The sequence below is a fragment of the Telluria sp. ZB4P37 genome (genome assembly GCF_059685855.1).
In genome coordinates, this window is record NZ_JCASID010000003.1 from 170,833 (window position 1) to 395,710 (window position 224,878).

The following is a 224,878-nucleotide window of genomic DNA, read 5'->3' on the forward strand; positions in this document are numbered from 1 at the left end:
CTTTCAGGGGGCCTGCTGGTCGAAGCTTTTGCCGCGGACAAGGAGGTGCATGGCATCGGTGGCCGTGATGTCATTGTGGTGTCAACCAATGCACATGTTCCGCTCGAACCGCTGCTCGGCCAACACGCTGCACTGGAAGTGACCCTGGCCAACGGCAGCCGCACCTGTTTTTCAGGCGACATCACCGAGATTGCGATGCTGGGCAGCGACGGTGGATTTGCGCGCTATCGCTTACGGCTATCCCCATGGCTGTGGCGTTTGAGCCAAGCTCGCAACTGCCGTGTATGGCAGGACACGACCATCATCGACATCGTCGACTCGGTATTCAAGTTGTATTTGCCGCTGGCACGATGGCGTTGGAGTGACGAGGCGAGGTCCTTCATGGATGACGCGGTGCCGCGCCGCTACTGCTGCCAGTACCGCGAGTCTGATTTGGACTTCGTCCAAAGGTTGTTGACCGAGGAAGGCCTTGCCTGGCGTTTTGAGCAGGGCGAGGACGGGTTGACTGCTGTGCTGTTCGCAAGCAGCACTCGACTAACGGCAATTCCAGAAGATCCCAGTAGCGAAGCCGACGGTGGTATCAGATTTCACGGTGCGCATGCTTGCGAAGGCCAAGATACCGTGCAGACGTTACGGATGAAACGTTCCTTGGGCGCATCCCTATCGACAGTGCTCAGTTATGACTATAAAACCAAGAAAGTGAAAGCCGTGAGCTCGCTGTCTCTCCTGCAAAACGGCATAAGGCTACCGCCTCTTGAGTCGTTCGACGTGCCTGGACAATATGCTTTCGCCACTTCCGATCAGGCCCGGCGCTACGCGGATATTCAAATGCAAGGACGTGAAGCACGCGCGCAAATGTGGAGCGGCAGCTCGACCTTGCGTACCCTGCGAGCCGGTATACGTTTGAAGGTTCTCGACACCCCATTGAAGCACCTCGGCGATGCGCCCGCATTTATGGTGCTTCGCGTGGTCAGCGTGGGCGTGAACAATATGCCGCCGCCGGCACAGCACGCATTGGCGGAACTGTTCGGCCCCATCCCGGAATTGCTGCAAGAAATCGTTCGCCACAACAAGCCGGCCGATTTTTCGCTGGCAGTCGAGCAGGCCAGGAAAACCGGGTATGCAAACTCCTTTGAAGCGATAAAAGCTGACGTCATCTGGCGCCCACAGTTGCCCGGCACCGATGGACGAAGCCGTACCCGCCCTACCGCGCTCGGCTCGCAAACCGCAATCGTCATTGGCGCCGATGGCAACGACAGCACTAACGGCGCCGATGAGTTGTATTGTGACCGGCTTGGCCGCGTGCGGATTCGCTTCCATTGGCAGGAAGGCACAGCAAGTTGCTGGGTTCGCGTAGCGCAACGAGCCGCTGGCGGTGGTATGGGCTTTCAGTTCTTGCCGCGTATTGGAACCGAAGTTCTGGTGAAGTTCCTGGAAGGCGATATCGACCGCCCGATTATTGTCGGCGCTTTGTATAACGGGCAGGGCGAAGGTGGCGTTGTTCCAACACCAGGAGGCCGCCGAGACCGGGAGAACGACATTTCTTGCTTCGCTGCCGCACATGACCATGCGCCTTCAGCACAAGGCAATCTCACGGGCGGCAACAGCCCGGTGTGGCACGGCGCTTCCAGCGACAGCGCAGGCCACCGTAACGGCGGCGCCCAGTGGGGGGTGCGGAGCAAAGAGTTTGGCGGCTCGGGATACAACCAGCTCTTGTTCGATGACACCGATGCACAGGGGCGCGTACAACTCAAGAGCTCGCACGCTGCCAGCGAACTGAATCTAGGCCATCTGATTCACGCTGCTGATAACTATCGGGGCAGTTTCCGTGACAGCGGGGCCGAATTACGCACCGATGCCTACGGCGCCATCCGCGCCGGCACCGGCTTGCTCGTCACCAGCTACAAGATCAACCATCAGGCAGACGCGCGCGATCCGGCAGGCGACAACGCGGCAGGAATCGCGCTGCTGAAGCAGGCCGTCAAACTGGGCGAGGCGCTCAGCAAGGCCGCAGCCACGCATCAGACGGTCGCCCTCGCGGCCCATGTGGGCACGCACGCACCGGGTGCGAGCGTACTGAACGCCACGGCGCCCCCTCTCCAGGCCTTGCTCAATGCGGTTTCGGGAATGATCAGCGACCAGGATATCGATTCGGCAGTGGCCGATGCGGCGGAAAAGCTCACCACTCCTGCCGCAGGCAAGCTGCCGCTCACGAGCGACGCCATCATTGCGATCTCCGCCCAGGCCGGCCTCAGTGTGAATGCCAGCCAAAGCGTGCAATTGGCCAACGGGGAAACGACGACAATCATGAGCGGCCAGGACACCCAGTTCGTCACCGGCGGCCAGATGCGGATGCATACCGGCCAGGCCATCGGCATCCTGAGCGGTGCCGTGAAGGCAGGGGAAAACAACGTCGGCTTGCAGCTGATCGCCGCAAAAGATGCGAACGACTTCCAGGCGCTGCGCGACACCGCGACCATTCAAGCGCGCGACGAGGTCAAGGTAATCAGCGCGAACGCCCACATCGACTGGGCAGCCGCGAAGCGCATCAGCTTGTCGACTGCCGGCGGCGCCAACATCACGATCGAAGGCGGGAATATTACCGTCGAGTGTCCAGGAAAAATCAAGGTCCACGCAGGGAAGAAGAGCTTTATCGGTCCCGCCAAGCTGGACTATCCGCTTCCGCGCCTGCCCCGGGACGTCTGCATCGACTGCCTGCTGAAGGCGCTGAAGGCAGGCAGTGCCCTGTCGCTTAAGTGAGGTGGATGAATGTACTTCGCGTCTGACATTTCCCATACCGCGACTGTGTGCACAGCGCTGATCGAAAAAATCAGGGCGCAGGCTGAACGCAACTGGCTCGCCCTGGTGGACAGCGCATTCGACCATGGGCGACCCGGCCCTTCTTTGCCGAACGAACATTATCCCCTGTATGACTGTGACGGCCTGTCGGACCTGCTGGCGGCGTCGCCCTTCCTGATCGTGCTGACAGCACACGATGAAGCGCAACTGAGGGTGGAACTGGCCAACCTGATCCGGCACAGGAAGGAAAGGCCGATGCTGAGCTTTATCGGCACTTCCGCATCGGCATCGTCCATCAACGAGAACTTCCAGCTGTTCGCCAACGCGATGACGGACGGTGACCAGGAGTTTCTTCTTCGCTTTGCAGACACGCGCGTGCTGTCTGGCCTTCCGGATGCCCTGCGGCAGGCGTATTGGGACGGCATGACCTGCTTGCTATCGGACTGGATCGTGATCGGACGTGACGGCACACCGCAGGAGCTTCCGCTCAATGCAAACCGGGCGCCGTTCAAAGGCGGGTTTGAACTGTCGCCTGCCGAGTTTGCGCGCCTGGTGAGCAATGGCGAAGCCGATGCCGTTCTTGACGCAATCGCAGAGAGTAACCCTGAGGCGCTTCCTGAGGGAAGTCGCGCCGCGATCTACGACAGGGTAGTCGCCTCGTGCTCCTATGCGCAGAGACACAAGGTTCAGGCGTTTCCTGATGTCGTTGCGCTGGCTTATCTGGCGCTTCTGAATGACGGGAAAGGTTTGAGGGATCCAAATTTAAGCGACATGTTGTTGCGCTCGCAGTGGACAGCAGGAGGTGTGATCAACGAATTAGCGAATTTTGTCGACTAGGCCGGCAGCACAGGTGGGAGAACGATGTTTCCAAAGCGAAGCGCGCCAGAACACTGATGGAGTTGTCATGAACAAGAAATCCTGGATGTCCGCTTTGCTTCTTGCATTGACCGTTGCCGCATGTTCGGAGACCGGCAAGGCCAGCCTTGAGTTGTCGGGATTGAATTATACGGATAATGGCATATCCATGTTCTCCGTCGATGGTTACGGCGGGCATAGCATTTTCCCGAACGGGGGGGGCGGAGCGTTCGTGTGTTGCGTCACCATACCCCGCAAATGGCATGCAGGCATGAAGGTCACCGTTCGATGGACTGACGATGACCGTGTGACCGATTCATGGAAGGAGCGGGTCGTGGACGTGCCAGAGTATACGAAGCAGGATATGAGCGCCTTTGCGGTTCATTTCTATCCCGACGATACCGTCAAAGTTCTTGTAACCTCGAAAATTGTAGGTCATCCAGACTACCCCTATCCAAGGCCCAACTAGCTATGGCAACCCTTTCACCCCAGCCCTTCCCCGCAAATGGTCTTCGAAAACTTACGCCGAAAGAGGTCATGCAACGTGCCAAGGCATTGAACCCTACACTACCGGTGAAAGGCGTTCCTTCCTGCACAGGGCAGCTGAATATCGGGCTGTTCTTTGATGGCACTGGCAATAACAGAGATATCGATTATAAAAATCCTAAGCCATTGGACCGCAAGCACAGCAATGTTGTGAAGCTATTTAACACTTATCCCGATCGAAACGATGAAGGATATTTCAAGCATTACATTCCCGGCGTCGGAACCCCATTTCCAGAGATCGGCGATTCGGGACACGCTTTAGGCGGCCCCTTCGCCTGGAATGGAGAAAATAGGATCATATGGGCATTTACTCGTCTGCTAAATTCCCCACAACGATACATACTCAACAGCACCCTGTTGGACGAGGAGATGTCAGCTCGCATTTCTAACAACATGGCGTCGGTCACGAATACCGGTTACATGCGGCGCAAGGGCTTGCAGCATTGGAAGGAAGTCCTCGCATCCAATCTCAAGGGGAAAAAGCCACGAATAGAGCTCATCAATTTGTCAGTTTTTGGCTTTTCCCGCGGGGCCGCAGAAGCGAGAGCCTTCGTCAACTGGCTGTTCGAGGTGTGCGAACAGGTCGGGGGCGGATGGGAGTTTGTCGGGATGCCGATCCGGTTGAATTTTCTTGGCATATTCGATACGGTGGCCTCCGTTGGCATTCCAAATTCGCTGGGCGATTCAGGTGCAGAGGGGCACCAGTCTTGGGCGGATAATAATATGCAGATCCATCCGGCTGTCGAACAATGCGTTCATTTTGTAGCCGGGCACGAAGTGCGTGCTGCATTTCCCCTTGATTCCGTACGAGTGGGTGGTGCTTATCCGGGTAATGCAAAGGAAGTAATGTACCCGGGTGCGCACTCTGATCTCGGGGGAGGCTACGCACCAAACGCACTCGGCATTGCGCCGGAAAACGCGAACGAGATGGCCAGGATTCCCGGTGCGCAGATGTATAGTGAGGCACGGCTCGCAGGAGTGCCAATCGTGAGCTGGGATAAATTGCTGGCACCGTTGCAGGCAGATCTGACGGTCGCGCCAAATACAGCAGCCGATTTCAACGCATACGTCAAGGCTGCGAACATCGCGGCAGGACCGGTGGAGAAAATGCACCAGCAACACATGGGTCTGTACTTGAGTTATCGGTACAAGTACCGCAATGCCATCGGATCTTTGCCCTTCTATCAGCGCGCGACGGAAAAGCATAAAGGATTCATCAAGGCGACAACGGATACGTTCAACGATCGCATGCGGCACCTGAGCGCCTATCCAGTCCCGCCGTCGGAAGAGAGGTTCAACCTTGCCGAAGCAATTGAGCAGCATCGAAAGTCTGAGAAAGCCGTTCGACTAGAAGGGCCGCAAGCGAAGCAGTTACAGCACCTGTACACGGTTGCAGATGCCATACGTCCACAAAGCCTGAATCCCGCAATTGAAGAATTTTTAGGCAACTATGTACATGATTCGATGGCTGGCTTCATCGAAATGGGAGGCGATTTCACCAACGAATACAAGGTCAATGGACTAGGAATTCTTAAGTTCCGTAAGATTTTTAAGGGAAATGACTAGAAGCTGAAGGCGCTTGCGCCTTAGGGCCATAAAAAGTCCGAGCATGTAGTCCGGGCTTTCTACCATCTGGCTAGCGACCCTTAAGTGGCCAATATTAGGGAAATTCTTCCTGTTCTCCCAACGCTACGGATAATTTCAGGACCTGCGCCATCGCCCATCCCGCTACGTTGGCGTGTTGGGCGTGGCGCGGTGATCGAGACCAATCAGCTAATCAGCCTGCCATGAGTCGAACGTTTTAGCGCCTTACTGATCAACCACAACAATGTGCGCGGGAGTGTCCGTAACCCGTTCAGGTTCCGCAGTGACGATGCATCGAGGAAATTACCACCGATGAAAAACGCCAAAGTCAATCACCTCGAGGGCATCTTCCATCTCAACGAAAATGCAGGTGATCCTGTCGACGATGTCACCGAGCTGCATTACAAGGTCAATGACGAGCGGCTGGGTCATGCGCGTCACGAGTTGCTCGATGCGACTTGGCTCATGCCCGGCCAATCGATCCGTGTTCTCCTGACGTTTGTTCGGCCTGACCCAATGCTGCCATCCTTGGGTGTTGGACGCGAAGTCGACGCCTACCGTGGCACGCGAAAAATTGGCACGTTGCACATCACCGGCGTATCGTCGCCCCCGCTCGCAGGCAGTACGGCGGTGTTGGGACAGACTCGGCTAGAGCCGCAGTCGCCTGCACGGATAGGCGTCACAATCCTCATCAGCGTTGTCTACCTGGTATTCACAGTACTGACAGTGTATCTGGCAGCCAATGCATACGCTCCCTGCGAGTCGAACTTCGAAGGCGGTTGTAGCATGGGCCGCGCCATGATGGCGATTGCGAGTCTGATTCCAGCGGCGGCGGCATCCATCCTCGGCGTGCTGGTCAAACGACAGATGGACAGGTTCTTCGCACTGGCGTCGCGCTTGCCGCTTGCGTATAGCCTTCTGTGGGTTGCCCCCCTCATCTACATCCTCATCACACTCAACGCCATATTCGGGGGCTAGCCAGACGCACCCGAACCGACTGGCATTGTGTTGCCAATACCGGTTGAATATTCCTAAAGAATATTCGTCATCGCGCAGCAGCTTTCATGCGCAGATAGCTTGCTTATTCGACAGTCACCGACTTCGCCAGGTTGCGCGGCTTGTCCACATCGGTACCACGCGCCAGCGCGGTGTGATAAGCCAGCAGCTGCAGCGCAGCCACGTGCAGGATCGGCGACAGGTCGCCATAGTGTTCCGGCAGGCGGATCACGTGCACGCCGTCCCCGGAGGTGATGCGCGAATCGACGTCGGCGAACACATACAGCTGGCCGCCGCGCGCGCGCACTTCCTGCATGTTCGATTTCAGTTTTTCCAGCAGCGCATCGTTCGGGGCGATCGTGACCACCGGCATCTCTTCGGTCACCAGCGCCAACGGGCCGTGCTTGAGTTCACCGGCCGGATAAGCCTCGGCGTGGATGTAGGAAATTTCCTTGAGCTTCAGCGCCCCCTCTAACGCGATCGGGTAGTGCATGCCACGGCCCAGGAACAGGGCGTTTTCCTTGCGCGCGAATTCTTCGGCCCAGGCGATGATCTGCGGCTCGAGCGCCAGCACGGCGGAGATCGCGACCGGCAGGTGGCGCATCATCTTCAGGTGCTGGGCTTCGGCTTCTTCGGTCAGGCGGCCATTGACTTGTGCCAGCGTCAGGGTCAGCAGGAACAGGGCCGCCAGCTGGGTGGTAAAGGCCTTGGTCGAGGCCACGCCGACTTCGACACCGGCGCGGGTGATGTAGTTCAGCTTGCACTCGCGCACCATGGCGCTGGTCGAGACGTTGCAGATGGTGAGGGTATGCGGCATGCCCATGCTGCGTGCATGCTTGAGCGCGGCCAAGGTGTCGGCGGTTTCGCCACTCTGCGAAATCGTCACGACCAGCGTGTGCGGGTGCGGCACGCTGTCGCGGTAGCGGTATTCGCTGGCGATCTCGACGTTGACCGGGACCTTGGCGATGGACTCGATCCAGTATTTCGCGGTCAGGCCGGCGTAATAGCTGGTGCCGCAAGCCAGAATCAGGACGCGGTCGATTTCCTTGAACACGCCATAGGCGCCGTCGCCGAACAGTTCCGGCATGATGCCGGTGACGCCTTCCAGGGTGTCGCCGATCACGCGTGGCTGCTCGAAGATTTCCTTCTGCATGTAGTGGCGGTACGGGCCCAGTTCGGCTGCGCCGGTGTGGGCGTGCACGGTTTTCACTTCGCGCTCGGCCGGGCGGCCGTCGACGTCGACGATCCAGTAACGCGCCAGTTGCAGGTCGACCACGTCGCCTTCTTCCAGGTAGATGATCTGGTTGGTGGTGCCGGCCAGCGCCATGGCGTCGGAGGCGACGAAGTTTTCGCCTTCGCCCACGCCAAGGATCAGCGGCGAGCCCTGGCGGGCAGCAACCACGCGGTGCGGTTCTTCGCGCGAGAACACGGCGATGGCGTAGGCGCCGTGCAGGCGTTTCACCGCCTGCTGGACGGTCTCGAACAGGTCGCCCGTGTACATGTGGTCGACCAGGTGAGCGATGACTTCGGTATCGGTCTGGCTGGTGAAGACGTAGCCGAGGGCGCTCAGTTCGGCGCGCAGCTCGTCGTGGTTTTCGATGATGCCGTTGTGGACGAGGGCGATGCGGGCATTGTCTTCGGTTGGCGAGAAGTGCGGGTGGGCATTGTGCGAAGCCGGTGCGCCGTGGGTGGCCCAGCGGGTGTGGGCAATGCCGGTAAAGCCTTCGAGGTGCGCTTCACGCACCTGCGACTCGAGCTCGGCCACGCGCGAGGTGCTGCGCGAACGGGTCAGCTTGCCGTTCAGGTGCACGGCAACGCCGCAGGAGTCATAGCCACGGTATTCGAGGCGCTTCAGGCCCTCGATCAGGACTGGAGTGATGTTGCGCTTGGCGACTGCACCGACGATACCGCACATAGATTGACCTCGTTTAAAAATTAGCAATTAATCCTATCGTAGAGTAACTACGATGAAATAAGCTTTCAGATTTCGGTTATATTTGACAGATTATTTCATGTGCAACCAGTGATGAAATATTATTTCATTTAGCGCGCACTTATTTGTTATTTATTTCATATCATGGCAGATCAATTACTTCTCGACGAGCTTGATCGTCGCATCCTCAATGCATTGCAGGCTGATGCCTCGCATACGAATGCCGAGTTGGCAGAACTGGTGCACGTGTCTCCGCCCACTTGTTTGCGCCGCGTAAAACAGCTTACCGAGAATGGTGTTATCGAACGGCAAGTAGCGATCGTGTCCCCGGACAAGCTCGGCGCCCGCCTGACGGCCATCGTCGAGATCACGCTGGACGTGCAGGCTGCCGAGCGCATGGATGAGTTCGAACGCCTGGTGGCGCTCGAGCCGGCTGCCCTGCAGTGCTACCGCGTCACGCCGGGCCCGGATTTCGTGCTGGTGGTGCAGGTGGCGGACATGCCGGCCTACCACGAGCTGGCGCACCGCCTGTTCACCGCCCACGCCAACGTGCGCAACGTCAAAGCCTATTTTTCTACCCACCGCAGCAAGTTCGACACGCGCGTCGCCGTCTGAGCTGCAACAGGCGCGGTGGATAAACCTGTGGACTAGTAGGGGAAGAGTCATGGGATAAGCACGGTATGACCCTGTGCTTATCCTGTGCGTTGGCTGTGAATGGCCGGTGGATTACTTCTTGGTCTTCACCGGACGGGTCCATCCGTCGATGGTCATCTGCTTCGGACGCGAGATGGTCAGCTTGCCTGCCGGTGCATCCTTGGTGAGGGTGGTGCCCGCCCCCAGGGTCGCGCCCTTGCCGACGGTGACCGGCGCCACCAGCTGGCTGTCGCTGCCGATGAAGGCGTCGTCTTCGATCACGGTGCGGAATTTGTTGGCGCCGTCGTAGTTGCAGGTAATGGTGCCGGCGCCAATGTTCACGCGCGAACCGACCGTAGCGTCGCCGACATAGGCCAGGTGGTTGGCCTTGCTGTGCGCGGCCACCGTGCTGTTCTTGATCTCGACAAAGTTACCCACATGAACGTCTTCGCCCAGCTCGGTGCCCGGGCGCAGGCGCGCATAGGGGCCGATCTGCGACTTGTCGCCGACGACAGCATCTTCGATATGGCAGAAGGGCTTGATGGTGGCCCCTGCACCGATCTTCGCATTGACCAGCACGCAGTGCGGGCCGACGGTGACGCCGTCGGCCAACTCGACCCGGCCTTCGAACACGCAGCCGACGTCGATGGTGACATCGCGGCCGCAAATCAGTTCGCCGCGCACGTCGATGCGGGCCGGATCCATCAGGGTGATCCCCTTTTCCAGCAGCACGTTGGCAATGTTCAGCTGATGACGGCGCTCGAGCTCGGCCAATTGCACCTTGCTGTTAACGCCCGCCACTTCCCATTCGGCCGAAGGGTGGGCCGATACCACCGGCACGCCATCGCTCACTGCCTGGGCCACGATATCAGTCAGGTAATACTCGCCCTGCGCATTGTTGTTCGACAGCGCCGATAACCATTTCTTCAGGCGCGGCGTCGGGACGACCATGATGCCGCTGTTGATTTCGCGAATGGCACGCTCGGCCTCGCTGGCGTCTTTTTCTTCGACAATGCGCACGATGCTGCCGTTCTCGCGCACGATGCGGCCCAGCCCGAACGGGTTGGCCTGCTCGACGGTCAGGATGGCCAGCTTGTCGCTGCCGGCGGCCTCGACCAACCCGGCGAGCGATGCCGCGGTGGTCAGCGGCACGTCACCGTACAGCACCAGGGTCGGCACGCTTTCATCCAGCTGCGGCACCGCCTGCATGACCGCATGGCCGGTGCCGAGCTGCGGCTGCTGCAGGGCTGTATCGATCGCGGTACCGGTTGCCGCGGACAGTTCGGCGAGCATCTCCGGCACCGCTGCGCCCCCGTGACCGTAAATCACGCATAATTTGCTCAAGGATAAGGTTCGCGCCGTATCGATGACATGCTGCAACAGCGGCTTCCCCGCCAGTGGATGCAGGACTTTCGGCAACGCAGATTGCATGCGCTTTCCCATGCCGGCGGCGAGGATCACAACGTTCATAAGCCGTTCTCAAAAAGTTGATAATATGAAAAAGTTTAACACGCCAGACAATTTGCTCCGGCGCACGATTGCGCTCTTCATGGTTGCCATGCTCGCCCTTGCGGCAGGCTGCAGCTCGGTCAAATTCACCTACAACCAGGGCGATACCTTACTGTATTGGTGGATGGATTCCTATGCCGACCTGGAAGGCCAGCAAGCCGACATCGCGAAACGCGACATCGACAACCTGTTCAAATGGCACCGCCAGACCCAGTTGCGCGACTACGCGGCCCTGCTCGGCGGCTTCCAGCGCCAGCTGGCCGGCAACCCGACCCAGGCCGACCTGCTCACTGCCTACCGCGACATCCGCATCCGCGGCGAGCGCCTGGCCGCGCGCGCCGTGCCGGAAATCACCACCCTCGCACTGTCGATCGAACCGGACCAGATTGCCAACATCGAGCGCAAATTCAATTCGAAGAACGAGGAATACCGCAAGAAATTCATCCAGGGCAATGTCGAAAAACGCCAAAAAGCCCGGTTCAAGAAGTCGATGGAACAATTCGACCTGTGGTTCGGCAATTTCAGCAGCGAACAGGAAGCGACCCTGCGCCGCGCCTCTGATGCGCGCCCGCTGGACAACGAAGCCTGGCTGGAAGAGCGGGTCTGGCGCCAGCGCCGCATCCTTGGCACACTGCGCAAGATCCAGCAAGAAAAGATGAACCGCGAACAGGCCACGGCGCAGATCCAGGCCATGCAGCGCGAGTTCTTCACCCGCATGGAGTCGGCGGAACGCAAGGCCTTTTATGACGCCAGCCTCGACCAGACCACGAAATACATCCTGACCGCGATCCGCATCGCCACCCCGGCGCAAAAGAAGCACGCGCAGGAGCGCATGCAGGGCTGGATCACGGATTTCCAGGGCCTGGCAACCGGTAAGTAGAACCGACTACAGGAGGCTCTACGGGCAGGCAGGGCGCGGCCATATCGGTGCGATTGCCCATGCTATAGTGCCGCCCATGCAAAAGAAGTCAGCCAAACCCAAGGCCCACGGCGCCCCGCGCCTGGCGCCGCGCCAGGTCCGCATCATCGGCGGCGCCTGGAAACGCGTCCTGCTCCCGGTCCTCGATGCCGAAGGCCTGCGCCCCACGCCCGACCGCGTCCGCGAGACGGTTTTCAACTGGATCAACCACCAGCTCGGCGGCGACTGGGGCAATGCCGCCTTCCTCGATCTGTTCGCCGGCTCGGGCGTCCTCGGTTTCGAAGCGGCCAGCCGCGGCGCGGCCTCGGTGACGATGGTGGACAACCATGGCCCGGCAGCACGCCAGCTCGACGAGAACCGGGAAAAACTGAAAGCGACTAACGTCCGGGTGCTGCGCACCGATGCGCTGGCGCTGGTCAAGGACCTGGCCGCCCGCGGCCAGCGCTTCGACGTGATCTTCCTCGATCCGCCTTACCAGCTCGGCCTGCTCAGCCAGGTCCTGCCGCTGTGTCCAGCCATCCTGAACGAAGGCGGCCTGGTGTATGCGGAAACCGGCGAGCCGCTGCCGCAGGAAGGCGATGACATTCCCGACTGGCTGCTCGGATGGGATGCCATCCGCGCCGATAAAGCCGGCATGGTCTATTACTACCTCCTGAAACTGCACGAAGAAGTGGCCTGAGCGCCAGGCCGGCGATCAATCTGCACAAGGATTGGGCAAACGCCGCCCCAGGCTGGGGCGGCTGCCGGATTTTCAGGCATAATGCGCGTTCTGATTAGGTGATTCTCCAGGGGAGCCGCAATGGTTGTAGCCGTTTATCCAGGTACTTTCGATCCGCTCACGCGTGGCCACGAGGACCTCGTTCGCCGTGCCTCGGGTTTGTTCGACCGCCTGGTAGTTGGCGTGGCCGACAGCAAGAACAAGAAGCCCTTTTTCTCGCTCGACGATCGCCTGGAAATCGCCAATGAAGTGCTGGGCCATTATCCGAACGTGCAGGTAGAGAGTTTCTCCGGCCTGCTCAAGGATTTCGTGCGCAAGCACGATGCACGCGTGATCGTGCGCGGCCTGCGCGCAGTGTCCGACTTCGAATACGAATTCCAGATGGCGGGCATGAACCGTTATTTGCTGCCCGATGTCGAGACGCTGTTCCTGACCCCGTCCGACCAATACCAGTTCATCTCCGGCACCATCGTGCGCGAGATCGCCATGCTGGGCGGCGACGTCTCCAAATTTGTCTTCCCGTCGGTGGACCGCTGGCTGCAAAAGAAAATCGCAGCCATGAAAGCGGCGCCCGCAGCCTGAGCGAGCTTTAGACATGGCACTACTCATTACCGACGATTGCATCAACTGCGACGTCTGCGAACCCGAATGCCCAAACGACGCCATTTCAATGGGCGCCGAGTTCTACCAGATCGATCCGCATAAATGCACCGAATGCGTCGGCCACTTCGACGAGCCGACCTGCCAGGTACTGTGCCCGGTCGCCTGCATCCCGCTCGACCCGGCCTGGCGCGAAACGCGCGAAGAGCTGCAGGCGAAATACGAACGCCTCACCGCCGACAAGGCAAACGCTTAGATCCCAAGCCGGCTACTCAGCCGGCTTTCTTTTTCCCCGTCCCTGGCCTGACCCGGATGCGCCGCCCATGTGTGCGGACACGCGCATAAGCCGGTTCTTCTGCGTGCTATCCTGATTTTCATGGACACGCCCAACGAGCCCAAGGAAACCGTTCCCTCCGTCCTGCACGAGCATGTCGGCACGGTGTCGGATTTTTATGCCCGGCATGAACAGAAAGCCACGGCGGGACAGCGCCTGTTCGAACAGATCAGCCTGATCCTCGGCACCCCAGCCTATGTCGGCGCCAACCTGGTGGGCGCAGTCCTGTGGATGGGGTGGAACCTGCTTGCGCCCAAACTGGGCTTCGACCAGTGGGACGAGCCGCCCTTCTTCTGGCTGCAGGGCTTCATCGCCCTGAACGCCTTCGTCATCTCCACCGCCGTGCTGATTCGCCAGAACCGCATGTCGGACCTGGCCAACCAGCACGCCCACCTCGATTTGCAGGTCAATCTTCTGGCGGAAGAAAAGAGCAGCAAGATCATCGCGATGCTGGAAGAACTGCGCCGCGATCTGCCCAATGTCCGCAACAAGGTCGACCGCGAGGCGGAAGAGCTGTCAAGGCCGACAGATACCGAAGCCGTGTTGTCGATCATCGAAGAGTCGGACGCCAAGCTCAACTGCAAACGCAAATAACGACTGCGCAGCTCCCTGGACAGCCGTGCTTCGCATCCAGGCCGGCTTTCACCCCTGAGATTACCAATACTCATCCATGATGGATGATTTAACGTGAACTGCGTGTAATCGAAGCCATTACTCGTCCATTAGCGACTAATCTGCATTCATTTATCCATATTTACTGAATATTGAGGCCGCTGGAGGCAAGCGCGCTTTGCGTGCGCTTCTTGTTTCTATTGCTGATATTGTTGATCTATCTCTACCACAATGACATTTAACACCTCGTTAAATAGAGATTTACTGGAAAGGCCGATATTCGCGCTTTTTAACTCTTTGTAAACTTTGTTAAATCAAACCGCCGAGAAAACCCTGGTGACGAAGAGTCATCTTCGATCTATCGACGGATGGTCGATACCGAGGGAGAAACAGGAACAACGGACGTAAAAAAACGCGGCGCCCAGGTCGGAGGCCGCGTCAAACGGAAAGGGAAGAATCAGTGGCGCTTGGCCAAATGCAGCTTCTGCGGGCGGGGGCGCACGGCCAGCATGGCGGCGCGGCCGATGCCGACGAGCAGAGGGCGGAACACCATGGCCGCCCCGCCAACTAGCGCAAGCACGATGGCGCTACGCACGAATTGGCCCACAGGCAGGGCGCTCAAGGCGCTGCCGGCGGTCTGGATCAGGGTAAGCATGGAAGACATGCCGACAATATAGTGCGACGCAACATATAAATCTAATTCCGTTCACTGATGACGCTTATGCATTCCGTGAATAGTTGCGGTACACTTCCCACATCCTCCGTACTGCCTTTATTCGTCCATGAGCTTTCTCACGCTTGACCTGAACCTGCTGCGCGTCTTCGACGCAGTGATGACCGAGCAAAACCTCACCCGCGCGGCCGGCCACCTGGCCATGACACAGCCCGCCGTCTCGAATGCGATCAAGCGCCTGCGCGAAAGCCTCGGGGACGAGCTCCTGATCCGTACCGCCTACGGCGTCAAGCCGACTCCGCGTGCCGAAGCCCTGTGGCCGGCCGTGCGCCAGGCCCTGGCGGCGCTGGAAGCGGCCGTGATGCCGGAAACCTTCGACGTCTCGAAGGCGCAGGCGACCTTCCGGATGGCGATGGCCGACGCTACCGCCGCCCTGTGGCTGCCTTCGCTGATGCGCTCGATCGAACGTGAAGCGCCGGGCGTGAACATTCGCATGGTGCCGCTCACCACGCGCGAGCCGCGGCCGATGCTGCTGCGCGGCGACATCGACCTGGCGGTCGGTTTCTTCCCGGGCGTGGCGGCGCAATTGTCGTACGAGACCGGTTCGCCGATCCGCCACGAGCGCCTGTATTCGGGGGTGTATGTGTGCGTGATGCGCAAGGACCATCCGCTGGCGAAGGAAAAGCTCGACCTCGATACCTATTGCAAGGCCAATCACTTATTGGTGAGCTTCTCGGGCCGCGCGCACGGGCTGGTGGATGAAGCGCTGGCCCAGATTGGCCGCGAGCGCCGCATCTTGCTGACGGTGAACCAGTTCTTCACGGCAGGACGTGTGGTGGCCAATTCGGATCTGATCACGGTGCTGCCGAAGCACCTGATCGCCTCGACCGGCTCGACCGACGCCCTGATCTGGCGCGAGCTGCCTTTCCAGCTGCCGGCCGTGCACCTCGACATGCTCTGGCACGAGCGCGACGGCCGCAGCCATGCGCACCGCTGGCTGCGCACCAACCTGGAAAGCCTGGCCGAGACCGCGGCGCCCAAGACCGGCACGCGGAAAGCCGGTTGATCAGATCTACCGGATCGGTAATTTCGTGGTGTTCTTGACCTCTTCCATCACTGCATAGGTGTGCGTCTCGCGCACGCCTTTTTGCAGCAGGGTCTTGCCCAGGAATTCGCGGTAGGCCGCCATGTCTTTGACACGCGCTTTCACCAGGTAGTCGAAGCCGCCTGCCACCATGTGGCATTCCAGCACTTCCGGGATCATTTGCACGCTTTGTTTGAATGCGTCGAATACTTCGGGAGTGGTACGATCGAGTACCACTTCGATGAAGACCAGCAGCGAGACGTCCAGCAGCTGCGGGTTGAGCTGGGCCGTATAGCCCATGATGTAGCCGGACTCGTGCAATTTGCGCACGCGCTCCAGGCAAGCGGCAGGAGAGAGATTCACACGGGCGGCCAGCTCGACGTTGCTGATGCGGCCGTCGTTTTGCAGCTCCGCCAGAATTTTCTTGCTGATCTTGTCGAGCACGGTCATCTCCTGCCATCTAAATATTATTTGGTCAGATTGTCTCATCAAAAACTATCTATTGCTAGTCTGTCGTAAAAACAGAATTAATCCAGAAGATTTCCTTCTACAATCGAATCATTCCACTGAATTATTGATCGACTCCCGGAACGCGCCGGCTGCCTGTTGCGCAGCGCGGCGTTTTTTGCTGGGCGGTTGACCACACCCGTTTCCCTTTTAGAAGAATTCGCCATGCAGACTGCCGCCTTCCCTGCCACCACTTTCGTTCCTTTCGATGCCCTCCAGCGCGAGCTCAAGCACGACCAGACTCCCTTGCGCGCCGCCATCACCGCCGCCTACCGCCGCGAGGAGTCCGAAGCCGTGCAGTGGCTGCTGGCGCAGGGTGCCAGCGCCAACGGCGACGCCCACATGCTGGCGCACCGCCTGGTGTCGAGCGTGCGTGAAAAGCGCACCCGTTCCTCGGGCGTGGACGCGCTGATGCACGAGTTCTCGCTGTCGTCGGAAGAAGGCGTGGCGCTGATGTGCCTGGCCGAAGCGCTGCTGCGCATTCCTGACAGCGAAACAGCCGACCGCCTGATCGCCGACAAGATCAGCCGCGGCGACTGGCGCAAGCACCTGGGGGAATCGCCTTCGCTGTTCGTCAACGCGGCCACCTGGGGCCTGCTCATCACCGGCAAGCTGGTCTCGACCAACAGCGAAAAGAGTTTGGGTTCGGCGCTGACGCGCCTGATCGCCAAGGGCGGCGAACCGCTGATCCGCAAGGGCGTGGACATGGCCATGCGCATGCTGGGCAACCAGTTCGTCACCGGCCAGACCATCAATGAGGCACTGAAGAACAGCCGCGAGAACGAAACCCGCGGCTACCGCTATTCCTACGACATGCTGGGCGAAGCGGCGCTCACCGAAAACGACGCCAAGAACTACTACGCCTCGTACGAAACGGCGATCCACGCGATCGGCCGCGCCTCGAACGGCCGCGGCATCAAGGACGGCCCGGGCATCTCGATCAAGCTTTCTGCCCTGCACCCGCGCTACAGCCGCTCGCAGCATGCGCGCATGATGGGCGAACTGTTGCCGCGCGTGCGCAGCCTGGTGCTGCTGGCGAAGAGCTACAACATCGGCATCAATATCGATGCGGAAGAAGCCGACCGCCTCGAGATCTCGCTCGACATGCTGGAAGTGCTGGCTTTCGATCCGGAGCTCGCAGGTTTCGAGGGCATCGGCCTGGTGGTGCAGGCTTACCAGAAGCGCTGCCCCTTCGTGATCGATTACCTGGTCGACCTGGCCAAGAGGAGTGGCCAGAAATTCATGGTGCGCCTGGTAAAGGGCGCCTACTGGGACGCCGAGATCAAGCGCGCGCAAGTCGAAGGGATGCCGGACTATCCGGTCTATACCCGCAAGGTGTACACCGACGTGTCTTACCTGACCTGCGCACGCAAGCTGCTCGCGGCCGCCGACATCCTCTATCCGCAGTTCGCCACCCACAACGCGCATTCGCTGGCGGTGATCTACACCTGGGCCAAGGCCGACGGTGTCACCAACTACGAGTTCCAGTGCCTGCACGGCATGGGCGAAACCCTGTACGACCAGGTGGTGGGCAAGGACAAGCTGGACAAGGCCTGCCGCATCTATGCGCCGGTCGGTTCGCACGAAACCCTGCTGGCCTACCTGGTGCGCCGCCTGCTGGAAAACGGCGCCAACTCCTCGTTCGTGAACCAGATCGTGGATGAAAGCGTCGCCATCGATTCGCTTCTGGCCGATCCGTTCGAGCAGGCGCGTGCTACCGGGGGCAAGTCGCATCCTGCGATCGCCCTGCCGCTGCAGATGTTCGGCGCCGAGCGCGCGAATTCCGCGGGCCTGGACCTGGTCAACGAAAACACGCTGCGCTTAGTGGCCGACGGCCTGGCCCAGCAGCGCCAGCACATCGCCGCCCCGCTGATCGCCGGTCCGGTGGAAGCGGGCGAACACGCGAACATCGTCAACCCGGCACAATCAAGCGATATCGTCGGCCAGGTGGTCGAAGCCTCGCGCACCGACGTCGAGACCGCGCTGGCCGCAGCCAGCGCCTTTGCCGGCGAATGGGAAAGCACGAGCGTCGATAGCCGCGCGGCCATGCTCGAGCGCACCGCCGATTTGTTCGAACAGAACGGCCTCGAATTGATGGCACTGGCCGTGCGCGAAGCCGGCAAGTCGCTGCCGAATGCGATTGCCGAACTGCGCGAAGCGGTCGACTTCCTGCGCTATTACGCCGTGCAGATCCGCGCGTCGAAAGCCGATGGCGCCCTCGGCCCGGTGAGTTGCATCAGCCCATGGAACTTCCCGCTGGCGATCTTCACCGGCCAGGTGGCAGCGGCGCTGGCAGCCGGCAACGTGGTGCTGGCCAAGCCGGCCGAACAAACTCCCCTGATCGCGCACCGCGCGGTGGAGCTGTTCCATGAAGCTGGCTTCCCACGCGCGGCGATCCAGCTGCTGCCGGGCCGTGGCGAAGTGGTCGGCGCAGCCCTGACCGCGGATGCGCGCGTAAAAGGTGTGATCTTCACCGGCTCGACCGAAGTGGCGCAGCTGATCAACCGCACCCTGGCCGCGCGTGCCGAGAAAGAAGGCATCGACATTCCGCTGGTGGCCGAAACCGGCGGCCAGAATGCGCTGATCGTCGATTCGTCGGCGCTGCCCGAGCAGGTGGTGTCGGACGTGCTGTCCTCGGCCTTCGATTCGGCCGGCCAGCGCTGCTCGGCGCTGCGCGTGCTCTTCCTGCAGGAAGACATCGCCGACAAGACCATCAAGATGCTCAAGGGCGCGATGCAGGAACTGCGCGTGGGCAGCCCGGACCGCCTGGCGACCGACATCGGCCCGGTGATCGATGCCGAGGCGCAGCGCAACCTGCTGGCCCACATCGAGCGCATGCGCGCCACCGCGCGCAGCCACTTCGCGCTGGAACTGCCTGCCAGCGTCGCGAACAGCGGCACCTTCGTGCCGCCGACCGTGCTGGAAATCGGCTCGCTGGCGGAGCTCAAGCATGAAGTCTTCGGCCCGGTGCTGCACATCGTGCGTTACCGCCGTGCGGACCTGGGGAAGGTGATCGACACCATCAACGCCACCGGCTACGGCCTGACCCTGGGCGTGCACTCGCGCATCGACGAGACCATCGACTTCATCGTTAAGCAGGCGCACGTGGGCAACATCTACGTCAACCGCAACATCGTCGGCGCGGTGGTGGGCGTGCAGCCGTTTGGCGGCGAAGGCAAGTCCGGCACCGGCCCGAAGGCCGGCGGCCCGCTTTACCTGAAGCGCCTGCAGCGCAATGCCGCCCCGCTGATGCAGCACAGCCGGGGCGTCGACGCGGGCCTGGTATCGCTGCTGGGCTGGATGCGCGCCAACGCGCACCAGGATGTCGCCACGCTGGCGGAGAACTATGGCCGCACCGCGCTCACCGGCGTCGAGATGGTGTTGCCGGGTCCGACCGGTGAGCGCAATACGCTGGCGTTTACGTCGCGCGGCACCGTGCTGTGTGCGCCGGCAAGCGCCGCCGGCCTGCTCAACCAGGTGGCGGCAGCCCTGGCCACCGGCAACCGCGCGCTGGTGCTGGCAGCGCCCGAACTGATCCCGGCCAACCTGCCGGCGCTGGTGAAGGAGCGCGTGCGCTTCGTCGGCATGGACGAAATCGATGCGGGCGAGTTCCAGGTCGCGCTGGTGGAAGCAGGATTGGCAGGTCCCCTGCGGTCGAAACTGGCGGCGCGCACCGGCGCGATCGTCGGCATCGTCGATACCGATGCTGCTCTACCTATCGCCCTGTGGCGTCTGGTGGCCGAGCGCGCGGTGTGTGTCAACACGACGGCGGCTGGGGGCAACGCAAGCCTGATGACGCTGGGGGTGTGATTATGTCGGGTGGGTGGCTTCGCCGCCTACCCGACGGATTGAGGTGTAATCTTTGCAGTAGCCGTAGCTGGAGACAATTCTTATATAAATGGAGGCAGACATGCTAGTAGGCGTACCAAAAGAGATCAAGAACCACGAGTACCGTGTCGGGCTCACGCCCCCGTCGGTGCGCGAGCTGACCTTGCGCGGAGTCGACGTGATCGTGCAGCAGGGCGCCGGCGAGCAGATCGGGCTGTCGGACGAGCAGTACGTGGCGGCCGGCGCCACCATGGTGGCTACCGCAAAGGAAATCTTCGCGCGCGCCGACATGGTGGTCAAGGTCAAGGAACCGCAGCCGGGCGAGTGCGCGATGCTGCGCGAAGGCCAGATCCTCTACACCTACCTGCACCTGGCTCCCGATCCCGAGCAGACCGCGGCGCTGGTGAAATCCGGCGCGGTCTGCATCGCGTATGAAACCATCACCGGCGCCGGCGGCGGGCTGCCGCTGCTGGCGCCGATGAGCGAAGTGGCCGGGCGCATGTCGATCCAGGCTGGCGCCGCCCACCTCGAGAAATCCAAGGGCGGCATGGGCTTGCTGCTTGGCGGCGTGCCGGGCGTGGCGCCTGGCCACGTGGTCATCATCGGCGCCGGCGTGGTCGGCACCAATGCGCTGCAGATGGCGGTCGGCACCGGTGCACGCGTGACGGTGCTCGATAAAAACGTCGACCGCCTGCGCCAGCTCGATCTCGTCTACGGCAACCGCATCGCCACCGTCTACTCCAACGCGCATGCGATCGAGGAAGCGGTGCTGTCCGCCGACCTGGTGATCGGCGGCGTGCTGGTGCCGGGCGCCGCGGCGCCCAAGCTGGTCACCCGCGACATGATTGCGCGCATGAAGAAGGGCGCGGTGGTGGTGGACGTGGCGATCGACCAGGGCGGCTGCTTCGAAACCTCGCATGCGACCACCCACGCCGACCCGACTTTCGTGGTCGACGGCGTGATCCACTACTGCGTGGCGAACATGCCGGGCGCGGTGGCGCGCACCTCCACCTTCGCGCTGAACAACGCCACCATCGGCCACGCCGTGGCGCTGGCCACCAAGGGCTGGCGCCAGGCATTGTCGGATGACGTCCACCTGCGCAATGGCCTGAACGTCTGCCAGGGCAAGGTCACTTACCAGGCCGTCGCCCGCGACCTGGGCTACGACTTCGTGCCGGCGGAATCGCTGCTGGCCTAGAACGAAGCCCTCAGGTCCCGGCACACGCGCCGGGTGATGTGGAAAGCATACTGCGCGGCCACCGATTTCACGAAGCGCATGAAATCGATGGCCGCGTTTTCATTTGCGTTGTCGGAAATCGTGCGGATCACCGCGCAGGGCACGCCCAGCTCGTGGCACACCTGCGCCACCGCGGCGCCTTCCATTTCCACCGCCACCAGCCCGCTCAAGGCCGCATTGAGGCCAGCCAGGTGGGCGCGGTCGGTCATGAACTGGTCGCCGCTGGCCACCAGGCCGCGGTGCACGCGTGGCTGCTGCAGGCGAAATGCCCGGCGTTCGGCCTCGCTGACCGCGTCCATGAAATCCTGCTCCAGGAAATCATGGGCGGCGCGCGACAGGTGCATCGACAAGTGCGGGTCGGGCTGGAAGTGGCTGATGCCGGTCAGCGGCACCTCGAAACGCGGGAACAGCGGGCTGGCATCCATGTCGTGCTGGACCAGGGCTTCGGCCACCACGATATCGCCCACCTGCACGGTTTTATCCCCGGCGCCGGCCACGCCGGTGAACAGGATGTGGGTAACTCCGAACTTTTCCACAAGCGTGGTGGCAGTCATGGCCGCCGCAACCTTCCCAATTCGCGACAGGACGCACACAGCGTCGATATCCCACAGCTGTCCGAGGCGGTACTCACGTTTTCCGTGGATGAGCGTGGCGGGGCCTCTCATGGCCTCCACGAGCCCCTGCTGTTCTTCCGCCAGTGCGCTGATGATCCCTAACCGCATATTTTTCGACCGTGATTGCCGGATCACGATGATAACCGGCGCGGGCAGCCGGGGCGAAAACCCCCGGGCTGCCGCGCCAACACGCGTTTATTGCACCGTCAGGGCCACGTCGTCCACCAGGAAAGTAGTCTGCAGCGACGAATCCTCGGCCGCGGCGAAGAAGACCTGCACCGTTTGCCCCTTGTATGCCGTCAGGTCGATGGTCTTCTGCACATAGCCGGTGCCCTTGTTCAGGTTCGAATAGGTGGCCGGCGTGGCCAGGATGGCGCCGCCGCTGTTGCGCACCTGGAGCTTGAGCGTGTCGAAGGCGGAGGTCGTCGTCGTTTCCGCCGACCCGACCTCCAGCCAGAACGACAGCGTCACGCTGGCCGCGCTCGAGGGAATGGCGATTTGCTGGTAAAGGTTGTCGGTGCGGGTCGCGCCGGTGCCGGCAAATTTCGCTTCCCAGCTTCCGGTACGCGGCGCCGTGGCCGCCACATTGTTGATGATGCCGCTGCCACCACTCCATGACACCGCGCCCGATTCGAAGCCGGGATTGGCCAGCAGCTGGGTGCCACCGGTCCCGCCGCCGTTGGTGATGCTGAATGCCGCAGCGTTCGAGCTGCCGACATTGCCGGCCGCATCATACCCCTTGGCGACCAGCGTGTGGGCGCCGTTGGCGAGGAGGGTCGAGTCGAGCGTCATCGAGTAGGGCGAGGTGGTGTCCGTCCCCTTCAGCAGGTTATCCACATAGAACTCCACCTTGCTCACGCCGACGTTGTCGCTGGCGCTGGCCGAGAGCGTGATCGTGCCGCTCGTGCCGGACTCGCTGGCGCTCACTGTCGGCGCGATCGTGTCGCTCGAAGCTGCCGTCTGCGTCACCCAGATCGGCGCCGACCACAGGATCTTGCCGTCGCTTTGCGTGATCTTCGCATAGTAGAAATGCTCGCCCAGGCTTGGTGTGATGGTGGTGCTCGCCGTGGTGGACAACTGGGTCACCGTGCCGTTGCGCTTGGGGACACCCTCGAAGATCGCCACCGTCGATACGGTCTTGCCGGAGGTGTTGGCGAAGTTCGCAACCAGGTTCAAGGGGCCGCTGTTGGTGATGCGCTCGCCCATCACGCGCCCATTTGCGGTAAGCACCAGCTGCGAAGTCTTGTCCATGGTCGCGAACACGCGCCGTGCGCGCAGCGCGTCGACGAAGCTGGTGTTGCTCAAGGCCGTGCCGGTGGGGATCAACACGCCGGTGCGGTTGGTGTAGGACGCGCCCCAGTTGGCGCAGTGGTTGTCCTGGTTGGTGGAAAACGCGACGTGGAAGCCCGCCTCCAGCGCTTTTTTGCAGGCGCTTTCGTAGGTGCTGCGGCTGGTTTCGGACTCCGTGGTGTTGGTCGAGAAGGCCGAGGTGTTCATCACTTCGCACAGCACCATGGCTTCGTCGCCATCCGCCGTATAGCCCAGCGCGACGCCGTTGGCGAGGAACTGGCCGCTGGTCTCGGGATGGTTGAACTGGCCGACGTAGCCGCGGTTCTTCATCAGGGTGTACAGCGCCGGGTAGTCGGTCTTGGCGGTAAACGCGTCGCCCAGTAGCTGGCTGCTGGCGTTGTATTCCCATTGCAGCAGCTCGGTGCTGTTCAGGATGTTGAGGTGGCCGCCATTGCTGATCACGCCCCATTCCAGGCCATATACGGCGAGGAAGTTCGGGTTGGCCAGGTTGAAGTCCGAGGCTGCTTTCAGGCCGGCCGCATACAGCGCCTTGGCGGTCGTCGGGCTGGCCGAGGTGTTGGTCGAACTCGAACCGTCGTACATGTGGTTGTGCTCCGACGCCATCAGGATGTCCAGGCCCTTGTTCTTGGCGTAAGTGAAGGCGTCGGTCGGTCCGAAGGCGCCGGCCTGCGGGCTTTCCGAGCTGGTGCAGGAAGCCAGCGCGCCACCGCCGTCGCTGTGATTGGTCTGGCTGTGCAGGTTGGCGTAGTAGACGGTGTAGGGCAGCGAAGCAGTGGCCGGTACCGATGCGGGGGACACGGTACCCGGAATCGATAGTCTCGTGCCCGCTTTTGCGGCAGGCGTGGTTTCCTGGCTTGCACTGGTTGGCAGCGGCTGGAAGGCCGGCATCGGCGCGGCGCCTGGGTCACCGACGGCGATGTCCCAGCTCTGCTCGATGCGGTGGCCCTGTTCGCCCTCCAGTAAAGCGTCGATCTCGTCGCCGGCAAGCTTGCGGTTGCCGCGTGCGTCTTTTTCCCTCGCTACGGCGGTCATCCGCACCAGGTAGATGCCGTCACGCAGGGCAGGGTCGCTGCTGCGTCCCGCCCACTTCACCTTGACGTCGACCGGCTTGTTCGACAGCAGTTCGCCTCCTTGCCAGCGCTCGATGACGCGCCCTGCGGGATCGACCAGTTCCAGCCGCCAGGCGATGTCGTGGGCTTGCTCGACGAAGGGATAGCTGAAATTGAGTGCAAATGAGCGCCCTTCCTGGGCAGATGCCGTCGCATTGTACGGGGCATGCAAGGTGGCTTCGAACTCCCGGTGATCCGCTTCGGAAGCAAAACCCGCCTGGCTAAAGCCAAGCGCCAGGACCAGTGGAAGCAACTTCAAGGTGCGAACGTGGTGCATGTGAGTCCCCTCTTTTCTCTTTTTTATGAAAAGTACAAACTCTGACAACAATGCATGACACATTGATGACAAACAAGAACTTTCTGAGGGGAACTAAACAACTGTTGTCAATACGCCAGAAAACTCGGATCCCGGGGGCTGCTGTGCATAAGGTCCAGCTTGTTCACACAGTGCGTCCATTTCCGGCATTGGTCATCGCGATCAGCCGGCCAGAAGGCCATGCGCAGCTGCGGTCGGACAGCTTGTTCCAGGGATATCCACCTTTTGATCGCGCTCATGGATCGTCTTTTCCCATGCAAATGCCTTCCCGTTTTGCCTGTCTTACCGGTGGAGGGAGGGCAAAGCCGTCCCCGGGGTTTTCCAAAGCCGGCACTTCAGGGTTTTAGTTAACTAAGATGTATATATAAAACTAGTAGTAGTTAGTAAACGTGGGCTCTTCTGTTGATAAGTCGCGTTTACTCCACAAGATCAAACACTTGCGCCTTCATTTTCGGGCGGGACAAAGGGTGTGTGCAGATTGAACGGATGGTGGACAGATTTTGATTCGATCGGAAATTGTCCTGTTCTGCACATCTGCTCCTGTGGATATACATGGGCTTGTCCACAGATGCACCGTTCAAATTCAGCCGAAAAGCGGTTTTGCAGACGGGTTGATGTTCAGCGCGACAACGATCTCGCTGCCTTGGCAACCTGGCGAAGCGTCTAGGTTGGGCGGTTCGGATTGTGGGAGGCTTTTTATACGGACAAAGTCGGCGGGTTGTTGAGATCTACCGAAGCTCGTGATCAACAAGTCGCCGTTGTTGGCGATGCAATCCTAGTCCTGGTTGGCGAACTGGCGTGTCTGTAGTGCTCAAGTGCTTTGGGTTTGCCAGCCGTAGGGCGACGAATTCCAGCAACTTGTTCCGTTTATTGTTTTAGTTAACTAGGTTGTATACAAAATAGTAGTAATAGTAAACGCCCAATTATTTGTGGATAAGCCTGGTTTTGTCCACAGCATCAAGGACTTAAGACAGTTTTAACTTGCTGTACAAGCGGTGTTTGTAAACTGTAGGGAAGGTGGACAGAATTCGGGGCTTGTCGTTTACCGGGCTGTTCTACACATTCGATCCTGTGGATATCCCAACTGTTTTCCACAGGTGCGAGCAGGCCGTTTTTTAAAAAAGCGTGCAGGGGTTTGGCGGGAAGGCGATGTGACGAGTCGACGCGTCGTCGTTTGCTGCCTTCAGCTTGTCGGATCGACACGACGCAAGCATGAAAAAAAATTTCAGGAAGTTTTCAAAGGTTTACAAGTTAAGTAGATATACAAAATAATAGTAGTAGTTAACGGCAGCCCTGTTCTGTGGAGAAGTCAGTTAACAACCGAAGAATCAAGCGCTTACAGAAGGTATAAGCCGGTGCACGGCTTGCATGTCCTGCTGGTCGAAACATTGGACAACAATTTGGAAGCGCCGAAACGCCTCGGTTCTGCACAAACCGTACCTGTGGATATCAAGAACTTTATCCACAGGTGGGCTATGGACATCCGTTTACGTTCTGGTAAGCTTGCCTCAACGAATCGCAAACGGAGGGGTCGTGGAGCTCGATGCGCTGTGTGGACTGGTTTGGCCAGGTAGGCCTTGGGAAGGCAATGCACGTTTATTCGCCAACGAAACCCGTGCCCGCCTCACGGCCGGCTTGCGAGGACACTAGCCCGTGGAATCGGCGGGCGAGTACGACTACATCATCGTCGGAGCCGGCACATCGGGCTGCGTGCTGGCCAACCGCCTGAGCCGCAACAAGGACCTGAATATCCTGCTGTTAGAGGCGGGCGGCAGGGACGATTACCTGTGGATCCACATCCCGGTCGGCTACCTGCATTGCATCGGCAATCCGCGCACCGACTGGCTGTTCCGCACCGAGGCCGAGGCGGGATTGAACGGCCGCTCGCTCATCTATCCGCGGGGGAAAGTGCTGGGCGGTAGCTCGTCGATCAACGGCATGATCTACATGCGGGGGCAACCACTCGATTACGATCGCTGGGCCGAAGAAACGGGCGACGATTCCTGGCGCTGGGATCAGGTCTTGCCGCTGTTCCGGCGTAGCGAAGACCACCATGCCGGGGCCAGCGAACTGCATGGCGCCGGCGGCGAATGGCGAGTGGAAAAGCAGCGGCTGTCGTGGACGATCCTGGATGCCTTCCGCGATGCTGCATCCGAAGCCGGCATCCCGAAAATCGGCGACCTGAATGCCGGGTTGGGCGAAGGTTCTGCCTATTTCGAAGTCAACCAGCGCCGCGGCATCCGCCTGAATACGGCCAAGGCTTTCCTCAAGCCGGCGGCGCAGCGCCCGAACCTGACCATCATGACCGGCTGCCACGTCGAACGTTTACTGTTCGCCGAGACACCCCAGGGCCCGGTCTGCACGGGCGTACAATTTACCGGCGGCGCACAAGCCTTGGTCGCTACCGCGCAGCGCGAAACCCTGCTTGCCGCAGGCGCGATCGGCTCACCCCAGATCCTGCAATTGTCCGGCATCGGCGCCGCAGGCGAACTCCAGCGCCACGGTATTGCGCCGGTAGCGAACTTGGCTGGCGTCGGCGCCAACCTGCAAGACCACCTGCAGCTGCGCATGATTTTCAAGGTCCAGGGCGTCACCACCCTGAACACGCGCGCCACAAACTGGTTCGGCAAGACCCTGATCGGGCTCGAATACGCTTTCTTCCAGAGCGGACCGATGTCGATGGCGCCGTCCCAGCTTGGCGCCTTCGCCCGCTCTTCACCGGACCTGCCGGCGCCCAATTTGCAATTCCACGTCCAGCCGCTGTCGCTGGACAAGTTCGGCGATCCGCTGCACCGCTTCCCGGCCTTCACGGCCAGCGTCTGCAACCTGCAGCCGAGCTCGCGCGGCCACGTGCGCATCGCATCAAGCGACAGTTATGCCGCGCCGAAGATCACGCCGAACTACCTGAGCACCGAGCTTGACCGCAAGACCGCCGCTGCCGCGCTGGCGCTGACGCGCCGCATCGTGGCCGCACCCGCACTGTCCGGCTACCAGCCGCAGGAATTCATGCCGGGCCCCCAATACCAGACCGAGGACGAGCTGGCCGAAGCGGCAGGGCTGGTCGGCACCACGATTTTTCATCCGGTCGGTACCTGCCGCATGGGGCGCCTTGATGATCCGCTGGCGGTGGTCGACAGCCGCCTGCGCGTGCGCGGTGTCGGCAAGCTGCGCGTAGTTGATGCCTCGATCATGCCGTTCATCACCTCGGGCAACACCAATTCACCGACGATCATGATCGCGGAAAAGGCGGCGCAAGACATCCTGGCCCGGGAAACCTGAGCAGGCTGAACAGGCGGGCGCCCTTGTGCAAACTTGCACAACCGGCTTGCGCCGATACGGCAGATTTGCACTGAACTCGGCAGCGTGGCTGTATTGTGACAATCCGGCCTTGTATGTATTATTTAACAAGGTATTCTCGCGCGCGCTCTAGCGTTTGCAGCACCACCTGTCTGGAGATTCAATGGCGGATGTCATCCTGGAGACAAGGAAGCTCACCAAGGAGTTCAAGGGATTTACGGCCGTCAGCGAGGTTAACCTGCAAGTCGAGCGCGGCCACATCCACGCCCTGATCGGCCCGAACGGCGCCGGCAAGACCACCTGCTTCAACCTGCTGACCAAATTCCTGGTTCCCACGTCCGGGCAAATTCTTTTCAACGGGCGCGACATCACCGCCGCCCGGCCGGCCCAGATCGCCCGCATGGGCATCATCCGTTCCTTCCAGATCTCCGCCGTGTTCCCGCACATGACGGTGTTGGAGAACGTGCGCATCGGGCTGCAGCGCCAGCTCGGCACCAGTTATCACTTCTGGCGCAGCACCCGACACTTGAAGCAGCTGGATGAACGGGCGCTGGCGCTGCTTGCTGAAGTCGGCCTGGAGAGTTTCGCCGCCACCCTGACGGCCGATTTGCCCTACGGCCGCAAGCGCGCCCTCGAAATTGCCACCACCCTGGCGATGGAACCGGAACTGATGCTGCTCGACGAGCCGACCCAGGGCATGGGCCATGAAGATGTCCACAGGGTCACCGAGCTCATCAAGAAGGTCTCGGGCGGGCGCACCATTCTGATGGTCGAGCACAACATGAATGTCGTCGCTGGCATCTGCGACCGGATCTCGGTCTTGCAGCGCGGCGCCGTGCTGGCCGAAGGCAGTTATGCCGAAGTCTCGCGCAACCCGCAGGTGATGGAAGCGTATATGGGCACCAGCGACGCCGGCCTGGAAGGAGCGCATCCATGACCGCCGCCCTCGAGATCGCCGGCCTCCACGCCTGGTACGGCGAATCCCACATCCTGCACGGCATCAGCCTGAGCGTGGAAGCGGGCGAAGTCGTCACGCTGCTGGGCCGCAACGGCGCCGGGCGCACCACCACGCTGCGCGCCATCCTGGGCCTGACCGGACGCCGCACCGGCTCGATCAGGGTCAACGGGATGGAGGCGATCGGCCTGCCGACCCACCGAATCGCCCACCTCGGCATCGGCTACTGCCCGGAGGAACGCGGGATCTTTGCCTCCTTGTCGGCCGAGGAAAATCTGATGCTGCCACCCCAGCTCAGCACGAAGGGGGCAGGCGGGGCAGGGACGGGCATGACGCTCGACGAGATCTACGCCATGTTCCCCAACCTGTACGAGCGCCGCAACAGCCAGGGCACCCGCTTGTCGGGCGGCGAGCAGCAGATGCTGGCGGTCGCGCGCATCCTGCGCACCGGCGCGCGCCTGCTGCTGCTGGACGAGATTTCCGAAGGGCTGGCGCCGGTCATCGTGCAAAGCCTGGCGCGCATGATCACGACACTCAAGGCCAAGGGCTATACCATCGTCATGGTCGAGCAGAACTTCCGCTTTGCCGCCCCGCTGGCGGACCGCTTTTATGTGATCGAACACGGCCAGGTGGTGGAGACCATCGCTGCCGCAGAACTCACCAAGAAAATGCCGGTGCTCACCGAGCTGCTCGGCGTGTAATCAACCTATCAGCACTCGCAACAATACAACGGAGACCACATGAAACGAACTGTCCTTGCCCTTGCCACTGCCGCCAGCCTCAGCCTCTCCATGTCCGCCGCGGCACAAGCGCCAGCTGCCGCCATCTCGGGCGACGTCATCAAGATCGGCTTCATCACCGACCTGTCCGGCGTCTACTCCGACGTCGACGGCAATGGCGGCGCGGAAGCGATCCGCATGGCGATCGCCGACATGGGCGGGGCCATCAACGGCAAGAAGATCCAGCTGGTGGTGGCCGACCACCAGAACAAGCCGGACATCGCCGCCTCGAAGGCGCGCGAATGGTTCGACCAGCAGGGCGTCGACCTCCTGATCGGAGGCACCAATTCGGGCGCCAGCCTGGCCATGGCCAAGGTCGCCTCGGAAAAGAAAAAGGTCTTCATCGCGATCGGTTCCGGCACTGCGCAACTGACCAACGAACAGTGCACGCCCTACACCGTCCACTACGCCTATGACACCGTGGCACTGGCGCGCGGCACCGGCTCGACCATGCTCAAGCAGGGCGGCAAGTCCTGGTATTTCCTGACCGCCGACTATGCCTTCGGCCAGTCGCTCGAGAAGGACACGGCCGACGTCGTCAAGGCAGGCGGCGGCACCGTGCTGGGCAGCGTCAAGCACCCGCTGTCGGCCTCGGACTTCTCGTCCTTCCTGCTGCAGGCGCAGGCGTCCAAGGCGCAGGTGCTGGGCATGGCCAATGCCGGCGGCGACCTGATCAATGCGGTAAAGGCGGCCAACGAGTTCGGCCTGAACAAGAAAATGAAGATCGCCGGCCTGCTGGTCTTCATCAACGATATCCACACCCTGGGCCTGAACACCACCCAGGGCATGTATTTCACCGATGGCTGGTACTGGGACCGCACGCCCGAGTCGCGCGCCTGGGCCAAGCGCTATTTCGCCAAGATGAAGAAGCAGCCGTCGATGGTGCAGGCAGGCGACTACTCGGCCACCATGCAGTACCTGGGCGCCGTCAAGGTTACCGGCACCGACAACGCCGACCAGGTAATGGCGCAGCTGAAGACAACCCCGGTGAACGACATGTTCGCCAAGAACGGTACCATCCGCGCGGACGGCCGCATGGTGCACGACATGTACCTGATGCAAGTGAAGTCGCCGAAGGAATCGAAGGGCGCCTGGGATTACTACAAGGTCGTCGCTACCATCCCGGGCGACCAGGCGTATACGAAGAAGGCGGAGAGCAAGTGCGCGTTGTGGAAGTGAAGAGCAGCGCTGCAGGCTGATTGCACCGCCTACCGTAAGACCGTCATCCCGGCGGAGGCCGGGATCCATTTTGCATGCACAGCGGCTGCGCAACGAACTTGGGCATCGGCGTTCGCCGGTGCGACGGTCTTACTGTTAGCGGCAAGTTCATTCATGTAGACCCCGGCGCTTTCGCGGAACGCGCCATCCCAGACCCGAGCCCATGGATATCTTCGGCATCCCCCACCAAGCCCTGCTCAGCCAGCTCCTGCTGGGCCTGGTCAACGGCTCCTTCTACGCCATGCTCTCGCTCGGCCTGGCCGTGATCTTCGGCCTGCTCAACGTCATCAATTTTTCCCACGGCGCGCTCTACATGGTCGGCGCCTTTGCCGCCTACATCGGCGTCACGAGTTTCGGGCTGGACTACTGGACGATGTTGCTGCTGGCGCCGCTCCTGGTGGGCCTGCTCGGCATCCTGATCGAGCGCGCCATGCTGCGCTGGCTGTACAAGCTGGACCACCTCTACGGCCTGCTGCTGACCTTCGGCATCACGCTGCTGCTGGAGGGGACTTTCCGCTCCTTCTACGGCGTCTCCGGCCAGACGCTCGACGTGCCGGAACAGCTGGCCGGGGCCACCGACCTCGGCTTCATGATCCTGCCGAACTACCGCGCCTGGGTAGTGCTCGCCTCCCTGGTCGTCTGCCTGTCGACCTGGTTCGTCATCGAAAAGACCCGCCTGGGCGCCTACCTGCGCGCCGGCACCGAAAACCCGAAACTGGTCGAGGCCTTCGGCATCAATGTGCCGCTGATGGTCACGCTCACCTACGGCTTCGGCGTGGCGCTGGCGGGCTTTGCAGGCGTGCTGGCGGCCCCCGTCATCAACGTCACGCCGCTGATGGGCTCGAACCTGATCATCGTCGTGTTCGCCGTGGTCGTGATCGGCGGCATGGGCTCGATCCTCGGTTCCATCCTCACCGGGCTGGCGCTGGGCGTCATCGAAGGATTGACGCGGGTGTTCTATCCGGAAGGCTCGGAAGTCGTCGTGTTCGTCGTGATGGTGATCGTCCTGCTGCTGCGCCCGGCCGGATTGTTTGGCAAGGAGAAGTAAATGAACAAGAAAATCGGCTACCTGCTCGCGCTGGCGCTGTTCCTGGCGGCGCCCTTCTTTGCCTATCCCGTCTTCCTGATGAAGCTGCTGTGCTTCGCGCTGTTTGCCTGCGCCTTCAACCTCTTGATCGGTTTCACCGGCTTGCTGTCCTTCGGGCATGCCGCTTTTTTCGGCAGCGCCGGCTATGTGACCGGGCACCTGTTGACGGTCGTGGGATTGCCGACCGAGCTGGGCATCGTGCTGGGCGTGGCCGCATCGAGCCTGCTGGGGCTGCTGATCGGGGCCCTGGCGATTCGCCGTCAGGGCATCTATTTTTCGATGATCACGCTGGCGCTGGCCCAGATGGTGTATTTCGCCGCGCTGCGCTCGCCGCTGACTTATGGCGAGGACGGCCTGCAGGGCGTACCGCGCGGCCGCCTGTTCGGGCTGCTGGACCTGTCCAGCGACCTGTCGATGTATTACCTGGTGCTGGCGATCGCGGTGGCGGGTTTTGCGCTGGTCAATCGGATCGTCCATTCGCCCTTCGGGCAGGTGCTCAAGGCGATCAAGGAGAACGAGCCGCGCGCCGTGTCGCTCGGTTACGACGTCGACCGCTACAAGCTGCTGGCCTTTGTCCTGTCGGCGGCGCTGGCAGGGCTCGCAGGGGCCACCAAAACGGTCGTGCTGGGCTTTGAGACCCTGACCGACGTCCACTGGACCATGTCGGGCCTGGTGATCCTGATGACGCTCGTAGGCGGCATGGGCACGATGGCCGGACCCATCCTCGGCGCCTTCCTGGTGATCGCGCTGGAAAACAAGTTGGGCGACCTCGGCACCTGGCTGGCGGAAACGCTCGGCATCGCATGGTTTGCGACCCTGGGCGACTCGGTCGGCATGGTCATCGGCCTGATCTTCATCATCTGTGTTCTCTTGTTCCGTCGTGGTATTGTTGGGGAGATAGGTGCGCTGTTCAAGCGTGGCCGCAAGCTGGCGGCCTGAGCCTGAACGGCAGCGCCCGGCCACCCGGAGCGACCATGCTGGAATCCCATTTCGTTGACGTCCACGGCCTGCGCATGCATTACGTCGGCGCCGGCAAGGGACCTGCCGTCATCCTGCTGCACGGCTTTCCCGATACCCATGCCATCTGGCGCCATCAGATCCCGGCCCTGGTGGCCGGCGGCATGCGGGTCATCGCACCGGACATGCGCGGCTATGGCCTGACTGATGCTCCGCCCGGTACCGGCGCGTATGCCATCGAATTCCTGTGCGCCGACATCCTCGGCCTGGTGGACAAGCTGGGCCTGGACAAGGTCTCGCTGGTCGGCCACGACTGGGGCGGGCTGGTCGGCTGGCAGCTGTGCATGAATGCTTCGCAGCGCTTCGAGCGCTTCGTGGCCCTGTCCACCGGCCACCCGGCGGCGATCGCCAACGCCGGCGTGGCCCAGCAGATGCGCTTCTGGTACATCCTCGGTTTCCTGATGCCGGTCGCGGCGGAGGCGGCGATCCGCGCCAACGACTGGTTCTTCTTGCGTCAGTTGACGAACCGGCCCGAACAACTGGCGCTGTGGCGCGCGGCGCTGGAGCCGGAAGGGCGGCTGACCGCGGCGCTGAACTACTACCGGGCGAACATCAAGCTGGGGCGGCCGCATCACTGGCGTCCGGTCGAGGTGCCGGTGATGGGCGTCTGGAGCGACCGCGATCCGGCCCTCGGCGAGAAGCAGATGCTCGACTCGCTGCATCACTGCCGCGCGGGCTTCCGCTATGAAAAGCTGGAGCGGGCAGGGCACTGGATGCAGCTGTCGGCGACCGAGCGCCTGAATGCCCTGCTGCTCGATTTCCTGCGCCCTGCTGCTGCTTTATAAGGCAGCAGCGTAGATCGCGCGTGCGTCGGCGAGGGTGACTTCGCGCGGGTTATTGCTGAGCAGCCTGGTCTGCAGCATGGCATCGTCCGCCAGCCGGTCGAGGTCCGACTCCTGGATGCCGACCTGGCGCAGCGTCGTCTCGATTCCCGTCACCTTGCCGATTTGTTGCATAGCAGCAATTAGCGCTTGCGCCCGTGCGGTTTCGCTGCCACTTGCTTCGGGTACCACGATGCCAGCCAGTTCCGCATACAGCTTGCCCGCCTGCGGCAGGTTGAAGCGCAGGACATGCGGCAGCACGAGCGAGTTCGACAGTCCATGCGGTACATGGAAGATGCCGCCGATCGGATACGCCAGCGCATGCACCGCCGCCACCGGCGCGTTAGAAAATGCCTGTCCCGCCAGGCACGCGCCGAGCAGCATGGCCTGGCGCGCTTCCAGGTCGCTGCCCTGTTCGCAGGCGCGGATCAGGTTGGTTGATAACAGCGACAGCGCTTCGCGCGCCAGCGCATCGGACAGCGGGTTCTTCTTGTGCTTGCTGGTATAGGCTTCGATCGCGTGCACCATCGCATCGATGCCGGTGGCGGCTGTCACCATCGGCGGCAGTCCCAGGGTCAAGGCCGCGTCCAGCACGGCCAGGTCCGCATACAGCTGCGGCGCGACGACGCCCATCTTGGTGGTGGCACCCGTGGTGACGATGGCGATGTTCGTCACTTCCGATCCTGTACCTGCCGTGGTCGGCACCTGGACCAGCGGCAGGCGTTTTCCCGTCACCTTGCCGATGCCGTAGATCTCGCCAAGCGGCTGTTGCGACGGCGCCAGCACGGCCACCAGCTTGGCCACGTCCATCGAGCTGCCGCCGCCGAAGCCGAGCACGAGGTCGGCCCCCAGGCGGCGGGCGGCGTCGACTGCGTCGAGCACGACGGCTTCGGGCGGATCGGCCACGACACCGGAAAATACCGCGACGCTCAATCCTTGTTGCTCCATGCTGCGCTGGGGCAGGTCAAGCAGGCCGGTGCGAACGAAGCCCGCATCGGTGACGACCAGCACCCGCCGCGTGTTCGGGAAGCGTTCCGCGATGACCTCGCCGAGGCGCGAGGTGATGCCGGGTTCGGAGAGGATCGTGGCAACGGTGCTGAAGGCGAAGGCGGTCATGCGGTGTCTCCTATGTGTGATCGCATCAGCTTAACCCATCCGCAGCCTGTCGCGGAAGGCAGGCGCTGCCGTACAATGCAGCCTCTGCATTCTTTGGCTCCTCCCATGATTGATTTTGCTTGGCTCGGCGTTGCCGCCTTTACCGCCGGGCTGGTCGACGCCGTCGTCGGTGGCGGTGGCCTGATCCAGATTCCCGCCATTTTTTCTGTCCTGCCCAAAGAAGTTCCCGCGACGCTGCTGGGGACCAACAAGTTCGCCAGCATCTTCGGTACCAGCGCCGCCGCAGTGAACTACGCGCGCCGGGTGAGGGTGGCGTGGAGCACGGCGGCGCCGGCTGCCATGGCGGCCTTCGTCCTGTCGTTTGCCGGAGCCTGGACCGTCACGCGCGTGCCGGCGGATTTTGTCAGGACACTGCTGCCGATCATCCTGGTGGCTGTGGCCGTCTATACTTTCAAGAAGAAAGACCTCGGCGCGGTGCATGCACCGGTGCACAGCGGCTTGGCCGAACGCTACTGGGCCATCGGGATCGGCGCCGCGATCGGATTCTACGACGGCTTCTTCGGGCCGGGGACCGGCAGCTTCCTGATCTTCCTGTTCGTGCGTTTCTTCGGCTTTGATTTTCTCAGCGCATCTGCGGCGGCCAAGATCGTCAACGTGGCCTGCAATTTCTCGGCCCTGATGTGGTTCGGTTACAGCGGACATCTGCTGTGGCAGTTGGGCCTGATGATGGCCGTGTGCCAGGTGGCGGGTTCGCTCATTGGCACCAAGCTGGCGCTGAAACATGGCAGCGGCTTTGTCCGCAAACTGTTTCTGGTGGTCGTGTCCGGACTGATCGTCAAGACGGCTTACGATGCCTACACCCAGATCGGTTGGTGATTGTTCCACGTGAAACATAGAGCCGGGCACGCCCGGCTTTTCTTTTTTTCGCTGAGTTTGTTCCACGTGAAACAATCGTATGCCCAGGCTGTGCTCGGGGTAACTGTTCCACGTGAAACAAAATCTGTCGTTTTCAGACCGCTGGAGAGTCCTGTGAGAAAAAAGAATCTATAATCGCGCATTCGTCTCCTCGGTCTGCTCCCATCATGCTATTTCCAACTGAATTCGACGTCATCGTCGTCGGCGGCGGCCATGCCGGCACCGAAGCTGCACTCGCGTCCGCTCGCGCCGGTCAAAAGACCCTGCTGCTGACCCATAACATCGAAACCCTGGGCCAAATGTCCTGCAATCCGTCGATCGGCGGCATCGGCAAGGGGCACCTCGTCAAGGAAGTCGACGCACTCGGCGGCGCCATGGCGATCGCCACCGACGAGTCAGGCATCCAGTTCCGCATCCTGAACTCGTCCAAGGGCCCAGCCGTGCGCGCGACCCGCGCCCAGGCCGACCGCATCCTGTACAAGCAGGCCATCCGTTCGCGCCTGGAAAACCAGCCGAACCTGTGGTTGTTCCAGCAAGCCGTGGACGACCTGATGGTGGAGGGCGATCGTGTCGTCGGTGCAGTCACCCAGGTTGGCGTGCAGTTCCGTGCCCGCGCCGTGGTGCTGACCGCCGGTACTTTCCTGGACGGGAAGATCCACGTCGGCCTGCAAAGCTATTCCGGCGGCCGCGCCGGCGACCCGCCGGCGATGTCGCTGTCGAGCCGCCTGAAGGAACTCAAGCTGCCGCAAGGCCGCCTGAAGACTGGAACGCCGCCGCGCATCGACGGCCGCAGCATCGACTTCTCGGTACTGGCCGAGCAGCCGGGCGACCTCGATCCGGTGCCGGTATTCTCGGTGATGGGCAATGCCGCGATGCATCCGCGCCAGGTGCCGTGCTGGGTCACGCATACGAATGAACAGACCCACGACATCATCCGCGCCGGTCTGGACCGCAGCCCGATGTACACGGGCGTGATCGAAGGCGTCGGGCCGCGTTACTGCCCGTCGATCGAGGACAAGATCCACCGCTTCGCCACCAAGGAATCGCACCAGATCTTCCTGGAGCCGGAAGGCCTCACGACCAACGAGTTCTACCCGAACGGGATCTCGACCAGCCTGCCGTTCGACGTGCAGCTGGCGCTGGTGCGCTCGATGAAGGGCATGGAAAACGCCTTTATCCTGCGCCCGGGCTATGCAATCGAATACGATTACTTCGACCCGCGCGCATTGAAGGCGTCGCTGGAAACCAAGTCGATCAAGGGCCTGTTCTTTGCCGGCCAGATCAACGGCACCACCGGTTACGAAGAAGCCGCCGCCCAGGGCTTGCTTGCCGGCCTGAACGCGGCCCTGCAAACCAAGGGCGAGGAAGCCTGGACCCCGGGCCGCTCGGAAGCCTACCTGGGCGTGCTGGTCGACGATCTGACCACCCAGGGCGTCGCCGAGCCCTACCGCATGTTCACCAGCCGCGCGGAATACCGCCTGTCGCTGCGGGAGGACAATGCCGACATGCGCCTGACGGAAATCGGCCGCAAGCTGGGCCTGGTCGGCGACGCACAGTGGACTGCGTTCGAGACCAAGCGCGAGTGCGTCGCCCGGGAACTCGAGCGCCTGCGCTCGACCTGGGTCAACCCGCGCATCCTGGCAGCCGCCGAATCCGAGCGCGTGGTGGGGCAGGCGATCGAGCGCGAATACAACCTGGCCGATTTGCTGCGCCGTCCGGGTGTGCAGTACGACACCCTGATGACGATGAATGGCCTGGAAGGCCAAGCGCTGGCTGGCCCGGGCGTAGAAAATCCAGCCGTCAAGGAACAGGTGGAAATCCAGTTGAAATACGCCGGCTACATCGACCGCCAGGCCAAGGAAGTGGAGCGTCACGACCACTACGAAAACCTGAAGCTGCCCGAGAACCTGGACTATCTGGAGATTACCGCCCTGTCCTTCGAGGTGCGCCAGAAGCTCGACAAGGGTCGTCCGGAGACGCTCGGCCAGGCTTCGCGCATCTCGGGCGTGACCCCGGCCGCGATCTCGCTGCTGCTGGTGCATCTGAAAAAACGCGGCGCCAAGGGCTTTACCACCACCAATGCGGAGCTGGCTGAATGAAGTATTTTGACCGCGCCGCCCTGGCGCAGGTGCTCGGCGAAGGCATCGCCGAGATGCAGCTCGACCTGAGTTCGGGGCAGCAGGAACAGCTGCTGGATTACCTGGCGCTGATGAACAAGTGGAATAGCGTCTATAACCTGACTTCGCTGCGCGACCCGGTGCAGATGGTCACCCACCACCTGCTCGATTCCCTGGCCGCCGTGCCAGCATTCGCGGGCGCCCGGAACGTGCTGGACGTCGGGGCAGGCGGGGGCTTGCCGGGCATCGTGCTGGCCATCTGCCGCCCTGACATGAAGGTAGCGATGATCGATACCGTGCACAAGAAAACCGCCTTCCTCAAGCAGGTCAAGGCGGAATTAGACCTTAGCAATGTCACGGTGTACACCATGAAGGTGCAGGACCTCGAAGTGAGCGACAAATTCGACGTGATTACGTCGCGCGCTTTTGCCGACCTGTCCGATTTCCTGAACTGGTCGGGACACCTGTTGCTCGAGGGCGGCAAATTCATTGCCCTGAAAGGAGTGGCGCCACCCGAAGAGCAGGAGCGCATTCCGGACGAATGGAAAGTAACCGGTTTGCAGCCGCTGCAGGTTCCAAGGCTGGGAGCCGAACGCCACCTGGTCTTCGTCGAGCGCACCACAGCAGGTTTGAACTAAACAGAATAAACCGTATAAATCGTTTATACCGTTAATACAATACGAACCATTAAAATGGTTTGTACGGTATGAACGGTATAGCGTCTTTCTCCTTGCACCGTAGCATTGCTTCCATGGATAAGAATAGATGGCGAAGATTTTTTGCGTAGCGAACCAGAAAGGTGGCGTCGGCAAGACCACCACCAGTGTCAACCTGTCGGCGGGGCTGGCCAAGCTTGACCAGCGCGTGCTGCTGGTCGACCTCGACCCGCAGGGCAATGCCACCATGGGCGCCGGCATCAACAAGGCGTCACTCAGCAGTTCGATCTACCAGGTACTGCTCGGCGAGGCCGATGTAGCCACTGCGCGCATGCGCTCGGAGGCAGGGCGCTTCGACGTGCTGCCCGCCAACCGCGAGCTGGCCGGCGCCGAGGTCGAGATGGTCTCGCTCGAGAATCGCGAGCGCCGCCTCAAGGAAGCACTGGCCGCGGTGGACCAGGACTACGATTTCATCCTGGTCGACTGCCCGCCCGCGCTGTCGCTGCTGACCCTGAACGGCCTGTGCGCTGCGCACGGCGTGATCATCCCGATGCAGTGCGAGTACTACGCCCTGGAGGGACTGTCCGACCTGGTCAACACGATCAAGAAGGTGCACGCCAACCTGAACACCGACCTGCGCATCATCGGCCTGCTGCGTGTGATGTTCGATCCGCGCATGACGCTGTCGCAGCAGGTCTCGAGCCAGCTCGAGCAGCATTTCGGCGACAAGGTGTTCACCACGATCATCCCGCGCAACGTGCGCCTGGCCGAAGCGCCGTCCTACGGCATCCCCGGCGTGGTGTTCGACCCTTCGTCCAAGGGCGCGCAGGCGTACATCGCCTTCGGCGCCGAAATGGTCGCACGCATCAAGACTATGTAATCCTGAAAAGAGAGCTGACACAGAAATGGCAACCAAAAAATTAAAAGGCCTCGGCCGCGGCCTCGACGCACTGTTAGGGGGCGACAGCGAACCGGCGCCGCCCCAGGCGCCTTCGTCGCTGCGCGTGACGCAGATCCAGGCCGGTAAATACCAGCCGCGCACCCGCATGGACGAAACCTCGCTGAGCGAACTGGCCGCGTCGATCAAGACCCAAGGCATCATGCAGCCGGTGCTGGTGCGTCCGCTGGGGGAGGGTTCGAAAGTCCCTTACGAGATCATCGCCGGCGAAAGGCGCTTCCGCGCGGCCCAGATGGCCGGCCTCGAAGAAATCCCGGTGCTGGTGCGGGAAGTGGACGACCAGTCCGCCGCGGCCATGGCCCTGATCGAGAACATCCAGCGCGAAGACCTGAACCCGCTCGAAGAAGCGCAGGGCATCCAGCGCCTGATCAGCGATTTCGATTTTACCCATGAGCAGGCGGCCAACGCGGTCGGCCGCTCGCGCAGCGCGGTGTCGAACCTGCTGCGCCTGATCAACCTGGCCTCGCCGGTCCAGACCATGCTGATGGCGGGTGATATCGACATGGGCCATGCCAGGGCCCTGCTGGCGGTCGACAGCGCGCACCAGATCACCCTGGCCAACCAGGTGATCGCCAAGCGCCTGTCGGTACGCGAGACCGAAAAACTGGTGGCGCGCGCGATCGAGGAGCAGGCAAGCCCGGCGGCGGCGGCCCGCGCGAAGGACAAGCCGGGCGACATCGTGCGCCTCGAAGAAGAACTGTCGGACAAGCTTGCCACCCCGGTGATGTTCAAGATGGGGGCGAAGGGCAAGGGACAGCTGATCATCGACTTCGCCGACCTCGATATCCTCGACGGCGTACTCGCCCGCCTGCGCGCGTGAACCGTGTCTTGACCTAGGGTGGTCGGGTCTCCCGACCGCGCGTTCAAGAGGCGTATGCATGTCGCACCCGGCACTCGTCAGCCGATTGAACGCGTGGACGGCACAGCCGGCCACGCTACGACAGCTCATCTGTTAAGTATCTGAAAAGATAGAGTTTTCAGCACGTTTTTGTTGTTTTCAGAGCATCTTTACGCCTCAGTTATAAGTCCGGAAACGTTTGACTCACGTCCGTATAACCACTTATAATCCCGCTGATTCGTGTAATTACCACATCGCAACTCGTCCCAATGCGCTAGCGCGGAATAAGAAAAACATGCTGCGCATCGTCTCCCTGCAATTGTTGGCAACGGTAGTCGTCGGCCTCATCGCCGCACTGCTGGGGGGGCTGGCTGCGATGTTTTCTGCGGTATTGGGCGGATTGTGCTGTGTTGTGCCCAATGCAATCATGGCGGTTCGCCTGTATGCCGGTACCCAGAGGCCTGGCGGCGCGAGTCCCGTGACATTCTTCATCTGGGAATTTGTAAAGATTGCGTTGACGCTTGCGCTCCTGTTCGCAAGCGCCAAGTTGTACCACGAGCTGAACTGGCTGGCCTTGTTGGTCGGGTTCATCGTGGCGCTGAAAAGTTACATCATCTTATTATTTAGGCACCGATAATGGCGAATCCAACTGTAGATGGCGCAGCGGCACACGCGCCAACCGCTTCAGAATATATCAAACACCACCTGGGCCACCTGTCGAACCAGCATCAGAACGGTCCGGTCGATTTTTCCGTCGTTCACTACGACACGCTGTTCTGGTCGATCGCCATGGGCGCGATCGGCTGCCTGATCATGTGGATGGCCGCTCGCCGCGCCACGTCGGGCGTGCCGGGCCGCTTCCAGGCCGCAGTCGAGATGCTTGTCGAGATGGTCGAAGACCAGTCGAAGTCGATCGTTCACGGCGACCGCAGCTTCATCGCTCCCGCGGCGCTGACCGTGTTCGTCTGGGTAGCCCTGATGAACTCACTGGACTTCCTGCCGGTCGACATGTTCTCGTATCTGTTCAGCCTGGCCGGTGTGGAAAGCGTCTTCCCTTACCACCGCGTGGTCCCGACCGCCGACCTGAACGGCACCATCGGCATCTCGCTCGGCGTGCTGATCCTGATGCTGTACTACGGCATCAAGGTCAAGGGCCTGGGCGGCTGGCTCCATGAACTGTTTGCAGCACCGTTTGGCATCTGGATGGCGCCGTTCAACCTCCTGCTGAACATCATCGAATACGCAGCAAAGATGGTGTCGCTTGGTATGCGACTGTTCGGCAACATGTTTGCCGGCGAGCTGCTGTTCCTATTGATCGCTTTGCTTGGTTCGACCGCGACCATTTTCGGTTTCGTCGGCCAGGTAATCGCAGGCTCGATCTGGGCGATCTTCCACATCCTGATCGTGTTCCTGCAGGCCTTCATCTTCATGATGCTGACGCTTGTGTACCTCGGTCAGGCTCACGAAGGCCACTGATCGGCGCCGCAAGCATCGAACGGATAGTGGTTGTAAAGAAGTTGTAGTTTTTAATCTAGTTTTCAATTTAACTTTTGGAGTAACTCATGACTGACCTTTCTTTTGTTGCACTGGCTTGCGGTTTGATCATCGGCCTGGGTGCTATCGGTGCTTGCATCGGCATCGCCATCATGGGCGGTAAATACCTCGAAGCTTCTGCACGTCAGCCAGAACTGATGAACACCCTGCAGACCAAGATGTTCCTGCTGGCTGGCCTGATCGACGCGGCATTCCTGATCGGCGTCGGTATCGCCATGCTGTTCGCATTCGCAAATCCGTTCACCCCACCTGTCTAATATCAGGACAGTCTGGTTTTGAAGGGCCGAACCATCATGGTTCGGCATCCGTTTTTGTGAGAAGGAAAATACCGTGAACCTTAACGCAACGATGTTTGCACAGCTCGTGGTCTTCCTCATCCTGGCAGGCTTCACGATGAAATTCGTGTGGCCTCCACTGATGAAAGCGCTCGATGAGCGCGCTGAGAGGATCGCGAATGGCCTGGCCGCCGCCGACCGTGGCAAGGCCGACCTGGCCGCCGCTGAAAAGCGCGTGCAGGCTGAAATGGCAGGCGCCCGTGACGAAGTCCAGAAGCGCATTGTCGACGCCGAGAAGCGCGCTGCCCAGATCATCGACGCAGCCAAGCTGACCGCCAATGAAGAAGCCGCCCGTATCGTCGCCGCAGCCCAAGCCGACGCCGAGCAGCAAGTAACCCGTGCCCGCGAAGAACTGCGTGGCCAGGTTGCCGCACTGGCAGTGCAAGGCGCCGAGCAGATCCTGAAGCGCGAAGTGAACGCAGCGGCCCACGCCGACCTGCTGTCGAAACTGTCGACCGAGCTCTGATCATGGCAGAAATCGCAACCGTCGCCCGCCCTTACGCCGAAGCGCTGTTCCGTGTTGCCCAGTCGGGCGACATGGCCGCCTGGTCGGCCATCGCGTCGGAACTGGGCCAGATCGGCGCCAATCCGGACGTGCAGGCCTTCGCCAGCAATCCGAATGTCATGCCGGCACAGCTGGGCGACACGATTGCGTCCCTGGTCAAGTCGCCGCTGAACGCCGAAGCGAAGAACTTTATCGCGATGCTGGCCGAAAACGGCCGCGTCACCCTGCTGCCCGAGATCGCCGTCCAGTTTGCGGCACTGAAGAACGCCTACGAAGGCGCCGCCGACGCGGACGTCTATAGCGCCTTCGAGATCTCGGGTGACCAGTTGGCTCAGCTGGTCGCTACGCTGGAAAAGAAATTTGGCCGCAAGCTGAACCCAACGGTAACAGTGGACCCTTCGCTGATCGGTGGTGTGCGCGTGGTCGTCGGCGACGAAGTGCTCGATACCTCGGTGCGCGCCAAGCTGCAACAGATGCATGTTGCGCTGGTGTCGTAACCGAACATCGCATTTCACCCGCCCGCGCCGCGCCCTTGCCCTACGCATCAAAAACATTAGGAGTTAGCACTCATGCAACTTAATTCATCTGAAATCAGCGAACTGATCAAGAGCCGCATCCAGGGCCTCGAGGGTTCTGCTGACGTTCGCAATCAAGGCACGGTGATCTCCGTCGCCGACGGTATCTGCCGCATCCATGGTCTGTCGGACGTGATGCAGGGCGAGATGCTGGAATTCCCTGGCAACACCTTCGGCCTGGCGATGAACCTCGAGCGCGACTCGGTCGGCTCGGTCATCCTGGGTGCCTACGAGCACATCTCGGAAGGCGACATCGTCAAGACCACCGGCCGCATCCTGGAAGTGCCGATCGGTCCTGAACTGCGTGGCCGCGTGGTCAACGCGCTGGGCCAGCCGATCGACGGCAAGGGTCCGATCGCGACCACCATGACCGCCCCGATCGAAAAGATCGCTCCAGGCGTCATCGCCCGCGAATCCGTGTCGCAGCCTATGCAGACCGGCATCAAGTCGATCGACGCGATGGTGCCGATCGGCCGTGGCCAGCGCGAGCTGATCATTGGCGACCGCCAGACCGGTAAATCGGCTGTCGCAGTCGACGCGATCATCAACCAGAAGGGCCAGGGCGTCACCTGCGTATATGTCGCAATCGGCCAGAAGGCGTCGACCATCAAGAACATCGTGCGCTCGCTGGAAACGCACGGCGCGATGGAATACACCATCGTCGTCGCCGCATCGGCGTCGGAATCGGCAGCGATGCAATACATCTCGGCCTACTCGGGCTGCGCGATGGGCGAATACTTCCGCGACCGCGGCGAAGACGCACTGATCGTGTACGACGACCTGTCGAAGCAAGCTGTTGCCTACCGCCAGATTTCGCTGCTGTTGCGCCGCCCACCAGGCCGCGAAGCCTACCCAGGCGACGTGTTCTACCTGCACAGCCGCCTGCTCGAGCGCGCAGCACGCGTGAACGCCGACTACGTGTCGAAGTTCACCAACGGCGCCGTCACCGGCAAGACCGGTTCGCTGACTGCACTGCCGATCATCGAAACCCAGGCTGGCGACGTCTCGGCCTTCGTGCCGACCAACGTGATTTCGATTACCGACGGCCAGATCTTCCTGGAGACCTCGCTGTTCAACGCCGGTATCCGTCCTGCGATCAACGCCGGTATCTCGGTGTCGCGCGTCGGTGGTGCTGCACAGACCAAGGTCATCAAGAACCTGTCGGGCGGTATCCGTACCGACCTGGCCCAGTACCGTGAACTGGCTGCGTTCGCGCAGTTCGCATCGGACCTGGACGAGTCGACCCGCAAGCAGCTGGACCGCGGCGCGCGCGTGACCGAACTGCTGAAGCAGCCGCAGTTCTCGCCGCTGTCGACCTCGCTGATGGCCGCGTCGCTGTTCGCCGTCAACAAAGGCTACCTGGACGACATCGAAGTCAAGAAAGTGCTGCCGTTCGAGCATGGACTGCACAACTTCCTGAAGTCGGGCCATGCTGCCCTGCTGTCGAAGATCGACGAAACCAAGCAACTGGACAAGGACGGCGAAGCTGCGCTGGCCGCCGCCATTGCTGATTTCAAGAAATCCGGCGCATATTAATCGTCGGACCGGCGTCGTGTGAGCACGGCGCCGGTGCGCGGAAGGAGTAAGGACTCATGGCAGCAGGCAAAGAGATTCGTGGCAAGATCAAGAGCGTAGAGAATACGAAGAAGATCACCAAGGCGATGGAAATGGTCGCCGCATCGAAAATGCGCAAGGCGCAGGATCGCATGCGGGCCGCCCGTCCCTATAGTGAGAAGGTACGTAACATCACCGCCAATCTGGCCACCGCAAACCCGGAATACACGCACCCGTTCATGGCGCAAGCCAAGCACGTGAAAGCGAAGGCCGTTGGTTACATCGTCGTCACGACCGACAAGGGTCTGTGCGGCGGCATGAACACCAACATTCTGCGCCAGGTAACCCTCAAGGCGCGCGAACAGGAACAGGCGGGCAACCGCGTCGAGGCCGTTGCGATTGGCAACAAGGGCCTGGGCTTCCTGAACCGCATGGGCATGAAACTGGTCTCGCAAGCGACCCAGCTCGGCGATACGCCGCACCTGGAAAAGCTGATCGGCCCGGTCAAAGTGATGCTGGACGCGTACCAGGAAGGCCAGCTCGATGCTGTCTACCTGTGCTACACCAAGTTCATCAACACGATGAAGCAGGAACCGATGGTCGAGCAGCTGCTGCCGCTGCCGGCCAAGCACCTGCAGGCCGAAGCGGGCGCGCGCAGCTGGGACTACATCTACGAACCGGAAGCGCAAGTCGTCATCGACGAGCTGCTGGTGCGTTACGTGGAAGCGCTGGTGTACCAGGCGGTTGCTGAAAACCTGGCGTCCGAGCAATCGGCGCGCATGGTCGCGATGAAGGCCGCGAGCGATAACGCCGGCAGTGTCATCAGCGACCTGAAGCTGGTCTACAACAAGACCCGCCAGGCTGCGATTACCAAAGAACTCTCCGAGATCGTGTCGGGCGCGGCAGCAGTTTAAAAAGCCAAGACCATTGCTGGAAAGAGTTAAGTGAGCGAAGCGAACGGTACTCTGTCCCCAACTGATCCTAACTGACTAAACTGCTGACTAAGCTTTCCCGGTTTAAGCAAAAGAATTTAACTATATATCTGAAGGAACGAACATGGCTGATGGCAAAATCGTTCAGTGTATCGGCGCAGTGGTTGACGTGGAATTCCCACGTAATGCCATGCCGAAAGTGTACGACGCACTGAAAATGGAAGGCTCGGATCTGACCCTGGAAGTCCAGCAACAGCTGGGCGACGGCGTGGTCCGTACCATTGCTCTGGGCAGCTCGGACGGCATGCGTCGCGGCATGATCATCCAGAACACCGGCGCGCCAATCATGGTCCCGGTCGGTACCCCGACCCTGGGCCGCATCATGGACGTGCTGGGCAACCCGATCGACGAATGCGGTCCGGTCAGCCACGAACGCATGGCCTCGATCCACCGCGATGCCCCTGCCTACGACGAACTGTCGCCATCGACCGACCTGCTGGAAACCGGCATCAAGGTCATCGACCTGGTCTGCCCGTTCGCAAAAGGCGGTAAAGTCGGCCTGTTCGGCGGCGCCGGCGTCGGCAAGACCGTCAACATGATGGAACTGATCAACAACATCGCCAAAGCGCACTCGGGCCTGTCCGTGTTCGCCGGCGTGGGCGAGCGTACCCGTGAAGGTAACGACTTCTACCACGAGATGGCCGATGCCAAAGTCGTCGACCTGGAAAACCCTGCCAACTCGAAAGTGGCAATGGTCTACGGTCAGATGAACGAACCACCAGGCAACCGTCTGCGCGTCGCGCTGACCGGCCTGACCATGGCCGAAGCCTTCCGTGACGAAGGCAAGGACGTGCTGTTCTTCGTCGACAACATCTACCGCTACACCCTGGCCGGTACCGAAGTCTCGGCACTGCTGGGCCGTATGCCGTCGGCAGTGGGCTACCAGCCTACCCTGGCCGAAGAGATGGGCCGCCTGCAAGAGCGCATCACCTCGACCAAGACCGGTTCGATCACCTCGATCCAGGCCGTCTACGTCCCTGCGGATGACTTGACCGACCCGTCGCCAGCCACCACCTTCGCCCACCTGGACTCGACCGTCGTTCTGTCGCGTGACATCGCCTCGCTGGGTATCTACCCTGCGGTCGACCCACTCGATTCGACCTCGCGCCAGCTGGACCCGCTGGTCGTCGGTGAAGAGCACTACGCCACCGCGCGCGCCGTGCAGAACACCCTGCAGCGCTACAAGGAACTGCGTGACATCATCGCGATTCTGGGCATGGACGAACTGGCCCCGGAAGACAAGCTGGTCGTCGCCCGCGCTCGCAAGATGCAGCGTTTCCTGTCGCAGCCGTTCCACGTCGCTGAAGTCTTCACTGGCGCACCAGGCAAGTACGTTTCGCTGAAAGACACGATCAAGGGCTTCAAGATGATCGCATCGGGCGAACTGGACCACCTGCCGGAGCAGGCCTTCTACATGGTTGGCACCATCGAGGAAGCCATCGAGAAAGCCAAGAAACTGGCTGCTGCTTAAGGAAAGCTCGAAGAACCGTCGCGAGCGGCGGCCGTTTTGGGCGAGAAGCGCAGCTGTACGTTAGTACAGCGAGCATCGCCGCCCGAAACTGCAACGCGCAGCAGGTTATTCGAGATTTTCGTGGCTGGTTTTTTAAACTGAAGGAAAGATATGGCAAACACTATGCAAGTGGACGTGGTTTCGGCCGAAGCGCAGATCTTCTCCGGTCAGGCCGAATTCGTCGCGTTGCCGGGTGAAGCGGGTGAGCTGGGTATCTACCCGAAGCACACCCCCTTGATCACGCGCATCCGGCCGGGTGCCGTGCGCATCCAGACGGCTGGTGGCGGCGAGGAGTTCGTCTTCGTCGCCGGCGGTATCCTCGAAGTGCAGCCGAACGGCGTGACCGTGCTGGCCGACACCGCGATCCGCGGTAGCGACCTGGACGAAGCGAAGGCACTGGAAGCAAAGAAGCAGGCCGAAGAGCTGATGCTGAACAAGGAAACGAAGATGGACTACGCGAAAGCCCAGGCCGAAATGGCCGTGGCGATCGCGCAGCTGGCTGCGATCCAGCGCCTGCGTTCGAAAGGACGCTAAGCGCGGCATCCGCTGCAAGCGGTACCAAGAGAGGCAGCCTTCGGGCTGCCTTTTTTTATGCAGCCGCCCGCACGGGGGCGGCACCCGGCGGCGGCGTCCCGCCGCCAGCGCGGCCAGTCCGGTGGCCAGCATGCCGGCGCCCAGCGGCTCGGGCACGGCGCTGACCTGGAAGCGCACGCTGCCCGCGTGGGCGCTGGCGCTGTAGTATAGGCGGGCCGTTTCGCCGTGGCGCGCGCGTGCTTGCGGCGTTGCGGGAAGGCCGCACCCTCGCTCGCTCGGCAACGCCGGTGCGACGCACACGCTATTCTTTGCCGGAGCGCATCGTCCTGCGCGCGTGATTGGGTAGCGTGCTAGTGCCTGCCTCGCATTCGGCTTAGTATGTTCCCGACACCGTGACCGTGAGTCCACCATGCCAACGACCCCGCCACCCGGCGACGAACGGCAAGCCCCAGGCGACGCCCCGTTCGGCCAGACCCTGTACCGCTTTCTGTTCTTCGACTGGCTGTTCCGCGACGTGAACGCCGCGCGCGACCTGTTCGAGCGCCATGCCGCGCGCCAGCACAACCAGCGCATGAGCCGCTACCTGCCCCTCTACATGCGCCGCTGGTCGCTGCTGGCCGCTTTCGACTTCACGCTGGGCGTGCTGTTCGAACGGGTGCTGCAGGCCACCGTGCTGTCGGCCTGGTTCTTCACCTGGTCGTGCATGACTGTCACGGGCCTGCTCGTCATCGCCGTGACCTGGCTGTTCCTCGCTTCCGCCAGGCTGTCCTGAAGTTTTTCCGTTGTCGGCCCGGGTGTTGCTTTTACCGGCTACTGCCTGAATCTGCCCATTGATCCCGTCGAAACGACCGCTGATCGGTGACCGATTGCGGCCGCGGCCAGCCGGGTGCACAGTATTGATGGGTTTAATAACAATACAAAGGATACTGACCATGCTGCTTCGAACCACCATCTGCGCCGCCGCACTGCTGCTGTGCCATGCCCATCCCGCCCTGGCCCGGGATACTGTCGCGGCCCCACTGGCCGCGCAGGACATGGCCCGCCGCATCGATGCGTCGATCGCACCTTATTTCCAGGCTGACGCGCCGGGCGCCACCGTCATCGTGCTCAAGGATGGCAAGACTGTGCTGCGCAAGGCCTACGGCATGGCCGACGTCAAGCAAGGGGTCAAGATGACCCCGGAAATGGTCCTGCGCCTGGGTTCGATCACCAAGCAGTTCACGGCGGTCGGCATCCTGATGCTGGTGGAAGAGGGCAAGCTGGCCATGAGCGACGACATCACCAAGCACCTGCCCGATTATCCCGCCCAGGGCAAGAAGATCACCATCGAGCACCTGCTCACCCATACCTCGGGCATCCCGAGCTACACCGGCAAGCCGGGATTCATGAGCCGGATGACGCAGGACCTGAGCGTGGCCCAGATGGTCGATTCGTTCAAGGACGATCCGCTCGAGTTCGAACCGGGCAGCCGCTTCCGCTACAACAATTCGGGTTATTTCCTGCTCGGCGCCATCATCGAGAAGATCTCGGGGCAACCGTATGCGAAATTTGTCGAGCAGCGCCTGTTCGTCCCGCTTGGCATGCAGCACACGGCCTACGAGGGCTTCGAGCGCAGCAAGGGCGCACGCGCTGCCGGCCATACCCGTACCGGCCCGGGCTTCGGACCATCGCAGCCCCTGAGCATGAGCCAGCCCTACGCAGCCGGCTCGCTGGTATCGACCGTGGACGACCTGGCGCGCTGGGATGCGGCTCTCCAGGGCGGCAAGCTGCTCAAGCCGGCCAGCTTGAAGCGCGCCTTTACCTCGTACCGCCTGGGCGACGGAAAAGAGACCAACTACGGCTATGGCTGGGAGATCGCGCAGGTGCAGGGTGCGCCGTTGATCGGCCACGGCGGCGGCATCAATGGCTTCTCGACGTATGCGATGCGCCTGCCTGAACAAAACCTCTACGTGGCGGTGCTGACCAACAGCGACAGCGGCCCGGCCAGCCCCGGCGTGGTGGCGCGCAAGGCGGCGGCCGTTGCCATCGGCAAGCCTTACCGCGAATTCACCGAGGTCGCGCTGCAGGGCGCGCAGCTCGACGGCCTGGCCGGCAGCTTTGAAGTCGAGAAGGGCGTGCAGCGCGTGTTCCGCCGCGAGGGCAACAGCCTGGTCATGCAGCGCACGGGCCGCGGGCAGCTTGCGGTCAAGCCGATGTCGGCCAACGAGTTCTTCGTTCCCGGCACGCTGGAGTATTTCGTGTTCCAGCGCGACGCCAAAGGCGCCGTCACCGGCGTGGTGCATCACACCGACGGCAAAACGCTGCTCCAGCCGCGCACCGGCGACGCCCCGGCCCCGCGCCAGGCTGCCCGGATCGCCAACGCGTCCTTCGATGCGCTCGCCGGCCGCTACGAGCTGCGTCCCGGCTTCGTGATGGAGCTCACGCGCGAGGGCGAGCGCTTCTTCGCGCAGGCTACCGGGCAGGGCAAGATCGAGATCTTCCCATCGAGCGACACGCTGTTCTTCTCGCGCGACGTCGATGCCGAGATCAGCTTCGAGCCGGTGGCCGGACAGCCTGGGCAGACCTTCGTGCTCAAGCAGGGCGGGCGCAACCAGCCCGGCCGCAGGCTGTGATGTGGTGGTGGCGAATGGCGCTCAACTAAGAGCTGCCGGTTACCCGTAGGGTGGGCGTAAAACAGTCCACAGGACTGTTTTACCTACCCATGCGTTCAACCAGCGGAAGAATCGCCGCGCCTGGATTTCATGCGTGATTTGAACGCGCGGGCGGGAGGCCCGCCCACCCTACTTATCTTTCCTCGCCTGCTCACCCGCCAGGCGCAGCGCGACCTTGTGGCGGAAATAATCCTCTTTCACGTAGCGGTACAGGTTCGCCCCCGGGCACACGGTCTTGTCGGTATGGTCGCGGTGGCTGCGGATGTCGTCGATCGATACCTGGTATTTCGCCGCCAGCAGCGCCATCAGGTCGACGATCGCGTCGAGCTGCTGCTGGTTCGGCTCCACTTCCTCGAAATTGCCGACCACTTCGATCAGGGCGTGGCCCGCCGGGTCGTAGTCGGTATTGGTGTCGCCCGCAAAAGCGATGTCGCGCGCCCCGTACACGCGGCCATCGAGGTCGATCACGTAGTGGTAGGGGATGTCGAGCCAGCCCTTGGTGGCGCGCGACCACGCCTGCAGGCGGCGCAGGTAGGCTTGCGGATCGGTGCCGGGCTTGAACGGCTCGCCCTGGTGGTGCAGGGTGATCTGCGAGATGGTGTGGCGGCGCGCCCTGGATGCATCGGCCGGGGTGCCGCCCCAGGCCGCAACGGGCACGATGCTTTGTTCGACCGCGGATAGCGGCGCGCCGGCCCATACGGCAGCGGATAAAGTCAGAAGGGCAGCGGCAAGGCAGGAGAGGGCAGGCAGGCGCATGGGGGCAGTAGGGGGTGAACGAGTGCGCATCTTTTCACGTTTGCGCGCCCGGCGCCAGCGCGCGCGCTGGAGCGATGCAAACCTGATAAGCTGATGGCGACCCTTGAATCGAAGCATAGCGAACGCCACCCATGAGAAGCATTACCCAGATCCTCAACGACAGCAAGACCGTTGCCATCGTCGGCCTGTCCAACAAGCCGGACCGCGCCAGCTACGGCGTGGCCGAATACCTGCAGGGAGCCGGTTACCAGGTGATCCCGGTGAACCCGAGCTATGTCGGCGACACCATCCTCGGCGAGAAGGTCTACGCCACCTTGCGCGACGTGGCGGACGTGCTGGCCACGACCGGCCAGCGCATCGACATCGTCGACTGCTTCCGCAAATCCGAAGACATCCCGCCGATCGCGCGCGAAGCCATTGCCGTGCGCGCCGGCTGCCTGTGGATGCAGCTCGATATCGAGAACCAGCCGGCCGCCGACATGGCGCGCGCCGCCGGGCTCGACGTCGTCATGAACCATTGCATCAAGATCGAGCATCGCAGCCTGAATTCTTGACCCGCATTCATTGGGTGGCGGCGGGGCGGCTGCGTTACAATCGTGCCACCATAACCCCCCCCGGACTTCCTGCCATGTTCAAGAATACGATCCTGCTGTTCGGCGCTGTTGCCGCCGTGAGCTTCGCCCAGCCGGCTGCCGCGCAAACCACTGCAGCGCCGGCCGCGGTGCGTCCGCTGGCCGCCTGTCCCGCCATCCTCAAGCAGAACTTCAAGCGCCTGCAGGACGAGGCCCCGCAAGACCTCTGCCAGTACGCGGGCAAGGTGGTGCTGGTGGTGAACACGGCCAGCTATTGCGGCTTCACCAAGCAGTACGAAGGGCTGGAAAAGCTGTACGCCAAGTACGGCAGCCGCGGCCTGGTGGTGCTGGGCTTCCCGTCGAACGACTTCGGCAAACAGGAGCCGGGCAACGCGAAAGAAATCGCCGACCTCTGCTACAACACCTATGGCGTGAAATTCCCGATGTTCGCCAAGAGCGTGGTCACTGGCCCGGATGCCAATCCCCTGCACGCGAGCCTGACGAAAGCCACCGGCCAGGCGCCGAAGTGGAACTTCACCAAATACCTGATCGGCCGCGACGGCAAGGTGCTCGAGCACTTCCCGAGCAAGGTGACGCCGGAAGATTCTGCCCTGGTCGGCAAGATCGAGCAGGCGCTGGCGCTGTAATTCAACCCTGCGGCAGGCCGTCTGCCGCGCCGTCCATGATGACGGCGCGCAGCGGCCCGCGCAGCGCATTGCAGACCACCAGGTCGTCCGCGACTTCCAGCATCGCGCGCGTGATCACGCGCTCGCTCGCATGCCAGGCGGGCGCCCCCAGCATGACGCCGCGCATCACGCCGGGCAGCAGCCCGCAGGACACCGGCGGCGTGTACCAGACGGTGCCGAAGCGCACGAACACGTTGCTGCGTCCTCCCTCGGTCAGTTCCCCACGCTCGTTGAAGAACAGGGTGTCAAAAGCGCCATGCGCCTCGGCCGCGCGCCAGGCCGCGTCATAGCGGCTGCGCACGCTCGTCTTGTGGCGCAGGAAGACGTCGCCCGACTGGGTCGGCTCACTGGCCAGCAGCACCGCCACCGGCTCGCCCATAGGCTGCAGCGGCGCGGCCTGCACGCTCATGTCGCCCGAGGGCGCCACCGACAGGCGCAGGCGGTGCAGCTGGCCCGGCGGCAGGGCCAGGCAGGCGTCCGTCAGCTCGGCGCGCGCGGCTTCCATATCGAAGGGATGGCCGAAGGCGCGGCAGGAGCCGGCCAGGCGCTCGAGGTGCTGCTCCAGGTGGCGGCAGCCGTCGTCCCAGCTTGCGCGGATGGTTTCGAAAATCTCGAACTCGTTGGGCAAGCCGGTGAGGAAGCGCGCCTTGAGCCGGCATTCGGCGTATTCGGCCTGGGCATCGCTGTCATGGACGATGCCGGCGCCCACGCCCAGTTCACCCTTGCGGGTGCCGCCCTGCGGGGCGCCCAGTACCAGCGTGCGGATCGGGACCGACAGGCAGAAGTCCCCAATCACGGTGCCCGGCGGCGCCGGGTCGAACCAGCCGATCGCGCCGGTGTACAGGCCGCGCGCGGCCGGTTCCAGCTCGTGGATGATCTCCATCGTGCGGCGCTTGGGCGCGCCCGTGATCGAGCCGCAGGGGTAGAGCGCGGCGAAGATCTCTTCCAGCGTGACGCCAGGGCGCAGGCGCGCCTGCACGGTGGAGGTCATCTGCAGCACGCTGCCATAGCGCTGCACGTCGAACAGCGCCGGCACGTGCACGCTGCCGGTGCTTGCCACGCGTCCCAGGTCGTTGCGCAGCAGGTCGACGATCATCAGGTTCTCGGCGCGGTTCTTGGTGTCCAGCGCCAGCGCGCGTCCGCGTTCGCTGTCGATCGCATCATCGCCGCTGGCCGGCGCCGTGCCCTTCATCGGGCGCGCCAGCAGGGTACCCGCATCGTGGCGCACGAACAGCTCGGGCGAGAAGGACAGCACCGCGCCGCCATCGGGCAAGGTGATCAATGCCCCGTAGGGCACGCGCTGGCGCGCACGCAGGCGCGCATACAGGGCGACCAGGGGGCCGAAGGCCTCGAAGCGCAGGCGGTAGGTGTAGTTGACCTGGTAGGTGTCGCCGGCGGCGATGTAGTCGCGGATGCGCCGAATCGCGTCGGTGAACGCGGCTTCGTCGACATTCGGGGCGATGCCGGCGACGCCGGACGGGTCCAGCACGGAGGCGCGCGTCGCGATCCAGGCCTCGACCTGCGCCGCATCGAGCAGCTCGCAGTGCGCGAACAGCAGCACCTGGGCCAGGGGCAGCTCGGTCGGATGCGCAGGCAGCTGCTGCAGGCGGGCACCCAATTCGTAGGTCAGCAGCGGCACCGCGTACAGGCCGCGCGCCAGCGCGTCCTGCATGGCCTGCAGCAGCCCTGGCCATTCCGAGGCCTCATTGCAGGACAGCGTGCCGGCGAGGCGGCTGTACAGGCGCGAGCGGGAAAGGCCGGGTGAGCCGGCATCGTCCAGCAGTGCGAAGACTTCCTGTGTATCCATGGCGTCGTGCGCGATCCTGCTCAAGCGGCCAGCAGCAGCGACAGCTGCAAGGCCGTGCCTTCCGCCGGATTCTGTTTGAAGCCGGTCTTGGCAAAACGGTGCCAGCGCCCGGTCACGTAGCTCACCAGCAGGCTGGCGCGCGCCGCGACGTCGGCCTCGAGGCCGTGCTGCTGGGTGACGGCGATGCGCAGCGCGCCCTTGAAGGCCAGCTCGATCTTGTCGTAGAAGAGGTTCATGCGCAGCTGCAGGCGCTCGTCCTCGCCGACCAGGGCATCGCCGATCAGCACCCGCGTCATGCCCGGGTTGTTCACGGCAAAGGCGAGCAGCATCTGCAGGATGGCATGGGCCTGGGCCACGCCATCTTCCTCGCGCTCGGCGATCTGGTTGATCAGGCCGAAGACGCTGGACTCGATGAACTCGATCAGGCCCTCGTACATTTGCGCCTTGCTGGCGAAATGGCGGTACAGCGCCGCTTCCGACACTGCCAGGTGCGCCGCCAGCGCCGCGGTCGTGATCTTCTCGCCCTTGGGCTGCTCTAGCATCGAGGCAAGGGCTTGCAGGATTTGCAGCTTGCGCTGGCCTGGCTTGGTACTTGCCATGTGATCCTTAGTAATTTTTTTATCTGTTTCAGCGCAGGCGATGCAGGCGCGCCGGCAGCTGCCGCACGGATTTTACTTTGACATCGACGTAACCGGGGCGTTTCAGGGTCCGCGGAAGAGGCGCTTTTCCGATCGGGTCGCTGATTCGCAGGTATTGCGTGACCCATACCGTGCGCAGCCCGAGGCGGCTGGCGCTCTTCAGGTTGGCCAGCGTGTCCTCCACCAAAATGCAGCGACGCGCCGCCACGCCGTGCTTGCGCAACAGGCGGCGCAGCATCAGGCTCGATGGCTTGGGACGCAGCTGGCGGTGCACGTGCATGTGCTCGATGGCGACGTGGTGCGAGAAATGGCGGCCCAGGCCCAGGTGGCGCATCACGTCCGTCGAATAACGCGTCGGCGCGTTGGTCAGCAGGATCTTGCGGCCCGGGAGCCGGCGCAGCAGCGTGCCCAGTCCCTTTTCGAAGCGCACCAGCTTCTCGAGCGCGCCCAGGTCGTGGGTGACGTGCAGGAAGTCGGCCGCGCACACCTGGTGGTGGCGGATCATGCCGAGCAGGGTCGCGCCGTAGCGCTTCCAGTAGCCCAGGCGCGCAGCGTCCACGAGGTCCTGGCTGGCGGGCGTGACGCCATCGCCCAGTACCCGCGCGATATAGGTATTCATGTTCGCGCTGATGGCGGGGAAGATCGCGTGCGAGGCGTCGTGCAGGGTATTGTCCAGATCGAACAGCCAGACGGGGGAGCCAGGGTTATGATTTGACACGATTCGAGACCAGACGGGAGAAGGTGGATGCGACGTTCGATTATAGTGGTCTTCTTCAGCTTGTTCCTGACAGCGCTCCAGGCCTTCGCGGCCGAGCGCGGCGCGCTGTTCAAGGTCACGGCAAACGGCAACACGTTGCACCTGTACGGCACCATCCACGCCGGCCGCGCCGATTACTACCCGCTCGAGCCGCGCATCCGCGCAGCGGTGGCGGCCGCGCCCACGCTGGCGCTCGAGATCGACGCCGCGCGCGATCCCGCCGCCGCCGCCGCGGCATTTCGCCAGTACGGCATGGTGCCGGCCGGGAGCCCGGGCATCGCGGCCCTGCCGGCCGGGCGCCGCGCGCGCATCGAAGCCGGATTGACGCAGCAGGGCATGGACCCGGCCGCCGTCGCACGATTGAAACCCTGGATGGTGGCGACCATGCTGGCGGTGAACGATGCCGCCAGGCTGGGCTACGATCCGGCCCTTGGCGTCGACCATCACCTGACGCAGCTGGCGCGCGCCGGCAAGCCCGGCAAAACCCGCATCGTCGAACTCGAATCGATCGGCTACCAGCTGGCGCTGCTCAGCCGGCTGCCCGAGGAAGCGCAGTGGCGCCTGCTGGAGGAAACCCTGGAAGACATGGCCTCGGGCCGCCAGCTGCGCGAGACGCGCGAACTGTTCGAGGCCTGGGAGCGCGCCGACCAGAAGGCATTGGACGCAATCGCGCTGCGGATCGAAACCGATACCACGCTGACCGGCAGCTTCACGCGCGAGGTGCTGCTCGAGGAGCGCAACGGGCCGATGGCCGACAAGGTGGCTGCGCTCTTGGGGCGCGAAAACAATGCGGTGGTGGCGGTCGGGCTGCTGCACCTGGTCGGCAAGCGTGGCGTGCCGGAATTGCTGCGCCGGCGCGGCATGACGGTAGAACGGGTGTACTGAAGCGGGAGGGGGAGTGCTGGGGGGAGATGGTGCCCTTGACGTGGATTGAACACGTGGCCTCTCCCTTACCAAGGGAGTGCTCTACCACTGAGCTACAAGGGCGGGTAGATTCCCGGTGGGCAGGGCCCACCGCGATGATCTGTGGCGGAGTTTTCCGCCACAAATGTTTTAGTGCGACCGGATCATAGTGCCAAATGCCTGTTCGGTCAAGACTTCGAGCAACAAAGAGTGCTCGATGCGGCCATCGATGATGTGCACGGTATTGACGCCGGACTTCGCGGCATCGAGTGCCGACGAGATTTTCGGCAGCATGCCGCCCGAAATCGTGCCGTCTTCGAACATCTCGTCGATCTCGCGTGCCGACAGGTCGGTGACCAGGTTGCCCGCCTTGTCCTGCACGCCTGCGATATTGGTCATCATGATCAGCTTTTCGGCTTTCAGGATTTCCGCGATCTTGCCGGCGACGACGTCGGCATTGATGTTGTAGGCCTGGCCATCCTGGCCGAAGCCGATCGGCGAGATGATCGGGATGAAGGCGTCGTCCTGCAGGGCTTTCACGACGGCCGGATTGATCGCTTCGATCTCGCCGACGAAACCGATGTCGACGAATTCGCCCGGCTTTTCCTTGTCCGGCATGCTCATCTTGCGTGCGCGGATCAGGCCGCCGTCCTTGCCGGTCAGGCCCACTGCCTGGCCGCCGTAGTGGTTGATCAGCATGACGATGTCCTGCTGCACTTCGCCGCCCAGCACCCACTCGACCACTTCCATGGTCTCTTCGTCGGTGATGCGCATGCCTTGCACGAAGGAGCCCTGCTTGCCGATTTTTTTCAGTGCATTGTCGATCTGGGGACCGCCGCCGTGCACCACGACCGGGTTCATGCCCACCAGCTTGAGCAGGATGACGTCGCGGGCAAAGCCATGTTTCAGGCGCTCGTCGGTCATGGCGTTGCCGCCGTATTTGATGACAATGGTCTTGCCATGGAAGTTACGGATATAAGGCAACGCCTCGGCCAGGATCTGTGCCTTGATCTGCGGCGACACCTTGGTCAGGTCGTTGCGTTGGTCGTCGGAATTCAAGCTGCTGAGGGGTGCGGTCATGGAGGGTCCAAAATAAATGTTGCGAGATTTTAAGGCAACAGGGTAGTCCTTGTGCTCATTATATGACCTCTTGTTGTATTTTATGGCCGTCCGCGCCACTCTATCGAACCATGTATTTCAATCAACTCAGGAATCCCGCATGAGCAGCTGTACCCGTTGTGGCGCCGAATTCCATTGTGCGATGGTGGAGGGCAGTCTCGAGCCGTGCTGGTGCACGGTGCTGCCGCAGGCCGTGCCAGTGCCGCTGCCGCAGGAGGCAGCCGGCTGCTGGTGCCCGGCCTGCCTGCGTGCGCACATCGAGGCCGCACCCAGGCCCGGGCCTGAACCGGGTTAGCGTACGGTACGGAAAAAGCGCAGCATTTCCCGGCTGGCGTCCGGTCCGCGGCCATCGGTATAGCTGCCGCGCACGTTGCCGCCCGACCAGGCGTGGCCGGCGCCGTGGATGAGCCAGTATTCGGCGTGGACGGCGCCATCGTCACGCCGGTGCAGGGTACGGGTATAGGCATGGCCATCCGGCACGCGTCCCGGCTCCACGGCCGGCTGCTCGAGCAGGTGTTGCGCGCCCTGGGCAATGAGTTCGTCGCCATTGGCCGGATGCACGGTCGTGTCCTGGTCGCCGTGGAACACGATGATCGGCAGCGGCTGCCCGGGCGCCTGGGCGCGCAAGAAATCGCCCTTCATCGCCGCCATCGCCGAGGACAGGTCGTTGGCCGAGGCAAATGGCAATCCGGAATGCACGCCCACGGCGGCATACAGGTCCGGATAGAGCGTGCCCATGATGGTCGCCATCGCACCGCCGGCCGACAGCCCGGCCACGTAGACCTGCTCCGGATCGACCGGGTGCGATGCCATGATGGCTTGCGTCATGCCGGCGATGATCGAAGGCTCGCCCTGGCCGCGCTGCTGGTCGACCGCGTTGAACCAGTTCCAGCAGCGTGAGGCGTTGGCCGCCTTGCTCTGCGCCGGGTACAGCACGAGGCAGGCCATTTCTTCGGCCAGCTCGTTCATCTTGGTGCCGGTGGCGAAATCGTCGGGATCCTGGGTGCAGCCGTGCAGCATTACCACCAGCGGTGTCGGCTTGCCGGTGTGGCTGGACGGCACGTACAGCTTGTAGTCGCGGCTGCCGGCTGGGGTGCTGTGGCTGCCATCGATAAACTTGCCCGGCAAGTTGACGCCGAGTTCGGCTTCGAAGGGATCGGTCGCCGTGTGGGGGACACCGACGCCGATGCTGCGCATCTGGCGCTGCGCCGCACTTTGCATGGCCGAGGCGTTCTTCAGGGTTTCCTCGACAACCATTTGGGCGTTGGCCGGCCCGCGGCCCCAGAAAGATCGGGTGGCGGCACGTACTTGTGCCAGCAGTTTGTTGTTCAGCTTCATTGGCTCTCCTGTTTTGCTTGCCTCAATGTCGGCCCGCATACTTACGGCAGCCTTGCAGCTGTATCCTTTCCGCCCGGCAACTCATGCATGCATGACACCGGTACGGTAAGCTTGTGCCCATGTCTCCCCAACTCCTGCCCGGCCTTCGTTTCGAATGGTCTTATATGGTGCCGGGGCACGCTAGCGTACCCCGGCTGTACCACGATACCCCTTTTTGCCGCGATATGCCCGACGTACTCGCCACCGGTTTCCTGGTCGGCATGATGGAACTTGCCTGCTTGCACGGGATGATGCCTTACGTGGATTGGCCGCGCGAACAGAGCCTGGGCACCATGGTCAGCTTCCAGCACCTTGCGCCCACCCCTCCCGGCATGACGCTCGCCATTCGCGGCGAGGTGCTGGCGGTCGAGGGGCGGCGGGTGCGTTTTCGGGTCGAAGCCTGGGATGAAATTGAGAAAGTGTGCGAAGGCATACACGAACGTTGCCTGATAGATCCGGCGCGATTTACTGAAAAAATCGCGCGCAAAACAACACAATGGCAGACATTGGCAACCGTTACGCCCGAATTGCCTTTCCCTGAGGAACGTTAAGCGGTTTTCCAGGAACAGGCGATAATGGTCGGTGTCCTCTTGCTCCACCACCACGTCGATGAACCTAGAACTGCAAACTCCCGTTCCCTCGCCCTGCATCAATTTGTGCCAGATGGCGCCCGACACCGGCCTGTGCAAGGGATGCCTGCGCACGATCGACGAGATCGTCGCCTGGGGTTCGGCCGGCGACGACTACAAGCGCGTGGTATGGGCCGAGATCCGGCGCCGCGAAGCCGCAATCGACTGGGGCTGACGGTGCCCATGGACCTGAGCCTGCCCGCATCGATGCGCGTGTTCGAACGCGGCTGGCTCTCGTCCAACAACATCTTGTTCGCCGGCCCTGACGGCGCGGCCCTGGTCGACAGCGGCTATGCCACCCACGCCGAACAGACCCTGGCGCTGGTGCGCCATGCCTTAGGCAGCCGTCTGCTCAAGCGCCTGCTCAACACCCACCTGCATTCCGACCATTGCGGCGGCAACGCGCTGCTGCAGGCGGCCTATGGCTGCCGCACGGCGATTCCCGCGCTTGACGCGGCCAAGGTTGCGGCCTGGGACGAAGACACGCTCAGTTACCGCGCCACCGGCCAGCAGTGCGACCGCTTTAGCTTTGACGCTACCCTCGCGCCCGGCGAGGTGATGGAACTGGGCGGCCTGCACTGGAGCATCCTGGCCGCGCCCGGCCACGATCCGCATGCATTGCTGTTCTTTTGCGAGCAAGAAGGCGTGCTGATCTCGGGCGACGCGCTGTGGGAAAACGGTTTCGGTGTGGTCTTTCCCGAACTGGCGGGCGAACCCGGGTTCGCCGAAGTAGGCGCGACGCTCGACCTGATCGCCACCCTGGACGCGCGGGTGGTGATCCCTGGCCATGGCGCGGTTTTCGGCGATGTCGGCGGGGCACTGGGGCGGGCGCGCTCGCGCCTGGATTATCTGGCCGCTGACCCGGTGCGCAATGGGGAAAACGCCGTCAAGGTGCTGCTTAAATTCTTGCTGCTCGAGCGGCGCGCGCTGGCGCTGGATGCGCTGCCCGGGCTGCTGGCCTCGATTCCGCTGGTCGAGCGCGTGCGCACCCGGCTGCTGCATCGGGACGCAGATGCGCTGGCGGCATGGGCGAGCGCCGCCCTACTACGGGCCGGCGCCGCCCGCATCGAGGGCGGCCAACTGCTCGACACCGACGTTTAGAGGCCAGAATCTAGCACGACCGTTCTTTTTTCATTGCATAATGCCGGAGCCCCTGTCCTTCAACCGCATTCAACCTGACCAGCGAGAGCTTTCATGACCTTGCCACCCGTGCTGCAACACCTGTCCCTTCCCATCATCGCGTCGCCGATGTTCATCGCCAGCGGACCCGCGCTGGTGGCGGCCCAGTGCAAGGCCGGCATCGTGGGCTCCTTCCCGGCGCTCAACGCGCGCCCGGCCGAGCTGCTCGACACCTGGCTGACCGACCTGCAGCGCGAGCTGGCCGAGTATCAGGACGCCAACCCTGGCGTCCGCGTCGGCCCGATCGCGGTCAACCAGATCGTGCATCAATCGAACGATCGCCTCGCGCACGACGTCGAAGTCTGCGTGAAGCACCAGGTGCCGATCATCATCTCCTCGCTGCGCGCGCCGCCGAAGGAAATGCTCGACGCCGTGCATGCCTATGGCGGCATCGTGATGCACGACGTGGTGTCGATCAGGCATGCGGAAAAGGCGCTGGAAGCAGGGGTGGACGGCTTGATCCTGGTGGCGGCGGGCGCGGGCGGCCATGCGGGGGCGCTGTCGCCGTTCGCGCTGGTGGGCGAAGTGCGCAAGTTCTTCAAGGGACCGCTTGCGCTGTCCGGTTCGATCGCCACCGGCGACGCGATCCTGGCGGCGCAGGCGATGGGTGCCGATTTTGCCTATATCGGCTCGCGCTGGCTGGCCACGCGCGAATCGAACGTCAGCGACGAGTACCGCAATGCGATCGTCGAATCGAGCGCGGCGGACGTGGTGTACACGAATTTGTTCACCGGCGTGCACGGCAACTACCTGAAGAAGTCGATCGTCGCCGCCGGCCTCGATCCCGACAACCTGCCGGAATCGGACAAGAGCAAGATGAGCTTTGGTTCGGCCAGCGCCAAGGCCTGGCGCGACATCTGGGGCGCCGGCCAGGGCGTGGGCCTGATGCACGACGTGCCGACCGTCGCCGAGATGGTGGAGCGTCTTAAAGCGGAATACGAAGCCGCGCGCGTGCGGCTGTCGCTGGCTTAAGCCAGGCGCTTCGCGTCTGGCGTCGGGAAGGGCGGCGCCGGTTCGGCCGCGCTCAGGTCGTCCTGGTTGATCGACCACAGGCCCGACAGGTTGCGCCAGTAGTTGTAGACGTCCATCCCGAAGCCGACCACGAATTCGTTCGGGATCGTCAAGCCGATCAGGTCGGCCTTGATCGGCTTGGCGCGCTTGAGGTCCTTGTCGGCGAAGACCACGATGAGCACTTCGGCCGCGCCCATGTCGAGCAGGCGCTGCTTCACGTGGGCGAGGGTCTCGCCTTCGTCGAGGATGTCGTCGAGCACGACGATGATGCGCCCGGTCACGTTCTGGCGCGGGATGACTTTCCAGACCACCTCGCCGCCGCGGTCGTCGTCGCCATAGCGGCTGACGTGGATGTAGTCGAATTCGAGCGGGAAGTCGAGTTGCGGCAGCAGGTTGCCGGTGAAGACGACGGCACCGCCCATCACGCCGAGCACCAGCGGGAAGGACTTGTCGCCGGGATTGCCGAAGCGTGCGTTCAGCGCGTCGGCAACGCGTGCCACCGCCGCCTGGACTTCGGCGGGCGTGACGATCTGTTTAGCGTTGGCGAGCAGCGCACGGGCGCGGTCATGATGGAAATCTTGCATGGTCAGTCGATTGTTCAGGTCTAAAGGGTCAGCGCAATTATGCGCCATCCGGGGGCGTGGCCGCGTTCCTGTTGGAATCAGCCGTCAGCAATTCATTCGCCGGCAATCTCGCGCTGCAGCTTGCGGGTAAGCTTGGCGAACACCAGTTCGTAGGAACGGCGCAGCAGGGCGGCAAACTCGGCTTCGTCGAGCTGGGCCCCGGGCGTGACGAACACCCATTTGGCGCGCGCCAGGTAGGGTGCGGGAATGATGCCGGGGCGGTCGGTCAGTTCCAGGAAGCGCTCGTCGTCGGCCTTCAGGCTGAAGCCCGTCGAGCGCCCGTCCTTGTTGGTGATGGCGAACATCTTGGCGCCGACCGAAAAGACCGTGTCGTGGTCCCATTTGGTGTCTTCCGTGCAGCCGGGGAAGCTGCGGCACAAGGCCTTGCTTGACTCGAAATCCATGTCTCTCTCCTGTGCCGGGCGTGCATGGCGCCGGGGTATCTGGTTGTCCTTGCCCCCATTGTATAGCGCAGCGGCTTGATTGATGCCATAGCGCAATGATCCGATGCGCCACATGGCGGCATTGCGGCGTATCATACGTGGCTTGGAAAACAACGAATCTTCCTTTATGTCGACCCCTGAATTCGAACGTGACCGCAGCAGCCGCCTGCTCCAGCTGCGCAGCGCCATGGCGCGCGCCGGCATCGACGCCTATGTCCTGCCCTCGAGCGACCCGCACCTGTCGGAATACCTGCCCGGGCGCTGGAAGGGGCGCGAATGGATCTCCGGCTTCACCGGCTCGGTCGGCACCTTCATCGCCACCGCCGGTTTTGCCGGCGTCTGGACCGATGGCCGCTACTGGACCCAGGCCGAGACCGAACTGGCCGGCAGCGAAATTGCACTGATGAAGATCCCGGGCGCGGCCAGCCAACTGCACGTGGACTGGCTGGCGGCGAACCTGAACCCCGGCCAGACCGTGGCCGTCGATGCGCGCGTGCTGGGACTGGCCGGTGCCAGGCTGCTGGGCGACGCGTTAAAAGCGCGCGGCATCAACCTGCGTCTTGATGTCGATTTGCTGGACGAAGTCTGGCAGGACCGACCGGCGCTGCCCGCCGACGCGGTGGTCGAGCACCTGCCGCCGTATGCGGCCACGACCCGCGCCGACAAGCTGGCCGCCACCCGCGCCGCGATGGAGCATCTGGGCGCCGGTTTCCACTTCCTCTCGACGCTCGACGACATCGCCTATCTGTTCAACCTGCGCGGCGCCGACGTCAGCTACAACCCGGTGTTCCTGGCCCATGCCCTGATCGGCCGCGCCGACGCGACCCTGTTCGTCGGCGAGAACAAGGTGCCGCTTGACGTGCGCGCGCGCCTGGAAGCCGACGGCGTGCACCTGGCGCCATATGCGAATGCCGCCACCGCCTTGTCCGCGCTGCCGGACGGCGCGACCTTGCTGCTCGACCCGCGCCGCGTCACCGCCGGCATGCGCGCCGCGGTCGCGCAGGGTGTGAATGTGCTCGAAGCGATCAACCCGACCACCTTCGCCAAGTCGCGCAAGCTCGACAGCGAAGCCGTCAACGTGCGCGCCGCGATGGAGCAGGACGGCGCGGCGCTGTGCGAATTCTTCTCGTGGCTGGAGCCGCAGCTGGCAGATGCCTCCCGCGCGCCGATCGATGAAGTGGCGATCGACACCCACATCACGGCCGCGCGCGCGCGCCGCCCGAACTTCGTCAGCCCGAGCTTCTCGACCATCGCCGGCTTCAATGCCAATGGCGCGATCATGCATTACCGCGCGGCGATCGACACCTGCGCCGTCATCGAAGGCGACGGCCTGCTGCTGGTCGATTCCGGCGGCCAGTACCTGGGCGGCACCACCGACATCACGCGCGTGATCCCGGTCGGCTCTCCGTCCGATGCGCAAAAGCGCGACTACACGCTGGTGCTCAAGGGCCTGATCAATTTGTCCGCGACGCGCTTCCCGCGCGGCACCCGCGCGCCGCTATTGGACGCGATCGCACGCGCGCCGATCTGGGCCGCCGGCATCGACTATGGCCACGGCACCGGCCACGGCGTTGGCTACTTCCTGAACGTGCATGAAGGCCCGCAGTCGATTTCGCCGAGCGTGGCGCCGGACCCGCACACCGCGATGGAGCCGGGCATGATCACCTCGATCGAGCCGGGCATCTACCGCCCCGGGCGCTGGGGTATCCGCATCGAGAACCTGGTGCTCAACACCCTGGCCGAGACCACCGAATTCGGCGAGTTCCTGGCCTTCGAGACCCTGACCCTGTGCCCGATCGACACCCGCCCGATCGAGCGCGCGCTGCTGCGCGAAGACGAAATCGCCTGGCTCAACGCCTACCACGCCACCGTGCGTGCGCGCCTCGAGCGGCATGTGAGCGGCGCCGCGCGCGACTGGCTGCTGCTGCGCACGGAGGCATTCTAGTGGCCGGCGCCCGCTCCACCCGCGCCAGCGCCGCCGTCGACCGCCTCAAGCGCCGCACCGGCAACACCGGCTACTCGATGGCGCGCACCGGCGACGGATTGTTCTTCTTGTCCGAGGCGCCTGGCGCGCCGGCCTTGAATGCGCCGCTCGAACTGGACGACTTCGTCGCCTTCGTGAACGGCCTCGGCCCGCAGGAAGTCCGGCGCATCAGCAAGAACGACGAGAAATTCGAGAAGCAGCTGGTGCGCAAGAAGCCCGATCCGCAATGAAAGCGATGAATCCGCATGCTGCGTCCTGACCTGCTGGACACCTATTGGTCCGCTCCCGAGATCTACACCAACGGGCTGATTCTCCTGCACCTGGCCGGCGCACTGGCCCTTGGCTTGCTGGTCGGCTACGAGCGCGCCTACCACGGGCGCGCCGCCGGCATGCGCACCTATGGGCTGGTCTGCATGGCCTCGTCGGCCCTGACCATCCTGGCCGGCTACCCTGACTTCTGGTACGGCGGCGGCCACGCCGGCCTGCTGGCGCCGGTCGACCCGACCCGCATCATCCAGGGCATCGTGACCGGCATCGGCTTCCTCGGCGCCGGAGTGATCATGCGCGAGGGCTTCAACATCAGCGGCCTGACCACGGCCGCGTCGATCTGGGCGTCGTCGGCGATCGGCATCCTGGTGGGGGTGGGCTTTTACCTCGCCGCGATGGGCCTGGCCTTCTTCTCGGCCATGATCATGATCTACCTGAACCGCCTGGAAACCCTGCTGCCGGCGCGCCACGCGGTGGCGGTGCGGATGCGCTTCAAGCCGCACGTGATGCCGCGCGAAGACGTGTTGCGCAAGGCCGCGCTCGAACGCGGCTACGAGATCGCCGGCAGCTCGCTGACGATCAGCAGCGAGGAGGGACGCCAGGAATGGCGCTTCGTGGCGCTGGCGCTGTCGCGCAAGAGCGGGGCGCCGCTGTCGGAGCTGGCCGACCAGTTGGCCGCGTTCGAGGGCCTGGAAGCCTTCCAGCTGTCCCACGCGCGTAATTAAGAAAACCAAAACAACCACTCCGGCACACGGGATTTCACATGCAAGCACAAGACGTTCTCGATTTCTGGTTCCTGCCCGAAGGCAGCGAAGGCCATGGCAAGCAGCGGGCCGAATGGTTTCGCAAGGACGAGGCCTTCGACGCGGCGCTGCGCGAGCGCTTCGGCACCCTGATCGCCCAGGCGGTGGCCGGGGGCCTGCGCGAATGGGACGAATTGGGCCCGCGCGGCACGCTCGCGCGCATCCTCGTGCTCGACCAGTTCACCCGCAACGCCTGCCGCGGCAAGCCGGAATCCTTCAGCGGCGACCTGCTGGCCCTGCTTGCTGCCCGCCAGCTGGTCGATTCCGGCGCCGACAAAACCCTGTCGTCAGTCGAGCGCATGTTTGCCTACCTGCCCTTCGAGCATGCCGAGGACGCGCGCATGCAGGAGCAATCGGTGACCCTGTTCACCGAACTGTCCCGCCAGAACGAAGGCTTCATCGAGGTGCTCGACTATGCGCTGCGCCACCGCGGCGTGATCGCACGCTTCGGTCGCTTCCCGCACCGTAACGCCATCCTGGGCCGCGCTTCCAACTCGGAAGAACTGGCCTTCCTCCAGCTGCCCGGCTCCAGCTTCTGAAGTGGCGCCGACGCTGAACCTGGTCGGCGCCGGCCACGTCGGCCGCGTGCTGGGACGGCTGTTCGCCGCCAGCGGCGCCTTGACCGTGCAGGACGTGCTGACCCGTTCCGCCGCCAGCGCGCAGGAGGCGGTCGCTTTCATCGGCGCCGGCCAGGCATGCAGCGACCTCCACACCATGCGCCCGGCCCAGGTGTGGCTGCTGGCGGTGGGCGACGACGCGATTGGCCCGAGCTGTGCGGCGCTGGCCGAGGCGCAGCCGCTGGCGGGCGCAGTCGTCTTCCACTGCAGCGGCGCGAAAGCCTCCACTGAACTTCAAGCCGCGAGGGATGCGGGCGCACTGGTCGCCAGCGTGCATCCGGTGCGCAGCTTCGCCGATCCGCAAGCCGTGGCGGCGGATTTTGCCGGCACCTTTTGCGGCATCGAAGGCGATGCCGCGGCGCTGGCGCTGCTCGAACCGGCGTTCGAGGGGTGTGGTGCGCGTCTGGTGCGCATCGACCCGGCGGCGAAAACCGTGTATCACGCCGCCGCCGTTTTCGCGTCGAATTACCTGGTAACAGTGCTCGACGCGGCCCTGCGCGCCTACCAGGCCGCCGGGGTACCGGAAGCGGTGGCTAGAGAGCTGGCACGGCCGCTGGCGCTGGAAACCGTGGCCAACGTGTTCCGCATCGGCACGGAGGCGGCGCTCAGCGGCCCGGTCGCGCGCGGCGACCTGGCCACCGTGGCCCGCCAGCAGGAAGCCGTGAGCCACTGGGACGCGGCCACCGGCCAGCTGTACGAGGCGCTGGTGGCGCCGACGGCAGACCTGGCGCGGCGCAAGCGCGGCGGGTGAGCGGCTCTTTCCACAGCTTTTCCCAGGCCTTTTCCACCGCTCTTGCACAGCCTCTTGCACAACTTTTACAGGGCTTGTACAGGCCTTTTCCACAGATTTTCCACAGGAGTTTTCAATGTTCTTCACAGCCTGGGCCACCTTGGCCGCACTCGGTGTCTATTTCTGGACCGGCGTCAACGCCGGCCGCGCGCGCATCCGCCACGACATTCCGGCGCCCTCGATGGAAGGCCCGCTGGAATTCCAGCGCTGCCAGCGGGTGCAGGCCAACACGCTCGAGCAATTGCCGCTGCTGCTGGTGCCGCTGTGGATGTGCGCTTTCTTCCTCGGCGACCTGTGGGCGGCGGCGGCGGGCCTGCTCTGGTGCCTCGGGCGGATTGCCTATGCGCTTGGCTATTACCGTGATCCGGCAAAGCGCGAAGTGGGCTTCATTACCGGCCTGCTGGCCTGTGCGTTGTTAATTGGCGGCACTGTTTGGGGGCTATTGCTGCGCTAAAGCAAAAAAGTACAGACAATGATCGACAAAGTTCCCGGGGGGCAATAAGCTAGGACGTTGTACACACACAACCGATCCGCCCGCCATGCACGTGAACACCAGATCGCGCCACCGCGCGCGGGCAAGAAGGAGAAAACATGCTGTTCCTGAAGAGCACCAGCGTCACCAAGGCACCGGGGATCTATGACGTCGACGTGGCCGCGAAACCGCCAGGCAAAACCTTTGGCGTCTTCCTGGCGACCGATCCGGCCAACCCGCCGCAGACCGTGCTGACTGGCCTGGCTGAACTGGGATTCAAAAATACTCACCAGCAGAGCTATGTTCACAAGGACAAGGGCAAAGTGCTGGACCTGCACTTCCAGAAGGACGGCACCGATTTGTTCAATGGCTGGAAATCCGACGAATGTGCGGCCAATCTGGCTGCCATCGAAGCGCTGTTCGGCAATGTCGGCGTCAGCGTCACCCCGCGCGTGATGAGCCTGGCCGAAGCCTACGCCTGATTTCCCTGCCTGCCTGAGCTTGCTCCTGCCCTAAGCCTGTACCTCGATGTGGTACAGCGCCCACGGGCAGGCGCCGAAGCGTTCATTGCGCGGCCGCGCCGCCATCTCCGGCACGCGGTCCGCCTCAACCACCGCCCACAAGGGTCCCAGTCCTCCCAGCGCCCTCGGCTTGCCGTCGAGATGGGTCGCCACGATCGGCTGCCATGCGCGCAGCTGCTGCATGCCGATTGCTGCGGCATAGCCAGTCCAGCGCCGGGTCGAACGGGCCGCGGTTGTTGCGCCCAATGGCGCCGGTGATCGTCAGCAGGGTGGGACCACGCGCGGCCCGGGTGGCTGCCGAGGCGGTGCCGGGCAGGGCGCTCGAGACCAGCGCCGCAGCGAGAAAGTCGCGTTTGTCCATGAGAAAATGGCGTGGTGACGGGAACCCCTCATCATCGCCACGAGACTTGCACAATGGATCTATTTACCTCAGCCCCAGTCCTGACACCGATCCCGATCCGTGACGGCGAACTGGCGTTTCTGTCTCAATTGTCTTTGCCCTGGCCGAACCAGGAGGTGCTGGCACGCCTTCTGGCCGAAACAAGCTGGCGTGAAGAAACAGTGGTCGTCTACGGCAAGCGCCACTTGCAGCCGCGCCTGAGCGCCTGGCATGGCGACAAAACCTACCGTTATTCTGGCCTGAGCCTGGCGCCGATGCCGTTCACGACCTTGCTCGACACCATCTGCCTTGCCGCGCAGGAAGCCACGGGGCAGCAGTACAACAGCGTGCTGCTGAACTATTACCGCGATGGCCGCGACAGCATGGGCATGCATAGCGACGACGAGCCGGAGTTGGGTCGGGCGCCGGCGATTGCCTCCGTCAGTTTCGGCGCGACGCGGTCGTTTATCCTGCGCCACAAGGTCACGAAGGAAACGTTGAGGCTGCCCTTGAGCGATGGCAGCCTGCTGTTCATGGCAGGCGCCATGCAAGCCAACTGGATGCATGGGATTAACAAAACCACCAGGCCGGTCGGTGCGCGAATTAACCTAACTTTTCGTAAGATCGATTAAATAGCACGCTATTCTCAGTATCTATCTGGAAAATACCTAACTCTTAGGTCATTAACTTACATTTGCTTACAGTTCTTACGGGTTTTGGGGCTTTAATAAACCGATGCCGGTGCTATCTTGACCACATCGCGATTCATTCGGAATCGCGAACCAGTCGAGAAAAGGATTGCGCATGAAAAAGCTTATCGTTGCACTTATCGCCACCGTTGCCGCCATGTCGGCTGCTCAAGCCCAGCAAACCACTCCACGCGGCTATGTCGGTGCCGGCGTGGCCAGCGCCGACCATGACTACCGCATTTCCGGCGCGTCGAACGTCGATACCGATGGCTACAAAGCTTCGGGCAAGCTGTTTGGCGGCTACGAGTTCAACCAGACCTGGGGCGTCGAAGCCGGTTATACCGACTTCCGCAAGTCGGGCGTCAGCTACACCGCCAATGGCGTGAACCAGCGCGGCGAAACCAAGGGCGAATCGATCTACCTGGCCGCCAAGGCGACCATGCCCGTTAACGAACAATTCTCGGTGTACGGCAAGCTGGGTGCGGCACGCAACAAGAGCGAGCTGGTCATGATCAACTCCTCGCAGAACCGCGACCACAGCAAGACCGAAGCCTACGGCGCGCTCGGCGCCCAGTACAACCTGAACCAGAACGTGGCACTGGTTGCCGAGTATGAACGCTACGGCAAGTCCAAGGACTTCGGCGCCAAGGCCGACGTCTTTACCATTGGTGCGAAGTACAGCTTCTAAGCTGCTTGGTTGATGGCAAAAAGGACCCTGCGGGGTCCTTTTTGTATTGGGTAGTCGTTCGATGTTGTTTTTCGTAGATGGGCAAGTTCCTTGCCCACCCTACGGTGTTGTAGCTATTCACAAGCGTGCAAACCTCTGCGGCTGCGGCCGGTGCACCCAGGGCGGAATCACCATGTTCGGCACCGGTATCGCATAGCCGGCAGACACGAAGCGGTGCAGCGAGGACCAGGGCCAGTCGCCGGGGTGCTGGCAATGGCCGTGCCGCACGGGGTCGGTATGGGTAAGGTCGACCAGGGCCGCGTATTCGTCGTCATCGCCGACGCGGTAGTGCTGGTAATGGCGTTCCCAGATGGCGCCGTCGTCGGCGCCCGGGACGGCGGACTTGCGCAGGGCCTTGGAGAACGCGATCTTGACGGCGCGCCAGCGGCTCGAGCAGTCGTGGTCGCCCGGCGGCAGGGTCCACATCGCATGCGCGTGGTCGGGCAAGACTACCCAGGCGTCGACGTGGAAGGGCTTGCGCACGCGCGCCAGGCGCATGGCTTCGCCGAAGGCGGATATATGGTCTGTCAGCAGTGTGCTTCCACGTTGTAGCAGGCGCACTGTGAAGAAGAAGGTCCCGCCCGGGACGCGGTTGTTGCGGTAATTAGTCATGAGCTCCGTCAACCGGCGCCTGGAAGGCCACCAGCATCCGAGGCCGCTACATGGCCTCAACAACGAAGATATTACACATGACTTTGCGCAGACCGTGTTCCGATTCCGGAAAGCAAACGCCCGGCGGTGCCGGGCGTTTATCAGCCCCACAAAGCGGGCTTTTATTTATAGAACAACAACTTAGGTCGTCAGTGGCTTGTAGCGGATGCGCTTCGGCTTGGCGCCTTCTTCGCCCAGGCGCTTCTTCTTGTCCGCTTCGTATTCCTGGTAGTTACCGTCGAAGAAGGTGACCTGCGAATTGCCTTCGAAGGCCAGGATGTGGGTCGCGATACGGTCCAGGAACCAGCGATCGTGGGAGATCACCATCACGCTGCCGGCGAACTCGAGCAGGGCGTCTTCCAGGGCGCGCAGGGTTTCCACGTCCAGGTCGTTCGACGGTTCATCGAGCAGCAGGACGTTGCCGCCTTGCAGCAGGGTCTTTGCCAGGTGCAGGCGGCCGCGCTCACCACCGGACAAATTGCCGACGACCTTCTGCTGATCCGAGCCCTTGAAGTTAAAGCGGCCGAGGTAGGCGCGCGAGGGCATTTCGAAGCGGCCGACGCTGAGCATGTCGGCGCCACCGGTAACGTCCTCGAACACGGTCTTGCTGTTTTCCAGTTCGTCGCGGTGCTGGTCGACCAGCGAAATGCGCGCGGTCTTGCCGATCGCGACTTCGCCGCTGTCCGGAGTCTCTTTGCCGGCGATCAGCTTGAACAGGGTCGACTTACCGGCGCCGTTCGGGCCGATGATGCCAACGATCGCGCCTGGCGGCACGGTAAAGGACACGTTGTCGAGCAGCAGGCGGTCGCCGAAGCCCTTCGAGACGTTCTTGAACTCGATGACTTCATTGCCCAGGCGCTCGGCCACAGGGATAAAGATCTCCTGGGTCTCGTTGCGTTTCTGGTATTCGAATTCGCTCAGTTCGTTGAAACGGGCCAAACGGGCTTTCGACTTGGCCTGGCGCGCCTTCGGATTCTGGCGCGACCATTCGAGTTCCTTCTGCAGCGCCTTCTGGCGAGCCGATTCGGTCGACTCTTCCTGCTTCAGGCGAGCCTGCTTCTGGTCCAGCCAGGACGAGTAATTGCCTTTCCATGGGATGCCCGAACCGCGGTCCAGTTCCAGGATCCACTCGGCGGCATTGTCGAGGAAGTAGCGATCGTGGGTAATGCCAACCACGGTGCCGGGGAAGCGCAGCAGGAATTGCTCCAGCCACTCGACCGATTCGGCGTCCAGGTGGTTGGTCGGCTCGTCCAGCAGCAGCATGTCGGGCTTGGAGAGCAGCAGCTTGCACAGCGCCACGCGACGCTTCTCGCCGCCGGACAGCACGCCGATCTTGGCTTCCCATGGCGGCAGACGCAATGCGTCGGCGGCCATTTCCAGCTGCAGATTCAAATTGCCGCCGTCGGAAGACGAGATGATCGCTTCCAGGCGCTCCTGCTCCTTGGCGAGGGCATCGAAGTCGGCGTCTTCCTCGGCATAGGCGGCGTACACGGCTTCCAGCTTGGCTTGCGCCTCGAAGGCTTCACCGAGGCCGCTTTCCACTTCCTGGCGCACGGTTTTTTCCGGATCGAGCTGCGGTTCCTGCGGCAGGTAGCCGATGTTCAGGCCCGGCATCGGGCGCGCTTCGCCCTGGATGTCGGTGTCGATGCCGGCCATGATCTTCAGCAGGGTCGACTTGCCCGAGCCGTTCAGGCCCAGCACGCCGATCTTGGCGCCCGGGAAGAAGGACAGCGAAATGTCTTTCAGGATTTGACGTTTTGGCGGGACGATTTTGCCCACGCGGTTCATGGTATAGACGTAATTGGCCATGCTCTACTCTGGTGTTGTTTAAGGTGCACAGGATACGACAGAACCCGCCCCGGACACAGGATTTCTTGTGCCCGGACGCGGTGCCGGATCAGGTTTTCTGGGCAGTGCGGCTGCGCAGCAGGCCTTCGCCGGCGTACAGGGCCAGCGCGGCCCAGATCATCACGAAGCCCACCAGCCGGTCGCTGGTGAAAGCTTCGTGGAACAGCCACACGCCGAGCACGAACTGGATGGTCGGCGACAGGTATTGCAGCAGGCCCAGGATCGACAGCGGGATCTTGCGCGCACCGCTGGCAAACAGCAGCAGCGGAATCGCCGTGATCGGACCGGCCGCAACCAGCAGCAGGCGGGTGGTATCAAACGGCGCATTGACAAAAGCATTGGCGCCGTTCAGCGTCAGCCAGATGACGTAGCCGGCCGCAAACGGGAACAGCACCATGGTTTCAAAAGACAGGCCTTCGAGCGCGCCCAGCGCCGCGGTCTTGCGCAGCAGGCCATAGCCGCCGAACGAGGCCGCCAGGAACAGCGCGATCCAGGGCACCGTGCCCGACTGCCAGGTCAGCCAGCACACGCCGAGCGCCGCCAGCCCGATGGCGGCCCACTGCGCCGGGCGCATGCGCTCTTTCAGCAGCAGGAAGCCGAACATGATGTTGACCAGCGGATTGATGAAATAGCCGAGGCTGGCTTCGATGACGTGGCCGTTCTTGACGGCCCAGATGTACACCAGCCAATTGGCAGACAGCAGGAATGCGGAGGCGACGAAACTCCAGAACACGCGCGGCTGGCGCACGATGGCCAGCCACTTCCATTGGCGCCGCAGCGCCAGCACGATCAGGAGGAAAGCCAGGGACCACAGCACCCGGTGCGCCAGGATCTGCATCGGCGGCACCTCGCCGATCGCATGGAAATAAATAGGGAACAGGCCCCAGCACAGGAAGGCCAGGGCGGCGGACAGGATACCGGAACGCATGAGGAAGGAAGAGGCGGATTGCAGAGCCGGCATTATGCCCCTAACGCACTATCCCTGCTGGCGTGGGCCTATTTGCGGAAGTGTATGATGCAATACGAAATCTTCTTGCAATTATCTTGTCGTTATTTTATGGTGCGCCGCACCAACACTGAACCATGGTGCAATCTTGAGGTCTGAAAACAAGAAAAGCAGCGTCGCCGCGCTGACGCTGGCTGCCGTCGGCATCGTCTACGGCGATATCGGCACCAGCCCCCTCTATACGCTGCGGGCGATTTTCGATGAAGAGCATGGTCTGCCGCTCACCACGCCCAATATCCTCGGCATCATTTCCCTGATTTTCTGGAGCCTGACGATCGTCGTCTCGCTCAAATACGTCACGCTGGTACTGCGCGCCGATAACCGCGGCGAAGGCGGGATCATGGCGCTGATGGCGCTGGCCACCAATTCGGTCACCAAGGCGTCGCGCTGGTATTTCCCATTGATGGTGATCGGCGTGCTCGGCGCCACCATGTTCTATGGCGACAGCGTGATCACGCCGGCGATCTCGGTGCTGGGCGCTATCGAGGGCCTGGAAGTGGCCGCGCCCGGCATGGCGCATTACGTGGTGCCGCTGGCAGTGGTGGTGCTGGTCGCGCTGTACAGCGTGCAGCGCCACGGCACTGCCGGCATCGGACGCTTCTTCGGGCCGATCATGGTGGTCTGGTTCCTGGCGCTGGCCGTGATGGGCATTATTAATATCCTGGAAGCGCCGGTGATCCTGGAGGCGCTCAATCCCTGGCACGCGCTGCGCTTCATGCTGGAGAACCGCTTCCTGGCCTTCGTCGCCCTCGGCGCGGTGGTGCTGGCAATGACAGGCGCCGAGGCGCTGTATGCCGACATGGGCCATTTCGGCCGCAGGCCGATCCGCATGGCCTGGTTCTCGATCGCCTTTCCTGCGCTGGCCCTGAACTATCTCGGCCAGGGTGGCTTGTTGATCATGCAGCCCGATGCGGTCGATAACCCGTTCTTCCACCAGCTCGGTTCGTGGAGCGTAATCCCGCTGGTGATCCTGTCGACCATGGCGGCCGTGATCGCTTCGCAGGCGACGATTTCGGGGACCTATTCAATGACCAAGCAGGCCATTGCGCTTGGCCTGCTGCCGCGCATGCGCATCCTGCACACCTCGGAAAGCGAGATCGGCCAGATCTATATCCCGGCCGTGAACTGGGTGCAGCTGGCGGTGGTGCTGATCGCGGTGATCGGCTTCGGCTCGTCGGACGAGCTGGCCGGCGCCTACGGCATCGCGGTGACCGCGACCATGATGGCCACCACCATCCTGACCTTCTTCGTCACGCGTTACCGCTGGAAACTGCCGCTGGTTGTCTGCTTCGGCGCGACCGGCTTCTTCCTGGTGATCGACATCCTGCTGTTCTCGTCGACCACGCTCAAGTTGCTGCACGGCGGCTGGTTCCCGCTGCTGCTGGGCACCGTGCTGCTGACCCTGATGCTGACCTGGAAGCGCGGCCGCGAGCTGGTGTTCGAGAACCTGGAAAAGCACGCGATCCCGCTGGAAGCCTTCATGGAATCGCTGTTCGTGGCGCCGCCGGCCCGCGTGCCGGGCACGGCCCTGTTCCTGCGCGGCGAAAGCGATGGCGTGCCGCACGCCCTGCTGCACAACCTGTCGCACAACAAGGTGCTGCACGAGCGCGTCGTCTTCCTCACGGTTCATATCATCGAAGAACCATGGGTGCCGGTGGACGAGCAGGTGGACATCGTCAAGCTCGGCCACAACTGCTTCCAGCTGAATGTGCGCTACGGCTTCAAGGACGAGCCGGACATCCCCTACGTTCTGCGCCGCTGCGGCGGCCTGGGACTGGTGTTCGAGATGATGGAAACCTCGTTCTTCATCGCGCGCCAGACCGTGATCTCGGCGCCGGGCGGCGGCATGGCGCCGTGGCGCGAGCACCTGTACGTGATGATGTCGCGTAATGCCCGTGCGGCGGCCGACTACTACCAGATCCCGCCCAACCGCGTGATCGAGCTCGGCACCCAGGTCGAGATCTGATTTACAAAAAAATACAAAAGCCGGACAGTCCTGGGATAGACGCCTTCACATGGCTGAGGTAAGGTGCGGTGTTTCGTCGTATAAACTTTTCGCACCCACTCGCAAGGACTGTCCCATGAAGCTGAAGTTCCCCCTGATCGCTGCCTTCGTTGCCATGCTGAGCCTGACCGCCTGCGGTGGCGGCAGCGATTCCTCCGACAGCGTCGCCGTCAGCAGCCCGGCCACGCTGACCAAGACCGACAATACCGTCGGCACCGGCGCCGAAGCCGTCACCGGCAAGAGCGTCACGGTGGATTACACCCTGTGGCTGTACAACGCCTCGGCCGCGGACTTCAAGGGCACCCGCCTGGAATCGGGCCCGTATACCTTCACGATCGGCTCGACCAACACCATCCAGGGCTTCCAGCAGGGCGTGCTCGGCATGAAGGTCGGCGGCAAGCGCACCGTCCTGGTCCCGGCCAGTCTGGGCTATGGCGCCACCGGCAGCGGCCGCGTACCGCCGAATTCGGGCCTGGTATTCGAGCTTGTATTGAAGAGCGTGAACTAAACACGAAACCGGGGCGCTGCCCCGGTTTTTTTTTACGCGCACGCCTGAGCTGGCGCAGATGGCACGCCGGCTGAATGCCGGAAGCTGCAGGTCCCGATGACTGCAAGCGGCCGCCATGCGCTTCTCCTTCCTGTTCCTCCTGCTTTTGTCCGTTTGCCGCGTGTGCGGCGCCGACGACATGTCCCCTCGCGTTTGCGTGCACGGCTGCATGGCCTCCATGCCCGCGCGCGCCTGCGTGGCCGCCGCCAGCCCGCCCCCTGCCGACGCCGATGCCTGGCTGCTGCTGGCCGCCGTGGCCGTCTGCACGGCGGGCCGGCTTGCCACAAACCGGCGCCGGTGATCCGGGTAAACGCTCAAGCGCTCCGCTGAGCTGGCGCAGGGTGCGCCCGGCGTGCATAGGAGATGGTTGAGATTCTGCTAATACACCAAGGATCTCCCCATGTCTCTCAGCAAACGTTTCTCAGCATTATTGTTGCTGCCCCTGCTGGCGTTGCCGGCCGCGGCGCTGGCCGACCCCGTCTACGCGCTGACCTTTCTGCCGGGCGACTTCGATGCCGCGGCCCTGAACCGCGATGGACAGGTCGTCGGCACGGCCGGCGGCGGCGCCGCCATCTGGTCGCCCGCCTCGACCACCTATCTCGCCTCGCTGCTACCCGGCAGCGAAGGCTATGCCATCAACAGCCTCGGAGCGGTAGCCGGGCGCTTCGGTACAGGCGGTTTCGTGTTTGCCGGGGGCAGCGTCACCACCTTCGCGCTGCCGATGAGTACGGGAGGCAGCTGGGCGACCGGCATCAACGATGCCGGGCAGGTCTCGGGCGTCGCGCGCCAGAGCTTTGGCGCGCACCAGGGCTTCCTCTACGCCGGCGGCGCCTTCACGGACATGGGCCATTTCGGCGGCGGCCTCGGTTTTGCCACGGCCATCAATGCCGGCGGGCAGCTGGCCGGGTTCGCCAGCTTGTCGAACGAACAGTGGTGGGATCCCGAGCGCCACGCCGCCGTGTTCCGCGGCGGCGTGCTGTTTGACCTTGGCACGCTCGGCGGGCGCAACAGCGAAGCGAACGACATCAACGATGCCGGCTTCGTGGCCGGCTGGTCCGACACCGCCGATGGCGCCAGCGAGCGGCCCTTCCTGTTTGCCCCTGGCGGCGCCGGAATGATCGACCTCGGCTCGCTCGGCGGCAGCACCGGCCGCGCCAACGGCATCAACAATGGCGGGATGGTGGTCGGCCTGTCCGACATCGGCGGCCTCGATGGCTTCGACTACCATGCCTTCGTCTACGGCAGCGGCGGCATGGCCGACCTGAATGGGCTGGTGGCGCTGGAAGACGGCTGGACCTTGCGGACCGCCATCGACGTCAACGATGCGGGCCAGATCCTGGCCCAGGCCTGCAACGACGGGCTGGCCGAATGCCGCGCAGTGCGGCTCGACCTGATATCGGCCGTGCCCGAACCGGGCGGCTGGGCGATGCTGGCCGGCGGCCTGGTGCTGCTGCTGTGGCGTGCGCGGCGCCGCACGCTGTGGATCGCCGCCGCCCCGCTGCTGGCGGCGCCACTGGCTTCGGCCCAGGCGCTGCCGCAGTACACCCCAAGCTTCCTGCCGGCCGGCTTTAGCGCGATGGCGATCAACGCCAGCGGCCATGTGGCAGGCTATAACGGCAGCGCGGCGCTGTGGAACGGCAGCACCCTGGGCGACTATGCAGCGGTGGCGCCGGGTTCGCTCGCCATGGGCCTGAACAACCGCGGCCAGCTGGCCGGCGCCTGGGAAGGCGATGCCTATACCTTCGCGCCTGGCGGCCTGCGCAACGTCGCGCGCCGTGGCCTGTGGGACGTGGGCTTCGCGGTCGCCATCAACGATGCCGGGGTGGTCGCGGGCCGTGGCTTCTGGCTCGGCGGCGAGCGCACGCGCGGCTTCGTGCTGGCCAACGGCGTGATGCGCATGATCCCGAGCTTCGGCGGCGACTGGAGCGAGGTGTCGGCCATCAACCGCAGCGGCCAGGTGGCCGGCACCGCCGCTACCGCCGAAGGTCCATTCGTCAACCCGGTGGTGCGCGCCTTCATCTACAAGGACAAGTCGATGCGCGAGCTCGGCACGCTGGGAGGCAGGAGCAGCAGCGCCCTTGACATCAACGACGCCGGACAGGTGGTCGGCTATTCGTCGATTCCCGAAGAGGACGAGTTCGGCGAACAGCCGCTCCACCCCTTCCTGTATGCAGGCGGCAGCATGCGCGACCTCGGCACCCTGGGTGGCGTGCACGGCAGCGCCAACGGCATCAACAACTTGGGCGTCATCGTGGGCGAGTCCGACGCCGACACGCCGGAGGGCGTCCAGACGCGCGCGTTCTATTATGCAGGCGGCACCATGACCGACCTGAACCTGCTGGCATCGATGCCGGCTGGCTGGCTGCTGACTTCGGCACGCGACATCAACGACGCGGGCCAGATCCTGGCCCGCGCCTGCAACCTAGAGGATTGCGTACAGCTGCGGCTCGACCCCGTGCCGGCGGCCTAGCCGCAGTTCAGCGCAGCATGTCGACGTGCATGATGCCGTCTTCGTCATAGGGGGCGGAGACGGTCTCGAAGCCGAAGCCCTGGTAGAACTTTTCGAGGTATTGCTGCGCGCCGATGCGGATGCGGTGGCCCGGGTACAGGGCTTCGGCGCATTCGATGCCGCGCACCAGGAGCGCGCGTCCGGCGCCGCTGCCGCGCGCGGCCTGGGTGGTAATCACCCGGCCGAGCGACATCTCCGCGTATTTCACGCCGGGGCCAAGCACGCGCAGGTAGGCCGCCAGCTGGCGCTTGCCGTCGACCGTGCGCCAGCCGAGCAGGTGGTGGGCCAGCGGGTCGAGGCCGTCGATGTCGGGATACAGGCAGGTTTGTTCGAGGATGAACACGTTCTGGCGCTGGGCCAGCACCTCGTACAGGTCGGCGGGGCTGAGGTCGTTGAAAGGGGAGAACTGCCAGTCGATCATGATGGTGTGGTGTTGTGCCGCTTGGCGCGAGCGCTCAGGCGGCGGTTTCGAAGCCTTCGAGGATGTTCACGGTGTTGGTGCCCAGGTTGGCGCCAGGGTCCGGTGCGGTGCTGCCGCCCTCGAAGATAAACGTGGTGGGCAGGCCGAGATGCGCGACGCGCTCGCCGATGCGCAGGAAGTCGCCGCCCTGCAGGCCGAAGTCGGACCCGATCTCGCCGCCGAGCGATACCACCAGCGCGTCCGGCCGGAACATCGCCAGCTTGAGGCAGGCCGTCTCCAGCGCGGCGAACCACTGCGCGCTGCTGCTGCCTGGGGCCAGCGGCAAATTCATGGTGCAGCCAAGTCCTGCGCCGGCGCCCTGTTCGCCGGCATGCCCGAGGTAGAACGGGTAGGCGCCGCACGGGTCGAGATGGATCGACACGAACAAGGCATCCGCCCGCTCATAAAAGATGTGCTGGGTGCCGTGGCCGTGGTGGCGGCCGATGTCGAGGATGGCCACGCGCTGCGAGCCGTCGTCCAGCAGGTGCTGGGCCGCAAGCGCGGCATTGTTCAGGAAGCAGCCGCCGCCGAACCAGTCGGCGCCCGCATGGCGCCCGGGTGGGCAGGTCAATGCAAGGGTGCCGCGCTCACCCATGCGCAGCGCGTGGGCCGCATTGACGGCGCAGTCGGCGCCGGTCTTGGCCGCAGTCCAGGAGCCGGCGCCCAGTGGGGTATGGCTGTCGGCCGCATACAGGCCGGCGCGCGCGAGAAAATCATCAGGCTCCACGGCGTCGCTGCACTCGCGCATGCCGCGTACGGGCCAAAGCGCCGGCAGCAGTGCGCGCCCCGCATTGCCCGGGTCGCGTGCGGTCCATTCGCTCCATGCCGTGCGCAGGAAATGCAGGTAGCGCGGCGTGTGCACGCGCTCGAGCGAGACCAGTGGCACGCCGTGCGGCGTGACGATGCGTCCCAGGCCGCGCCGTTCGAACTCCGCCAGCGTCAGGCCGAGCGCATCAACTCCGCCGGGGCCGACCCGCTCCTGCCAGGGCGCAGGCGCGCCGCCTTCGTGCTGGGCATGGTGTTCGTTGTAAAAGGTGAGCAAGGCATTCCCGCGGCGAGTTGTTGCCTACTTGCGGCTTACTGGTTGCCGCACAAGGTGCTGCTGTTATAGGCCGCCACGAAGTCGTCGAAGCTGCCGCTGTCGGCCGCCTCGATGGTCGCCTGCTCGGCGATCGAGATGGCGACCATCTCTTCGAACAGCGCTTCTTCGGCCGGCATCAGGGGACTGTCGCGGAAGCTTGCCGCGTGCAGCTCGCTCTGGCGCAGGCCGAATGCGCTGGCCGAGCCGAGCGCGCGAATTTCTTCCAGTACGCGCGCCGAAGGCGTGAGCGCCGGGTTCTCGATCTTGGCCTGTTGCCGGCCGAGCGAACTCGCATGCACGCCGTCCTCGTTATGCCCTTCGTCCAGCAGCTGGGCCACCGGGCGGATGCGCTCGATCAGTTCCAGCGCCCATTCCTTCAACGGCACGTCAACGCCGTCGCGGGTGAGCATCAAGGCCGGGTCGCGCCCTTCCTTGACGGTGCGCGCGAAGTTGCGCGCATGGACCTGGCCTTCGTGGGCGCTGATCAGGGGGCTTTCTTCAAACGCGCAGAACAGCAGGAAGGCGTCGAGGAAGCGGCCGGTCTCCAGGCTGATGCCGACGGGCTCGAACGGATCGACGTCGAGGCAGCGCACTTCGATGTACTGTACGCCGCGGTTGCACAGCGCCTGCACCGGACGCTCGCCGGTACGGATCACGCGCTTCGGGCGGATCGTCGAGTAGTACTCGTTCTCGATCTGCAGCACGTTGGTGGACAGCTGGATCCACTCGCCGTCCTTCTTGGTGCCGATCGCCCCGTAGGGCTCATACGGCGTGTTCACCGCGGACATCAGGCTGGTGACATAGCTCTCCAGGCTATTCTCGTGCGGACGCAGGCCGCTTTGCGCATCGTTCTGGTAGCCCAGGTCGCTCATGCGCAGGCTGGTCGCGTAAGGCAGGTACAGGGTATCGTCGGACAGCGTCTCGAGATTGTGCGGGCGGCCGCGCAGGAAGCTGGTGGTGAGCGCCGGGGTGGCGCCGAACAGATACATCAGCAGCCAGCTGTAGCGGCGGAAGTTGCGGATGGCCGCGATATAGCTCTCGGACTGGAAGTCACGCAGCGCGTTGCGGCGCTCCTCAACGATGCCTTCGCTGGCGGCCACCAGCTGCCACAGCTTTTCGGGCAGCGAGTAGTTGTAGTGGATGCCCGCGATGCACTGCATCGCCTTCCCGTAGCGCAGCGCCAGGCCGCGCCGGTACACGTGCTTGAGCATGCCCAGGTTCGACTTGCCGTACCAGGCGATCTCGATCTCTTCTTCCGACGGCAATTCGCCCGGCATCGACACGCTCCACAGCATGTCGCCGTCCATGCGCGCGTGGGCGAAGCGGTGGATGGCGTCGAGGCGATTCAGGGCCACCGAGATGTCATGCTCGGCCGGGGTGATGAACTCGAGCAGCGCTTCGGCGTAATCGGTGGTGATGAGCGGATGTGTCAGTGCCGAACCAAGTTGCGCCGGGTGCGGGGTGCGCGCCAGGTAGCCGTGGCGGTCGACGCGCAGGGTCTCGCGCTCGATGCCACGCAGGCCCTGGCCGAGCAGGGCGCGGTGGTCGTCGTCGTCGAGCAGGGCCAGGCGGCGTTGTAATTGGGTCGACACGGGTGTTTCCTTTCTTATACTGCCAATGCGGATTGGAGCAGAGATTAACCGAAAAACGGCGAGCGCGCCCGGCACCACCTCATTCCCGCCGGGTCCCCGCCGCGGCGGCCGGGTTTGCCCGCGGCCTTGGCACCGCAGCGCTCTTTTTGGCGGCCGCTTTTTCGGCCAGGATCCAGCCTTCGACCTGGCGCTGGAGCACGTCGAGCGGCAGGGCGCCGTTGCCCAGCACCGCATCGTGGAAGCGGCGCAGGTCGAAGCGCGCGCCGAGGACGGCGCGGGCGCGCTCACGCAGGGCCGCGATGCGCAACTGGCCGATCTTGTAGCCGAGGGCCTGGGCCGGCTGGGCGATGTAGCGGTCCACTTCCGCTTCGTTGTCCGCCGGCGGGTTGGCCGTATGGGCATTGAGGTAGTCGATCGCCTGGCGGCGCGACCAGCCCATCGCATGGATGCCGGTATCCAGCACCAGCCGCGCGGCGCGCAGCATCTCCTCGTTGAGCTGGCCGAAGCGCGAGAACGGATCCTCGAAGAAGCCGAGCTGCGGCCCCAGACCTTCGGCATAGGTGGCCCAGCCTTCGCCGAAGGCGTCGATCCAGCCGTAGCGGCGGAAGTCCGGCAGCGCGAGTGCCTGGGCACGCGCCACCTGCAGGTGGTGGCCGGGCACCGCTTCGTGCAGTGCCACGCTGTCGACCTGCCACATCGGGCGCGCGCCCAGCTGCGTGATGTTCACCACCAGCGCCGCGGTGCGCGCCTCGCTGCCGGCTTCGTAATACGCGACCGGCTGCCAGGTGCCGTCCTGGATCATCGGCTTGACGGCGATGCGGGCGTCCGGAACCGTGGTCACTACCTTTGGCAGCTTCGCCTGCGCACGCGCCAGGGCCTTGCGGTAGCGCCCCAGCAGCGCTTCGGGCTCGCTGAAGAACAGGCGCGGGTCGGTGCGCGCGAAGACCAGGAATTGCGGGAGGCTGCCACGAAAGCCGGTGCGCGGCACGAGACCCGCCATCTGAGCGCGGATGCGCGCCACTTCGCGCAGGCCGATGGCGTGCACATCGGCCGGGCCCAAGCCGGTGGTGGTGGCGCTGCGCAGCAGGAAGGCATACCAGGCCGCGCCTCCGGGCAGGTTCGATGCGCCGATGGTGTCGCGCGCGGCGGGCAGGTAGTCGCTGCGCAGGAAGTCTTCCAGCCTGTGCAAGGCGACGGCGGCATTGGCCAGCACGGTGATGCTGCGGTCGACCAGTTCTTCGCGCGTCTCGGGTTCGATCGACGCCGGGATGCGGCCGAAAGGCGCGTTCAAGGGACCCGTGGCGATGTTTTCGCGCAGCAGGCGCAGCGCGTCGGGCACCGGCGCGATCGCCGGCTTCGGCACGGTCCAGCCGGCGCGCATGCCGGCGCGCAGCTGCTCGACCAGGCCGTCGACGTGGGCCGGCAAGGCCTTCATGCGCGCCAGGTAGGCGCGGTAGTCTGCTTCGGTGGCGAAGGGCATCTGCGCGACCAGGCGCGGTAGGCGCAGGTGCAGGCCGTCCCAGCCGCTGATCGGCTGCGGGTCGAAGGCCGTGAAGGCGGCCGCCGCCAAGGTGCGCTCGCGCGCGGCGATGAACAGGTCGTAGGAGAGCTGGTCCTGGGCGTCGAGCTGGGCGCGGTCCAGCTTTCGGGCTTCGTCCAGCACCTGGCGCGTGTGCTCGAGGGCGGCGGCGCGCGCGGCCAGCGAGGTGTCGGATAGCTGCGCGTTGTGGCGGTGCTCGCCGATGCCGGTGGAATATTCGGGCTGCTGGCGCAGCTGGTATTGCCATTCGCGTTCGAACAGCCGGCGCGCCTCGTCGGCCGTCGTGTCGGCGGCGCCGCAGGCGAGGGGAATCAGCAGGAAAAACGAAGCGAGGAAGATGCGCATGCGGTGTCCGCGCGATGGGCCGACGGTCAAGGAATGGTCATTGTAACAAGACCGCGCTTGGTGCCGCGCGGGCTAGGGCAGGCGGCCGCCGCTGACGCGTTCGATGCCGGACAAGTCGCGCCGGCTTTGCACGTCGAGGAAGCCGCTTGCGGTGAGCAGCGCGCGCACTGCTTCGGCCTGGTCGTAGCCATGTTCGAGCAGCAGCCAGCCGCCCGCCACCAGGTGGCCGGGGGCGCCATCGATGATGGTGCGCAGCGCCGACAGTCCATCGAAGCCGTCGGTCAGCGCGCCGACGGGCTCGAAGCGCAGGTCGCCCTGCGCCAGGTGTTCGTCGCCAGCAGCGATATAAGGAGGATTCGACGCGATGAGTTCAAATTGCTCGCCCTGGACGGCGGCAAACCAGTCGCTGCGCAGGAAGCGCACCGTGGCGCCGTTGACGGCGGCGTTGTCGCGCGCAATGCCCAAGGCTTCTTCGCTGAGGTCGAGCGCGGTGACGGCTGCATCGCGTCGGCTGTGGGCGCAGGCCACGGCAATCGCGCCGCTGCCGGTACCCATGTCGAGCAGCCGGCCTTGCGGCGGCAGGCGTTCGAGCGCCAGTTCGACGATCAGTTCGGTGTCGGGGCGGGGAATCAGCACGCCGGGGGCGACCCGGAACGGCAGCCCGAAGAATTCGCGGCTGCCGACGATATAGGCGATCGGCTCGCCCTCCAGGCGGCGCTGCACCAGCGCGGCCAGCCGTGCCGCTTCGTCAAGCGTGAGCGCGCGTTCGGACTGCGTGATCAACTGGATGCGCGCCAGGCCGAGCGCATGGCACAGCAGGATGCGGTTTTCCAGCGGGTCCAGCGGCAGCGTTTGTTGCAGCTGCTGGAGCCTTGCCCCGGCCTCGATCATCAGCGTGCCTTGCGCACCAGGACGAAGACCAGCAGTACCGTGAGGGCCACGAACCAGATCGCCGACCATTGCGGGATCGCCAGGCCCATCACCGCATCGGTGGCGCCCGAGCACAGGCCGTCCGCGCGGAACAGCCACGGCAGGTATTCGGCGGTCGGGATCTTGTTGAGGAAGGTCTCCATCGGGTCGATGCCGCAGCTGAAGCCCGGATTGGCGATCACGTACAGGTGCTTGCCGACCGCGTACAGGCCGCCAAGCGCCGCCATGAGGGCCAGGATCGTGCCTTCGCGGACCTTGCCGCTGATGGCCGACACCAGGGTGGCCACGCCGATCGCCAGGAACATGTAACGCTGGATCACGCACAGCGGGCAAGGCAGCATCTGCTGGATGTGCTGGAGATAGAGGGCCACGGCGATTAGCGCGAAGCATATCGAGGAGATGGCGAACAGGATCTGGCGGGTGGTGGGCAGCATCATGGTTTTCTTAGGGGCGTGGTTCGGACGGGGCATTCTCGCACGAAGGCGCGGTGCGGCTCAAATTGTTGGCCCGTAGGGTGGGCAGATTCCGCCCAGGCGTTCAAATTCCATATGAACAGACATACGTGGTTGATCATGAGCAGGTTGAACGCGCGGGCGGGAGACCGCCCACCCACAAATCAGTCGCCGAGCGCCGCCAGCAATTCCGCCTGGTGCTCCGCCGCCAGCGCATTGGTGAGATCAGCCAGGTCGCCGTCCATGATGAAGTCCAGCTTGTACAAGGTCAGGTTGATACGGTGGTCGGTCAGTCGCCCCTGCGGGAAGTTGTAGGTGCGGATCCGCTCGCTGCGGTCGCCCGAGCCGATCAGGCTCTTGCGGGTGGCCGCTTCTTTCGACTGCTGCTCGCGCAGCTGCACGTCCTTGATGCGCGCGGCCAGCACCTTCAGCGCCTGCGCCTTGTTCTTGTGCTGGCTGCGGTCGTCCTGGCATTCCACCACGATGCCGGTCGGCAGGTGGGTCAGGCGCACCGCCGAATCGGTCTTGTTGATGTGCTGTCCGCCGGCGCCGGACGCGCGATAGGTATCGATGCGCAGGTCGGCCGGGTTGATGTTCACGTCCTCCACCTCGTCGGCTTCCGGCATGACGGCCACGGTGCAGGCCGAGGTGTGGATGCGGCCTTGCGTCTCGGTGGCCGGCACGCGCTGCACGCGGTGGCCGCCCGATTCGAACTTGAGCTTCGAATACACGCCATTGCCGATGATGCGCACGATGACTTCGCGGTAGCCGCCCAGGTCCGAGCTCGACTCCGACACCACTTCGACCTGCCAGCGGTTACGCTCCGCGAAGCGGGTGTACATGCGCAGCAGGTCGCCGGCAAACAGCGCCGACTCGTCGCCGCCGGTGCCGGCGCGGATCTCGAGGAAGATATTGCGCTCGTCGTTGACGTCCTTCGGCAACAGCATTTTCTGCAGGTCGAGCTCCAGCGCGGCCAGGCGCGCCTTGGCCGCTTCGATTTCGTCCTGCGCGAACTCCTTCATCTCCGGGTCCTGCGCCATCTCCTGGGCGGCGGCCATGTCGCCCTGGGCGGCGCCATACTGGTGGAACAGCTCGACCAGCGGCGCGAGCTCGGCGCGCTCGCGGGTGAGCTTGCGGTAGCTGTCCATGTTGGTGGTGGCGCCTTCGCACATCAGGAGCTCGTCGAGTTCGACGAATCGGTTGGCCAGTTGCTCCAGCTTGGCCAGCATGGATGGTTTCATGGGAATACTCGGTAAAGTCGGATCGATTCGAAAAGCCGCAATGCGGCCGGCGCGCGTCTTGAAAAGACGCACGAGGAAGGGGGAGGGCCGCTAACGGCGGCCGCGGAACAGCTGCGGCAGCAGGGTTGCCAGGCGGGCGCGCTCGTCGCCCTGGGCATGGTGCAGCGCCTGCTGCGGGCCGTGCAGGAACTTGGCGGTGAGACCCTTCGACAGCGCCTCTAACACGGCCTCCGGGTCTTCGCCGCGCGCGAGCAGTTTACGTGCGCGTTCGAGTTCGGCCAGGCGCAGCGCCTCGCTCGACTCGTGCAGGTCGCGGATCACCGGCACCACGGCGCGGTCGCCGACCCAGTGCATGAAGGACTGGACCCGGGTCTCGATGATGGCTTCGGCCTGCGACACGGCGGCCTGGCGGCTTTCCAGCCCGGTTTGCACCACCTGCGCAAGGTCGTCGACGGTGTAGAGGAACACGTCGTCGAGGCGCGCGACTTCGGGTTCGATATCGCGCGGCACCGCCAGGTCGGCCATGAAGACCGGACGGTGGCGGCGCGCCTTGATCGCGCGCTCCACCATGCCAAGGCCCAGCAGCGGCAGCGTGGACGCCGTGCACGAGATGACGATGTCGAACTGGTGCAGGCGCTCGGGCAGGTCGGCCAGCAGGATCGCCTCGCCGTTGTAGCGGGTGGCCAGCGCCTGCCCGCGGGACAACGAGCGGTTGGCGATGGTGACCGATTTCGGGTTTTGCGCGGCGAAGTGGGCGGCGCACAGTTCGATCATTTCGCCGGCGCCGATGAACAGCACGTGCTGGTCGGCGATGCTGTCGAAGATGCGCTGCGATAAACGAACCGCGGCGGCCGCCATGGAGACGCTGTGGGCGCCGATCTCGGTGGTGCTGCGCACTTCCTTGGCCACCGCGAAGCTGCGCTGGAACAGCTGGTGAAGGTAGGTGCCCAAGCCGCCCGCTGCGTCGGCGGTGCGCACGGCGTCCTTCATCTGGCCGAGGATCTGCGGCTCGCCCAGCACCATCGAATCGAGCCCGGAGGCGACCCGGAAGGCGTGGCGCACCGCGCTGTCGTGCGGCAGCATGTACAGGTGGGGGCGCAGCTCGGCAAAATTCAGGGCGTGGTAGTGGGCCAGGAACTGGCCCGAGGCGTCGAGCGGATTGGGCGCATCGCAGGCCGCGTACATCTCGGTGCGGTTGCAGGTCGAGAGGATGGCCGCTTCGTTGCTGGCGCCGCTGCTCCCGCCCTGGCGCGCGAACCAGCCGCGCGCCGCCTGCACCGCGCCGCCGAGCTGCTCAGGCCCGAGCGCCAGCTGCTCGCGAAGCGAGACCGGTGCGGTCGTGTGGTTCAGGCCAACGGCAAGCAGTTGCATGGTGGGGCGGGGTGGACGGTATGCGCCCATTATACCCTTGTGCGAGAAGGGTTTCAGCGGCCCCTTGGCGAGGCCGTGAGGATGCTCAGGCGCCCAGTTTTTCCAGGCGGTAGCCGTAGCTGTACACCGGCACCAGACGGAAACCGTTTTCCGGACGCAGGCTCAGCTTGTTGCGCACGCGCGAGACATGGGTGTCCATGGTGCGCGAAGGCAGGTCGGTATCGCGGACCCAGACCGATTCATGTATGTAGGCGCGCGACAGTGGGCGGCCGATGTTGCGGAAGAACAGCAGCGCCAGCGAGAATTCTTTCTGGGTGACGTCGACCACCGAGCCATCCTTGATCAGGCGGCCCGGGCGGGTTTCGAAGATGTAGGGGCCGAACTGCAGCTGTTCCGCGCTGTTTTGCGACGGGTAGGCGCGGCGCAGCAGGGCCGAGACGCGTGCCACCAGCTCGCCGCGGCGCAACGGCTTGACCAGGTAGTCGTCGGCGCCGGCGGTCACGCCCGCGATGATGTCGTCCTCGGCATTGTTACCGACCAGAAAAATGGTCGGGGCATTCGAGGCCATCTTTTCCTTGGCGCGGCGCAGCATTTCGGCGCCTTCCATGTCCGGCACGTTCCAGTCCATGACCAGCATGTCCGCCGTTTCCTTGCGTAACTGGGCCAAGCATTCCCGGGCGCTGTCGAAAGCCTGACAGCTATGGCCGGCAGCGGTCAGCACCTGGCAAATCAGCTCGCCCTGAGCACGGTCTTGTTCCAGAATCGCAATCTTCATAGGTCATCTACTGGTAAGGTTGCCCTTGTAGGAAGTCTCCTACAAGAGTTAAACCGAATATATCAGACTTTTACAAAATAGTGCTCAGGAAAACTAGGAATTTACATTTGGAACCTTTGTTCTGTTGTGTTAAGGGGATAGCAGGCTCCGCGTTACACTTTGCCAAACAGACAATGGGAGGCTATATGTTGTTTCGACGCAAAAATGAGAACATCGTGGCGGCAGAGTCGCCGCTGGTGCCGGTCAGCGGCATCGGCATAGAACTTGCGCGCGAGCGCTGCCGCGAGATGGTGCGCAAGCGCGCGATGGTCTCGGCCGGCGTGGCCGCCATCCCTCTGCCGGGTGTGGATATCCTGTCGGACCTGACCACCTTCGCGGTCCTGGTCGAAGAAGTAAACAAGGAGTTCGGGCTCAGCCAGAAGCAGATCGAGCGCCTGAACCCCCAACGGCAAGTGCTGATCTACCGGGCAGCGGCTTCGGTCGGTGGCATGCTGGTGGGTAAATTGGTAACGCGCAAGCTGGTGCTGGCGCTGTTCCAGCGCGCCGGCATCCGGATCGCGGCCAAGACGGTGGCCAAGGTGGTGCCGATCGCGGGGCAGGTGGCGTCGGCGGCGATCGGGTTCGCGCTGTTTCGCAAGATGGGCAACCAGCATGTGGAGGCTTGCGCCAAGGTGGCGCGGGAGCTGGAGACCTTGAATGTGGTTGATACGGGGAGTACGGTAGCGCCGATATAGGGCGGTGGGACGCATACAAAATTGGTTACCGGCCTTCGCCGGTACGACGGTTTTTAAATAGCAATCCAACGGACGTATTTACATCATTTAGACTTAAAACCCTCATCCCGGCGAAGGCCGGGATTCAAGTTCATACCGCAGCCACAAGCTTCCCCAAATAAACAAATGCCCGCATAAGCGGGCATTTGTTTATCTAGAGCAAGAGGTAATCAAGCGTCCGGCAACACCACATTCACATCGAGCACTTCCAGGTTGCCCTGGCGGTCGAGCGAGATCTTGATGTCGTCCGCATTGACCTTGGTGTATTTCGAAATGACCTCGATCAGCTCGCGGTGCAGCGCCGGCAGGAAGTCGGGGCCGGCGCGGTTGGTGCGCTCGCGCGCGATGATGATCTGCAGGCGTTCCTTGGCAGCGGTGGCGCTCTTCTTTTTCTCCGGGAACAGGAAATTGAGCAGTGGCATATCACTTGGCTCCAAAGATGCGCTGGAACAGGCCCGGCTTTTCGTAGCTGGTGAAACGCAGCGGACGGTCTTCGCCCAGGAAGCGGGCAATCACGTCCTCGTAGGCGTCGGCCACGTCAGTGCCCTTGAAGTGGATCGCCGGGTTGCCCTGGTTCGAGGCGTGCAGTACCGATTCCGATTCCGGGATGATGCCGATCAGCGGGATGCGCAGGATTTCCTGCACGTCCTGGTAGGACAGCATTTCGTCGGCTTCCACGCGCTTCGGCGAGTAGCGGGTGATCAGGAGGTGTTCCTTGACCGGCTCCGAGCCGCTTTGGGCGCGACGCGACTTGGCCTGGATGATGCCGAGGATGCGGTCCGAATCGCGCACCGACGATACTTCCGGGTTGGTGACGATGATCGCTTCGTCGGCGAAGGTCAGGGCCATCAGGGCGCCGTGCTCGATGCCGGCCGGCGAATCGCAGATGATGAACTCGAAACCCATTTGCACCAGGTCGTTCAGCACGCGTTCCACGCCTTCTTCACCCAGCGCATCCTTGTCGCGCGTCTGCGACGCCGGCAGGATGAACAGGTTGTCGGTGTGCTTGTCCTTGATCAGCGCCTGGTTCAGGGTCGCTTCGCCGTTGATGACGTTAATCAGGTCGTAGACCACACGGCGTTCGCAGCCCATGATCAGGTCGAGGTTACGCAGGCCGACGTCGAAGTCGATGACCACGGTCTTGTGACCGCGCAGGGCCAGGCCGCTGGAGAAGCTCGCGCTCGAGGTGGTTTTGCCCACACCGCCCTTGCCGGACGTCACAACAATAATTCGTGCCACAAAAAATCCTTTTCAGTATCTAGCAGTATCTAGGCCAAGGGTTACGCGCGCGCTGACGCCGGAGCCAGCGATGATATATCGAGCCGGTCGCCGACCAGCCGGATTTGTGCCGGCTGGCGCGTCAGGTCGTTGGGGAAACCGTCGTCGAAGGTGCGGTACACGCCCGCGATCGACACCAGTTCCGGCTGCATCGACAAAGCGAAGATGCGCGCCTCCGGGTTGCCGGATGCGCCCGCAAGAGCCCGGCCATTCAATGGGGCATACACATGGATGCTGCCGTCAGCAATGATTTCCGCACCATTGTTGACAACGGCGGTAATGATCAGGTCGCTGCCGCGCGCATACACGCGCTGGCCGGCACGCACCGGGGTATCGATGATCATGGCCGACACGGGCAGCGGGGGCGGCAGCGCGCTTGGCGCCGGTTCGGCCGGCGCCGGGGCAAGCGTTGCAGCGGTTTCCACCACGGGAGCCGGCACAGGCGCAGCCACCGGAACCGGCAGCGTTTCCGGCGCACGCACGCCACTCGAGCCGTCGTCCAGCGACAGGCCATGGGCACGGATCGCGTCTTCCATGCCAGGCGCGGCGCCGCGTACGGCAACCGCGTTGAGCCGGTATTTCTTCAGCAGCGCCACCAGGGCCGGCCAGTCGATAACCGGCGATTCATGCGCAATGGCGGCGACGTCGATCACCGCGAACTCGTCTTCGAAGAAGTCCGAGACCCCGCCGGTCATCTGGTGCAGCGCGCCATCGATCGTGGCCGGATCGGCCGAATGCAGGATCGTCGAAATGGCGACGACCGTGGAGATCTTGATTTCGATGGGCAGCGAGGTTGGGGTTTTCGTCATAAAGCAGTCTGGTTGGCGTTGCGCTCGTGCATTCTACTGTGAAATTTGACCAAAAGGAGAGTTGCGTACAGATCATTCCGGTAGGAAACGAACCTTGTCGCAGCTGTTCAAATATCACCTGACAACACCACTAGGGCTCTCGCAACAGGCGGTTGTAATCTGTGGATTAGCTGATAAGATTGATTTTCCTCACACGTGGATATAACTCGCACCTTAAGATGCATGGTTTCGCAACCTGCAGTCTCAACAAATCCCCGGCCAGACCGGGACTAGGGAGATCAACATGGAAGATGTCGTCATCGTGGCCGCCGGCCGCACCGCGGTCGGTAAATTCGGCGGTTCACTGGCCAAGATCCCTGCGACCGAGCTCGGCGCGCAGGTGATTCGCCAATTGCTGGCCAAGACCGGCATCGATCCGGCCTCGGTCAGCGAGGTCATCATGGGCCAGGTACTCACCGCCGGCGCTGGCCAGAACCCGGCGCGCCAGGCCGTGATCAAGTCCGGGCTGCCCGACATGGTGCCGGGCATGACCATCAACGCGGTCTGCGGCAGCGGCCTCAAGGCAACCCACCTGGCGGCTCAGGCGATCAAGAGCGGCGACGCCCAGATCGTCATTGCCGGCGGCCAGGAAAACATGAGCGCCTCGCCGCACGTGCTCAACGGCTCGCGCGACGGCTTCCGCATGGGCGACGCCAAGCTGGTCGACACCATGATCGTCGACGGCCTGTGGGATGTCTACAACCAATACCACATGGGCGTGACCGCCGAGAACGTCGCACGCAAGTACGACGTCTCGCGCGCCGAGCAGGACGAGTTCGCGCTGCAGTCCCAGCTCAAGGCTGAAGCTGCCCAAAAAGAAGGCAAGTTCAAGGACGAAATCCTGCCGATCGAGATCCCGTCGAAAAAAGGCGCGACCGTCTTCGATACCGACGAATATCCAAAACATGGCTCGACGCTGGAAGCCCTGTCGGGCTTGCGCCCGGCCTTCAACAAGGAAGGCTCCGTCACCGCAGGCAACGCTTCCGGCCTGAACGACGGCGCCGCCGCCGTCATCATGATGAGCGCCTCCAAGGCCAAGGAACTCGGCCTGGCGCCGCTGGCACGGATCAAGGCCTACGCCTCGGCCGGCCTGGACCCGTCGATTATGGGCATGGGCCCGGTCTCGGCCACCCGTCTGTGCCTGCAGAAGGCCGGCTGGACCCACGAAGACGTCGACCTGATGGAAATCAACGAAGCTTTTGCTGCCCAGGCCATTGCGGTCAACAAGGAAATGGGCTGGGACACCTCGAAGATCAACGTGAACGGCGGCGCCATTGCGCTGGGCCACCCGATTGGTGCCTCCGGCTGCCGCGTGCTGGTCACGCTGCTGCACGAAATGGTGCGCCGTGACGCCAAGCGCGGGCTGGCCAGCCTGTGCATCGGCGGCGGCATGGGCGTGGCGCTGGCGGTGGAGCGCGACTGATTTGCTTCAAAAGGGAGCTGGCAGCCGGCGACGGCTGCTTGCGCAAGTGTGGACGTAGTGACTGACAATAAAACTGGAGAAGACAATGGCTAGAGTTGCATTAGTGACGGGTGGCATGGGCGGTCTGGGCGAAGCGGTCTGCATCAAGCTGGCTGCCTTGGGTTACCGTGTGGTCACCACCTTCTCGCCGGGCAGCAAGAAGGCGGACAGCTGGCTGAGCACGATGCGCGAGCAGGGTTTCGATTTCAAGGCCTATGCCTGCGACGTGTCCGACTATGACTCGGCCCAGGAATGCGTGAGCCAGGTCGAACGCGACGTCGGCCCGATCGACGTGCTGGTCAACAACGCCGGCATCACGCGTGACATGACCTTCAAGAAGATGGACAAGCCGAACTGGGACGCGGTCATGAAGACCAATCTGGATTCCGTGTTCAACATGACCAAGCCGGTCTGCGACGGCATGGTCGAGCGCGGCTGGGGCCGGATCATCAACATCTCGTCGGTCAACGGCCAGAAGGGCGCCTTCGGCCAGACCAACTACTCGGCCGCCAAGGCCGGCATGCACGGCTTCACCAAGGCCCTTGCTCTGGAAGTGGCGCGCAAGGGCGTGACCGTCAACACCATCTCGCCGGGCTATATCGGCACCAAGATGGTCATGGACATCCCAAGCGAAGTCCTGGAAACCAAGATCATCCCGCAAATCCCGATGGGCCGCCTGGGCAAGCCGGAAGAAGTCGCCGGCCTGGTCGCTTACCTTTCGTCGGATGAAGCGGCGTTCGTGACCGGCGCGAATATCGCGATCAATGGCGGGCAGCACATGTATTGATTGCGCCTGGCGCCACGAGAGCACCGCTGCCGCGGTGCTTTTTTTTTGCGGCGATTCCGAACTGGTTGAACAGCCGCCCTACCCACGCGTTTAACTATCGCTAGAATACCCAAACCGCCATTCCATACCGTGTAATCGGAAACCCCTATGCACACCCTCCCCCGCGACGGCCTCGCCCTCTCCAGCCTCGACGAACAACTGCTCCCACCCGGCACCAAGGGCCTCCCGATCACCGAGTCCCTGCGCCAGGGCGCCATCGGCGTGCAAGGCTGGAACATCTTGCGCGGCGACACCTCCTTCCCGGTCGCCGTGCTCAAGGAATCCGCCGTGCTGCACAACCTTGTGTGGATGAAGAATTTTTGCGAGCGCCACGGCGCCACGCTCGCGCCGCACGGGAAAACCACCATGAGCCCGCAGCTGTTCGGCGCCCAGCTGGCCAATGGGGCCTGGGGCATCACGCTGGCCAGCGCCACCCAGGTCCAGGTGGCGCACCGCTTCAACGTGCGCCGCGTGCTGCTGGCGAATCAGCTGGTGGCGCGTGCCGACATCGAGGCCGTGCTGGCGCTGCTGCACGACGACCCCGATTTCGAATGCTTCGTGCTGGCCGACTCGCTCGACGGCGTCGCGCGCCTCGCGCAAGCGGTGCAGGTTCGCGCCCTGGCGCGCCCGCTCCCGGTGCTGGTCGAACTGGGCCTGCCTGGGAAGCGCGCCGGCTGCCGCACGCCTGAGGAAGCATTGGATGTCGCCCGCGCCATCGCCGGCGCCGCCGGCCTCCAACTTGCCGGGATAGAGGGCTATGAAGGCCTGCTGGTCAGCGACGACTTCGACGCCGACGTACGTGCCGTGAACGCTTTCGTAGCCGGGCTGGTGGAGTTGGTGAAGACCGCCGATGCCGAAGGCTTGTTTGGCAGCGCCGAGATCCTGCTGTCGGCCGGCGGCTCGGCCTATTTCGACCTGGTTGCGCGGGGCTTCACCTGTGTGGAAGGATTGTCGCGCCCCGTACGCGCTGTGCTGCGCAGCGGCTGCTACCTCACCAGCGACCACGGCTCCTATCAACGTCTGCTGTCCAGGTTAGATGCGCGCGAGGCGCATGGCGAAGGCCTGCGCCCCGCACTGGAAGTATGGAGCACCGTGCAGTCGCGTCCCGAGCCCGGCCTGGCCATCCTCACCATGGGCAAGCGCGACGCGTCCTATGACATCGACCTGCCGGTGCCGCTGTTCACGCACCGTCCCGGCAGCGACGCGCAGCAGCCTACTGCGCTGCCGCCCGGCTGCGCCATCGTCAAAATGAACGACCAGCACGCCTACCTCACGCTGCCGGAAGACGAGACCCGCGACCAGATTGCAGTCGGTGACTTAATTGGCTGCGGCATCTCCCACCCCTGCACCACCTTCGACAAGTGGCAGGTATTGCTGGCGGTGGACGACGCCTATACGGTGACCCAGGCGCTGAACACCTTCTTCTGAAAGGGTAGTCGGTACGCTACAATCGGCACCTAGCCTGCCGAGAGAGCCGCCATGCCCGCCACACCGCCGTCACTGTTCCCCCCGATCCAGCCCCTCCGCCACGGCATGCTCGCCGTCGATGAGCTGCACTCGATCTACTGGGAAGAAGTCGGCAACCCCAACGGCATCCCGGTGCTGTTCCTGCACGGCGGGCCCGGCGCCGGCCTGTCGCCCCAGCACCGGCGCTTCTTCGATCCGAACGCTTACCGCGTGATCCTGTTCGACCAGCGTGGCGCCGGCAAGTCCACGCCGCTGGGCGAATGGCGCAACAACACCACCCAGCTCCTGATCGACGACATCGAGCACTTGCGCGCCATGTTCGGAGTCCAGCAGTGGCTGGTGTTCGGCGGCTCCTGGGGCTCGACCCTGGCGCTGGCCTATGGCCAGGCCCACCCCGAACGCTGCCTCGGCTTCGTGCTACGCGGGATCTTCCTGTGCACGAAGGCCGAAGTCGACTGGTTCCTGAACGGCGTCCAGTGGTTCTATCCCGAGCTGTACGAAGAATTCGTGGCGCCCATCCCCGTGGCCGAGCGCGGCGACCTGCTCACCGCCTACACCACGCGCCTGCTGTGCGACGACCCCGAGGTCTATTGGCCGGCGGCGCGCGCCTGGAGCCGCTTCGAGGGCCGCCGCGTCTTCCTGCTGCCGCAGCCCGAGGAAGCCTCGTCCGACGCGCTCGACCTGGGCGTGGGCCGGCTCGAATCGCACTACATGCTGCACGGGGCCTTCCTGGAAGAAGACCAGCTGCTGCGCGACATCGGGCGCATCAGCCACCTGCCGGCAGTGATCGTGCAGGGCCGCTACGACGTGATCTGCCCGCCGCTGTCGGCCTGGCGCCTGCATCAGGCCTGGCCCGGCGCGAAGCTGCGCATGATTCCCGACGGCGGCCATGGCGCGCTGGAGACCGGCATCGCGCGTGCGCTGGTAGGGGCAACCGAGCAGTTCAAGCGCCACGGACGCTTCGATTGAGCGCTTTTGGGCTGCCCGGGCCGTACCGCGGCTGCTACACTAAACCCAACCTGACAAACATGCACGCCTACCCATGAATATCCAGATCAGCGACATCGGCCACGTGATCCAGCTGGCGATCGCGCCGGTCTTCCTGCTCACGGGCGTGGCAACCAAGCTGACGGTCCTGACCAACCGACTGGCGCGCATCATCGACCGCACCCGCGTGCTCGACGACCGCCTCGAGGAAGGCGCCAACGAAGAGTATGCGGGAGAGCGCGAAACGCTCTACACCCGCGCCCACCTGATCAACACCGCCATCACGTCCAGCACCGCCTGCGGCCTCATGGTCTGCCTGGTGATTGCCCTGCTGTTCCTGGGCGACACCACCAACCTGCCGCTCGACCAGTACATCGCCGGCCTGTTCGTCATCGCGATGCTCGGCCTGATCAGCAGCTTTGTCTTTTTCCTGCGCGAGATTTTCATCGCCTCGCGCTTCATGCGCCTGCAGCACACGTTGTCGCTCAAGCAGTCCCGCTAACGCTTTACTCGAACGGTTTTATCCCATGCACGACTATCAACGCCCCCCGACCCTTTACCGCTACGCACCGCAAGACGAACTCGAAGCCGCGCTGCGCGGCCAGTTCCGCCTGCTGCCCGATGGCGGCTTCCTGGCCCTGTCGTTTTCGACCGCCTGGGACAAGCAGCTGTTCGACGTGTTCAGCCCAGCCGACCGCTGCCTGGTGATCCACAATACCGAGGAATTCGGCGAACGCCTGCACCGCGCGGTGCAGCGCACGCTTCCCAACTGGGCCGGCATCGATGGCGAGGTCACCTACGGCGTGCGCTCGCCGCTGGGCGCCGCCTTTACCAAGAGCTTGGGCCAGTCGCGCGAACAGGAATGGCAGTTCGCCTGGCGCTCGATGTCGCCGGGCGCGAGCCTCAATCCAGTCGTCATCAATATCGGCAATATCGAACAGTTCGCCGAACTGCGCGAACGCGACAGCCGCCTGTCCTGAGGCGGCAAAAGCGGTTTAGTAACATCCCTCCACGAAATCACGGTGTAATGCCGTGATGACGCATCCACCTTATCCACATCTCCTCGCCCCGCTCGACCTCGGTTTTACCACCCTGAAGAACCGCGTGATCATGGGCTCGATGCACACCGGGCTCGAAGACCGGTTCTACAACTACGGCAAGCTGGCCGCCTTCTATGCCGAACGCGCGCGCGGCGGCGCCGGCCTGATCGTCACCGGCGGCATTTCGCCGAACCGCCAGGGCTGGCTGCTGCCTTTCGGCGGCACCCTGAACTTCCTCGGCGACGTGCCGAACCACCGGCGCGTGACGCGCGCGGTGCACGAAGAAGGCGGCAAGATCGTACTGCAGATCCTGCACGCGGGCCGCTACGGCTACCAGCCCTTCGTCGTGTCGGCCTCCGCCGTAAAATCGCCGATCTCCAGATTCAAGCCGAAGGCGCTGGATGCGCGCGGCATCGAGCACACCATCGCTTCCTATGCGCGCTGCGCGAAACTGGCCAAGATGGCGGGCTACGACGGCGTCGAGGTGATGGGCAGCGAAGGCTATTTGCTGAACCAGTTCCTGTGCGCCCGCACCAACAAGCGCACGGATGGCTGGGGCGGCTCGATCGAGAACCGCATGCGCCTGGCAGTCGAGGTGGTGCGCCGCATCCGCACCGCGGTCGGACCCGACTTCATCCTGATGTACCGCCATTCGGTGCTCGACCTGGTCGAAGGCGGCAATACCTGGGACGAAGTGGTGGCCGTGGCCAAGGCACTCGAGGCGGCCGGGGTCACCATCCTGAACACCGGCTATGGCTGGCACGAGGCGCGCGTTCCCACCATCGTCACCTCGGTGCCGCGCGCGGCGTTTGCGCAGGTGGCGGGCCGCCTGCGCGGCGAAGTGAATATTCCTGTCGTCGCCTCGAACCGCATCAACATGCCGGATGACGCCGAAGCGCTGCTGGCGCAGGGCAGCGCCGACATGGTGTCGATGGCGCGGCCCTTCCTGGCCGATCCGGACTGGGTCGCCAAGGCAGCGAGCAGCCGCGTCGACGAAATCAATACCTGCATCGCCTGCAACCAGGCCTGCCTGGACCACACCTTCTCGAACAAGCGCGCCAGCTGCCTGGTCAACCCGCGCGCCTGCCACGAAACCGAACTGGTGTTCCGCAAGTCGGCGCGGCCGCGCCGCGTCGCCGTGGTCGGCGCCGGCCCGGCCGGCCTGTCGGCCGCCACCGTGGCCGCCGAATGCGGCCACAGGGTCACGCTGTTCGACGCGCTCGGCCACATCGGCGGCCAGTTCAACGTGGCGATGCGCGTGCCGGGCAAGGAAGAATTCGCCGAGACCATCCGCTACTTCGGGCGCAAGCTGGAATTGACTGGCGTCGAGGTGCGCCTGGGTGCGCGCGTCACGCGCGAAGCGCTGCTGGCCGAAGGCTTCGACGACGTGATCGTCGCCACCGGCATCGTCACGCGCAAGCCGAAGATCGAGGGCATCGACCATCCGAAGGTCTTGAGCTATCTCGACGTGCTGCGCGACGGCAAGCCGGTGGGCCGCAAGGTGGCCATCATCGGCGCCGGCGGCATCGGCTTTGACATGGGCGAATTCCTGGTGCACGACCCAAGCGTGCCGTTGCCGATGCCGCCCGGGCACTGGATGGCGGAGTGGGGCGTCGATGCGGCGTCGAACACGCCGGGGGGCCTGGCGCCACCCGTGCCGCCGCATCCGCCGCGCCAGGTCTGGCTCCTGCAGCGCAAGACCACGCGCCCCGGCGCAGGCCTGGGCAAGACCTCGGGCTGGGTGCACCGCGCCACCCTGGTGCGCAACGGCGTGCAGATGCTGGCCGGGGTGCAGTACGACCGCATCGACGACGCCGGCCTGCACATGACGGTCGGCGGCGAGCAGCGTGTGCTGGACGTGGACAACGTGGTGATCTGCGCGGGGCAGGAGAGCCTGGCGGAGCTGATGCCGGCGGAAGGGAGCAAAGGAGGGCCGCGCTTCCACAAGATCGGTGGGGCGGCGCTGGCGGCGGAGCTGGATGCGAAGCGGGCGATTCGGGAAGGGGCGGAGCTGGCGGCGCGGCTTTGATCCGCGCTAGTGGTTGCGCGACGAACTTGGGTCCCGGCCTTCGCCGGGATCCAAATTTGCAAGCGTAGTGTTACTTCTTACGAACCACCACGCACCCAATCGAATACCCCGCCCCGAACGAGCAGATCACGCCATTCGCCCCTGTCGGCATATCGTCCTGGTACTTGTGGAACGCAATGATCGATCCCGCCGACGAGGTATTGGCATAGGTATCGAGAATCACCGGCGCCTCGTCCGGCTCGGCGTCGCGGCCCAGCAGGGTGCGGGCGATCAGCAGGTTCATGTTCAGGTTCGCCTGGTGCAGCCAGTAGCGCGACACGTCCTTGATCTCGAGGCCGGCGTTCTTCACCGTGTCGGCGATCATCTCGGCCGCCATCGGGCAGACTTCCTTGAAGACCTTGCGGCCCTGCTGGCGGAACAGCTTGTCCGGCGCGCCGATGCCAACTTCGTCGAAACGGTTCATGAAGCCGAAGTTGTTGCGGATGTTGTTCGAGAATTTGGTCTTGAGCTTCGTGTCCAGGATCTCGAACTGGTGGCGGCTGGTGGCTGTCTCCGCCGCTTCGATGACGACCGCGGTGCAGGCGTCTCCAAAAATGAAATGGCTGTCGCGGTCGCGGAAGTTCAGGTGGCCGCTGGTGATTTCCGGGTTCAGCATCAAGACGGCGCGCGCGCGGCCGCTCTGCACCGCGTCGACCGCGGTGGCGATGCCGAAGGTGGCCGACGAGCAGGCCACGTTCATGTCGAAGCCGAAGCCTTCGATGCCAAGCGCTTCCTGCACCTCGACCGCCATGGCCGGGTAGGGGCGCTGCATGTTGCTGCAGGCGACCAGCACCATGTCGATATCAGAGGGCTGTTTACCGGCGCGTTCCAGCGCTTCGCGCGCGGCGGCCACGCACATCTCGGCCTGCAGCGACACTTCTTCGTCCGCGCGCTCGGGGATGCGGGCGGTCATGCGGGCCGGGTCGAGGATGCCTTCCTTCTCCATCACGTAGCGCGACTTGATCCCGGAGGCCTTTTCGATGAAGCCGCTGCTCGAGGCTTCCAGCGCGATGAGGTCGCCGGCCGCGATCGCCGCCGCGTTTTCCCGGTTGAACAACTCCACATAGGCGTTGTAGGCCGTCACCAGCTCGTCGTTGGAGATGGAATACGGAGGCGTAAACAGGCCGGTGCCGCTGATGACGACAGGTTTCATGTTCGGGACTTTCAAAGGAAATAACGGGACTTAGCCGGAAGATGCGGCGATTCTACACGCTCGCGCCGGGCCTGGGAATTGGCTGACCCGACAACAAAGTCGCCTTTTCTGCTCAGCGCGCGTGCTGGGCCAGCGTGGCGCCGCCGGACCGGCGCGAGAGCTGCACCGGCTGGCCCTTCAGGTGGCGCAGCGCCTGTGCCAGCTGGAAGTCGCTGGCGCTGCCGTAATCGAGCGGCTTGCGCTCGCGTGCCTCGGCCAGCAGCCGCATCTGCTCTTCGATATCGTCTTCGCGGGTTGCCGTTTCTTTGTCACGGTCGTTCGACAGGTGGCGCTCCAGGTCGGCCTCGCGCATGCGCAGCGCGTTCAGGCCGTCGTCTTCCGCGGTTTCGTCGACCGGGAAGTCGGGCAGGATGCCGCGCGCCTGGATCGAGCGCCCGGCCGGGGTGTAGTAGCGCGCGGTGGTGAGCTTGACCGCGGCGTCGTGGCCGATCGGGCGGATGGTCTGGACCGAACCCTTGCCGAAGGTCTGGCTGCCCAGGATGGTGGCGCGCTTGTAGTCCTGCAGGGCGCCGGCCACGATTTCCGAGGCCGAGGCCGAGCCGGTGTTGACCAGCACCACCATCGGCAGGGTCTTGAAGATGTCGGGCAGGGTCGAGAGCGGATCGCCCCCGCTGCGCAGCATGTAGAATTCGGGACGGCCATAGAAGCGCTGGCGCGAATCGGCCAGCTGGCCGTTGGTCGAGACGATCTCGGCGTCTTTCGGCAAAAAGGCGGCGGCCACGCCGATCGCGCCCTGCAGCAGGCCGCCCGGATCGTTACGCAAATCGAGCACGATGCCTTTCAGGTCGGGGTCCTGGCGGTACAGGGCCTGCAGCTTGGCGGCCATGTCATCCACGGTCGGCTCCTGGAACTGCGAGATGCGCAGCCATGCATAGCCCGGTTCGACCATTTTGGCCTTGACGCTTTTCTGGATGATTTCGCTGCGCACGATGGCAAAGCGCAGCGGGGCAGGGGAGTCTTTGCGCGTGATGGTGAGCGTGACCCGGGTGCCGGGCTCGCCGCGCATGCGCTTGATCGCTTCGTCGATCGGCAGGCCCTGCACCGGATGGCCGTCGATCTGGGTGATCAGGTCGCCCGCCTTGATGCCGGCGCGCCAGGCGGGGGAATCTTCAATGGGGGCGACGATCTCCACGAAGCCATCGTCACTTTCCGAGATTTCGATGCCCAGGCCGACGAAGCGGCCCTCGGTGCCTTCGCGCAGCTCGCGGTAGGCGCGCGGGTCGAGGTAGGCCGAATGCGGGTCGAGCGAGGCGACCATGCCGGAAATGGCTTTCGAGAGCAGCGCCTTGTCTTCGACCGGCTCGACATAGGTGGCCTTGATGACGCCGTAGACGTCGGCCAGCTGGCGCAGCTCGGCCAGCGGCATGCCGGCGTCGACCGGCTTCTGGGCCAGGGCGGAGAACTGCATCGTGAGGGCGACCCCGGTGATGGCGCCGAGGCCGACGAGACAGGAATTCTTGAAAGTGGAGCCCATGGTTCACCCGGTTTGGCCGCGCGCGACCGTCACGCATGAGATAGCGCGAGTCCAGTATAAACCTGAACATCGGCCGCTGCCCTGAATCTGGCCAAACTTCGAAGCAATGCATATCAATCGCCCTGCGCGGCGGCTGCCTGTTACGACTTCTTTAGCTTGGTAAGCAATTGTAAGAGTCCAAGCGAGCGGGAGGGGCGAGTCATATAGTCAATCCAAGTTTTTCTCTCTCTCCACTTTTTTGAAGTGGTCTTGCCCGCGGCCCCCTCCGCGGGCTTTTTTATGTCCCGCGCTATTCCAGCATTCGTACTTTCCGGGCGTAAATCGGCATTCCGTCCAGATGTTGTGGTGGCGTACCAACACATGCATATGCAATAACACCCATCCTGCATGTATCGAAAAGTAAAAAAGCACCGATGGCCGTTGCCGCCTCATGCGCACGGGCTAGAATGGGCCTCAGCTCCTGCCGTCCTGGACGGTGGGCGCACCTACCGGGATGCCCCCTAAGTAAAACAATAAAGAAGCATGAAGAAACTCGTATCGATCGCCTGCCTGGCGATGCTTGGCCCGGCCGTGGCCCACGCCGGCGGCCAGTCGGCGGATCCTGGCGTGGCCCAGCCCGTCCAGGAAACGCCTCCTTCCGCCCAAGCCCCCGCGCCCGCCCCGGTCATCCCGAAGGCCCCGGCCGCCGGCGACAAGCTGCAGCAGGTGACGATCAGCGGCAGCCGCGCCAACGATACGGACCAGCGCCGCCTGTCCACTGCCGGCAAGATGGTGTTCGGCCGCGAAGAACTCGACCGCAACGGCGACAGCAATGTCGGCGACATCCTCAAGCGCTTGCCGGGCGTGACCATGGGCGGCGCGCCGGGCGGCCGCGGAGGCGGCGGGGTGCGCATGCGCGGCATGGGCAACGGCTATACCCAGATGCTGGTCAACGGCGAGCGTCCGCCTCCGGGCTTCTCGCTCGAGTCGCTGCCTCCCGACCAGGTCGAGCGCATCGAAGTCATGCGCGGCCCGGTCGCCGAGCACAGCGCGCAGGCGATCGCCGGCACCATCAACATCATCCTGCGCGAAGGCTACCAGCAGAAGGACAAGCAGGTCCGCCTCAGCGACAGCGTCACGCGCGGCCTGCATTCGCCCAACGTGTCTGTGGCGGTGCCGGGCAAGTCGGGCAAGCTGTCGTGGCTGACCAATGTCATGGTCAGCCAGAACCGCAACGAGAACGAGACCACCACCTACGACCGCGTCGAGCGCCGCGACGGCAGCCTCGATAGCGAGCAGATCCTGCGCGGTACGAGCGACGCGCGTTCGACCGGCCTGCACATGACGCCGCGCTTGACCTATGCGTTCGATAACAAGGACACGCTGACGGTCCAGCCCTTCATCGGCATCAACCGCAACAAGAGCCGCCTGGCCAACGAGGCCGAGCGCCTCGGCGGCACGCCGGCCTACGGTCGCCTGGCCCAGGAGTCGGAATCGGATGCGGCCTTCATCCGCGTGATGAGCAACTGGCTGCACCGGATGGAGGGCGGCGCCAAGCTGGACCTGAAACTCAGCGGCGGCGGCATGAATAACGAGAGCAGCAGCCTGCGCCGCACCTTCGGCTTCAATGGCGAGCCGCTGCGCGTCTACAACGACGAAGGCGACATGCGCTTCCGTGGCCTGAGCAACAACGGCAAGTACACGCGGCCGGTCGGCAAGGGCCATTTGCTGGCGGTCGGCTGGGACATCGAAGGCACGCGTTTGAGCCAGGTGCAGGTAGCGGAAGACGATGGCGGCCCGCTGTACGAAGAATCCGGCGCCAACCTCGCGGCCGAGCAGCGCCGCATCGCCTTCTTCGCCCAGGACGAATGGGATATCACCGAACGCTGGTCGGCTTACCTCGGCCTGCGCTGGGAAGGCATCCGCACCACCAGCAGCGGCCGTAGCAATGACGTGAAAAACGTCAGCCGCGTCTGGAGCCCGGTGCTGCATACGGTCTGGCGCATCCCCGGCACCCAGAAGGACCAGGTGCGCGCCAGCCTGACCCGCAGCTACCGCGCCGCGCCGCTGCAGGACATGATCGCCGCGCCGACCATCTCGGCCGACAATTCCTTCGTGCGTCCGGACCGTAGCGGCAACCCGGCGCTGGCGCCGGAACTGGCCACCGGCATCGACCTGGCCTATGAACACTATATCGGCAAGACCGGCATCCTCTCGGCCAGCGGTTTCGTGCGCAATGTCGATGGACTGATCCGCCGCGTGGTCGAAGAAGTGCCAACCAGCCAGGGCCCGCGCTGGATCTCGCGCCCGATCAACGTGGGCGATGCGAAGACCAGCGGCATCGAACTGGAAGCCAAGTTCACGCTGAACGACGTCATGAAGGACGCCCCGAACGTCGACCTGCGCGCCAACTACAGCCGCTTCTGGTCCGATGTCGACGGCATCAAGGGGCCCTATAACCGCCTCGAGGGCCAGGCCGAGCAGACCGCCAACCTGGGCGCCGACTGGCGCCTGAAGTCGATGCCGCTCACGCTCGGCGCGAGCGTCAACTGGACGCCGGAACTGCTGGTGCAGCTCAGCGACGAAGAATTGTCGCGCGCGGGTTCCAAGCGCCAGCTCGATACCTACGGCCTGTGGCGATTCTCCGCCAACACCCAGCTGCGCGTGTTCGGCAACAACCTGCTGGCGCAGAACTATGACACGGCGCGTTTCGTGACCGTGCCCGAAGTTTTTACCTCGACCCAGGCGCGCACCTACGCGACTGTCGGCGTGCGCCTGGAGCTCAAGCTCTGATGACGTACACTTTGACGAGCGGCCACAAGCCGCTCAATTTTCAGCAACCTTCCCAGCAACTGAGGACATCCCCGTGAAGCGACTCCTTTTGAGCACCCTGACCCTGTCGATGATGGCGGCCTTCGCCCATGCGGCAGACCCTGCGCCTGCCAAGCCGGCCGGCGCGCCGATCTCCGGCATCGACACGCAGTTCATCGACACCAGCGTGCGCCCCCAGGACGATTTCTTCACCCACCTGAACGGCAAGTGGCTCAAGACCACCGAGATCCCGGGCGACAAGGCCAGCTGGGGCACCTTCATGAAGCTGCGCGACGACACCACGCCGCAGATCAAGTCCATCATCGAGGCCGCGCAGGCCGACAAGTCGGCCAAGCTCGGGTCGGAGACCCAGAAGATCGGCGACCTGTACGCCAGCTACATGGATGAAGCGCGCCGCGAAGCCCTCGGTACCAAGCCCTTGAACGGCGAGCTGCAGAAAATCCGCTCGCTCAAGGACAAGAAGGCCCTGCCGGCGCTGGTGGCGCACCTGTCTAAGATCGGCGTATCGACTCCGTACGGCATCTATGTCAACCAGGACATGCGCAAGTCGACCGAGCATGCCGTGTACATCTCGCAAAGCGGCCTGGGTATGCCCGACCGCGACTACTACCTGAAGCAGGACGACGCCAAGCTGGCGGAGGTGCGCACCAAATACCTGAAGCACGTCGAACAGACCCTGGCGCTGGCCGGCGAGAAGAACGCCGCGGCCCAGGCCAAGGCCATCGTCGACTTCGAGACCGAACTGGCCAAGGTGCAGTGGACCCGTGTCGAGAACCGCGACCCGGTCAAGCGCTACAACAAGATGACCGTGGCCGAGCTGGGCAAGCTGGCGCCGGGCTATGACTGGAACGCGGCCCTGGCCGCCGCCGGCGCGGGCAACAAGGTCAATACCATCATCGTTAACCAGCCGAGCTATTTCACCGGCCTGAACGAGGTGCTGGCCAAGACCGAGCTGTCGACCCTGAAGTCGTATTTCGAATGGCAGCTGCTGCGCGAGTTCTCGCCGGTGCTGTCGAAAGCCTTCGTGGCGCAGAGCTTCTCGTTCTATGGCACCGCGCTGTCCGGCGTGTCCGAGCAGGCGCCCCTGTGGAAGCGCGGCGTGGGCACGGTCGAAAGCTCGCTGGGCGAAGCGCTCGGCAAGCTGTATGTGCAGCAGCATTTCCCGGCCGAGCGCAAGGCGCGCATGGAAGAGCTGGTGAAGAACCTGATCATCGCCTACGGCCAGTCGATCGACAACCTGGAGTGGATGAGCCCGGACACGAAGAAGGAAGCCCGCGCCAAGCTGGCCAAGTTCACCCCGAAGATCGGCTATCCGGACAAGTGGCGCGATTATTCGAAGCTGACCATCAAGCGTGACGACCTGGTCGGCAACGCGATGCGCACCGCGAACTTCCGCTACAACTACCAGCTGAACAAGCTGGGCAAGCCGGTCGATCGCACCGAGTGGGGCATGACGCCGCAGACGGTCAACGCCTACTACCGCAGCACCACCAACGAAATCGTGTTCCCGGCCGCGATCCTGCAGCCGCCGTTCTTCGACATGCGTGCCGACGATGCCGTGAACTACGGCGGCATCGGCGCCGTGATCGGCCACGAAATCGGCCACGGTTTCGACGACAAGGGCAGCCAGTCGGACGGCGACGGCAACCTGCGCGACTGGTGGAGCGAAGCGGACCGCGTCGCCTTCAAGGCCAGGACCGACAAGCTGGTCAAGCAGTTCAACGGCTTCTCGCCGCTGCCGGGTTATAACGTGAACGGCGAACTGACCCTGGGCGAGAACATCGGCGACAACGCCGGCCTGTCGATCGCCTACAAGGCTTACAAGATCTCGCTAAACGGCAAGCCGGCCCCAGTGATCGACGGCCTGACCGGCGACCAGCGCTTCTTCATGGGCTTCGGCCAGGTGTGGCGCTCGAAGATGCGCGAAGCCCAGCAGATCAACCAGGTCAAGACCGACCCGCACTCGCCGGGCCAGTTCCGCGCCAACGGCACCGTGATGAACATGCCGGAGTTCTACGAGGCCTTCGGCGTCAAGCCGGGCGACAAGATGTACCTGGCGCCGCAAGACCGCGTGATCATCTGGTAATCTCGCACCAGTAACCCAATCTGGACGGGTCGGCGCACGCCGGCCCGTTCAGCATGACGACAACAGAAAATAGACGGAGAGACGATGAAACGACATTTGCTCAGCGCTGCGGCGCTGGTCCTGGTAGCCTCGATGGCCCAGGCTGAAACCGGCGCCGGTGCTGCAGCCAGCGCCAAGAGCGGCGCCAAGGCAGCCGCGTTATCGTCCGGCATCGCGCTGGAATATGTGGAGCCTGCGGTGCGCCCGCAGGACGATTTCTTCCAGCACCTGAACGGCAAATGGCTCAAGACGGTCGAGATTCCGGCCGACAAGTCGACCTGGGGCGCATTCCACCAGCTGCGCGACGACACCCTGCCGCAGCTGCGCGCCATCATCGAACGTGCCGCTGCCGACAAGAACGCGGCCGCCATCTCGGAAACCCGCAAGATCGGCGACTTCTACGCCAGCTACATGGATGAGGCGCGCCTGGAGCAGCTGGGCATCGCTCCCCTGAATACCGAATTGGGCAAGATTGCCGCCATGAAGGACAAGTCCGAGCTGCCGGCAGCCTTTGCCCGCCTCGGCCGCCTCGGTGTGACCGTGCCCTTCGTGTTCTACATCCACCAGGATGCCAAGGATTCGACCAAGTACGTGGCCGACCTGTACCAGGCCGGACTGGGCATGCCGGACCGCGATTACTACCTGAAGGGCGACGACGCCAAGCTGGCCGACATCCGCGCCAAATACCAGCAGCACGTCGAAAAACTGCTGGCCATGGCCGGCAACAAGAACGCCGGCGCCGATGCCAAGGCAGTCGTCGACCTGGAAACCGAGCTGGCCAAGGTCCAGTGGACCAAGGTCGAGAACCGCGACCCGATCAAGACCTACAACAAGGTCGAGCTGGCCAAGCTGGCCGAGCTGGCGCCCGGCTATGACTGGAACGCGTGGCTCGATGCCGCCGGCCTGAAGGGCAAGACGACCTACCTGATCGTCAGCCAGCCGAGCTACCTGAAGGGCTTCGCCGAGGTCCTGAACCGCGTGCCGCTCGAGACCTGGAAGACCTACCTGCAACTGCATACCGTCAACAACTATGCCGGCTTCCTGTCGAAGGCCTTCGTCGACCAGCGCTTCGCCTTCAACGGCACCGTCCTGTCCGGCATTCCGCAGCTCGAACCGCGCTGGAAGCGCGCGGTGTCGACCCTGGAAACGGGCCTGGGCGAAGCAGTCGGCAAGCTGTACGTGAAAGAGCACTTCCCGGCCGAGCGCAAGGCGCGCATGGAAACCCTGGTGAAGAACCTGCTGGCGGCGTACAAGGACTCGATCAATACCCTGGACTGGATGAGCCCGGCGACCAAGAAGGAAGCCCAGGCCAAGCTGGCCAAGTTCACCCCGAAGATCGGCTACCCGAACAAGTGGAAAGACTATTCCGCGCTCACCGTCAAGCGTGACGACCTGGTCGGCAACGTGATGCGTTCGCGCGAAGTGGAATACACCCGCGAGCTGAACAAGCTGGGCAAGCCGATCGACCGCGACGAATGGGGCATGACGCCGCAGACCATCAACGCCTACTACAACCCGGAACTCAACGAGATCGTGTTCCCGGCCGCGATCCTGCAGCCGCCGTTCTTCGACGCGAAAGCGGACGACGCGGTGAACTACGGCGGCATCGGCGCCGTGATCGGCCACGAGATCAGCCACGGCTTCGACGACCAGGGTTCGCAGTACGACGGCGACGGCAACATGCGCAACTGGTGGACCGAAGCAGACGGCAAGCGCTTCGCCGAGAAGACCAAGGTGCTGGTCAGCCAGTACAACGGCTTCTCGCCGCTGCCTGGCTATAACGTCAACGGCGAACTGACCCTGGGCGAGAACATCGGCGACAACTCGGGCCTGGCGATTGCCTACAAGGCCTACAAGCTCTCGCTCAAGGGCAAGAAGGCGCCCGTGATCAACGGCTTGACCGGCGACCAGCGCTTCTACATGGGCTGGGGCCAGGTGTGGCGCACCAAGATGCGCGAGCCGGCGCAGATCGCCCAGATCAAGACCGACCCGCATTCGCCGGGCCAGTACCGCGCCAACGGCACGCTGAAGAACCAGCCGGGCTTCTACAAAGCCTTCGGCGTCAAGCCGGGCGACAAGATGTACCTGGCGCCGAAGGACCGCGTGATCATCTGGTAAGCATGCGCCTGCAGGGGCGATGAAAAACGGCCGCGATCTGCATCGCGGCCGTTTTTTTATCCGGTGCGCCGGTCAGGCGCACCCGGTCTTACATTGCAACGCTCGAGACGCTGCAAGTCTTGGCATAGCCCGGCTTCGGATCGCCGAAGACGGCGTTCGAGCACGACACGGAGCCGGTCACGACTTTCGTCGCATAGCTGCCGTTGTAGCCGTAACGGACTTCACGGGTACCGGACACGGCGCAGGTGCCGCCTTCGCTGGCGCAAGTCGTCCAGGTCGCCGTCGTGGTGCCCGGCGCCGGCGCTGGGGCAGGGGCCGGCGCCGAGGTCGTAGCGCTGAACTGGCAGGACTTGCCATAGCCTGGAGCCGGATCACCGAACACGGCGTTGGTGCAGGCCACCGGACCGGTCAGGGTCTTGGTGATGAAGGCAGTCGCGGTGCCGTAGCGTACCTGGGCAGAGCCGCTGAACGAGCACCAGTTGCCTTCGGTGGCGCAGGCGGTCCAGCCGGTCGGGGAGGGTGCCGGGGCAGGTGCCGGAGCTGGAGCTGGAGCAGGAGCAGGAGCGGGAGCAGGAGCGGGAGCAGGAGCGGTCGTCGTCGAGAACGCTTCATATGCACCGATGTCCAGCAGGCCCGATGCGGTCCTGGCGACACCAGAGGCAGGGTGCTTGTAATGGGCGACCGGGGTCAGGGACACGCCGGCCGCGGTATTGCCCGGCGCCGAGCCGGCATTGATCAACAGGGCATTGGCCAGCGGCGTCAGGTCGTAGGCTGCACGATTGATGAAACCGGGCGAGGCCGAACGGTAGTTGGTCTTTTCGACCGTGCTGGCCTGGGTGCTCAGGGTGCCGGTGCCGCCGAAGATGTTGTTTTGCAGCAGGGCAGGCTTGGTGACGCCGGAACCGACGAACACGAAGGTGCCGCGTGCGGTGTCATCGTTCAGGAAGGTATTGTTGACGACATACAGGTCGTGGCCCGGGTTGCTCGCGCCTTCTTCACCATAGGCGATCAGGCCCGGGTTGCTGTTTGCTGCTGGCTGCTGGATTACGTTGCCGATGATATAGGTTGTGCCTGCGTTCGGCAGGTTGATCTCATAGCTCGGCTTGCCGCTGCCGGCCTGGCCATCCGGCAGGCTCGAGAAACGGTTGTAGACGATCGTGTTGACGCGTGCGCGCGACTTCAGGTTGTGGCCGACGTTGGCGTCGTGCGAGAAGTTGTAGCGGAAGGTCAGGCTTGCAACGTTGCCGATATACAGGTTGTGGGTATACCCGGTGCCATCGCCATTGCGGCCGAATTCGGTGGTCTCGACCAGGATGTTGCTGGCGGTGACCGCATTGGCCAGGATGCCGTTCTCGTTATCGTGCAGGAAGGACGAACGCAGCGTGAAGTTGGTGCCTTCCAGGCGCAGGGCGGCGCCGTTCTTGTCCGGGACCTTGGCGCCGTACATTTCGACGTTCTCGACCACGACGTTATTGCCGATGACCACCCAAGTGCCTTTGCCCATCGCATTCTTGCCGTAAGCGTCGATCTTCGGACGGCCGTTGACACCACGAATGGTCAGGTTGCTGGCGTAGATGCCGCACACGTCGCCGCTGTAGGTCTGGCTGCCCTGGATCTCGACGATATCGCCGTCCTTTGCCGCTGCAAAAGCGCCGCATGGGCTGGCGTAAGTCTTGCCGGAACCCACTGAAAGCGTCGCTGCCGAAACTGGAAAAGCGGACAGGAGACCTGCGATCAAAAGGCTATTTCGCAGGGTAGAAGAAGAAAACTGGCGCATTGCTATACCTCTGGTCAGAATGTAAAGATTTGTGCCCGTAAGAAATTTCTTGCGACACATTTCCGGCCAGCATATACGATGCCATGCGTAAAATCACGCAACCAATTGTAACAATCTGGACTTTTTTGAACGATTCATAGGGCAAGCAGAGTTGAACTGTTAGCTGTCTATTACCACTCTATTGAGTCTCATTTGTTCCGATCTGACGCTATCTTGCCGACTCATGCGGATGGGATAACTGATCAGGAAAGTTTTTGCTCACGGAAATTAATTGACTAATTGTTAAAGTTATTGTGATGCAAAATTTTCTTAGGTTAACAGTAGAAAATAGTTGAATATCGAGCGACATGTTTTATTTTTAGCAATTATCATAGGGGCTGAATATCCAGTTTCTCGACGCGGTGCGTCGAGGGACCGCACTGTGCGTCTTCTGCAGGCACCCTGGTCGGAAGGCCCCTCCTGTGCCATGGATGCACGCAGTCAGCGCTTGCTCCTAAGCGCGTGAATCAACCTAGAAAGCGGCCGACGCCATGATCAAATTCAGTCTCATCATCCCTACCTACAATCGGTCCGACCTGCTGGCCGTGGCGCTCGACCATATCAGCAAGGCACGCGTCCCGGCCGACATGGACCTGACGGTGATCGTATCCGACAACAACTCGACCCCGGCCAACCAGGAAGCGAACAAGGCTGCCCTGCTGAACTATCCCGGCAAATCGCAATACCTGCTTGCAACCCAGCAAGGACGCTCGGCAGCGCTCAACTTCGCGCTCGCGCACACCGATGACGATTTCCTGGGCTTTGTCGACGACGACGAAAAAATCGACGCCGCCTGGTTCGAGGTCGTGGCCGGCTACTTGCGCGAGGGCGGCGTGGATTTCCTGGGCGGCCCGTACAAGCCGGACTGGGAATCGGCGCCGCCGGACTGGCTGCCGATGCACGTCGGCGCCTATCGCGCGGTCCTGGGCTGGATCGAGCAAAGCGACCGGGCCCAGCCATTCAAGGACTTCGGCGGCAGCATCTGCGGCGGCAACTGCATCGTGCGCCGCACTGCCCTGATCGAGGCGGGCGGGTTCGCGACCCATATCGGCCGCTCCAAGGGCAACCTGATGGGCGGCGAAGACGACGAACTGCACCATAACCTGCTCGCCAAGGGCTTCCACGGGATCTACGATCCGGCCCTGGTCATCTATCACTTCATCCCGAATTCGCGCATGACCCGTTCCTACCACCTGCGCTGGTCCTTCTGGTCCGGCGCCACGGTGGGGGTGCGCCATCAATGGCTGCCGCCCGAGCCCGTGCCCATGCTGCTCGGCTTGCCGCGCTACCGCTTCAGCAAGGCCGTCACGGGCCTGGCGCGTTGCCTGCGGTTCTTGTTTTCCCCTACTAAAAACGGCAAGGCGACCGGGTTTACCGGCCTGATGGATGCCGTGTATTTGCTGGGTATTGCATACGGTAAGTTTATTCTCGCCAGAAAAACGCAGAAACCGACGATGGTGGCTGCCGTGCCCCTGCATCCGCCTGCTTCCCATTCCTGAATGCCAGATCAATGAATTCCCTGCGTTCCAAACTTGCGTTCGAGTTTTTCGTCACCAATGGGGCGACGGTCGCAAATTTCCTGTTGTCGATCTATATCGCGCGCATCCTCGAGCCGGCCGAGATCGGTATCTTTTCGATGGCGGCGGTACTGGTGGCATTCGCCCACGTGTTCCGCGACTTCGGTGTCGGATCTTTCATCCGCAGCCAGAAGACCCTCACCACCGAATCCCTGCGCGCGGCGATGGGCGTCATGATCTGCGCATCCTGGACCTTCGCGCTGGTGGTCTACCTGGCCGCGCCCTATGCCGCCAGCTATTACAAGCACCACGGTGTCCAGGAAATCATGCAGGTGCTGGCGATCGGCTTCCTGTTCATTCCGCTCGGCTCGATTCCGCAGGCCATGCTGGCGCGTGAACTGAATGTGCGGATTCCCGCCATCGTCAGCGCGGCATCGGTCCTCGCCTATGCCATCAGCTGCATCACGCTGGCCAAGCTGGGCTACAGCTACATGGCCTTTGCCTGGGCTAACCTCATCAACATCATCGTGACCGTCACCGCTTATTCGCTGCTGCGGCCGAAGAACCTGCCGCGCTGGCCATCGCTGCGCGGTTGGCGCGAGGTGGTCAATTTCGGCGGCGGCACGATGCTCACCAATTCGATCCGTTCCGCCGACGCGGCCTTGCCCGACCTGATCATCGGCAAGCTCAGCGGGGCGCACGCCGTCGGCCTGTTCAGCCGCTCGAATTCCACGGTGAACATGCTGAACTATATTGCCGGCCCGACGATCAACTTTGCCACCTTGCCCTACCTGGCGAAAGTCCACCATAGCGGCGAGGACGTCTCGCGCGAGGTCAAGCGCATCATTGCCTATCTCACCGGCGTGATGTGGCCGGCGCTGGCGGTCATGGCCTTCGTGCCCCAGGACATTATTTTGCTGCTCTACGGCCCGGCCTGGCTCGGTTGCGCCCTGATCATTCCGGCCTTGTGCGTGGTAGCCGCGATCCAGACCTCGTTCTCGGTGCTGCAGCCGGCATTCACGGCGATGGGGCGCCCCTACCTGGCAGCTTCGCCGCTAATGGTGGGCATGCTGGCCAAGGGCGTGCTGGCGGTGGTCCTGTTCGACGGCACCCTGCAAGGCTTCGCCACGGCCTTCGTGCTGGGAGAGGTCCTGTCGATTCCTGCCTATCTGTTGCTTGCCCGCAAGACCATGGGCATCCAGGTCGCTCACTGGGTGTCGGCGACCTGGCGCAGCGCCGTCACGGTGTTGGCCATCCTGGCCTCGCTCTACCTGTTCTCGCCGATGCTCGCGTCGGTGGGCCATCCGGCCGGACGCCTGCTGCTGGTGGGGCTGTTCACCTTCGTCGTTTGGTCCGCCGCGCTGCTCTTGCTGCGCCACCCGCTGGCCGAGGAACTGCTGCGCGCGAAGAACCTGCTGTCGACCCGTTTGGCGCGGGCATAGGACGGCAAGCCCGCAAGGCGGGCGGGCGACAAAGAAAAAGCTGCCTGGATGCCGTATCCAGGCAGCTTTTTTTTCATGCGACTGGCGCTGGCAGCAGGCAATGATCAGCGGGCTGGCAGCCTGCGGCGGAAATACTTCTGCGAGGGCGAATCCACCGCATGGTGCAGCAGCACCGACAGGGCCAGCACGGCCAGGAAGGACAGCCACAGGTAGACCTGGTTGACCTGGTTGGTGTCGGACACGAAACCGGCCTTGAGCAGGTCATAGACCAGGTAATGCACCATATAGGTCGAATACGAAATCTCGCCCAGGTAGACCAGCGGCGGCGTGGACAGCGCGCGCGTGATCCACGACGAGGTCACGCTCAGGTAGGCGATCAGGAGGGCAAAGGCGGCCGGGATCAGCGAATAGTCGGGAATCGGGGTGGCGACGTACAGCACGCACAGCGCGACGAAACCGGCGAGCGCGACGCCCGACCAGGCTTCCAGGAAGGCCTTGTGGTGGACGAACAGGGAGCCGATGAAGACGCCCATGAGGAATTCCAGCATGGTGCGCACCAGGGCCATGCGCGGGATGTCGGAGCCGAGCGAGTGCAGGCCCCCTAGCGAATAGATCAGGTGCAGGAGCACCGCGACCAGCGCGATCACGACCAGGTGCGCGGCAATGCCGCCGCGCAGCTTGCGCAGGCTGAAGGCCATCACGGGAAAGAACAGGTAGACGAACCATTCCGAGCTGATCGACCAGGACGGTACGTTCCAGGTCAGGTCGCTGCCGACCCACATATGGACCAGGAACACGCTCTGGATGAAGGAACTCCAGGTATAGGATGCAGGCGCCGACCCGCTGCTCGACAGGAAGGTGAAGGCGCCGAACAGCATCAGGTAACCGCCCAGCATCACGAGATGCAGCGGGTAGATGCGCGAGAAGCGGTTCCAGTAGAACTTGCCGATGCTGCGCGGGGAATTGTCGGTCAGCTTGGCGTGATAGCTCAGGAAAATCACGAAGCCGCTCAGCAGGAAGAACAGGTCGACCGCCAGATAGCCGTGCGAAATGATATTCCTGAGCGGCCCGGAGACCGAATCACCCATCAAACCCAGCGAGTGGTAGAACACCACCCACCAGGCGCAGATGCCCCGTAAGCCTGCAAGTTGGTTGAGCTTCACAGTGTCACACGTCCTTTTTCTTTGAGCTGGTCGCGCGCCACGCGCGCGGCATACTGGTCGATCGCGATCGTCAGGCTGACCATGTAGAAGATGAAGGGCTGGTAGGCGATGCCCACAAAAGCGCCGCCGGCAAGGAAAACCACGATGGCCGTCGTCAAGGCGTCGGCCAGCGTGACCAGCCAGGCCATGCCGGGCTGGTCGCGCCAAGTCTTCTTCAGCTTGCGCAGCTTGAGCAGCGCCAGCACGATGATCGAGAAATACAGGGCGAAGCCGACCATGCCCTGTTCGCCCAGCACTTCGAAATAAATGCTGTGGAAGGCCTTGCCGCCCATCTGTCCTTCGGGAAGGTAATGGACCACGCCATCTTGCGACACGGCCACGATCCGGTTATGCATGTAGGCGTCAAAGCCGCCGCCCAGGGGATTGCTGCCGACGAAGTCGAGCGTCCATTCCCAGACCTTCAGCCTGCCGAGCGCGGACGAGTCGGCGTTATAGGTTTCGATGGTCGACATGCGCGCGCCCCACGGGGTCGAGGACAGGTCGATATTCATCAGGATGACCGCGGCCAGCACTGTGCCGCCGATCCACCACTTCTTCTTCTTCGACTTGAGCATGGACAGCGCGCACAGGGTCACCACCGCGATTACGCCGGTGCGCGCGGTCGTGCCGACCACGGTGGCCAGCGCCGTGACGATGATTCCGGCGAACAGTCCGAAGCTCAAGAGGTTCCTTGGGAACAGCAGGGTATGGCGCATGATGAAGAGGATCAGCGGGATCAGCATCACGCACACCACGGCCAGCGTGCTGCTCTCGGACAGGCCGGTATTACCCGAGCCCATGATCGCCAGCACACCATAGCCGCCGCCGCCGAGCGCGGTCTTCACGCCGGCCGAGAAGAAGATGGTGCTGGCGGCAAAAATGAAGACCAGGATGAAGGCTTCGATCTGCACCCGTGAACGGAAGATGTAAGGGATGAGCAGGGCGAAGATCAGGACCTTGGACGCCCAATCCCATTTCGCCCATGCGCGGTCCGGGAAGGCCGACATCGAGGTGGTCAGGGTCACCCAGATGGCGAACATGGCGATCAGCACCAGGATCGCGCCGAATTTGGGCGGGGATCTCCGGTCCTTCAAGGCGAACAGCGACAGGGTGGCCAGGGCCGCGATGAAGGACAGTGGCATGCCGTTGACGATGGAATAGGCAAGCTGCTGGGGCTTGACGATATCGACCCAGACAAAGCCCAATGCCGCCGCGAATGCGGCGGAAAACCCCATGAACATCAGGCCGGCAAAAACCGCCGTCAAAAAAAGACTTTGCATACGTGTGTGAGGCCTTGCGCAACGTTGGCGGGAGACCCAAGGGCCGCCCGAAGCAGAGGAAACGCCCTGACTGTGCGTTTACTTGCGAATGTCCTGGGTGGGCTGTGGTGGCTGGGCTTGTTCGCTGCCGGAAAACCAGGGCAGCAGCCTGTCGAGCTTGATGGCGCGGAAGACTGTGTAGACGATCAAGGTGCTGAAAAGAAAAATTGCCGCGTTGTCAATCATGACTTCCTGCCTTTAACGGGTGCTGCCTTCTTGAAGAGTTGCCAGAACGAATGGGCACTAGAATACCACGTGAGGTGGAGCAACACCGTTGCGGCTATAGTCTTTCTGTTATCTTTTTGGTACTACATTGGCCCTGGACGAAAAAAAAGCGGAAGTCCCGGGGACTTCCGCTTTCCGGTCGATGCCCGGCTTAGCGCGGCACGACGGCGTATTGCGGTTCGGTTGCGTAGTCCGGCTTGAACGGGCGCGCCGCGAACAGCGACCAGGCTTTCGCACCGCCGGCATTGGCGCCGACCGCGTAGGCCAGTGCCGGCTGCATGATGGCCTGCGAGCCATTAGTGGTGACAGCGCTGACCATTTCGCCGGTACGCAGCTTCAGCAGCGAAGCCATGAGCGAGCTGCCGCATTCCGACTGCAGGACCGACAGCGTGTTGTTGGCCTGGTACACCTGGCCGATCGTCGTGTAGAACGGCGCGGTGGCGGTGTCGCGTACTTTCATGCTGTACAGCGGCGCTTCGATCCAGCAGAAGCCGCTGCCCACCATGCGGTCTACCACGAATTTCGACTTCCAGGTCAGCAGGGGCTGGGCATTGCTGAAGCCGAGCTCGACCATGCGGCCGATCACCATGGTGAAGAAGTCATCCTGCCATGGGGCCAGGCCGGTGTTGCTGTCGTACTCGATGGCATAGCCGTTGGTGATGACGCCGAGCTTGTTCGCTGCCGTATTGCTGGTGTAGGCGGTGTTATACCAGTCGATATTATGGTTCACGACGGCGGTGAAGTTGGCCTTCTGCGGATCGTTGTCCGGCGTGATGTAGGCCGCTTCCGTGATGCTGCGCATCGCCCATGCCTGGGCACGCACCTGGTCGGACTGCACCAGCCCCTTGCCGGCCTGGCGGAAGCCAGGGTTGTTATAGAAGCTGCTGTAGTTGCCCCAGAATTGCAGCTCTTCCAGGTGGTAATAGTCGCCGGTCACCAGGTAAGGCACGTAAGCGAAGGATGCCTGGTGCGCCGTGTCGGCCGTCATCGGGGTGCTGCACAGCGTTGCCGGGCAATCCGGGAAGGCTTCCTTCTGGCGGGTCGCCGGATTGATCGTGTCGTTGCCGCTGGTGATGATCGACATGTACGGATACTCCGCCAGAGTCACCGGACGGCCGGTGTTCTTGTTGCGGTAGTGGGTCGACCATGCGCCGGCCGAGTCCGACATGCCCAGCGAGACATCCTTCATGCGCTGGTCCATGCTCAGAAGGTAGAGCGCACTCCAGGACGGCATCAGGCCGATCTCGCTGCGGGCGCCGGTGGTCGGCATGTAAGGCTGGCCGACGCCAGGCTGCATCGGGCCGTTCTTGCTGGTGGTCCAGCGCGATTTCCAGGAAGCGATCGTGGTGTCCCCGATAACCAGCGACTGATCGTAGTTCGGCAGAGCCTTGCTGGCGAGCAGGTACTTGGTGTCATGACGCACGTTCAGGACCTGCGCCTTGCCCCACCAGAATACCTTGCGCCAGCGGGCGTGGTGGTAATGAGTCAGTGCAGCCTGCGAGAACACAGCCTGGCCGCCGACCAGCATCTGGGCGTCGTAGGTCAGGTTTTTCGGCGCAGCCTGGTAGGCCCAGCCGTTTTCCAGCGTGACATCGACGCGGGCGCTGTTGCTGCCGGCGTAAGAACGGATGGCGAACTGTGCAAAGAGGTGCGGATGTTCGGTACCCGAGGCCGTTTTTAGCGGGGCCGACACGATCCATTCGTTGACTAGCGGGCCCGACAGCCAGACCGTGTATTTTCCCAGTTTCAGCAGCGCGTCGGCCGAGGCGGTGTACTGCACGCCACCGATGGTCGCGTTGACGGCCGCGGTGAAACCGTTATTCAACAGCGATACCGGCGTTGCCGCGGCAGGTGCCGCCGCAGCCGTGGCCTTGGCCAGGGTGATGTTTTGCACTTCGTTGGCAGCACTGCTCGGCAGCTGCGCCGTGATGACGGCGTGACGCAGCGAGCCGTCTGCATGGCGCGCCTTGACGTCGACCTGCAACGGCACCGCGGCGCCGCTGGCGCTCTTGCCGGTGACGGTTTCATCGCTGGCGACATGGCCTTCGGCAAACACTTGTCCAAAGGTCGCGGCTGCGCTGGTTTGCGTCGTTGCCGTCGGGTTGGTCAGCTGGACCGCGGTAATGCCGCCAGCCTGGACAACGACCGGGCTCGCGTTGGGCGCCGGGGCTGGAGCAGGCGCCGGGGCCGGCGTTAAGGTCGGGTTGACCACCAGCGGCGTCGACGGGGTTGCGCTACTGACACTGCACGACTTGCCCTGGCCAGGGGCTGGATCGCCGAAGACCGAATTGGCGCAGGCCACCGGGCTGGTGACCGTCCTGGTGACATAAGCGGACGCGGTGCCGTAACGGACCTCGGCCGTACCGCTGAAGGTACACCAGTTGCCCTCGGTAGCGCAGGCATTCCAGGTCATTACCATCGTTGGTGGCGCGAGCGCGGTCACCGGGGCGCTGGCAATGCTGCAGGATTTGCTGTAACCGGGAGCTGGGTCGCCGAACGCGGCGTTCGAGCACGCGACCGGGCCGGTAACCGTCTTGACCGCGAAATTAGTGCCATAACCATAGCGTACCTCGGCAGCGCCGCTGACGTTGCAGGTGCCGCCTTCAGCGGCGCATTGGGTCCAGGTCATTTCAGCGGTTGATGATGGAAGATACGAGGTACTGGCCCGGGTTGCTGCCATCGTACCAGTTGCGCTGGCCATCGCGTCGTCTGGTGCGGCATCGGTGCCACCACCGCATGCCGACAAGCCGGCGCAGAGCGCGGCTAGAAGAATCGAGAGAGGGGTATGGGATGTATGGCGCATGATCTGAACGTGTCCTAGAAAGTAGCGGCGTAATAAATAGTGCCGTACGGATACATTCAGGTTACAGCGGAAAAACAAATGATTACAGGAAAAATTTAAAGCTGATACTGAAAAAATTCCCAAAAACAACAAAGAATTATCATCGGCATCACTCATGTTGTCAATAAACATTTATTTCAGGCACCATCTTGTGATGTTTTTAGGAAACAAAATCCGGACAATTTTGCCCGTTTTAGCTTGTGGGATAATTCCCCCAACATTACCGTGGCTTAATATTTACAATTGCCTACGATTAACTAATTTGCCTTTTCGACAGTGGCTTATGATGAACATCTTGACAACTGAATGGTCCTGTCATGGCTATCCATAAAGCCCGCCGCCCCGCCGGCGCCAGCTACCGTCGCCACTGGCTGGGGGCGGGCATGGCGCTGTTCGTGCTGGCTGCCCTCGCATGCGGCGCGATACTGTCGAAGCTGGACGATGCGGGCGTGCCGCCGCGTTCCTTGGGGCCTTATATAGAGCGCCGCAGCGATGGGCACCATGCGGTGATCGAAACGGCCGGGCAGGCCGTCGGCGCCTGGCTGGTGCGCGCCGACCGTGGCGAGCTGGCCCTGCGCGCGGCGCCTTGGTCGGGCAGGGTAGGTATGCAGCCGACGGGGATGGCGGCAGCGCCAGAAGCCGACGGACAGGAAGTCCTGGTTGCCGACAGTGCCGCGCTGCTGCGCGCACTTGCCGCAGTGATGCCGGGTCAGGTCCTGACCCTGCTGCCGGGCCGTTACCGGATCGAGCGGATGGTCGAGCTTGCCCGTCCGGGCAGTGCCGCGGCGCCGATCGTGGTGCGTGCCCGCCAGGCGGGCAGCGTCCAGATCGACATGGCGACCGAGGAAGGATTCCGGATTTCAGCGCCCTACTGGCGCTTTGACAACCTGGTGCTCCAGGGCAGCTGCGCCAACAACAGCTGTGAGCACGCATTCCATGTGGTGGGCAATGCCCATCACTTTGCTGCGCGCAACAATCGCCTGGTGGATTTCAATGCGCATTTCAAGATCAATGCGGAAGGCGGACGCTATCCCGACCATGGCCTGATCGAATCGAATACGCTGACCAATACCAGCGTGCGGCCTACAGCCAGTCCGGTGACGCCGATCGACCTGGTGACGTCCAGCCATTGGGTGATCCGGCGTAACCTGATCAGCGATTTCATCAAGGGTGACGGCGACCGCATCAGTTATGGCGCGTTTGCCAAGGGCGCCGGCGGCGACAACCTGATGGAGCAGAACGTCGTGCTGTGCGAGGACAAGCTGCGCGGCGCGCCGGGCCAGCGCGTCGGCCTGTCGCTGGGCGGCGGCGGTACCGGCAAGTCCTATTGCCGCGATGGCGGCAAGTGCATCACCGAGCAAACCGGCAGCACCCTGCGTGCCAACCTGGTGGCTTCCTGCTCGGACGACGGGATCTATTTGAACGCGGCCGCAAGAAGCAAGCTGCTGCATAACACCCTGGTCGACACCGGCGGCATCACCGTGCGCTTTGCCTCGAGCAGCGCCGACGTCGAAGGCAACCTGGTCGACGGCCTTATTCGTAGGCGCGACGACGGCATCCTGCGCCTGGGGGACAACCTGCACTCGTCCGCGGCGCGCCTGTACTTCGGGAGCCATCCGCAGCGCGCCTTGTTCCGCGATCCGCTCGCCTTCGATTTCCGCTGGCGCGATCCGGCCGGAGCCCGCAAGCTGCAGGGCGAACCGATGCCTGATTTATGCGGACCGGCGCGCGCCGGCACGGCCCGTTACGGGGCCTTCGAGGATTTCGCGGGCTGCTTGGCCGGCCCCTGAGCACCGCTCACCTGCCGGCGCAGAGGCGTTTACATGCCGAGCTTCCATTTAATGCGATGGAAGTTGTGGATGAGCGGGCTGAACGCCGAGTTGCCCTTCCAGACGCCCCGGTAAAGCCGGTATTCGTGGTTGGTGATTTCGCGCTTGCTGGGCGTGTCGCCCTCGCCGCGGTCGATCACCCTGAATCCATATTCGCCGCAGGCTTCGATGATGTGCTGGAAGAGCAGGCGCCCCGGTGAATAACGTGAGAATTCCGGGTTGTAGACAGGGAACCAGAAAGTCAGGATGCCATTGCCCATGATGCCGAAATGCGAGGCGATCCATTTGTCGCCCGCATACAGGGTCGACAGCACGCCGCGGCAGGTATCGAACCGGTAGTCCAGCAGCCGGAACAGGGCCCTGCGCTTCCACTCTTCTTTCAAAGAGTCGGCAACCTTGCTCTCTGCATACTGCGCGCGCTTCTGGGCAATCAGGTGCGCGAGCTGCCCGGGCCGGTCCTCGACGACATCGAACTCGAAGCGGATCGGGCCGATTTCCTCGGTCAGCTTGCGCAGGCGGCGCGCGGTATCCTTGGTGTAGTGGCGCGACTGGGCGGCATTGAGCACCGGCGCCGTCTCGGGCGTGAGCAGGGCGCGCAGTCCGATCCGCGGCTGTTCCCCGGCCAGGCCGTGTTGCAGCTGGGTTTCGTCGAGATGGGAAAAATTCAGGTAGTTGACGTTCGCCAGGCGCAGCAGCTCATCCGCGGTGATGCGGAAACCCGGGGCGGCCACCACGCCGAAAGTATCCATCAGCTCGCCGCCGACACGCTGGGCCACCTTGAAGCGCCCGGCCCACTTGTTCTCATAAAGGTAGGGGAAGAAAGCGCTTATTTCCCCCTTGTCCTGAATAACGCAGACGCGGGCATCCACGCCGGACTCGGCAATGGCACGGGCAAAGTGCGCGCTCATGAAGGGCGAAGCGACATGGGGCTGGGTCGTCGACAACCGGTCCCATACCTGGATTTCGTCCGGGGAAAGGGCGTTGGCCTTCTTCAGGTATGCGTGGCGTGAGAGGTTTTGCATTTTTTGCAATGGAATGTGGGCGACGACATTCTAAACGAAAAATATTTCTGAATCGCATTGAACAGTGCGTACCGTCCACATCGAACCACAGCATGGACAACTAGCCGCTGGCGAGGGAGGGTGCTGCAGGAATCGTAGTGCGCAGGGTGAGAGGCAGAAAAAAAGCGGGTGCTGCGGGAGACGAACGGGGCAGGCGGCGAGCCGGCCCGTGACAGGCCCAGTGGGATCCGGGCTCGGCGTGTTATTTCGAGGTGAGGACCATGTAATCGACCGCCGCCTTGATGTCGGCGTCGGGAGCGGTCGAGCCGCCCTTCGGCGGCATGACGCCGGCCTTGCCCTGGAAACCCTTGATGGCGTGCTCGTACAGCGCCGGATTGCCCTGGGCGATGCGCGCAGCCCAGGCTGCCTTGTCGCCGAGTTTCGGCGCACCGGCGATGCCGGCGCCATGGCAGGCAACGCAGGCGCTGTTGTACAGGGTCTTGCCGGTGTCTGCCGTGGCGACGGCCGGAACGACAGACGACGGGGCCGCAGGCGCCGCGGCAGGAGCGGCAGCGGCCGGCGCGGCGGCAGCAGGCATTGCGGCGGCAGGCACTGCGGCGGCAGGCGCTTCGGCAGCGGTCGCAACGGCTGGTGCAGCGGCCGGGGCCGGGGCGACAGGCTCCTTGAACGAGGCGCCGCTCTTGTTGGTCAGGTAGACCACGGCGCGTGCGACTTCCACGTTGTCGAGATCGGGATTGCCGCCCTTGGCCGGCATGGCGCGGATGCCTTCGATCGCATGCTTGACCAGCGTGTCGTAACCCTGGGCCAGGCGTGTGCTCCAGCCGGCGTTGTCGCCCAGTTTCGGGGCGCCTGCCGCGCCGCTGTCATGACAGGCAGCGCAAACCGCGACATACACGGCGTTACCAGCTTGCAAGACGCGCGGGGCGTTCGCATCAACCAGGGTGAAGCCTTCCTCGGCCACCGGGCGCACGCGGGCAGCGATTGCCTCGGCGCCCTGGCTGTTGGTGCCGGCGCCCACCAGGCGGTCATTGGTAGCGAAAATCACGAGCAGGATGATGCCGATGACGATGACCAAAAAGAACCCTGCAACCGCTGCGATGAGCTGTTTCGGGGTGCTGATCAGGGATTGGTGTTCATTGTGTGCGTCGCTCATGATTTCCTTAATTCTATTAAAAAAACCTGCCACTACCAGCGCTTGCAATTACATGTTCTTTTGCAAATGCCGTCAAACGGCCGATTATAGACGTAAAGCTGCTGTAGTGTAACGAAATTCAATGCTGCCAGAGCATGACCATGGACGCCGGTGGCGAAAGACTGTATCCTTCGCCTCACTTTCTCTCCCTTAACGCGGCTGTAGCTCAGTGGATAGAGTATTGGCCTCCGAAGCCAAGGGTCGTGGGTTCGATCCCCGCCAGCCGCACCATCCCATTTATCTTCCTTTCTTGCCTTCCCGGGTGTCGACGCATGCCGCCAGCGGCCTTCGCGCGATGCTTAACGAAGTGCTATCGATACGGCGCGCACGATTCATGCTTTCTTGGAACTTGTGTTTCAGAAAATGCTAATATCCGACGATCGATACAGATGAGCTGGCCAAAGGCGTCTTGTTACAGCCATGTCATTTAGATATCACTTCGAGGTCAATGTTGTTACCGTTAGACAAATTCTAAAGGTAAGTTGAGTGTACTTATGCATTCGTGCTAAACTGAATGTTAGCATAATTGCAAAACTAAATTCTTGAGCGGAATGCGATCAATGAAAGCTGATGAAGTCGTCGCAGTTGTAGGGCTGGGTTACGTCGGGTTGCCCCTGGCAGTTGAATTTGGCAAGAAGGGGCGCACCATCGGTTTTGACCTGTCGCGCGCCAAGATCGAGCAGTATCAACAGTGCGTGGACCCGACCGGCGAAGTCTCGTCGGACGCGCTGCGCGCTGCGAGCTGGCTCGAGGTTACCACCGACCCGGCCATGCTGGCGCAGGCCGACTATATCGTCGTGGCCGTGCCGACGCCGGTCGACATCGCGCACAATCCCGACTTCACGCCGCTGATCGGCGCCAGCAAGTCGGTCGGCAAGCACATGAAGCGCGGCGCCATCGTCGTCTATGAATCGACGGTTTATCCGGGCGCGACCGAAGAAGTGTGCATCCCGATCCTGGAACGCGAGTCGGGCCTGAAATGGAAGCAGGACTTCAACGTCGGCTTCTCGCCGGAGCGCATCAACCCGGGCGACAAGGAACACACCCTCACCACGATCCTGAAAGTGGTCTCGGGCGACGGCGACGAATCGCTCGAGCGCATCGCGACTCTGTACGAATCGGTGATCACCGCCGGCGTCTACCGCGCCTCCAGCATCAAGGTGGCCGAAGCCGCCAAAGTCATCGAGAACACCCAGCGCGACCTGAACATCGCGCTGATGAACGAGCTGGCGATCATCTTCGACAAGATCGGCATCGACACCCTCGAGGTGTTGAAGGCGGCCGGCACCAAGTGGAATTTCCTGCCCTTCCGTCCGGGTCTGGTCGGCGGCCATTGCATCGGCGTCGATCCCTACTACCTGACCCACAAGGCCGAGATGGTTGGCTACCACCCGCAGGTGATCCTGGCGGGCCGCCGCATCAACGACGGCATGGCCAAGTTCGTGGCCGAGAAGACCGTCAAGTCGATGATCTCGTCGGGCTTCCACGTCAAGGGCTCGAAGGTCAACGTGATCGGCCTGACCTTCAAGGAAAACTGCCCGGACCTGCGCAATTCGAAAGTGGCCGACATCGTCCACGAGCTCGAGACCTATGGCGTCGAAGTGCACGTGTTCGACCCGGTGGCCGATGCCGCCGAGGCGCAGCACGAATACAACATCGCGCTCGAGAGCTGGGACAGCCTGCCGAAGGCCGACGCCGTGATCATTGCCGTGCCGCACAAGGAAGTGCTGGCCCTGGCGCTGCCTGACTTCCAGTCCAAGCTCAACGAAGGCGGCTGCTTCATCGACGTCAAGTCGCAGTTCGAGCCGAAAGCCCTCCAGGAAGCCGGCTACTACGTCTGGCGTCTATAACATTCCGTGGCTGCGCGTGTGCGCGGCGACGTCGCCGGCAGCGCCGGCGTGACCCTGAAAGTGTTTAGAAAGTGAACAAGTTCCAAGACGTCCAGCAGCACCTGCGGCAGCACCGCTACCACTGGCTCGTGACCGGTGCGGCCGGGTTCATCGGTTCGAACCTGGTCGAGGCGCTGTTGAAGCTCGGCCAGCAGGTCACCGGCCTGGACAACTTCGCGACCGGACACCGCTACAACCTCGACCTCGTGCGCGACGCCGTCGGCGCCGAGGCCTGGACCCGCTTTGCCTTCATCGAAGGCGACATCCGCAGCGAGGCCGATTGCGCCAGCGCCTGTGCCGGAGCCGATTTCGTACTGCACCAGGCGGCACTGGGCTCGGTATCGCGCTCGATCGACAATCCGGCCATGACCAACGAGGTCAACGTCACCGGCTTCCTGAACATGCTGGTGGCCGCGCGCGATGCAAAAGTGAAGCGCTTCGTCTACGCCGCGTCGAGCTCGACCTACGGCGACCATCCCGACCTGCCGAAAATCGAAGACCGCATCGGCAACCCGCTCTCGCCCTACGCAGTCACCAAGTACGTCAACGAGCTGTATGCCAACGTGTTCGGCCGTACCTACGGCACCGAATCGATCGGCCTGCGCTACTTCAACGTCTTCGGCCCGCGCCAGGATCCGAACGGCGCCTACGCCGCCGTGATCCCGCAATGGGTCGCGGCGCTGATCTGCAACGACGAGCTGCGCATCAACGGCGACGGCGAGACCAGCCGCGACTTCTGCTACATCGAGAACGTGGTGCAGGCGAACATCCTGTCGGCGCTGTCGGGAACCGACGCCGCCAATCAGGTGTTCAACATCGCGGTCGGCGACCAGACCAGCCTGAACCAGCTGTACGAGACCATGCGCGGCCTGCTGCGAGCGCAGTTCCCGCACCTGGACGCGCACCGGCCCCAATATGTCGAGTTCCGCCGCGGCGACGTGCGCCATTCGCTGGCGGATATCTCGAAAGCGGCGGCCCTGCTGGGCTACCAGCCCACGCACCGGATCGGCGAAGGCCTCCAGCAGGCGATGGCATGGTATGTGCAACACCTCGTGCCATCTGAGAACAGCAATGCACAACCAAACAAGCAATAAAAATCGGGGAGGCTGCCGTGTTTAGGATCTCTAACCACTACGTGTCGAAGATCGTCTTTCTTCTGCTGTTCGTCGAAGTGATCGTGCTGCTGGGGGCGGCCTACATCGGCTCGGCCCTGCGCATGCTTGAATTCGGCGACGCGGCGACGGCGGCCCACCTCGACCACTTCTTCACCTCGGCAGTCGCGTTCACCGTGGCGATCATCTTCAGCATGAGCGCCATGGGCATGTACCAGCTCGACTACGACGAAGGGCTGCGCCATCCGTTCTTCATGAAGCTCATGCCCTCGTTCATGATGGCCTTCGCCATCCTGGCGCTGGTGTTCTACATGGCGCCGGAACTGTCCTTCGGGCGCGGCACCATGGCCGTCGTGTTCCTGCTGGCCGCCTTTGGCATCTTCCTGGCGCGGATGGCCTTTTTCAAGTCGTCCGAGGCGCGCATCCTGCAGTCGCGCATCATGTTCCTCGGCGGCGGCCCGCTGGCCAAGGAATGCAGCGAGCTGGCGGCGAAGAATTCGAACTACCACCGGTACGACATCGCCGGCTTCATCCCGAGCCCGAGCGAAGAGCTGTGCGTCCCGGCGGGCGAGCTGCTGAAAGTGCGCGACGGCGATTCGCTGGTCTCGCTGGCGCGCCAGTACAACGTATCGGAAATCGTGGTCTCGGTGCAGAACCGCCGCGGCGGCTTCCCGATCAAGGAACTGCTCGACTGCAAGCTGCAGGGCATCCGCGTCACCGACGCCGCCACCTTCTTCGAACGCGAAACCTGCCAGATCCGGGTCGATTCGCTGCAGCCTTCGTGGCTGGTGTTCGGCGGCGGCTTCGACCAGAGTTTCGTGCGCACCTTCATGAAGCGCACCTTTGACCTGGTGTGCAGCCTGCTGATCCTCTTGATGGCTTTCCCACTGATGCTGCTGGCGGCGGTGCTGGTCAAGCTCGAGGACGGCGGCCCGGTGTTTTATTCCCAGGAGCGGGTCGGCAAGGATGGCAAGACCTTCCGCGTCCACAAGTTCCGCAGCATGCGCGCCGACGCCGAAAAAGGCGGCAAGCCGCAATGGGCGGCCCAGAACGACCCGCGCGTCACCCGCTTCGGCAACTTCATGCGCAAGACGCGCATCGACGAGCTCCCGCAGATCCTCAACGTGTTCAAGGGCCAGATGTCCTTCGTCGGCCCGCGTCCGGAGCGTCCTTACTTCGTCGAGCAGCTGATCGAAGTGGTCCCATATTACAACGTGCGCCACAGCGTCAAGCCGGGTATCACCGGCTGGGCCCAGGTTCGCTACGGCTACGGCTCGTCGGCGGAAGACGCGCTGCAAAAGCTGCAGTACGACCTGTATTACGTGAAGAACAACAGCCTGTTCCTTGACGTCCTGATCCTGATTAATACGCTCAAGGTCGTCCTGTTCCGCAGCGGCCGCTGATTCGCCTGCACCCGGCGGGGCAACCCGCCGGGCGTACTGCACGCGCCGTTCCACCTTCCTTTCTTCCCGCGCCGCTACCTTCCACGACATGGATGCCGTCCCCCTGACCAGCATCGCGGTTTACAGCTATGCGCTGGTCGCCGCCAGTTTCCTCGTGCTGGGCGCGCCGCTCGCGGTACGCCAGCGGCGCCGCCACGACATCGTGCTCGGCCTGGCCTGCCTGTCGAGCGTGCTATGGGGCGCGGCGCTGGCCTGGGAAGCTGCGTACGGCGTCATGTGGTCGCCCCTGACCGATTGCGCCGAACTGCTGCGCAACGCGACCTGGTCGGTATTCCTGGTGGTGCTGCGCGGCCACTTTACCGAAGCGGACAGCCGGCTGCCGCTGCGCCTGCAGCCGCCGATCCTGTTCGGCGCCCTGGTCTACCTCGCCTGCCTCGGCGCCGCGGTGGCCGGCTGGTGGGACCTGTCGATGCTGGCGCATTCCGGCGCGGTTCCGGTGGCGGTGCGCGTCGCGATGGCGGTCTCCGGCATGCTGCTGATCGAGCATGTGTACCGCAACCGCACGCTGCACGAACGCTGGGCCGTGAAATTCGCCTGCCTGGGCATCGGCGCAATGTTCGCCTACGACTTCTACCTGTACAGCAACGTGATGCTGTTCCGCGAGGTCGATCCCGACATCTGGGCCGCGCGCGGCGTCGTCAACGCGCTGACCGTGCCGTTGATCGCGATCTCGCTCGGGCGCAGCAAGCTGTGGTCCTCGCCGCTGGCGGTGTCGCGCCGCGCGATGTTCCACTCGGCCACCCTGTTTGGCTCGGCCCTCTACCTGCTGGCCATGGGCTCGGCCGGCTACTACCTGCGCTATTTCGGCGGCAGCTGGGGCACCGTGATGCAGGTGACCTTCCTGTTCGCGGCCCTGATCCTGCTGGCCGGGGTGCTGTTCTCGGGCAGCTTCCGGGCGCGTTTGAAGGTCTTCATCAGCAAGCACTTCTACCGCTATAACTACGATTACCGCGAAGAGTGGATGCGCTTTACGCGCACCCTGTCCAAGCCCGGCCCCGACCTGGGCGAGCGCGTCATCGAAGCCGTCGCGGCCCTGGTGGAAAGCCCCGCCGGCGCCCTGTGGCAGCGCGGCGAGTCCGGCCACTTCGAGCCGGCCGCGCACTGGCGCGGCCCGGCGGTGGCAGCCTCCGAGCCGGCCGATTCGGCCTTCTGCCAGTTCCTCGAATCGAGCCAGTGGGTGGTGGACCTGCACGAATACGCCCACAGTCCGGGCAAGTACGACGCGCTGGTGCTGCCGGAATGGCTGGGCAGCTATCCGCGCGCCTGGCTGGTGGTGCCGCTGATCCTGCACGCGCGCCTGTTCGGCTTCGTGCTGCTGCAGAACCCACGCAGCCCGGTCAAGCTGAACTGGGAAGTCATCGACGTGCTCGAGATCGCGGGCAGCCAGGCCGCCAGCCAGCTGGCGCAGCAGGACGCCGCCCATGCCCTGATGGTGGCGCGCCAGTTCGAGTCCTTCAACCGGATGTCCACTTTCGTGGTGCACGACCTGAAGAACCTGGTGCTGCAGCTGTCGCTGATGAACGCCAACGCCGCGAAGCACAAGGACAATCCCGAATTCCAGGCCGACATGCTCGAAACGGTCGACTACTCGGTGCAGAAGATGAAGATCATGCTGCAAAAGCTCAGCCGCATCGAGAACCACGAGCAGCCGCTGGCGCTCTCGGTCGACCAGGTGGTGCGCCAGGCGGTCGCGCTCAAGGCCGCCTTCGAGCCGCGCCCGCAGCTGGCGGTCGAAGACCCGCTGCTGCGCGTGCTGGCCGACCGCGAGCGCCTCGAGCGCGTGGTGGGCCATTTGATCCAGAACGCGATCGAAGCGACCCCGCGCACCGGCAGCGTGAAGATCCGCCTGGCGCGCGAAGCGGCCAGCGCCGTGATCGAGATCGCCGATACCGGCGAAGGCATGAGCGAAGATTTCATCCGCGAGCGCCTGTTCAAGCCCTTCGACTCGACCAAGTCGGCGGGCATGGGCATCGGGGTGTTCGAAAGCCGTGAATATATCAATGAACTGGGCGGCAGCCTGGAGGTGAGCAGCAGGCCGGGCGCCGGCACCACCTTCCGTGTCCTGCTGCCGCTCCATCAACAAGAAGTGCCGGCGGAGCAGAATGCTGCGCGCGCCGCATGACCCGAGGAAGAACGTGACCCAGACCAAACCGAAACTGCTGATCATCGAAGACGATCCCGGCCTGCAAAAGCAGCTGCGCTGGAGCCTCGATGCGTATGACGTGGTGGTAGCCGGCGACCGCGAGGCGGCGCTGGCGCAGATCCGGCGCCACGAGCCGGCGGTATGCACCATGGACCTCGGGCTGCCGCCCGACCCGGACGGCTCGACCGAAGGGCTGGCGACGCTGCAGCAGATCCTGGCGCTGGCGCCGGACACCCGCGTCATCGTCCTGACCGGCAACCAGGACCACACCAATGCGGTCAAGGCGATCGGGATGGGCGCCTACGACTTCCACCAGAAGCCGTGCGACCCGGAAGTGCTCAACCTGGTGATCCAGCGCGCCTTCTTCCTGAACAACCTGCAGATGGAAAACCGCCGCATGCAGCAGTCGCAGGCCGACTCGCCGATGTCCGGCGTGATCTCGCGCGACCCGGGCATGCTCAAGGTCTGCCGCAACATCGAAAAAGTGGCGCCGACTTCTGCCTCGGTGATGCTGCTGGGCGAATCGGGCACCGGCAAGGAAGTGCTGGCGCGCGCGCTGCACCAGCTCTCGCCGCGCACCAAAGAGCGCTTCATGGCGATCAACTGCGCGGCCATTCCCGAGAACCTGCTCGAGAGCGAACTGTTCGGCTACGAAAAGGGCGCCTTTACCGGCGCGGCCAAGCAGACCAAGGGCAAGGTCGAGCTGGCGCACGGCGGCACCTTCTTCCTCGACGAAGTGGGCGACCTGCCGATGCCGCTGCAGGCCAAGCTGCTGCGCTTTCTGCAGGAGCGCGTGATCGAACGCATCGGCGGCCACGAGGAGATTCCGGTGGACGTGCGCATCGTCTGCGCAACCCACCAGAAGCTGAAGGAATTGTGCGCCCAGGGCCGCTTCCGCGAAGACTTGTATTACCGCCTGTCCGAGATCGTGGTGACGATCCCGCCGCTGCGCCAGCGCGACGGCGATGCCGCCTTGCTGGCTCACCATTTCAAGAACAAGTTCTGCGCGGCGGAGTCGCGCCCGTCGCTGCATTTCGCGCCGGATGCGATCGCTGCGATCGAAAGTTATGCCTGGCCGGGCAATGTGCGCGAAATGGAAAACTACATCAAGCGCGCGGTCATCATGGCCGACGGGAACACCATCGTCGCCGACGACCTCGGGCTGCCCGGCGAAGGTGCGGAAGAAGAGCCGATCAACCTGCGCCAGGTGCGCGACGAGGCCGAGTACAAGGCCATCGTCAAGGCGCTCGCTCGGGTGGACGGCAATATCGTCAAGGCCTCCGAGGTGCTGGGCGTGAGCCGCCCGACCCTGTACGACCTGATGGGCAGGCACGGCATCAAGACCGGCGCCTGACCGGGGCCAGCTTCCAGTCTAGGGCTGGCCTGGCGCGATCTCGTCGAACAGGCGCGCCAGCTGTAGCGCATGGGCGCGCCGCTCGTGGCGGCTCACCACTTCCGGCGCCGCCACCGGCGCGGTGCCTTGTTCTACCAGCGCGAGAAAGCGCAGCAGCGCCTCGATGATGCCGGCGGTCGCGTCGAGCGGGCCGATGGTGTCGATGCCGGCCCGGCGCAGCGTCGCCGCGGTATCGCCCGCGGCATCGGTCAAGGCCAGCACCGGCCGGCCCGCGCGCAGGTATTCATACAGCTTGGCCGGCACCTGGTCGTTGCAATTGGCAGCCTGCAGCACCAGCAGCGCGTCGGCCGCGAGCATCTCGCGCAACGCCTCGCGGTAGGGCAGCGGCGGCGCAATCACCACCATGCCGGCCAGGCCGAAGCGCGCGACCAGGCCGCCCAAATATTCTTCCATGACCGGCGCGCGCAGCACCAGGCGCAGCGTGTCCGGGCCGATGCGGCCGTCGGCGCGCAGGGTCGCCAGCGCCTCGAACAGGCAGGTGGGGTCGCGCTCGAGCGCATACACGATGCCGCTGTGCAGCAGCACCAGCGGTCCGCCGGCTTCTTTGCCGGGGCCCGGCAAGGGCGAGCCGGCCGCAGCGAAATTGCCTTCGTCGTAACCGTTTTCGATCACGCACAGGCGCGTCGCAGGCAAGTCCGGATAGCGTTCGCGGTAGCTGCGCGCCGCACCCGCCGTGGTGCAGACCGCGCGCGTGCAGTGGAGCAGGGTCTGGCGTTCGATCCAGAGCGCGGCGGCGCGTTTGAAGCGCCCGCTCGGGTGTACCGCGTCGACCATCGGGTCGCGCAGGTCGGCCACCCAGGGCAGGCCGCTCAAGCGATGCAGCACCAGTCCCACCAGGTGGGCGGTGGCGATCGGGTAGGTCGACCAGATCAGGGACGGGCGCCGGCGCCGGATCGTGGCCAACCCGGCCGGCACCGCGCCGATCAGCCAGGTGATCCAGCGGTCGGGCAGCGCCATCCAGCCGACGTAGCGGCCGCGCCAGGCCAGGTGACGCGCGGTGTCGAGCGCGAAGGCACGCTGCACGCTGATGCCGGACGGGATCGCGCCGAGCTGCTCGTCGCCGGCGTCTTCGTAGGCACGCGGCGCGGCGCTGAGCACCAGCGGTTCCCAGCCCAGCGCCGGGAGGTTGCGCACGAATTGCAGGGTGCGCTGTAGCCCGCTGCTGCCGCGTTGCGGCGGGAAGTGGAAGGCCACCATCAGCACGCGCTTCATCGCGGCCTCACCATGCGCGCACCCAGGCGCAGACGCGCGCCGCGGCTTCGTCTTGCCAGGCGCGCTGCGAGAAGGTATGGTCGGCGCCCGCCAGTTCGTGGCGGCACATGCGGGGTTCTGCCAGCAGCCGGCGCCACTGCGGCGAGGACTGCGCCAGGCCGGCGAATTCCTGCGCCGTCAGGTCGGCCCCGCTCAGCACCACCAGCACCTGCCCGGAAAAGCGGCTGAGCCGCGCATGCATGCGCTCGGGCAGGCTGGCGCCGGATCCTGCGCCGGCTCCCTTGTTGCCTTTGCTGCCCGCCTGGCGCAGCAGCGACAGCGCCGAGGCCAGCGCGGCGCCGGGGCGGAAGCGCCCGAACAGCAGCTTGCGCCAGAAATCCGGGCTGAGCAGGCGTGCGCCGTAATAATGCTGCAAGGTGGCGCGCGCCGCGCCTTGTTCGGTGCGCACCCACGGGTTGAGGAGCACCAGGCCGCGCACCCGCGTGTCGCCCGCCGCATAGAACACCGCTGCGGCGGCGCCGTCGCACAGGCCGCACAGCGCCACCTCGCGCAGCGTGGGCACGGCGGCGAAGAAGGCGTCGATTGCGCAGCGCAGGTCGGCATCGACCGCCTCGAAACCGCGCAGGGCGCCTTCGCTGTCGCCCATGCCGCGGTAATCGAAACGCATCGCCGCCACGCCCTCGGCCGCCAGCTGGCGCGCCAGCAGCGTGAACTGGCGGTGGCTGCCGGCCCGGTATTGCGGGCCGCCGACCACGATCAGGACCCCGCGCGTGATGGGCGCAGCCGATGCGGGCGGCAGGCTGACGATGCCGACCAGCTGCTCGCCCTCGCAGGCGAACGACAGCGCGCGTTCGTCAAGCATGGGTGACCTCGGCCAGTACCGGGACGGTGGCCTCGAGCAGGGCGGGACAGTCGACGATCTCCTGGCTGTTCCAGAAGGCCGGTCCGCGCACGCCGTGCAGGGTAACGGGCGTCCCGGTGGCGCGCCAGGCGTCGGCAATTCGTTCGCTGGCCGGCGCCAGCGGGCGCTCGCCCGGGCCGACGTCGAACCAATCAACCGGTGCCATTGGGGCCAGCGGCTTGGCGTCCAGGGCGTCGATGGCGGCCGCCAGTTGCGGGGCCAGCGTGTAGCCGGCCACCTCGAGGGGCGCGCCGCCGAGCAGGGCGGCACGCAAGGCCTGCGGCCCGTCGGCGCTGCCGTCGCGCAGCATCTGGCCGGCGCTGCGCAGGCGCAGGAACTGGGTCAGGAAGGCGGCGCCACTAAGAACCGGCTGCCACAGCAGCAGCCGCGGCACCGGTACGGCGCTGCGCCGCGCATGATCGAGCGCCAGCAGGGCGCCCAGCCGCAGGCCCCACAGGCCGGGCGCGACGCCGGTGCGCTGCTCCAGCCATGTGCAGCCGGTGGCCACGTCTTCCAGCCAGCCTTCCCAGCGCGCATCGGCAAATTCGCCGGCACTGTCGCCGCAGCCGTACAGGTCGAGCTGCAGCACGGCCACGCCGGCCGCCGCCAGCCGGCGGGCGCCCATGGCCGCCATGCGGCGCGACTTGTTCATCTCTTCGCCGAAGGGATGGATATAGAGCAGCGCCTGGCGGCAGGAAGTGGACACGCCTTCAGCCGGCGCATGATAAAGGGCGAACAGCGGCCCGCGCGGGGAGGGCAGGAAGAAGGGTTCGGCCCCAGGGCGCGCCGGCGCCGTGCTCATCGCGCGAGTTTTCCGTCCACGAAGGCAGCCAGGCTGCCCAGGGTCTCGAAGGTGCTGGCGCTGATCTCGTCGTCGTCAACCATGAAGCCGAAACGCTCTTCGAGGGCGCCCAGCAGCGACACGACGGCCATCGAGTCCAGCTCGGGCAGGGCGCCCAGCAGCGGCGAATCGGCGGTCAGTGCCGCGCCGCGCGGGCCCAGGAACAGGATATCGGTCACGATCTGTTTTACTTCATCCAAATACATAGCTTCTCCAGCGGTTCAGGCCCGGGCGCGCAACGCGGCATGCGCGCGCGCCAGCAGGGGCCAGCGGTAATAGTTGACATGGTACAGACGGCGGATCTCCTGCGTCCAGCGAGTGTGCCATTCCATCACCTTGCCATAAAATTCGATGCGCTCGTGGCGGGCATCGTCGAACAGTGCGCGGCTGGCTTCTTCGCGCATCAGCATCGCCGGCGAGGTGCCGTCGGCCACCGCTTCGTCGTAGGTGGTTTTCAGCACGATCAGGCAGCGTTCGTCCTCGATGCACAGGTCCATGGCGGCCAGGCGCTCGCCATACCAGTAGCGGTAGGCACGGGCGCGCCCGCGCCGGGCAAAGGCGCGCAGCATGGCGCCATAGAAGCGGCTCTGGGCGTCGCCCGGCGCCACCGCGGTGCCGCCGCCGGCCTTCCACCCGGCCGCCTCGAGGCCGGCATAGTCGGCCACCGCCGCTTCCATGCCCGCTTCGCCGCGCTCGGCGTCGAGCCGCAGCGCGATGCCGTCGCGCTGCAGGCGGGCGCGCTGTTTTTTCAGGTTGCCGCGCAGGTTCTTGCCGCGGCCCTGCCAGTAATCGTCGAAACTGCCCTGCAGCGTGATGCGCGCGGTGTCGATGTAGTCGAGCGTGCGCACGCTGCCGGCGTCCAGGGGGCGCGGCACCAGGTCGGGGTCGAGCTGGGTCAGGCCGAGCACCAGGGGCCAGCCGGGCAGGGCGCGCAACAGGCCGTGCAGCAGCGCTGCTGTATCCTGCCCGGGCCCTTGCAGCCACAGGCCGAGCGGGGCCTGGGCCGGCTGCAGCGTGCTCCAGCCGCGTCCTGCAGGCACCAACACGCCCATCGCGACCACCGCCCCATGTTCACGGCAGCAGGCCAGCAGCGCACGCGGGTCGCCGAAGGTGTCCAGCAGGGGCGCCACGAATTCCGGCGCCAGCGCCGGCGGCATGCCGGAGGCGTTGGCCAGGGCGCCCCACTCATGGGCGAAGTCCGGGTAGCGGGCGGCGGGATACAGGGTCCAGTTCATGCGTGTACCGCCGCGCGGATCGTCGCGCACAGCCAGGCCAGTTCGTCTTCGCGCAATTCCTGGTGCACCGGGAAGCCGAGCACTCGGCGCACCAGTGCGGCGCTATGCGGGAAGGCATCGGCGGCGGGGTCGCGCACCTGGGCGAAGCGCACCAGCGGCACGCCGCGCGCTTCCAGCGCCGCGAACAGCGGCTCAGGGTCGTCTGCCAGCAGCGGGAATACCCAGGGGCAGACATCGTCCGGCAGCACGGGGTGCAGCGGCCGGCAACCCGGCAGGCTTGAGAGCGCGGCCTGCAGCCGCAGGTAATTGGCGCGGCGCGCCTGCACGATGCGGCGCGGGCTGCTAAGTCGCAGCACGGCGCGCGAGAATAGCGCGCTGCGGCGGTCGAGCCAGGCCGGCTCGAAGCGCACGCTGCTGTCGGACGAATCGGGCGCCAGCGCCGCCTGCGGGGCGGCGCCCGTGTTCTTGGCCCCGGCCCAGAGTACGCGCTTGAGCGCCAGGGGCAGGGCCAGCAGCCGGGCCAGAAGCTGCATGCGGCCGTAGGCAAAGCCCCGCTCGAGCGTGTTCAGGGCCACCTTGGCTTCGAAACCGGCACCCGCTCCGCGCGGGGGCGCGGCCACCAGCCGGTGGCGCGCCGAGACCAGGCAGCCGCCTTCGTAGGTGGGATAGAACTTCATGCTGCTGGCGATCGCGTAGTCGCCCCAGGCGCCGACCGGGCGCCCCTCTACCCGGCCGAACCAGCTGTGGGCACAGTCTTCCAGCAGTTGCAGGCCGGCGCCGTCGCACCAGGCGCGCAGGGCCGCCATGTCCTGGTGGAAGCCGAAATAATGGGTGGCCATCAGCGCACGCACCGCCGGGGTGGTGCGGCGCGCCAGTTCCTGCGGGTCGACCATGCCGTCCGGCCCGACGTCGTAGTACACCGGCTGCACGCCGGCCCACATCAACGGCGCGACCATCGACTGGGTGTGCCAGGCCGGCACCAGCATCGCGTCGCCGGGCTTCAAGCCCATCTCGCGCAGCGCCATGCCGATCGCGATGCGCCCGCTGGTGACCAGGTAGGCCGGGCCGGCGTCCAGCACCGAGGGCAGAGCGCTGCCACGGGCGCGTTTGATACTGCGGGCGGACAGCACCGGGGCCAGCGGCACGCGCGGGCGCGCCGGGACCGCGGCGGCGGGCACCGCCGGCAGGGCGGAAGAAGGCAGGATTTTGCTCATCAGGGAGTATAGGCTCAGCAGGGGGAGTTGGTCGAGCCGCGCCCGCCGGTTCGCGGCTGCGGCAGGCGCTTTTGCCGATCGCCTGGTCGATTACTTCGTCGAAATCTTACTGGTAAAATGCGCGCTCGGCTGCCTGCGTCAGGGAGCGAGAGACTATCAGGATTTTCATGGGTGACCTCGTTCACGATTTCATTTTCTCGGCAGCGCAGCGTACGCCCCAGGCCGAAGCGCTGGTGTATCGCAGCGAGCGCCTCGATTACGCCGCGCTGGCGCGCCAGGTAGCTGCCGCCGCCGCCGCCATGCAGGGCGCCGGCGTCGAGGCTGGCGAACGCGTGGCGGTCTTCCTCGAAAAGCGCATCGAGGGCGTCGCCGCCCTGTTCGGGGCCAGCGCGGCCGGCGCTGTCTTCGTTCCCGTCAATCCGCTGCTCAAGCCCGAGCAGGTCGCCTATATCCTGGCCGATTGCGCAGTGCGCCTGCTGGTCACCTCGCCGGAACGCCTGCGCCAGCTGGCGCCCGCGCTGGCGAACTGCCCGCAGCTGCACACCATCCTGGTCACCGGCGCCGTCGAGACGCTCGAAGCACCTGCCGGCGTGGCGCTGCGCGCTTTCGAGGGCCAGGCCGGCGCGCCGCGCTTGGTGCGCCGCATCGACGCCGACCTGGCCGCCATCCTGTACACCTCGGGCAGTACCGGCAAGCCCAAGGGCGTGGTGCTGTCGCACCGCAACCTGGTGGCGGGGGCCGAGAGCGTCGCCAGCTACCTGGCCCTGCGCCCCAGCGACCGCCTGCTGGCGGTGCTGCCGCTGAGCTTCGACTATGGCCTGAGCCAGCTGACCTGCGCCTTCCACGTGGGCGCCACCGCGGTGCTGATCAACCACCTGTTCGCCCAGGACATCGTGCGCGCCGTCTGTGCCGAGCGCATCACCGGACTGGCGGCGGTGCCGCCGCTGTGGATCGAACTGGCGCGGCTGGACTGGTCGGGCGCGCCGGCGCTGCGCTATCTCACCAATTCCGGCGGCGCCATGCCGCGCGCCACCGTCGACGCGCTGCGCGCTGCCATCCCCCAGGCCGAACTGTTCCTGATGTACGGCCTGACCGAAGCCTTCCGCTCGACTTATTTGCCGCCGTCCGAACTGGACCGGCGGCCGGACTCGATCGGTCGCGCGATCCCGAACGCCGAAGTGATGGTGGTGCGGCCCGACGGCCAGCCTTGCGCGCCGGACGAGCCGGGCGAGCTGGTGCACCGCGGCGCGCTGGTGGCGCTGGGCTACTGGAACGATCCGGCCAAGACCGCCGAGCGCTTCCGGCCCGCCCCGGGCCGCGACCCGGCGCTGCCGCTGGCTGAAATGGCGGTGTGGTCGGGCGACACGGTGCGGCGCGACGCCGAGGGCTACCTGTATTTCGTCGGCCGCAGCGATGACATGATCAAGGTGTCCGGCTACCGGGTCAGCCCGACCGAGGTCGAAGAAGCCTTCCACGCCAGCGGGCTGGCGCACGAGGCGGCCGCCTTCGGCGTGCCGCACCCGAAGCTGGGCCAGGCCGTGGTGGCGGTGGCGCGCGCGCACGACGGCGCATCCGGCGCCGACCTGATCGGCGCCTGCCGCCGCCTGCTGCCGCCCTATATGGTGCCGGTCCACCTCGCGATGAGCGCGGACCCGCTGCCGCGCAACCCGAACGGCAAGATCGACCGCACGCTGCTGCGCGCAGGTTTCATGAACATGTTCGACGACCAGGAAACGCCATGACCGATATCCGCCCCGCGCCGCGCCCGGTGCATGCCGCGCAAACGCTGTTCCGGGTAGCAGGCGGCTGCCTGCAGGTGGGCGGCATCGCGCTGACCCAGCTCGCCGAACGCGTCGGCGCCACGCCTTTCTATGCCTACGACCGCAGCCTGCTCGATGCGCGCGTGGCCCAGCTGCGCGCCGCCCTGCCGCCGGCGGTGCGCCTGCATTACGCGGTCAAGGCCAACCCGATGCCGGCCCTGGTGCAGCACATGGCCGGCCTGGTCGACGGCTTCGACGTCGCGTCCGCCGGCGAAATGGCGGTGGCCCTGGATACGGGAATGGCGCCGGCCGACATCAGCTTTGCCGGTCCCGGCAAGTCCGATGCCGAATTACGGCGCGCGATCGCGGCCGGGGTGTGCCTGCACGTCGAATCGGAAGCGGAACTGGCGCGCGCAACGAGCATCGGCGCGCAGCTGGGACTGCGCCCGGCGGTGGCGCTGCGGGTCAACCCGGATTTCGAACTGAAGGGATCGGGCATGCGCATGGGCGGCGGCGCCAAGCCCTTCGGCATCGACGCCGAGCGGGTGCCTGCGCTGCTGCGCACACTCGGAGCGCTGGCGGTGGACTTTCGCGGCCTGCACATCTTCAGCGGCTCGCAAAGCCTGAAGGCGGACGCCATCATCGAAGCGCAGTCGCGCACCTTCGAGCTGGCCCTGTCCCTGCTCGAAGGCACCGGCCTACCGCTGGCGCAGCTGAATATCGGCGGCGGCTTCGGGATTCCCTACTTCCCGGGCGAGCAGCCGCTGGCGCTCGATGCGATCGGCGCGCACCTGCACGGCTGGATGGAGCGCCTGCGCGAGCGCTCGCCGCAGACCGAGGTAATCATCGAACTGGGGCGCTACCTGGTGGGCGAGGCGGGCGTGTACGTGGCGCGCGTCATCGAGCGCAAGGAGTCACGCGGCCAGGTCTTCCTGGTGACCGACGGCGGCCTGCACCACCACCTGGCGGCGTCGGGCAATTTCGGCCAGGTGATCCGCAAGAATTATCCGGTCGCGATCGGCAACCGCATGGACGGCGCCGCGCTGGAAACCGTGTCCGTGGTGGGGCCGCTGTGCACGCCGCTCGACCTGCTGGCCGAACGCATGGAAATGCCCCAGGCCGGTGCGGGCGACCTGGTGGTGGTGTTCCAGTCGGGCGCCTACGGCCGCAGCGCCAGCCCGGCCGCCTTCCTGAGCCATCCGGCTGCCCAGGAAGTGCTGGTATAAAGCACTGCCGCAAGGCAGGGACGGTGCTCAGTGGTGTTCCGCCACTGCTTCCTCCTGGACCTCGGCCTGTGCGGGACGGCGGTACATCTGGCCAATCAGGTCGAAGGTCGTGCCGGCCAGGCCGCAACGTGCGCGCGCCGCTGGCGGATATGCCCGGTATATGGCCCCAGGTTGCGCGGGGCCAGGCGCGTGGCTTCCACCAGGCGTGCCGTCATTCGCTCGTCGATGTCGACCAGGTAGTCGGGCGCGGCAAAATCCTCGAAGACGTTGGGTACCTCGGCTCGTAATTGACCGGCACCACCGGCACATTGCAGCCCAGCGAAAAGATCATCGCGTGCAGGCGCACTGTGATCTTGAGCACGGCCTGGCCCGCCACCCATTTTAGCTGCGCCGCCGACAAGCGCTTTTCATAGACGTGCAGTGCTTGCGGATGCTTCATCGCCGCCTGGATCCGGCGCGCCATGGCAACGTCGTCCCTGCCATGGTCGAGCGCCGACATCGGCACCGCCACGATTTCCACGTCCTCGGTCTCGACCAGCTAGCCCAGCACGACCAGGTCGGCCTTGCGGATGTCGCGGAGATGGCGCAGCACATTCCCGTTCAGGTATTGGCCCAGCATACCGCGGCCGACCAGCACCGGGTGGAACTGGCCGCGTACGCGCGCCGTCCGGGGGGAGATTCTCGGGAAACTCCGACAACACCGTGAAACGGGCATTGAGACGGGCCGAGGCGCGTTCTACAAAAACGTCGAGAATGGCGTCATCGCCGGCGTTGAGCTGCCCATATCAGAATGTTCAGCGGGGTAGTACCACTCATTTACCGGGCCTCGCAAACGCTTCCTTGGTTAACACGGCAGCTTCCATCACCAGGGCGCGGGGCAGGTAGGACAGGCTCTTGAGCGGACGGGTGCCGCAGCGGGCCGCCTGGACGAACAGCGACATGCTGGCGCGGTAGCTGCCCGAGAAGAACAGGTCGCAGGCCAGTTGGAAGGAGCGGTTGCCGCGCAGTTTGCGAACTTCTTCGATCGTCAGCTTGCCGGACTGTTCGCGCATATGGCGTTCGATCATCGGCATGACGATGGCGCCGGTTTCACGCCGATGGCGTTTCATCAGGCTGTTAGTGAGATCGTAATAATTGATCAGGATATCCGGCAGCACGACCAGCTTGCCGCGGATGGCCAGCTTGATCCACAGGTCGAGGTCTTCGCCGACCGCCAGCTTCTCATCGAAACCGCCCAGCTCGCGCACGAGCGCGGTATGGGTCAGGACGGTCGGCGTCGGCACGAAGTTGTAGACCAACAGGGTTTTCCAGGCCTCCTCACCCTGCACCGGAGGCCGGTTCACATGGCCTACCTTCAGCGGCAGCCCCTCGGCAGAGGACATCTGGCTATTGCAGGACACCAGGGTCACCGCGGGATCGGCTTCGATGGCAGCGACTTGCCTGCGCAGCTTTTCGGCCAGCCAGATGTCGTCGGCGTCGAGGAAAGCCAGGTAGGGGGCGCGCGCCAGCCGGATTCCGGCATTGCGCGCGGCCGACACGCCGCTGTTGACGGGCAGCTGCAGCAGGATGATATTCTCGTTCGGCCCGATCGCTGCGCGGACGGCGTCGGCCGTGCCGTCGCTGCTGGCATCGTCGATGACGATGACCTCGATTCCGACGCCTTCCTGGGCGCGCACCGAGGCCAGCGCGCGCGCGATCGTCGCGGCGGCATTGAAGGCCGGGATGATCACGCTGACCTGGATGTCCTCGCTCGCGCAGGACAGGCCAGCGCCCGTCTTGTTGTTGTGTTGTTGTTGCATAGGTTCAGCCCTCGAAACCACTTGATGCTCTGTCGCTGCGGCGAGGTAGCCCCCGCCGCCAGATGAATAAAAAGAAAACCGGCCCGCGCTCAGCGCTGGCCATGCATGTGCGGCTCGACTGGCCGTACCGGGCGCAGGAACAGCCATGTCGCCAGCAACGTCGGTTGGACCTCGCCGGCCGCGTCGCTGATTTCACGCTCCGAAATATGGATGCGCCCGACCGGGCCGATGGCGCCGCCCGCGGCCGCGCCATCGATGCGGTTCAGGTGCGCGCGGCTGTCGAACAGGTAGCGGTAGCCGGCCGCGCGGCAGGCAGCGAGCACCGCTTCCGAGCCGGCGCCGTGCGGCAGCGACATCGATTCGACCGGCGCCTTGCCGAGGTAGCCGGACAGGGTGTCCTGGGCGGCCCCGAGTTCGTGCGCCAGATCGGCGACCCGGGTCAGCGGCTGGTGCGTCATGCCGTGGCCGCCGATCGCATGGCCGGCCGCCAGCTTGCGCAGCTGGGGCAGGTCCATCATGGCGGGCAGCGCGGTCGTGCAATAGCCGGGACCGCTGCGTCGGCGCAGTTCGGCGGCCAGGGCCGGCGCTTCGGCGCGCCGGCGCCTGCCGATTTCCCTGATCACGGTGCGGGCCACGTCTTCGCCGCCGCCGGCAGGCAGGACGCAGTCGAGCGGCGCCATGCCGAGTGTTGCCAGCGCCGCGGCGACCTGCGCCCCGGCCTTGGATTCGGTGGCCAGGAAGCTGTACAGGCCTTCCTCCCAGAACGGTTCGGCCTGGCCGATCGCGCTGCCGGCCACGAAGACCAGCGAAGGCATGCGGTAGCGGTCGAGCACCGGCTGCGCGTATTCGGCGGTGTCGGCCCAGCCGTCGTCGAAGGTGATCAAGAGGCTGTTGGCTGGCAGGGTTTCCTTGCCCTCGAGCGCGGCGAACACGGTTGCTGCGCCGACCACGTTGTAGTGGCGCTGGAAAAATTCGAGGCAGTGCGCGAACGATTCCGGCGTCATGGTCCATTCCGGATCGGCGCCGGGATAGCGCGGATCGGTACGCGGCAGCACGCGATGGAACATGACCACGGTGAGGTTGCGGCGGTTGCGGATCCGGTGCCAGGCGCCCAACAGGCCTGCGCGGTAGGCCAGCTGCTTGGCGCGCGCGGCCGGACGCAGCGGAGGCGGGAAGGGCGCATCGACAGCGCGCTTGCCGAAGATGTGCTGCGTCAGCCTGGCGACCCGCAGGCCGAGCAGGGGCAGCACGTGCTGGCCCAGCGGATGGCCGGTGAGCGCCAGGCCGACCATCCAGCCCAGCGCAGCGCCGGCGCCGCCCAGCACCAGCACGCCCCAGGCATGGGCCGAAACGTCGGCACCGGCGTGCCACACCAGCAGCGGCACGATCACGGCGCAGGCTGCGATCAATGTGCTGGCTGCGCAGGCGAGTGCCAGCGCCAGCGGACGCACGCCGATGGTCCGGTGCAGGAACCAGCATACGGCGATGAGGCCGATGCATTCGGAAGCCACCAGCGCCAGCGCCACCGCCTGCAGCCCGTAGGCCGAGCTGGCCAGCACGGCCAGGATGCGCACCGGCTGGACCAGCAGGTTGCACAGGGTGGCGCTGCGCACCTGGCCGGCCGCGACCATGGCGGGCGAGGCAAACAGCCCGATGGCCGCGATGGCGCCGGCCACGCATAGCGGCCGCGCCAGCGGCACCGACGCATCCCACTGGGGACCGTAGAGCGCGTGCGTGACCGGGTAGGCCAGCACCATCAGCACGGCCAGGAAAGGCCAGGCGACGGCGGTCAGGTTCCCGACTGCCATCAGGTAGGGTTGGTCGAGCTTCTTGCCCTCGCGCCGCACCTGGGCGAAGTAAGGCAGCACCAGCGGCGTGACCGCATTGGCGATCAGGTGAGTGAACAGCTGCACCAGGCCGGTGGCGCGGCTGAAATAGCCGACCGCCGCCATGTTCATGACCTTACCGACCACCAGTTCGGGCGCGCTGGCGCCGGCGATATTGGCCAGGTTACCCAGGCTGCTGATGCTGCCGAAGGACAGGATGGTGCCGATGTTGCGAAAGCGCGGCAGCCAGGGGAAGTTCGCGGGCCGGAACAGGTTGCCGCCGATGCCGAAGGCCAGGATGCCGGCGAAATTGGCCCAGGCCAGGCTCAGCGCCCCATGGCCGGACAGCGCCATCGAGACGGCCACGCCGACGTGGCACAGCGCGCTGAAGGTCTTCACGTAGAAGATGGCGTTCAGGCGCCCTTCGCGCCGCAGCACCCCGAGCACCACCGAGCCGAATGGCGAAATCGCGAAGCTGGCCGCCATCACCGTGAGGATGTCGTGCAGGGCCGGGTTGCCGTAGAAACGCGCGACCGGGCCGCTCAGCGCATACAGGGTGCCGCCCACGGCCAGCGCCAGCAAGATCGCCACGCCCATCACCGCCTGCAGCTTGTCGCGGGTCAGGTCGCGCTCCTGGATGATGTACTGGATCACGCCGAAATCGCGGAACACGTGCAGCATCGTCATCAGCATCGCCGCCAGCGAGAAGGTGCCGATCTCGGACGGAGACAGGATGCGCGCCAGCAGCATCACCGACACGAACTGGATTCCCAGCTCGACGTATTGAGTGGCAAACGAAATGCCGATGGCCTTGCGGCCCGTCAGGTTGGGTGTAGAGGTAGAAGTCATCGTGGCCATGAAGGTCAGCCTGCAAGCCAGCGCAGCACGCGGAATACATAGAACGGGCGGGTGACGTCCCAGGGACGGCTGCGCGGCAGCGCAAATCGGTCGTCCGACGCGCCGGCGGCACCCAGCGCCGTGGAAAACGCGGCCTCGAAGCCGGCCTGGCGCGCCATGGCGATGTGACGTTGGTCGAAATCCTTGCCGTGCTTGCCGTTCGGGTAGGCAAAATAGCGCACCGGGCGGCCAGTGATAGCCTCCAGCTGTCGCTTGCTCTCGGCCATTTCGTGCAGGGCGCTCGCGTCGGGCAGGCTGGTCAGGATGGGATGGGAAATCGTGTGCGCACCGATTTCGACGCCCAGGCCCGGCAAGGCGCGGATCATCTCGCTGGTAAGCATTGGTTCGCGCACCGGAAGGCCGGCCAGCCGGTCGAGCCGTTCCACCAGCGCCTGGCGCAGCGCTGGCGCCAGGTACTTGGCTTTTTCGGTCAGGTCGGCAACTGCGTGCCGGCGCTGCTCGAGGGTGTCGAGCGGATAGCTGCCCAGTCCCGCGTCTTCCAGGTCGAGGCGGCCGCCCTCGATGCTGCGCAGCGCTTCCAGGATGCGGTCGTTCCACATGCTGCCGCTGTCGATGAAGCCGGTGGTGACAAAGACGGTCGCCGGAAAGCCGAATTCGCGCAGGACCGGCAGGGCCAGGTCATGGGTCGAGCGGTAGCCGTCGTCGAAGGTGATGCAGACCGCGCGCGGCGGCATGCTGCCATTGGCCAGCGCCGCCAGCGCCTGGTCCATCGGCAGCACGTTGAAGCAGTCGGCCAGCACCTGCATCTGCCAGCGGAAGGTGGCCACGTCCGGCTCGGCCGCCAGCAGGGGGTCGGCGGTTTCGAGGATGCGGTGGTAGTTCAGGATGCACAGCCGCCCCTGTCCGGGCCGGCCGGCCGCAATCCTGTCGCCGATGAACCGGACCAGGCGCGAACCCAGGCCGGCGGAGGGCGCGCACGCCATCATGTCATGTCCTTTGTGATGAAGACGGGCACTGCAGGGCTGCGCCTGCCGCGGCAATGGCGGCACGCCGCAACTTGCGCGGGTCACGCACGGCGCAGCAAGCCTTGGAACAGGCCGACCACGCGCAGGGCGTTCTCGTGCCAAGTCAGTTTTTGTTCGGTAATTGTGGCGCGCGCATTGGCGGCGACGCGCTCGCGCAGCGCACGGTCGGCGCACAGGCGGTCCACCGCGGCGGCCATCGACGCCGTGCTGTTCGGGTCGAACAGTACCGCGTTCTGGTCCTGCGCCAGGATTTCCTCGATGTTCGGCTGGGCCGGGCCGATAATCGCCTTGCCCAGCGCCAGGTATTCGAACAGCTTGAGCGGCGAGGCATAGGCCACCACGGCCGGCTGCAGGGCGATGTCGAAGGCGGCCACGTGGCGCGCCACGTCGTCGCGCTCGACGATGCCGGTAAAGGTCACGCGGCTGGCGATGCCCAGGTCGCGCGCCTGCTGCTCGAGCGCGGCGCGGGCCGGGCCGTCGCCCACCACCAGCAGGTGGCGGCGCGATTCCGGCGGGTCGCCGGCGATCAGGTCGATCACCTTGTCCAGGCCATGCCAGTCGCGCACGAAGCCGGTGAAGCCCAGCACCAGGTTGCCTTCCAGGCCGAGTGCGCGCTTGGCTGCCTCGACGTCAGGGACGCCGCCGAAGCGCTCGCCGTTGATGCCGTTCGGGATCACGACGATACGCTCTTCCGGCACGCCGTAGGAAGCGACGATGTCGCCCAGTACGCGCGTGACCGGCAGCACCACGTCCGCATTGCGCCAGGCATAGGCTTGCGACCAGCGCGCCAGGCGTGTGAGCGACAGGCCGTCGTAGCGGCTGCGCTCTTCCAGGATCGGCGCATTGATCTCGAGCAGCAGCGGCAGCTTGTACTTGCGCGCCAGCCAGATACCGGCCGGCAGGAACAGGTTGTAGCGCTCATAGATGCAGTCGGGCTTGTGCTGCCGGACCGCCTTTGCCAGGCGGCGGTAGGCCACCAGCGAATAGCCCAGTTCCATCAGCTCGTAGAACCATTTCGGCAGGTAGCGCTTGAGCAGGGCGACGGCGCCGGCATCCGAGCCGAAGGATTCGGTCTCGGCGCTCGGGGGCGCCACGATGATGATCTCATGGCCTTGCGCACGCAGCGCGCCGATCATTTCTTCGATGTGGACGTATTGCCCGTCCTTGGAACGGGTGCGGTGGTGATAAAGGATGCGCATTTACGGCTGCCCCATGAGGATGTTGCGGAACAGGTCGATCTGTCCCTGAGTAGTCTGGTCCCAGCTGAAGCGCTCGGCGTAGCGGCGGGTCGCGGCGCGGTCGGGCGCCTGGGCGCGCAGCAGCTCGATGGCTTCCACCAGGCTTTCCGGCGTGCGCTCGGGCATCAGGCGACCGGCTTCCGGCGCAGTGACCACTTCCGGCGTGCCGCAGATGCTGGTGGCCACCACGGGCGTGCCGCAGGCCATCGATTCGAGCAGGACGTTGGCCCAGCCTTCGCGGCTGGAGGCCAGCACCATCAGGTCGGCGGCGCCATAGTAAGTGCGCAGCTCGGTCTGGGGCACCGGGCCCAGCAGGCGGACGCGGTCGGCCACGCCCAGTTCGCGCGCCAGCGCCGCCAGCTTGTCGTGGTCCGGGCCGTCGCCCGCCACCAGCAGGGTCACGCCGGGGAGGCGGGTGAGCGCCTTGACGATGATGTGGTGGCCCTTGTGTTCGTTCAGGCGGCCGACCGACAGCAGGGTGTAGCCGTCCAGGCCGAGCGCGGCGCGGGCGGTGTCGCGGTCCAGCGGCGCGAAGCGCTGCAGGTCGACGCCGTTGCGCAGCGGGGTGATGCGGCGCGGGTCGGCGCCCAGCCGGGCCAGCTCGTCCTTCAGATAGCTGCAGACGGTGATCACGGCGCGCGCGTTCTGGGCGGCCCACAGGATCATCTTGCGCGGCACCGGGAATTGCGGCAGCAGGTTGATGTCGCTGCCGCGCGCGGTGATCACCACCGGCTTGTTGAAGTACTTGCCCAGCATGACAGCCGCGACGCCGTCCGGATAGAAGTAGTGCGCATCGATGGCGTCGAAGTCGTAGCCGCTGTCGATGAGTTGGCCGATGGCCGGGCGCACCGCGCGCGCCATCAACTGGGGCGCGACGTTCATGCCGATCTTGGGCAGGGCCACATAGCGTGGATGGACGATCTCGATGCCGCCGCGCACTTCGGCCGCCGGCACGCGCGCCATCTTGCCGTAGTTGCCGAAGCGTTCTCCCTTGAAGGGGAACCAGGGCACCGGCGCGACCACGCGCGATTCGACCTGGCCGCTGGCGACCAGGTAGCGCAGCCGGGTTTCCACGAACAGGCCGTGGTTGGGCTGTTCGGCATTCGGAAACAGCGTGGAGAACGTCAGTAGTTTCATTTCGGGAGTGGCCGGATGAGCATCCCGGCGCCGCCGCCTGCGGCGCGCGGAAGGATCCGCGGGGCGGCTGCGCGCGACTGCTGCAGCAGCAAGAGCAATGCTTGCCGGATTGCTATTTTCGTTAAAAACAAGTCAGTATATTACCTTAGAAAAATTAAAAGATCGCATTGTTTCGTGCGAGAAACGTAGTGGAATTCCGACGTACAAATGCCGCCACACAATAGAGGTTGACCCGTTTGCAATTTTTTAACAGCACTGTTAGTCTTGCTGGAAACTTTCGCGGCCGGCGGCCCCAGCAGTGCGGCGCCGCGGCCATTCGTGCCCCTCTCCACCGCTGAACTCCTATGAAAATTTCCATTATTGGCACCGGGTATGTTGGCCTGGTGTCCGGCGCCTGCTTTGCCGACGTCGGCAACACCGTGCTGTGCCTCGATGTCGACGTCCGTAAAATCGACATGCTCAAGGACGGGCTGATCCCGATCCACGAGCCGGGCCTCGAATCGTTGGTCGCGCGCAACGCCAGCGCCGGCCGCCTGCTGTTTTCGACCAGCTATGATGAAGCGGTCGCCCACGCCGAATGCATCTTCCTGGCCGTCGGCACCCCACCGGACGAAGACGGCAGCGCCGACCTGACCCACATCCTGGCGGCCGCGCGCAGCATCGGCCAGCGCATCACGCGTCCGGTGGTCGTGGTCGACAAGTCGACCGTGCCAGTCGGCACCGCCGACAAGGTCCGCGCCGCCATTTCCGATGAGCTCGACAAGCGTGGCGTGAAGGTCGAGTTCTCGGTCATCAGCAATCCCGAATTCCTGAAGGAAGGCGCGGCCATCGGCGACTTCACGCGCCCGGACCGCATCGTGATCGGCAGCGACAGCGCCACCGCGACCCAGCTCATGCGCCAGCTGTACGCACCGTTCAACCGCAACCACGAAAAGCTGGTCGAGATGGACGTGCGCAGCGCCGAGCTGACCAAGTACGCCTGCAACGCCATGCTGGCCACCCGCATCAGCTTCATGAACGAAGTGGCCAACCTGGCCGAGCTGCTGGGCGCCGACATCGAGGCGATCCGCATGGGCATGGGCCTGGACCCGCGCATCGGCCCGAGCTTCCTGTACGCAGGCGTGGGCTATGGCGGTTCGTGCTTCCCGAAAGACATCAAGGCGCTGGTCAAGACCGCCGCCAAGCACGACCAGCCGATGTACCTCCTGAATGCGACCGAGAAGGTCAACGAGGCGCAGAAGGACGTGTTGTTCAATAAGCTGTGCCGTTTCTTCGGCGGCGAAGCCGCGTTGAGCGGCCGCACGGTCGCGGTCTGGGGCCTGTCGTTCAAGCCGAACACCGACGACATGCGCGAAGCGCCGAGCCTGCGCCTGATCCGCAAGCTGTTCGCGGCCGGCTGCAAGGTCGTGGCCTACGATCCGGTGGCGGCTGAAGAAGCGGGACGCGTGCTGGTGGCCGAGCATGGGGCCCAGCGCTGCGACGAACTGCTGCGCCTGGTGGGTTCGGCCAACGAGGCGGTGCGCGGCGCCGATGCGCTGGCGCTGGTCACCGAGTGGAAGGAATTCCGTTCGCCCGACTTCAGCTACCTGGCGCAGGAATTGTCGGCCAAGGCCGTGTTCGATGGCCGCAACATCTACCAGCCAGCGACGGTGTCGTCGTATGGCCTGCATTACGAGGGTATCGGCCGCGTCAGTTCCGCAGCCTGAATATGATTCCCGGGCCTGCGGCCCGGGAATCATATCTTGTACGTGAAAGCGCCCGGTCCTGCCGGGCGCTTTGCGTTTCAGCGCTCCAGGCTGACGCGCAGGAAGGCTTCGAACATCAGCACCGACCACAGCGAGGCGCTGTAATCGCTGGCGCCCGACTCGTGCTGCTCGACCATGTGGCGCAGATAGCGCTCGTTGAAGATGCCGGTGTCGAGCAGCCGCTGGCTCAGCACCGCGTCGCGCACCGCCTGGCGCAGCGGGCCGCGCAGCCAGGCCGCGACCGGGATCGAGAAGCCTTTTTTCGAGCGGTACAGCACCTCGTCCGGCAGGAAGGGCTCGAGCGACTTCTTGAAGATGTACTTGCCCTCGCCGCCCTGCAGCTTGATGTTCGACGGCAGTCCCGACACCCACTCCAGGAAGGTATGGTCCAGCAGCGGCACGCGCACTTCCAGCGAGTGGGCCATGCTGGCGCGGTCGACCTTGGTCAGGATGTCGCCCGGCAGGTAGGTCTTGAAGTCGAGGTATTGCAGCACCGACAGCGGATCGTCGGTCGGCGCATTGGCCGCATGGCCGCGCATCACGTCGATCGCGCGGTAGCCCTGCAGGCGGCTGCGGAAGCCGTCGCTGAACAGTTCGTCGCGCACCCGGTCCGGCATGATCGACACGCCGTGGAAGTAGCCCTCGACCAGGTCGCGCGCCAGGGCCTCGAAGGTGGTCTTGGCGCGGAACATGCGCGGCGCCCAGTCAGCCTTTGGGTACAGGGCGCCCAGGGTGCCGAACAGGGGTTTGCGCAGGCCGGCCGGCAGCTTCGAGCGCACGCTGTGCTCGGCCATCGCATAGCGGTAGCGGCGGTAGCCGGCGAAATTCTCGTCGCCGCCGTCGCCCGACAGCGCCACCGTCACGTGCTGGCGCGCCAGCTGGCAGACGCGGTAGGTCGGGATCGCCGAGCTGTCGGCATACGGCTCGTCGTACAGGCCGGCGAGCGTGTCGACCAGACCGTAATCGTCCTTGCTGACCACCTGGGCATGGTGGCGGGTGGCGTAGCGCTGCGCCACCATCGACGCGTATTTGGATTCGTCGAACTCGGGGTCGTCGAAGCCGATCGAGCAGGTGGTGACCGGCTCCTTGCCCTGCTGGGCCATCATGGCCACCACGGCGCTCGAATCGACGCCGCCCGACAGGAAGGCGCCCAGCGGCACTTCCGATTCGGTCTGCGACAGCACCGCTTCCTGCAGGCGCGCAGCCAGTTCTTCGGTGACTTCAGCTTCCTGCCGCGGCGCGTGCGGGCGGAAGGGCAGGTCCCAGTAGCGGCGCGGATTGACTTGCGTGTCGCCGACGCGCAGCGTGATGCAGTGGCCCGGGCTGAGCTTGAAGGCGTTGTTGAAGATGGTGTTCGGTTCCGGCACGTAGCCGAAGGCGAAATACTCCTCGACCGCGCGCGGGTTCAGCTCGCGCGACAGTTCGGGGAAGGTCATGATCGATTTCAGCTCGGAGCCGAACACGAACAGGCCGTTGGGCAACAGCGAATAGAACATCGGCTTGACGCCCACGTGGTCGCGCGCCATGAACATCAGCTGGCGGTTGCGGTCCCACAGCGCGAAGGCGAACATGCCGCGCAGGCGGCGCAGGCAATCCTCGCCCCAGGCTTGATACGCCTGCATCACCACTTCGGTATCCGACTTGGTGCGGAACACGTGGCCCAGCGCGATCAGTTCGTCGCGCAGCTTGCGGTAGTTATAGATCTCGCCATTGAACACCAGGGTCATGCTGCCGTCGGCGCTGCGGAAAGGCTGCTGGCCGGTGGCGATGTCGATCACCGACAGGCGCCGGTGGCCCATGCCGAGCCCCGGCTCCAGGTACAGCTCGCCCTCGTCGGGCCCACGATGGTGCTGGCTTTCGTTCATGCGTCGCAGCGCTTCGCGATCGATCCCGCGGCTGCCGCGGGTATCCAGGATGCCGACAATTCCGCACATAGTTCTGGGTGTTCCTTAAGTTGCTCTAAACTTACTTGAAGTTAATTTAATATTATTTAAGCGTCGCGGCCTGGGGCCGGCGCAGTTTCTGCTGGCGGAGACGGTCGTACAGCTTGCCGTATTCTTCCAGCATCGCGCGCATGCTGAAGGCGTTCTCTACCCGCGCACGGGCGGCCTCGCCATGGCGCTGCAAGAGGACCGGGTCGCGCACGTAGGCGGCCAGTGCCGCCACCAGCGCATCGACGTCGCGCGGCGCTACCAAGGTCCCTTCGCGGCCGTTGGTGACCACTTCCGGGATGCCGCCGACGCCGGACGCCACCACCGGCAGGCCGCAAGCCATGGCTTCGAGCATCGACACCGGCGTGCCTTCGGCCAGCGAGGGCAGGACGAACAGCGAAAAACCGTGAAGCAGGCTGGCCACGTCGGCGCGCGCGCCGGGCAGCCAGACCGCATCGGTCAGCCCGAGGCCGGCGACCTGCTCGCGCACCGCCCCCATCAGGGGACCGTCGCCGACGATGCTCAGGCGCAGGCGCTCGCGCTGTTCCGGCAGCTGCTCGCGCAGGCGGGCAAAAGCGGTGACCAGGTCGCGGTGGTTCTTGACGTCCTGGATGCGCGCCACGGTGCCGATCACGATATGCCCGCCGTCGTCCCATGGCGAAGCGCCCGTGCCCGCCGCGGCTGCGGCGAACTTGTCGGTATCGACGCCGTTCTTGATAAACAGGGTCTTGGCCGCCGGGATGCGCACCGTCTCGCCCAGCCAGCGCTGCAGGTCCTCGGAGACCGGGACGAAGCAGTCGACGAAGGGCGCCATGCGGCGGCGCAGGAAGTTGTGCTTGGGGTTCAGGCCATGCGGGTCGCTGGCGTCACGGCCGTGTTCCGCATGCACCCGCACCGGGATCCCGGCCAGCGTCCCGCTGAAGGCATATTCCAGGGCCGACAGGTTATAGGTGTGCAGGATGGCCGGACGCAGCTTGCGCATCAGCTTCCAGAACTTCAGGTGGGTGCCCAGGCCCAGCCCGGGCGGCTTGCCCAGCGCGTACACCTCGACGCCCGGCTGGGTGATGCGCTGCGCGAAATCGGTATACCGCGTCAGGCACACCACGGCATGGCGGTAGCGTTCCGGTGGCATGCGGTTGATGCAGTCCACCAGCAGGGTTTCCAGTCCTCCGACATCGAGCGCATAGGTCAGGTGAACGACCAGTGGGCGCTGCATGCTCAGGTGGGCGGAGTCATCGCGCATGCGTCAGCGTCCGCGCGCCTGCAGCAGGGCGCCGTCGATCGCGGCGAAGTGCTGGTCAAGGAAGGCGCGCAGCGTGGCGCGCGCGGCGTCCGCATTGCCGCCGTCGATCGGCGCGGCAATCGCCACCAGCGCGCCGTCGTCGCCGCGGAACTGCAGCTTGCCCTTGGCCTGGTGCAGCTTGCCGGCCACGTTGCTGGCCGTGTAGCGGCCATCGACCCACATGACCTGCCAGACCACCAGCGGTCCGCCCGGACTGTCGAGCACCGCTTCGCGCAGCGGCAGGGTATGGCCGGCTGCCTGTTCGGTGCGCATCGCCGAGGCGGTTTCGTGGAAGGCATCCTTCTCGCCGACGAGGCGGTTGACGGAGCTGATCAGGCCCTTCTGCTTGCTCTGGTTACGGTAGTACAGCATCTGCAGCAGCACCGGGCGGCCTTCCGGCGCGCGGTAGACGCGCGCGATGCGGGCGTCCGGTTCCATGTAGTCGACCTGCCAGTCCGGGAAGGTCGGGGCCAGCGGCCAGGACACGGCCGGCTCGGCCAGCGTCACCGCCTGCGGATTGTGGTTGGCGCGGTCATTGAAGGCGGCAAAAGCCGGCCAGACAGCGCTCAGCGCGACCACGGCCAGCGCCATCGGCAGCAGCGAGCGCGCTGCGCCGTGCAACTCGCCCGGTGCGGACGGGGCGGCGGCAACGGACGCCGGCAGCTCGTCTTCGCGCCAGTAGCTGCCGATCCAGAACATGATGAACATGATCACGCCGAAGAACAGCCAGCCGTAGACCAGGTGGTCCACGCCCGTGGCCAGTTCCATGCCGCTCAGGTGGCCGATCATGACGATGCCGTAGGCGCGCAGCCAGTTGGCGACGATCGGCGCCAGGATCGACAGGCCGATGAACACCGTGCGGCGCAGGTTGGAGCGGTAGGTCAGGTAGGCGTACAGGCAGCCCAGGGTGATCGAAGAGATCAGGTAGCGGATGCCGCTGCAGGCTTCGACCACCGACCAGCTGCCGGTGGGCAGCTCGAAGCGGGTGCCGTTGCGCAGCACCGGGATGCCGGTGGCCTGCACCGCCCAGACCGTGAAGTCGGCGGTGTACTCGATCAGCGGGCCGACGAAGACTTCGCCGAAAGGCACCGCGAACAGCAGGAACAGCAGCGGGAAGGTAAATTTGGCGGCCAGGCGCGGGCCCAGCAGGGTCAGTGCGGCCAGCGGGAACATGGTCACGAAGGCGTATTGCATCACCACCTGCACGTCGCCCATGCGGGCGGCCAGCCAGGCCGCGCCGGCGCAGGCCAGCAGCACCAGGCCCGGGCGCCATGGCTGCGCCGGCAGCTGCCCGAACCAGGCGCGCTGGCGCCAGATCAGCGCCAGGCTGATTGGCAGGATGATGTAGCCGTGGGCGAAGGTCTCGGAGCTGTTCCAGATCGACACCATCGACGAGGCGGTGGCGAAATACAGCGCGAAGGGCGCCAGCAGGGCCAGCGCCAGGACCAGCATGCCGGCGCGCGGCAAGGTGGCCGGCGTCTGGACCGGGCTGTCGATGATGCCGGGTGGCGGTGTCAGGAACATTCGAGTCGCTCTCCGATGCAGGCCAGGTTGCTCGGCCAGCTGTATTTGTTTTCGACCTTGGCGCGCGCGGCCAGGCCGATCTCGTTGCCGGTGCGTGCCAGCAAGGCGGCGACCGCATCGGCGAAACCGGCGGCGTCCTGGGCCAATACCAGCTCCAGGCCCGGCTCGGCGTCGATGCCCTCCAGGGCCTGGGGCGAGACCACCACCGGGGTGGCCATCGCCATCGCCTCTAATACCTTGTTCTGGATGCCGCGCGCAATGCGCAGCGGCGCCACGGCCGCCTGGGCGTGCGCGATATACGGGCGCACGTCCGGCACTGTGCCGGTGACGACGATGTTCGGCTGCTTGGCCAGTTCCAGCACGGCCGGCGAGGGGCGCGCGCCGACGATGTAGAAACGCAGGTCGGGGAAGCGCGCGCGCAGCAGCGGCATCACGTCATCCGCGAACCACTGCACCGCGTCCACGTTGGGCCAGTAATCCATGGCGCCGGTGAAGACGATGGCGCGTTCTTGTGGCGCGAACGGGCTGGTATTGACTGCCTCGGGCGAGAAGTAGTCGGTGTCCACGCCATTGCTGAAGAAACCGATCTTGGCATCGCTTTCCGGCGCCAGCTGGCGGAACAGGTCCGCTTCGGGACCGGAGACGAACAGCGAGGCGTCGTAGTCGCGCGCCACCTGGCGCTCATAGGACAGCAGCTGGCGCGCCTCGTGGCGGTACAGCCAGCTCATCGGCCAGGATTTCTTGTCGGCGTACTGGCGCCATTTGTCCGAGTCGACGTCGCAGAAGTCGACCACGCGCCGCGCGCCCGGATACTTGTCCGCATACTGCGCCATGGCGGAGGAGAACACCAGCACGCGCTCGATGCCGTGGGCGGCGACGGTCTCGTCGACCCAGCGCTGCATGCCGGCGTCGCGGTAGTAGTCGAGCGAGAGCGAGCGGTTGGTGGCGAGCGCCTTCAGGCTGCGCACGCGCGCCAGCAGCGGGTTCAGGCTGGCGAAATGGCTGCTTGCGCACAGCTTTTCCACGGTCGGCACATGCTGCCAGTCGTCGGCGTCGTCGACAAAGGTCGCCAGGTGCACGCGGTAGTCGCGCGCCAGGTGCTTGAGCAGGTGGTAGGAACGGATCTTGTCGCCCTTGTTCGGCGGGTAGGGGATCCGGTGGATCAGCAGGAGCAGGTCTTCCACGGTTTATCCCAGGTTGCGCACGATGTAAGGGCCGAGGAAGTTCGCCACCGGCAGCGGCAGCTTCTTCCACATCTTGATGAACAGCTGGTACTTCGGGTTCAGCGGATTGTTGTCCGGCAGCGCGCTCGATGCGTACAGCTTGTATTCGTAGGGCAGCGGCTCGGCGTTGAAGCCCCAGTTCTTCTTGAAGTCGTAGGCGCCGGTACCAAGCTTGCTGCGGCCGTAATCGAAAATGCGGCAACCGCGTGCGGCCGCGGCCTGCATCAGGTTCCAGTACATGAAGTCATTGCCGGCCACTTCGCGCGCCAGGTCCATGCCGCCGCCGTAGTAGGGCACGACCTCGTCGCGCCAGTAGAAGGACAGCACCGAAGCCACCAGGCGGTCGTCGCTGGTGTAGATGCTGCGCACTTCGCATTCCTTGCCGAACACCTGCTGCAGCTTGGCGAAGTACTTTTTCGGGAACACCGGGGTGCCCAGGCGCAGCACGCTGTTGGCATAGGCCTCGAACATGCGGTCGACGTTATCCTCGACCACGCCCTTCAGGCCCAGCTTGATCCCCTTGCGCACCATGGCGCGCTGCTTGCGCGGGATGGCGTTCAGGTTGGCCTCGTCGTCGCTCGAGATCTCCTTGCGGAAGGTGACGTAGAGTTCCTTGGTATGCCAGCTGTCGTCGCCCGGGTGGGCGCGCTGCATGCCGCGGTATTCCAGGTGGCCCACGCCCAGCTCGCGCGCCAGCTTGTCGGCTGCTTCGTCGAGCAGGACACGGGCGCCATCGTCGAGCGCGGCCACGCCGCCGTACACGCAGAAGGGCATCGCGCCGAGCGAGTGGCCGAACAGGCGGCTCTTGATCTCGGCCAGCGGCAGGACAGCCTGGATCTGGCCATCCTGCTGGACGTAATAGAACCAGGTCTTGATGCCGAAGGATTCCTCGATCACCTTCTTCCAGCCCGAGAGGTGGAAGAAGGTGGCTTCAGGGCAGGCGCGCACGAACGCGTCCCAGCGAACATAATCCTGCGGCTGCAGCAGGTGCAGGGTCTGTGGTCCGGTAGCCTGCGCCGGCGCGGCGCGTTTGGCCTGGGCTGCTTCGATGATCGAGTTCATGGTGCGGTTTGCCTAACTTTTATTTCTTGTCCAGGAAGATGCGGTCCATGCGGTCCCACGCGAAATCGCGTGCCAGCCGCTCGAGGCGGCCTTCCATGCGGTCGATGTTGACGTAGTGGCGGAAGCGCGACTTGGCGTCCAGGCCATCCGGGCGCGGCTGGCCGGGATCGACTTCCCACGGGTGGAAGTAGAACAGCGCCGGCTGGCCGTCTTCGCGGTTCACCTTCTGCATCATCCAGCGCGACAGCGCATAGGGCAGCAGGCGGAAATAGCCGCCGCCGCCGGCCGGCAGGTTACGGCCGAACATGTTGACGGTGGTGACCGGCACTTCCAGCAGGCCGTCCGGGCCGTGCGGGTAGAAGGCGAAGCGCGGTGCGTCCGGCATGCCGTAGTGGTCGTGCGCGATCGGGTAGATGCTCGAGCTGTAGCGGTAGCCGGCTTCGTGCAGCGCTTCCAGCGCCCACAGGTTGGCGTGGCCGATCGAAAAGCTCGGCGCGCGGTAGCCCAGCACGGCCTGGCCGCCGAGGTCTTCCAGCAGGGCCTTGCTCGAGCGGATGTCGTTGTCGAATTCGGCGCGGCTCTGATCGGAGGCGCGCAGGTGGCCATAGCCGTGGCTGGCCAGCTCGTGGCCGGCGGCGACGATTTTTTTCACCATTGCGGGATAGCGCTCGGCGATCCAGCCGAGGGTGAAGAAGGTCGCTTTCACGCCGTGGCGCTCGTACAGCGCCAGGATGCGCTCCATGTTGGCTTCGACCCGGCATTCGCGCGCGGGCCAGCTGTCGCGGTCGATGTAGGGGGCGAACGCGGAGACCTGGAAGTAATCCTCGACGTCGCAGGTCATGGCGTTCTTGATACGCTGGCCCGGCATGGGGGCGGGGCGGGCGACCGGTTCGTAGGGTTTCATTCCTGGTTGTCCATGTGCTGGGCCGCCGCGCCCTGCGGCGTGGCGACGATTTTTTTCAGGATCGACAGTACCGAGACGATCGATTTCTCGAGCCGCATCATGCGTTCGTCGAGCAGCTCCACGCTGGCGCGGCGGTCGCCGCCACGGGTGTCCATGGTGCGCAGCTCGTGCTGGGCCATGGCGGCGGAACCGGTCGAATCGGATGGGTCGGATGCGCTGGCGCCCTCGGGCAATTCGAATTCTTCCGAGATGTCGCGCACCACTTCGCTGATGTCGGCTTCGGTGAAAGCGTGCATCTCTTCCAGGTAGCCCATCAAGAGCACGCGGTCCATCAGCGTATTGGTCTTGCGCGGGATGCCGCCGCTGTAGGCGAAGATCGCCGCATGGGCGCCGTCGTCAAACGCAGGGTCGCCCTGCCAGCCGACCGTGGCCAGGCGGTGCTCGATATAGGCGCGGGTTTCCTGCGCATCCATCGGGCCCAGGTGATAGCTGGCGATCACGCGCTGGCGCAGCTGCTGCATGCCGGGGCTGTGCAGCGTGGTGCGGAACTCGGGCTGGCCGAGCAGGAAGGTCTGCAGCAGCGAGCGGTCGTCGGTCTGGAAGTTCGACAGCATGCGCAGTTCTTCGACCGTGCGCGCATTCAGGTTCTGGGCTTCGTCGATCAGGAGCAAGGCGCGCTTGCCCTGGCGGTCGACACCGCGCAGGAACTGCTCGAGGCGGTTGAGCAGCTCGGCCTTGCTGGCGCCTTCGTAGGGCAAGCCGAAGCTGGACACCACCATGCGCAGCGTGTCTTCCGGATCGAGGCTGGTGTTGACGATGTGGGCGGCGACGATCTGGTCGAGCGGGATCTTGTTGAGCAGGTTGCGCACCAGGGTAGTCTTGCCGGCACCGACTTCGCCGGTGATGACGATGAAGCCCTCGCCCTGCGACATGCCGTACTCGAGGTAGGCCATGGCGCGCTTGTGGCCCTTGCTGCCGAAGAAGAAGTGGGGATCCGGGCGCAGCTGGAACGGCTTGGCCGACAGACCATAATAAGTTTCGTACATCGCTTGCTGCTCCTTAAAGCTGCGCGGACAGGGTGGCCGAAATGGCGTTTTCCCGGTAGTTGCCCGCGTTGATGCCGACGCCGCCGCGCATGTGGCGGAATTCCGCCGCTGCGCTCAGCTTGTTGCCCAGCCGGCGCGTCAGGCCGACGCGGAACTGGCGGCTGTTGTCTTCGTATCCGGTCTCGAGCGAACGGCTGCGCATCAGCAGGACCGAGGCCAGCGCGCTGGTGCGGCTGTTGAGCCGGTAGGTGTAGTTCGAGCTGACGCCCTTCTGGCGCACGTTGTCGTTGAGCGAAGACAGTTCGGTGCCCAGCAGCGGGGCGTCGCTCTCCTGATTCGACAAGGCGATACGCTCGCTGCTGAAGGCCGACACGATCAGGCCGCTGCGCCCCTTGGTGTAAGCCATCGAGGCCTGCAGCTGCTTCTGGCGCACGTAGCGGTTGCTCAGGTAATTCACGCTCTCGGCCAGCGAAGGCGGCAGGCCGCTGTTGCGGATATAGCCGGCCACGGCCTGCTGGCGCAGCACCGGGTCGGTGATGGTGGCCGCGAACAGGCGGTCGAGCAGGGCAGTGGTGTCGATCGCCGCCGGTAGCAGGAATTGCGAGCGGCTGTTGGTGATCGCATCGTCGTACACGATGCTCCAGTTGGTGTAGCGGCTGCGATGGCTGGCGTTGAGCTTGCCCGTCTTGCCGTAGAAATGGTGGCCGATCGCGGCGCTCACGCTGGTGCGCAGCGAGGGCGCCCAGTCGAAACCGGCCGACCAGTTGCGCCCTGCCGTATCTTGGCCCGGACCTTCGTAGTCGTAGCGGTCGTAGCCGGCGGTGGCGGTCAGCGCAAAGCGCCGGTTCAGTGCGTAGCGCAGGCTGGTGCCGGCTGATTCCGAGGACGATTCGCCGGTCAGGTCGTTCTGGAGGTCCTGGCGCTGGTAGTTCAGGCCCAGGCCGAGGGCCTGGAACATCGATCCGCTGTCCAGACTGGCGCTGAGGGTGTCGCCCAGACTGCTGCCGAAGCGGTTGACCGTGCCCGCATCGACCGAATCGCGCGAGTAGCGCACCACGGCGCGGGCATCGTTGCTGAAGCGCTTGTCGAGGGTAGGGGTGATGCGCCAGGTCTTGATCTTGGCGCGGTTGCCCGTCGCGTACAGGTTATTGCCCAGCTGCGGGCCGAAGGCCGACACCGGCTGCTGCGAGGAGCCGCCGGCCGCGTCGATGAACAGCAGGTCGTCGACCAGCATGCCTTGGCCGGCGAAGCTGTATTCGTGCAGGTTGTCGATCGTGCCGGGCAGGTCGCCGTCGCTGTATTCGTAGTGGCGCAACTGGCTGCTGGCCGCGACCTTGTAGCGGCGCCCGCTGCCCGATATGGCCAGGCCCGGGGTGAATTCGGTGACGAACTGCGACTCTTCCTGGCCGCGCGGGCGCAGGTTGACATTGTCGGTATAGGTCTGGGTAATGCCGATGGTCGGATAGATCTTCCAGCCGGCCTGGCATTCCGATGCCAGCAGCATGGCGGCGGCCGCCAGCGGCGCCAGGCGCAGCGCCCGGCGTGGCGATTTAGCCGTAATGGTAGTCATACGTCTCTTCGATGCCGGGAATGTCCCTGGTCTTGTTATAGATGAGATTGACGTTGGTGCAGCCTTCCAGCTGGTGCAGCGCTTCCTTGAGCGCGTGCTGGGTCGTGGTCTGGGATTCGACGACGACCACGATCTGGCCCATGTGCGAGGCCAGGGCGCGGGCTTCGCTGGTGAGCAGCAGCGGCGGCGAATCGAAGATGACGATCCGGTCCGGGTAGCGGTTGGCGATTTCACGCACCAGCGAAGTCATGGTCGAGCTGGCCAGCAGCTCGGTGGCGCGCGGCGTGCTGGTGCCGGCGGCCAGGATGCTCAGGGTGTCGACGTTGGTGCGCAGCAGCACGTCGGACATGTCGAGCTTGTCGTCGATCAGCAGGTCCATCAGGCCGCGCTCGGCCGGCAGGCCGAGGTTACGCAGCACTGACGGGCGCGCCACGTCGGCGTCGACCAGCAGCACAGTGTGATCCAGTTCCATCGCGATGCTCATCGCCAGGTTGATCGCGCAATAGGTCTTGCCTTCGCCCGGTAGCGAGCTGGTCAGCATGATCAGGTTGCCCGGGTTGCCGCCCGCGGTGCGCTCGGCGAAGGCGCGCTTGAGCAGCGGGCGCTTGATCAGGCGGAAGTCTTCGAGCAGGCTGGTACGGCCGCCGGCGGCGGTGACCATGCCGGTGGCGCGCATCTTGGCAAGGTCGAGCTCGACCTTGCGGGTGTTGCCGCGGGCGGCCGGGGCCGCCTCTTCAGCGTGCACGACCTGTACAGCGTCTGGCGCCGGCATTGCCGGTGCGGCTGGTGCGGCTGCGGTAACGGGGACGACTGCCGGTGCGGCCACGGCCAGCGTCTCGCTGGTGTCGATGCCGTCCGGGGAAGGCGTTACGGGCGCCGGCGGTTTGGCCTGGCCGCGGTCCAGGTCGATGCGGCGTGCCGCTTTTTCGATAATGCTCACGTCTGCTCCTTGGATTCGGTTACAGGCCGTTCGGACGGACCAGGATGGCCGTCACGCCCGCGCCATAGAGGGCCAGCAGCAGCAGCACGGAGGCGCCGAGCGCCAGCAGGCGGCGCTTGCGGCGGACGGTCTGCTCGCCGGTCCAGTTCATGCTGATCGAGCCCAGGATCGGCAGGCCGGTGGCGTCGCGCAGGGCGGCCTGGCTCAGGAAGGTCGGGCGCAGCTGGCTCATCAGGAAGGCAGCGGCCAGGCCGGCGCCGAGCGCGCCGACGAATACCAGCGAGAACAGGCGCAGGCGGTTCGGGCCGGACGGCTGTGGCGGTGCGGTCGGCGGGTCGATCACGCGGAAGGTCAGCATGTCGGTGGCCGAGGACAGGTCGCCCGACAGCTTGGCCGATTCGCGGCGCTCCACCAGTTTCTGGTAGTTGTCGCGGTTGACTTCGTAGTCGCGGTTGAGCTGGGCCAGCTGGGCTTCGATTTCCGGCGCCAGGGTGCTCTGGGTGCGCATGCGCGAGGTGCGCGCGCTGTATTCGTTGACGCGGGCCTGCAGCGAGGCCACGCGCGCTTCGGCTTCCGACAGCGCCACGTTGAGCTGCTGGAGCATCGGGCTGTAGCCGGCACCAGGATCGCTGCTGCGCTTGCGGTTCTTGGCTTCGTCGCGCTTGCGGGCCAGCAGCTGCTCGAGCAGGCGTGCGTTGGCGACGATGTCCGGATGGGCTTCGGTGTATTGCGTGCGCAGCGTGTCGAGCGTCTTGTTGACGGTGGCGATGCGTTCGTCGAGCTCGGGGTTGCTGACCGGCGCCACGGCGCTGTCGCCCGGCAGCGATTCGCCCGAGATGCGGCGGCGGATCGCATTGCGCGCCTGCTCGGCTTCGGCCAATTCGAGGCGCGCGGTGCTCAGCGCCTCGGTGCTGGCCATCATGCGCGTGCCGAAGTCCGCGCCTTCCGACGGCAGCATGCCGACGTGGCGGATCTTGAACTCTTTCAGGGAGTTCTCGGCAGCCGCCAGTTTCTCTTCATAGTTGCGGATCTGGTCGTCGATGAACTGGACGGCCTTGTCCGAATCCTGCTTCTTGCCGCCGCCGCCTTCGACGAAGATCGTCAGGAGCGCCTGCACCACGTCCTTGCCCAGCTTGGGGTCGGGAGCGGTGTAGCTGATGGTATAGATGTCGTCGCGCTCGGTGCCGGCGATCTTGATCTGCGACATCAGCTCGTCGACGATCTCGTCGTGCTCCTTGGCGTTGGTGGCCTTGACGTCCAGGTCCACCATGCGCATGACGCGTTCGACGTTCGGGCGGCTGATCAGGGTGCCGCGCATGAACATCACCTGCTGCTCGATGTTCGGCAGGGTGGTCATGCCCGACAGCAGCGGCTTGAGGATACTCTGGGTATCCACATAGACGCGGGCCGAGGTTTCGTACTGGTTCGGCAGCTTCAGCACCACGGCCCAACCGACGATCGCGACGGCCCAGGTGATGAAGACTGCATGCCAGCGGTACTTCCCGATCGCCTTGAGGAAAGTAAGAATTGAGGCTGTGATATCTGCCATGTCGTGGATCTCGCCATAAAGGCTTGCGCCAAAAAACGCAAGCCTATCAATCAATAAGAGTGTGCATGATCGCTTGTTGACTGAGCAATTGCAATTGCAGGTCGGAAAAAAAAGCGGCTAGTGTCACAAAAATGGTGTTTGTGCAACAGGAATTCCCAAGGACAACATCAAATCTATGGGTTCAGAGCAATTTACCAATAGTTTATTGCTGTTTTACAACGATTTGCCGAAGAAAAAGTTGTTTGGAAGTAAGTTCGTCCGTCTCTTCAACCGACTACTTGGTCAACAACGACTATTGCTTTGAATCAAATGCTATATTTTAATGTCGGAAATACAAAAGAGGCCACACAATTGATTCCTAATCGAAATGACATCATGCCAGTTAAAGGACTGCGCCGCCTGTTGCTGGGCGCGCCGATGCTGCTGTGCACCATGGCGCTGCCCGTCGCCGCCCAGGACCTGGTGCGCGAGGCGCCCCAGCCCTTGCCGCGCACGGTGGCCCGGGTCAAGCCTTCGGTGGTCGGCGTCGGTACCCTGCTGAAAACCCGCCAGCCGGCCATCGTCTTCAGCGGCACCGGCTTCGTCGTCGGCGACGGCCTGAGCGTGATCACGAATGCCCACGTGATTCCACCCACGCTCGACGTGGCGCGCATGGAGGAAATCGGGATCGTCATCGGCAACGGCGGGGAAGCGGTGAGCTTTCGCAGCGCGCGCGTCGCCGCAGTCGACCGCGAACACGACCTGGCCCACCTGCGCCTGAGCGGGCCGGCCCTGGCGCCGCTGGCGCTGGCAGGGGAGGGTGCGGTGGCCGAGGGCCAGGCCCTGGCGTTTACCGGCTATCCGCTCGGCATGCGGCTCGGCCTGCACGCGGCCACCCACCGCGCCCTGCTGGCGGCGATCGCACCGGTGGTGCGGCCGTCGCTGAACTCGCGCCAGCTCGACCCGCGCGCCATCGCCCAGCTGCAGCGCCGCTCCTTTGACATCTACCACCTGGACGGCACGGCCTATCCCGGCAACAGCGGCAGTCCGCTGTACGACCCGGCCAGCGGCGCCGTGGTCGGCGTCATTAACATGGTCTTCCTCAAGGGCTTGAAGGAAAGCGCGGTGTCCGACCCGAGCGGCATCACCTATGCGATCCCGGTACGCCATGTGCATGAGCTGTTGCAAAGATCCCAATAGGCGTTTTTCAGTTGTGCACAAGATTGCCGAAGTGCTATGGTATAAAATAGCGCTCGACAATTTTGCGAGTACGGCAGTGGCCTCGGCCAGACGGCTGCCGCCATGCCAACCAGGGGATTTTTGACGTGAGCACGAAAACGATGCAAGGAATCAAACGCGCAGCCCAGGCTGCAGCCATTGGCTGCCTGTTCGCAATGGCCGGCTGCGCCAGCACCCCGCCTGCGGTGGTGGACACCCAGGTGGTCAACCCGGAATACCTGATCGGCCCGGGCGACAATATCAACATCATTGTGTGGCGCAACCCGGAAGTGTCGATGTCGGTCCCGGTCCGTCCGGACGGCAAGATCACCACGCCGCTGGTCGAAGACCTGCCGGCCGCCGGCAAGACCTCGACCCAGCTGGCGCGCGACATCGAAGGCGCGCTCGCCAAGTTCATCCAGCAGCCGGTGGTGACGGTCGTGGTGACCAATTTCGTCGGCAATTACAGCGACCAGATCCGCGTGATCGGCCAGGCAACCAAGCCGCAAGCCCTGCCATACCGCAAGGAGATGTCGCTGATGGACGTCCTGATTGCGGTCGGCGGCGTCACCGAATTCGCCGCGGGCAACCGCGCCACCGTGATCCGCACGGTCGACGGCAAGCAGCAGCGCCTGCAGGTGCGCCTCGATGACCTGATCAAGGATGGCGACATCTCGGCCAACATCACGATGCGTCCAGGCGACATCCTGGTGGTCCCTGAGAGCTTTTTCTGATCGGCTGTCGAAAATTCTTACACAGTGACCGGCGTACTGGCTAGACTGGTAGGACAAAGGCTGAGCAATTTGCTGTAGGTGCTTGTTTTTGCAGCAAGTTTCAACGCTCGTGCTTTCGAGGCATAATTCTTGCTTATTCGAAATGCCTGCCGTCTAGGCATAACCACCTTGTGAGGATGCACCGTGTCGACCGAACATCAACCAGACCAAGCCAAATCCACGGCGCCGATGAGCGCGCGTGGCGCGGCGCGCCGCCGCCTGACCAAGGCCGGGCTGGGTGCGGCCAGTGTCCTGTGGACGGTCGACAGCCATGCCACGATGAGCAGGATGGTGTGCGTGTCGCCCTCGGGGGCGCTGTCCGGCGGTCTCAGCAGTAACTATGCCCGGCCCCAGCCTGCCTGCAAGGGCAAGTCGCCGGGCTACTGGAAGAACCACGGCGGCTGGCCAACCCCCCAGGGTACGGATTTCAGCGACGTGTTCGCCTGTTCCGGAAACAACGTCAGCACCTACGGCAGCAAGTCGCTGTACGAAATCATGCAGGGCTGCGATTTCGACAAGTCCAACTTCGGCAAGCATCTGGCTGCCACTTACCTGAACGTGCTGTCGGGCCGGATCGGCTTCCTGTCGGTGCAGACGCTGCAGCAGATGTGGAGCGAGATCCAGAGCAGTGGCACCTACAAGCCGGCCAAGGGTATCTTCTGGAATGCCGAGCAGACCAAGCGCTACCTTGAGGCGACCCACGATTAAGAACCGCGCTTGCCGATGTGGCGTGTAATTCCCGGGCAGTCGCTGGCCTGCCGCGCCTGGGACGACCAGGCCTTGTTGTATAACGACCTGTCCGGCGCCACCCACCTGCTCGGCCCCGCGGCACTGTGCCTGCTCGAGGCGCTGCGCGCCGGTCCCCTGGACGAAGCGGCCCTCGGCGCGGCCCTGCTCGACGAATTCGAGATCGACGCCGCCGCCCTCGCCGGCGAACTCGCGTCAGTGCTGGACGACCTCGCCCGCCTCGACCTGGTCGAACCCTTCCCATGCTGACCCTGGCCGGCCTGACGCGGCAGGAAGTGCTGCGCCGCTTTGCCGGCCCCGGCCTGGTGCTGCATACCGGCCCTTTCCGCAGCCGCATCCGCACCGACATCGCCCAGCTGGCCGACACCATCGCCCGGCTGTACGCCGACTATCCGGTCGAGGACGACGGCTTCGCCGATTTCCAGCTGAATTTTCGCCGTGCGGGCGGGCTGCGGCGCTGGTTCCGGCCGCAGGTGCGGTTCGACCAGGACGGCGCCGCACCTTTTAAACCCTTGCCGCTGGACCAGGCCCACCCGATGTTCGAATGGGTCATGAACTGGTGCGTCACCAACCACGCGCACACTTACCTGATCGTGCACGCGGCCGTGCTCGAGCGCGACGGCTGCACCGTGGTCATGCCGGCGCCACCCGGTTCCGGCAAGAGCACGCTGTGCGCGGCCCTGGCCAGCCGCGGCTGGCGCCTGCTGTCGGACGAGCTGGCCCTGGTGCGCCCTGGCGACCTGGCGCTGCTCCCGCTGCCGCGGCCGGTCAGCCTGAAGAACGCCTCGATTGGGATCATCCGCGCCTACGCGCCGCAGGCTGTGTTCGGGCCGCTGGTCCCCGGCACCGTCAAGGGCACCATCGGCCACATGCGCGCCTCCAGCGCCAGCGTGGCGGCCGCCGCCTCCAGCGTGCCGGCCACCCACATCGTGTTCCCGCGCTACCTGGCCGGCGCCCCGGCGCGCCTGGAACCGGTGCCGAAGGCCCAGTTGTTCATGCGCGTGGCCGATAACGCCTTCAATTATCCGGTGCTGGGCGCGACCGGCTTCGACACCCTGGGGCGCCTGGTGGAGCGCTGCGCCGGTTTCGAATTCAGCTATGGCGCACTGGACGAGGCCATGGCCGTGTTTGACGCGCTGGCGGGAGGCGCTGCATGAATCTGCCGCTACTGGTCGAGGTGCTGCGCGCGCCTGGCAGGGCCGCCGCGCTCGGTATGGCCGAATGGGAGCTGCTGCTGCGCCAGGCCGCCAGTGCCGACCTGACCGCGACCCTGCGCGGGCTGCTCGAGGAGGCCGGCGCGCTGGCGGAGGTGCCGCCGGCGCCGCGCGAGCATCTCGAATGGGCGCAGGTGGTTGCCGTGCGCCACCGCCGCGCGGTGCGCTTCGAGGTGCGCTGCATCGGGCGGGCGCTCGAGGGGCTCGGCCTGCCGCTGATCCTGCTCAAGGGCGCCGCCTATGCCATGGCCGGCCTGCCGTCCGCGGGCGGCCGCATGTTTTCCGACGTCGACATCCTGGTGCCGAAAGACCGGATCGTCGAGGTCGAGGGCGCGCTCATGCTGCACGGCTGGGCCGGCACCCACCAGGATGCCTACGACCAGCGCTATTACCACGAATGGATGCACGAGTTGCCGCCGATGGAGCATGTCCGCCGCGGCAACGTGGTCGACGTGCACCACGCGATCCTGCCGCAAACGGCGGCAGCGCGGCCCGACCCGGTGCTGCTGCGCGCGGCCGCCCTGCCGATCCCGGGCAGCGACAATCTGTGGACGCTGGCGCCCCAGGACATGGTGCTGCACAGCGCGGTGCACCTGTTCTCGGAAGGCGAGATGCACCACGGCCTGCGCGACCTGCTCGACCTGCACCGCCTGCTGCTGGAGTTCGGCGCGGCGCCCGGCTTCTGGGCCAGCTTGCCGGCGCGCGCCGTCGAGCTGCAGCTGGCGCGGCCGCTGTTCTACGCGCTGCGCTATGCGGCGCGCCTGCTCGGCACGCCGGTGCCGCCTGGCGTGATGGCGGAAGCCGCCGTTGCCGGACGGCCCCCAAGTCCGCTGCTCGCCCTGATGGATGGCTTGTTCCTGCGCGCGCTGCTGCCCCCGCATCCGAGCTGCGCCGGCGCCTTGAGCCCGGCCGTGCTCTTCGCCCTTTACCTGCGCAGCAACTGGCTGCGCATGCCTCCGCTGATGCTGGCGCGGCACCTGTTCCACAAGGCTTTCCTGTCGCCGCGCAAAGGACAGGAAGAAACCCAGGCGCCGGTCTAGCCAGGACCTTGACTTCCGGATACACCTGCAGCGATACCGCTTGTTGCAAGGTGTGAATTAATCTATTATCAATTGCCGCACTCAGCCGGCGCAGCGTCGACCCTTTATCCGGAAGGTGATCCATGACTGACCATGCAAAGCGCCTGGTGCGCCTGCAGGACGTGCAGGCCCTGCTCGCCAGCGGCAGCCTCGACGACAACCTGCATAGCCATGCCGAGCTGGCCAAGCGCCTGGTCGGCGCCGCCAGCTGTTCGGTCATGCTGCTCAACAGCGAATCCCCCGACGACCTGCGCATGCGCCTGTGCGCCAGCGCGGGCGAGCTGCCGCCGGCCGCCGCCAATGCCCTGGTGGCAAGCGGCGAAGGCATCTGCGGCCAGGTGCTGGCCAGCGGCCGCGCGCTGCTGGTCGAGGACATTACCCGCTCCGCCTTCGCCGGCTTGGCCCGGCGCAAGCACACCATGCTGCCGGCCCTCATGTCGGCGCCGGTGCGCATCGACGGCCGCCTGGTCGGGGTGGTGAACGTCACAGGCGCCGCCTTCAGCGAAGCCGAGCTGCACCTGCTCGAGGTGGTGGCGCTGTTCATCGGGAAATCGGTCCAGGTGATCCAGCTGCAGCACCTGCTGGCGTCGCGCTTTGCGCAAATGGCGCTGGTGCGCGATGCGCATGAACGGGGGCAGGAGGGGCAGCACCGGGGTGGCGCCGCGCCCGGCACCGCTTACCAGAATCCGGAAGATGTTGCGCGCATCCTGGCGCGCTCGTTCTACAAGGAGATGACGCGGGCCGGCTTTGCGCCCGGCCAGATCGTCAGCGCGGCGACCGAACTGATCGGCCAGCTCAAGGGGACGCTGCAGGAGGGCGCCCGCGCCGGCAGTTGAGGGCACAATGAAAAAGGCCGGATCCCTTGCAGGATCCGGCCTTTTCAGCCTTCATGCCACGGCCGGGTTGCCCCGGTCGTGTGCAGGAAAATTACTTGGCAGCGCGGCGGCGGCGCAGGCCAGCCAGACCGGCGAAGCCCAGACCCAGCAGGGCCAGCGAACCTGGCTCAGGGATCTTGTTGGCGCGGATTGGATCGTTGATCAGGCCGACGAAGCAGGTGTTGTTAGCAATTTGTGCGTCCGTGCAGGTGCCCGAACCCTGGCTCGCGCCGTTGGTGCTCAGCGTGAACTTGCCGTCGAAGTCGTGACCGAACTGGCCGTTGGTGTCCCACTGGGTCTTCGCGGTGCCGCCGATCACGTCACCGAAGAACTGGCCTTCGCCAGCGGCTGGCAGGGTCGCGCCGGTAGCGGTCTGGACCAAGGTTGCCAGGGTCTCGTCGGCGCCTGGATTGGTGCCGCCTGCCACGTTGACGGTCTGCTTGCCTTCGCCAAAGGTGACTGCCAGATATTTTTCCATGCCAGCGAACAGCGAGTAGCTGTCGTAGCCGGTACGACCAGCCGGGTTGGCATTGAAGTTCGAGGTCAGCTCGAGCAGGTTGGTGGTCGAACGGTAGATGTCCAGGTGGATCTCGCCGTCAGCAGCGCCACCGGTAGCGCCGATGTTGTAGATGCTGAACTTCTTCGAGACATCATCATAGATGATGTTCTGGTCAGCGATACCGTAGATCATGTAGTACAGGTAGGTGCCATCCGACACGCCCGAGAACCAGTTCTGGCCGCCGGTGCCGATGATTTGGGTGATGTTACCTACGCCCCAGGTCGTTTCGTTGGTGCCGGCAGGGTTGTTTGCTTCGGTGGTCAGGCCGGTCAGCTTGATGTTCAGGGCGCCGGTCATTGCGTCCAGCGGAGTAGCCGATGCGGACAGTGCTGCGAAGCCGAGGGTCAGGGCGGTAATCAGTTGTTTCAGTTTCATTCTAATCTCCAGAGATTTAATTTGGTGCTGCGGGGAGCGACACGAGGTATTAAGCAATCCGCGTGCCAGCAAAATGTTGCCCGTTGCAACTGATTGATTTTATTGGGCTTATTTTCTCGGCGGGAACTAGTCCTACATGAGCTATCCGGGCTCTTTTTTACCCCTGTAAAGTTCTTCGACACGCTGATATATCTTGCGGACATAGAAGTTGTTGCGATGAATCAAACTACAGCGCATTTGCCAGTTTCAGCATTCGCGATGGGTTTACAGGGGTGGGTAAGAGATGGGACAAGCCTGCCGCGGTCTCAGCCAAGCTGAAAAGCCGGCAGACTGCAGCGCAGCTGTAAGGAAAACCGACAGTCAAATTGAGCCCATTGAAAAGCTGGCTGACACGGCCAGAAAATGGCATGATGCCTCGCATTATTTGCAAGGAAGTGGCGCGCTATTTATGGGCGTACGACGCGTACTTTCCTGCACCATGCCAATGCGGCACCATTCCGATATGAGGGTTCCATGACCAACGCTTTCGATTACGATACCTTTACCACGCGCAATAACGGCTATGTGTCCAGCGACACCCAGGCAAAGATCCGCAGCACCCGCCTGTTGATCGCCGGTTGCGGCCTGGGCGCCTCGACCGCCATCTGCGCCGCGCGCATGGGCTTTAGCGAATTCGTCCTGATCGACGGCGATACCGTCGACGCACACAACCTGAACCGCCAGTTCTACGACTTCGACGACATCGGCTCGCCGAAAGTGCAGGCCCTGAAGAAGCACATTTTGCGCATCAACCCGGAAGCGAAAGTCGAAGCGGTCCAGGCCAACCTCGACGCGGGCAATGCCCAGTCGCTGGTGGACAGTGTCGACATCATCTTCGATACCATCGATTTCCTCGACCTCGAAGCCATCCTGGCCCTGCACACGAATGCCCGCGAGCAGCGCAAGGCCGTGTTTACTGCGCTGTCGATCGGTTTCGGCGCCGGCGTGCTGTATTTCCCTGCGGGCACCAGCGCCTCGCTGGCCGACGTCATCGCGCACGATGTCCAGCACGCCCAGGGCGAAGGCGATGCCAGTTATGCGAACGTGTTCGGGAAAATCATGGGCCGGATCGGCGCCCACCTCGACCGCCAGGTGGTCGAGCAGGTGGCCAAGGCACTGACGATCATGGAAGACGGCCGTCCTTGCCCGGCATCGCAGATCGCGGTGGGCAGCTTCACGGTCGCCGCGCTGGCCGTCTCAATGATGCACGACATGCTGGCGGGAATGGATGTGCCGGCATCGCCGAACATGGTGGTGCACAGCTTCCGCAACCACACGACCAAGCTGGTGAATATCGCTGCTTAATTGATGTCGTTGCCCGGATTGCGGACCACGTGGACGCGGGAAGGGTGGGTGTGTTCGACCACTGGCGGTTTTTCGTTGAACCAGGCCGCCAGGGTCGGGTTGCTCGTCGAGAGCTTGCGCCGCAGGTCATGCAGGTCCAGCACGTAGGGCGTGACGGAACCGTAGTAATTCGCTTCCGGGCCGATGGCCATGAAGCGGAATCCCATTTTCTTGAGCGCGTGCGCGAGCGACCGCTCCATCGCGGCATACCAGTACCGGATGCCGGCTTCCTGGCTGTGGCGGAACATTTCGCGGTACATCCCGAGCAGCAGCATCGGCGAGCTACGGTCGCGCCGGTCCACCGCCGGATCGAATTCGACCGCCGGCTCGTGGCTCGGCAGGAAACCGGGAATGCCCAGCACGCTGTCGGCGCGCCGGCGGCGGTGGCTTTTCTTGACCACCAGGCGTGAAATCTCGGCCGACTGTTCGCGGTCGGGCATGTCGAAATCGTCGAATACTTCGCAGTGCAACTCGAACGGGTAGGGCTTGGGCGCCACGGGCTGCACGAGCCTGACCGCGCCGATCAGCTTTTCTTCAAGCGTATAGGCCGCGAAGTGGGTGGAGGCGTCGTCGTAATCGTCGAGCTCCATGCCGTCGACATACTGGTCGGGCTGGAGGAAGGCACATTCCAGGCAATACACCTGGTGGCGAAGCTTAAAAATGTCACCTGGGATGTTGGCTAAGTGGCTGCCCAGGTAAGCGCGGAAAATGTTGCTGTTGACGTGGTCGATCGTTTCCTGGTGCGCCCCGAAATCTACACGGGACAGGAAGGCGTCAGGGTCGACGCGGGCTTTTCCGTTGTCCATCTGTTTTTATTGTCCAGTCTCGGACCCTAGTTATTTTTTCCTGAAGCGTGCCCCCAGATAATTTCCGACCATGGTCTTCACCATGATCCAGATGGGAATCGGTTCGTCATTGAACCAGGCTGCCAGGAACTTGTTTTCTCTCTTTAAGCGCTCGTTCAGCTCATTCAAGTCGACCATGTGCGGTGTAACGGGACCATAGTAATCGACCTGCGGCCCAATCGGCACGAACTTGAATCCCATCTTATCCAGCGAGCGCGCCAGTGACCTTTCCATAGCGGCATACCAGTAACGAATCCCGTTCTGACGGCTATGGCGGTACATCTCACGATACATTCCTAGCAATAATAGCGGACTATTGCCGCGCTTGTCGCCGCGCACGGTTGAACTTGGTTGAATTGCCTTGGTGCTACCTTTTTCGCGAAAGTCCTGCGAAATGCCCTCCATCGAGTCGCCGCGGCGCCGGCGATAGGTTTTGCGCACTACCAGGCGCGAAATTTCGGCTGCCGAGTCGGGCGCTGGATAGGTGAATTCTGGAAACGGAACGCAATGCGACTGGAAAGGATATTGCTGGCCTGGATGCGGTTGCACCAGGCGAACGGTGCCGACGATATCGTTGCTCAGCGTATAAGCGGCGAAATGAATCGAGCAATCGTCATATTCATCGGTTTCCATTTCCTCTTTGCAATTACTTGCCTCAAGATAATGTCGTTCGATGCAATACACTTCATAGCGGAGCTTATAAATCTCTTTCAACACATAGGACTCCATATTCCCTTTTAATACCTTACGGAAATTAAAATAGGGAATAAGAATGTCTTGCTTGCCGGTAAAACGGCCGGTCAGGCGGGCAAAGAATCCAAGCGGGACTGGTTCGCACTCTTGTGGTTGGATAACAGTTGTCATGGTGGGGAAGAGACAGGCCGGGATGCAGGTGGGATACTGCGGCCGCCGTAGCGGCCGCAGGCAGCTTAGAGCTGGCGCAGTAATGCCTTGGTGTCGTCCAGGCTGGCGAACGGCTTGCCGCCGGCAAGCGCCGTCTCGGCTTCCTTGCGCGCGCCCGCCTTGTCGCCGGCTTTCGCCAGGCCGGCGGCGAGGTGGTAGCGCAGGTCCGGCGCCTGCGGGCTGGCCGCGACGGCCTTGCGCAGCAGCTCGACGCCGCGCGCGGTGTCACCCTTCTGGACCAGGATCCAGCCATAGGTGTCGAGGATGGCCGGGTTGCTGCCGGCCAGCTTGAACGCCTGTTCGGCAGTCGGCAGCGCGCGCGCATCGTTTTCCTGCTGGTAGGCCCAGGCCAGGTTGTTCAGGGCGGCGGCATTCGACGGGTTGGTCTTGAGCGCGGCTTCCAGGCTGGCAATGGCCGGCTTGAACTGGCGCTTGGCCAGGTAGCTATCGGCAACCACCATCGCGACCAGCTCATCCTTCGGGTTGGCCGCATGGTATTTCACCATGCGCGCTTCGGCTTCGGCGGTCTTGCCGCTCTGCGCCAGCGCCTGGGTGGCCTTCATCAGCACCTGTGGCGAATTCGACAGCGCAAACGCCTTGTCATAGGCCTGGGCCGCGGCCGCAGCTTTCTTCTGCGTCATCAGGAGGTCACCCTCGAGGACATAGCCGGGCACCGCTTTCGGGTCGTCCTTCTGCATCTGGCGAGCAACGGCGAGCGCTTCCTCGGGCTTGTTCGTGCGCATGGCCAGCTCGATCTGCGCAATGCGTGCCTGGTCGAATTTCGGGTCGAGGGCGAGCGCGCGCTTCAGGTCTTCAGCCGCAGCAGCATTGTTCTTCATCAGCATGTGGATCGCTGCCAGGCGCACCTGCGCCTGGGCCGACTTCGGCACGGCCTTGGCCAGCTTGTCGTAGGACTCGAGGGCGCCGGCATTATCCTTGGTGGCGATCTGGGCCTGGCCCATCAGGTCCAGGACCTCCGGCTCGCTCGGGTGGATCGCCAGCGTCTTGCGCGCCAGCGCCAGCGCTTTTTCCGGCTGCTTGATGCGCAGGTAATGCGAGCCCAGCGCCAGCGCCGGACGCACCGCTTCCGAATTCTCGCTCTGGGCTTTTTCCAGCCAGCTCGTCGTCCCAGCGACATTGTTCTGCGACTGTTCGATCAGCGCCAGCGCCGTCATCGCTTCAATGTTCTTCTTGTCTTTCGCCAGCACGGCCTCGAAGCGCTTCTTGGCGCCGGCAACGTTTTTCTCGTTCATGTCCAGCTGGGCCAGGTTCGACACGGCCTGGAACATGGTCGGCTCGAGCGTCACGGCTTTTTCGAAACTGGCGCGGGCGTTCTTGACGTCGCCCTTGGCCATGTAGACCCTGCCTTTGGCATTCTGGACCGCAGCGCTGTTGGGCTGGGCCTTTTCCAGCGCCGCCGCGGCGGCCAGGGCCTTGTCGTACTGGCGGCGGCCGAGCTCGACCTGCACCAAAGCAAACCCGGCGTCCAGCGATTTCGGATCGAGCGCGGTGGCCTTTTCCAGTTGCGCCACTGCATTGCCGATATCACCCTGGCCGAGCTTGGACAAGCCGAGCGAGGTGTGGATGCTGGCGGCCGACGGCGCCAGGGTGCTGGCCTGCTCGAGATAGGACGAGGCCTTGGCGAAATCGCGCGTCTGGAGGTAGGACTGGCCGGTGAGCGCCAGCAGCTGCGGGTCGGTGGATGCGGTCTTCAGGGCCGGGGCGAGCACGGCGGCGGCTTCGGCCGGCTGGTTGGTTTTCAGCAGGACCTGGGCCAGCAGCTTGCGTGCGTAGACATTGTTCTCGTTGTTGGCAAGATAGCCACGCAGATATTGCTCTGCTTGCTGATAGGCGCCGAGATTGAGCTCGACGGCGCCCGACAGCAGCAGGCTCGGCATGTGGTCTGGCGCTGCGCGCAGGATCTTTTGCAGCGATTCTTTCGCTTCCGCGTTCTTGCCGCCGGTGAAGGCGAGCAGGGCCTGCACGTAGGTCGTGTTGAGGTCGCCCGTACCATGCTTGAGCGCTGCGTCCACGTCGGCCTTGGCCGCCACCAGGTCGTTGGTGCCGATGTGCACATAGGCTTTTTCGATGTTGGCGCTGCGGTGCGCCGGGTCGATCGCCAGCGCCTTGTCATAGGCGGCCAGCGCTTCCTTGGTCTTGCCCTCGCTGCGCAGCAGGCTGCCCATCAGCATCCAGGTTTCGGCGTTTTTCGGGTCGCGGGTGGTGGCGTCCTGTGTGAAGCGCTGGGCGCTGGCCAGGTCGTTGCCGGCAGCGGCGTGGCGCGCCATGCCGATCAGTGCGTCGCCGGAATTCGGGTTCAGCGCCAGCGCGGCATCATAGGATGCGCGCGCCTTGGCAGCGTCGCCCAGTGCCAGGAAGGCGTCGCCGCGGCGTGCCAGCAGCGGGGCCGAGACCTTGGCCTTGTCTTCGGTGATCTCGTCCAGCAGCGGCTGGAATTTGCCTTGCATCAGCAGGCTTTGCGCCAGCATCGGCAGCGTCTTGTCGGCTGCAGTGCCCAGGCTGGCAGCCTTGCGCAATTCCTTGTCGGCCGAGGCCGGATCGCCCAGCTCCAGGTGCAGGGTGCCCAGGCGCAAGCGCGCTTCGGCGTTTTCAGGATTCTGTGCGACAGCGTTCTTGAGCTGGATCAGCGCCGCCTTGCGGTCGCCCTTGGTTTCGTATTGCTGCGCTTCGGCCAGCAATTCTTCCGCAGTCTGGGTGCGGTTGCAACCCGCCATGCCCGCGCCCAGCAGGATAGCGCCGGAGACCACGGCAACGGCAAGTTGTTTTTTGGTGAGATTACCCGGCATTGTCTTTCCCTTTGATGAAGGCACTTGCGAATATCGTGTGTAGGGTGCAAGCGAAGTTTCCCGACTGTTAATAATACCTCACGGAATGCGTCGAAAGCGTCCGCAGCTCATCCGTTATTGCAAATAGCTTTCTGCTGTTGCTATTGTGCGAGATGAGCGACTGCTAGTGTTGATTTGCAGAAAGATGGCAGGCGATCGCAACATTTAAGAGCGCAGTGCCAGGCTCAGGATTTGCGCAAGCGTCCCAGCAGGGCTTCAACGTCGTCGCCCACTGGCAGGCCATGGCGCCGCAGCAGCTGGACGTGCAGCACGAGGTTCTCCAAGACCAGCTTGGCCGACACCGCGAGCAGGGTCGTCAAGCGGTCTTCGGTACTGAAATTCTCCATCGCAGCGGCCATTTCACACAGGTGGGTGGCCACCAGCGCCCGCAATTCGTCCTCGGGAAAGGGGAGATCGGCGAAATCGATCGGGTCTTCCTGTTCGACTTCATGCATCAGGGCGGCAAGCTGCTCGGGCTGGATCGGCATGGTGAACTCCGCTGGACAAGGAAAGTCCATTCTAGGCCAGCATCGCCACCCCGGGCGAGCCGATTGGACAGTAGCCGCGCGAGCCCGGCGCGCATACAATCTGGGCAATCCAGGGGAGACCGATGGCACACGTATTCTTTACGCAGCAACTGGCGCGGTTCACGAGCCTGCCGCAGGTGGACACCGCGGCCGGCGAGCTGCGCGCCGCGCTCGAAGCCGCGTTTGTCGCCAATCCTCGCCTGCGCGGCTATGTCCTCGACGACCAGGGCGCGCTGCGCGCCAACGTCACGATCTTCATCGACGGCCGGCGCTGCCGCGACACCCGGCGCCTGGACGATCCACTCACCCCCTCCAGCCAGGTCTACGTGCTGCAGGCCCTTTCCGGAGGCTGAACCATGAACCAGCGTGCCTATCTATCGACCCGCAAGGGCCTGTTCGAGCTCTATCGAGAGAAGGGCCGATGGACCTTCGGCCCGGTGCATTTCCTGGGCGAGCCGGTGTCGATGGCCCTGGCCGACCGCCGCGACGGCGCCCTGTACGCGGCGCTGAACCTGGGCCATTTCGGCGTCAAGCTGCAGCGCCGCCGCGCAGGCCTGGAAACCTGGACCGAATTGCCGGCCCCCGCCTATCCGCCCAAGCCGGAAGGCAGCGAGGACAAGGTCGACTGGAACAACCGCCTGGTCTGGGGGCTCGAAGCCGGCCTGCCCGAGCAGCCCGGGCTGCTGTGGGCAGGCACGCTGCCCGGCGGCCTGTTCGTCTCGCGCGACCATGGCGACTCCTGGGAGCTGGTGCGTTCGCTGTGGGACGTGCCGGAGCGCGCCAGCTGGTTCGGCGGCGGCTATGACGTGCCGGGCATCCACAGCATCTGCGTCGACCCGCGCGACGGCCGCCAGCTGCTGGTAGGTGTGTCCTGCGGCGGCGCCTGGCGCAGCGAGGACGGCGGCGAGAGCTGGACCATCAGCGCCACCGGCATGCGCGCCGACTACATGCCGCCCGAGATGAACGAGAACGAGGAAGTGCAGGACCCGCACCGCATCGTGCGCTGCTCGGGACAGCCGGACGTGCTCTGGTGCCAGCACCACAACGGCATGTGGCGCTCGACGGACGGCGGGCGGCACTGGCAGGAAATCACCGGCGTACCGCTGTCGCATTTCGGCTTCGCGGTGGCGGCGCACCCGCTGGACGGCGACACCGCCTGGTTCGTGCCGGCCGAAGCCGACCAGCGCCGCATCCCGGTCGGGGCCGCGCTGGCGGTGCTGCGCACCCAGGATGGCGGCAAGAGCTTCGAGGTCGTGAACAAGGGCCTGCCGCAGGAGCATTGCTACGACCTGGTTTACCGCCACGGGCTGGCGGTGGCCGACGACGGCCGCACCCTGATCATGGGGTCGACGACAGGCGGGGTGTGGATCTCGGAGAACGGCGGCGACAGCTGGCAGACCTTGTCTACCTCGCTGCCGCCGGTGTATGCGGTGACCTTCGGCTGAGCGAACATCACCGCACGCCGCCCGATTGACGCGGGCGGCGGAAGGACCGGGCCGCGTACGGCTTACATATTGCGACGGTACTGCCCGCCCACCTCGAACAGCGCGGTCGTGATCTGGCCCAGCGAGCAGACGCGCACCGCGTCCATCAGCTTGGCGAACACGTTCTCGTTGTCGATCGCGGCCTGCTGCAGCGCGGCCAGGGCGGCTGGTGCGGCGGCTGCGTTGCGGCTGTGGAACTCGTCCAGGCGGGTCAACTGCGACTGCTTTTCGTCGTCGGTCGACCGCGCCAGCTCGATGGTTGCGGGGGCGCCCGTGCTGTTCGGGTTGCGGAAGGTGTTCACGCCGATGATCGGCAGGGTGCCGTCGTGCTTCTGGTGCTCGTACAGCATCGACTCTTCCTGGATCTTGCCGCGCTGGTAGCCGGTTTCCATCGCGCCCAGCACGCCGCCGCGCTCGGCGATACGCTCGAACTCCTGCATCACCTGCTCTTCGACCAGGTCGGTCAGCTCGTCCATGATGAAGGAACCCTGGTTCGGGTTCTCGTTCTTGGCCAGGCCCCATTCGCGGTTGATGATCAGCTGGATGGCCAGCGCCCGGCGGACCGATTCATCGGTCGGCGTGGTGATCGCTTCGTCGTAGGCGTTGGTGTGCAGCGAGTTGCAGTTGTCGTAGATCGCGATCAGCGCCTGCAGCGTGGTACGGATATCGTTGAAGTCGATTTCCTGCGCGTGCAGCGAGCGGCCCGAGGTCTGGATGTGGTACTTGAGCTTTTGCGAACGCTCGTTGGCGCCGTACTTGTCGCGCATCGCCACGGCCCAGATGCGGCGCGCCACGCGGCCCAGCACCGTGTATTCCGGGTCCATGCCGTTCGAGAAGAAGAACGACAGGTTGGGTGCGAAATCGTCGATGTGCATGCCGCGCGCGAGATACGCTTCGACAAAGGTAAAGCCGTTCGACAGCGTAAAGGCGAGCTGCGAGATCGGGTTCGCGCCGGCTTCGGCGATGTGGTAGCCCGAGATCGACACCGAGTAGAAGTTGCGCACCTGGTGGTGGACGAAGTATTCCTGGATGTCGCCCATCACTTTCAGCGAGAACTCGGTTGAGAAGATGCAGGTGTTCTGGCCCTGGTCTTCCTTCAGGATGTCGGCCTGCACGGTGCCGCGCACGTTCATCAGGACCCAATCCTTGATCTTCTGCGCTTCGTCATCGGTCGGCTGGCGACCGTTGTCGGCCACGAACTTGTCGATCTGCTGGTCGATGGCGGTGTTCATGAACATCGCCAGGATGGTTGGAGCAGGGCCGTTGATCGTCATCGACACTGAAGTCGACGGGCTGCACAAATCGAAGCCGTCGTACAGCACCTTCATGTCGTCCAGGGTGGCGATCGACACGCCCGAGTTGCCGACCTTGCCGTAGATGTCCGGACGGATGGCCGGATCGGCGCCGTACAGGGTGACGGAGTCGAAGGCGGTCGACAGGCGCTTGGCGTCCATGCCGGTCGAGACCAGCTTGAAGCGGCGGTTGGTGCGGAAGGCATCGCCTTCGCCGGCGAACATGCGGGTCGGGTCTTCGCCCTCGCGCTTGAACGCGAACACGCCGGCCGTGTACGGGAAGGAGCCCGGCACGTTTTCCAGCATCAGGAAGCGCAGCACTTCGCCGTGGTCCTCGAAGCGCGGCAGCGCCACCTTGCGGATCGGGTTGCCCGACAGGGTCCTGGAGACCAGGCGGGTACGGATTTCCTTGTCGCGGATCTTGACCACGTAATCGTCGCCCGCATAGGCGGCCTGCATGTCGGGCCACATGGCCAGCAGTTTTTTCGCGCCGCCTTCCATGGCGTTATCGCGCTCGCTGATCAGGTCATCCAGCACCACTTCGCGGTTGGCGATGGCCAGCATGCGTTTGGCTTCAAGCAGCTGCTGGCGCTCGCGGGCCAGCGTGACCTGCTTTTTCACGTTGCGGTGGTAGCCGCGCACGGTGTCGGCGATTTCGGCGAGGTAGCGTGCGCGTGCCGGCGGAACGATCACGTTCTTGCCGCTCGAGTACTTCGACGTTGGCGCGGCCAGGCGGCTGGCCTCGACCTGCAGGCCGAGTTCCGCCAGCTTGGGCAGCAGGCCGTGGTACAGCGCCGTGACGCCGTCATCGTTGAAGCGCGACGCCTGGGTGCCGTAGACCGGCATCTCGTCCGGGCTCTTGCTCCACTGTTCACGGTTGCGCTGGTATTGCTTGGCGACGTCGCGCAGCGCATCCTGCGCGCCCTTGCGGTCGAATTTGTTGATCGCGATGAAGTCGGCGAAATCGAGCATGTCGATTTTTTCCAGCTGCGACGCGGCGCCGAATTCCGGCGTCATCACATACATCGAGGTGTCCACGTGCGGCACGATGGCGGCGTCGCCCTGGCCGATGCCCGAAGTCTCGACGATCACCAGGTCGAAACCGGCGACCTTGCAGGCGGCGATCACGTCCGGCAGCGCCTGCGAGATCTCGGAGCCGGCTTCGCGCGTGGCGAGCGAGCGCATGAAGACGCGCGCCTGGCCATTCCACGGGTTGATCGCATTCATGCGGATACGGTCGCCCAGCAGGGCGCCGCCCGACTTGCGGCGCGACGGGTCGATCGAGATGACGGCGATGTTCAGGCGGTCGCCTTGGTCGAGGCGGATGCGGCGGATCAGTTCATCGGTCAGCGAGGATTTACCTGCGCCTCCGGTGCCGGTGATGCCGAGGGTCGGCACGTTCAAGCCCTCGGCGGTGTCGATGACCTGCTTGCGCAGTTCGGGGTCGACCTTGCCGCTTTCCAGCGCGGTGATCAGCTGGGCCAGCGGACGGTGGCGCTGGCCGATGTCGCCTTCGCGCAGGGCGTCGATGCTGGTCGGCGCATAGGACGACAAATCGACGTCGCAGGTTTCCAGCATCGAGCGGATCATGCCCACCAGGCCCATGCGCTGGCCGTCTTCCGGGCTGAAGATGCGGGTGACGCCGTAGGCGTGCAGTTCTTCGATTTCGCTCGGGACGATCACGCCGCCGCCGCCGCCGAAGACCTTGATGTGGGCGCCGCCGCGCTGGCGCAGCAGATCGATCATGTACTTGAAGTATTCGACGTGGCCGCCCTGGTAGCTCGAGATGGCGATGCCTTGCACGTCTTCGTTCAGCGCTGCGGTGACGACTTCGTCGACCGAGCGGTTGTGGCCGAGGTGGATCACTTCGGCGCCGTTCGACTGCAGGATGCGGCGCATGATGTTGATCGAGGCGTCATGGCCGTCGAACAGGGAAGCAGCGGTGACGAAGCGCACCTTGTTGGCCAGCTTCGGCTGCTCCGGCAGGTCGAGTTTGGCGGCGGGAGTGATGTCGTTCATTGGATGTGGTCCTTGGTATCGGGAGGACAGGGGTAGTTTGGTACGGTATATGACGTTAACGTTAACGTCAAGCTGGCTACGTGTGCGTGAACGTCGTTCCGGCGCAGGCCGGAACCCGAGTTCGTCGCGTGTTGATCAGGCTGCGATGGCTCGCGGCAGGGAAATTGGATCCCGGCCTGCGCCGGGATGACGTTGTTTTAGACCAGTAACAGTTTACGCGGCGCGTTTCTTGACGTTGCCGGAGAGCAGCTCAGCCTTGCGCGCACGGAATTCCGCGACGGCCTTTTCCTTTACGTGGCCGAAGCCGCGGATCTGTTCCGGCAGCGAGGCCAGTTCGACTGCATCCGCATGCGTGCCAGCATTCAGGCCACCCAGCAAACCTTCCATCATCTCGCGGTATTCAACAATCAGCGCACGTTCCATCTTGCGCTCTTCGGTATAGCCGAAGATGTCGAAGGCACCGCCGCGCAGGCCTTTCAGTTTGGCCAGCAGCTTGAAGGCGCCGAACATCCACGAGCCGTACTGCGCCTTGACCATGCGGCCCTTGGCGTCCTTCTTCGCGAACAGCGGCGGGGCCAGGTTGAACTTGAAGGAGAAGTCGCCTTCGAACTGGCTCTTCACCTGATCGAGGAAGGCCCCATCGGTGTACAGGCGCGCCACTTCGTATTCGTCCTTGTAGGCCATCAGCTTGAAGTAGTACTTGGCGACCGCGGTCGAGAGCTTGTTGCCCAGGCCTTGCGCGGTTTCCTCGGCCCGTACGCGCGCGACCAGGTCTGCATACACGCCCGCATACGCGCTGTTTTGGTAGCCGGTCAGGAAGTCCACGCGCTTCTTGATGATGGTTTCCAGGCTCTGCGGCATCTGCACCACGATCGATTGCGAAGGCGTGGCCTGCTTCTCGACGCGCTTGAAGTCCACGGCGGCGCGGCGGCCCCACAGGAAGCTCATCTTGTTCGAGGCCACGGCCACGCCATTGAGTTCGATCGCGCGCAGCAGTGCGGCTTCGGTCAAGGGGATGCGGCCCTTTTGCCAGGCATAACCCATCAGGAACAGATTCGTGGCGATCGAGTCGCCCATCAGCGCGGTGGCGATGCGGGTCGCGTCGACGAAGTCGACGCCACTCTCGCCACCGACGGCTTCCAGGATCAGCGCGCGAACATCAAGAGCCGGGAATTCCCAGTCCGCGTTTTGCGCGAAGGTGCCGGTCGGCTGCTCGTGCAGGTTGACGATGGCCAGGGTGCGACCGGGGCGCATCTTCGATACCGCGTCGGCCGCGCCGGTGGTCAGGATATCGCAGCCCAGGATGAGGTCCGCTTCGCCGGTGGCGATGCGCTGGGCGCGCAGGCGGTCCGGGGTGACGGCGATCTTCACGTGCGAGGTCACCGAGCCGTTCTTCTGACTCATGCCGGTCATGTCCAGCACCGAGGCGCCCTTGCCCTCGAGGTGGGCGGCCATGCCCATCAGCGCACCGACAGTGATGACGCCGGTGCCGCCGATGCCGTTGATCAGGATGTTGTACGGTTGCTCGATGCTTGGGAGCGTCGGCTTGGGGAGCAAGCCCCAGCCATCGTCGGCGCCTTGCTTGCTGACGCCGGCTTTGCTCTTCTTGAGCGTGCCGCCTTCGACGGTGACAAAACTCGGGCAGAAGCCCTTGGCGCAGGAATAGTCCTTGTTGCAGGAGGACTGGTCGATCGCGCGCTTGCGGCCAAATTCCGTTTCCTTCGGCAGGATCGAGACGCAGTTCGACTGGATGCCGCAGTCGCCGCAGCCTTCGCAGACGGCTTCGTTGATCACCATGCGCTGGTTCGGGTCGGCGAATTCACCCTTTTTACGACGGCGGCGCTTTTCCGCGGCGCAGGTCTGGTCGTAGATGATAACGGTCACGCCCGGCAGTTCGCGCAGCTCGCGCTGGATGTCGTCCATGTGCTTGCGGTCGTGCAGGGTGACCAGCTCCGGCAGGTTCGAGCGGTCGGCATAGCGCGACAGGTCTTCGGTGACGAGGGCGATGCGCTTGACGCCTTCGGCCGCCATTTGCTGCGCGATCATCGGCACCGAGGTCTGGCCGTCGACCGGCTGGCCGCCGGTCATCGCCACCGCGTCGTTGTACAGGATCTTGTAGGTGATGTTGACCTTCGCGGCCACGGCCGCGCGGATCGCCAGGTAACCGGAATGGAAATAGGTGCCGTCGCCCAGGTTCTGGAATACGTGCGGCACTTGCGAGAACGCGGCCTGGCCGATCCAGGGCGTGCCTTCGCCGCCCATGTGGGTGGTCAGCTTGTTCATCGAAGGGTAGATCGAGGTCGCCATCACGTGGCAGCCGATGCCGGCCAGCGCGAACGAGCCGTCCGGCACCTTGGTCGAGGTGTTGTGCGGGCAGCCGGAGCAGTAGAAGGCCGGGCGGAAGGGCGTGGTGATCGCCTTCTGCAGCACGGCGTCCTTCGCATCGAGGAAGGCCAGGCGTGCCTTGATCAGATCACGGGTGGTGTCTTCCAGGTTCAGGCGTGCGATGCGGCCGGCGATCACGCGTGCGACTTGCGCGACCGAGAAATCGGCTTTCGGGGGCAGCAGCCAGTCGCCGCGCGGAGCGACCCATTCGCCCTTGTCGTCGAACTTGCCGACCACGTGCGGACGCACGTCATCGCGCCAGTTATAGAGCTGCTCTTTGAGCTGGTATTCGACGACCTGGCGCTTTTCCTCGACCACCAGGATCTCGTCCAGGCCTTGCGCGAATTCGCGCACGCCGTCCGGTTCCAGCGGCCAGATCATCGCGACCTTGTACAGGCGCAGGCCCACCTTGGCGGCCTGCGCCTCGTCGATGCCCAGTTCTTCCAGCGCTTCCAGCACGTCGAGATAGGATTTACCCGACGCGATGATGCCCAGTTTCGCGTCCGGACTGTCGATGGTGACGCGATTGAGCTTGTTTTCGCGCGCATAGGCCAGCGCCGCGTAGATCTTATAGTCCTGCATCAGCGCTTCCTGCGCGCGTGCCTGCTGGCCCAGCGGGACCGATGACAGCCTGGTATTCAGTCCACCTTCCGGCATCGTGAAGTCCTGCGGAAGCTTCACTTCAACGCGGAAGGGATTCGCGTCGACCGAGGCGCTCGATTCGACCGTATCCGCCAGCGCCTTGAAGGCCACCGCGCAGCCCGAGAAGCGCGACATGGCCCAGCCATGCACGCCGAGGTCCAGGTATTCCTGCACGTTGCACGGGTAGAGCACCGGGATCATGCAGGCCGAGAAAATGTGGTCGGACTGGTGCGGCAGCGTCGAGGAATAGGCGCCGTGGTCGTCGCCGGCCACCAGCAGCACGCCGCCGTGTTTCGCCGTGCCGGCGTGGTTCATGTGCTTGAAGACGTCGCCGCAGCGGTCTACGCCCGGGCCTTTGCCGTACCACATGGCGAACACGCCGTCGTATTTGGCCGGGCCGATCAGGTCCACGGTCTGGGTGCCCCAGACGGCGGTGGCGGCCAGGTCTTCGTTCACGCCCGGGACGAACTGGATCTTGTTCGCTTCCAGGTGGCCCTTGGCCTTCCACAGCGTTTCATCGAGGCCGCCCAGGGGCGAACCGCGATAGCCCGAGACGAAACCGGCCGTGTCGAGACCCGCGGCGGCGTCGCGCTCGCGCTGCATCATCGGCAGGCGTACCAGGGCCTGGATACCGGACAAGAAGATGTTGCCGGTCCTGGCGGTGTATTTGTCGTCCAGGGTGACGGTGGTGAGGCGGGACGCGTAGTCCGGGCTCAGGGCCTGGGGCGTGACGGTATCTGGCATGGGGTCTCCATTATGTGGTTCGGTGCTGTGCTGCCTTGCGCCGGGTAGGCGAGGGCGCTTTTTGACCGCGTGGAGTGTAGGGACTTGGACCAGCCAGGGCCAATAGGGATTGCGGATGGGGGTATAAGAAAAACTGATGACTGTTATTCAGAGCAGGCGCGCACCCGGCCAGGCACCGTGCGCGCAGAGCTCTTCGGTGACCTCGCGCACCAGCTTCCCGATCGCCGCCGCCGCATTCGTGAGCGGGATGTTCCGGGAAGCGCACAAGGTCACCCGGCGCGTCACCGCCGGATCGTGAACCGGCCACGCGGCCATCGCGCCGCGTTCGATATCGGCCTGCAGCGGCGCGACCGGCAGCAAGGTGGCGCCCAGGTCGGCCAGCAGCGCCGAGCGCAGGATGGCAAGCGAATTGATCTCGAGGATGCTGCCGGGCGCCAGGCCGGCGCCATGCGCCACCTGCTCGACCAGCGGGCGCACGCCATGCTGGCGCGCCGGCAGGATCAGGGTGCTGGCCAGCGCTTCTGCCAGGGTGAGCGAGGCCTTGCCTGGTGCGAACGCTGAACCGGCGCGGCAGATGAACATCAGGTCTTCCTCGACCAGCGGCGTGCTGTTGAAATGCGCGGCCGGGACGTCGTCGAACAGCACCGCCAGGTTCAGGCGTCCCGACTTGAGCTGCTCGGTGAGGCTGCCCGAAATCTCCTCGGTCAGTTGCAGGGTGATTTCCGGGTAGCGTACACGCGCGCTGCTCAGGATCGGCAGCGCCAGCGCCCCCGAAATACTGTGGGGCAGGCCGAGCGTCACGCTGCCCGAGGGCCGCGTGGTGGACTGCACCACCGCCGAGCGGGCATCGGCCACCTGCTTCAGGATCGCCTGCGCATGCTCATAGAAGATATTGCCGGCGTCGGTGCTGAGCACGCCGTGGGCCGAGCGGTGCAGCAGCTGCGCACCGAGTTCCTCTTCCAGCTGGCGCAGCTGCTGGGTCAGTGCCGGCTGCGCCACGTGCAGGACCAGTGCGGCGCGCGAGAGCGAGCCGTGGTCGACGATGGCGACGAAATAGCGCAGCTGGCGGAGTTCCATGCAAAGAAGTGTGTCTTAAAAGAAACAAATAATAAAAATTGGTAACAGTATTGCTATACTGCATCATGGCCGATCGGTGCCGACATTATCACAGAGCAGAGAAGAATCATGTTAAAGAAGGTGGATGCATCGCAGCTGAAGATCGGGATGTTCATCCACGACCTGGATTGCGGCTGGATGGATCATCCGTTCGTGCGCGCGCATTTCGTGCTGACGACCGACGACGAAATCCACAAGATACGCAATGCCAAGATCCGCGGCGTGGTCATCGACTGCAGCAAGGGCCTGGACATCGACGACGCGCTGACGCTGGCCGAAGCGGAGGCCGAAACCGAAGCGGAAGTGACCGCGATCGCGACCAAGCCGCTGATCGTCACCCGCGTCTCGCTGGCCGAAGAAATGCAGCGCGCGGCCCAGATCCGCAAGCAGGCCGCCGGCCTGGTGCGCACCGTGATGGCCGATGCACGCCTGGGCAAGGCAGTGGAAATGGACAAGGTGGCCCCGGTGGTCGAGAGCATCACCGAATCGATCCTGCGCAATTCGGGCGCGCTGCTCGGCCTGCTGCGCATCAAGAACAAGGACGACTACACCTTCCTGCATTCGGTCAGCGTGTGCGCGCTGCTGGTGGCCTTCTGCCGCTCGCGCAACATGGACGCGGAGACGATCTACCAGGCCGGCCTGGGCGGCCTGCTGCACGACACCGGCAAGGCGCTGGTGCCGGACGCCATCCTGAACAAGGCAGGGCGCCTGACCGACGAGGAATTCGACATCATCAAGCGCCACCCGCGCGACGGCTACGACATCCTGGTCAAGTCGCCGGAAATCGGCCAGATCCCGCTCGACATCACGCTGCACCACCACGAGCGGCGCGACGGCAGCGGCTATCCGGACAAGCAGGGCGAAAGCAGCATCAGCGAGCTGGCGCAGATGGCGGCGATCGTCGACGTGTACGATGCCATCACCTCGGACCGCTGCTACCACAAGGGCATGCCGGCGGCCGAAGCGCTGCGCAAGATCTACGAATGGAGCAAGTTCCACTTCAATCCGACGCTGGCGCAGGAATTCATGCGCTGCGTCGGCATCTACCCGGTCGGCACCCTGGTGCTGCTCGAGTCGGGGCGCCTGGGCGTGGTGATCGAGCCGCACGAAACCAGCCTGCTCACGCCGAAGGTCAACGTGTTCTTCAGCACCAAGACCCCGGGCTATATCAAGCCGCAGACCGTCGACCTGTCCAAGGCGCTGGGCTTTGGCGGCGGCGACAAGATCGTGCGCCATGAGGCGGCCGAGAAATGGAACGTCAACCCGCTGCAGTTCATGAACATCGCTTGAGGCGCCAGGTGCGCCGGGCCCCGGAGATGCGACAATGGCATCCCCTGGGTTTTTTTTACCATTTGGTAAGGATTCGCGATGCACGCACCCATCGAATTCTGGTTCGAGTTTGGCAGCAACTACAGCTATCTCTCCCTGATGCGCATCGAGGCGCTGGCACGCGATGCCGGCGTGCCGCTGTCTTGGCGGCCCTTCCTGCTCGGTCCCATCTTCCGCGAGCTGGGCTGGCACAGCTCCCCTTTCAACGAGCAAAAGGAAAAAGGCGATTACGCCTGGCGCGACATGGCGCGCCGTGCTGCGAAATACGGGCTGCCGTTTACCCGGCCGACGACCTTCCCGCGCCAGGCACTGCTGCCGATGCGCGTCGCCCTGCTCGGGGCGGAGCAGCCGTGGATGGGCGAATTCTGCCGCCGCATCATGCTGCAGAACTGGTGGCAGGATGCCGATATCGACAAGGCCGATGTGGTGCTCGCTGCGCTGGCCGGGCTGGTCGACGATCCGGCCGCCATCGTGGCGATGGCCGGAGAAGAAGCCGCCAAGACGGCACTGCGCGCGCAGACCGCGGCCGCGCGGAAGCTCGGCATCTTCGGTGCGCCTACCTTCATGGTCGACGGCGAGATGTTCTGGGGAGACGACCGCCTGGAAGACGCGCTGGAATGGGCGCAGGCTGCTCCAGCCTGAACCGGCCTCAGAAGAATTCGGCGGTGTCGTTGGTGGCGATGGTCTGCAGCAGGCCGCTGGCCACCAGCTCTTCGTAGTAGCAAGCGCGGTTGCGCCCATTGGCCTTGGCGAAGTACAGCGCCTGGTCGGCGTGGCCGAGCGTGACCACCGGCGAATCGGCGGCGCGGATGCTGGTGAAGCCGACGCTGACCGTCACCCGTCCCACTTGCGGGAATTCGTGCGTCTCGACATCAAGGCGGAAGCGGTCGATGATTCTGTGCGCATTCTCCAGCGTGGTGGAACGCAGCAGCACCACGAACTCCTCGCCGCCGAAGCGGAATACCCGGTCCTGCGCGCGGAACGACGACTGCAGCAGGTTGGCGACCAGGATCAGCACTTCGTCGCCATACAGGTGGCCGAAGCGGTCGTTCACTCCCTTGAAATGGTCGACGTCGACCACGGCCAGCCACTGCTTTTCCTCGGCGACGTGATGGCGCCGCTCGGGCAGGCCCGGCACCACGGGTTCGGCGTCGGGCGTGTGCAGCATGCGCGCCAGCTGGTCATCGAAGGTCTTGCGGTTGAGCAGGCCGGTGAGCGAATCGCGCTCGCTGTAGTCGAGCAGATTCTGGAAGTTGCGGTAGACGCTGACGATCCCGCTGATCATGTGCACCGTATCGCCCGTGAACTCGCCCTGGTGCGTGATCTCGAGGCAGGTCGCGGCCTTGTCGCCGAACCAGATCGGTAGCCAGAGCACACGCAGGCCGTCGGGCCCCGCAGCTTCGGCGCGCGAATCGTGGTGGTCAAGGCAGTGCGCCAGCGCGGGGAATGCGAGGATCGGCTCGCCCGGGCTGCCATCTTGCGCCTCTTCGGGGCAGGCGACGCCGCCGGCACGGATGCAGGCGCGTGCGCGCACGAAGCGGTGCCCGCAGACCGTGGCGATCGCCAGCACGCGGGTTTGCACCGCGCCCGACAATTCCTGGACAGCCGAAATCACGGAGATGTCGAGCATCGTGTGATCGCGGTGGCCAGTCATGTCCACCATGTGTCTCAGCAAGGAATCCATGTCGTTCACAGCACCAAAGTCACGCAAAAGCACAGCTTGTCGATACCACGGGAAAGTGTCGCTTTTTTAAGCGCACAAGGGAGACAGCATAATGCCTTTTTGTATTACAGGCAACTATTCTTGACAATATTGAGCGCCGATTGCGGCTGGTCCGGGAACCCAGCCCTGCGGCGTTTGTCCATGCGCAAACGATCAGGGACAAAATCATTTCCGCGTGGAAAAACTTGCCTAACATCAACTTGCCGTATGGAACTATTCGGTACAGTGAACTCACTGACAGACGCAACAGAAAGCAGCAACAAGGACGGGGCCCCGTCTGCTGTCAGTAAGTCCCTTTAACCACCATAAGGAGTTGTCATGAGCACCATTACCTCCGCCATCAAAACTTTCATCGCCGATGAAAACGGTGTGACTGCCATCGAGTACGGCCTGATCGCAGCCCTGGTCGGTGTCGCGATGGCGACGGTGGCCGGCCAGGTCGGCGGCAAAATCAAGCTCGCTTTCGAGACCATCCGAGATGCGTTCAGCACCCTGCCTGCCGCTCCGGCTGCTCCCGCCGCCTGATCGCTGACGCCCCCAGATGCCTTGCGGCCCCTGGGGGCTTTTTTTTGGAGCTGATCATGGTTGTCACCCTTTACCTCGACATCTTGCTGCTGCTGCTGGTCAGCGCCGCGGCGATCAACGACCTTGCCAGCCGTCGCATCCCGAATCTTCTGCTCTTGTCCGGTCTCGCTGCCGCACTGGTCCTGCATGCGCTGTCGCCGGATCCCGGCAAGGCTCTGCTGTCCGGCCTCGGCGGCATGGTGACAGGCTTTTTGATGTTCATTCCCTTTTACCTGGTCCGCGGCATGGCTGCCGGGGACGTCAAGATGATGGCGACCATCGGCGCCTTCACTGGTCCCCTCGTGGCCCTCCAGATTGCCATCTTCGCATGGTGCGCCGGCGGCATCATGGCAGTCGCCATCATCATTTGCCGCGGTCGGCTGAGGCTGGCGTTGGGCAACCTGTGGCGCATCTTGCGGCCCGTCATGCTGCGGCTTCCGGCAACGCCCGGAGCGGTGCAGGAAAGCGCCGGAACGATGCCCTACGGGGTGGCGATAGCGGCCGGCACCATCTACGTTCTGGTGGGCAATTACTCCTGATTTTCGCGCTGAGTTCGCTTCCTTGCCGGAGGTCAAACGGGGGGAGGTAGTGATGGCTAGAATCAATTTAACAAATGTAAGAAATATCCGCACCGAGCAGGAGGTTTCCCCATGGAAGTATTAACAGCGACTTCGGCCGATGGTCTCGACGCGCCGCCGGCGCCCATGCCGGGCGGCGTGCCGGAGGCCGAGCTCGCGCCGGTGCTGCCGCGCCAGCCGCGAACGGTCCGCGATACCGGTCTTGAACCGCGCTTCCTTACCGCCCTGGTCGTCAAGACCATGCATGCAAGCGGAAAGACCGCCCTGTCGGTGCTCACCGGCCGCCTGCGGCTGTCGATCGGCGTGGTGCGCGAAGTGCTGCAGGGGCTGGTGGCCGAGCAGCAAGTCGAAGTCGCTTGGTGCGGCGATTCCGACATCGACGTGCACTACCAGCTGACCGCCTTCGGCCAGCGCGCCGCTGCCGACTACCTGGCCGAGTCACGCTATGTCGGCCCGGCCCCGGTCACGCTCGACGCCTACCGCATCATGGTCGCGCAGCAATCGCTGAGCCAGCCCGATGCCATGCGCGTCACGCCGGCCGCGCTACGCGCGGCGCTGGCGGAAGATGGCATCGAGCCTGCCGTGCGCGACCTGCTCGGCGCGGCGCTGCATTCGAACCGCCCGCTGATGCTGTACGGCCCTTCCGGCAGCGGCAAGACGACGCTGGCGCGCAAGCTCGCGCGCCTGCGCCAGGAACCGATTGCGGTGCCCTACGCGGTGGTGGTAAACCACGACATCATGCAGGTGTACGACCCCAGCCTGCATCCGGCACCCGTGCTGTCGCGCGCCATGGAAGAACGGCGCAGCTGCGACGCGCGCTGGGCCCTGTGCCAGCGCCCGCTGGTGCACGCCGGCGCCGAGCTGGCGCGCGACATGCTGGAGCTGCGCATCGATGCCGCCAGCGGCGTCCTGCGCGCGCCGCCGCACCTGCTGGCCAATAACGGCCTGCTGGTGCTCGACGACGTCGGCCGCCAGCGCGTGCCGGCCGGCGAGGTGCTGCACCGCTGGCTCGGCGCCCTCGAAGGCGGCGTCGATCACGTCGCGGTGCCCGGCGGGGCGACCCATGCACTGCCCTTCGACGTGTCGCTGGTGCTGGCGACCAGCCTGTCGCCCGAGTCGGTGCTGGACGAATCCTGCCTGCGCCGCATCGGCTACCGGATCCCGGTCGGCCCCCTGTCCGAAACCGGCTATCGCACGCTGCTGCGGCACCAGTGCCGGCTGCGCGGCATCGAGCCGGACGAAGGGGCGATGGATTACCTGGTCAACGAATTGCACCGCCGCACCCGCCGCCCCCTGCTGGCAGCCTGGCCGCACGAGCTGCTGGGCCGGATTGCCGACTTCGCCGGCTTTGCCGGCCACACCCCGCGTTTCGACGTGGACAGCGTGGCCCAGGCCTGGAGCAGCCTGTTCGGCGCCACGGCGGCGCCTGAATCAAGCAACCTGGGAGACGCCCGATGAAAAACAAGCGTGCCGTGATCGTGATGGCGCTCGCGATCCTGTTCGGCCTTGCCGCCGTGGTGCTGGCCTCGCGCTGGCTCCTGACCCAGCCTGCTGCCAGCGCCGGCCGCATCGTGGTGGCGGCGGCCGACATCAACATCGGGCAGCGTCTGACGCCGGAGATGCTCAAGCTGGTCGAATGGCCGGCCCACAGCGTGCCGAAAGGCGCGTTCGACGATCCGCAGAAGCTCAGCGGCCGGGTGCTCAAGACCAGCCTCCTGCTGGGCGACCCACTGAGCAAGTCCAAGCTGGCACCGACCGGTACGCTGGGCGGCCTGTCGGCCCTGATCACCGAAGGCAAGCGCGCCATCACGGTGCGCGTGAACGACGTGATCGGCGTGGCCGGCTTCGCACTGCCCGGCAACTACGTCGACATTATCGTCAGCACCGAGACTGAAACGCAGGTGCAGTCCGGCACCCCGCGCGAGCACAGCATTTCGAAGATCGTGCTCGAACGGATCCTGGTGCTGGCGGTGGCCCAGGAAGTCAACCGCGACGAGACCAAACCGAAGGTCGTGAACGCGGTCACGCTCGAAGTCACGCCCGAGCAGGCCGAGATGCTCGACCTGGCGCGCAGCGTCGGCACGCTGTCGCTGGCGCTGCGCAACCAGATCGACCCGGCTGCGGCCCAGACCTCGGGCGCCACCAAGCAAAATCTCCTGCCGGTTGTCGCCGCGCCCATCAAGCAGGTAGCGATGCCGCTGCCGGCGCCGCGGCCCAGGGTGCAGGCGCCGCGTCCGGCGCCGCAGCGCGACTGCGTGAAGGTCATCAACGGCCTGCACGCTTCCCAGGAATGCTTCTGACCCCCAGCGAACCCGGATGGATGCCATGAACAGACGCCACAATGTTGCACAGCTCGCAGCCAGCCTGGCGCTGGCTGCCATCGTGCCGGCCCACGCCGCCCCCGCGCCTGCCAAAGCTGCAGCCGCAGCCCCGGCCCCGGCTAAACCCGACGCCGCGGCCCCCGTCAAGGCTGCAGCCGCGGCTCCGGCCAGAACGCCGGAAGCGCGGTCCCAGCCTGCGGCCGGTTGCCGTGGCGAAGCTGCCCGCCCCGCCAACCTGACGCTCCACATGGGCAAGTCGACCATGCTGCGCCTGCCCGAGAAGGTCGCCCACCGCAGCGTCGGCAACCCCGCCATCGTGCAGGCGATGCTGGTGGCGCCGGACACGCTGTACATCGCCGGCGTCGACGTGGGCACCACCAACATGATCGTCCAGGGCAAAAGCGGGTTGTGCAGCGTGGTCGACATCGTGGTCGCGATGGACCCGGCCGCGCTGCAGGCCACGCTCGCCGCCGCCATGCCCGACGAAAAGGACATCCGGGTGATGTCCGCCGCCGACTCGCTGGTATTGACTGGCACCGTCAGCGACGCCGGCGCGATCGCGCGCGCGCTGGAGCTGGCCGGCGCCTACGTGCGGCGCCCGCTGCGCCAGCTGACTGTCGCGGAAAACGATACCGGCGGCGTGGTCGGCCTCGGCAGCAGCGGCAACAGCAGTGGGGGAGCGTCCAATGCGGCCCGCGTGGTCAATCTCCTCAATGTCAGCGCGCCGCAGCAGGTGCAGCTCGAAGTGAAGATCGCCGAGGTGTCGAAGACACTGCTGGAACGGCTCGAAGCCAACACCGCCTTCCGCTTCGGTTCCGGCAGCTGGACCACGACCCTGGTGTCGAACTTCCTGACCGGCCGCGCCCAGGCTGGCCTGGACGCGGTCAAGAGCAACGGCAACCGGCTGGGAGTGGATGCCGACAAGCAGGACAGCCTGGTGCGCGTGCTGGCCGAACCGAACGTGCTCGCCATCAGCGGCCAGGAAGGCACCTTCCTCGCGGGCGGCAAGTTCTTCATCCCGGTCGCCCAGGACGACAAGAAGATCGTGCTCGAGGAAAAGGAGTTCGGCGTCGGCCTGCGCTTCACCCCGACCGTGCTGGCCGGCGGGCGCATCAACCTGAAGGTGGCGCCGGAAGTGTCCGAACTGTCGCGCGAAGGCATCGGCGTCTCGGCCGCAGGCATTTCCGGCACCGCGATCCTGCCCTTGATCACCACGCGCCGCGCCAGCACCACGGTGCAGCTGTACGACGGCCAGAGCTTCGCCATCGGTGGGCTGGTCCGGAACAACCTGGTGGCCAACCTGAAAGGCCTGCCGATGCTGGGCGAAGTGCCGATCCTGGGCGCGCTGTTCCGCAGCACCGACTACCAGCAGGACCGCACCGAACTGGTGTTCGTGATCACGGCGCGGCTGGTCAAGCCGATGCCGGGCGCCAGCTACTCACTGCCGACCGACAAGGTCGGCGTGCCGACACGCGCGGGCGTGCTGCTCGGCGGACGGCTCGAAGGCGAGGCGCCGGCCACGATCACCGCTGCCGCCTCCACCCCGCCGGCCGCGCAGCCCGCCGCGCACACCGCCGGCGGCTTCGAACTCAAATAGGAGCTTATCGTGACGACGACGATCCGACTCACCGCAGTGGTCCTGCTGGGCGCCTGCCTGCAGGGCTGCGCGCAGACCACGCCGCAGTGGGACCACTACTTCGGCAGCGCCACGCGCAACAACCTGGCCGCCCAGGTGATCGACCCGGGCGCCTCGGCCAACAAGTACCCGGCCACCGGCATCGACGGCCGCGCGGCCAAGGGCGCGCACGACCGCTACCAGCGCAGTTTCGCGCAGCCGGAAGCGCAGGCGCCGACGCTGGTCATCAATGCCGGCGGCGCGCGATGAGCACCTCCATCCGATCCTGATCCGAATGTGTCCGCCACGAGGCCCGCCATGAAAGCGCTACTCATCAGCCGCGACAGCCAGCTTTACGCGGAAATAGCCTCCCAGGGCGCTGCGCGTGTGCCGCCGCTGAACCTCGGCGCCATCCGCGCCAGCATGCGCGAGGCGTTGGACCGGCCCGAGGCCGACAGTCCGCAGCTGGTCATCGTCGACGCCACCGATACCGAGCCGTCCGAAGTGGCGCTGCTCGAGCGCCTTGGCCGCCAGTATCCCGAATCGCACCTGATGCTGCTGACCGACCAGAACCAGCCCGAGCTCCTGATCCGCGCCATGCGCGCGGGCGTGCGCGAAGTGCTGCAGCTGCCCCTGGTGCACCGCGCCTTCCACGAGTCGATGGACCGGATTTCGGCCGCCGCCGGCGTTTCCGCCATGCGCGACGGCAAGGTGCTGGCCTTCATCGCCTGCAAGGGCGGCAGCGGCGCCACCTTCATCTCGAGCAATTTCGGCTATGCGCTGGCCACGCTCGCCGCCAAGAAGGTGCTGCTGATCGACCTGCATGGCCAGTTCGGCGACGCCGCGCTGTATGTCTCCGACCAGAAGCCGACCATGACCCTGTCGGACGTGTGCGCGCAGATCGCCCGCATCGACGGCCCCTTCCTGGAAAACTGCGTGGTCCACGTCACGCCCGGCTTCGGCGTGCTGGCCGCTGCCGACGATCCGGGCCATGCCAAGGAAGCCAAGCCGGAACACATCGACACCATCCTGCGCGTGGCGCGCCAGCACTACGATTACGTGCTGCTCGACGTCGGGCGCCAGATCGACGCGGTGTCGCTGCGCGCGCTCGACGTCACCGACACCATTTATCCGGTGCTGCAGCTGGCGCTGCCCGACATCCGCGATGCGCGCCGGCTGCTCGATATCTTCCGCTCGCTCGGCTACGTGCTCGACAACATCCGCCTGATCGTGAACCGCTATGAAAAGGGCGGCAAGCTGCGCCTGCAGGACCTGCATGGGGCGCTGGGGTGCGAAGTCGTGCATACCTTCCCCAACGATTACGTCGCCGTGACCGATTCGGTCAACCAGGGCGTGCCGGTGCTGCAGCTGTCGCGCTCGAGCGCCGCCGCGCGCAGCCTGGCCGACATGGTCGAACTCGTAACCACCCGCCGCGTCCAGGAAAGCAAGGGCCTGTTCGACCGCCTGTTCGGGCGCGGCGATTCCGACGACTGAACGCAACCACGGATACCACGGATACCACGGAGCATCCCATGTCCCTACGAGAACGTCTCGCGACCTCCACCCCGGAACGCCAGTCGGGCGTGGTCCTTCCGGACACGTCCAATCAGGCCTACCAGGACCTCAAGAAGTCCATGCACCAGATGATCCTGGACCGCATCGATCTCGAGCGCCTCAAGCGCCTCACGGCCGAGCAGTTCAAGCACGAGCTGGCGCTGCTGATCCAGCGCATCATCGAGGAAGAGCGCATTGTGCTGAACCAGCACGAGCGCCACAACCTGGTGCTCGACATCCAGCACGAGATGCTCGGCTTCGGCCCGCTCGAGCCGCTGCTGAACGACCCGACCGTCTCGGACATCCTGGTCAACACGGCCAGCAAGGTGTATGTGGAGCGGCGCGGCCGCCTCGAACTGACCGACATCACCTTCCATGACAACGCCCACCTGATGAAGATCATTGAGAAGATCGTCTCGCGCGTGGGCCGGCGCGTGGACGAATCGAGCCCGATGGTCGATGCGCGCCTGCCGGACGGCTCGCGCGTGAATGCGATCATCCCGCCGTTGGCGGTGGACGGGCCGCTGCTGTCGATCCGCCGCTTCGGCAATACCCCGCTGTCGGTGCAGAACCTGCTCGACTACAAGAGCCTGACGCAGCCGATGATCGACGTGCTGCAAGCCTTGGGCGCGGCCAAGGTGAACATCCTGATCTCGGGCGGCACCGGCAGCGGCAAGACCACGCTGCTCAACCTCATTTCGGGTTTCATCCCGGCCAGCGAGCGGGTGGTGACGATCGAAGACGCCGCCGAGCTGCAGTTGCGCCAGCCGCACGTGGTACGCCTGGAGACGCGCCCGCCCAACATCGAAGGCAAGGGCGAGGTGACCCAGCGCGCCCTGGTGCGCAATGCGCTGCGCATGCGCCCCGACCGCATCATCTTGGGCGAGGTGCGCGGTGCCGAAGCGCTCGACATGCTGCAGGCGATGAACACCGGCCACGAAGGTTCGCTGGCGACGATCCACTCGAACACCCCGCGCGACGCGCTGTCGCGGCTGGAAAACATGGTCAGCATGGCCGGCGTGAACCTGACCGCGCGCGCGATCCGCCAGCAGATCGTGTCGGCGGTGACGGTGGTGGTGCAGGCGTCGCGCCTGACCGACGGCACGCGCAAGGTGGTCAGCCTGCAGGAAATCACGGGCATGGAAGGCGAGATCATCTCGATGCAGGAGATTTTCCACTTCGAGCGGAGCGGCGTCGATACCGACGGCAAGGTGCTGGGCCGCTTCAGCGCGACCGGGGTGCGCCCGCGCTTTGCTGACCGCTTGAAGATGTATGGCGTCCCGGTACCGGACAACGCCTTCGATCCGGACCGGACGTTCGATTAAGGGAGGATGCATGGACGCGGTGTTCTATGCTTTTGCGGTATTCCTGTTCGCGGCGGTGATCCTTGCGATCGAAGCCAGTTACCTGTGGTGGGTGGGTACCTATGGCGCGGCGGCGCGCCGGGTGGCCCGCCGGCTGCAGCTCATGTCCGGCTCCGCGGGACGCAGCGGCGAGCGGATCTCGATCCTCAAGCAGCGGCCATACAGCCGCAACGCCGCCTTCGACCGGCTGCTGCACGGCTTTTCGCTGGCGCACCGGATCGACGCCCTGCTGGTGCAGGCCGGATCGAGGACGACGGTAGGGCAGTTCCTGGCCTGGTCGTTCGGCTGCATGGCTGCGCTCGGGCTGCTGTCGCTCGGATGGCCCCTGTCGGCGCCGGCGCGCGTGTTCCTGGCCGTGCTCGGGTTGAACCTGCCCTGGTTCCTGCTGCGCCGTGCGCGCCAGCGCCGCCTGATCCGCATCGAGCAGCAGCTGCCCGAGGCGGCCGACTTCATCGCGCGCGCCCTGCGCGCCGGCCATTCCTTCACCAACGTGCTGCAGATCGTCGGCACCGAGCTGCCCGAGCCGCTTAGCGGCGAATTCCGCATCGCCCGCGAGGAAATCAACTACGGCGTGCCGATGAATGAGGCGCTGCACGGGATGGCCGCACGGATCCCGCTGACCGACCTGCGCTACCTGATCATCGCAGTGCTGATCCAGCGCGAGTCCGGCGGCAACCTGGCAGAAATCCTGGGGAACATCAGCCAGATCATCCGCGCCCGCCTGAAGCTGGTGGCGCACGTGCGCGTGCTGTCGGCCGAAGGGCGGATGTCGGCCTGGATCCTCGGCCTGCTGCCGTTCGGCGTGGTGGGCATGATGGCGGTATCGAGCCCCCAGTACGTCAGCATGCTCTGGACCGACCCGCAAGGCGTGCGCTTGCTCTGGTACGGCCTGGGCATGATCGCCTTCGGGGTCATCTGGCTGCGCAAGATCATCCGTATCCGCATCTGAGGTTAACATGACGTCATCCCAGCTGACCTTCCTGCTCCTCGTCCTGTGCGTCGTCTGCGGCCTGGCCCGGCTTGGCCTGGTGCTGTTCGCGCCGCTGGCCCTGCGCGAGCGCTTGAGCCGCTTCCTCGGCAGCGCGGTCCCCGGCCAGCTCGATGCCGGCGGCGGCTGGATCGAACGCGTCGCCAGCGTCGCCAAGCCCCTGACCAGGCTGTCGATCCCGGACGAAGGCTGGGAAAAATCCACCCTGCGCACCCGCTTCATGAATGCGGGATGGCGCAACCCCGCCGCGCCGACCCTGTACTTTGCCTCGAAGACCGGGCTGGCGCTGCTGCTGCCGGCGCTGGCGGCGCCCTTTGCCTTCATCTACGGCAGCGCGCTGCCCAGCGGGCACCTGCTGGCGCTGCTGCTGGCGGCTGCTTCGCTCGGCTACTACCTGCCGAACATCGTGCTGGGGCGGACCGTGGCGCGCCGCAGCCGCGAGATTTTCGAGACCGTCCCCGATGCGCTCGACCTGCTCACGGTCTGCGTCGAAGCCGGCTTGAGCCTGGAGCGGGCGATGGTCAAGGTGGCCAGCGAAATCCACATCAAGAGCGCCGTGCTGGCGCAGGAACTGCAGCTCGTGCTGATGGAGATGCGGGCCGGCTTCAGCAAGGAAAAGGCATTGCGCAACTTCGCCCTGCGCTCGGGCGTCGAGGACGTGGACACGCTGGTGGCGATGCTGATCCAGTCCGAGCGCTTCGGCACCAGCGTGGGCGACGCGTTGCGCGTTCACTCCGATAACCTGCGCCACAAACGGCGCGTGCTGGCCGAGGAGTGCGCCGCCAAGATCGGCCTGAAGCTGCTGTTCCCCCTGATTTTCTGTATTTTCCCGACGCTGCTGATGGTGCTGCTCGGCCCCGCCGCGATGCAGATCGGGCGTGCCCTGGGTGCGCTCCCTGGCGTGCAATGAGTACGAAGGAGCCTGTGATGCGAATCCCTACCTTGTTTACCCGCCTGTCGCTGCTGTGCGCGGCTTCCAGCCTGCTCGCATGCGCGCCGTTTTCCGGCCGCGGCGGCATTGACTTCGCCGTCGCCGTGTCGGCGGCCGACGAGAGCTACCTGGCGGGCCGCAATCATCACCTGGCGCGCCGCTACGACGACGCCCGTGCGGCCTACCAGGCGGTGCTGAAGGTCTTGCCGCAGCATGTCGACGCCCGCAACGGGCTGGCGACCCTGCATGCCGAGCAACGCGAATTCGCCGTCGCGATCACGCTGTGGCGCGCGCTGACCGACTCGCTGACGCTGGCCTCCGGTCCCGGCAAGGCTTACCTGTTCGGCAACCTCGGCCACGCCTACTTCCTGAACGGGGACTACGACAAGGCACTGGTCACGCTCGAAAAAGCCTGCCTGCTCGATCCGCTGAACCACCGCTCCTGGCAGCTGCTGGGCGAAACCCTGCGCAAGCTCGGCCAGGAAGAGCGTGCCCGGCAAATGCTGAGCCAGGCCGATGCCTTGCGTACCCATGATTTCCAGAAGGACTATGCCGCCGCCGGCAGCCAGAGCAGCGTCGCGGCGATCGACCGCGCCGTCAAATCGCCCACCCGCGAGGAACCGGGCTGGAGCCAGGTGCAATTGCACGTGGGCGCCAATGGCATGCTGGAGTTGCGGCGCGGCCCGGCGTCGTTGCCGCTGCCCGGCCCGCTGCCGGCTCCGCTACCCGCGGCGCCGGGGGACCTCGCCCCGGTCACGGTTGAAATACGCAACGGCAATGGTGTGCAGGGGATGGCGCGCACGCTGGCACGCCAGCTCGGCACGGCCGAATGGAAGGTGACACGCCTGTCGAACGCACCGGGCTTCGGCGTGCCCAGCACGCGCATCGAGTACGACACAGCGAACCGCGCGCTGGCTGAGCGGCTGGCGGCCCGGTTCGGCGCCGTCTCCCTGCAAGAGGTGGCCAACTGCGCGCCTGCGGGCCTGCGCGTGATCATCGGGCGCGACATTGCGCGCCGCGGCTATGCCCTGAAGCCGGCGGTCCCGTCCGGGGAAGCCGCACCGGTGCTGGCAGCGAACAATCCTGGTTGAAAAAAGGTCCGGTTGCACGTTTGCTCAGCATCAAACGCAGGGATGCGGCGCCCGGGAGAATGAATTGATTCGACTTCTCTTGGGAGCCCGCCATGAACCTTTCCTACCGTCGCCACTTCATCCTCGCCGGCCTCTTGCTCGCGGCACTCACCGCCTGCGCGCCGACCAGCACGCGCCAGGGCACCGGCGAATACATCGACGATGCCGTTATCACCAGCCGCGTCAAGGCCGCTTTCGCTGCCGACCCGGAGGTCAAGGCAACCGAAGTACAGGTCGAGACCTTCAAGGGGACCGTGCAGCTCAGCGGCTTCATCGAATCACCGGAGAGCGCCGTGAAAGCGGCACAGATTGCGCGCGCCGTACCGGGCGTGAAAGAAGTGCGCAACGCCATGGTCCCCAAAGACACACGGCGCTAGCGGCACGCACCGCGCACGCGCCGGCTTATTTCCAGGCCACCCTGCCCATGCCGCTGGTATTGACCTTGCGGGTCGACGGGCTGCCGTAGACGGTCGCAGAGCCCATGCCGCTCAGGTCGACATCGGCGGCACGGCTCGCGTGCACGGTCGCGCCACCCAGTCCGCTCATGTCGAGGTCGACCGTGTCGGCGCGCAGTCCCTGCGCCTCGAGGCTGCCGACGCCTGCCAGCTTGGCGTGCAGCAGCTTGCTTTCGCCGGTGACGCTGATGCGTCCGGCGCCGCGCAGGTTCAGGTCGAGGCGCTCGGCGCGCACGCCGTTGAGGGTCAGGCCGCCCACGCCGCCAAGGCGAGCATCGATCGTGCGGTAGTTGCTGCTCATCGTCACCGAGCCGGCGCCATCGAGCGCCACCTTCAACGCATCACCGGAGAAGCCGGTGACGGTCGATGCCCCCACGCCCTGCGAGGCGAACTCGCTCAGGTTCGGCACGGTCAGCTCGGCGCGCAGTTTCTCGTGCCGGTTGCCGTCGCGGGAATTGAACGATTCGGTACCGATTTCCAGCGTATCGCCGCGCTGGGACGTCGTAATGCGCTGCACGTAGCGGCGGTCGCCCGACACCACCAGCGAAGGGGTAGCGCCCTGACGCAGCACGAGATCGACGACGCCGCCCAGTTTTACCTTCGTCACCCTGGCATCGATGTTGCGGGTTTCGCGCACGACCTCGTCGGCAAGGGCAGGGCTGGCAAGCAGGGCGAAGGTGGCGGCCACGGCCGCGGCGCTCAAGAATTGTTTCATGCTTGTTCTCCGGATGGGATGTCGATGGGACCACTATAAGACGCAAGCGGCATGCTCCCGGAGCGATTGCGATGAACTGCGCATTCCGCGGTCTGGAGTGTAAAAAACGGTGAATGACGGCCGCGGGCAGTTCCAGGGCAACTGCCTGTATCGTTTCATGACAGCGACTCTGCAATCACCTCACTTTATCGATCCAGCGCGCATTGCCGGCCTTTGCCGAGCGCGCGGCCCAAGGGCAAGCCCCCCTTGCCCCCCCGATGTTCAACGAGACCTTCACCTAACGTTGGGAGCGGGTGATCGATTTCCTCATGCTGCACTATGTCCTGAGCCGCCGCGAGGGGGCCAGTAACCCCACCGGCTACTGCGGGACAACCGCCGCGCCGATACGATTCCGGGCCGCCTGCACCACTTGCTGGCGCTGTGGACGCACCCTCCGCCCTCACGCTACGACTTTAATCTCATCCAGGAGGTGTTCCCGGCGGCGAGTTACCAGTATATTTTGTACGGGATGGGATTTCTCCCTGAGCCGGGCCTAGTGCGGCGTGACCGCGCCGGCGAAGGCAATGGCGAGATGGCGGATGCATTCTTCCGCCAGGCGGCCGACCTGACGCGCAAGATGCTGCCTGCGCTGCCCGATAACCGCACGCTCATCGCGCACATCCTGCGCCATGGGCTGCACAAGCATTAACGACAACCGATAAAGAGACACCGTAATGGCAAACCCTGTACTGCTCAATAACATCGAACACAAAGACCTGCGCGTGATCACCCGTCATGGCCGCGACCTGGGCGACAGCCACCCTTATGTACAAACCTTCGCCGGCGAGTTCCGCCTGCTGCAGGCGCATTACCCAATCGTCTTTACCAAATCCGCCGAAGACCAGCCCTTCGAGCCGGTCGCCCTGTTTGGCTTCGAGAACGACGAAAACCTGTTCCTGACCGAGAGCGGCTGGGACGCCACCACCATCCCGCTTCTGGTGGAGCGCCTGCCTTTCCTGATCGGCAAGCACGGCGACGAGCTGATGATCCACATTGACATCGACAGCCCGCGCATCAGCAAGACCGAGGGCGAGCCGATCTTCCTGGAGCATGGCGGCATGACGCCCTACCTCGAGAACATCAATTCGATGCTGGTCACCGTGCATGAGGGCCTGCAGTCGAATACCGCCTTCGTCGAGGCGCTGGTGAAGCACGACCTGCTCGAATCGTTTGCGCTCGATGTGCAGCTCAACGACGGCTCGCAGCACCGCATGACCGGCTTCTCCACCATCCACGAAGAAAACCTGAACAAACTTGATGCGGCGGCGCTGGACAGCCTGCACAAGCAGGGCTACCTGGCCGCGATCTTCTTCCAGCTGGCGTCGCTGTCGAACTTCCGCGCGCTGATCGAGCGCAAAAATGCACGCAATGCTGCCAAAGGCTAAGCTGCCCGCAGCCTGAGCAATCCGCGAGGTCGCCGGCTTGAGCCAGCGCGACCTTGGCCCGGACATCCTCGAGGCCACCGACCCCTGGTGCTGCGCGGTCTGGTCGCAACGTGGCCGATGGTGGCCGCCGCGCGCGAATCGGCTGGGGCGGCCGACGCCTGCCTGCGCCGCTTCTACCGCGACGCCGCCGTCACCGCCGTGCTCGACACGCCCGAGATATGCTCGAGCAGGGTGCGCGCAGCCATCCGGCCGCCTAGCGTGTGGTCGACCGTGAAGCACTGCTCCGGGATGCCGGTGATTTCGTGGTTCAGCGCCACCAGCTGGCGCCGTTTGGCGCCGAGGGTGGCCAGGTCCCCGTCGCTGAGCGCGCTGGTCATCATGATCAAGCCATCGCAGCCGCGTTCAATCAGGAACTAGATGCCTTCCATCGCCTGGCGCCGCGCATCGCCCAGGCCGACGCCGAAGGCAACCACCATGTGCAGGCCGGCGGCGCGCAGCTCGGTGTCGATGATCTGCAGGATCGGGGTGTAGAAGATACCGTTCAGGACCGGGATGTAGACGCCGATCATCCGGCTGGTGCCGGACAGCAGGGCGCGCGCCGCATGCGAGGGGCGGAACCCGAGCTCGTCGATCGCTTGCGCACGCGTTCGAGCGTGGCCGGGGAGACCGAGCCCTTGCCGCTGACCACGCGCGAGGCGGTGCCGAGACCGGCCCCGGCGAGACGCGCTACGTCCTTGATGTTGCCAATGACGAGCCTTATTGCCTAAACGCTTATTCGAAAAACACTGAAGCATACTGTATTCGTGGAGCACTGGCATCTGCCTTCAGACGCGCTTTCCGGTGGCCGGGTCGAACAGCGAGACGCGCGCTGCATCGATCGCGAAGCGTACCGCCTGCCCGGTTGCCAGCGAACGGCGGCCATGTGCCGGCTGCCGTCAAAGTGCGTACTGTGGACATCGTGTCTCCGGTTGCGCGATTATTTTTGGTAACTTGGAAACCTTACCATCAGCTTTGGGCGACTATGGCATCGGGCAAAATCGTGGTGCAATCAATATTGCAATCATGAATTTTGGCGCAGTTTTGCTGGCCGACATACAAGCATTTCCTGGACGAACAGCTTTGCTCGACCGCAAGCTGGTTGTTCCATTTCCATGACGATGATCGAACTGCCGCGTGCTTCTGCGCTTTCTCAACGGTTCACCCGAACCGTTTTCTAAGATGAGTTTGAGGTCTGCCGTCGGGCAGCATCGTATGAGGAGGCGTCATGAACTTGCGCATGAATAATCGTCTTGCAGAGAACGAGGCGTATTTATCACACCCCAACGTCGCTGCCTTCATGAAGGCAATCGCTGTGGCGGAGGGGGGCGGATATGACTTCAAGTATGGCGCGTTAAAGGGACGTAGAAACGACCGCTGGCGCTTTACCGACACCTCGACGCACCCGGGGCCGGGTTTCGATGGCAAGACCACGGCGGCGGGAATGTACCAGATCACCAAGCCTACTTGGGAGCATCATGGCGGCAAGTTAGGCCTGACAGATTTTTCGCCGCGCACCCAGGACCTGATTGCGGTCGAGATTCTGCGCAGTCTGGGTGTGATCGAGCAAATCAAGGAGGGCCAGGTTGCCGCCGTGATGCCGAAGGTGGCCCGGACCTGGGCGGCCCTGCCGAAGGGACCGGGTCAGCCGAACCATTATCCGCACCAACGGTATCTGAACTTCGAGCGCTTCGTGTCGGTCTACCTGAACGCTGGCGGCCACGTTTAAGCCTTGATCACTGCGGGAAGTCGACGCCATGACCCAATCCTCCGCGCTTTGGCGTGGAATGCGCCGCCGGCAAGAACAGCGCGCCCGCCACCGTGTCCACCTCCATATCCCCAGCTGGAGCTTCCGGCTGCGAATATTGCTCATACCCGCACCGCGTTGTTATGGCTGCTGCTGGTTGCAGCAGCCTCCCTGTTCGTCCGCGCTGCGCGTGGGGGGAGCCTTGCTGTGCAGTATGCATTTGCTTGGCCTCATCTGGAGGGCTTCACGACGCGCCCGTGTGGCCGGCGCGCCAGGATGTGAATCGACACTGTAAGGCAAACCCTGGATCGGATTGCTGCCGACCGCAAACGACAAGGGCGATGTCCGCTGAAGGGAAATAGCAAAAAGCCCAGCCAAAAGGCTGGGCTCAATGTTTGAGGATGCTGGTGCCGGCTGCCGGTTTCGAACTGGCCACCTGATGATTACAAATCATCAAACTAGAACATCCATCGTTGTTGATTTGCGTTGCATTAGAGAGAAATAGCTGGATCTCGCGGAGCTGGCCTGTCGTCAAAGGTTCTTTAAAGCCCATGCCGAGATAATACTGTATGCCCATACAGTAAATGCGCTCTCTACGGCAAGAACACTGCTGCAGGTAGTAGGGTGTGATCATCTTAAGGAGAGTGCAGAGATGCTAGTCAGGGATGTACCGCGCATCCTTCTGGACGCACCAGATCCGCCCGATCTTGATGGGTTGAGGATGGATGAAGCCCTCGTGCACCCACCTGAGGACCGTGTTGTAGTGTGGCTTGTGCTCACCGAGTAGAAGCTCAACCCAGACCGTGACCGGCAGATAGCGGGGATGCTTTGCCAGATCCTCGGGCGCCAAGCACATGGACCTGGGATGCTTGGCTGGTGGCGTGCCCTGGCTCTTTCGCGCCCAGTCGGCCAGCGATTCCCTCTCGGCGAGTGACTTCTTCGGCATGCGTTTCTCCTAAGCGGCTCTAGTTCGAGCAGATGCGACCCCTTTGCGCAGCCTAAGCCAGGCATTCGATGCCCGCTCTTTCCGAGTCAGAACAGATTGATGCCGGCCGCGCGCAGCGTAGACTCCCGCCACCCCTTCGTGCGGAAGGACAGGTTCACATCGGGCACCGGCAGCTTGCCATCCCGCATCCAGCGCCGGATCGTCTCGCTCGATACGTGGGCTGCTTCCTGGATCTCCCGGCGCCAGATCACGCGGTCTAGGGCTTAGTCTGATATCCCATAGTCAGTACCTCCTTGGAGTCAAGCTTCGTAGGTGGTGCCACAGCCCTTTCCCGCGGTTTATGGAAGAGCTACCGGCAATCATAGACCTTATTGTTTCTAAACGCTTTTAATCGTGAATTTTCATTAAAATCATATATTTGCATGATTGACGGCCGGCCATAACTGAACGTTTTTGAGTGCTATTTAAGCGTTACCGTTCAAGCTGACTCAATGCTCTGAGACAGCCGAATCTATCTCCAACGAGAGATCGTTGCTCGATTGAGAGATGTGGCAGACTTTTCAGCATCGACGAATATCGCAGTAACGTACAGCAATGACAAACTGACGGGGCAAACTATGAGAAGCTTTCGCTTGCTTACGGCTCTACTTTTTTGTTTCGTCCAGGCATCCTGCTCCAGCGTTCCTAACATCTCTTATCATCCCGTTTGCGAGACGCCTCCTTGCACTAGCGAACAACTAGCTAGGGCTGTAGAGGTAAGAAATGTTCTTGTCGAACGCCATGGATGGAAAGCAGATCTTACCGGCACTAATCCATCAAAATGGCGCACCGTGTCTTATCATCGAGCATGGCTTGAGTACTCCAGCAGCACTAATGATAAGTTTGATGGCGAGCAGAAGCGCGCAATAATCAATCGTTTGAATGCACTTTCCGCTACGGGCCAGCCGCTTTATGCGGTCGTATATGTTCATGGCTGGCATAACAACGCAGATGATTCTACAGATGCTCCTGGTACGAACGCAGGAGCTTTCGATTTTCTGATGGGGCGATTTGTTGATCAACTAGAGCGCAGACATCTTCTTAATAAGAAAGGAGTGATGCCTAAAGTATTGGGCATTTACGTTGGCTGGCAAGGCGAATCTGTTCGTGGTTCAAAAATTCTAAATGTCCTTTCTATAGGTGATCGCGCTCGGGCAGCTGATCGATTGGCTACCGGTCCAAGCTCAGGAAACGGATTGCGTGTCGACCTTAAAGATATCGCAGCAAAGGTAAAAGCAGCAAATCCTGACAGCAAGTTGGTTGTCATTGGACATTCTTTGGGTGGTCGTATATTGAGTATTGCCTTTCTCGATGATTTTCTTAATCCTGGCATTCACACGCCCCGACAACCATTAGGCACTGGCACAACTATCATAACGGTGAACTCGGCAATTAGTGCTGACTGTTTCGACAAAGCCGCTGCAACGCCAGAAATAGGAGCGCAACTTTCGGTTCCAACGTGGTTAAATGTGACCAGTGCAGATGATGGAGCTACTCGTGGTCCGTATTCGCTTGGTGCATCAATAAAATTAATTCCGTCGTGCTCGAATACAGAACGAGGTAAGATTGCTATCGGACATTTTTCCCGATATGTAACACATGACCTCCAAAATGAGCAGATCGCTGAAGCACAGCCTTGGCCGAAAAGTAGGGATCAGGCGGCGAGACTCGGATTTTCTAGTGCGCCTTCAAGCTATCCGCCGCTTTCAATCGGAAGTTTCAATTTTTCCATCCCAATAGAGCAAATCGTGACTTTGGCTTACCCAATGATCGACGGGCCGCGCGAAGAATTAAGCGGGGTGAAGTACGACTACCAAAGTGTGCACTTTTACTCCGCACGCTTAGCTCCAGCAAAGATTTCTGTGTTCCCTAAACAGCTATGGAACGTTCGAACGGATAGAAACACGATTAATTTTTCTGAGCACGGCGACACCATTGGAGCGCTGCATAACGGATTTATTTCAACAAACCTAACTAGGATGATAGTTGACGTTAGTTATGCAGTACCTTAGATATACATGCTTTCGCTAGAGTTACGAGCAGTGGTCTGAGTTTGTTCGTTAGCTGCAATTGAGCTTGGCAACGCGAAGTTACTCGTGGCTGCAGTCAGCTTAGGAAGACACATGGGTTGCTGTATTTATGCGAGCTGGCTGAGCCCTTCGTTTGATTGCTGAGAAAAAGGCATAATGTCTCTGAGCGATGAGGAAGATCTAGTCTTTCGGCTCCCACTTCGGCTTCGGCAGCGTGACGGTTTTTGACGGTCCATCAATGGCCGAGCGCGGGACGACTGGCGCATGGATCGCGTTGACTCAAAACGGGATGCCCATCTTCCGCAACTGCTCGATCTGCTGCCGCTTGTACTTCCGGGCTGTGAGAGTGACCAGCTCTTCCTTGGTGAGGAATGTGTCAGACATGGGATCTCCTAAATAAAAAGGGCTGCATTTTCTTGGCGACCTATGTGGCAACCTGCGTTTGGGACCATGCTCAACGCCGCTTAGGACAGCCGGGCTTCCGATGGGAGAGCGTATTTCTTAATAACTGACACTTTGAAAGATCGCCGACTTCGACTGCCAAAAAACACTAGGTTGGCCTTTGGCGCTAAACATGCTCCAGCGGGCTGGCTGCGGCCAATAGTGTTTTTGCGCCGCGCCATTGTTTCGATTTAACATTTAGAGCTAGCCATTTTGCCTTTGTTGGGTAACCGCCACTCACAGGTTTTTTCCTACTCTCCGTGACAGGCTCAGGCGTAATATTAGTGAGCGAACGGCACGCACCGATGCCGCTGTCGGAGAGAAAAATGAAAAACTGGGCAGTAGCTGTAACAGCTGTATGCTTGGCTTCCGGATGCGCAACTTCGATGAATTACAACCCGCCTACCGCGGTTGGCGTTGTCAACTCAGCAAAGGTGGATCGGCCTTTTGATGCGGTTTGGGATCAATTGGTACGCGAACTCAGCAGCGATTTCTTTGTGATCAACAATATTGACAAGAACTCGCGTCTCATCAATATCTCCTTCAGCAGCACTCGTCCATCTGACTTTGTTGACTGCGGTCGTACCGCTCGATCGTCGAACAGCATGTTCGCTGACGGCACGACTCAGTATGCGACGGCTGATTCCGTCAATTACCGTACGGCGACCACTCTGGGACAGCCCGTCGACGTCAATCGCATAACCAAGTTGGACGGCCGGACCAATATCTATGTTGCACCCGAAGGTACGAGCACAAGCGTCGTCGTTAACACAAAGTACATCCTAGACGTCCGAACGACGCTCACTGCACTCAACGGCAATACGGTTGGCCAAACGTCTGGAGCTATCGACTTCTCGACAAAGAGCCCCTCGGCGCCGACATCCACTCAGCCGGCATGCATGACGAAAGGTGTAATCGAAGCAAAGATCCTCTCATCTGCTGGGCTGAAGACGTAGCCGCGCACATCGTCTGAATACCAATCCAAACCGGCTTCAAATGTCTGAAGACACCCAGCAGCGTAAATTATCGAGAACTCGATCATCATGGCCTACAGACCACTTCCCCAGCACAGACGGAATATCGAAGGCGTTCTTTTCCCGCTAACCGCGGCCATTCATTTGGTCTTTGGAAGTCGAGCCCAAGACCATGGGAGACCCATCGGCGCGTTCTATCCAGTCCACGTCAGCAATACGAGATGGGAACCCTTGGGTGGGATCTGGTATTGCGCTCGGGACGAGCAGGCGGTTTTAGGCCGCAGCGTCAATGCTGATGTCGTGCAGGCATTCGCACAGAGTATCCTTACAGGAGAGGATGTCGTGCTACCAAATGGCAATCTCATCGCCTGGGAATTGATTCCTGTCTTAGAGGCATCGCGCTTGCCGCCACCTCTCAGCACTGCCACCTAACAATTCGCTAGTGCTGCGCCACGAAGGGGGCTCCTGCATGTCGCAAGACTAGCTCTTAAGAGGTAGTGCGTACGGTTGTCGATCGCTTGACGAAAAAATCTTCCTGCCGTAATCTGAATACGTCCCCGAGAAAAAGGGGAACGAGTTTGGCGACTCTAATAGACAAGGGCGGACAACCGCTGTCAGGCGGCTTTTTTTCGTCCGGCCACTGCATCTCCTATGAGCGGCGGTGGTGGGGATACCTTCGGGTATGCCGGTTGCCTTTGTCGCCGGTTCGCCAACCTCGCCACTTGCCGCTCTCCCCGTTTGGCGACGGGACTGCGGTCCTAACCGCTGACAAAGGAGGTTCACATGCCTGGCGCTACTCCAACCCCAAATTCCCGTCTTGAACAACGCTCCCTTGCCGCGCTTCGCGCCATGGAGCCGCGCAAGCAGGCCGAGATGCTCCTCGTGCTCGATGCAATGGCGAAAGCGTTCCCTGCGCGGCGCCCTGTCTCGCTGATGCTTGCCGCCACCAACGACAGCCCGGCCCAGAGTGCCCACGTACCGGCCCCCTGCAGGCTAATCAAGGGAGGCCGGTCATGATGAGGTACCTCTCACCGGAACAGAAGGCACGCGCCGCAGGTCGCGAATGTGCTCTTGAATGGAGCGGCCCGAGCTCCAAGACGCCAACCATTCAAGCAAGGCGCGACGACGCCCGAGCTACCATCACCTCCTTTTTCGAGACCGGTCGCGGCTGCGACTTTTGCGCGAATGACGCCACTCGCGAAGAGTTCGATCACTTGCTGGCCGAATGGGAGCGAGGATTTGAGGAGGCCGCGAAGGTGCTTTTCGGGTCGCCTGAGGATCGCACCGCGGCAATCGAGAAGGTCACAGCGCGTGCCAATGCCATGTGCTCGCTGTTGGGGACCATGAATATCCTCCCGGAGGCAGCCAAGCTCCACAACCTTCGCGCGTGTGCGCAGCTTGGAGACGAGATCGCAGATGACCTGTTGCTACTGGCCGGAGGTGAAGCATGAACGGGGACGGTATTGATGCAAGCAAGCTCTCCTCACTGGAGGCCCAGGTGCTCCGCAACCTCCAGCTGATGGATCAGCGAGCGCGCGGCGAGATGCTCAGAATGTCGACGGCCTGGGCTGACGCACATCCGGCGTGTCAGCGCCCCTCGCTTCGCCTGATCAAGACTATTACGGGAGGTGGCAAATGAACCACAACAGCCCAGACGTCAATAAGCTCACACGGCTGGAAATCGAGATGCTGCGCGCTCTGAAACGGACGGCTCCAGAAAAGCATGCACAGATGGTCGAGGTAGCCAAGATCTTCGCCGGTATCTTTCCGAGGCCCCCGGTGCTCCGCCTGGTCCAGTCCAGTAGCTGAGCTCTCGTTGTAGGGTAGTGTCGGCCGGGCCATTTCGGCGCCGGCGCGTCAACAACACTGGAGGAGGACAGAATGGACCAGACACTGCACAAGATCAGCAACGCGATGAAGCGCCTCGACGTCTGCCGGGCGACGATCTATCGCATGGCCGCACGCGGCGAGCTCGAGCTGGTCCGGATCGGCGCTCGCGCCACCCGGGTTACGGGGGAGAGCCTTGACCGAATTATCGCCGCAGGAAGGATCGTGATGAAATGAGGAAAAGTAACCTATCTCAGCTGCAGATCTAATGAATCATCACCTCGGGGTAAAAATACCTCCACCCTGCCATTAGGTGACGGGTCGAGACCCCCTTTGAACCCATCACCTAACCGCGCTGAACGGTGGTTAGGTGATCAGTTGCACCTAACAGGTTCGCTGCTGTTAGGTACCCGGTTTAGCTAACTCACGCCCTGCATGCGCAATGCGAGCTCAGGAAGCATTTTGCAACCACGCCCGATCGAACCTGACAACATCAACGCATCTTGTTCGATTGAAGGTTGGGGGCTATGAGCGACTTTAAGCGGGAAAGCTACGGTTCGATTGGGCCGAAGTTCGTGTCACTGGAATACGAAGCGCGGAGCCATCTAGGTACTGCAGAGAAAACGCAAACTTCCCCGCTTTTCACTGGAGCGGGTGAAGGGAATCGAACCCTCATCGTAAGCTTGGGAAGCTCAAGTGCGGGTATGCATGCCGGACGCCATAGTTTTGTAGGCTCGTCCTTACAACGAATATGCGAACTCGCCATAATCCTACACAAGCCCTACATAAGGCTCAGAAAGCACTTAGCCCAGCCAAAAGGCTGGGCTCAATGCTTGAGGATGCTGGTGCCGGCTGCCGGTTTCGAACTGGCCACCTGATGATTACAAATCAACTGCTCTACCAAATGAGCTAAGCCGGCGTGATCTTTAGGACAAGAATTATACCTTACTTGATCCGGGTCAGCGTTGGACGCCCACCCTTCTTGGGCGGCTCATCGTTGTCATCTGGCGACGCTGCCGATTCAAGCGAAGCTTCCGCCTGCTGCCTGTCCGGCACCGCCGACAAGGCTGGCGCCGACGTTTCTTCGACACTCTCCGAAGACACCGACTCGGAAGCCGTCGCCCCCACCTCGAACGCCATCCCCTGGCCGTTCTCGTTCGCGTAAATCGCCAGCACGTTCTGCACCGGGATATACAGCTCGCGCGAGACGCCGTTGAAGCGCGCGCGGAAATGGATCGCGTCGTTGTCCATCTTCAGGCCCGAGGTGGCGCCGTAGCTGATGTTCAGGATGATCTCACCCTTGCGCACGTATTCCATCGGAACCGTCGTGGCGGCGTCGACCTTGACGGCGAGGTAAGGGGTGTAGCCGCTGTCCGTGCACCATTCGTAGATGGCGCGCAGGAGGTAGGGCTTGGTGGAGATGTCTGACATTGGTTCTGGTTGATAACAATACTGTTCGTCCACGCAGTTTACTGGAATCGCCTCGAGCGCGTCCGAAACTGGCGTGTACCGGATCGGCGATGCGGCGTGACGGACATCAAGCCCGCCACGCCGCATCAGTGCGTCGATTTAACGGCGCATGACCTTTTCGGACGGGGTCAGCGCTTCGATATAGGCCGGGCGCGAGAAGATGCGCTCGGCGTATTTCATCAGCGGGGCCGCGGTCTTCGACAGTTCGATGCCGTAGTGGTCCAGACGCCAGAGCAGCGGGGCGATCGCGACGTCGAGCATCGAGAACTCGTCGCCCAGCATGTACTTGTTCTTCAGGAACAGCGGAGCCAGGGTGGTGAGGCGGTCGCGGATTTCGGTGCGGGCCTTGTCGTGGCTCTTGTCGTTCGTCTTGTTGCGCTCGCTTTCCAGCACGTGCACGTGGACGAACAGCTCTTTTTCGAAGTTGAACAGCATCAAGCGGGCACGGGCGCGCATCAGCGGGTCGGCCGGCATCAGTTGCGGATGCGGGAAGCGCTCGTCGATGTACTCGTTGATGATGTTCGATTCGTACAGGATCAGTTCGCGCTCGACCAGGATCGGCACCTGGCCGTACGGGTTCATGGTCGAAATGTCTTCCGGCTTGTTAAACAGGTCGACGTCGCGCACCTCGAAGTCCATGCCCTTTTCGAACAGGACCAGGCGGCAGCGTTGGGAGAACGGGCACGTGGTGCCGGAGTAGAGAACCATCATGGTTTATAGTTCCTTAAGAAACAAAGGGGTGAAGCGCCTAGCGACTCACCCCGAAAAATGATTGCCCGTATTATAGCCAACCGGGCAATGAAAGCGAATTTACTTGACGTTTTTCCAGTACGATTCGTTCAGGCGCCAGGCCAGGAAAGCGAAAAGGGACAGGAATAACAACACAATAGCGCCCAACTTCTTGCGCGTGTCTTGCGCTGGCTCAGCCATCCAGCTCAAGTAGGCAACCAAGTCAGCCGTGGCGGTGTCGAATTCCTGCTGGCTCATCGTGCCTGGCGTGACCTGCTCGAAGCCCGTGAACTTGTGGACCTTCTTGCCAGCCTCGTGCGGATCGGCCACTTCCTCGAACTTGGCGGTGCGGATGCCCTGCATTTGCCACATGGCGTGCGGCATGGCCACGTTCGGCACGACCATGTTGTTCCAGCCGGTCGGGCGTGCGCTGTCGGCGTAGAAAGTGCGCAGGTAGGTGTACAGGTAGTCCGCGCCGCTGCCGGCCGGAGACGATTTCGCGCGGGCGATCACCGACAAATCAGGCGGCATGGCGCCGAACCATGCCTTGGCATCGTCCGGGCGCATGGCGGTCGTCATCATGCCGCCGACCTTGTCTTGCGAAAACAACAGGTTGGCTTTGATTTGTTCTTCCGTCAGACCAAGGTCGCGCAGGCGGTTGTAACGCATGCTTGATGCCGAGTGGCAGTTCAGGCAGTAGTTGACGAACAGCTTGGCGCCGTTCTGCAGCGACGACATGTCGGCCCGCTCGGGCGCGGGCTCGAGCGGATAGCCGCCTTCGGAGGCAAAAACCAGTCCCGGCACCAGCGCCAGGACTGCGATCAGTTTCTTCGCAAAGAATTTCATGTGATGTCCTTGTGCTCTTGTTCTTCGATTAGTGTGGCGTGAAGGTCAGGCGCGTCGGAACCGGCTTGAACCGGCCCATCGTGCTCCACCACGGCATCAACAGGAAGAACGCAAAGTACAGCAGGGTCGCCACTTGCGAGATGATCGTGAAAGTCGCCGTCGGCAGTTGGGTACCCAGGTAGCCCAGCACCACGAAGATCACTGCGAACAGCAGGAACACGGTCTTGTGCCAGTTCGGGCGGTAGCGGATCGAGCGTGCCGGCGAGTGGTCGAGCCACGGCAGGAAGGCGATGATCACCACCGACGAGCCGAACAGCACCACGCCCCAGAACTTCGCATCCAGCACCTGCGGCAGCATGCCGATGACGATCACCAGGCCGATGACGGCGATGATGAGCTTGGTGCGGTAAGCCAGGCGCGACTTCAGCCAGATGAACACGACGTAGGCGGCCACGGCTGCCATCAGCACGTACATGAAGTCGGCGGTGGTGGCGCGCAGCACCGAGTAGAACGGCGTGAAATACCAGGTCGGGGCGATGTGCGACGGCGTCTTCATCGAATCGGCCGGCAGGAAGTTGTTGTACTCCAGGAAGTAGCCACCCATCTCAGGCGCGAAGAACACGATTGCCGAGAAAATGAGCAGGAACACCGACACGCCGAAGAAGTCCTTCGCCGAGTAGTACGGGTGCGACATGATGCCGTCCACCGGGTGGCCGTCCGGGCCCAGGTTGTCCTTGATCTCGATGCCGTCCGGGTTGTTCGAGCCGACTTCGTGCAGCGCGATCAGGTGGGCGGCAACCAGGCCCAGCAGCACCAGCGGCAGCGCGATGACGTGGAAGGCGAAGAAGCGGTTCAGGGTGGCGTCCGACACGACGTAGTCGCCGCGGATCCACAGCGACAGGTCAGGACCGATCAGCGGAATGGCGCCGAACAGGTTGACGATCACTTGCGCGCCCCAGTACGACATCTGGCCCCATGGCAGCAGGTAGCCGAAGAAGGCTTCCGCCATCAGGCACAGGAAGATGGCGAAGCCGAAGATCCAGATCAGCTCACGTGGCTTGCGATACGAGCCGTACATCAGGCCGCGCGCCATGTGCAGGTAGACCACGATGAAGAACATCGAGGCGCCGGTCGAGTGCATGTAGCGCACCAGCCAGCCCCACGGTACTTCGCGCATGATGTATTCGACCGAACCGAAGGCCAGGTTGGCGTCCGGCTTGTAGTGCATGGTCAGGAAGATGCCGGTGATGATCTGCAGCACCAGCAGCAGCATGGCCAGCGAGCCGAAGATGTACCAGAAATTGAAGTTTTTCGGAGCGTAGTACTTGCCCCACTGGTCGTTCCAGAGTTTGGACAGCGGGAAGCGGTCGTCGACCCAGGCCAGGGCCTTGTGGCCGGCCGGTGCGGTCGCCGGGAGCGTCGTTTCTTTGAATGCGCCTGCCATGTTACGCCTCGCCTTTCTCGTCTTTACCGATCACCATGCGGGTATCGGACAGATACATGTACGGTGGGACATCCATGTTGGTCGGCGCCGGCTTGTTCTTGAACACGCGGGCCGACAGGTCGAAGGTCGAACCGTGGCAAGGGCAGAGGAAGCCGCCCGGCCAGTTGTCCGGCAGGTTCGGCTGGGCGCCTGCTGCCAGGCGCGACGACGGCGAGCAGCCGAGGTGGGAGCAGATACCGACCGTGACCAGCACTTCCTTGTGCTCGGCGCGCGCGCGGTAGGGATTCTTGGCATAGGCCGGTGTCGGCAGCTGGTACTCTTTTTCGGAATTCGGATCGGCCAGATCGCCCGAATCCTTCTCGAGGGCGGCCATCATTTCCGGCGTGCGGCGCAGGATCCAGACCGGCTTGCCGCGCCATTCGACGACCTTCATTTCCCCCGGCTTGACGTCCGCGATGTCGACCTCGACCGGAGCACCGGCGGCTTTCGCACGCTCGGATGGCTGGAAGGTACTGACGAGAGCGCCCGCCGTGGATACTCCAACGACGCCACCTGCTGCGCATGTAGCGACGAGCAGCCCGCGTCGGCCTGAATCGACCTGTTTTTCGTTACTCATACCAACCCCACTCCGTGAAAATACGAACCTTAAGAATCTAGTAAAGAGCTTCCAGCAACACAAAATTATATGTGAAGGGCAATACCGATTGGAAAAAAATTATCAAGCGGACACAACAAGCTTGAAATTTGAAGCATTTTTGGGCTCTTTATAGGCCGTGCATACACGCCCGGTAGCTTACGGTATGATGGACATCCTTGCCTCAATAATAATGAAAGGTGTGGTCATGAGCATGATGGGCGAGTTCAAAACGTTCGTAACACGTGGCAACGTCGTCGATCTTGCTGTCGGCGTGATCATCGGGGGCGCATTCGGGCGCATCGTCGATTCGCTGGTCAAGGACATCATCATGCCGCCGATCGGGGCGTTGTTGGGCGGCCTGGATTTCGCCAATTATTATGTGCCTTTGAACGGCCAGGGTACTACCTTGCCGCTGGTCGAGGCCCAGAAAGCCGGCGCCGTACTCGCTTACGGGAATTTCCTGACCGTCCTCCTGAACTTTATCCTGCTGGCGTTTGTCATCTTCCAAATGGTGCGGATCGTGAACCGTATCCGCAAGCCGGCCGAAATCACCGCGGTGGAGGCTGAGGAAATCCTGCTCTTGCGCGATATCCGTGACTCCCTGAGAAAGTGAAAGACGGCACCCTCCATGAGATCCGGCCAGCCAGGCCGCTGCGGCGGCTCTGGCTGCTGTTCGCGCAAACCGTCACGGTGGCGCTGGCACTGTATTTCGTGGTGGCTGCCTTGCGGCCCGAATGGCTAGCGCGGGCCCCGACCCAGGTCATGATCGGAAGCGGCAGCATGCCGGGCAAGGCCGTGCCGGTGCTGCAGGGGCCGGTCCTGCCGGCGGGCGGCAGCTACCGCGAGGCGGCCGGACGCGCCATGCCGGCCGTCGTCAACATCCTCACCAGCAAGGCTTCGCGCGAGACCCATCCGCTGCTGAAAGACCCCTTTTTCCGCCGTTTCTTCGGCGACCGCATGCCGCCCGCCGAGCAGCTGGCCAGCCTCGGCTCGGGCGTGATCGTTAGCACGGACGGCACTATCCTGACCAATAACCACGTGGTCGAGGGCGCGGACATCATCGAGGTCGGCCTGGTGGACGGGCGCAAGATCCCGGCGCGCATCGTCGGCACCGACCCGGAAACCGACCTGGCCGTGATCCGCATTTCGGCCAGCAACCTGCCGGTGATGGTGCTGGGCGACCCGGAGCGCGCGCGCGTGGGCGACGTGGTGCTGGCCATCGGCAATCCGTTCGGGGTCGGCCAGACCGTCACCTTGGGCATCATTTCGGCGCTGGGGCGCAACAACCTGCACATCAACCACTTCGAGAATTTCATCCAGACCGACGCCGCCATCAACTTCGGCAACTCGGGCGGGGCCTTGGTCGATACCAACGGCCACCTGCTCGGGATTAACTCGGCCATTTATTCCCAGACCGGCGGCTCGGTCGGCATCGGGTTTGCTATTCCCGTGAGCACCGCGAAGACCGTGCTCGATTCGATCGTCAAGCACGGTACGGTGGTGCGCGGCTGGATCGGCATCGAATCCCAGGACATCACGCCCGAGCTGGCCCAGAGCTTCGGCCTGGGCCGCGACAGCGGCGCCATCATCGCCGGTGTGGTACGCGGCGGCCCGGCCGACCGCGCCGGCATCGAGCCGGGCGATATCCTGGTGGCAGTCGGCAGCAAGCCCGTGGCCAATACCAGCGAGATGCTCAACCTCATCGCCCAACTGGAACCAGGCGAAAAGGCGCCCTTCCGTATCATGCGCAGGAACCGCGAGTCCACGCTTGCCGTCACCGTGGGCAAGCGCCCGCGCCAGCCCCAGTAATTTTTCTTTTTTTTGGAATTTGCATGCACCTGCGTGACCTGACGCAATTTTTAAGCGAGCTCAGCGAGAACAACACCCGTCCCTGGTTCATCATGAACAAGCCGCGCTACGACATCCTGCGCGCCGAATTCCTCGACGTTCTCACCGAACTGATCCGCGAGCTGGGGACCTTCGACAAACAGGTGGCAGGCTGCGATCCGAAGAAGGCGATGTTCCGCATCCACCGCGACGTGCGCTTCGCCAAGGACAAGCGACCCTACAAAACCCATTTCTCGGCCGGCATCGCCCCGCTCGACAAGCGGCGTCCGAGTGCGGCCGGCGGGCCGACCTATTACTTCCACATCGAGGCCAACGGCAACCTGCTGTTCGGGGCCGGCGAGTACCTGCCGCCGGCGCCGCGCCTGAAGGCGATCCGCGAGCACCTCGTCAACGATGCGACAGGCTTCACGAAAATGTTGAAGAATAAGCATCTCCGGTCTACCTACGGCGACCTGCAGGAAGAAGATAAATTGCAGCGCCCCCCCAAGGGCGTCGATCCGAATCACCCGCTGGTCGAATACTTGAAGCTCAAGAGCTTTTTCGTCTGGGTCGAGGTGCCGCTGCTGCTGAATGCGCCGGAACTGCTGGTGCCGCAACTGGCCAGCGGCATGAAGGACGCGTTCGCGCTGGTCACCTGGCTGCGCGGGGTGCCGGAGAAGCACGAAGAGCCGGAATAACAGAACACATTCATTACGGAGGGCGACATGGCCTTGCAACATGCAGTTTCAGGCGAACGCATCGCCTTGCAGCGCAGCGACGACGACATCGCGCATTTCACCTCGATCGCCCTGATCAAGACCGAGCACATGGAATTGATCCGGCTGGTGCTGCCGAAGGAAAAGCCCATGCCAGAACACAAGGTTGAAGGGGAAATGACCCTGGTTTGCCTGGAAGGCGAGATCGCGTTCGACGCGTATGGGCGCACCACGATCCTGCGGCCGAACGAGATGGTCTACCTGGCGGGCGGGGAACCGCATGCGATCCGGGCGAATCATGACGCGGTGGCCTTGATGACCATTTTGCTGGGGCCGGTGCGCGGCGGTGGGCCGACGAATAATCCGCGTGGGTCGGGCAATTAAGCTTCGCTGCGCTCTGACGAGTTAGCGATACGCGACGAAATTGCGGAGCCAATGCCAATGGCATTGACTCCGCCTTCGCCGGGATGACGTTGTTTTTTGTTAGCGGGACACCGAATTCGTTAAAGCCGTCACCCTTAAAACCGCCGTGCCGGCGCAGGCCGGTACCCAAGTTTGCTTGAACAGCCAATAACCTAACCGTTACGCCAACTCATCCCGCGGATCCCTTGCCAGCAACTGCTGCGCCATCTCCGTCGCCGCCACCCCATCGAACAGCACCGCCGCCACCGCCTCGGTGATCGGCATGTCCACGCCCAGCCGGCGGGCCAGCGCGCGCACCGACTTCGCGCACGGCACGCCTTCCGCCACGTGCCCCAGTTCGGCCACGATGGTATCGAGCTGCTTGCCTTGGGCCAGCGCCAGGCCGACACGCCGGTTGCGCGACAAGTCGCCCGTGCAGGTCAGGATCAAATCGCCCATGCCGCTCAGGCCCATGAAGGTGCCCGGCTGTGCGCCCAGGGTCACGCCCAGGCGGGTGATTTCGGCGAGGCCACGGGTAATCAGGGCCGCGCGTGCATTCAGGCCGAGGCCCAGGCCGTCGGCCGCGCCGGTGGCGATCGCCATCACGTTTTTTACTGCGCCGCCCACTTCCACGCCGACCATGTCGTCGCAGGCATAGACGCGCAGGTTGTTGCCGTGCGCCGCGGCGACCACGCGTTCGCGCAGCTGGCTCGAAGTCGAGGCCACGCTCAGGGCGCAGGGCAGGCCGCGCGCGACTTCCTGCGCGAACGACGGGCCCGACAGCGCTGCGCCGTCGACCGAATCGCCCAATACTTCCGCCACCACCTGGTGCGGCAGCAGGCCGGTGCCGGCTTCGAAGCCCTTGCACAGCCAGACCACGTTCGGGAGGGCCGCTCCAGACATCGCGTGGCCTTTCAATTGCCCCAGCAGCGGGCGCAGGCCGGCCACCGGGCAGGCCAGGATCAGCAGTGGTGCTTGGTCTGAATCGGCATCGACCACGTGGGCCAGCGCGGCCTCGAAGTCGGCGCCGACGCGCAGGCTGGAGGGCAGCGGGAAGCCCGGCAGGTAGTGCAGGTTCTCGCGTGCAGCCTGGGTTTCGGCCATCTGTTCGGGATTGCGTCCCCACAGCAGCACGTCATGGCGGGCCGCCAGCGCAATGGCCACGGCCGTGCCCCAGGCACCGGCGCCCAGGACGGTAATCTTGGATGGTTGTTTTTGTTCTTGCATTTTTATTGAGCAGGCGACATTACAGGCCCCAGAGGTCGTTCGAGCGCATATAGCCGAGGATGCCGTCGCGGTGGCGCACGCGCACCCAGGCGATCGCGCTGGGGTCGACCAGTTCCAGTACCACGCCCTTGTCGGCGGTCATCAGGACGGGGGAGGTGTCATCCGCTTCGGCGAAGACCTTGGCGCCGGGCGTGCTGACGATGACGTTGCGGCGCGCCACCAGCCCCTTGGCTTCGGTCCAGGCCAGTTCGCCATTCACGTCGCGCACCTTGACCCAGTCGCCATAGCCGATAACAACCTGCAGCGGCATGCCGCGCGGCGCGATGTACAGCTTGGCGCCCCGGGTGGTGGGGGTGTCGTACAGGATCACGGGGGCCGGGCCGACGCTCTTGAAATCGAAGCCGAACGCAGCCGGTGCGGACAACAGGAGCACGCTGGCGAGGAGACGGGATGGGATCATGGCGAGCCAAAGATCGGATCAAATCCGCGGATCAAAAATCGCGGGTAAACCGGGGTAATACCGTGGACGCCGGAAGGCAAGCACGGGCACCGCTAGCGATGCCCGCGAAAGAACGACTTACTGTGCCGGAGCTTCGGCAGCCTGTGCCATGGCTTGCTGGCGCTGCTGGTAGAAGGCTTCGAAGTTGATCTCGGCCAGGTGCACCGGTGGGAAGCCGGCGCGGCTGATCACGTCGGCGATGTTGGCGCGCAGGTAAGGGTAGACGATGTTCGGGCAGCCGATACCCAGCAGCGGATCCATCTGCTCGGCAGGGATGTTGCGGGCTTCGAAGATGCCGGCCTGCTTGCCTTCGACCAGGAAAGCGACCTTGTCCTTGACCTTGGCGGTGACGGTGATGGTCACGGTCGACTCGTAGATGCCGTCGGCGATACTGTCGGCGCCGACGTCCAGCGACACTTCGATGGTCGGGGCTTCCTGCTCGAGGAAGATCGCCGGGGAATTCGGTTGCTCCAGCGACATGTCTTTCAGGTAGACGCGTTGGATTTGGAAGACTGGTTGCAGGTTTTCGTCGGACATGGAACGCTTTCGTGAAATTTTGGATGGACGGACGCGCCGTCACGGTGCTTTGGTCAAACGCGACGGCAATTGTATCAAAATCAATTTGGATAAAATACCCCCGCCGGCGCGCCGCCCAAAGCCTGTCAAATCAGGCGTACTTTGGCGGATTTACTGGCCTTGCAGCAACGGGTCCAGGCGGCCTGCCTGGTCGAGGGCGTACAGGTCGTCGAAGCCGCCGACGTGGGTCTCGCCCACATAGATTTGCGGGACGGTACGGCGGCCGGTGCGCTGCATCATGATCTGGCGCTGTTCCGGATCGAGGTCGACACGGATGCGTTCGATGGCGGTCACGCCCTTGGCTTCGAGCAGGCGCTCGGCGCGAACGCAGTACGGGCAGCTTGCGGTGTGGTACAGAACGACGTGTTGGGTCATGATGCTTCCTTCCTGAATGGCATTGGTTACTTGGTCACCGGCAGGCCAGCCGCGGTCCAGGCCGTCAAGCCGCCTTCGAGCGCATGCGCGTCATCGAAGCCGGCGGCCGCCAGCAGGCGCACTGCCTTGTCGGCGCGGGCGCCGGTCTGGCAGACGACGATGAAGCTGCGGCCCTTGGACTTGTCCAGCTCGCCGATACGATTGTTCAAGTCTGCCAGCGGGATGTTTTTTGCGTCGCGCACATGGCCGGCAGCAAATTCGTCGGCACTGCGCACGTCCAGAACGACGGTCTTGCCGCGATTGATCATCTGCGTGGCCTGCAGCGGGGAGGCGCGCTTGCCGCGCGGCGCCATGGCTGGCCAGAGCAGGGCGGCGCCCGAAATGACGGCGATTGCCACGACGAAGATATTATCGAGAATGAAATTCACAAGGCTTCCAATGGTTGAACTGAATCGGCGCATTATAAAATAGATGCTGGACCGGATATCAATCGCACCTTTTAAAGAAGAGCTTATGTACAAAATCGTATTCATGCGCCATGGCGAATCCACCTGGAACCTGGCCAACCGGTTTACCGGCTGGGTCGACGTCGACCTCACCGAAAAGGGCATCCAGGAGGCGAAAAACGCCGGCCGTGCCCTGCGCGACGCCGGTTTTACCTTCGACCTGGCTTATACCTCGGTGCTCAAGCGTGCCATCCGCACCCTGTGGCTGGCGATGGACGAAATGGACATGATGTACCTGCCGGTCAAGAACGACTGGCGCCTGAACGAGCGCCACTACGGCGCCCTGCAGGGACTGGACAAGGGCGAGACGGCCGCCAAATACGGCGACGAGCAGGTGCTGGTCTGGCGCCGCAGCTACGACACCCCGCCGCCGGCCCTGGCTCCCGACGACGAGCGCACCTCGTTCAAGGATCCGCGCTACGCCAACCTCGAGATGTCGCAGATCCCGCTGACCGAATGCCTGAAGGACACCGTGGCGCGCGTGATGCCTGCATGGGACGAGGAAATCGCCCCGGCCATCCGAGCCGGCAAGAACATCCTGATCTCGGCCCACGGCAACAGCCTGCGCGCCATCATCAAGATGCTGGACAACATCAGCGACACCGACATCGTCGGCCTGAATATCCCGAACGGCCAGCCGCTGGTGTATGAGCTCGATGCCGACCTCAAGCCGATCAAGAGCTATTACCTGGGCGACCAGGAAGCGATTGCCGCCGCCGTGGCGGCCGTGGCCAACCAAGGGAAGGCGAAGTAAGTTTGCGTTTGCCATCCATGAAGTCAGTTGGCAGCGCGCTCCTGTGCGCGCTGCTGGCCGCCGCGCTGTCCAGTCCCGCTTACGCCCAACGCCAGACCGACCGCAGCCGCCAGAAGCTGACGGCGGAGAAGCAGCGCGCCGGTATCCAGCAGCGGCTGCAGGCCATCAAGCGCGAGATCGCCCGCACCGAAAGCGAAAAGGAAGACGCTGCCGACGAGCTGGCGGAGTCCGAGGCCTCCATTTCCGACGCCAACCGCGCCCTGCGCGACCTGGCCGAGGAGCAGGATGCCACCAGCACCCGGGTGAACAGCCTGGCGCAGGAGCAGGAACGGCTGGCCCAAACAATTGTTAATCAAAAAAAACAATTGTCCAAGCTGCTGCGTGAGCACTATGTGGCTGGCAACGAAGACCGGATCAAGCTGCTGCTGTCCGGCGACAACCCGAACCGCATCAACCGCGACCTGCAGATGATGGCCTATGTCTCGCAGGCCCAGGCCAAGCTGCTGGGCGCGCTGCGCACCAACCTGGCCCAGGTCGAGGCCAACCGCGACAAGGTCGAGAACGCCCAGCAGGAGTTGCAGGAAATCGCCGACGAGCAGCGCGATCAGAAAGCGCTGCTGGAAAAGGAAAAGTCGCGCCGCAGCGCGCTGCTGTTGGATTTATCCAGCAAGCTGTCCGACCAGCGCAAGCAGGCCGACCGCCTGCAGCGCGACGAGCAGCGCATGAGCGGCCTGGTCGATCGCCTGACGCGCCTGCTGCGCGAGCAGGCCGAAGCCGAGCAGCGCCGCCAGGTGGCGCTGGCCGCCGCCAGGGCCAAGGCGGAAGCAGAAGAAAAAGCGCGGGCCCTGGCGCGCGCCAAGCTTGCGGCCGAGAAGGCGGAACGCGAACGCATCGCACGCCAGAACGCCAAGCCCGGCACCAAGCCGAAACCGGAGCCCGAACCGGAACCACCGAAGGTGGCCGAGCACCCCAAACCCGTCGAGAAACCGACGGCGCCGCCGCCAGCCGAAGTCACGCTGGCCCCAGCCGCACCAAGCGGCGCCTTTGCCAGTCTGAAAGGCCGCTTGAGCGTGCCGGTCAGCGGCAGCATCGCGGCGCGCTTCGGCGCCCGCCGCGGCGAAGGGCCGACCTGGAAAGGCATGTTCATCAAGGCGGCGGAAGGCACCGAGATCCGCGCCGTCGGACCGGGCCGGGTGGTCCACGCCGACTGGATGCGGGGCTTCGGCAACCTGATCATCATCGACCATGGCGGCGAGTACCTGTCGATCTATGGGAACAACTCGGCGCTCCTGAAACGCCCGGGCGACATGGTGCGCGCCGGCGAGGCTGTCGCGAGCGCCGGCAACACCGGCGGCAACGAGGAATCGGGGCTATACTTTGAGCTCAGGCATCGCGGCAAGGCCTTCGATCCGGCAAGCTGGATCAAATTCTAGGGGCACATTTATGAGCAGCAAAGCAAAGAACATTGGCCTGATCGGACTGGGCATGGTGGCCGGTGTCGCCGCCTCCTTCCAGTTCTCGGCCCATGCACAGAAAGACATCAAGTCGCCGCTGCCGCTCGACGAGCTGCGCCAGCTGGCCGATGTCTATGGCCTGATCAAGACGGACTATGTCGAGCCGGTCGAGGACAAGAAGCTCCTGTCCGAAGCCATCGGCGGCATGGTCGCCTCGCTCGACCCGCATTCCACCTATCTCGACCAGAAAGCCTTCCGCGAAATGAAGGAGGCGGTGCAGGGCAAGTTCGTCGGCGTCGGCATCGAAGTGGCCAGCGAAGACGGCTATGTCAAGGTGGTGTCCCCGATCGAAGACACACCCGCGCACAAGGCCGGCATCAAGTCGGGCGACCTGATCACCCGCATCGACAACGTTCCGGTGCGTAATATGTCGCTGGACGAAGCGATCAAGCGCATGCGCGGCAAGGCCGGCAGCAAGGTCACGCTGACCATCGCCCGCCGCGGCGAAGACCGCCCGTGGGTTCTGCCGGTGGCGCGCCAGGAAATCGTGGTCCAGAGCGTCAAGGCCAAGATGGTGGAGCCGGGCTATGCCTGGCTGCGCGTGAGCCAGTTCCAGGAAAACACCGTCGACGAGCTGGCGAAAAAGGCCAAGGCCTTGTACGCGGAGAACCCGGACATCAAAGGCCTGGTGCTCGACCTGCGTAACGACCCGGGCGGCCTGCTGCCCGGTGCGGTCGGCGTGTCGGCGGCCTTCCTGCCCAAGCCGGATCAACTCATCGTCTCGACCAAGGGCCAGCTGGCCGATTCGAACCAGCAGTTCTACGGCCGCCGCGACCATTATTCCCAGCGCGGCGCTGACCCGCTGGCCGGCCTGCCGGCAGGCCTCAAGACGGTGCCGATGGTGGTGCTGGT

The 224,878-nt window shown here is 63.9% G+C and carries 208 protein-coding genes and 3 tRNA genes (2 of these 211 running past the window's edge); 121 read left to right on the forward strand and 90 right to left on the reverse strand.

The genetic code is table 11. From position 1 onward, the window contains the following. From AC56K1_RS08105 to AC56K1_RS08125, 5 genes are all read left to right on the forward strand, one after another. Positions 1-2,760, forward strand: the 3' portion of a protein-coding gene (locus AC56K1_RS08105; protein WP_497157332.1) for a type VI secretion system Vgr family protein. 99 nt of this gene lie to the left of the window's left edge; only the last 2,760 of its 2,859 coding nucleotides appear in the window; the start codon falls outside the window, past its left edge; it ends in the stop codon at positions 2,758-2,760. Between the two features lie 9 nt (positions 2,761-2,769). Beyond that, the gene (locus tag AC56K1_RS08110) at positions 2,770-3,636 is read left to right on the forward strand and encodes a DUF4123 domain-containing protein (RefSeq protein WP_497157333.1); all 867 of its coding nucleotides are present in this window, start codon (positions 2,770-2,772) and stop codon (positions 3,634-3,636) included. Between the two features lie 67 nt (positions 3,637-3,703). Next, complete coding sequence (locus tag AC56K1_RS08115) at positions 3,704-4,123, forward strand: DUF3304 domain-containing protein (protein ID WP_497157334.1); 420 nt, start codon at positions 3,704-3,706, stop codon at positions 4,121-4,123. A 68-nt stretch (positions 4,124-4,191) separates the two neighbouring features. Next, entirely contained in the window at positions 4,192-5,766 is a 1,575-nt protein-coding gene (locus AC56K1_RS08120) for a T6SS phospholipase effector Tle1-like catalytic domain-containing protein (RefSeq protein WP_497157335.1), read from the forward strand. Positions 5,767-6,096: 330 nt separating this feature from the next. After that, positions 6,097-6,762 (forward strand): hypothetical protein, encoded by a 666-nt coding sequence (locus tag AC56K1_RS08125; RefSeq protein WP_497157336.1) that lies wholly within the window; start codon positions 6,097-6,099, stop codon positions 6,760-6,762. 103 nt (positions 6,763-6,865) lie between these two features. Here the strand turns inward: AC56K1_RS08125 and glmS are convergent, their stop codons facing one another. Next, a complete protein-coding gene (gene glmS, locus AC56K1_RS08130) occupies positions 6,866-8,695 on the reverse strand; it encodes a glutamine--fructose-6-phosphate transaminase (isomerizing) (protein WP_497157337.1) in 1,830 nt (609 codons plus the stop codon). Between the two features lie 162 nt (positions 8,696-8,857). Here glmS and AC56K1_RS08135 point away from each other — a divergent pair, with 162 nt between their 5' ends. Next, complete coding sequence (locus AC56K1_RS08135) at positions 8,858-9,328, forward strand: Lrp/AsnC family transcriptional regulator (RefSeq protein ID WP_497157338.1); 471 nt, start codon at positions 8,858-8,860, stop codon at positions 9,326-9,328. Between the two features lie 111 nt (positions 9,329-9,439). On the opposite strand, the gene glmU is transcribed toward AC56K1_RS08135, so the two are convergent. After that, positions 9,440-10,816, reverse strand: a complete 1,377-nt coding sequence (gene glmU, locus AC56K1_RS08140) for a bifunctional UDP-N-acetylglucosamine diphosphorylase/glucosamine-1-phosphate N-acetyltransferase GlmU (protein ID WP_497157339.1) — start codon at positions 10,814-10,816, stop codon at positions 9,440-9,442. Positions 10,817-10,895: 79 nt separating this feature from the next. On the opposite strand from glmU, the gene AC56K1_RS08145 reads away from it, so the two are divergent. The 5 genes from AC56K1_RS08145 (at position 10,896) to AC56K1_RS08165 (ending at position 14,020) form a co-directional block, all read left to right on the forward strand. After that, entirely contained in the window at positions 10,896-11,735 is an 840-nt protein-coding gene (locus tag AC56K1_RS08145) for a DUF6279 family lipoprotein (RefSeq protein WP_497157340.1), read from the forward strand. 76 nt (positions 11,736-11,811) lie between these two features. Continuing rightward, positions 11,812-12,453, forward strand: coding sequence for a 16S rRNA (guanine(966)-N(2))-methyltransferase RsmD (gene rsmD / locus AC56K1_RS08150; RefSeq protein ID WP_497157341.1), 642 nt, complete (start codon positions 11,812-11,814; stop codon positions 12,451-12,453). A 120-nt stretch (positions 12,454-12,573) separates the two neighbouring features. Then, positions 12,574-13,074, forward strand: coding sequence for a pantetheine-phosphate adenylyltransferase (coaD, locus tag AC56K1_RS08155; RefSeq protein ID WP_497157342.1), 501 nt, complete (start codon positions 12,574-12,576; stop codon positions 13,072-13,074). Positions 13,075-13,087: 13 nt separating this feature from the next. Beyond that, positions 13,088-13,348 carry a YfhL family 4Fe-4S dicluster ferredoxin gene (locus AC56K1_RS08160; RefSeq protein ID WP_497131776.1) on the forward strand — a complete coding sequence of 87 codons (261 nt, stop codon included), beginning with the start codon at positions 13,088-13,090 and terminating at the stop codon, positions 13,346-13,348. 120 nt (positions 13,349-13,468) lie between these two features. Continuing rightward, positions 13,469-14,020 carry a DUF1003 domain-containing protein gene (locus AC56K1_RS08165; RefSeq protein ID WP_497157343.1) on the forward strand — a complete coding sequence of 184 codons (552 nt, stop codon included), beginning with the start codon at positions 13,469-13,471 and terminating at the stop codon, positions 14,018-14,020. A 475-nt stretch (positions 14,021-14,495) separates the two neighbouring features. Here the strand turns inward: AC56K1_RS08165 and AC56K1_RS08170 are convergent, their stop codons facing one another. Further along, positions 14,496-14,702, reverse strand: coding sequence for a hypothetical protein (locus tag AC56K1_RS08170; RefSeq protein ID WP_497157344.1), 207 nt, complete (start codon positions 14,700-14,702; stop codon positions 14,496-14,498). Between the two features lie 118 nt (positions 14,703-14,820). Here AC56K1_RS08170 and AC56K1_RS08175 point away from each other — a divergent pair, with 118 nt between their 5' ends. Continuing rightward, complete coding sequence (locus AC56K1_RS08175; protein ID WP_497157345.1) at positions 14,821-15,777, forward strand: LysR family transcriptional regulator; 957 nt, start codon at positions 14,821-14,823, stop codon at positions 15,775-15,777. 6 nt (positions 15,778-15,783) lie between these two features. Here AC56K1_RS08175 and AC56K1_RS08180 read toward each other — a convergent pair whose 3' ends face one another. After that, positions 15,784-16,245, reverse strand: coding sequence for an Lrp/AsnC ligand binding domain-containing protein (locus tag AC56K1_RS08180; RefSeq protein ID WP_497157346.1), 462 nt, complete (start codon positions 16,243-16,245; stop codon positions 15,784-15,786). 222 nt (positions 16,246-16,467) lie between these two features. Here AC56K1_RS08180 and putA point away from each other — a divergent pair, with 222 nt between their 5' ends. Further along, complete coding sequence (gene putA / locus AC56K1_RS08185; RefSeq protein WP_497157347.1) at positions 16,468-20,112, forward strand: trifunctional transcriptional regulator/proline dehydrogenase/L-glutamate gamma-semialdehyde dehydrogenase; 3,645 nt, start codon at positions 16,468-16,470, stop codon at positions 20,110-20,112. Positions 20,113-20,212: 100 nt separating this feature from the next. Continuing rightward, positions 20,213-21,328, forward strand: a complete 1,116-nt coding sequence (gene ald, locus AC56K1_RS08190; RefSeq protein WP_497157348.1) for an alanine dehydrogenase — start codon at positions 20,213-20,215, stop codon at positions 21,326-21,328. Here the strand turns inward: ald and AC56K1_RS08195 are convergent. Both AC56K1_RS08195 and AC56K1_RS08200 read right to left on the reverse strand, forming a co-directional pair. After that, positions 21,325-22,089 (reverse strand): 5'-methylthioadenosine/adenosylhomocysteine nucleosidase, encoded by a 765-nt coding sequence (locus AC56K1_RS08195; RefSeq protein WP_497157349.1) that lies wholly within the window; start codon positions 22,087-22,089, stop codon positions 21,325-21,327. The two genes, ald and AC56K1_RS08195, sit on opposite strands and share 4 nt — an antisense overlap. A gap of 87 nt (positions 22,090-22,176) precedes the next feature. Continuing rightward, a complete protein-coding gene (locus AC56K1_RS08200; RefSeq protein WP_497157350.1) occupies positions 22,177-24,678 on the reverse strand; it encodes a CehA/McbA family metallohydrolase in 2,502 nt (833 codons plus the stop codon). Positions 24,679-26,370: 1,692 nt separating this feature from the next. Between AC56K1_RS08200 and AC56K1_RS08205 the strand changes: the two genes are divergently transcribed. The 7 genes from AC56K1_RS08205 to AC56K1_RS08235 all read left to right on the forward strand — a co-directional run bounded on the left by AC56K1_RS08205 (position 26,371) and on the right by AC56K1_RS08235 (position 33,855). After that, positions 26,371-27,996: a GMC family oxidoreductase gene (locus AC56K1_RS08205; protein ID WP_497157351.1), complete on the forward strand. Its 1,626-nt coding sequence runs from the start codon at positions 26,371-26,373 to the stop codon at positions 27,994-27,996. 181 nt (positions 27,997-28,177) lie between these two features. Continuing rightward, positions 28,178-28,951, forward strand: coding sequence for an ABC transporter ATP-binding protein (locus AC56K1_RS08210; RefSeq protein WP_497157352.1), 774 nt, complete (start codon positions 28,178-28,180; stop codon positions 28,949-28,951). Further along, positions 28,948-29,670, forward strand: a complete 723-nt coding sequence (locus tag AC56K1_RS08215; RefSeq protein ID WP_497157353.1) for an ABC transporter ATP-binding protein — start codon at positions 28,948-28,950, stop codon at positions 29,668-29,670. The genes AC56K1_RS08210 and AC56K1_RS08215 overlap by 4 nt, the downstream gene beginning before the upstream one ends. A 39-nt stretch (positions 29,671-29,709) precedes the next feature. After that, complete coding sequence (locus tag AC56K1_RS08220) at positions 29,710-30,927, forward strand: ABC transporter substrate-binding protein (protein WP_497157354.1); 1,218 nt, start codon at positions 29,710-29,712, stop codon at positions 30,925-30,927. Positions 30,928-31,129: 202 nt separating this feature from the next. Beyond that, positions 31,130-32,014 (forward strand): branched-chain amino acid ABC transporter permease, encoded by an 885-nt coding sequence (locus AC56K1_RS08225; RefSeq protein ID WP_497157355.1) that lies wholly within the window; start codon positions 31,130-31,132, stop codon positions 32,012-32,014. Continuing rightward, positions 32,015-32,992 (forward strand): branched-chain amino acid ABC transporter permease, encoded by a 978-nt coding sequence (locus tag AC56K1_RS08230; protein WP_497157356.1) that lies wholly within the window; start codon positions 32,015-32,017, stop codon positions 32,990-32,992. It abuts the gene before it with no gap. 35 nt (positions 32,993-33,027) lie between these two features. Next, on the forward strand, positions 33,028-33,855 hold the full coding sequence (locus tag AC56K1_RS08235; protein WP_497157357.1) for an alpha/beta fold hydrolase: 828 nt from the start codon (positions 33,028-33,030) through the stop codon (positions 33,853-33,855). Here the strand turns inward: AC56K1_RS08235 and AC56K1_RS08240 are convergent. Then, positions 33,850-35,007: an iron-containing alcohol dehydrogenase gene (locus AC56K1_RS08240; RefSeq protein ID WP_497157358.1), complete on the reverse strand. Its 1,158-nt coding sequence runs from the start codon at positions 35,005-35,007 to the stop codon at positions 33,850-33,852. The two genes, AC56K1_RS08235 and AC56K1_RS08240, sit on opposite strands and share 6 nt — an antisense overlap. 105 nt (positions 35,008-35,112) lie before the next feature. Between AC56K1_RS08240 and AC56K1_RS08245 the strand changes: the two genes are divergently transcribed. The 16 genes from AC56K1_RS08245 to AC56K1_RS08320 all read left to right on the forward strand — a co-directional run bounded on the left by AC56K1_RS08245 (position 35,113) and on the right by AC56K1_RS08320 (position 50,662). Next, positions 35,113-35,883: a sulfite exporter TauE/SafE family protein gene (locus AC56K1_RS08245; RefSeq protein ID WP_497157549.1), complete on the forward strand. Its 771-nt coding sequence runs from the start codon at positions 35,113-35,115 to the stop codon at positions 35,881-35,883. Between the two features lie 206 nt (positions 35,884-36,089). Next, complete coding sequence (gene mnmG, locus AC56K1_RS08250; protein ID WP_497157359.1) at positions 36,090-38,021, forward strand: tRNA uridine-5-carboxymethylaminomethyl(34) synthesis enzyme MnmG; 1,932 nt, start codon at positions 36,090-36,092, stop codon at positions 38,019-38,021. Next, the gene (gene rsmG, locus AC56K1_RS08255; protein WP_497157360.1) at positions 38,018-38,677 is read left to right on the forward strand and encodes a 16S rRNA (guanine(527)-N(7))-methyltransferase RsmG; all 660 of its coding nucleotides are present in this window, start codon (positions 38,018-38,020) and stop codon (positions 38,675-38,677) included. Before mnmG ends, rsmG begins: the two co-directional genes overlap by 4 nt. A gap of 127 nt (positions 38,678-38,804) precedes the next feature. Next, a complete protein-coding gene (locus tag AC56K1_RS08260; RefSeq protein WP_497157361.1) occupies positions 38,805-39,575 on the forward strand; it encodes a ParA family protein in 771 nt (256 codons plus the stop codon). Between the two features lie 25 nt (positions 39,576-39,600). Further along, positions 39,601-40,473, forward strand: a complete 873-nt coding sequence (locus AC56K1_RS08265) for a ParB/RepB/Spo0J family partition protein (protein ID WP_497157362.1) — start codon at positions 39,601-39,603, stop codon at positions 40,471-40,473. Between the two features lie 313 nt (positions 40,474-40,786). Continuing rightward, positions 40,787-41,128 (forward strand): ATP synthase subunit I, encoded by a 342-nt coding sequence (locus AC56K1_RS08270; protein ID WP_497157363.1) that lies wholly within the window; start codon positions 40,787-40,789, stop codon positions 41,126-41,128. After that, positions 41,128-41,967, forward strand: coding sequence for a F0F1 ATP synthase subunit A (atpB, locus tag AC56K1_RS08275; protein ID WP_497157364.1), 840 nt, complete (start codon positions 41,128-41,130; stop codon positions 41,965-41,967). The genes AC56K1_RS08270 and atpB overlap by 1 nt, the downstream gene beginning before the upstream one ends. Before the next feature lie 86 nt (positions 41,968-42,053). Further along, a complete protein-coding gene (gene atpE, locus AC56K1_RS08280; protein WP_171087272.1) occupies positions 42,054-42,302 on the forward strand; it encodes a F0F1 ATP synthase subunit C in 249 nt (82 codons plus the stop codon). A gap of 73 nt (positions 42,303-42,375) precedes the next feature. Next, the gene (locus AC56K1_RS08285) at positions 42,376-42,846 is read left to right on the forward strand and encodes a F0F1 ATP synthase subunit B (protein WP_497157365.1); all 471 of its coding nucleotides are present in this window, start codon (positions 42,376-42,378) and stop codon (positions 42,844-42,846) included. 2 nt (positions 42,847-42,848) lie between these two features. Further along, complete coding sequence (locus AC56K1_RS08290) at positions 42,849-43,382, forward strand: F0F1 ATP synthase subunit delta (protein ID WP_497157366.1); 534 nt, start codon at positions 42,849-42,851, stop codon at positions 43,380-43,382. A gap of 72 nt (positions 43,383-43,454) precedes the next feature. Then, positions 43,455-44,996 carry a F0F1 ATP synthase subunit alpha gene (gene atpA, locus AC56K1_RS08295; protein WP_497157367.1) on the forward strand — a complete coding sequence of 514 codons (1,542 nt, stop codon included), beginning with the start codon at positions 43,455-43,457 and terminating at the stop codon, positions 44,994-44,996. 56 nt (positions 44,997-45,052) lie between these two features. After that, entirely contained in the window at positions 45,053-45,928 is an 876-nt protein-coding gene (gene atpG, locus AC56K1_RS08300; RefSeq protein ID WP_497157368.1) for a F0F1 ATP synthase subunit gamma, read from the forward strand. Positions 45,929-46,070: 142 nt separating this feature from the next. Continuing rightward, the gene (gene atpD / locus AC56K1_RS08305; RefSeq protein ID WP_171087281.1) at positions 46,071-47,477 is read left to right on the forward strand and encodes a F0F1 ATP synthase subunit beta; all 1,407 of its coding nucleotides are present in this window, start codon (positions 46,071-46,073) and stop codon (positions 47,475-47,477) included. 150 nt (positions 47,478-47,627) lie between these two features. Then, entirely contained in the window at positions 47,628-48,050 is a 423-nt protein-coding gene (locus AC56K1_RS08310) for a F0F1 ATP synthase subunit epsilon (RefSeq protein WP_497157369.1), read from the forward strand. 409 nt (positions 48,051-48,459) lie between these two features. Next, a complete protein-coding gene (locus AC56K1_RS08315) occupies positions 48,460-48,822 on the forward strand; it encodes a hypothetical protein (protein ID WP_497157370.1) in 363 nt (120 codons plus the stop codon). A gap of 160 nt (positions 48,823-48,982) precedes the next feature. After that, on the forward strand, positions 48,983-50,662 hold the full coding sequence (locus tag AC56K1_RS08320; protein ID WP_497157371.1) for a serine hydrolase: 1,680 nt from the start codon (positions 48,983-48,985) through the stop codon (positions 50,660-50,662). 168 nt (positions 50,663-50,830) lie between these two features. On the opposite strand, the gene AC56K1_RS08325 is transcribed toward AC56K1_RS08320, so the two are convergent. Further along, entirely contained in the window at positions 50,831-51,457 is a 627-nt protein-coding gene (locus tag AC56K1_RS08325) for a peptidoglycan recognition protein family protein (protein WP_497157372.1), read from the reverse strand. Positions 51,458-51,588: 131 nt separating this feature from the next. Between AC56K1_RS08325 and AC56K1_RS08330 the strand changes: the two genes are divergently transcribed. Both AC56K1_RS08330 and AC56K1_RS08335 read left to right on the forward strand, forming a co-directional pair. Then, the gene (locus AC56K1_RS08330) at positions 51,589-52,011 is read left to right on the forward strand and encodes a CoA-binding protein (protein ID WP_497157373.1); all 423 of its coding nucleotides are present in this window, start codon (positions 51,589-51,591) and stop codon (positions 52,009-52,011) included. Between the two features lie 74 nt (positions 52,012-52,085). After that, a complete protein-coding gene (locus AC56K1_RS08335; RefSeq protein WP_497157374.1) occupies positions 52,086-52,676 on the forward strand; it encodes a glutathione peroxidase in 591 nt (196 codons plus the stop codon). Position 52,677: 1 nt separating this feature from the next. Here AC56K1_RS08335 and AC56K1_RS08340 read toward each other — a convergent pair whose 3' ends face one another. The 3 genes from AC56K1_RS08340 to AC56K1_RS08350 are packed head-to-tail and all read right to left on the reverse strand — an operon-like array spanning position 52,678 to position 55,878. Beyond that, positions 52,678-54,522 (reverse strand): chorismate-binding protein, encoded by a 1,845-nt coding sequence (locus tag AC56K1_RS08340; protein ID WP_497157375.1) that lies wholly within the window; start codon positions 54,520-54,522, stop codon positions 52,678-52,680. A 20-nt stretch (positions 54,523-54,542) separates the two neighbouring features. Next, positions 54,543-55,121, reverse strand: coding sequence for a nucleoid occlusion factor SlmA (gene slmA / locus AC56K1_RS08345; RefSeq protein WP_497157376.1), 579 nt, complete (start codon positions 55,119-55,121; stop codon positions 54,543-54,545). A gap of 28 nt (positions 55,122-55,149) precedes the next feature. After that, positions 55,150-55,878 carry an HAD-IA family hydrolase gene (locus AC56K1_RS08350; RefSeq protein WP_497157377.1) on the reverse strand — a complete coding sequence of 243 codons (729 nt, stop codon included), beginning with the start codon at positions 55,876-55,878 and terminating at the stop codon, positions 55,150-55,152. Between the two features lie 27 nt (positions 55,879-55,905). Here AC56K1_RS08350 and AC56K1_RS08355 point away from each other — a divergent pair, with 27 nt between their 5' ends. Then, entirely contained in the window at positions 55,906-56,802 is an 897-nt protein-coding gene (locus AC56K1_RS08355) for a TraB/GumN family protein (protein WP_497157378.1), read from the forward strand. Positions 56,803-56,829: 27 nt separating this feature from the next. On the opposite strand, the gene AC56K1_RS08360 is transcribed toward AC56K1_RS08355, so the two are convergent. Further along, positions 56,830-56,904 (reverse strand) — tRNA-Thr (locus tag AC56K1_RS08360). Positions 56,905-56,970: 66 nt separating this feature from the next. After that, complete coding sequence (argB, locus tag AC56K1_RS08365) at positions 56,971-57,900, reverse strand: acetylglutamate kinase (RefSeq protein ID WP_497157379.1); 930 nt, start codon at positions 57,898-57,900, stop codon at positions 56,971-56,973. Positions 57,901-58,039: 139 nt separating this feature from the next. Here argB and AC56K1_RS08370 point away from each other — a divergent pair, with 139 nt between their 5' ends. Next, the gene (locus AC56K1_RS08370; RefSeq protein WP_497157380.1) at positions 58,040-58,234 is read left to right on the forward strand and encodes a cysteine-rich CWC family protein; all 195 of its coding nucleotides are present in this window, start codon (positions 58,040-58,042) and stop codon (positions 58,232-58,234) included. Here AC56K1_RS08370 and AC56K1_RS08375 read toward each other — a convergent pair. Next, positions 58,231-59,277 carry an extracellular catalytic domain type 1 short-chain-length polyhydroxyalkanoate depolymerase gene (locus AC56K1_RS08375; RefSeq protein WP_497157381.1) on the reverse strand — a complete coding sequence of 349 codons (1,047 nt, stop codon included), beginning with the start codon at positions 59,275-59,277 and terminating at the stop codon, positions 58,231-58,233. The two genes, AC56K1_RS08370 and AC56K1_RS08375, sit on opposite strands and share 4 nt — an antisense overlap. Positions 59,278-59,501: 224 nt before the next feature. Between AC56K1_RS08375 and AC56K1_RS08380 the strand changes: the two genes are divergently transcribed. The 4 genes from AC56K1_RS08380 to AC56K1_RS08395 all read left to right on the forward strand — a co-directional run bounded on the left by AC56K1_RS08380 (position 59,502) and on the right by AC56K1_RS08395 (position 62,096). Further along, positions 59,502-59,867, forward strand: a complete 366-nt coding sequence (locus AC56K1_RS08380; protein WP_497157382.1) for a thioesterase family protein — start codon at positions 59,502-59,504, stop codon at positions 59,865-59,867. Positions 59,868-59,925: 58 nt separating this feature from the next. Then, a complete protein-coding gene (locus AC56K1_RS08385; RefSeq protein WP_497157383.1) occupies positions 59,926-60,120 on the forward strand; it encodes a DUF1289 domain-containing protein in 195 nt (64 codons plus the stop codon). 8 nt (positions 60,121-60,128) lie between these two features. After that, positions 60,129-61,046, forward strand: a complete 918-nt coding sequence (locus AC56K1_RS08390; RefSeq protein WP_497157384.1) for an MBL fold metallo-hydrolase — start codon at positions 60,129-60,131, stop codon at positions 61,044-61,046. Positions 61,047-61,139: 93 nt separating this feature from the next. Then, positions 61,140-62,096 carry an NAD(P)H-dependent flavin oxidoreductase gene (locus AC56K1_RS08395; RefSeq protein ID WP_497157385.1) on the forward strand — a complete coding sequence of 319 codons (957 nt, stop codon included), beginning with the start codon at positions 61,140-61,142 and terminating at the stop codon, positions 62,094-62,096. On the opposite strand, the gene AC56K1_RS08400 is transcribed toward AC56K1_RS08395, so the two are convergent. Both AC56K1_RS08400 and AC56K1_RS08405 read right to left on the reverse strand, forming a co-directional pair. Next, the gene (locus tag AC56K1_RS08400) at positions 62,093-62,719 is read right to left on the reverse strand and encodes a hypoxanthine-guanine phosphoribosyltransferase (protein ID WP_497157386.1); all 627 of its coding nucleotides are present in this window, start codon (positions 62,717-62,719) and stop codon (positions 62,093-62,095) included. The genes AC56K1_RS08395 and AC56K1_RS08400 overlap by 4 nt on opposite strands. 92 nt (positions 62,720-62,811) lie before the next feature. Beyond that, the gene (locus tag AC56K1_RS08405; RefSeq protein WP_497157387.1) at positions 62,812-63,162 is read right to left on the reverse strand and encodes an MmcQ/YjbR family DNA-binding protein; all 351 of its coding nucleotides are present in this window, start codon (positions 63,160-63,162) and stop codon (positions 62,812-62,814) included. A gap of 166 nt (positions 63,163-63,328) precedes the next feature. Here AC56K1_RS08405 and AC56K1_RS08410 point away from each other — a divergent pair, with 166 nt between their 5' ends. From AC56K1_RS08410 to AC56K1_RS08440, 7 genes are all read left to right on the forward strand, one after another. Next, positions 63,329-65,146 (forward strand): aminopeptidase P family protein, encoded by a 1,818-nt coding sequence (locus AC56K1_RS08410; protein ID WP_497157388.1) that lies wholly within the window; start codon positions 63,329-63,331, stop codon positions 65,144-65,146. Next, complete coding sequence (locus AC56K1_RS08415; RefSeq protein ID WP_497157389.1) at positions 65,146-65,415, forward strand: hypothetical protein; 270 nt, start codon at positions 65,146-65,148, stop codon at positions 65,413-65,415. Before AC56K1_RS08410 ends, AC56K1_RS08415 begins: the two co-directional genes overlap by 1 nt. A gap of 15 nt (positions 65,416-65,430) precedes the next feature. Further along, positions 65,431-66,177 carry an MgtC/SapB family protein gene (locus tag AC56K1_RS08420; protein WP_497157390.1) on the forward strand — a complete coding sequence of 249 codons (747 nt, stop codon included), beginning with the start codon at positions 65,431-65,433 and terminating at the stop codon, positions 66,175-66,177. A 38-nt stretch (positions 66,178-66,215) separates the two neighbouring features. Continuing rightward, on the forward strand, positions 66,216-66,794 hold the full coding sequence (locus AC56K1_RS08425; RefSeq protein WP_497157391.1) for a DUF924 family protein: 579 nt from the start codon (positions 66,216-66,218) through the stop codon (positions 66,792-66,794). A 1-nt stretch (position 66,795) separates the two neighbouring features. Further along, on the forward strand, positions 66,796-67,623 hold the full coding sequence (locus tag AC56K1_RS08430) for a Rossmann-like and DUF2520 domain-containing protein (protein WP_497157392.1): 828 nt from the start codon (positions 66,796-66,798) through the stop codon (positions 67,621-67,623). 115 nt (positions 67,624-67,738) lie between these two features. Beyond that, positions 67,739-68,116, forward strand: a complete 378-nt coding sequence (locus AC56K1_RS08435) for an MAPEG family protein (protein ID WP_497157393.1) — start codon at positions 67,739-67,741, stop codon at positions 68,114-68,116. A gap of 137 nt (positions 68,117-68,253) precedes the next feature. Beyond that, complete coding sequence (locus tag AC56K1_RS08440; protein WP_497157394.1) at positions 68,254-68,616, forward strand: hypothetical protein; 363 nt, start codon at positions 68,254-68,256, stop codon at positions 68,614-68,616. A 30-nt stretch (positions 68,617-68,646) separates the two neighbouring features. Here AC56K1_RS08440 and AC56K1_RS08445 read toward each other — a convergent pair whose 3' ends face one another. Further along, entirely contained in the window at positions 68,647-68,901 is a 255-nt protein-coding gene (locus AC56K1_RS08445) for a hypothetical protein (RefSeq protein WP_497157395.1), read from the reverse strand. A gap of 168 nt (positions 68,902-69,069) precedes the next feature. Between AC56K1_RS08445 and AC56K1_RS08450 the strand changes: the two genes are divergently transcribed. Next, positions 69,070-69,666, forward strand: a complete 597-nt coding sequence (locus AC56K1_RS08450) for an alpha-ketoglutarate-dependent dioxygenase AlkB family protein (protein WP_497157396.1) — start codon at positions 69,070-69,072, stop codon at positions 69,664-69,666. Positions 69,667-69,838: 172 nt separating this feature from the next. After that, the gene (locus AC56K1_RS08455) at positions 69,839-70,411 is read left to right on the forward strand and encodes an outer membrane beta-barrel protein (protein ID WP_497157397.1); all 573 of its coding nucleotides are present in this window, start codon (positions 69,839-69,841) and stop codon (positions 70,409-70,411) included. Positions 70,412-70,528: 117 nt separating this feature from the next. Here AC56K1_RS08455 and AC56K1_RS08460 read toward each other — a convergent pair whose 3' ends face one another. The 3 genes from AC56K1_RS08460 to rarD form a co-directional block, all read right to left on the reverse strand. Next, positions 70,529-71,062 carry an REP-associated tyrosine transposase gene (locus tag AC56K1_RS08460; protein WP_497157398.1) on the reverse strand — a complete coding sequence of 178 codons (534 nt, stop codon included), beginning with the start codon at positions 71,060-71,062 and terminating at the stop codon, positions 70,529-70,531. A gap of 180 nt (positions 71,063-71,242) precedes the next feature. Further along, positions 71,243-72,910 (reverse strand): energy-dependent translational throttle protein EttA, encoded by a 1,668-nt coding sequence (gene ettA / locus AC56K1_RS08465; RefSeq protein WP_497157399.1) that lies wholly within the window; start codon positions 72,908-72,910, stop codon positions 71,243-71,245. Between the two features lie 88 nt (positions 72,911-72,998). Beyond that, complete coding sequence (gene rarD, locus AC56K1_RS08470; RefSeq protein WP_497157400.1) at positions 72,999-73,877, reverse strand: EamA family transporter RarD; 879 nt, start codon at positions 73,875-73,877, stop codon at positions 72,999-73,001. 166 nt (positions 73,878-74,043) lie between these two features. On the opposite strand from rarD, the gene AC56K1_RS08475 reads away from it, so the two are divergent. The 4 genes from AC56K1_RS08475 to AC56K1_RS08490 all read left to right on the forward strand — a co-directional run bounded on the left by AC56K1_RS08475 (position 74,044) and on the right by AC56K1_RS08490 (position 78,977). Beyond that, on the forward strand, positions 74,044-75,921 hold the full coding sequence (locus tag AC56K1_RS08475; protein ID WP_497157401.1) for a potassium transporter Kup: 1,878 nt from the start codon (positions 74,044-74,046) through the stop codon (positions 75,919-75,921). A 115-nt stretch (positions 75,922-76,036) separates the two neighbouring features. Further along, positions 76,037-76,468 (forward strand): FKBP-type peptidyl-prolyl cis-trans isomerase, encoded by a 432-nt coding sequence (locus AC56K1_RS08480; RefSeq protein ID WP_497157402.1) that lies wholly within the window; start codon positions 76,037-76,039, stop codon positions 76,466-76,468. Positions 76,469-76,646: 178 nt separating this feature from the next. Then, a complete protein-coding gene (locus AC56K1_RS08485) occupies positions 76,647-76,808 on the forward strand; it encodes a hypothetical protein (protein WP_497157403.1) in 162 nt (53 codons plus the stop codon). A 99-nt stretch (positions 76,809-76,907) separates the two neighbouring features. Next, the gene (locus tag AC56K1_RS08490) at positions 76,908-78,977 is read left to right on the forward strand and encodes a PEP-CTERM sorting domain-containing protein (protein ID WP_497157404.1); all 2,070 of its coding nucleotides are present in this window, start codon (positions 76,908-76,910) and stop codon (positions 78,975-78,977) included. A gap of 7 nt (positions 78,978-78,984) precedes the next feature. Here the strand turns inward: AC56K1_RS08490 and AC56K1_RS08495 are convergent, their stop codons facing one another. The 9 genes from AC56K1_RS08495 to AC56K1_RS08535 all read right to left on the reverse strand — a co-directional run bounded on the left by AC56K1_RS08495 (position 78,985) and on the right by AC56K1_RS08535 (position 88,803). Next, positions 78,985-79,437 (reverse strand): GNAT family N-acetyltransferase, encoded by a 453-nt coding sequence (locus tag AC56K1_RS08495; protein ID WP_497157405.1) that lies wholly within the window; start codon positions 79,435-79,437, stop codon positions 78,985-78,987. A gap of 34 nt (positions 79,438-79,471) precedes the next feature. Continuing rightward, the gene (locus tag AC56K1_RS08500) at positions 79,472-80,518 is read right to left on the reverse strand and encodes an arginase family protein (protein WP_497157406.1); all 1,047 of its coding nucleotides are present in this window, start codon (positions 80,516-80,518) and stop codon (positions 79,472-79,474) included. Positions 80,519-80,553: 35 nt separating this feature from the next. Then, a complete protein-coding gene (gshA, locus tag AC56K1_RS08505; protein ID WP_497157407.1) occupies positions 80,554-82,149 on the reverse strand; it encodes a glutamate--cysteine ligase in 1,596 nt (531 codons plus the stop codon). A 79-nt stretch (positions 82,150-82,228) separates the two neighbouring features. Then, positions 82,229-84,034 (reverse strand): DUF885 domain-containing protein, encoded by a 1,806-nt coding sequence (locus AC56K1_RS08510; protein WP_497157408.1) that lies wholly within the window; start codon positions 84,032-84,034, stop codon positions 82,229-82,231. 72 nt (positions 84,035-84,106) lie between these two features. Then, positions 84,107-84,925, reverse strand: a complete 819-nt coding sequence (gene prmC / locus AC56K1_RS08515; protein ID WP_497157409.1) for a peptide chain release factor N(5)-glutamine methyltransferase — start codon at positions 84,923-84,925, stop codon at positions 84,107-84,109. After that, positions 84,925-85,398, reverse strand: coding sequence for a disulfide bond formation protein B (locus AC56K1_RS08520; protein ID WP_497157550.1), 474 nt, complete (start codon positions 85,396-85,398; stop codon positions 84,925-84,927). Before AC56K1_RS08520 ends, prmC begins: the two co-directional genes overlap by 1 nt. 182 nt (positions 85,399-85,580) lie before the next feature. Beyond that, positions 85,581-86,657, reverse strand: a complete 1,077-nt coding sequence (gene prfA / locus AC56K1_RS08525) for a peptide chain release factor 1 (protein ID WP_497157410.1) — start codon at positions 86,655-86,657, stop codon at positions 85,581-85,583. Between the two features lie 90 nt (positions 86,658-86,747). Beyond that, positions 86,748-88,028 carry a glutamyl-tRNA reductase gene (gene hemA / locus AC56K1_RS08530; protein WP_497157411.1) on the reverse strand — a complete coding sequence of 427 codons (1,281 nt, stop codon included), beginning with the start codon at positions 88,026-88,028 and terminating at the stop codon, positions 86,748-86,750. A gap of 85 nt (positions 88,029-88,113) precedes the next feature. Beyond that, positions 88,114-88,803, reverse strand: coding sequence for a response regulator transcription factor (locus AC56K1_RS08535; protein WP_497157412.1), 690 nt, complete (start codon positions 88,801-88,803; stop codon positions 88,114-88,116). 185 nt (positions 88,804-88,988) lie between these two features. Between AC56K1_RS08535 and AC56K1_RS08540 the strand changes: the two genes are divergently transcribed. After that, a complete protein-coding gene (locus AC56K1_RS08540; protein WP_497157413.1) occupies positions 88,989-89,537 on the forward strand; it encodes a hypothetical protein in 549 nt (182 codons plus the stop codon). A 209-nt stretch (positions 89,538-89,746) separates the two neighbouring features. Here the strand turns inward: AC56K1_RS08540 and minE are convergent, their stop codons facing one another. Genes minE through minC form a run of 3 tightly spaced genes read right to left on the reverse strand, consistent with a single transcriptional unit; the run spans position 89,747 to position 91,663 of the window. Next, entirely contained in the window at positions 89,747-89,998 is a 252-nt protein-coding gene (gene minE, locus AC56K1_RS08545; RefSeq protein WP_171085651.1) for a cell division topological specificity factor MinE, read from the reverse strand. Position 89,999: 1 nt separating this feature from the next. Beyond that, positions 90,000-90,815, reverse strand: a complete 816-nt coding sequence (gene minD, locus AC56K1_RS08550) for a septum site-determining protein MinD (protein ID WP_489875326.1) — start codon at positions 90,813-90,815, stop codon at positions 90,000-90,002. A 41-nt stretch (positions 90,816-90,856) separates the two neighbouring features. After that, positions 90,857-91,663: a septum site-determining protein MinC gene (minC, locus tag AC56K1_RS08555; protein ID WP_497157414.1), complete on the reverse strand. Its 807-nt coding sequence runs from the start codon at positions 91,661-91,663 to the stop codon at positions 90,857-90,859. A gap of 283 nt (positions 91,664-91,946) precedes the next feature. Here minC and AC56K1_RS08560 point away from each other — a divergent pair, with 283 nt between their 5' ends. From AC56K1_RS08560 to AC56K1_RS08590, 7 genes are all read left to right on the forward strand, one after another. Next, positions 91,947-93,125: an acetyl-CoA C-acetyltransferase gene (locus AC56K1_RS08560; protein WP_497157415.1), complete on the forward strand. Its 1,179-nt coding sequence runs from the start codon at positions 91,947-91,949 to the stop codon at positions 93,123-93,125. An 85-nt stretch (positions 93,126-93,210) separates the two neighbouring features. Further along, on the forward strand, positions 93,211-93,951 hold the full coding sequence (gene phbB / locus AC56K1_RS08565; RefSeq protein WP_497157416.1) for an acetoacetyl-CoA reductase: 741 nt from the start codon (positions 93,211-93,213) through the stop codon (positions 93,949-93,951). Between the two features lie 147 nt (positions 93,952-94,098). Beyond that, on the forward strand, positions 94,099-95,418 hold the full coding sequence (locus AC56K1_RS08570) for an amino acid deaminase (RefSeq protein ID WP_497157417.1): 1,320 nt from the start codon (positions 94,099-94,101) through the stop codon (positions 95,416-95,418). A 51-nt stretch (positions 95,419-95,469) separates the two neighbouring features. Further along, positions 95,470-96,426, forward strand: coding sequence for a prolyl aminopeptidase (pip, locus tag AC56K1_RS08575; protein WP_497157418.1), 957 nt, complete (start codon positions 95,470-95,472; stop codon positions 96,424-96,426). A gap of 73 nt (positions 96,427-96,499) precedes the next feature. Continuing rightward, positions 96,500-96,946 (forward strand): DUF2721 domain-containing protein, encoded by a 447-nt coding sequence (locus AC56K1_RS08580; RefSeq protein WP_497157419.1) that lies wholly within the window; start codon positions 96,500-96,502, stop codon positions 96,944-96,946. A 25-nt stretch (positions 96,947-96,971) separates the two neighbouring features. After that, positions 96,972-97,424: a hypothetical protein gene (locus tag AC56K1_RS08585; RefSeq protein ID WP_497157420.1), complete on the forward strand. Its 453-nt coding sequence runs from the start codon at positions 96,972-96,974 to the stop codon at positions 97,422-97,424. A gap of 55 nt (positions 97,425-97,479) precedes the next feature. Then, positions 97,480-99,513, forward strand: coding sequence for a 2,4-dienoyl-CoA reductase FMN-binding domain-containing protein (locus tag AC56K1_RS08590; protein WP_497157421.1), 2,034 nt, complete (start codon positions 97,480-97,482; stop codon positions 99,511-99,513). A 70-nt stretch (positions 99,514-99,583) separates the two neighbouring features. On the opposite strand, the gene AC56K1_RS08595 is transcribed toward AC56K1_RS08590, so the two are convergent. Further along, positions 99,584-100,705, reverse strand: a complete 1,122-nt coding sequence (locus AC56K1_RS08595) for a beta-ketoacyl-ACP synthase III (RefSeq protein ID WP_497157422.1) — start codon at positions 100,703-100,705, stop codon at positions 99,584-99,586. 112 nt (positions 100,706-100,817) lie between these two features. Continuing rightward, the gene (locus AC56K1_RS08600; RefSeq protein WP_497157423.1) at positions 100,818-102,239 is read right to left on the reverse strand and encodes a S41 family peptidase; all 1,422 of its coding nucleotides are present in this window, start codon (positions 102,237-102,239) and stop codon (positions 100,818-100,820) included. 522 nt (positions 102,240-102,761) lie between these two features. On the opposite strand from AC56K1_RS08600, the gene AC56K1_RS08605 reads away from it, so the two are divergent. The 3 genes from AC56K1_RS08605 (at position 102,762) to AC56K1_RS08615 (ending at position 109,293) form a co-directional block, all read left to right on the forward strand. Next, positions 102,762-105,011 (forward strand): TonB-dependent receptor plug domain-containing protein, encoded by a 2,250-nt coding sequence (locus tag AC56K1_RS08605; protein WP_497157424.1) that lies wholly within the window; start codon positions 102,762-102,764, stop codon positions 105,009-105,011. A 73-nt stretch (positions 105,012-105,084) separates the two neighbouring features. Further along, complete coding sequence (locus tag AC56K1_RS08610) at positions 105,085-107,136, forward strand: M13 family metallopeptidase (protein ID WP_497157425.1); 2,052 nt, start codon at positions 105,085-105,087, stop codon at positions 107,134-107,136. 84 nt (positions 107,137-107,220) lie between these two features. Beyond that, a complete protein-coding gene (locus AC56K1_RS08615; RefSeq protein WP_497157426.1) occupies positions 107,221-109,293 on the forward strand; it encodes a M13 family metallopeptidase in 2,073 nt (690 codons plus the stop codon). Between the two features lie 88 nt (positions 109,294-109,381). Here the strand turns inward: AC56K1_RS08615 and AC56K1_RS08620 are convergent, their stop codons facing one another. After that, positions 109,382-110,980: a right-handed parallel beta-helix repeat-containing protein gene (locus tag AC56K1_RS08620; RefSeq protein ID WP_497157427.1), complete on the reverse strand. Its 1,599-nt coding sequence runs from the start codon at positions 110,978-110,980 to the stop codon at positions 109,382-109,384. Between the two features lie 620 nt (positions 110,981-111,600). Here AC56K1_RS08620 and AC56K1_RS08625 point away from each other — a divergent pair. Together AC56K1_RS08625 and AC56K1_RS08630 are read left to right on the forward strand one after the other, a co-directional pair. Further along, positions 111,601-112,608 (forward strand): glycosyltransferase family 2 protein, encoded by a 1,008-nt coding sequence (locus AC56K1_RS08625; RefSeq protein WP_497157428.1) that lies wholly within the window; start codon positions 111,601-111,603, stop codon positions 112,606-112,608. Positions 112,609-112,619: 11 nt separating this feature from the next. Beyond that, positions 112,620-114,068 (forward strand): oligosaccharide flippase family protein, encoded by a 1,449-nt coding sequence (locus tag AC56K1_RS08630; protein ID WP_497157429.1) that lies wholly within the window; start codon positions 112,620-112,622, stop codon positions 114,066-114,068. Positions 114,069-114,172: 104 nt separating this feature from the next. Here AC56K1_RS08630 and AC56K1_RS08635 read toward each other — a convergent pair whose 3' ends face one another. The 4 genes from AC56K1_RS08635 to AC56K1_RS08650 form a co-directional block, all read right to left on the reverse strand. Next, positions 114,173-115,231 (reverse strand): acyltransferase family protein, encoded by a 1,059-nt coding sequence (locus AC56K1_RS08635; RefSeq protein ID WP_497157430.1) that lies wholly within the window; start codon positions 115,229-115,231, stop codon positions 114,173-114,175. Then, the gene (locus tag AC56K1_RS08640; RefSeq protein ID WP_497157431.1) at positions 115,228-116,550 is read right to left on the reverse strand and encodes a putative O-glycosylation ligase, exosortase A system-associated; all 1,323 of its coding nucleotides are present in this window, start codon (positions 116,548-116,550) and stop codon (positions 115,228-115,230) included. The genes AC56K1_RS08635 and AC56K1_RS08640 overlap by 4 nt, the downstream gene beginning before the upstream one ends. A 78-nt stretch (positions 116,551-116,628) precedes the next feature. Then, entirely contained in the window at positions 116,629-116,775 is a 147-nt protein-coding gene (locus AC56K1_RS08645; protein ID WP_497157432.1) for a hypothetical protein, read from the reverse strand. Between the two features lie 190 nt (positions 116,776-116,965). Beyond that, positions 116,966-119,443: an RIFT barrel domain-containing protein gene (locus AC56K1_RS08650; RefSeq protein ID WP_497157433.1), complete on the reverse strand. Its 2,478-nt coding sequence runs from the start codon at positions 119,441-119,443 to the stop codon at positions 116,966-116,968. 530 nt (positions 119,444-119,973) lie between these two features. Here AC56K1_RS08650 and AC56K1_RS08655 point away from each other — a divergent pair. Next, positions 119,974-121,446 carry a right-handed parallel beta-helix repeat-containing protein gene (locus AC56K1_RS08655; protein WP_497157434.1) on the forward strand — a complete coding sequence of 491 codons (1,473 nt, stop codon included), beginning with the start codon at positions 119,974-119,976 and terminating at the stop codon, positions 121,444-121,446. Between the two features lie 29 nt (positions 121,447-121,475). Here AC56K1_RS08655 and AC56K1_RS08660 read toward each other — a convergent pair whose 3' ends face one another. Continuing rightward, a complete protein-coding gene (locus AC56K1_RS08660; protein ID WP_497157435.1) occupies positions 121,476-122,507 on the reverse strand; it encodes a GNAT family N-acetyltransferase in 1,032 nt (343 codons plus the stop codon). A gap of 241 nt (positions 122,508-122,748) precedes the next feature. After that, positions 122,749-123,660: a c-type cytochrome gene (locus AC56K1_RS08665; RefSeq protein ID WP_497157436.1), complete on the reverse strand. Its 912-nt coding sequence runs from the start codon at positions 123,658-123,660 to the stop codon at positions 122,749-122,751. A 194-nt stretch (positions 123,661-123,854) separates the two neighbouring features. On the opposite strand from AC56K1_RS08665, the gene AC56K1_RS08670 reads away from it, so the two are divergent. From AC56K1_RS08670 to prsR, 6 genes are all read left to right on the forward strand, one after another. Beyond that, positions 123,855-123,930, forward strand: a tRNA-Arg gene (locus tag AC56K1_RS08670). A 329-nt stretch (positions 123,931-124,259) separates the two neighbouring features. Next, the gene (locus tag AC56K1_RS08675; RefSeq protein WP_497157437.1) at positions 124,260-125,549 is read left to right on the forward strand and encodes a nucleotide sugar dehydrogenase; all 1,290 of its coding nucleotides are present in this window, start codon (positions 124,260-124,262) and stop codon (positions 125,547-125,549) included. Between the two features lie 71 nt (positions 125,550-125,620). Beyond that, on the forward strand, positions 125,621-126,682 hold the full coding sequence (locus AC56K1_RS08680; protein WP_497157438.1) for an SDR family oxidoreductase: 1,062 nt from the start codon (positions 125,621-125,623) through the stop codon (positions 126,680-126,682). A 17-nt stretch (positions 126,683-126,699) separates the two neighbouring features. Then, positions 126,700-128,103, forward strand: a complete 1,404-nt coding sequence (locus AC56K1_RS08685; protein WP_497157439.1) for a TIGR03013 family XrtA/PEP-CTERM system glycosyltransferase — start codon at positions 126,700-126,702, stop codon at positions 128,101-128,103. 88 nt (positions 128,104-128,191) lie between these two features. Then, a complete protein-coding gene (gene prsK / locus AC56K1_RS08690; RefSeq protein WP_497157440.1) occupies positions 128,192-130,285 on the forward strand; it encodes an XrtA/PEP-CTERM system histidine kinase PrsK in 2,094 nt (697 codons plus the stop codon). 13 nt (positions 130,286-130,298) lie between these two features. Next, a complete protein-coding gene (prsR, locus tag AC56K1_RS08695; protein ID WP_497157441.1) occupies positions 130,299-131,660 on the forward strand; it encodes a PEP-CTERM-box response regulator transcription factor in 1,362 nt (453 codons plus the stop codon). A gap of 18 nt (positions 131,661-131,678) precedes the next feature. Here prsR and AC56K1_RS08700 read toward each other — a convergent pair whose 3' ends face one another. Genes AC56K1_RS08700 through AC56K1_RS08725 form a run of 6 tightly spaced genes read right to left on the reverse strand, consistent with a single transcriptional unit; the run spans position 131,679 to position 137,123 of the window. Beyond that, positions 131,679-132,932: a glycosyltransferase gene (locus tag AC56K1_RS08700; protein ID WP_497157442.1), complete on the reverse strand. Its 1,254-nt coding sequence runs from the start codon at positions 132,930-132,932 to the stop codon at positions 131,679-131,681. Between the two features lie 7 nt (positions 132,933-132,939). Continuing rightward, the gene (locus AC56K1_RS08705; RefSeq protein ID WP_497157443.1) at positions 132,940-133,794 is read right to left on the reverse strand and encodes a hydrolase 1, exosortase A system-associated; all 855 of its coding nucleotides are present in this window, start codon (positions 133,792-133,794) and stop codon (positions 132,940-132,942) included. Further along, entirely contained in the window at positions 133,787-134,635 is an 849-nt protein-coding gene (locus tag AC56K1_RS08710) for a hydrolase 2, exosortase A system-associated (protein ID WP_497157444.1), read from the reverse strand. The genes AC56K1_RS08705 and AC56K1_RS08710 overlap by 8 nt, the downstream gene beginning before the upstream one ends. Beyond that, positions 134,632-134,880 carry an acyl carrier protein gene (locus tag AC56K1_RS08715; RefSeq protein WP_497157445.1) on the reverse strand — a complete coding sequence of 83 codons (249 nt, stop codon included), beginning with the start codon at positions 134,878-134,880 and terminating at the stop codon, positions 134,632-134,634. The genes AC56K1_RS08710 and AC56K1_RS08715 overlap by 4 nt, the downstream gene beginning before the upstream one ends. Before the next feature lie 15 nt (positions 134,881-134,895). Then, on the reverse strand, positions 134,896-135,909 hold the full coding sequence (locus AC56K1_RS08720; protein ID WP_497157446.1) for a GNAT family N-acetyltransferase: 1,014 nt from the start codon (positions 135,907-135,909) through the stop codon (positions 134,896-134,898). Continuing rightward, the gene (locus tag AC56K1_RS08725; RefSeq protein ID WP_497157447.1) at positions 135,906-137,123 is read right to left on the reverse strand and encodes a DegT/DnrJ/EryC1/StrS family aminotransferase; all 1,218 of its coding nucleotides are present in this window, start codon (positions 137,121-137,123) and stop codon (positions 135,906-135,908) included. The genes AC56K1_RS08720 and AC56K1_RS08725 overlap by 4 nt, the downstream gene beginning before the upstream one ends. Before the next feature lie 167 nt (positions 137,124-137,290). Here AC56K1_RS08725 and AC56K1_RS08730 point away from each other — a divergent pair, with 167 nt between their 5' ends. Together AC56K1_RS08730 and AC56K1_RS08735 are read left to right on the forward strand one after the other, a co-directional pair. Then, positions 137,291-138,865 (forward strand): acyl-CoA ligase (AMP-forming), exosortase A system-associated, encoded by a 1,575-nt coding sequence (locus tag AC56K1_RS08730; RefSeq protein ID WP_497157448.1) that lies wholly within the window; start codon positions 137,291-137,293, stop codon positions 138,863-138,865. Then, the gene (locus AC56K1_RS08735) at positions 138,862-140,109 is read left to right on the forward strand and encodes a pyridoxal-dependent decarboxylase, exosortase A system-associated (protein WP_497157449.1); all 1,248 of its coding nucleotides are present in this window, start codon (positions 138,862-138,864) and stop codon (positions 140,107-140,109) included. Before AC56K1_RS08730 ends, AC56K1_RS08735 begins: the two co-directional genes overlap by 4 nt. Before the next feature lie 211 nt (positions 140,110-140,320). Here the strand turns inward: AC56K1_RS08735 and AC56K1_RS08740 are convergent, their stop codons facing one another. From AC56K1_RS08740 to AC56K1_RS08765, 6 genes are all read right to left on the reverse strand, one after another. Then, complete coding sequence (locus AC56K1_RS08740; RefSeq protein ID WP_497157450.1) at positions 140,321-140,629, reverse strand: polysaccharide pyruvyl transferase family protein; 309 nt, start codon at positions 140,627-140,629, stop codon at positions 140,321-140,323. Between the two features lie 292 nt (positions 140,630-140,921). Next, entirely contained in the window at positions 140,922-141,908 is a 987-nt protein-coding gene (locus AC56K1_RS08745; protein ID WP_497157451.1) for a glycosyltransferase family 2 protein, read from the reverse strand. Between the two features lie 89 nt (positions 141,909-141,997). Beyond that, positions 141,998-144,583, reverse strand: a complete 2,586-nt coding sequence (locus AC56K1_RS08750) for an oligosaccharide flippase family protein (protein ID WP_497157452.1) — start codon at positions 144,581-144,583, stop codon at positions 141,998-142,000. 14 nt (positions 144,584-144,597) lie between these two features. After that, complete coding sequence (locus AC56K1_RS08755) at positions 144,598-145,578, reverse strand: polysaccharide deacetylase family protein (protein ID WP_497157453.1); 981 nt, start codon at positions 145,576-145,578, stop codon at positions 144,598-144,600. 80 nt (positions 145,579-145,658) lie between these two features. After that, a complete protein-coding gene (locus AC56K1_RS08760) occupies positions 145,659-146,816 on the reverse strand; it encodes a glycosyltransferase family 4 protein (protein WP_497157454.1) in 1,158 nt (385 codons plus the stop codon). Next, entirely contained in the window at positions 146,817-147,992 is a 1,176-nt protein-coding gene (locus tag AC56K1_RS08765; protein ID WP_497157455.1) for a glycosyltransferase family 4 protein, read from the reverse strand. Positions 147,993-148,336: 344 nt separating this feature from the next. Between AC56K1_RS08765 and AC56K1_RS08770 the strand changes: the two genes are divergently transcribed. Beyond that, a complete protein-coding gene (locus tag AC56K1_RS08770) occupies positions 148,337-149,698 on the forward strand; it encodes a UDP-glucose dehydrogenase family protein (protein ID WP_497157456.1) in 1,362 nt (453 codons plus the stop codon). Positions 149,699-149,775: 77 nt separating this feature from the next. On the opposite strand, the gene AC56K1_RS08775 is transcribed toward AC56K1_RS08770, so the two are convergent. From AC56K1_RS08775 to AC56K1_RS08820, 10 genes are read right to left on the reverse strand one after another with little or no spacing between them, the layout of a single operon-like run. Beyond that, entirely contained in the window at positions 149,776-151,671 is a 1,896-nt protein-coding gene (locus AC56K1_RS08775) for an XrtA/PEP-CTERM system amidotransferase (protein ID WP_497157457.1), read from the reverse strand. 52 nt (positions 151,672-151,723) lie between these two features. Next, positions 151,724-152,911, reverse strand: coding sequence for a TIGR03088 family PEP-CTERM/XrtA system glycosyltransferase (locus AC56K1_RS08780; RefSeq protein WP_497157458.1), 1,188 nt, complete (start codon positions 152,909-152,911; stop codon positions 151,724-151,726). A gap of 3 nt (positions 152,912-152,914) precedes the next feature. Next, positions 152,915-154,474 carry an exosortase A gene (gene xrtA, locus AC56K1_RS08785; RefSeq protein ID WP_497157459.1) on the reverse strand — a complete coding sequence of 520 codons (1,560 nt, stop codon included), beginning with the start codon at positions 154,472-154,474 and terminating at the stop codon, positions 152,915-152,917. Further along, the gene (locus AC56K1_RS08790; RefSeq protein WP_497157460.1) at positions 154,465-155,658 is read right to left on the reverse strand and encodes a TIGR03087 family PEP-CTERM/XrtA system glycosyltransferase; all 1,194 of its coding nucleotides are present in this window, start codon (positions 155,656-155,658) and stop codon (positions 154,465-154,467) included. The genes xrtA and AC56K1_RS08790 overlap by 10 nt, the downstream gene beginning before the upstream one ends. Positions 155,659-155,661: 3 nt before the next feature. After that, positions 155,662-156,759, reverse strand: a complete 1,098-nt coding sequence (locus tag AC56K1_RS08795; protein ID WP_497157461.1) for a FemAB family XrtA/PEP-CTERM system-associated protein — start codon at positions 156,757-156,759, stop codon at positions 155,662-155,664. Between the two features lie 19 nt (positions 156,760-156,778). After that, positions 156,779-157,663 (reverse strand): XrtA system polysaccharide deacetylase, encoded by an 885-nt coding sequence (locus tag AC56K1_RS08800; RefSeq protein WP_497157462.1) that lies wholly within the window; start codon positions 157,661-157,663, stop codon positions 156,779-156,781. After that, positions 157,660-158,709 (reverse strand): XrtA/PEP-CTERM system-associated ATPase, encoded by a 1,050-nt coding sequence (locus AC56K1_RS08805; protein WP_497157463.1) that lies wholly within the window; start codon positions 158,707-158,709, stop codon positions 157,660-157,662. The genes AC56K1_RS08800 and AC56K1_RS08805 overlap by 4 nt, the downstream gene beginning before the upstream one ends. A 13-nt stretch (positions 158,710-158,722) precedes the next feature. Beyond that, complete coding sequence (locus AC56K1_RS08810) at positions 158,723-160,279, reverse strand: TIGR03016 family PEP-CTERM system-associated outer membrane protein (RefSeq protein WP_497157464.1); 1,557 nt, start codon at positions 160,277-160,279, stop codon at positions 158,723-158,725. Beyond that, positions 160,260-161,219, reverse strand: a complete 960-nt coding sequence (locus tag AC56K1_RS08815) for an XrtA-associated tyrosine autokinase (RefSeq protein ID WP_497157465.1) — start codon at positions 161,217-161,219, stop codon at positions 160,260-160,262. Before AC56K1_RS08815 ends, AC56K1_RS08810 begins: the two co-directional genes overlap by 20 nt. 19 nt (positions 161,220-161,238) lie before the next feature. Then, positions 161,239-162,768: an XrtA system polysaccharide chain length determinant gene (locus tag AC56K1_RS08820; protein WP_497157466.1), complete on the reverse strand. Its 1,530-nt coding sequence runs from the start codon at positions 162,766-162,768 to the stop codon at positions 161,239-161,241. Positions 162,769-163,143: 375 nt separating this feature from the next. Here AC56K1_RS08820 and AC56K1_RS08825 point away from each other — a divergent pair, with 375 nt between their 5' ends. The 7 genes from AC56K1_RS08825 to AC56K1_RS08855 all read left to right on the forward strand — a co-directional run bounded on the left by AC56K1_RS08825 (position 163,144) and on the right by AC56K1_RS08855 (position 168,614). Then, a complete protein-coding gene (locus AC56K1_RS08825) occupies positions 163,144-163,947 on the forward strand; it encodes a S1 family peptidase (RefSeq protein WP_497157467.1) in 804 nt (267 codons plus the stop codon). Positions 163,948-164,087: 140 nt separating this feature from the next. Beyond that, entirely contained in the window at positions 164,088-164,699 is a 612-nt protein-coding gene (locus AC56K1_RS08830; protein ID WP_497157468.1) for an XrtA/PEP-CTERM system exopolysaccharide export protein, read from the forward strand. 183 nt (positions 164,700-164,882) lie between these two features. Beyond that, a complete protein-coding gene (locus AC56K1_RS08835; RefSeq protein ID WP_497157469.1) occupies positions 164,883-165,446 on the forward strand; it encodes a hypothetical protein in 564 nt (187 codons plus the stop codon). 15 nt (positions 165,447-165,461) lie between these two features. After that, positions 165,462-165,734, forward strand: a complete 273-nt coding sequence (locus AC56K1_RS08840) for an HPr-rel-A system PqqD family peptide chaperone (RefSeq protein ID WP_497157470.1) — start codon at positions 165,462-165,464, stop codon at positions 165,732-165,734. Next, entirely contained in the window at positions 165,728-166,642 is a 915-nt protein-coding gene (locus AC56K1_RS08845) for an HprK-related kinase A (protein ID WP_497157471.1), read from the forward strand. Before AC56K1_RS08840 ends, AC56K1_RS08845 begins: the two co-directional genes overlap by 7 nt. After that, a complete protein-coding gene (locus AC56K1_RS08850; protein WP_497157472.1) occupies positions 166,639-167,739 on the forward strand; it encodes a nucleotidyltransferase domain-containing protein in 1,101 nt (366 codons plus the stop codon). The genes AC56K1_RS08845 and AC56K1_RS08850 overlap by 4 nt, the downstream gene beginning before the upstream one ends. 122 nt (positions 167,740-167,861) lie before the next feature. After that, complete coding sequence (locus AC56K1_RS08855; RefSeq protein ID WP_497157473.1) at positions 167,862-168,614, forward strand: GAF domain-containing protein; 753 nt, start codon at positions 167,862-167,864, stop codon at positions 168,612-168,614. Between the two features lie 91 nt (positions 168,615-168,705). Here AC56K1_RS08855 and AC56K1_RS08860 read toward each other — a convergent pair whose 3' ends face one another. After that, positions 168,706-169,587 carry a PEP-CTERM sorting domain-containing protein gene (locus AC56K1_RS08860; RefSeq protein ID WP_497157474.1) on the reverse strand — a complete coding sequence of 294 codons (882 nt, stop codon included), beginning with the start codon at positions 169,585-169,587 and terminating at the stop codon, positions 168,706-168,708. 513 nt (positions 169,588-170,100) lie between these two features. Here AC56K1_RS08860 and AC56K1_RS08865 point away from each other — a divergent pair. Next, positions 170,101-170,931 (forward strand): HesA/MoeB/ThiF family protein, encoded by an 831-nt coding sequence (locus AC56K1_RS08865; RefSeq protein ID WP_497157475.1) that lies wholly within the window; start codon positions 170,101-170,103, stop codon positions 170,929-170,931. Here the strand turns inward: AC56K1_RS08865 and AC56K1_RS08870 are convergent. The 4 genes from AC56K1_RS08870 to AC56K1_RS08885 all read right to left on the reverse strand — a co-directional run bounded on the left by AC56K1_RS08870 (position 170,928) and on the right by AC56K1_RS08885 (position 176,052). Then, on the reverse strand, positions 170,928-171,776 hold the full coding sequence (locus AC56K1_RS08870) for a PEP-CTERM/exosortase system-associated acyltransferase (protein ID WP_497157476.1): 849 nt from the start codon (positions 171,774-171,776) through the stop codon (positions 170,928-170,930). The two genes, AC56K1_RS08865 and AC56K1_RS08870, sit on opposite strands and share 4 nt — an antisense overlap. A 30-nt stretch (positions 171,777-171,806) precedes the next feature. After that, the gene (locus AC56K1_RS08875; protein WP_497157477.1) at positions 171,807-172,679 is read right to left on the reverse strand and encodes a PEP-CTERM/exosortase system-associated acyltransferase; all 873 of its coding nucleotides are present in this window, start codon (positions 172,677-172,679) and stop codon (positions 171,807-171,809) included. A 65-nt stretch (positions 172,680-172,744) separates the two neighbouring features. Further along, the gene (gene prsT, locus AC56K1_RS08880; protein ID WP_497157478.1) at positions 172,745-175,525 is read right to left on the reverse strand and encodes an XrtA/PEP-CTERM system TPR-repeat protein PrsT; all 2,781 of its coding nucleotides are present in this window, start codon (positions 175,523-175,525) and stop codon (positions 172,745-172,747) included. Between the two features lie 224 nt (positions 175,526-175,749). Next, positions 175,750-176,052, reverse strand: coding sequence for a hypothetical protein (locus AC56K1_RS08885; protein WP_497157479.1), 303 nt, complete (start codon positions 176,050-176,052; stop codon positions 175,750-175,752). A 122-nt stretch (positions 176,053-176,174) separates the two neighbouring features. Between AC56K1_RS08885 and AC56K1_RS08890 the strand changes: the two genes are divergently transcribed. Together AC56K1_RS08890 and AC56K1_RS08895 are read left to right on the forward strand one after the other, a co-directional pair. Further along, positions 176,175-176,444 carry a MoaD/ThiS family protein gene (locus tag AC56K1_RS08890; protein ID WP_497157480.1) on the forward strand — a complete coding sequence of 90 codons (270 nt, stop codon included), beginning with the start codon at positions 176,175-176,177 and terminating at the stop codon, positions 176,442-176,444. A gap of 3 nt (positions 176,445-176,447) precedes the next feature. Continuing rightward, on the forward strand, positions 176,448-177,536 hold the full coding sequence (locus tag AC56K1_RS08895) for a WD40/YVTN/BNR-like repeat-containing protein (protein WP_497157481.1): 1,089 nt from the start codon (positions 176,448-176,450) through the stop codon (positions 177,534-177,536). A 62-nt stretch (positions 177,537-177,598) separates the two neighbouring features. Here the strand turns inward: AC56K1_RS08895 and icmF are convergent, their stop codons facing one another. The 3 genes from icmF to AC56K1_RS08910 form a co-directional block, all read right to left on the reverse strand. Continuing rightward, entirely contained in the window at positions 177,599-180,886 is a 3,288-nt protein-coding gene (gene icmF / locus AC56K1_RS08900; protein ID WP_497157482.1) for a fused isobutyryl-CoA mutase/GTPase IcmF, read from the reverse strand. A 213-nt stretch (positions 180,887-181,099) separates the two neighbouring features. Continuing rightward, complete coding sequence (locus AC56K1_RS08905; protein ID WP_497157483.1) at positions 181,100-184,657, reverse strand: indolepyruvate ferredoxin oxidoreductase family protein; 3,558 nt, start codon at positions 184,655-184,657, stop codon at positions 181,100-181,102. A 147-nt stretch (positions 184,658-184,804) separates the two neighbouring features. After that, positions 184,805-185,734, reverse strand: a complete 930-nt coding sequence (locus AC56K1_RS08910; protein WP_497157484.1) for a LysR substrate-binding domain-containing protein — start codon at positions 185,732-185,734, stop codon at positions 184,805-184,807. 108 nt (positions 185,735-185,842) lie between these two features. Between AC56K1_RS08910 and AC56K1_RS08915 the strand changes: the two genes are divergently transcribed. After that, the gene (locus AC56K1_RS08915; protein ID WP_497157485.1) at positions 185,843-187,063 is read left to right on the forward strand and encodes an HD-GYP domain-containing protein; all 1,221 of its coding nucleotides are present in this window, start codon (positions 185,843-185,845) and stop codon (positions 187,061-187,063) included. Positions 187,064-187,141: 78 nt separating this feature from the next. Beyond that, positions 187,142-187,744 carry a 2-hydroxychromene-2-carboxylate isomerase gene (locus AC56K1_RS08920; RefSeq protein WP_497157486.1) on the forward strand — a complete coding sequence of 201 codons (603 nt, stop codon included), beginning with the start codon at positions 187,142-187,144 and terminating at the stop codon, positions 187,742-187,744. Positions 187,745-187,751: 7 nt separating this feature from the next. On the opposite strand, the gene AC56K1_RS08925 is transcribed toward AC56K1_RS08920, so the two are convergent. Next, the gene (locus AC56K1_RS08925) at positions 187,752-188,786 is read right to left on the reverse strand and encodes a GGDEF domain-containing protein (RefSeq protein ID WP_497157487.1); all 1,035 of its coding nucleotides are present in this window, start codon (positions 188,784-188,786) and stop codon (positions 187,752-187,754) included. Positions 188,787-189,143: 357 nt separating this feature from the next. Between AC56K1_RS08925 and AC56K1_RS08930 the strand changes: the two genes are divergently transcribed. The 12 genes from AC56K1_RS08930 to AC56K1_RS08985 all read left to right on the forward strand — a co-directional run bounded on the left by AC56K1_RS08930 (position 189,144) and on the right by AC56K1_RS08985 (position 200,247). After that, the gene (locus AC56K1_RS08930; RefSeq protein ID WP_497157488.1) at positions 189,144-189,350 is read left to right on the forward strand and encodes a Flp family type IVb pilin; all 207 of its coding nucleotides are present in this window, start codon (positions 189,144-189,146) and stop codon (positions 189,348-189,350) included. Between the two features lie 56 nt (positions 189,351-189,406). Continuing rightward, entirely contained in the window at positions 189,407-189,928 is a 522-nt protein-coding gene (locus AC56K1_RS08935) for an A24 family peptidase (protein WP_497157489.1), read from the forward strand. Between the two features lie 111 nt (positions 189,929-190,039). Beyond that, the gene (locus AC56K1_RS08940) at positions 190,040-191,425 is read left to right on the forward strand and encodes a DUF8689 domain-containing protein (protein ID WP_497157490.1); all 1,386 of its coding nucleotides are present in this window, start codon (positions 190,040-190,042) and stop codon (positions 191,423-191,425) included. After that, complete coding sequence (gene cpaB / locus AC56K1_RS08945; RefSeq protein ID WP_497157491.1) at positions 191,422-192,267, forward strand: Flp pilus assembly protein CpaB; 846 nt, start codon at positions 191,422-191,424, stop codon at positions 192,265-192,267. Before AC56K1_RS08940 ends, cpaB begins: the two co-directional genes overlap by 4 nt. Before the next feature lie 25 nt (positions 192,268-192,292). Then, a complete protein-coding gene (locus AC56K1_RS08950) occupies positions 192,293-193,885 on the forward strand; it encodes a type II and III secretion system protein family protein (protein ID WP_497157492.1) in 1,593 nt (530 codons plus the stop codon). A gap of 9 nt (positions 193,886-193,894) precedes the next feature. Next, positions 193,895-194,173 (forward strand): hypothetical protein, encoded by a 279-nt coding sequence (locus AC56K1_RS08955; protein ID WP_497157493.1) that lies wholly within the window; start codon positions 193,895-193,897, stop codon positions 194,171-194,173. 48 nt (positions 194,174-194,221) lie between these two features. Then, positions 194,222-195,397 carry a CpaE/TadZ family protein gene (locus AC56K1_RS08960; protein WP_497157494.1) on the forward strand — a complete coding sequence of 392 codons (1,176 nt, stop codon included), beginning with the start codon at positions 194,222-194,224 and terminating at the stop codon, positions 195,395-195,397. Positions 195,398-195,435: 38 nt separating this feature from the next. Next, the gene (locus AC56K1_RS08965) at positions 195,436-196,782 is read left to right on the forward strand and encodes a TadA family conjugal transfer-associated ATPase (RefSeq protein WP_497157495.1); all 1,347 of its coding nucleotides are present in this window, start codon (positions 195,436-195,438) and stop codon (positions 196,780-196,782) included. 10 nt (positions 196,783-196,792) lie between these two features. Next, entirely contained in the window at positions 196,793-197,770 is a 978-nt protein-coding gene (locus tag AC56K1_RS08970) for a type II secretion system F family protein (protein WP_497157496.1), read from the forward strand. Positions 197,771-197,777: 7 nt separating this feature from the next. Beyond that, positions 197,778-198,719, forward strand: a complete 942-nt coding sequence (locus tag AC56K1_RS08975; RefSeq protein ID WP_497157497.1) for a type II secretion system F family protein — start codon at positions 197,778-197,780, stop codon at positions 198,717-198,719. Positions 198,720-198,736: 17 nt separating this feature from the next. Further along, complete coding sequence (locus AC56K1_RS08980) at positions 198,737-199,831, forward strand: tetratricopeptide repeat protein (protein WP_497157498.1); 1,095 nt, start codon at positions 198,737-198,739, stop codon at positions 199,829-199,831. 92 nt (positions 199,832-199,923) lie between these two features. Next, positions 199,924-200,247, forward strand: a complete 324-nt coding sequence (locus AC56K1_RS08985; protein ID WP_497157499.1) for a BON domain-containing protein — start codon at positions 199,924-199,926, stop codon at positions 200,245-200,247. A gap of 25 nt (positions 200,248-200,272) precedes the next feature. Here AC56K1_RS08985 and AC56K1_RS08990 read toward each other — a convergent pair whose 3' ends face one another. Then, positions 200,273-201,040 carry a GIN domain-containing protein gene (locus AC56K1_RS08990; RefSeq protein ID WP_497157500.1) on the reverse strand — a complete coding sequence of 256 codons (768 nt, stop codon included), beginning with the start codon at positions 201,038-201,040 and terminating at the stop codon, positions 200,273-200,275. 508 nt (positions 201,041-201,548) lie between these two features. Between AC56K1_RS08990 and AC56K1_RS08995 the strand changes: the two genes are divergently transcribed. Continuing rightward, a complete protein-coding gene (locus AC56K1_RS08995; RefSeq protein WP_497157501.1) occupies positions 201,549-201,728 on the forward strand; it encodes a hypothetical protein in 180 nt (59 codons plus the stop codon). 25 nt (positions 201,729-201,753) lie between these two features. Continuing rightward, entirely contained in the window at positions 201,754-202,464 is a 711-nt protein-coding gene (locus AC56K1_RS09000) for a SapC family protein (RefSeq protein ID WP_497157502.1), read from the forward strand. Between the two features lie 173 nt (positions 202,465-202,637). Here the strand turns inward: AC56K1_RS09000 and AC56K1_RS09005 are convergent, their stop codons facing one another. From AC56K1_RS09005 to AC56K1_RS09015, 3 genes are read right to left on the reverse strand one after another with little or no spacing between them, the layout of a single operon-like run. Further along, the gene (locus AC56K1_RS09005) at positions 202,638-202,844 is read right to left on the reverse strand and encodes a hypothetical protein (protein WP_497157503.1); all 207 of its coding nucleotides are present in this window, start codon (positions 202,842-202,844) and stop codon (positions 202,638-202,640) included. A gap of 33 nt (positions 202,845-202,877) precedes the next feature. Beyond that, positions 202,878-203,033 (reverse strand): hypothetical protein, encoded by a 156-nt coding sequence (locus AC56K1_RS09010; RefSeq protein ID WP_497157504.1) that lies wholly within the window; start codon positions 203,031-203,033, stop codon positions 202,878-202,880. Then, positions 203,030-203,224, reverse strand: coding sequence for a LacI family DNA-binding transcriptional regulator (locus AC56K1_RS09015; RefSeq protein ID WP_497157551.1), 195 nt, complete (start codon positions 203,222-203,224; stop codon positions 203,030-203,032). The genes AC56K1_RS09010 and AC56K1_RS09015 overlap by 4 nt, the downstream gene beginning before the upstream one ends. A gap of 230 nt (positions 203,225-203,454) precedes the next feature. On the opposite strand from AC56K1_RS09015, the gene AC56K1_RS09020 reads away from it, so the two are divergent. After that, complete coding sequence (locus AC56K1_RS09020; RefSeq protein WP_497157505.1) at positions 203,455-203,619, forward strand: hypothetical protein; 165 nt, start codon at positions 203,455-203,457, stop codon at positions 203,617-203,619. A 109-nt stretch (positions 203,620-203,728) separates the two neighbouring features. Then, positions 203,729-204,229, forward strand: a complete 501-nt coding sequence (locus tag AC56K1_RS09025) for a glycoside hydrolase family 24 protein (RefSeq protein ID WP_497157506.1) — start codon at positions 203,729-203,731, stop codon at positions 204,227-204,229. A 673-nt stretch (positions 204,230-204,902) separates the two neighbouring features. On the opposite strand, the gene AC56K1_RS09030 is transcribed toward AC56K1_RS09025, so the two are convergent. Together AC56K1_RS09030 and AC56K1_RS09035 are read right to left on the reverse strand one after the other, a co-directional pair. After that, complete coding sequence (locus tag AC56K1_RS09030; RefSeq protein ID WP_497157507.1) at positions 204,903-205,193, reverse strand: excisionase; 291 nt, start codon at positions 205,191-205,193, stop codon at positions 204,903-204,905. Positions 205,194-205,279: 86 nt separating this feature from the next. Further along, positions 205,280-205,444, reverse strand: coding sequence for a helix-turn-helix transcriptional regulator (locus AC56K1_RS09035; RefSeq protein WP_497157508.1), 165 nt, complete (start codon positions 205,442-205,444; stop codon positions 205,280-205,282). 297 nt (positions 205,445-205,741) lie between these two features. Between AC56K1_RS09035 and AC56K1_RS09040 the strand changes: the two genes are divergently transcribed. Beyond that, a complete protein-coding gene (locus AC56K1_RS09040) occupies positions 205,742-207,244 on the forward strand; it encodes a hypothetical protein (RefSeq protein ID WP_497157509.1) in 1,503 nt (500 codons plus the stop codon). A gap of 297 nt (positions 207,245-207,541) precedes the next feature. On the opposite strand, the gene AC56K1_RS09045 is transcribed toward AC56K1_RS09040, so the two are convergent. After that, positions 207,542-207,646, reverse strand: a complete 105-nt coding sequence (locus AC56K1_RS09045) for a DUF4224 domain-containing protein (RefSeq protein ID WP_497157510.1) — start codon at positions 207,644-207,646, stop codon at positions 207,542-207,544. A gap of 383 nt (positions 207,647-208,029) precedes the next feature. Here AC56K1_RS09045 and AC56K1_RS09050 point away from each other — a divergent pair, with 383 nt between their 5' ends. The 4 genes from AC56K1_RS09050 (at position 208,030) to AC56K1_RS09065 (ending at position 210,741) form a co-directional block, all read left to right on the forward strand. Continuing rightward, a complete protein-coding gene (locus tag AC56K1_RS09050) occupies positions 208,030-208,659 on the forward strand; it encodes a hypothetical protein (RefSeq protein ID WP_497157511.1) in 630 nt (209 codons plus the stop codon). Positions 208,660-209,690: 1,031 nt separating this feature from the next. Further along, positions 209,691-210,128, forward strand: coding sequence for a hypothetical protein (locus AC56K1_RS09055; protein WP_497157512.1), 438 nt, complete (start codon positions 209,691-209,693; stop codon positions 210,126-210,128). A 184-nt stretch (positions 210,129-210,312) separates the two neighbouring features. Continuing rightward, entirely contained in the window at positions 210,313-210,486 is a 174-nt protein-coding gene (locus AC56K1_RS09060) for a hypothetical protein (protein WP_497157513.1), read from the forward strand. Positions 210,487-210,558: 72 nt separating this feature from the next. Then, the gene (locus tag AC56K1_RS09065; protein ID WP_497157514.1) at positions 210,559-210,741 is read left to right on the forward strand and encodes a helix-turn-helix domain-containing protein; all 183 of its coding nucleotides are present in this window, start codon (positions 210,559-210,561) and stop codon (positions 210,739-210,741) included. 606 nt (positions 210,742-211,347) lie between these two features. Here the strand turns inward: AC56K1_RS09065 and AC56K1_RS09070 are convergent. The 6 genes from AC56K1_RS09070 to petA all read right to left on the reverse strand — a co-directional run bounded on the left by AC56K1_RS09070 (position 211,348) and on the right by petA (position 215,609). Further along, a tRNA-Thr gene (locus tag AC56K1_RS09070) sits at positions 211,348-211,423 on the reverse strand. A gap of 26 nt (positions 211,424-211,449) precedes the next feature. Continuing rightward, entirely contained in the window at positions 211,450-211,935 is a 486-nt protein-coding gene (locus tag AC56K1_RS09075; protein WP_497157515.1) for a ClpXP protease specificity-enhancing factor, read from the reverse strand. Between the two features lie 138 nt (positions 211,936-212,073). Beyond that, on the reverse strand, positions 212,074-212,685 hold the full coding sequence (locus AC56K1_RS09080) for a glutathione S-transferase N-terminal domain-containing protein (RefSeq protein ID WP_171085447.1): 612 nt from the start codon (positions 212,683-212,685) through the stop codon (positions 212,074-212,076). Between the two features lie 99 nt (positions 212,686-212,784). After that, positions 212,785-213,549, reverse strand: coding sequence for a cytochrome c1 (locus tag AC56K1_RS09085; RefSeq protein ID WP_497157516.1), 765 nt, complete (start codon positions 213,547-213,549; stop codon positions 212,785-212,787). A 28-nt stretch (positions 213,550-213,577) separates the two neighbouring features. Next, positions 213,578-214,993 (reverse strand): cytochrome b, encoded by a 1,416-nt coding sequence (locus AC56K1_RS09090; RefSeq protein WP_497157517.1) that lies wholly within the window; start codon positions 214,991-214,993, stop codon positions 213,578-213,580. Between the two features lies 1 nt (position 214,994). Beyond that, positions 214,995-215,609 carry a ubiquinol-cytochrome c reductase iron-sulfur subunit gene (gene petA, locus AC56K1_RS09095; protein ID WP_497157518.1) on the reverse strand — a complete coding sequence of 205 codons (615 nt, stop codon included), beginning with the start codon at positions 215,607-215,609 and terminating at the stop codon, positions 214,995-214,997. Between the two features lie 226 nt (positions 215,610-215,835). Between petA and mscL the strand changes: the two genes are divergently transcribed. Genes mscL through AC56K1_RS09115 form a run of 4 tightly spaced genes read left to right on the forward strand, consistent with a single transcriptional unit; the run spans position 215,836 to position 218,557 of the window. Beyond that, positions 215,836-216,243, forward strand: coding sequence for a large conductance mechanosensitive channel protein MscL (mscL, locus tag AC56K1_RS09100; RefSeq protein ID WP_497157552.1), 408 nt, complete (start codon positions 215,836-215,838; stop codon positions 216,241-216,243). A 38-nt stretch (positions 216,244-216,281) separates the two neighbouring features. After that, on the forward strand, positions 216,282-217,439 hold the full coding sequence (locus AC56K1_RS09105; RefSeq protein ID WP_497157553.1) for a trypsin-like peptidase domain-containing protein: 1,158 nt from the start codon (positions 216,282-216,284) through the stop codon (positions 217,437-217,439). Positions 217,440-217,462: 23 nt separating this feature from the next. Continuing rightward, positions 217,463-218,155: a DUF2461 domain-containing protein gene (locus tag AC56K1_RS09110; RefSeq protein ID WP_497157519.1), complete on the forward strand. Its 693-nt coding sequence runs from the start codon at positions 217,463-217,465 to the stop codon at positions 218,153-218,155. A 27-nt stretch (positions 218,156-218,182) separates the two neighbouring features. Then, entirely contained in the window at positions 218,183-218,557 is a 375-nt protein-coding gene (locus tag AC56K1_RS09115) for a cupin domain-containing protein (RefSeq protein WP_497157520.1), read from the forward strand. Positions 218,558-218,755: 198 nt separating this feature from the next. Here the strand turns inward: AC56K1_RS09115 and AC56K1_RS09120 are convergent, their stop codons facing one another. The 5 genes from AC56K1_RS09120 to AC56K1_RS09140 all read right to left on the reverse strand — a co-directional run bounded on the left by AC56K1_RS09120 (position 218,756) and on the right by AC56K1_RS09140 (position 221,680). After that, positions 218,756-219,802: an NAD(P)H-dependent glycerol-3-phosphate dehydrogenase gene (locus tag AC56K1_RS09120; protein WP_497157521.1), complete on the reverse strand. Its 1,047-nt coding sequence runs from the start codon at positions 219,800-219,802 to the stop codon at positions 218,756-218,758. Positions 219,803-219,821: 19 nt separating this feature from the next. Further along, positions 219,822-220,262: an SH3 domain-containing protein gene (locus tag AC56K1_RS09125; protein ID WP_497157522.1), complete on the reverse strand. Its 441-nt coding sequence runs from the start codon at positions 220,260-220,262 to the stop codon at positions 219,822-219,824. Positions 220,263-220,379: 117 nt separating this feature from the next. After that, positions 220,380-220,838, reverse strand: coding sequence for a protein-export chaperone SecB (gene secB, locus AC56K1_RS09130; protein WP_489875198.1), 459 nt, complete (start codon positions 220,836-220,838; stop codon positions 220,380-220,382). Positions 220,839-220,988: 150 nt separating this feature from the next. Next, positions 220,989-221,252, reverse strand: coding sequence for a glutaredoxin 3 (gene grxC / locus AC56K1_RS09135; protein WP_497157523.1), 264 nt, complete (start codon positions 221,250-221,252; stop codon positions 220,989-220,991). Between the two features lie 26 nt (positions 221,253-221,278). Continuing rightward, on the reverse strand, positions 221,279-221,680 hold the full coding sequence (locus AC56K1_RS09140) for a rhodanese-like domain-containing protein (protein ID WP_497157524.1): 402 nt from the start codon (positions 221,678-221,680) through the stop codon (positions 221,279-221,281). 85 nt (positions 221,681-221,765) lie between these two features. Between AC56K1_RS09140 and gpmA the strand changes: the two genes are divergently transcribed. The 3 genes in view from gpmA to AC56K1_RS09155 are tightly spaced (at most 17 nt apart) and all read left to right on the forward strand, a layout consistent with a single transcriptional unit that may run on beyond the window. Further along, positions 221,766-222,512 (forward strand): 2,3-diphosphoglycerate-dependent phosphoglycerate mutase, encoded by a 747-nt coding sequence (gpmA, locus tag AC56K1_RS09145; protein WP_497157525.1) that lies wholly within the window; start codon positions 221,766-221,768, stop codon positions 222,510-222,512. Positions 222,513-222,529: 17 nt separating this feature from the next. Next, entirely contained in the window at positions 222,530-223,945 is a 1,416-nt protein-coding gene (locus AC56K1_RS09150; RefSeq protein WP_497157526.1) for a murein hydrolase activator EnvC family protein, read from the forward strand. 10 nt (positions 223,946-223,955) lie between these two features. After that, positions 223,956-224,878 carry the 5' portion of a S41 family peptidase gene (locus AC56K1_RS09155; RefSeq protein WP_497157527.1) on the forward strand. The gene runs 562 nt beyond the window's last position, so the window shows 923 of its 1,485 coding nt (coding positions 1-923); its start codon is at positions 223,956-223,958; its stop codon lies beyond the right edge, outside the window.

What these genes read in the sequence shown, in the direction of transcription:
- AC56K1_RS09075 (WP_497157515.1), bottom strand. Translation starts at nt 211,935, where the DNA reads ATGTCAGACATCTCCACCAAGCCCTACCTCCTGCGCGCCATCTACGAA.
- AC56K1_RS08990 (WP_497157500.1), bottom strand. Translation starts at nt 201,040, where the DNA reads ATGAAACAATTCTTGAGCGCCGCGGCCGTGGCCGCCACCTTCGCCCTG.
- AC56K1_RS08510 (WP_497157408.1), bottom strand. Translation starts at nt 84,034, where the DNA reads ATGCGCATCTTCCTCGCTTCGTTTTTCCTGCTGATTCCCCTCGCCTGC.
- AC56K1_RS09120 (WP_497157521.1), bottom strand. Translation starts at nt 219,802, where the DNA reads ATGCAAGAACAAAAACAACCATCCAAGATTACCGTCCTGGGCGCCGGT.
- AC56K1_RS08845 (WP_497157471.1), top strand. Translation starts at nt 165,728, where the DNA reads ATGCTGACCCTGGCCGGCCTGACGCGGCAGGAAGTGCTGCGCCGCTTT.
- AC56K1_RS09010 (WP_497157504.1), bottom strand. Translation starts at nt 203,033, where the DNA reads ATGATCGGCGTCTACATCCCGGTCCTGAACGGTATCTTCTACACCCCG.
- AC56K1_RS08920 (WP_497157486.1), top strand. Translation starts at nt 187,142, where the DNA reads ATGCACGCACCCATCGAATTCTGGTTCGAGTTTGGCAGCAACTACAGC.
- AC56K1_RS08450 (WP_497157396.1), top strand. Translation starts at nt 69,070, where the DNA reads ATGGATCTATTTACCTCAGCCCCAGTCCTGACACCGATCCCGATCCGT.
- AC56K1_RS08335 (WP_497157374.1), top strand. Translation starts at nt 52,086, where the DNA reads ATGTTCAAGAATACGATCCTGCTGTTCGGCGCTGTTGCCGCCGTGAGC.
- glmS (WP_497157337.1), bottom strand. Translation starts at nt 8,695, where the DNA reads ATGTGCGGTATCGTCGGTGCAGTCGCCAAGCGCAACATCACTCCAGTC.
- AC56K1_RS08320 (WP_497157371.1), top strand. Translation starts at nt 48,983, where the DNA reads ATGCTGCTTCGAACCACCATCTGCGCCGCCGCACTGCTGCTGTGCCAT.
- AC56K1_RS08890 (WP_497157480.1), top strand. Translation starts at nt 176,175, where the DNA reads ATGGCACACGTATTCTTTACGCAGCAACTGGCGCGGTTCACGAGCCTG.
- AC56K1_RS08200 (WP_497157350.1), bottom strand. Translation starts at nt 24,678, where the DNA reads ATGCACCACGTTCGCACCTTGAAGTTGCTTCCACTGGTCCTGGCGCTT.
- AC56K1_RS08120 (WP_497157335.1), top strand. Translation starts at nt 4,192, where the DNA reads ATGCAACGTGCCAAGGCATTGAACCCTACACTACCGGTGAAAGGCGTT.
- mscL (WP_497157552.1), top strand. Translation starts at nt 215,836, where the DNA reads ATGAGCATGATGGGCGAGTTCAAAACGTTCGTAACACGTGGCAACGTC.
- AC56K1_RS08325 (WP_497157372.1), bottom strand. Translation starts at nt 51,457, where the DNA reads ATGCGCCTGCCTGCCCTCTCCTGCCTTGCCGCTGCCCTTCTGACTTTA.
- AC56K1_RS08800 (WP_497157462.1), bottom strand. Translation starts at nt 157,663, where the DNA reads ATGAAACCCTACGAACCGGTCGCCCGCCCCGCCCCCATGCCGGGCCAG.
- AC56K1_RS08705 (WP_497157443.1), bottom strand. Translation starts at nt 133,794, where the DNA reads ATGCTTGACGAACGCGCGCTGTCGTTCGCCTGCGAGGGCGAGCAGCTG.
- AC56K1_RS08460 (WP_497157398.1), bottom strand. Translation starts at nt 71,062, where the DNA reads ATGACTAATTACCGCAACAACCGCGTCCCGGGCGGGACCTTCTTCTTC.
- AC56K1_RS08805 (WP_497157463.1), bottom strand. Translation starts at nt 158,709, where the DNA reads ATGTACGAAACTTATTATGGTCTGTCGGCCAAGCCGTTCCAGCTGCGC.
- AC56K1_RS08245 (WP_497157549.1), top strand. Translation starts at nt 35,113, where the DNA reads ATGATTGATTTTGCTTGGCTCGGCGTTGCCGCCTTTACCGCCGGGCTG.
- AC56K1_RS08385 (WP_497157383.1), top strand. Translation starts at nt 59,926, where the DNA reads ATGAACCTAGAACTGCAAACTCCCGTTCCCTCGCCCTGCATCAATTTG.
- AC56K1_RS08795 (WP_497157461.1), bottom strand. Translation starts at nt 156,759, where the DNA reads ATGAACTCGATCATCGAAGCAGCCCAGGCCAAACGCGCCGCGCCGGCG.
- putA (WP_497157347.1), top strand. Translation starts at nt 16,468, where the DNA reads ATGCAGACTGCCGCCTTCCCTGCCACCACTTTCGTTCCTTTCGATGCC.
- AC56K1_RS08820 (WP_497157466.1), bottom strand. Translation starts at nt 162,768, where the DNA reads ATGGCAGATATCACAGCCTCAATTCTTACTTTCCTCAAGGCGATCGGG.
- AC56K1_RS08405 (WP_497157387.1), bottom strand. Translation starts at nt 63,162, where the DNA reads ATGGATTTCGAGTCAAGCAAGGCCTTGTGCCGCAGCTTCCCCGGCTGC.
- AC56K1_RS08895 (WP_497157481.1), top strand. Translation starts at nt 176,448, where the DNA reads ATGAACCAGCGTGCCTATCTATCGACCCGCAAGGGCCTGTTCGAGCTC.
- petA (WP_497157518.1), bottom strand. Translation starts at nt 215,609, where the DNA reads ATGAGTAACGAAAAACAGGTCGATTCAGGCCGACGCGGGCTGCTCGTC.
- AC56K1_RS08650 (WP_497157433.1), bottom strand. Translation starts at nt 119,443, where the DNA reads ATGACCTGGACCCAATGCGCCGCTGAAGGCGGCACCTGCAACGTCAGC.
- AC56K1_RS09025 (WP_497157506.1), top strand. Translation starts at nt 203,729, where the DNA reads ATGAACTTGCGCATGAATAATCGTCTTGCAGAGAACGAGGCGTATTTA.
- AC56K1_RS08630 (WP_497157429.1), top strand. Translation starts at nt 112,620, where the DNA reads ATGAATTCCCTGCGTTCCAAACTTGCGTTCGAGTTTTTCGTCACCAAT.
- AC56K1_RS08495 (WP_497157405.1), bottom strand. Translation starts at nt 79,437, where the DNA reads ATGATCGACTGGCAGTTCTCCCCTTTCAACGACCTCAGCCCCGCCGAC.
- AC56K1_RS08840 (WP_497157470.1), top strand. Translation starts at nt 165,462, where the DNA reads ATGTGGCGTGTAATTCCCGGGCAGTCGCTGGCCTGCCGCGCCTGGGAC.
- AC56K1_RS08195 (WP_497157349.1), bottom strand. Translation starts at nt 22,089, where the DNA reads ATGCGGTTAGGGATCATCAGCGCACTGGCGGAAGAACAGCAGGGGCTC.
- AC56K1_RS09065 (WP_497157514.1), top strand. Translation starts at nt 210,559, where the DNA reads ATGGACCAGACACTGCACAAGATCAGCAACGCGATGAAGCGCCTCGAC.
- AC56K1_RS08775 (WP_497157457.1), bottom strand. Translation starts at nt 151,671, where the DNA reads ATGTGCGGAATTGTCGGCATCCTGGATACCCGCGGCAGCCGCGGGATC.
- argB (WP_497157379.1), bottom strand. Translation starts at nt 57,900, where the DNA reads ATGACCGCACCCCTCAGCAGCTTGAATTCCGACGACCAACGCAACGAC.
- AC56K1_RS08645 (WP_497157432.1), bottom strand. Translation starts at nt 116,775, where the DNA reads ATGATTGACAACGCGGCAATTTTTCTTTTCAGCACCTTGATCGTCTAC.
- AC56K1_RS08730 (WP_497157448.1), top strand. Translation starts at nt 137,291, where the DNA reads ATGGGTGACCTCGTTCACGATTTCATTTTCTCGGCAGCGCAGCGTACG.
- AC56K1_RS09030 (WP_497157507.1), bottom strand. Translation starts at nt 205,193, where the DNA reads ATGCCGAAGAAGTCACTCGCCGAGAGGGAATCGCTGGCCGACTGGGCG.
- AC56K1_RS08860 (WP_497157474.1), bottom strand. Translation starts at nt 169,587, where the DNA reads ATGAAACTGAAACAACTGATTACCGCCCTGACCCTCGGCTTCGCAGCA.
- cpaB (WP_497157491.1), top strand. Translation starts at nt 191,422, where the DNA reads ATGAAAAACAAGCGTGCCGTGATCGTGATGGCGCTCGCGATCCTGTTC.
- AC56K1_RS08640 (WP_497157431.1), bottom strand. Translation starts at nt 116,550, where the DNA reads ATGCAAAGTCTTTTTTTGACGGCGGTTTTTGCCGGCCTGATGTTCATG.
- AC56K1_RS09045 (WP_497157510.1), bottom strand. Translation starts at nt 207,646, where the DNA reads ATGTCTGACACATTCCTCACCAAGGAAGAGCTGGTCACTCTCACAGCC.
- AC56K1_RS08590 (WP_497157421.1), top strand. Translation starts at nt 97,480, where the DNA reads ATGACGCATCCACCTTATCCACATCTCCTCGCCCCGCTCGACCTCGGT.
- AC56K1_RS09050 (WP_497157511.1), top strand. Translation starts at nt 208,030, where the DNA reads ATGAAAAACTGGGCAGTAGCTGTAACAGCTGTATGCTTGGCTTCCGGA.
- AC56K1_RS08490 (WP_497157404.1), top strand. Translation starts at nt 76,908, where the DNA reads ATGTCTCTCAGCAAACGTTTCTCAGCATTATTGTTGCTGCCCCTGCTG.
- AC56K1_RS08865 (WP_497157475.1), top strand. Translation starts at nt 170,101, where the DNA reads ATGACCAACGCTTTCGATTACGATACCTTTACCACGCGCAATAACGGC.
- AC56K1_RS08725 (WP_497157447.1), bottom strand. Translation starts at nt 137,123, where the DNA reads ATGAGCAAAATCCTGCCTTCTTCCGCCCTGCCGGCGGTGCCCGCCGCC.
- AC56K1_RS09125 (WP_497157522.1), bottom strand. Translation starts at nt 220,262, where the DNA reads ATGATCCCATCCCGTCTCCTCGCCAGCGTGCTCCTGTTGTCCGCACCG.
- AC56K1_RS08710 (WP_497157444.1), bottom strand. Translation starts at nt 134,635, where the DNA reads ATGAGCACGGCGCCGGCGCGCCCTGGGGCCGAACCCTTCTTCCTGCCC.
- AC56K1_RS08230 (WP_497157356.1), top strand. Translation starts at nt 32,015, where the DNA reads ATGAACAAGAAAATCGGCTACCTGCTCGCGCTGGCGCTGTTCCTGGCG.
- AC56K1_RS08615 (WP_497157426.1), top strand. Translation starts at nt 107,221, where the DNA reads ATGAAACGACATTTGCTCAGCGCTGCGGCGCTGGTCCTGGTAGCCTCG.
- AC56K1_RS08175 (WP_497157345.1), top strand. Translation starts at nt 14,821, where the DNA reads ATGAGCTTTCTCACGCTTGACCTGAACCTGCTGCGCGTCTTCGACGCA.
- atpD (WP_171087281.1), top strand. Translation starts at nt 46,071, where the DNA reads ATGGCTGATGGCAAAATCGTTCAGTGTATCGGCGCAGTGGTTGACGTG.
- glmU (WP_497157339.1), bottom strand. Translation starts at nt 10,816, where the DNA reads ATGAACGTTGTGATCCTCGCCGCCGGCATGGGAAAGCGCATGCAATCT.
- AC56K1_RS08225 (WP_497157355.1), top strand. Translation starts at nt 31,130, where the DNA reads ATGGATATCTTCGGCATCCCCCACCAAGCCCTGCTCAGCCAGCTCCTG.
- AC56K1_RS09090 (WP_497157517.1), bottom strand. Translation starts at nt 214,993, where the DNA reads ATGGCAGGCGCATTCAAAGAAACGACGCTCCCGGCGACCGCACCGGCC.
- AC56K1_RS08165 (WP_497157343.1), top strand. Translation starts at nt 13,469, where the DNA reads ATGGACACGCCCAACGAGCCCAAGGAAACCGTTCCCTCCGTCCTGCAC.
- AC56K1_RS08755 (WP_497157453.1), bottom strand. Translation starts at nt 145,578, where the DNA reads ATGATGGCGTGCGCGCCCTCCGCCGGCCTGGGTTCGCGCCTGGTCCGG.
- phbB (WP_497157416.1), top strand. Translation starts at nt 93,211, where the DNA reads ATGGCTAGAGTTGCATTAGTGACGGGTGGCATGGGCGGTCTGGGCGAA.
- AC56K1_RS08970 (WP_497157496.1), top strand. Translation starts at nt 196,793, where the DNA reads ATGGACGCGGTGTTCTATGCTTTTGCGGTATTCCTGTTCGCGGCGGTG.
- AC56K1_RS08850 (WP_497157472.1), top strand. Translation starts at nt 166,639, where the DNA reads ATGAATCTGCCGCTACTGGTCGAGGTGCTGCGCGCGCCTGGCAGGGCC.
- AC56K1_RS08935 (WP_497157489.1), top strand. Translation starts at nt 189,407, where the DNA reads ATGGTTGTCACCCTTTACCTCGACATCTTGCTGCTGCTGCTGGTCAGC.
- AC56K1_RS08400 (WP_497157386.1), bottom strand. Translation starts at nt 62,719, where the DNA reads ATGCAAGATTTCCATCATGACCGCGCCCGTGCGCTGCTCGCCAACGCT.
- AC56K1_RS09080 (WP_171085447.1), bottom strand. Translation starts at nt 212,685, where the DNA reads ATGATGGTTCTCTACTCCGGCACCACGTGCCCGTTCTCCCAACGCTGC.
- AC56K1_RS08655 (WP_497157434.1), top strand. Translation starts at nt 119,974, where the DNA reads ATGGCTATCCATAAAGCCCGCCGCCCCGCCGGCGCCAGCTACCGTCGC.
- AC56K1_RS08485 (WP_497157403.1), top strand. Translation starts at nt 76,647, where the DNA reads ATGTCCCCTCGCGTTTGCGTGCACGGCTGCATGGCCTCCATGCCCGCG.
- atpA (WP_497157367.1), top strand. Translation starts at nt 43,455, where the DNA reads ATGCAACTTAATTCATCTGAAATCAGCGAACTGATCAAGAGCCGCATC.
- AC56K1_RS08750 (WP_497157452.1), bottom strand. Translation starts at nt 144,583, where the DNA reads ATGACTTCTACCTCTACACCCAACCTGACGGGCCGCAAGGCCATCGGC.
- prfA (WP_497157410.1), bottom strand. Translation starts at nt 86,657, where the DNA reads ATGAAACCATCCATGCTGGCCAAGCTGGAGCAACTGGCCAACCGATTC.
- AC56K1_RS08160 (WP_497131776.1), top strand. Translation starts at nt 13,088, where the DNA reads ATGGCACTACTCATTACCGACGATTGCATCAACTGCGACGTCTGCGAA.
- AC56K1_RS08770 (WP_497157456.1), top strand. Translation starts at nt 148,337, where the DNA reads ATGAAAATTTCCATTATTGGCACCGGGTATGTTGGCCTGGTGTCCGGC.
- prsK (WP_497157440.1), top strand. Translation starts at nt 128,192, where the DNA reads ATGGATGCCGTCCCCCTGACCAGCATCGCGGTTTACAGCTATGCGCTG.
- AC56K1_RS08420 (WP_497157390.1), top strand. Translation starts at nt 65,431, where the DNA reads ATGCTGCGTCCTGACCTGCTGGACACCTATTGGTCCGCTCCCGAGATC.
- AC56K1_RS08980 (WP_497157498.1), top strand. Translation starts at nt 198,737, where the DNA reads ATGCGAATCCCTACCTTGTTTACCCGCCTGTCGCTGCTGTGCGCGGCT.
- grxC (WP_497157523.1), bottom strand. Translation starts at nt 221,252, where the DNA reads ATGACCCAACACGTCGTTCTGTACCACACCGCAAGCTGCCCGTACTGC.
- AC56K1_RS08875 (WP_497157477.1), bottom strand. Translation starts at nt 172,679, where the DNA reads ATGACAACTGTTATCCAACCACAAGAGTGCGAACCAGTCCCGCTTGGA.
- minE (WP_171085651.1), bottom strand. Translation starts at nt 89,998, where the DNA reads ATGCCACTGCTCAATTTCCTGTTCCCGGAGAAAAAGAAGAGCGCCACC.
- prmC (WP_497157409.1), bottom strand. Translation starts at nt 84,925, where the DNA reads ATGATCGAGGCCGGGGCAAGGCTCCAGCAGCTGCAACAAACGCTGCCG.
- AC56K1_RS08390 (WP_497157384.1), top strand. Translation starts at nt 60,129, where the DNA reads ATGGACCTGAGCCTGCCCGCATCGATGCGCGTGTTCGAACGCGGCTGG.
- AC56K1_RS09060 (WP_497157513.1), top strand. Translation starts at nt 210,313, where the DNA reads ATGAACCACAACAGCCCAGACGTCAATAAGCTCACACGGCTGGAAATC.
- AC56K1_RS08375 (WP_497157381.1), bottom strand. Translation starts at nt 59,277, where the DNA reads ATGAAGCTGAACAACAAACTGCTGGCACAAGTACGTGCCGCCACCCGA.
- hemA (WP_497157411.1), bottom strand. Translation starts at nt 88,028, where the DNA reads ATGCAACTGCTTGCCGTTGGCCTGAACCACACGACCGCACCGGTCTCG.
- AC56K1_RS08370 (WP_497157380.1), top strand. Translation starts at nt 58,040, where the DNA reads ATGAGCAGCTGTACCCGTTGTGGCGCCGAATTCCATTGTGCGATGGTG.
- AC56K1_RS08760 (WP_497157454.1), bottom strand. Translation starts at nt 146,816, where the DNA reads ATGCGCATCCTTTATCACCACCGCACCCGTTCCAAGGACGGGCAATAC.
- minC (WP_497157414.1), bottom strand. Translation starts at nt 91,663, where the DNA reads ATGACGAAAACCCCAACCTCGCTGCCCATCGAAATCAAGATCTCCACG.
- ettA (WP_497157399.1), bottom strand. Translation starts at nt 72,910, where the DNA reads ATGGCCAATTACGTCTATACCATGAACCGCGTGGGCAAAATCGTCCCG.
- AC56K1_RS08220 (WP_497157354.1), top strand. Translation starts at nt 29,710, where the DNA reads ATGAAACGAACTGTCCTTGCCCTTGCCACTGCCGCCAGCCTCAGCCTC.
- AC56K1_RS08270 (WP_497157363.1), top strand. Translation starts at nt 40,787, where the DNA reads ATGCTGCGCATCGTCTCCCTGCAATTGTTGGCAACGGTAGTCGTCGGC.
- pip (WP_497157418.1), top strand. Translation starts at nt 95,470, where the DNA reads ATGCCCGCCACACCGCCGTCACTGTTCCCCCCGATCCAGCCCCTCCGC.
- mnmG (WP_497157359.1), top strand. Translation starts at nt 36,090, where the DNA reads ATGCTATTTCCAACTGAATTCGACGTCATCGTCGTCGGCGGCGGCCAT.
- AC56K1_RS08410 (WP_497157388.1), top strand. Translation starts at nt 63,329, where the DNA reads ATGTCGACCCCTGAATTCGAACGTGACCGCAGCAGCCGCCTGCTCCAG.
- AC56K1_RS09115 (WP_497157520.1), top strand. Translation starts at nt 218,183, where the DNA reads ATGGCCTTGCAACATGCAGTTTCAGGCGAACGCATCGCCTTGCAGCGC.
- atpG (WP_497157368.1), top strand. Translation starts at nt 45,053, where the DNA reads ATGGCAGCAGGCAAAGAGATTCGTGGCAAGATCAAGAGCGTAGAGAAT.
- AC56K1_RS08585 (WP_497157420.1), top strand. Translation starts at nt 96,972, where the DNA reads ATGCACGACTATCAACGCCCCCCGACCCTTTACCGCTACGCACCGCAA.
- AC56K1_RS08210 (WP_497157352.1), top strand. Translation starts at nt 28,178, where the DNA reads ATGGCGGATGTCATCCTGGAGACAAGGAAGCTCACCAAGGAGTTCAAG.
- AC56K1_RS08260 (WP_497157361.1), top strand. Translation starts at nt 38,805, where the DNA reads ATGGCGAAGATTTTTTGCGTAGCGAACCAGAAAGGTGGCGTCGGCAAG.
- AC56K1_RS08330 (WP_497157373.1), top strand. Translation starts at nt 51,589, where the DNA reads ATGAGAAGCATTACCCAGATCCTCAACGACAGCAAGACCGTTGCCATC.
- AC56K1_RS08910 (WP_497157484.1), bottom strand. Translation starts at nt 185,734, where the DNA reads ATGGAACTCCGCCAGCTGCGCTATTTCGTCGCCATCGTCGACCACGGC.
- xrtA (WP_497157459.1), bottom strand. Translation starts at nt 154,474, where the DNA reads ATGTTCCTGACACCGCCACCCGGCATCATCGACAGCCCGGTCCAGACG.
- AC56K1_RS09150 (WP_497157526.1), top strand. Translation starts at nt 222,530, where the DNA reads ATGAAGTCAGTTGGCAGCGCGCTCCTGTGCGCGCTGCTGGCCGCCGCG.
- AC56K1_RS08810 (WP_497157464.1), bottom strand. Translation starts at nt 160,279, where the DNA reads ATGACTACCATTACGGCTAAATCGCCACGCCGGGCGCTGCGCCTGGCG.
- slmA (WP_497157376.1), bottom strand. Translation starts at nt 55,121, where the DNA reads ATGGCAAGTACCAAGCCAGGCCAGCGCAAGCTGCAAATCCTGCAAGCC.
- AC56K1_RS08265 (WP_497157362.1), top strand. Translation starts at nt 39,601, where the DNA reads ATGGCAACCAAAAAATTAAAAGGCCTCGGCCGCGGCCTCGACGCACTG.
- AC56K1_RS08765 (WP_497157455.1), bottom strand. Translation starts at nt 147,992, where the DNA reads ATGAAACTACTGACGTTCTCCACGCTGTTTCCGAATGCCGAACAGCCC.
- ald (WP_497157348.1), top strand. Translation starts at nt 20,213, where the DNA reads ATGCTAGTAGGCGTACCAAAAGAGATCAAGAACCACGAGTACCGTGTC.
- AC56K1_RS08145 (WP_497157340.1), top strand. Translation starts at nt 10,896, where the DNA reads ATGGTTGCCATGCTCGCCCTTGCGGCAGGCTGCAGCTCGGTCAAATTC.
- AC56K1_RS08110 (WP_497157333.1), top strand. Translation starts at nt 2,770, where the DNA reads ATGTACTTCGCGTCTGACATTTCCCATACCGCGACTGTGTGCACAGCG.
- AC56K1_RS08975 (WP_497157497.1), top strand. Translation starts at nt 197,778, where the DNA reads ATGACGTCATCCCAGCTGACCTTCCTGCTCCTCGTCCTGTGCGTCGTC.
- AC56K1_RS08180 (WP_497157346.1), bottom strand. Translation starts at nt 16,245, where the DNA reads ATGACCGTGCTCGACAAGATCAGCAAGAAAATTCTGGCGGAGCTGCAA.
- AC56K1_RS08675 (WP_497157437.1), top strand. Translation starts at nt 124,260, where the DNA reads ATGAAAGCTGATGAAGTCGTCGCAGTTGTAGGGCTGGGTTACGTCGGG.
- AC56K1_RS08720 (WP_497157446.1), bottom strand. Translation starts at nt 135,909, where the DNA reads ATGAACTGGACCCTGTATCCCGCCGCCCGCTACCCGGACTTCGCCCAT.
- AC56K1_RS08235 (WP_497157357.1), top strand. Translation starts at nt 33,028, where the DNA reads ATGCTGGAATCCCATTTCGTTGACGTCCACGGCCTGCGCATGCATTAC.
- AC56K1_RS08825 (WP_497157467.1), top strand. Translation starts at nt 163,144, where the DNA reads ATGCCAGTTAAAGGACTGCGCCGCCTGTTGCTGGGCGCGCCGATGCTG.
- AC56K1_RS08540 (WP_497157413.1), top strand. Translation starts at nt 88,989, where the DNA reads ATGTTGTTTCGACGCAAAAATGAGAACATCGTGGCGGCAGAGTCGCCG.
- AC56K1_RS09110 (WP_497157519.1), top strand. Translation starts at nt 217,463, where the DNA reads ATGCACCTGCGTGACCTGACGCAATTTTTAAGCGAGCTCAGCGAGAAC.
- icmF (WP_497157482.1), bottom strand. Translation starts at nt 180,886, where the DNA reads ATGAACGACATCACTCCCGCCGCCAAACTCGACCTGCCGGAGCAGCCG.
- AC56K1_RS09000 (WP_497157502.1), top strand. Translation starts at nt 201,754, where the DNA reads ATGGCAAACCCTGTACTGCTCAATAACATCGAACACAAAGACCTGCGC.
- AC56K1_RS08480 (WP_497157402.1), top strand. Translation starts at nt 76,037, where the DNA reads ATGAAGCTGAAGTTCCCCCTGATCGCTGCCTTCGTTGCCATGCTGAGC.
- AC56K1_RS08660 (WP_497157435.1), bottom strand. Translation starts at nt 122,507, where the DNA reads ATGCAAAACCTCTCACGCCACGCATACCTGAAGAAGGCCAACGCCCTT.
- AC56K1_RS08915 (WP_497157485.1), top strand. Translation starts at nt 185,843, where the DNA reads ATGTTAAAGAAGGTGGATGCATCGCAGCTGAAGATCGGGATGTTCATC.
- AC56K1_RS08170 (WP_497157344.1), bottom strand. Translation starts at nt 14,702, where the DNA reads ATGTCTTCCATGCTTACCCTGATCCAGACCGCCGGCAGCGCCTTGAGC.
- gpmA (WP_497157525.1), top strand. Translation starts at nt 221,766, where the DNA reads ATGTACAAAATCGTATTCATGCGCCATGGCGAATCCACCTGGAACCTG.
- AC56K1_RS08425 (WP_497157391.1), top strand. Translation starts at nt 66,216, where the DNA reads ATGCAAGCACAAGACGTTCTCGATTTCTGGTTCCTGCCCGAAGGCAGC.
- AC56K1_RS08240 (WP_497157358.1), bottom strand. Translation starts at nt 35,007, where the DNA reads ATGACCGCCTTCGCCTTCAGCACCGTTGCCACGATCCTCTCCGAACCC.
- AC56K1_RS08580 (WP_497157419.1), top strand. Translation starts at nt 96,500, where the DNA reads ATGAATATCCAGATCAGCGACATCGGCCACGTGATCCAGCTGGCGATC.
- AC56K1_RS08985 (WP_497157499.1), top strand. Translation starts at nt 199,924, where the DNA reads ATGAACCTTTCCTACCGTCGCCACTTCATCCTCGCCGGCCTCTTGCTC.
- AC56K1_RS09005 (WP_497157503.1), bottom strand. Translation starts at nt 202,844, where the DNA reads ATGATGACCAGCGCGCTCAGCGACGGGGACCTGGCCACCCTCGGCGCC.
- AC56K1_RS08535 (WP_497157412.1), bottom strand. Translation starts at nt 88,803, where the DNA reads ATGAAGATTGCGATTCTGGAACAAGACCGTGCTCAGGGCGAGCTGATT.
- AC56K1_RS08965 (WP_497157495.1), top strand. Translation starts at nt 195,436, where the DNA reads ATGTCCCTACGAGAACGTCTCGCGACCTCCACCCCGGAACGCCAGTCG.
- AC56K1_RS08440 (WP_497157394.1), top strand. Translation starts at nt 68,254, where the DNA reads ATGCTGTTCCTGAAGAGCACCAGCGTCACCAAGGCACCGGGGATCTAT.
- rsmG (WP_497157360.1), top strand. Translation starts at nt 38,018, where the DNA reads ATGAAGTATTTTGACCGCGCCGCCCTGGCGCAGGTGCTCGGCGAAGGC.
- AC56K1_RS08595 (WP_497157422.1), bottom strand. Translation starts at nt 100,705, where the DNA reads ATGAAACCTGTCGTCATCAGCGGCACCGGCCTGTTTACGCCTCCGTAT.
- AC56K1_RS08600 (WP_497157423.1), bottom strand. Translation starts at nt 102,239, where the DNA reads ATGGGCTCCACTTTCAAGAATTCCTGTCTCGTCGGCCTCGGCGCCATC.
- atpE (WP_171087272.1), top strand. Translation starts at nt 42,054, where the DNA reads ATGACTGACCTTTCTTTTGTTGCACTGGCTTGCGGTTTGATCATCGGC.
- AC56K1_RS08290 (WP_497157366.1), top strand. Translation starts at nt 42,849, where the DNA reads ATGGCAGAAATCGCAACCGTCGCCCGCCCTTACGCCGAAGCGCTGTTC.
- prsT (WP_497157478.1), bottom strand. Translation starts at nt 175,525, where the DNA reads ATGCCGGGTAATCTCACCAAAAAACAACTTGCCGTTGCCGTGGTCTCC.
- AC56K1_RS09055 (WP_497157512.1), top strand. Translation starts at nt 209,691, where the DNA reads ATGATGAGGTACCTCTCACCGGAACAGAAGGCACGCGCCGCAGGTCGC.
- AC56K1_RS08215 (WP_497157353.1), top strand. Translation starts at nt 28,948, where the DNA reads ATGACCGCCGCCCTCGAGATCGCCGGCCTCCACGCCTGGTACGGCGAA.
- AC56K1_RS08905 (WP_497157483.1), bottom strand. Translation starts at nt 184,657, where the DNA reads ATGCCAGATACCGTCACGCCCCAGGCCCTGAGCCCGGACTACGCGTCC.
- AC56K1_RS08780 (WP_497157458.1), bottom strand. Translation starts at nt 152,911, where the DNA reads ATGCGCGATGACTCCGCCCACCTGAGCATGCAGCGCCCACTGGTCGTT.
- AC56K1_RS08665 (WP_497157436.1), bottom strand. Translation starts at nt 123,660, where the DNA reads ATGAGCGACGCACACAATGAACACCAATCCCTGATCAGCACCCCGAAA.
- AC56K1_RS08930 (WP_497157488.1), top strand. Translation starts at nt 189,144, where the DNA reads ATGAGCACCATTACCTCCGCCATCAAAACTTTCATCGCCGATGAAAAC.
- AC56K1_RS08135 (WP_497157338.1), top strand. Translation starts at nt 8,858, where the DNA reads ATGGCAGATCAATTACTTCTCGACGAGCTTGATCGTCGCATCCTCAAT.
- AC56K1_RS08940 (WP_497157490.1), top strand. Translation starts at nt 190,040, where the DNA reads ATGGAAGTATTAACAGCGACTTCGGCCGATGGTCTCGACGCGCCGCCG.
- AC56K1_RS08855 (WP_497157473.1), top strand. Translation starts at nt 167,862, where the DNA reads ATGACTGACCATGCAAAGCGCCTGGTGCGCCTGCAGGACGTGCAGGCC.
- AC56K1_RS08125 (WP_497157336.1), top strand. Translation starts at nt 6,097, where the DNA reads ATGAAAAACGCCAAAGTCAATCACCTCGAGGGCATCTTCCATCTCAAC.
- AC56K1_RS08870 (WP_497157476.1), bottom strand. Translation starts at nt 171,776, where the DNA reads ATGGACAACGGAAAAGCCCGCGTCGACCCTGACGCCTTCCTGTCCCGT.
- AC56K1_RS08700 (WP_497157442.1), bottom strand. Translation starts at nt 132,932, where the DNA reads ATGAAGCGCGTGCTGATGGTGGCCTTCCACTTCCCGCCGCAACGCGGC.
- AC56K1_RS08455 (WP_497157397.1), top strand. Translation starts at nt 69,839, where the DNA reads ATGAAAAAGCTTATCGTTGCACTTATCGCCACCGTTGCCGCCATGTCG.
- AC56K1_RS08570 (WP_497157417.1), top strand. Translation starts at nt 94,099, where the DNA reads ATGCACACCCTCCCCCGCGACGGCCTCGCCCTCTCCAGCCTCGACGAA.
- AC56K1_RS09085 (WP_497157516.1), bottom strand. Translation starts at nt 213,549, where the DNA reads ATGAAATTCTTTGCGAAGAAACTGATCGCAGTCCTGGCGCTGGTGCCG.
- AC56K1_RS08435 (WP_497157393.1), top strand. Translation starts at nt 67,739, where the DNA reads ATGTTCTTCACAGCCTGGGCCACCTTGGCCGCACTCGGTGTCTATTTC.
- AC56K1_RS08960 (WP_497157494.1), top strand. Translation starts at nt 194,222, where the DNA reads ATGAAAGCGCTACTCATCAGCCGCGACAGCCAGCTTTACGCGGAAATA.
- AC56K1_RS08355 (WP_497157378.1), top strand. Translation starts at nt 55,906, where the DNA reads ATGCGACGTTCGATTATAGTGGTCTTCTTCAGCTTGTTCCTGACAGCG.
- atpB (WP_497157364.1), top strand. Translation starts at nt 41,128, where the DNA reads ATGGCGAATCCAACTGTAGATGGCGCAGCGGCACACGCGCCAACCGCT.
- AC56K1_RS08925 (WP_497157487.1), bottom strand. Translation starts at nt 188,786, where the DNA reads ATGGATTCCTTGCTGAGACACATGGTGGACATGACTGGCCACCGCGAT.
- AC56K1_RS08115 (WP_497157334.1), top strand. Translation starts at nt 3,704, where the DNA reads ATGAACAAGAAATCCTGGATGTCCGCTTTGCTTCTTGCATTGACCGTT.
- AC56K1_RS08885 (WP_497157479.1), bottom strand. Translation starts at nt 176,052, where the DNA reads ATGCCGATCCAGCCCGAGCAGCTTGCCGCCCTGATGCATGAAGTCGAA.
- AC56K1_RS08310 (WP_497157369.1), top strand. Translation starts at nt 47,628, where the DNA reads ATGGCAAACACTATGCAAGTGGACGTGGTTTCGGCCGAAGCGCAGATC.
- AC56K1_RS08745 (WP_497157451.1), bottom strand. Translation starts at nt 141,908, where the DNA reads ATGCAACAACAACACAACAACAAGACGGGCGCTGGCCTGTCCTGCGCG.
- AC56K1_RS08950 (WP_497157492.1), top strand. Translation starts at nt 192,293, where the DNA reads ATGAACAGACGCCACAATGTTGCACAGCTCGCAGCCAGCCTGGCGCTG.
- AC56K1_RS08715 (WP_497157445.1), bottom strand. Translation starts at nt 134,880, where the DNA reads ATGTATTTGGATGAAGTAAAACAGATCGTGACCGATATCCTGTTCCTG.
- AC56K1_RS08395 (WP_497157385.1), top strand. Translation starts at nt 61,140, where the DNA reads ATGACCTTGCCACCCGTGCTGCAACACCTGTCCCTTCCCATCATCGCG.
- AC56K1_RS08605 (WP_497157424.1), top strand. Translation starts at nt 102,762, where the DNA reads ATGAAGAAACTCGTATCGATCGCCTGCCTGGCGATGCTTGGCCCGGCC.
- AC56K1_RS08995 (WP_497157501.1), top strand. Translation starts at nt 201,549, where the DNA reads ATGGGATTTCTCCCTGAGCCGGGCCTAGTGCGGCGTGACCGCGCCGGC.
- coaD (WP_497157342.1), top strand. Translation starts at nt 12,574, where the DNA reads ATGGTTGTAGCCGTTTATCCAGGTACTTTCGATCCGCTCACGCGTGGC.
- AC56K1_RS08520 (WP_497157550.1), bottom strand. Translation starts at nt 85,398, where the DNA reads ATGCTGCCCACCACCCGCCAGATCCTGTTCGCCATCTCCTCGATATGC.
- AC56K1_RS08830 (WP_497157468.1), top strand. Translation starts at nt 164,088, where the DNA reads ATGCAAGGAATCAAACGCGCAGCCCAGGCTGCAGCCATTGGCTGCCTG.
- AC56K1_RS08340 (WP_497157375.1), bottom strand. Translation starts at nt 54,522, where the DNA reads ATGGATACACAGGAAGTCTTCGCACTGCTGGACGATGCCGGCTCACCC.
- AC56K1_RS08735 (WP_497157449.1), top strand. Translation starts at nt 138,862, where the DNA reads ATGACCGATATCCGCCCCGCGCCGCGCCCGGTGCATGCCGCGCAAACG.
- AC56K1_RS08625 (WP_497157428.1), top strand. Translation starts at nt 111,601, where the DNA reads ATGATCAAATTCAGTCTCATCATCCCTACCTACAATCGGTCCGACCTG.
- AC56K1_RS08380 (WP_497157382.1), top strand. Translation starts at nt 59,502, where the DNA reads ATGCCCGACGTACTCGCCACCGGTTTCCTGGTCGGCATGATGGAACTT.
- secB (WP_489875198.1), bottom strand. Translation starts at nt 220,838, where the DNA reads ATGTCCGACGAAAACCTGCAACCAGTCTTCCAAATCCAACGCGTCTAC.
- rsmD (WP_497157341.1), top strand. Translation starts at nt 11,812, where the DNA reads ATGCAAAAGAAGTCAGCCAAACCCAAGGCCCACGGCGCCCCGCGCCTG.
- AC56K1_RS08315 (WP_497157370.1), top strand. Translation starts at nt 48,460, where the DNA reads ATGCCAACGACCCCGCCACCCGGCGACGAACGGCAAGCCCCAGGCGAC.
- AC56K1_RS08560 (WP_497157415.1), top strand. Translation starts at nt 91,947, where the DNA reads ATGGAAGATGTCGTCATCGTGGCCGCCGGCCGCACCGCGGTCGGTAAA.
- rarD (WP_497157400.1), bottom strand. Translation starts at nt 73,877, where the DNA reads ATGCGTTCCGGTATCCTGTCCGCCGCCCTGGCCTTCCTGTGCTGGGGC.